Consider the following 230686-nt stretch of genomic DNA (forward strand, 5'->3'; position numbering starts at 1 on the left):
GGTGATGCTGCCAACTTACTGATTTAGTGTATGATGGTGTTTTTGAGGTGCTCCAGTGGCTTCTGTTTCTATCAGCTGTCCCTCCTGTTCAGCTACTGACGGGGTGGTGCGTAACGGCAAAAGCACTGCCGGACATCAGCGCTATCTCTGCTCTCACTGCCGTAAAACATGGCAACTGCAGTTCACTTACACCGCTTCTCAACCCGGTACGCACCAGAAAATCATTGATATGGCCATGAATGGCGTTGGATGCCGGGCAACCGCCCGCATTATGGGCGTTGGCCTCAACACGATTTTACGTCACTTAAAAAACTCAGGCCGCAGTCGGTAACCTCGCGCATACAGCCGGGCAGTGACGTCATCGTCTGCGCGGAAATGGACGAACAGTGGGGCTATGTCGGGGCTAAATCGCGCCAGCGCTGGCTGTTTTACGCGTATGACAGGCTCCGGAAGACGGTTGTTGCGCACGTATTCGGTGAACGCACTATGGCGACGCTGGGGCGTCTTATGAGCCTGCTGTCACCCTTTGACGTGGTGATATGGATGACGGATGGCTGGCCGCTGTATGAATCCCGCCTGAAGGGAAAGCTGCACGTAATCAGCAAGCGATATACGCAGCGAATTGAGCGGCATAACCTGAATCTGAGGCAGCACCTGGCACGGCTGGGACGGAAGTCGCTGTCGTTCTCAAAATCGGTGGAGCTGCATGACAAAGTCATCGGGCATTATCTGAACATAAAACACTATCAATAAGTTGGAGTCATTACCCAGCTGTCGGGTGGCGCTGACGCATTGTGAAGACCTGTTTCACCCCGGTGAGCGGGTCAGTTTTAGCGGGTCGGGAATAGTTGTTGGCAATGATAAATGGATAGAAACCGCAGGTTGCCTGCTGTGGCGAATACCACGGTGGACATCTGATGCAGCAAGCCTTGCCGCAGTCGGCTGGCAGCATTGGGAAGAGGTTATCCGCCAACAGCTAAAAAGCGACGACACATTATTTCTGTACCGGGGTGACAACCCGTTTTATCAGGAAATCACCCGTCAATTACTCAACCGCCGACAAACATTACTGACGGCGTTGCGTACAGGAGAAAATATTACTACGGCGGTCAGCCATTTAATTGGTTTGGGGATAGGGCTGACGCCCTCATCGGATGATTATTTAGTAGGTTTAAGCACCATTTTATTTATTCCCGGACATCCGCTGAGGAAATATCGAGACGATTTTTTAGCAGCATTACAACGTGCCGGAAATAATACAACGCTACTCAGCAAAATAACGCTAGAGGAAGCATTTAATCAGCGTTATCGGGAAAGCATCGGACGGCTGCTGAACCAATTTATTACTGAGCAACAACCCGTTTCTACGCAATATATTACTGACATTAAAAATATCGGCTCAAGTTCTGGCTGCGACATGCTGTATGGCATGGCGGATGCCTGCGCCCTGAGCCACAGGTCCGGAGGGAATTATGTCGATCAGGATAGTTGTTAAAAAGAACACGTATTTTGATTCTGTCTCACTGATGTCTATCTCTACGCGCGCAAATAAGCTCGATGGCGTTGAGCAGGCATTCGTGGCTATGGCGACAGAAATGAATAAGGGCGTGCTGAAGAATCTCGGCCTGCTGACGCCTGAGCTGGAAGAGGCGAAAAGTGGCGATCTGATGATTGTCATTAAAGGTGCCAGCGAGGCGGCGAACGACCAGACGCTGGTGGCGATTGACGATCTGTTTACGCATAAAGAGCAGGGTGGCCAGCATGAAGCGCACTATGCCACGCTTGCCAGCGCGAAGAAGCATGTTCCTGACAGCAATCTGGCGGTGATCTCGGTCAATGGCCTGTTTGCCGCGCGTGAAGCGCGTCAGGCGCTGCAAAATAACCTCAATGTGATGCTGTTCTCTGACAACGTCTCTCTTGAGGACGAGCTGGCGCTTAAGCAGCTGGCGCATGAAAAAGGGCTGTTAATGATGGGGCCCGATTGCGGAACCGCCATCATTAACGGTGCGGCGCTGTGTTTTGGCAACGCGGTGCGTCGCGGCAACATCGGAATTATTGGTGCCTCCGGTACCGGCAGCCAGGAGCTGAGCGTACGCATTCACGAATTTGGCGGCGGGATTTCCCAGCTAATTGGCACAGGTGGACGCGATCTGAGTGAAAAGATTGGCGGCCTGATGATGCTTGACGCGATTGGCATGCTGGAGGCCGATCCGCAAACTGAGATCATCGCACTTATCTCAAAACCGCCTGCGCCAGCGGTGGCGCACAAGGTGCTGGAACGTGCACGCGCCTGTCATAAGCCCGTGGTGGTGTGTTTCCTCGGACGTGAAGCCGCGCCTGCGGATGAAAAAGGTCTGCAGTTTGCCCGTGGTACTAAAGAAGCGGCGCTGAAAGCGGTGCTGCTGACCGGCGTGAAAAAAGAGAGCCTGGACCTGCATCCACTTAACTGGCCGCTGATTGAAGAGGTTCGCGCCCGTCTGACCCCGCAACAAAAGTACATCCGTGGCTTGTTCTGTGGCGGCACGTTGTGCGATGAGGCGATGTTTGCTGCCATGGAAAAACATGCCGAAGTTTACAGCAACATTCATCCGGATCCGGCGTTCCGCCTGAAAGATCTCAACCGCAGCGTGGCGCATACCTTCCTGGATTTCGGTGATGACGATTTTACCAATGGCAAACCGCACCCGATGATCGATCCCACCAACCGCATTAGTCGTCTGTTGCAGGAAGCGCGCGATCCTGAAGTTGGCGTGATCGTGATGGACTTCGTCCTTGGATTTGGATCACATGAAGATCCGGTTGGCGTGATGCTCGATGCGATCGTTGAAGCCAAAGCGATCGCCGCCGCAGACGGTCGTCCGCTTGAGATCCTCGGCTATGTGCTGGGAACCGATCTTGATACGCCGTCGCTGGAAAAACAGTGTCAGATGCTGACCGACGCCGGGGTTATCTGGGCGAGCAGTAGCACCAACACCGGATTGCTGGCGCGTGAATTTATCTGTAAAGGGGAGGAAGCCTGATGAGCCAGACACTGTTTAACCAGCCGCTGAACGTGATTAACGTTGGCATCGCAATGTTCAGCGATGACCTGAAAAAGCAGAACATACCGGTGACCCAGCTCGACTGGACGCCGCCGGGGCAGGGCAACATGCAGGTCGTGGCCGCGCTGGACGACATTGCCGATTCGCCGCTGGCAGACAAAATCGCGGCCGCTAACCAGCAGGCGCTGGAACGTATTATCCAGTCGCATCCGGTGCTGATTGGCTATGACCAGGCGATCAACGTCGTGCCGGGCATGACCCGTAACACCATCCTGCACGCCGGGCCGCCAATCCGCTGGGAAAAAATGTGCGGCGCAATGAAGGGGGCGGTAACCGGGGTGCTGGTCTTTGAAGGGCTGGCGAAAGATCTGGATGAAGCCGCGGAACTGGCCGCCTCGGGTGAAATCATCTTCTCTCCGTGCCACGAGCATGACTGTGTCGGCTCGATGGCGGGCGTGACATCGGCATCGATGTTTATGCACATCGTCGAGAACAAAACCTATGGCAACCGCGCATATACCAATATGAGCGAGCAGATGGCGAAGATCCTGCGCATGGGCGCGAACGATCAGAGCGTTATCGATCGTTTGCACTGGATGCGCGATGTGCTGGGACCGATGCTGCGCGACGCTATGAAGCTGGCGGGCGAAATCGATCTGCGTCTGATGCTGGCGCAGGCGCTGCACATGGGTGATGAGTGCCATAACCGCAACAACGCCGGGACGGCGCTGCTGATTCAGGCGCTGACGCCGTGGATTATTCAGACCGGTTATCCGGTTGAGCAGCAACGTGAGGTGTTCGAGTTCGTCCTTAGTAGTGATTACTTCTCCGGACCGACCTGGATGGCGATGTGTAAAGCCGCAATGGACGCTGCGCACGGTATTGAATACAGCACCGTGGTGACGACGATGGCGCGCAACGGCGTTGAGTTCGGTCTGCGCATTAGCGGTTTACCGGGCCAGTGGTTTACCGGTCCGGCGCAGCAGGTGATTGGGCCGATGTTTGCGGGCTATAAGCCGGAAGATTCCGGACGTGATATCGGCGATAGCGCGATCACCGAAACCTACGGCATTGGCGGTTTCGCTATGGCGACGGCACCGGCCATCGTAGCGCTGGTGGGCGGTACGGTCGAAGAGGCCGTTGATTTCTCGCGCCAGATGCGTGAAATCACTCTCGGCGAAAACCCCAACGTCACCATTCCGCTGCTTGGTTTTATGGGCGTACCGACCGCTATCGATATTACGCGCGTAGGCAGCACTGGCATTCTGCCGGTGATCAACACCGCTATTGCGCACAAAGACGCGGGGATCGGCATGATCGGCGCCGGAATAGTTCACCCGCCGTTCGCCTGTTTTGAAAAGGCGATCCTCAACTGGCGCGACCGCTACTGCCAATAACAATAACCGGGGCTAACGCGGTTAGCCCCACAGTAGCGAAGCGAAAAACGTTGCTTACCTGCAGGGCTGGGCGATCTCCGCGATCGCAAACGATGCTTAACCTGTTAAGGATATTCCATGAACAGCATAAAACTAGAATGGAAACGTGGTGACTGGGCGGCTTACTTTGGGCTGATGACCAACAACCTGACTAACCTGCTGACAATGATGGGACTACTCATTTTTGTCGTCGGGATCCCTACCGAAATTGTCTATGGTCGCATTGCGCCTGCCTTTGGTCTGGCGGTGCTGGTGGCCAGCGTCTGCTACGCCTGGTTTGGCCTGCAGATGGCAAAGCACACCGGGCGTAACGACGTAACGGCGCTGCCGTCCGGACCAAGTGCACCGTCAATCTTCACCGTGACCTTCCTGGTGCTGATGCCGGTTTATCAGCAAACCAAAGATGCCAACTTCGCTATCCAGATAGCCCTGGTGTGGTGCTTTGTCGAAGCGTTGATCCTGGTGGGTGGCTCCTTCCTGGGCGAGACCATCCGCAAGATGATCCCACGTACGGTACTGCTTTCTTGTCTGTCCGGCCTGGGGCTGTTGCTGCTGGCGATGAACCCGATGCTGCAGGCATTCGAAGCGCCGACCGTCTCTTTCATCGTCCTGTTGCTGATCTTCATTAACTGGTTCGGTAAGAAGCCGATTTTTGCTCGTATTCCTACCGGTTTGCTGCTGCTGATTGCCGGTACGGCCCTGGCGTGGATCTCCGGTTTGCAAAGCCCGGAAGCCATTAAAGCGTCGATGTCTTCCTTTGGCTTCAACCCACCGGAAATTCATGTCGACAGCTTCCTGCAAGGTTTGCCGCACGCGCTGCCGTATCTGGCTTCTGCGGTTCCTCTGGGTCTGGCGAACTACATTTTTGACCTCGAGAACATTGAAAGTGCGCACGCGGCGGGCGATGAGTACAACACCCGTAAGGTCATGATGGCGAACGGCTTTGCTTCCATGCTCGGCTGCATGCTGGGTAACCCGTTCCCGGTGACCGTATATGTTGGGCATGCGGGCTGGAAAGCGATGGGTGCCAGCATCGGCTATACCCTCGCTTCAGGCATCACCATGTTCCTGGTGCCGCTGTTTGGGCTGGGGGCGTTTATGCTCGCCATTATTCCGATGACCGCGATAGTGCCGATTCTGGTGTTTATCGGCGTGGTGACCGCCAACCAGGTGGTGCGAGAAACGCCCAAAGTCGAGGTTCCCGTCATCTTCATCTGTCTTTTCCCGTGGATTGCCAACTGGGCATTGACCATCGTCAACAGCGTGATGGGCGCTGCCGGAACATCCGCGGGGAAACTGGGTAGCGACTTGCTGCACAGCAAAGGTGTCTATTACGACGGACTGGTGCATCTGGGAAGCGGCGCGCCGCTGGCCAGCATGCTGTGGGGCTGCGTCGCTATCTTCGCCATTATGAATAAGCCGCTGCGAGGGGCGATTGCCGCAGCCTTTGGCGCGCTGCTATCGCTGTTTGGCGTGATTCACTCCCCGGCGGTTGGCTTTGCGGAAGGCAGCTCGATGATGTTTGTTGTGGCCTACCTCATGATGAGCGGAATGTTTGTCCTTAAGCATGTTCTGGATAGCCGTGAAGCGGTGACTGCGCCTGAGCAGGAACCGACGAAAACGACCTGAATTGCCTGCAAGCGGAAGATAATACTATGAAAGAACTTGTGGTCGTTGCCATTGGCGGCAACAGCATTATCAAAGATAACGCCAGCCAGTCGATTGAACACCAGGCTGAAGCGGTGAAAGCGGTAGCGGATACGGTGCTGGAGATGCTGGCATCGGACTACAACATTGTGCTGACGCACGGTAACGGGCCACAGGTAGGGCTGGATCTGCGGCGTGCGGAAATCGCGCACGAGCGTGAAGGGCTGCCGCTTACCCCGCTGGCAAACTGCGTTGCCGATACGCAGGGCGGTATCGGTTATCTGATCCAACAGGCGCTGAATAACCGCCTGGCGCGGCGCGGTGAGCAGAAGGCAGTTACGGTAGTAACGCAAGTGGAGGTCGACAAAAACGATCCGGGCTTCGCTAATCCGACCAAGCCCATCGGGGCGTTCTTTAGCGAAGCGCAGCGTGATGAACTGCAGCGGGTCAATCCGGGCTGGCGCTTTGTTGAGGATTCGGGGCGTGGCTACCGTCGGGTAGTCGCCTCTCCACAACCGAAGCGCATTGTCGAGGCGGAGGCGATCAAAACGCTGACCCAGCAAGGCTTTGTGGTGATTGGCGCGGGCGGCGGTGGGATCCCGGTGGTGCGTAGCGATCAAGGGGATTACCAGAGCGTGGACGCGGTGATTGATAAAGATCTCTCCACGGCGCTGTTGGCACAGGAGATCCGCGCCGACATTCTGGTGATCACCACCGGCGTCGAGCAGGTTTGTATCCATTTTGGCAAACCCAACCAGCAGGCGCTGGATACGGTGGATGTCGCAACGATGACCCGGTACATGCACGAGGGACATTTCCCGCCTGGCAGCATGTTACCCAAGATCGTTGCCAGCCTGACGTTTCTGGAGCGTGGCGGTAAACGAGTGATCATCACCACGCCGGAATGCCTGCCCGCCGCACTGCGCGGCGAAACGGGCACCCATATTGTCCATTCCTGAGAGGAGACGTGAATGAAGGAAAGTAACAGCCGCCGTGAATTTTTAAGCCAGAGCGGAAAAATGGTGACCGCTGCCGCGCTGTTTGGCGCGGTCGCTCCGGTCGCGTATGCTGCTAATCCTGTCGGGAACACCTGCGGGTCGAAGAGCACAATGACGATTAACGATAAACACTATTACCTGGATAACGTCCTGCTGGAAGCGGGCTTTGATTACGAAAACTCAGTGGTGGTGCATACCCGTACCGCGCTGCAAACCGTTGAAATCCAGGACGGAAAAATCGTTGCGCTGCGCGAGAATAAGCAGCATCCGGATGCGACGCTGCCGCACTACGATGCGGGTGGAAAGCTGATGCTGCCCGCCATGCGCGACATGCACATCCATCTGGATAAAACCTTTTACGGCGGTCCCTGGCGTTCGCTGAACCGCCCGGCTGGCACCACTATTCAGGATATGATCCGCCTGGAACAAAAGCTGCTGCCTGAACTCCAGCCTTATACGCAGGAGCGCGCAGAAAAGCTGATCGATCTGCTGCAATCAAAAGGCACCTCGATCGCCCGCAGCCACTGCAACATAGAACCGGTTTCCGGGCTGAAAAATCTCGAAAACCTGCAGGCGGTACTGGCGCGTCGTCAGCCGGGTTTTGCCTGTGAAATCGTGGCATTTCCGCAGCATGGCCTGCTGTTATCAAAATCTGAACCGCTGATGCGCGAAGCGATGCAGGCGGGAGCGCATTACGTCGGCGGTCTGGACCCAACCAGCGTGGATGGGGCGATGGAAAAATCCCTCGACACCATGTTCCAGATTGCGCTGGATTACGATAAAGGCGTAGATATCCATCTGCATGAAACCAGTCCGGCAGGCGTGGCGGCGGTGAATTACATGGTGGAAACGGTGGAGAAAACGCCGCAGTTAAAGGGCAAACTGACCATCAGCCACGCGTTTGCACTGGCAACGTTGAACGAACAGCAGGTAGACACGTTGGCGGGCCGCATGGCGACGCAGCAGATTACCATTGCCTCGACGGTGCCGATCGGTACCTTGCACATGCCGCTCAAGCAGCTGCGCGATAAAGGCGTGGAAGTGATTACCGGAACCGACAGCGTAATTGATCACTGGTCGCCGTACGGGCTGGGCGACATGCTGGAAAAGGCAAATCTGTACGCGCAGCTCTATATTCGCCCCAACGAACTCAACCTGTCGCGGGCGTTGTTCCTCGCCACCGGCGATGTGTTGCCGCTTAACGAAAAAGGTGAGCGCGTTTGGCCGAAAGCGCAGGATGAAGCCAGCTTTGTGCTGGTGGATGCCTCCTGTTCGGCGGAAGCGGTCGCGCGAATTTCTCCACGCACCGCGACCTTCCATAAAGGGCAACTGGTGTGGGGCAATGTCGAAAGCTAGCCTGGTTTTACGCGCAGCGGCAATCGCTGCTGCGCTCTCTTAGTGTTAACCGACGATCCCCATATAGCCGTGAATCCCCATATATAAACCGACCATCGCAATGAGCACACTGGAAAAATAGGGGGCTTTGCGTGCCATCGTGTTAAATCCGCTCCAGCGTTTGGCCGCCTGCTGCACGCTGATTGCCGCTCCCACGCCCACCGTTACCAGCGTCAGTGCCAGCCCGAGGCTAAAGCACAGCACCATGGTGGCACCCAGCGTGAAGGCTTTGAGCTGGATGCAAATCAGCAGCACCGTAATGGCGGCTGGACACGGGATAAGCCCGCCGGTCAGACCGAACAATAATATTTGGCCGTTGGTGACCTCTTTGCCCGCAAAGCGGCGCTGAATATCGGTGGCATGCGCCCGTTCGTGGGCATCCTGATACTCTTTCGAGCCTTCGGTGAGTCCTGCCAGTGCGGCATGGTCGTGATTATGCTCGTGTTCGTGTTCGTGTTCGTGATGGTGATGGTGATGATCGTCATCGTGGTCATGATGATGGTCGTCATGATCATGGTGGTGGTGATGCCCGTGATCGTGGTCGTGATGCGTCTGGGCCAGCCAGTTCTGCTCTCCCTGCCAGGTTCGCCAGAACATCCAGAATGCGGTCCCGAGAATAATTATCGCCGAGATAAATTGCAGCCAGGGCTCAACGGCCTGGGCGGTAAACGCTTTGCTGATATACATGCCACCGAGCGCAATCAACCAAACTACGGCGGTATGCGACAGCGTTGCTGCCAGCCCCAGCATCACCGCCTGTTTGATGGTCCCCTTAATGGCAATAATAAAGGCCGCCATCATCGTCTTGGAATGCCCCGGCTCCAGGCCGTGTAACACACCCAGTAGAATCGCGCTGGGAATGAAAAACCAGGCGTTGCCTTGCTGAAGAAGCGTAGAAAACTCACCCATGAGAATGATTCTTAGTTGTTTAGTTTCGTCTGATTCTACTCCCCCCCAGTATCAAATACTACCCCCCAGTAGAATGTCGATGGTATTGTCCCTACAGCCAGACGTTAAAAAGGTAAAGTTATGTCACATACGATCCGCGACAAACAAAAGCTGAAAGCCCGAACCAGCAAGATTCAGGGGCAGGTAGCGGCGTTGAAAACCATGCTGGATGAACCGCATGAATGCGCGGCGGTATTGCAGCAAATAGCGGCAATCCGCGGGGCGGTAAATGGATTAATGCGCGAAGTGATTAAAGGTCATCTGACCGAGCACATTGTGCATCAGGGCGATGAAATTAAGCGCGAAGAAGATTTGGATGTGATCCTGAAAGTACTGGATTCGTACATCAAATAAGTCAGTTTAACGGCTCATCCGCTTACTGGAATGAGCCGTTAAACAACACGTTCTAGCCAAAAAACATCACAGATACGCACAGCAGACCGACAATCAGAGTGATCAGATTACCCACTGAACGGTACGGCTTCAGCGCCGGGATCAGATAGGTAGACAATGTCGGCATGATAAACAGAATCATGGCAATCAGCGGGCCGCTTATCGCGTAAATCATTGAAATGGCATTAGGATTAATGCAGCAAATGATAAACGTGATAGCCGAGACCAGCATGATGGACAGAGCGCGGTTAAAGGCCCGGCTTTTCTTCACACCCACCTGATGCAACGACGTTTTTACTACCTCCGTTGCCCCTTCAATCACGCCAAAGTAGGTGCCGAGGAACGATTTTGACATCGCTACGACGGCAACGATGATCCCGGAAATCGACAGCCATGCCGGCGCGTTTGGCATCATCGACAGCGCGGAAAGAATCGTCACGCCTTCATTTTTCGCGTCTTCGATATAGTTTGTCGGAATCGAAAGCAAACAGCTGAAGACGAAAAACAGTACGCTCAGGCAGATGATGACGTAGGCTACCTTCATGATTTTTTTGCATTTACCCATGGCCTGCTCGCCGTATTTCTCTCGTCTGTCGATGGCGAACGTAGAGATAATTGGCGTATGGCTAAAAGCGAAAACCATCACGGGAATAGATATCCAAACCTGATGAAGCGTGTGCTGATCGAAAGACATCTGGCCGGTGAGTAGCGTTGGCTGCCAGCTTCCGGTCAGGTAGAGCGAAAGGAACAAAAAGTACGCGATGAGCGGGAACACCAAAAAGCCCATGACCCGAATAGTGGCTTGTCGGCCCATCAGAAAAATCAGGTTCAGCACCAGCACCACGCCAAAGCTGACCAGCATGCGGATCCGCAGATCGATAGTGATATGTTTTGCCAGCTGTTCAGTGAGTGAATTGGTTATCGCTACGGCGTAAATCAGCACCACCACAAAGAAGGCAATAAAATAGAGGGTGGTGATCAGGCTGCCAATCTTCTTGCCGTAGTAGTGCGTAACCGCGCCAGTGATCCCTTCACCAGCCGACGTTTTTGAGGACAGGATAAACTGGCATAGCGCCTTGTGCGGCCAGTAGGTTAAAGGCCAGGCGACGAGAGCGGTGATAAACAGTACCACCGCGCCTGCAGAACCCAGCTGTATGGGGAGGAAGAGGGTTCCTGCGCCGACGGCAGTCCCATATAGTGCGAAGCTCCAGAGAGTCTCTTCTTTTGACCAAAATTTCGACATTATTTGAACGTATCAACTATAAAATAAACAAAAAGAAGCGCAATTTACCACAAATGGCAGGGGCTGGGGGAGATGTGAACAAGCGGGCGAGTGAATGGGACAATAGCCGGAACCGAGAAGATTCCGACTATTATTTTAATTATCAGGCAGTAACGCGCTGCTGGCGGCGCTTCATAACGCGCTCGCGTAACGTGTCATAAGCCCAGTTATAGAACATGGTGTACGGCAGGAAGAACAGGAAGAAACCTATTTCCAGCGTGAATGCCTGAACCAGGCTGACGTTTAGCACATACGCCACGATGCTCACCCCGATCACAATAAAACCGCTCTCAAAACCTAAGGCGTGAAATGCTCGCACTTTCGCCGTACGTTTTACCTGGTGTGACGGCCACAAACGGTCAAACAGGGCGTTATAAATGATATTCCAGATCATCGCTGTGGTGGCGAGAAGAATGGTCAGTCCGCCCATTTCCAGCACCGAGCGCTGCATCAACCATGCGGTGGTTGGTGCGAGAACAGCGGTGGCAATGCCTTCAAAGCAGACGGCATGAAAAATACGCTCCACTAACGAGCGGCGTTGGACAGTATCGTGTTGCATAACCTAAAACCTTCTTTGATGCCCGGATAACGGAATGGTGGCAATTTTATCGTTTTATGTGATATCTAAAAGATAGTATCCATCGATAAAGTAGATAGCTCATGCGTTATTCTCCTGAAGCATTAACGGCATTTGTGGAGACCGTTTCCTGCGGTTCATTTTCTGCGGCGGCCCGGCGGCTGCGTAAAAGCCAGTCCACTATCAGTACAGCCATTGCGCATCTGGAAGCCGATCTTGGTTTTGCACTGTTTGACCGCTCATCCCGCCAGCCAACGCTGACCGAAGAAGGTAAGCGGGTGTTGGGCTATGTGCAGGCTATTCTGACGGCCAGCGAACGTCTCGATGAGGCGGCGATCTCGCTGTCGGGTGAAACTGAGGCGCGTCTGACCTTTGTGCTGTCTGACACGCTGCATCCGGATGTGCTGGAAGAGTTGATGGTGCAGTTTGATCGCAAGTTTCCCCATACCGAGTTTGAATGCCTGATTGGCGAAGATGAAGACGTGATCGATCTGCTGCAAAAAGGACGCGCACAGGTGGGGTTGATCGAAGCGCGGGAGGATTACCCGACCGACATGGGCGTTACGCGTCTGCCGATGCAAACCTGGATGGGATTATACGTTGCAGCGTCGCATCCGCTCGCGGCTCAAGAAAAACTGCAGTGGGAGCAACTCCACACCTGGCGCGAGCTGCGTCTGAATACCTATCTGGAAAGCGGCACCAACGTGGCGCGCGGTCCCGTCTGGTCTGCTCCTAACTATCTGTTATTGCTGAGTATGGCTGTTCAGGGATTTGGCTGGTGCGCGCTCCCTTGTGCGTTGGTGGAGGAGTTTGCGGCAGAAAAACCACTGGTTCAATTACAACTGCCCGGCTGGCCAAAGGCTATCTCTATCGATCTGTTGTGGAATAAGAAATCACCGCCTGGTGTGGCAGGAAGCTGGTTGCGTGACCATTTGCAGCAGAGTGGCGTTCAGATGACCAATAAGTGATACGAATTTCCTTTGTGATAAAAATCACCGTTTTTAAACAACCTTGATAACTATTTTTAACAATCATCTACTATTGCGGTGTTATTTTGCGCTGAGGTAGTGATGAAAGAGGTTGTGATCGTCGGGGCATTAAGGACACCGATTGGCTGCTTCCAGGGGACGCTGGCGCGCCACTCTGCCGTTGAGTTAGGCAGCATGGTGGTCAAGGCGTTACTGGAACGCACGGGCGTGGACGTTCACGCTGTGGATGAAGTGATCCTCGGACAGGTGCTTACCGCAGGTGCCGGGCAGAACCCTGCACGTCAGTCTGCCATCAATGGTGGGCTACCCAATACCGTTTCCGCCATCACCATTAACGATGTCTGTGGCTCGGGTCTGAAAGCGCTGCATCTGGCGACCCAGGCTATCCAGTGTGGCGAAGCCGACATTGTGATTGCGGGCGGACAAGAGAATATGAGCCGTGCACCGCATGTCCTTACCGATAGCCGCACTGGCGCACAGCTAGGGAACAGCCAACTGGTCGACAGCCTGGTACATGACGGTCTGTGGGATGCCTTCAACGATTATCACATGGGCGTTACCGCGGAAAACCTGGCGCGAGAATACGGAATCAGCCGAGAATTGCAGGATGCCTACGCGCTGCACTCGCAGCACAAAGCGCGGATGGCAATTGATGCCGGACGTTTTAAAGATGAAATCGTGCCGGTGGTAACGCTGCGTAACGGGCAATCGTTCGTGGTGGACACCGACGAACAACCGCGTACCGATGCCAGCGCCGAGGGGCTGGCGCGTCTGGATCCTACCTTTGACAGACTCGGTTCGGTAACGGCGGGTAACGCGTCATCCATCAACGATGGCGCCGCTGCGGTGATGATGATGAGTGAGGCCAAGGCGCAGGAACTGAACTTACCTGTGTTGGCCCGTATTCGCGCCTTTGCCAGCGTCGGGGTCGATCCCGCGCTCATGGGGATTGCGCCAGTGTATGCAACGCGCCGCTGCCTTGAGCGTGTGGGCTGGCAACTGGCTGATGTTGATCTTATCGAAGCTAATGAAGCCTTCGCCGCGCAGGCATTATCCGTAGGGAAAATGCTGGAGTGGGATGAACGGCGGGTAAATGTGAACGGCGGAGCCATTGCTCTCGGCCATCCGATTGGCGCATCTGGCTGCCGAATTCTGGTTTCACTGGTACATGAAATGGTGAAGCGTCGGGCGCACAAAGGACTGGCAACGCTGTGTATTGGTGGCGGTCAGGGCGTGGCGCTCGCTATCGAACGAGACTAATTTCCCTTCGATTTCTCTGCTTAAACGCCTTTTCTGATGATTTTCTCCTGCATCTATAAAAAAGCCCTCCAACAGGAGGGCAAGGCCAGTTACAGAAACATACACTCTAAACCCTACCAACATATCAAAACGTTGTTTCATTTCATGTGATTGATAGCGCACTTTGTTAGAAAAGGTGTGTGAACGACGTATGAGCCTGGCTGTATTTTCAATATCTTATCCCTGCCACTAATGACCTGTTCTTTTATGTTTTTATCTATCTAATTGTTTTAAATGATTTTCTTGAAACCATTTTTGCGATTTATATGCGCTAGCGTGATCGCACTTACACTTTTGATAATAAGATGCGGAAAAAGTGAAACAACGTTTTAGTTATAATTGAAAACACATTCAGGGAGGGATATCATGAGCGCATAAGATAAAACGGAACAGCGTTTTGCTATTCGTTTAAGCATTCACGGTCAATTTATCACTGGAGGTAAATGTGGACGTAAGACAAAGTATCCATAGTGCGCATGCGAAAACCCTGGACACTCAGGGGCTGCGTAATGAGTTTTTGGTCGAAGAAGTGTTTGTCGCAGATGAATACACCATGGTCTACAGCCACATCGACCGCATCATTGTTGGCGGCATTATGCCAGTGACCAAAACCGTCTCTGTGGGTGGCGAAGTCGGCAAACAGCTGGGCGTAACCTATTTCCTCGAACGTCGTGAGCTGGGTGTGATCAATATCGGCGGCCCGGGCACGATTACCGTTGACGGCCAGTGCTATGAAATTGGTCATCGCGACGCGCTGTACGTCGGAAAAGGGGCAAAAGAAGTGGTATTCGCCAGTATTGATGCGGCGAAACCGGCGAAATTCTACTACAACTGCGCACCGGCACACTCGACTTACCCAACTAAGAAAGTCACGCCTGCAGACGTTGCGCCAGTGACATTGGGCGATAACCTTACCAGCAATCGTCGCACCATCAACAAATACTTTGTGCCGGATGTTCTGGAAACCTGCCAGTTGAGCATGGGTCTGACTGAACTGGCACCGGGTAACCTGTGGAACACCATGCCGTGTCATACCCATGAACGTCGTATGGAAGTCTATTTCTACTTCAATATGGAAGAAGATACCTGCGTCTTCCACATGATGGGTCAGCCTCAGGAAACGCGTCATATTGTGATGCACAACGAACAGGCGGTGATTTCTCCAAGCTGGTCTATTCACTCCGGTGTCGGCACAAAAGCTTATACGTTCATTTGGGGCATGGTCGGCGAAAACCAGGTCTTTGATGATATGGACCATGTTGAAGTAAAAGATCTGCGCTAGTTGCGGGCGACAGCCGTGCCTGCTGCGGCGGGCATTATAAAAAATTAAGGATTTACAATGATTTTGAATGCATTCTCTCTTGAAGGTAAAGTCGCCGTTGTGACCGGTTGTGACACAGGTTTGGGTCAGGGTATGGCGCTGGGCCTGGCTGAAGCGGGCTGCGATATCGTCGGTATCAATATTGTTGAACCGACAGAAACCATCGAACGCGTGACCGCACTGGGCCGCCGTTTTTTAAGCCTGACCGCCGATCTGCGTCAAATCGATGGTATTCCGGCGCTGCTGGAGCGCGCAGTGGCAGAATTCGGCCATATCGATATTCTGGTCAACAACGCGGGTCTTATCCGTCGTGACGATGCGATCGACTTCAGCGAAAAAGACTGGGATGACGTGATGAACCTGAACATTAAGAGCGTGTTCTTTATGTCTCAGGCCGCGGCGAAGCACTTTATCGCTCAGGGTAACGGCGGCAAAATTATCAACATCGCCTCTATGCTTTCCTTCCAGGGCGGGATCCGCGTGCCGTCTTACACCGCGTCTAAAAGCGGCGTAATGGGCGTTACCCGTCTGATGGCGAACGAGTGGGCAAAACATAACATCAACGTCAACGCGATTGCACCGGGTTACATGGCGACGAATAACACTCAACAGCTGCGTGCTGATGAGCAACGTAGCGCAGAAATCCTCGATCGTATTCCGGCGGGTCGTTGGGGTCTGCCGAGCGATCTTATGGGGCCTGTCGTGTTCCTGGCGTCCAGCGCATCTGACTATATCAACGGCTATACCGTTGCAGTAGATGGCGGCTGGCTGGCACGTTAATTCACTTTCCAGAACCGTTAAACCCTGCCCTCTGGCAGGGTTTTTTTATATTCGGATTAATAAAATCCATATTGTGGTTATAAATTATTCCATATTTATTTCCATATATATGAATTATTGATTTTTAATACTCTTTAATATCAATGAATTAAATTTAATTGAGTGATTGTCGGTAAATTTTAAAATTGGAATATCCATCACATAACGATGTGGTGTAGCTATTTCATCCATGTTTTTGCCGTTTCCCGCCTGACGCTTCCTGCAAGGGATCCCTTACTTTCAATGGCATGGTTACTCTGTATCTGGCAGGAAAAAATGGTCTCAATAAATAATGATGCTGCTTTAGCGCCGCGCCCAGTGCGCGATACGCGACGTATGAATATGTTTGTTTCTATCTCTGCGGCTGTCGCAGGGTTGTTATTCGGCCTGGATATTGGCGTGATTGCTGGCGCGTTGCCTTTTATCACCGATCACTTTGTGTTGACCAGCCGCCTGCAGGAGTGGGTGGTAAGCAGCATGATGCTGGGTGCGGCAATTGGTGCGCTGTTTAACGGTTGGTTGTCATTCCGCCTGGGGCGCAAATACAGCCTGATGGCGGGCGCGATCCTTTTCGTCGTCGGATCTCTGGGCTCGGCGTTTGCCTCCAGCGTAGAAATGCTCATTTTTGCCCGCGTGGTGCTGGGCGTAGCGGTGGGGATCGCGTCTTACACCGCACCGCTCTATCTCTCCGAAATGGCCAGCGAAAACGTGCGTGGCAAGATGATCAGTATGTATCAGCTGATGGTGACGCTGGGTATCGTTCTGGCCTTTTTGTCCGATACCGCGTTCAGCTACAGCGGTAACTGGCGCGCTATGCTTGGCGTGCTGGCGCTTCCGGCTGTATTGCTGATTATTCTGGTTGTTTTCTTGCCCAATAGCCCGCGCTGGCTGGCTGAGAAAGGTCGCCACATCGAAGCTGAAGAAGTACTGCGCATGTTGCGCGATACGTCAGAAAAAGCCCGCGATGAGCTGAACGAAATCCGTGAAAGCCTGAAGCTGAAGCAGGGTGGTTGGGCGCTGTTTAAAATTAACCGTAACGTGCGTCGCGCGGTTTTCCTCGGAATGTTACTGCAGGCGATGCAGCAGTTCACCGGGATGAACATCATCATGTATTACGCGCCGCGCATTTTTAAAATGGCGGGTTTTACCACCACAGAGCAGCAGATGATTGCCACGCTGGTGGTTGGCTTAACGTTTATGTTCGCCACCTTTATTGCCGTCTTCACGGTCGACAAAGCAGGACGTAAACCGGCGCTGAAAATTGGTTTCAGCGTAATGGCCATCGGGACGCTGGTGCTTGGTTATTGTCTGATGCAGTTTGATAATGGCACGGCTTCCAGTGGACTATCCTGGCTGTCAGTTGGTATGACGATGATGTGTATTGCAGGCTATGCGATGAGCGCCGCGCCGGTGGTGTGGATCCTGTGTTCGGAAATTCAGCCACTGAAATGCCGTGATTTTGGTATTACCTGCTCCACCACCACCAACTGGGTGTCGAACATGATCATTGGCGCAACGTTCCTGACGCTGCTCGACAGCATTGGTGCCGCCGGTACGTTCTGGCTCTATACTGCGCTGAATGTCGTGTTTATTGGTATTACGTTCTGGCTGATTCCAGAAACCAAAAACGTCACGCTGGAGCATATCGAACGTAAGCTGATGGCTGGCGAGAAGTTAAGAGATATTGGGGTGTAAGTCAGACAAGCATGCCGGATGGCGGTTCAGCCTTATCCGGCCTGCGAGTGGAGTCTCTTATAGGCCGGGAAAGCGTCAACGCGACCCGGTTTTTTTTATTAGCGCCTTACCCGTGCAGAAAATCTTCGCGAATTGGGGTAAAGGTATCCAGCAGCGTTCCCGGTTTTAAGCAGACGCAGCCATGCATAATGTTGGGCTGTTTATACAGGGTATCGCCCGCCCTAACGATATGTTTCTCTTCGCCAATGGTAAATTCAAACTCACCGGACAACACGTAAGTCAACTGCTCGTGCGGATGATTGTGCATCGGGCCGATTGCGCCTTGCTCGAAGTTCACCTCAACCGCCATCATGTTACCGCCGTGAGCAAGAATGCGCCGGGTAACGCCATTGCCCAGATCGTCAAGCGTGGTCTCTTTATGAAAAATAAACATCCGGCCTTCCTGTAATTAATTAAAACAATGTTTCATTAAAGCTATATCAGAAAATTAAAAAAAGAAATGCACGCCAACAGATGTGGAAAGTTGATCACATCTTTGGTTCACTGGAGAGACAACAACGAGTCAGGGGAAATGATGAAAACGATCGGTCTGTTAGGCGGTATGAGCTGGGAATCTACCATTCCTTATTATCGACTCATTAATGAAGGGGTAAAACAGCGTCTGGGTGGACTGCATTCGGCACAGATTCTGTTGCACAGCGTGGATTTTCACGAGATTGAAGCCTGTCAGTCAAGCGGTGACTGGCAGCGAGCCGGTGAGATCCTCGCGCAGGCCGCCACAGGGCTACAGCAAGCCGGGGCGCAAGGAATTGTGCTGTGTACCAACACCATGCACAAAGTTGCTGAGGCGATTGAAAGCGCCTGTGATGTGCCGTTTCTGCATATTGCCGACGCGACGGGGCGGGCGATACAAAAGCAGCAAATGAGCAACGTGGCGCTACTGGGTACGCGTTACACCATGGAGCAGGATTTTTACCGCGGGCGTTTACAGACTGAATTTGGCATTAGCACGCTGATCCCTGAAGCTGATGATCGTCAGAAAATAAACCAGATTATTTTCGACGAGCTGTGTCTCGGTGAATTCAGCGAGGCTTCCCGCGATTATTACCTGGGCGTCATCGACCAACTGGCGAAACAGGGGGCGCAAGGGGTGATCTTTGGCTGTACCGAGATTGGTCTGCTGGTTCCCACCGAGCTAAGCCCACTACCGGTTTTCGACACCGCGGCAATCCATGCGCAAGATGCGGTGGCGTTTATGCTTTCGGCTGCGGATGCAAAATAGCCTCCAGTGGGTCAATAAGCCTCGGTAGATGGGCCTGCAGATGTGCCGTAAAAGCATCAACCAGCGCCGAGGCGGGGCGATGAAGTGGGTGAATCAGGCTGACTGTAAAGGGTACCGAAATACTGAAGCGGCGGATAACGACTCCGCTGCTGGCGTAATCCAGCGCGGTCAGTGGGTTTACCACCGAGATCCCAACGCCCGCCCGCACCATTGCACAAATTGAAGCAGCGCTATGGGTTTCAATCACCATGCGGCGCTTCACCTGGTGCTCATTAAACAGTGTATCCAGTAGCTGACGGTAGCTGTCGGTGCGCGACAGGCTGATGTAGTTTTCTCCCTGAAAATCCTGCGGCGTTAACACCGCTTTCTTAGTCAGCGGATGGCCCTGCGGCAGCACGCACACTTCATCCAGCGCCAGCAATTCGGTGCGTTTCGTTCCGGCAGGCGTATGCAGCGTTTCCGTTAACCCCAGATCGTGGCGCTGCGCCGACAGCCACTCTTCCAGCAGCGGTGACTCCTGCGGCACTATCTGAATATTGACCTGTGGATAGCGTGCGAGGAATGGCTGCAGCAGCGGCGGTAAAAAAGACTGTGAGAATACCGGCAGGCAAACAATCGACAATTCGCCCTGGCGAAACTCACGCAGGCTTTCGGCGGCGCTCACAATTCTATCAAGGCCATACCACGAACGTTGCACCTCTTCAAACAGACGTAACCCTTGCACGGTTGGGTGCAGTCGGCCACGCGTGCGTTCAAACAGCGTTAATCCCAGCACTTTCTCGAATCGGGCCAGTTCCCGGCTGACGGTGGGCTGCGAGGTATGTAGCATGCGCGCGGCTTCTGTCAGATTGCCTGCCGTCATGATGGCGTGAAAAATTTCAATGTGTCGCAGGTTAACGGCGGGCATGGGCAATCCTCGAATGAATCAATCCATATCATTTTTGCATAGACTCACGATAAAACGATATTTTTTATTCTTTTCGGGCTGTGGCGTAATCATAAAAAAGCCAATACCGGAGCACACCATGCCACGCCCACTCAATAGTACTGACACTGACCTGACCGCCGACAACCTGCTGCGCTTGCCTGCCGAATTCGGCTGCCCGGTGTGGGTCTATGATGCGCAGATTATTCGCGCCCAGATTGCTAAGCTGAGTCAGTTTGACGTGGTGCGTTTTGCTCAGAAGGCATGTTCGAATATTCATATTTTGCGTCTGATGCGCGAGCAGGGCGTGAAGGTTGATTCCGTCTCGCTTGGCGAAATTGAACGTGCGCTGGCGGCAGGCTTTGTACCTGGGAAAGATGAGATAGTCTTTACCGCCGATATGATTGATGAAGCGACGCTCGCGCGGGTGCATGAATTGAGCATTCCGGTAAATGCCGGGTCGGTGGATATGCTGGAACAACTGGGCCAGGTCTCGCCGGGCCATCGCGTGTGGCTACGCGTAAACCCTGGCTTTGGACATGGGCACAGCCAGAAAACCAATACCGGCGGTGAAAACAGCAAGCACGGGATCTGGTATAGCGATCTTCCCGCGGCGCTGGAGGTGATTCAGCGCTATAAGCTGAAGCTGGTGGGGATTCATATGCATATCGGCTCCGGCGTAGACTACGGCCATCTGGAGCAGGTGTGCGGCGCAATGGTGCGCCAGGTGGTTGAATTTGGTCAGGATCTGGAGGCGATCTCCGCGGGCGGTGGTTTATCAATCCCGTATCGCGAAGGGGAAGAGGCGATCGATACCGATCACTACTTTGGATTGTGGAACGCTGCGCGTGAACAGATTGCTAAACACCTGGGCCACCCGGTCGCACTTGAGATAGAGCCGGGTCGTTTTCTGGTCGCGGAAGCCGGTGTGTTAGTGGCGCAGGTACGTAGCGTAAAAGAGATGGGGAGCCGCCACTTTGTGCTGATCGATGCGGGCTTCAACGATCTAATGCGCCCGGCCATGTACGGTAGTTATCACCATATCTCAGCGCTGGCAGGAGATGGTCGCTCTCTGGAACACACCCCGCAACGGGAAACCGTGGTAGCCGGGCCGCTGTGCGAATCTGGCGATGTGTTTACCCAGCAGGAGGGCGGAAATGTGGAAACCCGACTGTTGCCTGCGGTGGTGCCGGGCGATTATCTGGTGCTGCATGATACCGGGGCGTACGGCGCGTCAATGTCGTCAAACTACAATAGCCGTCCGCTGCTGCCGGAAGTTTTGTTCGATAACGGCGTGGCGCGGCTGATTCGCCGTCGCCAGACCATTGATGAGCTGTTAGCGCTGGAGCTTATCTGAGGGAATGCCCGATGGTGCTGCGCTTATCGGGCCTACGGGGATGTAGGCCGGATAAGGCGCTTGCGCCGCCATCCGGCATGTTATTTGTAATACGGCCCCGTCGTCACCGAATCACGTAGTACCAGTTTGCCGGTAAACGGTGGGATTGGCTCGACGCTCTCGCCGTTGGCCAGCCGGATAGCCTGGTCGATTGCCGTGGTTATCATTGTATCAATCGGTAGATAAACGGTAGACAGCCCCGGCTCCAGCCATTTGGCGCTGGGCGCATCATCAAAACCAAACAGTGAGACGTCCGTTGGGATCCTCAGCCCGGCCTGATGTAACGCTTTTGATGCGCCTAATGCCATGTCATCGTTACAGGCGAACAGGGCGCTAAATTTCACCCCTTCCTCCAGCAGTTCACGGCAGGCCTCATAGCCTCGCGTCATCGTGGAGTCGCCGTATTTGACCTTATCGGGATCCCAGGGAATACCGTTTTTTTCCAGCGCTTTACGATACCCCATCAGGCGTGATTTACCGGTAGGCGTATGGCCTGGCACAGTGATACAAGCAATATCGCTATGGCCCTGGGAGATCAGATAATTGACCGCCTGATAGGCCGCGTCTTCCTGTTCAAAGAAAATTGCGCGATCGCGGGCCTGGCTGACATCACGGTTGATGACCAGCAAGGGCATAGCAATGCTGTTCATCAACGACATAATCGCCTTTTCACTCATATAGCGGGTATAGAGAATAATGGCGTCGCACTGCCTGTCCGCCAGCATTTGCACGGCTTCCTGCTCACGCTCTGGTGTGTCGTGGCCGTCGGTGACGATCAACTGCTTGCCGTGAGATTCCGTCTGGCGTGAAGCCTGTTGCAGCAGGCGGCCAAAGTAGAATCCATCAAATGTGGAAACTACCAGACCAATGCTGTTGCTGGTGCGGTTTGCCAAAGAGCGCGCTAAAAAATTAGGCCGATAATCAAGTGCCTGCATGGCCTTAAACACTTTCTGGCGCGTGCTCTCTTTTACCTGACCCGTGCCATTCAGTACGCGCGAAACGGTCGCTTTTGAGACGCCTGCGTGTCGTGAAACGTCCAACATCGTAGTCATAACGCTATCCTGGTTAATCGTTTGACGATGAATTCCCCGGCTCTGTCAGCGTCGAAACGGAATGGCGACGCACCAGAGTTGGGTTAAAAACGTGGGTAATTTCAGGCACGGGACGCTTCTCCGCCAGCGCGAGCGCCAGTTCGGCAGCCTGGGTTGCCATCGTCACGATCGGGTAGCGCACCGTGGTCAAACGCGGGCGCACGTAGCGGGAAACCAGCACATCATCAAAACCAATCAGCGAGATTTCTCCCGGCACATCAATGCCGTTATCATTCAATACGCCCATGGCACCAGCCGCCATTGAGTCGTTGTAGCAGGCTACCGCAGTGAAGTTTTTGCCACGGCCAAGTAACTCGGTCATAGCCTGTTCACCGCCGCTTTCATCCGGTTCACCAAACGTTACCAGGCGATCGCTGACAGGAATATTGCTCTCTGCCAGCGCGTCGTAATAGCCTTGCAGACGATCTTCCGCATCTGAAATCGTGTGATTGGAGCACAGATAGCCAATGCGCGTATGGCCTTGTTGAATGAGGTGTCGGGTCGCGAGCCAGGCGCCGAAACGGTCATCAAGGGCAACGCATCGTTGTTCGAATCCCGGCAGAATTCGGTTAATCAATACCATGCCGGGGATTTGCTTCATGAGTGATGCCAGCTCAGCATCCGGGATAATTTTTGCGTGGACAACAAGGGCTGCGCAGCGGTGGCGAATGAGCTGTTCAATCGCCTGTCGTTCCTTCTGTTCGTTATGGTAGCCGTTACCAATCAGTAAAAAATTACCGGTGTTATAGGCCACCTGCTCGACAGCTTTAACCATTGCCCCAAAGAATGGATCGGACACATCTCCCACCACCAGACCGATGGTCTCTGTGGATTGTTGTGCCAGCGCACGCGCATTGGCGTTGGGGTGGTAGCTGAGTGATTCCATTGCACTTGTTACGGCCAGGCGCGATGCTTCGCTGGCTTTAGGGGAATCATTGATCACTCGAGAAACGGTGGCGACTGATACACCAGCTAGTCGGGCTACATCCTTTATGGTCGCCATGATAGTACCTGTTGTGGGTAAACGCTTACATTCCGTCAGTGTTACGGAAAATGGCTGGCTGTTCAAGCAGATTGCCTGTCAGAACGTCGCAAATGTGAGCGCACACGAGCGAAGTAAGACAGAAAATAGAAAATGCTAATTTTTGCTTACACTTTGCGATGTGCTGTTGCGATTGTTCGCTGGTGAGGGAACTGAGCAGATTGCTAGAGTTGAGATCCCAGAGGTATTGATAGGTGAAATCAACTTTCGGGTTGATCACTAGAATTACACCAGCCTGCGCAGATGCGCAGGTTTTTTTTTACCTTCAGCCTATCTGTAACAGTAACCGATAATTTACACAACTCGTTGCATTTGGGTTCATTCCTTTGCGTTTTCGCACTGGCGTATCTGGCTGCTGACGACCACAATCAAGATCCCAGAGGTATTGATTGGTGAGATTATTCGGTACGCACTTCGTACCTGTCTCTTGCACCAACCTGCGCGGATGCGCAGGTTTTTTTTCGGATTGTATTTACCAGTTACCTGTCGCGTCCATTCCCCAACTCGTATACTCTCCCACCATTGATGTTTATATAATTAATGGCACAGGGAGTTGAGATGCTATTTGGCTTTTTTCGTAATCTGTTTCGCGTGCTTTTCCGCGTTCGCGTCACGGGCGATGTCAGCGCGCTACAGGGAGAACGCGTTCTAATCACTCCCAACCATGTCTCATTTATAGACGGCATCCTGTTGGCGCTCTTTTTACCGATTCGTCCCGTCTTCGCTGTTTACACCTCTATCAGCCAGCAATGGTATATGCGCTGGCTAACTCCGCTGATTGATTTCGTACCGTTAGATCCAACCAAACCGATGTCGATTAAACATCTGGTTCGTCTGGTCGAACAGGGCCGTCCGGTGGTTATTTTCCCGGAAGGACGTATTTCGACGTCCGGTTCGTTAATGAAAATTTATGACGGCGCGGGGTTTGTCGCCGCAAAGTCTGGGGCGACGGTCGTTCCTGTGCGCATTGAAGGCGCGGAGCTTTCCCGCTTTAGCCGCCTGAAAGGTTTGGTTAAACAGCGATTCTTCCCGCGCATCCGCTTACACATCCTACCGCCGACACAACTGCCGATGCCGGAAGCACCGCGTGCTCGCGATCGCCGCAAAATCGCCGGAGAGATGCTGCATCAAATTATGATGGAAGCACGCATGGCGGTTCGTCCGCGTGAAACGCTATACGAGTCGCTGCTGGCGGCGAAATACCGTTTTGGCGCAGGCAAAAACTGCATTGAAGATGTTAACTTTACCCCGGACAGCTACCGCAAGCTGCTGACAAAGACGCTCTTTGTGGCCCGTATTCTGGAAAAATACAGTGTCGAAGGTGAAAAAATCGGCCTGATGCTGCCAAACGCGGGGATCAGCGCAGCGGTCATTTTTGGCGCCATTGCGCGCCGACGCATTCCGGCCATGATGAACTACACCGCGGGCTTGAAAGGATTAACCAGCGCCATTACTGCGTCTGAAATTAAAACAATCTTCACATCCCGACAGTTTCTCGATAAAGGCAAACTCTGGCATTTACCGGAACAGCTCACCCAGGTGCGTTGGGTTTATCTGGAAGACTTAAAAGCTGATGTGACCTTTAGCGATAAGCTATGGATTTTCTCACATCTGCTGGCACCTCATCTGGCGCAGGTGAAGCAGCAGCCTGAAGACGCTGCGGTGATCCTCTTTACCTCCGGTTCAGAAGGCCATCCGAAAGGTGTGGTCCACAGTCATAAAAGCATTCTGGCGAACGTTGAGCAGATTAAAACGATTGCCGATTTCACTGCCGATGACCGTTTTATGTCGGCGCTGCCGCTGTTCCACTCCTTTGGCCTGACGGTGGGATTATTCACGCCGCTACTGACTGGCGCAGAAGTGTTTCTTTATCCCAGCCCGCTGCATTACCGCATTGTGCCAGAGCTGGTATACGACCGGAACTGCACCGTGTTGTTTGGTACCTCAACGTTCCTCGGCAACTACGCGCGTTTTGCGCATCCGTACGATTTCCACCGCCTGCGCTATGTGGTGGCGGGAGCGGAAAAACTTCAGGACAGCACAAAGCAGCTGTGGCAGGAGAAATTTGGCCTGCGCGTTCTTGAAGGCTATGGCGTGACGGAATGTGCGCCGGTTGTGTCGATTAACGTACCAATGGCGGCAAAATCGGGAACGGTAGGGCGCATCTTGCCTGGTATGGATGCTCGACTGTTGGCTGTTCCGGGAATTGAGGACGGTGGGCGTTTACAGCTGAAAGGCCCTAATATTATGAGCGGCTATTTGCGCGTTGAAAAACCTGGCGTGCTGGAAGTGCCGACGGCAGAGAATGCGCAAGGTGAGATTGAGCGCGGCTGGTATGACACCGGAGACATCGTGCGCTTTGATGAAAACGGCTTTGTACAGATTCAGGGGCGCGCTAAGCGTTTCGCTAAAATTGCCGGAGAGATGGTTTCGCTGGAAATGGTTGAGCAACTTGCGTTGGCGGTATCTGCAGACAAAATGCACGCCACGGCGATCAAGAGTGATGCCAGCAAAGGTGAGGCGCTGGTGCTGTTCACTACCGATAGCGAACTTACGCGTGAAAAACTACAGCAGTATGCGCGGGCGCACGGCGTACCTGAACTCGCTGTACCGCGTGATATTCGCCACCTGAAGCAACTCCCATTACTCGGCAGCGGTAAGCCGGATTTTGTTACGCTGAAAAGCTGGGTCGATGAGCCGGAAAAACAACATGAGTGAGTCAGTGCACACTAACACTTCAATCTGGTCCAAAGGGATGATGTCCGTTATCGCCGCACAGTTTCTGTCGGCGTTTGGCGATAACGCGTTGCTGTTTGCTACGCTGGCGTTGCTGAAGGAGCAATTTTATCCGGACTGGAGTCAGCCGATCCTGCAAATGGTGTTTGTGGGCGCTTACATCCTTTTTGCCCCCTTTGTGGGACAGGTGGCGGATAGCTTTGCCAAAGGCAGAGTGATGATGTTCGCGAACGCTCTGAAATTGCTGGGCGCGGCGAGTATTTGCTTCGGCATTAATCCGTTTCTTGGGTATACGCTGGTGGGAATCGGCGCGGCGGCGTATTCACCAGCCAAGTATGGCATTCTCGGTGAACTGACTACCGGCGACAAACTGGTGAAGGCTAACGGCCTGATGGAAGCCTCCACCATTGCCGCGATTTTGCTCGGTTCTGTCGCCGGCGGCGTTCTGGCCGACTGGCACGTAATTGCCGCGCTTTCTGCCTGTGCCCTGGCCTATGCTGGCGCGGTGGTGGCTAACCTGTATATCCCGAAACTGGCCGCGGCTCGTCCTGGCCAGTCCTGGCATCTGGGGAAAATGACGCGCAGTTTCTTCTGTGCGGCTTCATCGTTGTGGCGCAACGGTGAAACACGCTTCTCGTTGGTGGGAACCAGCCTTTTTTGGGGCGCGGGCGTTACGCTGCGTTTTCTGCTGGTGCTGTGGGTTCCGGTGGCGCTCGGCATCACCGATAACGCCACGCCGACCTACCTCAATGCCATGGTAGCAATCGGGATTGTGGTTGGTGCGGGTGCGGCAGCGAAGCTGGTAACGCTGGAAACCGTGTCGCGCTGTATGCCTGCGGGGATCCTGATTGGCGTCGTGGTGCTGATTTTCTCTCTTCAACATTCGCTGCTTCCGGCCTACGCATTGCTGATGCTTATCGGCGTGTCGGGTGGCTTCTTTGTGGTGCCGCTGAATGCGTTGCTGCAGGAACGGGGTAAGAAAAGCGTCGGCGCAGGTAATGCGATTGCAGTGCAAAACCTGGGCGAAAACAGCGCGATGCTGCTGATGCTCGGTATTTACTCACTGGCGGTGCTGGTGGGGATCCCGGCTGTTGCGATTGGTATTGGATTTGGTGCGCTGTTTGCGCTGGCGATTGCGGCGCTGTGGATTTGGCAGCGCCGCCATTAGTCTGTTGTATGCTGATGCCGTATCAGGCCTACAGGGAAGTTGTCTGTAGGCCTGATAAGCGTAGCGCCATCAGGCGCTAACTGTTACGGTGCAGGATAGGTATACACCTGATGCACCGCTTCAATCTCTGCCAGTACTTCTTCGCTCAACTCCAGATGCAGACTTTCAACGTTGGTTTTTAGCTGCTCCATCGTCGTGGCGCCCAGCAAAGTGCTGGCGACAAACGGCTGACGACGCACGAATGCCAGCGCCATTTGCGCGGGATCCAGATTATGGCGTTTCGCGATATCCACATAGGCCGCAACGGCTTTCTGCGTCTGCTCGCCGCTGTAGCGCGTGAAACGGCTAAACAACGTATTGCGTGCACCGGCAGGTTTCGCGCCGTTCAGGTATTTCCCGGTTAACGTACCGAAGCCCAGGCAAGAGTAAGCCAGCAGCTCAACGCCTTCATACTGGCTCACTTCAGCCAGTCCAACCTCAAAGCTGCGGTTCAGCAGGCTGTAGGGGTTCTGGATGGTGGCGATGCGTGGCAGATCGTGTTTGTCCGCCAGGTGCAGATAGCGCATCACGCCAAACGCGGTTTCATTAGAAACGCCGATGTAGCGAATTTTCCCGGCGCGCTGAAACTCGGCCAGCGCGTCCAGGGTATCGAGAAGGGAAACGACCGGCGCGGAGTCTGTCCAGCTGTAGCCTAACTTACCAAAACAGTTGGTCGGGCGCTGCGGCCAGTGAACCTGATACAGATCCAGATAATCGGTTTTCAGTCTTTTCAGGCTGTCGTGCAGCGCTTCACGGATATTTTTACGGTCCAGCGCCTGATTCGGTCGAATGCCGCTGTCGTTGTTACGTGATGGTCCGCTGACCTTAGAAGCAACGATCAGCTTTTCGCGGCTGCCGTGTTTGGCGAGCCAGTTACCTACGTAGGTTTCGGTGAGACCCTGGGTTTCAGGACGCGGCGGTACCGGATACATCTCGGCAACGTCGATCAAATTAATGCCCTGTGCTACGGCATAATCGAGCTGTGCATGTGCGTCGGCTTCGCTGTTTTGTTCACCAAACGTCATTGTGCCCAGCCCCAGTGTACTGACTTCCAGCGAGCTGTGGGGTATACGGTGATATTGCATAGCCGTTTCCTTTTTATAATCACGACATAAGGATTATAAAAATGGCTGAGGGAAGAGAAAAAGGGAAGTAAAATTGTTAAGGCCAGCGCGCTGCTGACCTCAACCATCAGCGTTCAATGATTTGAGACACATCATCGCGGTTAATCTGCATCGCATTGCCCTGCTGGTCGTGATAGCTCACCAGACCGGTATCATCGTCAATTTCTGGTTTTCCATCGGTCAGGATCATTCGACCATCTTTTGTCGCCATTACATAATCGCTGCTGCATCCGGAAACGGCAAAAGCCAGTCCTACGGCGGAAATCAAAACTGCCCATTTTTTCATCTGCTTATCCTCACATGGCCTGCGTCTGACAATAGTTTAGTAATAACGCGAAGTTGTGCAGGGTGAAAGCAGTAAAATCTTAAACTGTGAGAAGGGGTAGGTGTGGCTGGCATTCGCTCCCCTTGCGGGGAGCGATGGATTTCATCAGAGCGGATTTTTTTTATTACGCCACAGGTTCAGGGTCTCTACCGCGATAGAGAAGAACATGGCGAAATAGATATATCCTTTCGGAACGTGGACGTCGAAACTTTCCAGAATCAGCGTAAAACCGACCAGAATCAGAAACGAGAGCGCCAGCATTTTTACCGAAGGGTGGCGATCGACAAACTCACCAATCGGGCGAGCAGCAAACATCATGACGCCTACGGCAATCACCACCGCCGCCATCATGATAAACAGATGATCGGACAAGCCTACCGCAGTAATCACGGAATCCAGACTGAAGATAATGTCTAACAACATGATCTGTACAATCGCACCCAGAAAAGAGGATACGCGAGTTTTCAGACCTTCTTCCTCACCTTCAATGGATTCGTGGATCTCTTTACTGGCTTTCCAGATCAGGAACAATCCCCCCAGCAGAAGGATCAGGTCGCGTGCTGATATCGCCTCGCCAAACAGCTCGAATAACGGGTTTGTCAGCCGCGTTACCCAGGCGATAGAAGCCAGCAGTGCCAGACGCATGATCATCGCCGCCGCCAGCCCAATACGTCGGGCATGATTGCGTTGCGCTGTCGGGAGTTTGGCTACAACCAGAGAAAGGAAAATAATATTGTCGATCCCAAGAACGATCTCCAGCAGCGTCAGCGTACCGAGCGCAAGCCAGGCGTTAGGATCGGTTATCCATGCAAATAACATCGAACAAAGTCCTGCCAAAAAAAAGAAGCGGTAATTATAGGCCCGTAACGCGGCGGGTGAAAGGCCGGACGGTGCCTATTGCGCCTGGAACAAGAAATGTCGCTCAAGCAATGCGCGGGTGAAGTTCTTTTTCAGGTAAAAGCCGCGTGGCAGGGTCAGGATGGGTTCGCCGTTGGCGCCAATGGCCTCGGTAAGCGCGCGGGCGTTGGCGGCTTTAGGACGCAGTTGCAGTACTTCCCCATGGCGAGCGGTGATGCGTTCGACATGACCTAACACAATCATGTCCATTAACTCTTCCCAGTCCAGACGCAATTGCCGGTCTTCTTCTTCATTCGGGCTCCACAGCAGGGGAGAGCCGACGCGGCGCTCAGCCAGAGGGATGCTGCGTTCGCCTTCTACCGGGATCCACAGAACACGTTTGAGTTTGTGCCGTACATGGCTGGTTTCCCAGGTGACGCCGGTATTGCCGGTTAACGGCGCCACACACACAAAGGTGGTTTCCAGCGGTCTGCCAAGACTGTCCACAGGGATCGTTTTCAGCTCCACGCCCAGCGCCGCAAAATCCTGCTCTGGTTTACTGCCCGCGCTGGCACCGAGCCAGATTTCCAGCAGGACGCCAATCCAGCCTTTATCGCGCTTAAGATCCTTCGGCGTAATGATTCCCGCCATTGCCGCTAATTCTCCTAACGCGTAGCCCGAAAGCTGCCGTGCCTGGCTCAGCAACTGGGCTTCAGATTCAGGGGGAGAAAGCAACGGACGGAGTTCTGGCATCGGGTTAACCCTTAGGTGAAAAAATGAGCAGTGATTTTATACCGTATGGACAGAGTTTATCTTTTTCCACATGCTTTATTCAATTCTATGATTTATATTGGTTTTTAGATTCACGTTCGCAGAGTTGCGCAACAGCGAAGCGGGTTTTCCAATTCTGGTCACTGACAATGAACAGGATCTTACACCATGTTATCCACAGAAAGATGGGATAACTGTGAAAAACCCCCACTACTGTTTCAATTTACAGCCTTGACGTGCGACGAAAATCGAATTTTCACACAAATTGTGCCTAACTTATTGGCATAATCTGTGGATAAAACCAACGCTGGTCGATCTTTCATCAGCGTGAAGATCGTATGCGTGATGCACATCACATTTCTGTGTGTTTATCTGCGTGGATCGGTTTTAACTTTATGAATGTATAAGAGTATTTTTGATATGTGACGAATGTCTTATTCGGACTGTTCTGGGTTTTCCCATAGTAATTCCGTACTTCTTCACAACTATATCCACAGAAAAGGTGAATAAAATCGCCTTGCTTGCCCTTCTTCTGTTTATAACTCGGCCTTTAACTGTGAGTTATTCAATTGTTATTAGAATATCGCACCCTTAACAGAGTGGTTTACCGCCCCTCAGGAGTGTGAAACAATCGTTTGTATATAAGGTTTATGTTGAGGTAGTCCGGTGATTGATGACGATGGCTACCGCCCGAATGTAGGGATAGTAATTTGTAACCGCCAGGGGCAGGTCATGTGGGCCCGGCGATTTGGTCAGCACTCCTGGCAATTCCCACAAGGTGGGATCAATGCAGGAGAGACAGCAGAGCAGGCGATGTACCGGGAACTCTTTGAAGAAGTGGGTCTCAGTCGTAAAGATGTACGGATCCTTGCTTCTACTCGTAACTGGTTGCGTTACAAGTTACCGAAACGTTTGGTGCGTTGGGACACGAAGCCGGTTTGTATCGGCCAGAAACAAAAATGGTTTCTTCTGCAATTGGTCAGTAGCGATGCTGAAATCAATATGCAAACCAGCAGTACACCTGAGTTCGACGGCTGGCGCTGGGTGAGTTACTGGTATCCGGTTCGACAGGTGGTGTCATTTAAACGCGATGTCTATCGCAGGGTGATGAAAGAATTCGCAAGTGTTGTCATGGCGCTTCAGGAGAGCACTCCTAAACCGCAAAGCGCACCTGCGTACAGACGTAAAAGAGGTTAAGCTACGCAAATTATGCTCACCCGCCTGCGCGAAATAGTCGAAAAGGTGGCCAGTGCTCCGCGTCTGAACGAAGCGCTGAATATACTGGTTACCGACATCTGTCTTGCGATGGATACCGAGGTCTGCTCGGTCTATCTGGCCGATCACGATCGACGTTGTTATTACCTCATGGCGACCCGGGGACTAAAAAAACCACGTGGTCGCACTGTCGCACTCGCGTTTGATGAAGGTATCGTTGGCCTGGTTGGCAGGCTGGCGGAACCTATCAACCTCGCCGATGCGCAAAAACATCCCAGCTTTAAATACATTCCTTCGGTAAAAGAAGAGCGTTTTCGTGCATTCTTAGGCGTACCGATCATTCAGCGTCGCCAGCTTTTAGGTGTGCTGGTGGTGCAGCAGCGTGAGCTGCGTCAGTACGATGAAAGTGAAGAGTCTTTCCTCGTCACGCTCGCCACGCAAATGGCGGCCATACTTTCGCAGTCGCAGCTAAACGCGCTGTTCGGTCAGTACCGTCAAACACGTATCCGTGCGCTGCCTGCCGCTCCCGGTGTGGCAATAGCCGAAGGTTGGCAGGATGCGACACTGCCGTTGATGGAACAGGTCTACCAGGCTTCAACGCTGGATCCAGTGCTTGAACGCGAGCGACTGACCGGTGCGCTGGAAGAGGCGGCGAACGAATTCCGCCGCTACAGCAAGCGTTTTACCGCTGGGGCGCAGAAAGAAACGGCGGCGATCTTTGATCTTTACTCGCACTTGCTTTCCGATACCCGTCTGCGCCGCGAGCTGTTTGCGGAAGTGGATAACGGTTCGGTGGCCGAGTGGGCGGTTAAAACGGTCATCGAAAAGTTTGCCGAACAGTTCGCCGCGCTGAGCGATAACTACCTCAAAGAGCGGGCCGGAGATTTACGCGCGCTGGGCCAGCGTCTGCTGTTCCACCTTGATGACTCTATCCAGGGGCCGAATGCCTGGCCGGAACGCTTTGTGCTGGTGGCGGATGAACTTTCAGCAACCACGCTGGCGGAGCTTCCTCAGGACCGGTTAGTTGGCGTGGTTGTCCGGGACGGCGCAGCCAACTCTCATGCGGCAATTATGGTGCGTGCGCTGGGTATCCCTACCGTTATGGGGGCCGATATCCAGCCGTCGGTGCTGCATCGCCGTACGCTGGTGGTGGACGGTTATCGCGGTGAACTGCTGGTCGATCCGGAACCGGTATTGATCCAGGAATACCAGCGTCTTATCAGTGAAGAAATTGAGCTGAGCCGCCTGGCGGAAGACGACGTCAACCAGCCAGCACAGCTGAAAAGCGGCGAGCGCGTGAAGGTGATGCTCAATGCGGGTCTCAGCCCGGAACATGAAGAAAAGCTGGGTAGCCGAATCGACGGCATTGGCCTCTATCGCACCGAAATCCCGTTCATGCTGCAAAGCGGATTTCCTTCGGAAGAAGAACAGGTTGCGCAGTATCAGGGGATGCTGCAAATGTTTAACGACAAGCCGGTGACCCTGCGTACGCTGGATGTCGGCGCCGATAAACAGCTGCCCTATATGCCGATCAGTGAAGAGAACCCGTGCCTTGGCTGGCGAGGGATCCGCATAACGCTCGATCAGCCGGAGATCTTTTTGATCCAGGTTCGCGCTATGCTGCGTGCGAATGCGGCAACCGGAAACCTGAGCATTTTGCTGCCGATGGTAACCAGCATCGATGAAGTGGACGAAGCGCGACGTTTGATTGAACGCGCCGGACGCGAAGTGGAGGAGATGATCGGTTACGAGATCCCGAAACCGCGCATTGGCATCATGTTGGAAGTTCCGTCGATGGTGTTCATGCTGCCGCATCTGACAAACCGGATAGACTTTATATCGGTCGGAACCAACGACCTTACCCAGTACATACTGGCCGTCGATCGTAACAACACACGGGTAGCCAGCATTTATGACAGCCTGCATCCGGGGATGTTGCGTGCGCTGGCGATGATTGCGCAGGAAGCCGAAAGAAGCGGTATCGATTTGCGCCTGTGTGGTGAAATGGCGGGCGACCCGATGTGCGTGGCTATTCTGATCGGTCTCGGTTTCCGTCATTTGTCGATGAACGGTCGTTCCGTCGCCCGCGTTAAATATCTGCTGCGTCATATCGATTTTGATGAGGCGCAAACGCTGGCGCAGCGCAGCCTGGAGGCACAGATGGCAACAGAAGTACGCCATCAGGTAGCGGCCTTCATGGAGCGTCGTGGCATGGGGGGCTTGATTCGCGGGGGATTGTAGGTCTGACAAGCGTAGCGCTATCAGGTATTACGGGGGATAGAGATTACCTATACAGATCTTTTACATCTTCCCGGCATCCGCTTCTAACCCCTTGTGCTATCATTCGCACCTTTGGAGCGCCTGCATTATGCAGGCGCGCTTATCAATTGCTGTCTGACTTCAGCGAAATAACAAGAACTTGTGGTGACAGATGACCAGTAGCTATCTGCATTTTCCGGATTTCGATCCGGTCATTTTCTCAATCGGACCCGTCGCGCTTCACTGGTACGGCTTAATGTATTTGGTGGGGTTTATTTTCGCGATGTGGCTGGCGACGCGCCGCGCGAATCGTCCGGGCAGTGGCTGGACCAAAAATGAAGTAGAAAACTTACTGTATGCGGGCTTCCTCGGGGTTTTCCTCGGTGGGCGTATTGGTTACGTACTGTTCTATAACTTCCCGTTATTCCTCGATAATCCCCTGTATCTGTTCCGCGTCTGGGACGGCGGTATGTCCTTCCACGGTGGACTTATCGGTGTGATCCTGGTGATGATTATCTTCGCCAAACGCACTAAGCGTTCGTTCTTCCAGGTTTCTGATTTCATTGCCCCGCTGATTCCGTTTGGCCTGGGTGCTGGGCGTCTGGGCAACTTTATCAACGGTGAGCTGTGGGGACGCGTTGACCCGAACTTCAAGTACGCCATGCTGTTCCCGGGCTCCCGTACCGAAGATATTTTACTGCTGCAAACTAACCCGCAATGGCAGTCTATTTTTGATACCTACGGCTCGCTGCCACGCCACGCCTCACAGCTTTATGAGATGGCGCTGGAAGGCGTTGTGCTGTTTATCATTCTGAACTTGTACATTCGCAAACCACGCCCGATGGGTTCGGTATCCGGTCTGTTCCTGATTGGTTATGGCGCGTTTCGTATTATTGTTGAATTCTTCCGCCAGCCGGATGCGCAGTTTACCGGCACCTGGGTACAGTACATCAGCATGGGGCAGATCCTCTCTATCCCGATGATTGTCGCAGGCATTATTATGATGGTTTGGGCGTACCGCCGCAGCCCACAGCAACACGTTTCCTGAGGAACCATGAAACAGTATTTAGAACTGATGCAAAAAGTGCTGGATGAAGGCACACAGAAAAACGACCGCACCGGAACCGGAACGCTTTCCATTTTTGGTCATCAGATGCGTTTTAATCTGCAGGAAGGGTTCCCGCTGGTTACGACTAAACGCTGCCATTTACGCTCGATCATTCATGAGTTGCTGTGGTTCTTGCAGGGCGATACTAACGTTGCCTACCTGCATGAAAACAACGTCTCAATCTGGGACGAATGGGCGGATGAAAATGGTAATTTAGGCCCGGTTTATGGCAAACAATGGCGCGCGTGGCCTACGCCAGATGGTCGCCATATCGACCAGATCACCACCGTGCTAAACCAGCTGAAAAATGATCCGGACTCTCGTCGCATCATCGTTTCCGCATGGAACGTCGGTGAGCTGGATAAAATGGCGCTGGCACCGTGCCATGCGTTCTTCCAGTTCTACGTGGCGGATGGCAAGCTCTCCTGCCAGCTGTATCAGCGTTCGTGCGATGTGTTCCTCGGCCTGCCGTTTAACATTGCCAGCTACGCTTTGCTGGTACACATGATGGCGCAGCAGTGCGATCTGGAAGTGGGTGATTTTGTCTGGACCGGCGGCGACACGCACCTGTACAGCAACCATATGGATCAAACGCATCTGCAGCTTAGCCGTGAACCTCGCGCGCTGCCGAAACTGGTTATCAAACGTAAGCCTGAATCAATCTTTGACTATCGCTTCGAAGACTTCGAAATTGAAGGCTACGATCCGCACCCGGGTATTAAAGCGCCGGTAGCTATCTAACCTGTTTCAGGCTGTCACAACCGACGCCCATGTGCGTCGGTTTTTTTTGTCTCAAATCGCGTTTTTCGGCGTGGATTCCTGAAATATTGCAACGGCCTGTAACGCGCTAAATATTCCCCATAGCTCGCCGTAGAAACCGAATTTCCCGCTCGTTATTCATTTTCCTCACGCCATACTGGCGACATGAAAAAACAACAAGGTTACACGCTTCTCGAAACTCTGATTGCGATGCTGATTGTCGCGGCGCTTGGTGCATCTGGGCTGTATGGTTGGCAGCGCTGGCAGCAACAGCAGCTGCTGTGGCAGACAGCCTGCCAGGTGCGGGACTACCTGCTGCAACTGCGTGAAGATGCTAACTGGCGTAACCGCGATCACGTGATAAGCGTGATTCGGGATGGCACATCATGGTGTTTTGTCAGCTCTGCGGCTTCGCAAACCACGTGTCGACCCGTTTCGTCTTTGGTTTTTACACCGCCCTGGGATGACGTCGAAATGGCAGAGATAACACCTTCACTGGCTTTTTTTGGACTGCGCAATACGGCATGGGCCGGACATATACGCCTGAAAAATACGGCAGGGGAATGGCGCGTGGTGGTGTCTGGCTGGGGACGAATCAGGCTTTGCGAGCGCGATGAGGCCAGATTATGTCAGTAAACGAACGGGGATTTTCACTGCTGGAGATGCTCATTGCCATGGCGATTAGCAGTATTTTATTGCTTAGCTCAGCGCGATTTTTACCGGCGCTACAGCGAGAGATTCTGCGTAACACCCGCCAGTTAGTACTGGAAGATGAAATATGGCAGCGGGTCTACACCGTGGCGAAGCATCTTCAGCGGGCGGGGTATTGCCGGGGAAACTGTGTCGGAGAGGGACTGGTGATATCGGCTAAGGGAGACTGTGTTATTGCCCGCTGGGATGCCAACAGCAATGGCGTTTGGGAAAGCAGTCCCGTGAAAGAGGCTGATACTATCGGGTTTCGTTCACAGGACAAGGTGTTGGAAACCCTGCGTGGAGCCACCGGCTGCACTGGCAAAGGATGGGAGAAAATGACCGATCCGGCCACGATGAAGATTGAGGCATTCCAGGTTGAAAGGCTGAATTTCAGCGGATATTCCCCGCTTCTTACGCTGCGTTTGCGTGGAGTGAGCAATGACCAACCACAAAAAGTTGTTGAAGCGATCTACAGCGTTACGGGATTCAACCTATGAACCGTGAGAGAGGCGTATCCTCTCTGACAATGGTCCTGTTGCTGCTGGTGCTCGGTAGTCTGCTGCTGCAAGGCGTTAGCAGACAGGAGGCCAGTTTTGCTGCGCGTGTGGTCACACAAAGTCAGGCGCTGCAGCGTCAGGCGGTAGTGCAATCCGCGATGGAATGGGGGCGTACGCAGCCCTGGCGCTTACAACCCGCCGTACAGTGTCGGCGCGTTCCCACGCAGGATGCCGCGGTTTGCCTGCGTCTGCTTACCAATAATTTTGTGCTGCTTATTGCCCACTATGAAGAGATATCGTTATGGCGTCAGGGGGCGGTTATTGATGGCAACATAGAATTCTCGGCGCGTGGCTGGAGCGATTTTTGTCCGCTAAAGGAGCAGACGTTATGCCAGATCCCCTGAACAGACAGCGTGGCTTTAGTCTGCCGGAAGTGATGCTGGCAATGGTACTAATGGTAATGATTGTGACCGCGTTGTCAGGATATCAGCGGGTGCTAATGAACAGCTTTATCATCAGAAACCAGTATCAGCAACTCTGGCGCCACGCCTGGCAGCAAACCCAGCTGTACCCGTTTTCATCGCCTGTGAACTGGCAGGTTAACCGAATGCAGACAACGAGAGCGGGATGTGTCAGCATCAACGTTATAATTTCTTCACCCCTCGGCAGGCAGGGTCAGATGACGCGTCTGCATTGCCCGAATCGTCAGTAGTCAGGAGTCGCTATGTTAAGGGTCTACCACTCCAACCGTCTGGATGTGCTGGAAGCGTTAATGGAATTTATCGTTGAGCGCGAGCGGCTGGACGACCCCTTTGAGCCTGAGATGATCCTGGTTCAAAGTACCGGTATGGCGCAGTGGCTACAAATGACTCTTGCACAGAAGTTTAGTATTGCCGCCAATATCGATTTTCCGCTGCCCGCGAGTTTTATCTGGGATATGTTTGTGCGCGTGCTGCCGGATATCCCGAAAGAGAGTGCGTTCAGCAAACAGAGCATGAGCTGGAAGTTGATGACGCTGTTGCCACAATTGCTGGATAGCGATGACTTCGCATTGCTACGCCACTATCTGACGGACGACACTGATAAACGTAAGCTTTTTCAGCTTTCCTCGCGCGCGGCTGACCTTTTCGACCAGTATTTAGTCTACCGCCCTGACTGGTTGACCCAGTGGGAAGCGGGGCGACAGGTTGAGGGACTTGGCGAGTCTCAGGCCTGGCAGGCACCGTTGTGGAAAGCGCTGGTGGAATACACCGCGGAATTGGGCCAGCCGCGCTGGCATCGTGCCAATTTATACCAACGATTTATTCAGACGTTGGAAAACGCGTCCGAGTGCCCGCAGGTACTGCCTTCTCGCGTCTTTATTTGCGGTATTTCGGCGCTGCCGCCGGTTTATTTGCAGGCATTGCAGGCACTGGGTAAGCACATTGATATTCATCTGCTGTTTACCAACCCTTGTCGCTACTACTGGGGGGATATTAAAGATCCTGCCTGGCTGGCGAAGCTGATGGCACGTCAGCGTCGGCACAGCTTTGAAGAACGGCATCTGCCGCTGTTTCGTGATAATCAGAAAGCCGAAGGATTATTTAACAGCGATGGCGAACAGGATGTGGGTAACCCGATGCTGGCCTCGTGGGGCAAGCTGGGGCGTGATTACATTTATTTGCTTTCGGAGCTGGAAAACAGTCAGGAACTGGATGCGTTTGTCGACATTACACCTGATAACCTTTTGCATAATATTCAATCAGATATTCTGGAACTCGAAAGTCATGCCGTAGCGGGCGTTACGCTGGAAGAATATTCCCGTAGCGACAATAAACGACGGCTTGAGCTGAACGACACCAGCGTGACTTTCCATGTCTGCCATAGCCCACAGCGCGAGGTGGAAATTCTTCATGACCGGCTGTTGGCCATGCTGGAAGCGGACCCAACGCTGACGCCGCGCGATATTATCGTGATGGTGGCGGACATCGACAGCTACAGCCCATTCATTCAGTCGGTCTTTGGTAGCGCGCCAGCCGAGCGTTACTTACCTTATGCAATATCTGACCGTCGGGCACGCCAGTCTCATCCCGTCTTACAGGCCTTTATCAGCCTGCTGTCGCTGCCGGATAGCCGTTTTGTCTCAGAGGATGTCCTGGCGTTACTGGATGTTCCCGTGCTGGCGGCGCGTTTCAACATTGATGAAGAAGGGTTGCGCTATCTTCGCTTATGGGTCAATGAATCCGGGATTCGTTGGGGAATTGACGACGATAACGTGCGTGAACTGGAACTTCCACCTACAGGTCAGCATACCTGGCAATTTGGTTTAACGCGTATGCTGCTCGGCTACGCGATGGAAAGCTCGCAGGGCGAGTGGCAATCGGTATTGCCTTACGATGAGTCCAGCGGCCTGATTGCCGAGCTGGTAGGGCATCTGGCCTCGCTGCTGATGCAGCTTAATCTCTGGCGTAGGGGGCTAGCGCAGGAACGACCGCTGGAAGAGTGGCTACCCGTTTGTCGGGAAATGCTTAATGATTTCTTCCTACCGGACGCGGACACCGAAGCGGCGATGACGCTGATTGAACAGCAGTGGCAGGCCATTATTACCGAAGGTTTAGGGGCTGAGTACGGCGATGCTATACCGCTCTCTCTGTTGCGTGATGAGCTAGCCCAGCGCCTTGACCAGGAACGCATCAGCCAGCGCTTCCTGGCGGGGCCCGTTAACATTTGTACGCTGATGCCGATGCGCTCCATTCCGTTCAAAGTGGTGTGCCTGCTGGGTATGAACGATGGGGTTTATCCGCGTCAACTTGCGCCGCTGGGCTTTGATTTAATGAGCCAAAAACCGATGCGAGGTGACCGCAGTCGTCGCGATGATGACCGCTATTTGTTCCTCGAAGCATTAATCTCAGCACAGCAGACGCTCTACATCAGCTACATTGGCCGCTCTATTCAGGATAACAGCGAGCGCTTCCCGTCGGTGCTGGTGCAAGAACTGATGGACTACATTGGACAAAGCCATTATCTGCCGGGCGATGAATCGTTGACCTGCGATCAAAGCGAGGCAAGGGTAAAAGCGCACATTACCCGTTTGCATACCCGTATGCCCTTTGATGCACAAAACTATTTGCCGGGCGAACAGCAAAGCTATGCCCGGGAATGGCTGCCTGCGGCGAGCCTGTCAGGAAAAGCGCACACGGATTTTGTGCAGCCTCTTCCCTTTGAAATGCCAGAAACGCTAACGCTGGAAACGCTGCAGCGGTTTTGGGCACATCCAGTACGCGCCTTTTTCCAGATGCGTTTAAGGGTCAACTTCCGCTCTGAAGAGAGTGAGATCCCCGATACGGAACCTTTCATTCTTGAAGGGTTGACCCGCTACCAGCTTAATCAGCAATTGCTTAATACGCTGGTTGAAGAGAACGATGCTGAACGACTGTTCCGCCGTTTTCGTGCGGCGGGCGCGCTACCCTATGGGCCGTTTGGCGAAATTCTGTGGGATACGCAGCGTCAGGAAATGCAGTCGCTGGCTGAACGCATTATCGCCTGTCGTCAGCCCTGTCAGAGCATGGAAATCGATCTTAACTGTCACGGCGTGCAAATCACCGGCTGGCTGCCGCAGGTGCAAGAGGATGGTTTGTTGCGCTGGCGCCCATCTTTGATAAGCATTGCGCAGGGTGTGCAACTTTGGCTGGAACATCTTGTCTATTGTGCCAGTGGCGGTAGGGGAGAGAGCCGATTGTTCCTGCGTAAAGACGGAGAATGGCGTTTTCCGCCGCTGGATGCAGAACAGGCGTTGCTGTATCTGTCGCAACTCATTGAGGGGTATCGGGAAGGCATGTCGTCACCATTGCTGGTATTGCCCGAAAGCGGCGGTGCATGGATAAAAACCTGTTATGACGCCGCAAATGATGCCATGTTAGATGACGATGCAACGTTGCAAAAAGCGCGCAGTAAGTTTCTGCAAGCCTATGAAGGCAACATGATGGTACGTGGCGAAGGTGATGATATCTGGTATCAGCGTCTTTGGCGTCAACTGGATGCTGATACGCTGGAGGCTATTGTTTTACAGTCTCAGCGCTACCTGTTACCGATTTTTCGCTTTAATCAGTCATGATGATTGTATAAAAATTGCGCAATTTGATGGCTTCCACTATGATGCGCATTCTGTCACGGACTGATTCTTACAAAGAGAAGATGCTGGCTCGTTCAGCACATAGTCTTGCCCTGTTCAGGTCATGTATTTATACGTGGTTTGTAGTGAACAGGTGAATTCGTTAATGATGAGGTTTGTGAATGCCCCGCAGCACCTGGTTCAGCGCATTACTGTTGTTCGTCGCCCTTTGGGTTCCCGTAAGTCAGGCAGATACCGGTTGGCAGCCTTTAGCTGAAACCATCCGTAAAAGCGATAAAGACACCCGTCAGTATCAGGCCGTGCGCCTTGATAACGGCATGGTTGTGCTGCTGGTATCCGATCCTCAGGCCGTGAAATCCCTTTCTGCACTGGTAGTCCCCGTGGGCTCGCTGGAAGATCCGGACGATCATCAGGGGCTGGCGCACTATCTCGAACACATGTGTCTGATGGGCTCGAAAAAATACCCACAGCCGGACAGCCTGGCTGAATTCCTGAAAATGCACGGCGGTAGCCACAATGCCAGTACTGCGCCTTATCGTACGGCCTTCTATCTTGAAGTCGAAAACGACGCGCTGGTGGGGGCGGTGAATCGCCTGGCGGATGCTATTGCCGATCCATTGCTGGATAAAAAATATGCCGACCGCGAGCGTAACGCGGTTAACTCCGAGCTGACGCTGGCGCGTACCCGAGACGGGATGCGTATGGCGCAGGTGAGCGCTGAGACGATCAACCCGGCGCACCCTGGCTCGCGTTTCTCTGGCGGGAATCTCGAGACATTAAGCGATAAACCGGGCAACCCGGTGGTGCAGGCATTACAAAAATTTCATGAAAAGTACTACTCTGCTAACCTGATGAAGGCGGTGATTTATAGCAATAAACCGCTGCCTGAGCTGGCGCGGATAGCGGCTGACACCTTTGGGCGCGTACCGAACACAAATATCGAAAAGCCTGAAATTACCGTACCGGTCGTCACTGACGCGCAAAAGGGCATCATCATCCACTATGTTCCGGCAATGCCGCGTAAAGTATTGCGCGTCGAGTTTCGTATCGATAACAACAGCGCGCAGTTCCGCAGTAAAACCGATGAACTGGTGACCTACCTGATTGGCAATCGTAGCCAGGGCACGTTGTCTGACTGGCTGCAAAAGCAGGGCCTGGTTGAGGGTATTCGCGCGGACTCCGATCCGGTGGTCAACGGGAACAGCGGCGTATTAGCCATTTCCGCGACGTTAACCGACAAGGGGCTGGCGAACCGCGATGAAGTTGTCGCGGCAATCTTTAGCTACCTCAATTTGTTACGCGAGAAAGGTGTCGATAAACGCTATTTTGACGAGCTGGCGCACGTGCTGGATCTCGATTTCCGTTATCCCTCCATCACCCGTGATATGGACTACGTGGAATGGCTGGCTGATACCATGATCCGCGTTCCCGTCGAGCATACGCTGGATGCGGTGAATATTGCTGACCAGTACGATGCGAAAGCCGTTGAGCAACGTCTGGCAATGATGACGCCGCAGAATGCGCGTATCTGGTATATCAGCGCGAAAGAGCCGCATAATAAAACCGCTTATTTTGTCGATGCGCCTTACCAGGTGGATAAAATCAGCGACAAAACCTTTGACGACTGGCAGCAAAAAGCGCAGGGCATTGCGCTGTCGTTACCGGAGTTGAACCCCTACATTCCGGATGATTTCACGCTGATTAAGACGGATAAAAAATACGCTCATCCTGAGCTGATCGTTGATGAGCCGGATTTACGTGTGGTGTATGCCCCGAGCCAGTATTTTGCCAGCGAGCCAAAGGCTGACGTCAGCGTGATCCTGCGTAACCCGAAAGCCATGGACAGCGCCCGCAACCAGGTCTTATTCGCACTTAACGATTACCTGGCAGGGATTGCGCTCGATCAGTTAAGTAACCAGGCATCGGTAGGTGGAATTGGTTTCTCTACCAACGCTAACAATGGGTTGATGCTTAACGCCAACGGCTACACCCAACGTTTGCCGCAGCTTTTTCAGGCGCTGCTGAGCGGCTATTTCAGCTACACCTCAACGGACGAACAGCTGGAACAGGCGAAATCCTGGTATGCCCAGATGATGGATTCCGCAGAAAAGGGTAAAGCTTACGATCAGGCTATTATGCCGGTGCAGATGCTTTCTCAGGTGCCGTACTTCTCCCGCGACGAGCGCCGTAAACTGCTGCCTTCCATCACCCTGAAAGAGGTGATGACCTACCGCGACGCCTTAAAAACCGGTGCGCGACCTGAATTCCTGGTCATTGGCAATATGAGCGAAGCTCAGACGACGAGCATGGCGCGGGATATCCAAAAACAGCTAGGTGCGAACGGGTCACAGTGGTGTCGCAACAAAGATGTGGTTGTGGACAAGAAGCAGTCCGTCATCTTTGAAAAAGCAGGCAGCAGCACGGATTCAGCGCTGGCCGCGGTATTTGTGCCAACCGGATACGATGAATACGCCAGTTCAGCCTACAGCGCTATGTTAGGTCAGATTGTTCAGCCGTGGTTCTACAATCAGCTGCGTACTGAAGAACAGTTAGGCTACGCCGTATTTGCTTTCCCGATGAGCGTTGGCCGTCAGTGGGGAATGGGGTTCCTGCTGCAAAGCAGTGATAAGCAGCCGTCTTACCTCTGGGAGCGTTATAAAGCATTCTTCCCGACGGCGGAAGCGAAGCTGCGGGCGATGAAACCTGAAGAGTTTGCGCAAATTCAGCAGGCGATTATTGCGCAAATGCTGCAGGCGCCGCAAACGCTGGGGGCGGAAGCCTCACAGTTAAGCAAAGATTTTGATCGCGGCAATATGCGCTTCGATTCACGTGATAAAATAGTGGCTCAGATTAAACTGCTGACGCCGCAAAAACTTGCCGACTTCTTCCATCAGGCGGTGGTTGAGCCGCAAGGCATGGCGATATTGTCACAGGTTTCCGGCAGTCAGAATGGGAAAGCAGAATATGTGCACCCGGAAGGCTGGAAAGTGTGGCAGACCGTCAGCGCGTTGCAGCAAACCTTACCCCTGATGAGTGATAAGAATGAATGATGCCGCTGAGTCCCTTGATCCACTGCGCTTGCCCCTGACGGGCGAGCGTCTGATTGAAGCCTCTGCGGGCACCGGTAAAACCTTTACCATCGCCGCCCTGTATTTACGTTTACTGCTTGGACTGGGCGGCTCTGCCGCCTTTCCTCGTCCTCTGACCGTCGAAGAACTGCTGGTGGTCACCTTCACCGAGGCGGCTACCGAAGAGTTGCGCGGTCGAATTCGTAGCAATATTCATGAACTGCGAATTGCCTGCCTGCGTGAAACCACCGACAACCCGCTATATGCCCGTTTGTTAGATGAAATTGCCGATAAAAAACAGGCCGCGCAGTGGCTGCTATTGGCTGAAAGACAGATGGATGAAGCGGCGGTGTTTACCATCCACGGCTTTTGTCAGCGTATGCTCAGTCTCAACGCCTTTGAGTCAGGCATGCTGTTCGAACAGCAGCTGATAGAAGATGAATCGCTGCTGCGCTATCAGGCTTGCGCGGACTTCTGGCGTCGGCACTGCTACCCGCTGCCCCGCGACATTGCGCAGGTGGTTTTTGAAACGTGGAAAGGCCCGCAAGCGCTGCTGAGAGATATCGATCGCTATCTGCAGGGGGAAGCGCCGGTTATCAAGGCGCCACCGTCTGATGACGAAACGCTGGCCTCCCGGCATGAACAAATTCTCTCACGCATTAACCAGATCAAGCAGCAATGGCGTGATTGTGTTGATGAGCTGGATGGCCTGATGGAAGCCTCCGGAATTGACCGGCGTAAATTTAATCGCGGTAATCAGGGTAAGTGGATCGAAAAGATCAGCGCGTGGGCGCAGGAAGAAACACAAAGTTACCAGCTTCCTGACGCGCTGGAGAAATTCTCACAGCGTTTTCTGGAAGAGCGCACCAAAGCGGGTGGGATAACCCCTCAGCACCCGCTGTTTGTCGCTATTGATGAACTGCTTAGCGAACCGTTAACTCTCCGCGATCTGGTGATCACTCGTGCGCTGGCGGAGATCCGCTCGGCAGTTGCCGAGGAAAAACGTCGCCGCGGCGAGCTGGGTTTTGACGATATGCTCAGCCGTCTGGATGCGGCGTTGCGCAGTGAAAGCGGCGATGCGCTGGCGACGGCTATTCGTACTCGTTTTCCGGTCGCCATGATCGATGAATTCCAGGATACCGATCCACAGCAGTACCGTATTTTTCGTCGGATCTGGCAGCATCAGCCGGATACCGCACTGCTGCTAATTGGTGATCCGAAACAGGCAATTTACGCGTTTCGCGGCGCGGATATCTTCACCTATATGAAGGCGCGCAGCGAAGTCAGCGCACACTATACGCTCGATACCAACTGGCGTTCGGCCCCCGGCATGGTCAATAGCGTGAATACGCTTTTCAGCCAGATGGACGACGCCTTTATGTTCCGCGAAATCCCTTTCAGCCCGGTAAAATCCGCAGAAAAAAACCAGGGGTTACGGTTTGTTTTACGCGGCGAAACGCAGCCCGCTATGAGTATGTGGCTGATGGAAGGAGAAAGTTGCGGCGTAGGCGATTATCAGAGCTACATGGCGCAGGTGTGCGCCACGCAAATTCGCGACTGGCTTAAGGCCGGGCATTCTGGCGCAGCGCAACTGGTAAGTGGCAAAGCATCCAGCCCGGTACGCGCGTCGGACATTAGCGTATTGGTTCGTAGCCGCCAGGAGGCGGCGCTGGTCCGTGATGCACTGACGCAACTGGCCATTCCCTCTGTCTACCTCTCCAACCGTGACAGCGTATTTGAAACGCTGGAAGCACAGGAGTTGCTGTGGGTGCTGCAGGCGGTGATGACGCCGGAGCGTGAGAACACGCTGCGTAGCGCGCTGGCAACGTCAATGATGGGGCTGAATGCGCAGGATCTTGAAGCGTTAAATAACGACGAAAATGCCTGGGATGCGGTGGTCGAAGAGTTCGATGGCTATCGTCAGATCTGGCATAAACGCGGCGTGATGCCGATGCTGCGTGCGCTGATGACAGCTCGCCAGATTGCGGAGAACCTGCTGGCGACGGCGGGAGGCGAACGTCGACTGACCGACATTTTACATATCAGCGAACTGTTGCAGGAAGCGGGCTCGCAGCTGGAAAGCGAGCATGCGCTGGTGCGCTGGTTGTCCCAGCATATTCTTGAACCCGACAGCAACGCGTCAAGCCAGCAGCTCAGGCTGGAAAGCGACAAGCATCTGGTCAAAATCGTCACCATCCATAAATCGAAAGGGCTGGAATATCCGCTGGTCTGGCTGCCGTTTATCACCAATTTCCGCGTCCAGGATCAAGCTTTCTATCACGATCGAAGCTCTTTTGAAGCGGTGCTGGATCTCAGCGATGCCGAGGAGAGCGTTGAGCTAGCCGAAGCAGAGCGTCTGGCGGAAGACCTGCGTTTGCTGTATGTCGCGCTAACCCGTTCGGTATGGCACTGCAGCCTTGGTGTTGCGCCGTTGGTACGACGTCGGGGCGATAAAAAAGGGGATACCGATGTGCATCAGAGCGCCCTTGGTCGCCTGTTGCAAAAAGGCGAGCCGATGGATGCCGTGGGTCTGCGTAGCGCGATTGAAGCGCTTTGCAGCAACGATATTGCTTGCCAGACTCCCGCGCAGCCTGACGGTGAACCCTGGCAGGTTGCGCAGGCTGTTAGCAGCGAACTGAGTGCAAAAATACTGCAGCGTAAGCCCGGTGATAGCTGGCGCGTGACCAGTTATTCCGGTCTGCAACAGCGTGGACAGGGTATCGCGCAGGATCTGATCCCACGACTGGATATCGATGCCGCAGGCGTCGGTGAGGTTATTGAAGAATCAGGACTTACACCGCATCAGTTCCCGCGCGGCGCTTCGCCAGGTACGTTCTTGCATAGCCTGTTTGAAGATCTCGATTTTACGCAACCGGTGGATCCGCATTGGGTCGAGGAGCAACTGGCGTTGGGCGGTTATGACGCACACTGGACGCCGGTTTTGACCGAATGGCTGGACGCCATTTTGCAGGCGCCTCTCAACGAGACGGGCGTGAGTTTGAGCCAGCTATCCGCGCGTGAAAAACAGGTGGAGATGGAGTTTTATCTGCCGATTTCGCAGCCGTTAATGGCCAACCAGCTTGATGCGTTAATTCGCCAATACGATCCGCTCTCGGCGGGGTGCCCTGCGTTGGACTTTATGCAGGTTCGCGGCATGCTGAAAGGCTTTATTGACCTGGTATTCCGCCACCAGGGGCGTTATTACCTGCTCGATTACAAATCGAACTGGCTGGGCGAAGACAGCTCTGCCTATACGCAGCAGGCGATGGCCTCTGCCATGCAGGCGCATCGCTACGACCTTCAATACCAACTTTATACCCTCGCGCTGCATCGCTACTTACGCCATCGCATTGCTGATTACGATTATGAACGCCATTTTGGCGGCGTTATCTATCTCTTCCTGCGCGGCGTTGACAGTGAAAATCTGCAGCAGGGAATTTACGCGACCCGACCTGACGGAGAGTTGATTGCATTGATGGACGAGATGTTTGCCGGTGCGGTGCAGGAGACGATGTTATGACAATCCAGAAACGATTTCTGGAGGCTGTTGAGCAAAAACAGCTCCGGCCTCTGGATGCTCAGTTCGCGCTGGCGGTTGCCGGAAGTGACAACCCAGCTGTTGCGCTGGCTGCGGCGTTGCTCAGCCGTGAAGCGGGAGAAGGGCACGTCTGCTTACCGCTTTCACGGTTATCTCTGAGCGAGGACGCGCATCCTCTGTTAAGCGCCTGGCTCGCTGAAACGGGCGAGCCTGAAGACTGGGCGGAATGTCTGTTGGCTTCCAGTGCGGTAAGTCGTGGCGAGCAACCTACGCCGCTGGTGCTGTACGGCGATCGCCTGTATCTGAACCGAATGTGGCATAACGAACGTACGGTAGCTCGCTTTTTCAGTGAAGTGAACCACGCCATTGAAGTGGATGAACAACGGTTGACCCACACGCTGGCGGCGCTGTTTCCGCCATCGGAGGGGGTTAACTGGCAAAAAGTAGCCGCTGCTGTTGCGCTCACCCGCCGGATATCAGTGATCTCCGGCGGACCGGGGACGGGAAAAACGACAACGGTCGCAAGGCTGCTGGCGGCGTTGATTCAAATGGCAGACGGTGAGCGCTGTCGTATTCGACTGGCGGCGCCAACGGGAAAAGCGGCTGCGCGCCTGACCTCCTCACTAGGAGCGGCGCTACGAGAACTACCGCTAACCGATGAACAAAAGAAACGCATCCCCGATGACGCCAGTACGCTGCATCGATTATTAGGCGCTCAGCCTGGCAGTCAGCGCCTGCGTCATCATGCCGGAAACCCGCTGCATTTGGATGTGCTGGTGGTGGATGAAGCCTCGATGATCGATTTGCCGATGATGTCGCGCCTTATCGATGCGCTGCCGCCGCACGGACGGGTGATTTTTCTGGGCGATCGCGACCAGCTCGCTTCCGTCGAAGCGGGGGCGGTGCTGGGGGATATCTGTGCTTTCGTCGGTGACGGGTTTACCCCGGAACGCGCCCGCCAGCTCAGTCGCCTGACCGGAAGCGCTATTCCGGCAGGTACGGGAACTCAGGCTGCTGCTCTGCGCGACAGTCTGTGCCTGCTGCAAAAGAGCTACCGTTTCGGCAGCGATTCCGGAATCGGTCAGTTGGCTGCTGCGATTAATTGCGGCGATAAATCTGCGATAAAAACGATTTTCCAGCAGGGATTTAGCGACATCGAAAAACGCACGCTACACAGCAGCGAGGATTACGCCGCGATGCTGGATGAGGCGCTGGCGGGTTATGGGCATTACCTGGATTTGCTGCGCGAGGGCGCAGAGCCAGGAGCTGTCATTCAGGCCTTCAATGAGTATCAACTGCTATGCGCCCTGCGGGAAGGTCCGTTTGGCGTTAGTGGTTTGAATGAACGCATTGAGCAGGTGATGGCGCAAAAACGTAAAATTCATCGTTCGACGCATAGCCGCTGGTATGAGGGAAGGCCGGTGATGATCGCGCGCAATGACAGTTCGCTGGGATTATTTAACGGTGATATCGGCATTGCCCTCGACCGTGGACAGGGCCTGAGGGTGTGGTTTGCGTTGCCGGATGGTTCTATCAAATCGGTGCAGCCCAGCCGCTTGCCTGAACATGAAACCACCTGGGCGATGACGGTGCACAAATCGCAGGGATCTGAGTTTGACCACGCGGCGTTGATTTTACCCAGCCAGCATTCACCCGTGGTTACCCGCGAGCTGGTCTATACCGCCGTTACCCGCGCGCGTCGCCGCCTGTCGCTGTATGCCGATGAGCGGATATTGAGCCGCGCCATTGCCACCCGCACTGAACGTCGCAGCGGACTGTCAGCATTATTTAATGACGGCATGATGTAGATGTAGGCCGGATAAGCGTCAGCGCCATCCGGCCTAAAAAAATGTGCCAGCGATGTAGGCCGGATAAGGCTGTTATGCCGCATCCGGCAACCATTCCTATGCCAAATCCGCCATCAGCACTTTTGACCGCCGCTGATAGTTGTACATCTCTTTCTTGCTTTCCGGCAGCAGGTCGATATCCACCGGCGTGAAGCCGCGCTCCTGGAACCAGTGGATGCTGCGTGTGGTTAACACAAACAGCTTGCTCAACCCCATTTGCCGGGCCTGCGCGGCGATTCGTTCCAGCAACACTTCCCCGCGTGATGAGCTACGGTAGTCCGGATGCACTGCCACGCACGCCATTTCGCCAATTCTCTCTTCCGGGAAAGGGTACAGAGCGGCACAGGCGATGGTCAGGTTATCACGCTGAATAATCGTGAATTTGTCGATCTCCATTTCCAACTGCTCGCGCGAGCGGCGAACCAGAATACCTTGCTGCTCCAGCGGGCGGATAAGCTCCAGAATCCCGCCGATATCGTTAATGGTAGCGCGACGGATCTGCTCGGCGCTTTCCATCACGATCTGCGTACCGATCCCGTCGCGGGAGAACAGTTCCTGCAGCAATGCACCATCTTCCTGATAGCTGATCAGATGGCAGCGGCGTACGCCACTGCGACAGGCTTTCACTGCTCCGCGCAGGAAGCGCACCGTGCCGGAGCTGTAATCGCCTTTCTCTTCCTGCAACTCAACACGAGCCTGAGCTTCGTTAGGAAACAGCTCGGAAATAATATCTCCGTCATCGTTGGTGACACCCTGAGAGGAGCAAAAGCCGATCATTTTCTCGGCCTTCAGTTTGATAGCCAACTGCGTGGCGACCTCTTCTGACGTCAGGTTAAAGCTCTCACCGGTGACGGAAACGGCAACCGGGCCCATCAGCACAATTGCGCCGCTGTCTAACTGGCGGTGAATGGCATCTTCATCAATACGACGAATACGCCCGCTATGGCAGTAATCTACGCCGTCATCAACGCCCAGCGGCTGAGAGATAATAAAATTACCGCTGACCACATTGATGTGAGCACCCTGCAATGGCGTATTATTCAGGCTCATCGACAGGCGGGCGGTAATATCAAGCTGAAGTAAACCCGCAGCCTGTTTGACCAGCTCCAGCGTTTTAGCGTCGGTAACGCGCGTATTTTTGTGGTACACCGGCTCATGATGATGCGCCGCAAGATTGGCATCAATCTGCGGTCGTGCGCCATAGACCACGACCAGGCGGATGCCGAGGCTATGAAGAAGACCAATGTCATTGACGATACTGGAAAAATTTTCATGCTCGATGGCTTCGCCGCCCAGCATAATGACAAACGTTTTTCCCCGATGGGTATTGATATAGGGAACAGAATGGCGGAATCCCTGTACCAGTTCGGTTCTACGCTCCTTCACCACGGCACACCTTCATTGCATGATTATTCGTAATTTGTGTATTTTTATTCTGTTTTTGCGCTGTGCGCAAGCGTAATTTTTACCCATGCCGAAGATTTTTCTCAGTAATGCCGTGAATATAAAAAGAATGTTTACCCTTTTATAGATGACAGATTATGCGTCATTCGCTAAAGTTTCCGGTCAATTCGGACGTTTTACGTATTACCTCTAAAAAAGATTTCTTTGCTCGGGAGAAGCATGTCGGGATCCAATTCAGCAATCAGTCGCCGCCGTTTATTGAAAGGTGCGGGTGCTATGTGGCTTTTGAGCGTCAGCCAGGTGGGTCTGGCGGCCGTGAGTCAGGTCGTTGCCGTCCGTATCTGGCCTGCGTCCAGCTACACTCGCGTCACGGTAGAATCTAACCGTCTGCTGAAATACAAACAGTTTGCCCTGAGTAATCCTGAGCGTGTGGTTGTGGATATTGAAGACGTTAATTTGAACTCGGTGCTCAAGGGCATTGGGACGCAGATTCGTCCTGACGATCCGTATATTAAGTCTGCGCGCGTTGGCCAGTTTGATCCAAAGACCGTGCGGATGGTGTTCGAGCTGAAACAGAATGTGAAGCCGCAACTTTTCGCGCTGGCTCCGGTGGCAGGCTTTAAAGAACGTCTGGTGATGGATCTCTATCCCGCGAATGCCCAGGACGTTCAGGACCCGCTGCTGGCATTGCTGGAAGATTACAACAAGGGCGATCTGGATAAACAGGTGCCACCTGCACAAAGTGGCCCACAGCCGGGTAAAGCGGGGCGCGATCGTCCCATTGTCATTATGCTGGATCCGGGCCACGGCGGAGAAGACTCCGGTGCGGTGGGGAAATACAAGACGCGTGAAAAGGATGTGGTGCTGCAGATTGCCCGCCGCCTGCGAGCCCTCATAGAGAAAGAGGGCAACATGAAGGTCTTTATGACACGAAATGAAGATATCTTCATTCCGCTTAAAGTCCGCGTGGCGAAAGCGCAGAAGCAGCGTGCTGACCTGTTTGTCTCTATTCACGCCGATGCCTTTACCAGTCGACAACCCAGCGGTTCGTCGGTGTTTGCGCTCTCGACCAAAGGCGCGACAAGTACCGCCGCGAAATATCTGGCGCAGACCCAGAACGCCTCGGATCTCATTGGTGGCGTCAGTAAGAGCGGTGACCGCTACGTCGACCACACCATGTTCGATATGGTGCAGTCGCTGACCATCGCCGACAGCCTGAAGTTTGGTAAAGCGGTATTGAACAAGCTTGGCAAAATCAACAATCTGCACAAGAATCAGGTTGAACAGGCCGGGTTTGCGGTACTAAAAGCGCCAGATATCCCGTCTATTCTGGTCGAAACGGCATTTATCAGTAACGTTGAGGAAGAGCGTAAACTCAAAACGGCGACCTTCCAGCAGGAAGTTGCAGAGTCGATTCTGGCAGGGATTAAAGCCTACTTTGCCGATGGGGCGACGCTGGCGAGAAGGGGATAACAAAAAAGCGCTGAAAAGCGCTTTTTTTATGGGCAACAGAAACAAAAAAACACCCGTTAAGGTGTTTAATGTGTTGGTTGCGGGGGCCGGATTTGAACCGACGACCTTCGGGTTATGAGCCCGACGAGCTACCAGGCTGCTCCACCCCGCGTCACCGTACTGCTTATATTTTATCAAATTTGATTGGTTGCGGGGGCCGGATTTGAACCGACGACCTTCGGGTTATGAGCCCGACGAGCTACCAGGCTGCTCCACCCCGCGTCACCGTACTGCTTATACTTCATCAAATTTTAATTGGTTGCGGGGGCCAGATTTGAACTGACGACCTTCGGGTTATGAGCCCGACGAGCTACCAGGCTGCTCCACCCCGCGTCCGTGGATGCGCACTATACTCTGCTCGCATTTTCATGCAACCCTTTTTTCACCTTGATCACGTTTTTAGGGTGAAAATGAACAAAAACAACGCATTCTGGATTATTTTTTGCTCAAAATTTGCGTTCGGGTATGTATACGCATTTCATTAGGTTCGGGGGTTTGTTATCTTCGTCTCGCATTCAGGCAACATAAGACGAGAACAATGAAAGGACGTTGGGCAAAATATCTTCTGGCGGGAGCTGTAGTCGCGATGCTCGCCGCGTGTTCCTCAAAACCCACCGATCGTGGGCAGCAGTATAAAGACGGGAAATTTACCCAGCCTTTCTCACTGGTGAACCAGCCTGATGCGGTTGGCGCGCCAATCAATGCCGGTGATTTCGCCGAGCAGGTTAATCAAATTCGCAGCGCTTCGCCACGTTTGTACGGCAACCAGAGCGACGTCTACAACGCTATCCAGCAATGGTTACGTGCGGGCGGTGATACGCGCAGTATGCGCCAGTTTGGTATTGATGCCTGGCAAATGGAAGGGGCGGACAACTACGGTAACGTCCAGTTTACCGGTTACTACACACCGGTTATCCAGGCGCGCCATACGCGCCAGGGCGAGTTTCAGTATCCTATCTATCGCATGCCGCCAAAACGTGGGCGCTTACCATCTCGTGCCGAGATCTACGCGGGCGCGCTAAGCGACAATTATATTCTGGCATACAGCAACTCCCTGATGGATAACTTCATTATGGATGTTCAGGGCAGTGGTTACATCGATTTTGGCGATGGCAGCCCGCTCAACTTCTTTAGCTATGCCGGGAAAAATGGCCACGCCTATCGCAGTATCGGTAAAGTGCTTATCGACCGTGGCGAAGTGAAAAAAGAAGATATGTCGATGCAGGCTATTCGCCACTGGGGTGAGACGCACAGCGAAGCCGAAGTGCGTGAGCTGCTGGAGCAGAACCCATCGTTTGTCTTCTTTAAACCGCAATCTTTTGCTCCGGTGAAAGGGGCCAGCGCGGTGCCGCTGATTGGCCGCGCGTCCGTAGCTTCTGACCGTAGTATCATTCCTGCGGGCACAACGTTACTGGCGGAAGTCCCGTTACTGGACAATAACGGCAAGTTTACCGGCCAGTACGAACTGCGCCTGATGGTGGCGTTAGATGTGGGTGGGGCTATTAAAGGGCAACACTTCGACATCTATCAGGGTATTGGCGCTGACGCCGGACACCGTGCCGGGTGGTATAATCACTACGGTCGCGTATGGGTACTAAAAACAGCGCCGGGTGCGGGTAACGTGTTCAGCGGTTAATTGCCGGATGGTGCTTCGCTTATCAAGCCTACATTATTGAGTAGGCCTGATAAGGCGTAGCCGACATCAGGTAGTCAGACTGCTCGGTATTAATGAATTTGAGGTTCTATGTCTGTGGTTATTAGCGATGCCTGGCGCCAACGTTTTGGCGGTACGGCACGTCTGTATGGCGAAAATGCGTTGCAGCTGTTTGCCCAATCGCACGTTTGCGTGGTTGGGATTGGCGGAGTAGGGTCATGGGCGGCGGAAGCGCTGGCGCGAACCGGTATTGGCGCTATCACACTCATTGATATGGATGATGTGTGCGTCACCAATACAAACCGCCAGATCCATGCGCTGCGTGATAACGTCGGTCTGGCAAAAGCTGAAGTGATGGCGGAGCGTATCCGACAAATTAACCCGGAGTGCCGGGTGAACGTGGTCGATGATTTTGTTACGCCAGATAACGTTGCTGAATATATGAATGCAGGATTTTCGTACGTCATCGATGCGATTGATAGCGTGCGCCCAAAAGCGGCACTGATCGCGTACTGTCGGCGTAACAAAATTCCGCTGGTGACCACCGGTGGTGCGGGCGGACAGATCGATCCTACGCAGATTCAGGTCGTTGATTTGGCAAAAACCATCCAGGATCCGCTGGCGGCCAAGCTGCGTGAGCGGCTGAAAAGCGATTTTGGCGTGGTGAAAAACAGCAAAGGCAAGCTGGGCGTGGACTGCGTGTTCTCGACCGAAGCGCTGGTTTACCCGCAGGCGGATGGCTCGGTATGTGCGATGAAAGCGACGGCGGAAGGGCCGAAGCGTATGGATTGCGCGTCCGGGTTTGGCGCGGCTACCATGGTGACAGCCACCTTTGGCTTTGTTGCTGTCTCCCATGCGCTGAAGAAGATGATGGCGAAGGCCGCGCGTCAGGTCTGATTGTGTCGGATGGCGCTATGCTTATCCGACCTACGGTTAGTGCAGTGTTGTAGGCCGGATAAGACGTATCTGCGTCGTCATCCGGCTTTCTGGGCCGCCTCGAGAATCGCCTCGTTTAGAGCATGCAGCCCCTGGCTACGCGAGGCGCTGAGCTGCGCGCGTAAACCTAGTTCATCAAATAACGCCATCGGCGAACGCGCCAGTAACTCGGCTGCGGTTTTACCTTCGACCGCCGTGAGTAATACCGCCAACAGCCCGCGTACTATTCGACCTTCGCTGTCGCCGAAGAAATGCAGAGTGCCATTCTCATGAAGAGTATGCCCCAGCCAGACGCGGTTTTCGCAGCCCGAAATTTCTTTGGCCTGCGCCTTTAGCGTATCCGGAAGCGCCGGCAACTGCTTACCCAGCAGAATCAGCTGGCGATATTTATCTTCCCACTGAGTAAGCGGGATAAAGGTATTGCGTAACGTCTCTTCGGTTACGGTTGTGCCAAACGGGTGTCCGGCGAACAGAGGGCTTGTCATTAATCCACCAATATTTCCAGCGCGCGGTCGACGGCTGCGACCAACGCATCCACATCGCTTTGGGTATTATAAGGGGCAAATGAGGCGCGTAGTGTTCCGGATACGCCAAGTTCCGCCAGCAGCGGCTGTGCACAGTGTTGCCCCGCGCGCAGCGCAATGCCATATTCGGCCAGCAGAGTGACCATATCGCTGTGATGAACACCCGCGAAATCAAAGGCTAACAGACTGGAGTCCTGGCAGCGGAAGGAACGAAAGCCAGGGCGTTTCGCCAGGGCATCTTCTGCCAGCGTCGCCAGACCCCGGCTCCAGTTTTCGGCCTGTGCAACGTCGACGTCCGCCAGCCATTCGAGCGCCGCGCTTAGCCCGATAACGCCAGCAACGTTAGGCGTACCGGCTTCCAGCTTCCATGGTGCGGGCTGGGTGGTGAAACCGTCAAAACTGACTTCGCTAATCATCTTACCGCCCCCAAGCCAGGGAGACATGGCTTCCAGCAGTTCCGGCTTACCGTACAGCACGCCAATACCGGTGGGGCCATATAGCTTGTGGCCTGAAAACGCATAGAAATCAATATCCAACTGCTGTACATCGGCAGGGTAATGCACAATCCCCTGGGCACCATCAACCATCACCACCATGCCAGCCGCATGGGCGAGCGTAATGGCGCGGGCCAGATCCGGGCAGCCACCGGTGACGTTCGACATTTGCCCGAGCGCCAGAATGCGGCTGCGCGGGGTAATGAGCTGCGTGAGGCGCTCAACGTCTGGCAATAAATGGGGGTTGAGTGGGAGTTTGACGACCTTAGCCCCCGTTTGCTCCGCGACCATCAGCCAGGGAACGAGGTTGGCGTGATGTTCCGCTGCGCTGACGATAATCTCATCACCCGGTTGTAGGCGTGGACGCGCATAGCTTTGGGCAACCATGTTGATCGCTTCCGTTGTGCCGCGGGTCCAGACGATGGTTTTGTCATCCGACGCATTAATCAGGTGTGCGACTTTTTCCCGCGCGGCTTCATAGCGTGCGGTCAGGCGCTGGGCTTCAGCAAACTGGCTGCGATGGACGTTCCCGGCACTCAGGCTATAAAACTGATGGGTTGCCTCAATGACCGCCTGCGGCTTCAGTGCCGTAGCAGCGCTGTCGAGATAAACGCCTGCATCGTTGAGTGCGGGAAATTGTGCGCGAAACTGCGCGGGGTTAAAAGCGTTCATGGTATTCCTCAGTTCAGTAAACCGATCGTGGCGCAAAAAGGGCATTGATACAAGGGTTGTGCTAACCATCGGAATACTCTGGATATCCTGGCAAAGCCCGTTCAGTGTCTTATGCTAAATAGCGTTAGGCGAACAATTTTGCCTGTTACGGAGTATGTTTTTAATAGCATAAATCGCTTTAAGGAGAAGAAGATGAAAAAGACTGCAGCCATAATTTCTGCCTGTATGCTGACTTTTGCCCTGAGCGCCTGTTCTGGTTCGAATTACGTGATGCACACCAATGATGGCCGATCAATCGTAGCTGATGGTAAACCACAGACCGATAATGAGACGGGGATGATTTCGTATAAAGACGCTAACGGCAACAAACAGCAGATTAACCGCACTGACGTGAAAGAGATGGTAGAACTGGAGCAATAATAGCAGGTCGGCCATCGACGAAACGTGGACAAAAAAAAGCACCGCAATTTGGCGGTGCTACATTAATCACTATGGACAGACAGGGTAAATGTACAGGAAGTGAAAAAGGGTAGCTTTGCTACCATGGTCTGAATCGCAGACCAATTGCAAACACAACAACACAACATCACAACCGTAAGCCAAAAGCCCACCAGAACACGCATTCCGATAAAACTTTTCGTTCCGGCTTCAGGAAGTGCCGCCACTATAGGTATTTGCTGGTAGAACCTCAACGGACAATTTATAATGGCTCAGATAAAAAAAACTAATAGGTTACAGCCTGTTAGCTAATTGTTAAATTCATTTAACATCAAAGCCTAAAAGTCATGTCAAAACGATTACCACCCTTAAATGCGTTACGTGTTTTTGATGCTGCCGCGCGTCATTTAAGCTTTACTCGCGCAGCAGAAGAGCTTTTTGTGACGCAGGCCGCAGTAAGTCACCAAATCAAGTCACTTGAGGATTTTTTGGGGCTAAAACTGTTTCGTCGACGCAATCGATCTTTGCTGTTAACGGAAGAAGGTCAAAGCTACTTTCTCGACATTAAAGAGATTTTTTCGCAATTAACCGACGCGACGCGTAAACTTCAGGCACGCAGTGCAAAAGGTGCGCTTACCGTGAGTTTATTGCCCAGTTTTGCGATCCAATGGCTGGTGCCCAGACTCTCTAGCTTTAACTCAGCTTATCCGGGAATCGATGTCAGGATCCAGGCGGTGGACCGTCAGGAAGACAAACTGGCTGATGATGTTGATGTGGCGATTTTCTACGGACGTGGCAACTGGCCGGGTCTGCGCGTGGAAAAATTGTACGCAGAATATTTATTGCCGGTCTGCTCTCCGCTGTTGCTTACCGGTGATAAACCGCTAAAGACACCGGACGACCTGGCAAAACACACTTTATTGCATGATGCGTCGCGACGAGACTGGCAAGCCTATACGCGCCAGCTTGGCCTGAATCATATCAACGTACAGCAAGGACCTATCTTCAGCCATAGCGCCATGGTGCTACAGGCTGCAATCCATGGACAGGGGATCGCGCTGGCTAACAATGTCATGGCGCAGTCCGAAATTGAAGCCGGACGTCTGGTCTGTCCGTTTAACGATGTTCTGGTCAGCAAAAACGCATTTTATCTGGTTTGTCATGACAGTCAGGCAGAACTGGGTAAAATAGCCGCCTTCCGTCAGTGGATTCTGGCGAAAGCGGCCACGGAACAAGAAAAATTCCGCTTTCGTTATGAACAATAATTTACGTAGGGTATTCAAATGACCAGCCGTTTTATGCTGATTTTTGCCGCCGTAAGTGGCTTTATTTTTGTGGCGTTGGGCGCCTTTGGGGCACATGTTCTGAGCAAAACCCTCGGTGTTGTTGAAATGGGGTGGATTCAGACCGGCCTTGAGTATCAGGCGTTTCATACGCTGGCTATCTTTGGCCTGGCCGTCGCTATGCAACGGCGCATTAGTATTTGGTTTTACTGGAGTAGCGTGTTTCTGGCATTAGGTACAGTGCTGTTTAGCGGCAGCCTGTATTGTCTCGCGCTCTCTCATTTACGCCTGTGGGCGTTTGTTACCCCTGTTGGCGGCTTCAGCTTCCTCGTAGGCTGGGCGCTGATGTTAGTGGGCGCTATTCGATTGAAACGTAAGGGCGTTAGCCATGAATAAGGTTGTATTGCTGTGTCGCCCAGGTTTTGAAAAAGAGTGCGCCGCAGAAATTACGGATAAAGCAGGACGCCGGGAAATCTTCGGTTTTGCCCGCGTGAAAGACAATGCGGGTTACGTCATCTTCGAATGCTATCAGCAGGACGATGCTGAAAAGTTAGTGAAAGAGCTGCCGTTTAGTTCGCTGATTTTTGCTCGTCAAATGTTTGTGGTGGGCGAGTTGCTGCAATACTTACCGCCGGAAGATCGTATTACACCGATCGTTGGCATGTTGCAGGGCGTGGTGGAAAAGGGTGGCGATCTGCGAGTAGAAGTTGCCGACACCAATGAAAGCAAAGAGCTGGTTAAATTTTGCCGTAAATTTACCGTACCGTTGCGTGCAGCGCTGCGCGAAGCGGGCGTACTGGCAAAGTATGAAACGCCAAAGCGTCCGGTGGTTCACGTCTTCTTTATCGCCCCTGGCTGTTGTTATACCGGCTATTCCTGGCCTGACAATAACTCACCGTTTTACATGGGGATTCCGCGTCTGAAGTTTCCAGCCGATGCGCCGAGCCGTTCAACGCTTAAGCTGGAAGAAGCGCTGCACGTGTTTATCCCTGCCGATGAATGGGATGAGCGTCTGGCGAACGGGATGTATGCGGTGGATTTAGGCGCCTGCCCGGGCGGATGGACCTATCAGCTGGTTAAACGCAACATGTGGGTTTACTCCGTGGATAACGGCCCGATGGCGCAAAGCCTGATGGATACCGGACAGGTCACCTGGCTGCGCGAAGACGGATTTAAGTACCGTCCGAATCGCAACAATATTTCGTGGATGGTCTGTGACATGGTGGAGAAGCCGGCGAAGGTTGCCGCCCTGATGGCACAATGGCTGGTCAACGGCTGGTGTCGTGAGACGATCTTCAACCTCAAGCTGCCGATGAAAAAACGCTACGAAGAGGTATCGCAGAACCTGGCTTACATTCAGGCCCAGCTTGATGAACATGGTGTAAATGCCCAGATTCAGGCGCGTCAGTTGTATCATGACCGTGAAGAAGTAACCGTTCACGTACGTCGTCTGTGGGCTGCCGTCGGCGGTCGTCGCGACGAGCGATAAGGCTACAACCCAGGTCGGATGGCGGCGTAATCGCCCTATTCGGCCTGGATTGCTTCAATCAGCTGTGTATCTGAAACAATATGCGTCACATCATCCAGATGCCCAATTCTGGCCTCTCCCGAACGATTAAATTTACTTTTATCGATCAGTAATAAAGACTGCGATGCACGCTTAAGCAGAATGGATTTGAAGTCTGCGTTGGTTGCATTTGAGTCCCAGAGCGCACCGTCGCTGTCGATCCCTTCGCAGGAAAAAATAAACAGGTCAATCTCGAGTGGTTTTAGCTGCGAGATAAGCGAGGGATTAACGTAGCAACCGTATTTGCGCTCAAGACGACCGCCGGAGCTGATAAGCTGAATGTGTTCACGTTTAGCCAATTCCTGGCAGATGGGCTGGCTGTTGGTAAAAACGTGAATGTTGATGTCCGGTAACTGTCGCGCCAGATACCAGCAGGTAGAGCTGGCGTCTAAGGCAATTACCATACCTTCTTCGATCCATGCCAACGCTTCACGGGCGATATCCGCTTTGTGTGCATAGTGGCTTTTGAGTCGAATATGAAATGGGTCACCGCTGTCCTGATTTTCCCGGTGAATAACTTTGGCCCGACCGTGGTTGCGTAACACTTTTCCCTGGGTCTGTAACTCGCTGAGATCGCGGCGGATGGTCTCTTTGCTGACGTTAAGCTGCAAAGCCAGGGCTTCGGTTGTCAGGCTTTTGTGGTTAGTAAGCAGATCTACGATTGCCTGCTGGCGCGCCGCTTTCATGTTCTGATCCTCATCTAATGATGAATGCCCGTACCTGACGGGCATTCTGACCAGAGATTACGGCGTTACCCCTTTTTTTAAAAGAATATTCCCGTACTTTGCCCGCTCTCCTGTGATAACGATCGCAAACGCCTTTTGTGCTCGTTCGTAAAAGGCATAGCGGTCAATACGCGTGATGTCCGGGCAGGGGGTCTGTAATGAAAGTGCCTGACGATAGCGAGCCTCAACGTCAGGATCGAGAGTGTCACCTTCAACCGCAGCCATCATCACCAGCGGTGGGGCGTAGCTGTCCAGTTCAAATAGCGGAATAAGCGCCCGCAGCAGATCGCTGACCAGCAGACCGTCAGCGCGGATGACCTGCGGCCCCATGCTGTTGGCCGGGAAGTGGGCATCGGAAAAGATAATCTCATCGCCGTGTCCCATTTCGGCCAGCACTTTCAGTAAGTCGGGGGAAATTAAGGGAGATATCGTTTTAAGCATGTTACTCGACTCCTGTGAGTTCGGATTCGGTTTGCGGATAGAAGTAACGGTACTGATAGCGCACCTGTTCGCGCGCCTGCTCCGGGGAGGTAAATTCCCCGATGCCTGACCAGGCAAACATTGCGGCGCCTGCCACGGTGGTTTCGGCATCATCCAGCACTTTGACTGGGATCCCGAGTACGTTCGCTTTGATTTGGTTCCACAAGATGTTGCGGCTGCCCCCGCCAACTAATAGCAGTTCAGTGGCCTGGAAATGGCCGATTTTTTCCAGCGTTTGCAGATTCCGCTGCAGCTGTTCTGTCAGTCCTTCCAGCGCGGCGCGATAAAAGTGCCCACGGGTAGTATTGAGGGTAACCCCTTGCCAGCCCGCATTCTGACAGGCCAGCAGGTCGCAGTGCATCTTCACCCCTTCGGCACCAGCGGGAATATCCCGAGCTTCATCAATCAACGTTTGCCAGGGCGTGTCCGCGGTCCATAACAGCTTTCGAACCCATTCAAGCACGCCGGAGGCCAGCCACTGCATTCCTGGATTGTTAAGCCCAGCCTGACTATCCAGCTCACAGGTGGAGCCCGCATAATGGCTGAGCAGGGAGGTATTTACCTGAGCACTGCGCACCATTAGAATTTCCCATGTGCCGGAAGAGAGTACCGGTTCATCCTGTTGGGCTCCTGCGCCAAATAGCGCAAACTGTGTGTCGTGTCCGGCAGAAATGACTGGAATACCCTCTGGAAGTCCGAGCTGGCTGGCGGCCTCGCGTTGCAGTACCCCAATTTGTTCGCCTGCTTCAACCAGGCGCGGAAACAGGCGACGCGGTATGCCTGTTGCCTGCAAAATGTCCTGGCTGAAATCACGTTGCTGGATATCCAGCATCTGGCTGGTTCCCGCCATGGTGATGTCAGTTGTGAACTCGCCGGTTAAACGTTGGTTGATAAGCGACGAGATAAACAGCCAGGCGTGCGCCTGTTCCAGTAATTGCGGGTGGTTCTCTTTCAGCCACACCAGTTTGTACAGCGTATTGAAGCTAAACGCCCCAACGCCGGAGATTTCCTGCAGTTGCTGCATTGACATGTAGCGATGGATATTCTCCATTACCGCTGCGGTACGTGGGCATTTCCAGCTGATCACCGGGTACAGTTGTTTGCCGTTCTTATCCACCAGCGCGCCATCCACGCCGAAGGTGGTGACGGCGATCCCGCGAATTTGGCAGGCGGCCAGTTGTGAGGAAAGCCGCTGACAGCAGTCGGCAAAGCGCTGCAGAATGGCCTCCAGCGACCATTGGTGCCAGGCACTGTTTTCTGCGGCGATGTCACTGGCGTTCGGGGTCGCTGCGCGGGCGACAATCTTTCCCTGTCGGTCAACGGCAATGGCCCGTACGTTGGTCGCGCCACAGTCGAGAACCAGAATAACCTCTTGTTTCATAATTGCTCCTGGGAGATTACCTATTGCCGGATGGCGGCTTCGCCTTATCCGGCCTACAAAACCGTGTGCTTCGTAGGCCGCGCCGCCATCAGGCAATCGCTCGATGTTTAACGCTTATACAGCGGACCGTAGTTCTGACAAGCGCGGTAATCCTGACCTTCCGTATCCATACCGTGGGCGGCCCAGGAGGAAGGACGATAAATTTTCTCGTCTTCCACGTTGTGCATGCACACCGGGATACGCAGCATGGCAGCCAGAGTGATAAAGTCCGCACCTACGTGACCAATCGTCAGCACCCCGTGGTTAGCACCCCAGTTAGCCATGACGGAATAGACGTCGCTGAACGGGCCCTTGCCGGTTAAGCGCGGAGCAAACCAGGTGGTTGGCCATGTGGAGTTGGTACGCGCATCAAGCTGGTCGTGCATATCTTTCGGCAGCTCCACGCTCCAGCCTTCCGCGATTTGCAGCACCGGCCCCAACCCTTTGATGATGTTGATACGGCTCATGGTGAACGGCACACCGCCTTCAGTCAGGAAGCGAGATGAGTAACCGCCCCCGCGGAAGTATTCGTGAATAGCCGGGCACCATTCGGTTGCCGCCAGGCATTCATCCGCCTCTTTCTGCGAGATTTCCCAGTGTGGTTTCATGGTCGGTTTACCTTCGCTGTCGCGCTGTTTGCAGGAACCGTCCAGTGCCGCAGAACCGGAGTTAATCAAGTGAATAATGCCGTGCTCAGCAAGACCGGTCAGTGGTTTACCCGTGACGCGTTCAACCGCCTCTGGCGACCAGTAGGTGCGCACATCGGCAAAGACCTGGGCCGTGCCGGTGAGTTGATGGCCGAACAGCATCGCCACGCCGTTCAGGCTGTCGTTTTCTGTCGCGACAACGAACGGTTCACGAACGCCATTCCAGTCAAAGGAGCTGTTGAGCAACGCTTCGGCGGTATCGCCATTTGGGTATTGATCGGTCCAGTGACGCTGGCCCTGGAAGCCTGCGGCGATCGCGTTATAGCCCAGGGATTCTTCGACCAGACCTTTGTCTGCCAGCTTTTTGTTACCCTGCATCATGTCGCGAATGCACATAGCCATCAGCAGGCTTTCTTTCAGCACTGCGCGGCTTTGTTCTGCGTTACGCTTATATTGCTGCGCGTTCTGATCTTCGCCGTAGCGGAAGTTTTTGTCCGCCCACGCCAGCGCCATTTCCAGCTCGGTTTCATCATAGATTTTCTGGTCAATGCGACGACGCAGTTCGGTCATATCAACCGCCTGCACCTTCATACCCAGCCAGGATTCAAAGAAGTTATGGTCGACGATAGAACCGGCGATACCCATTGATACACCACCGACAGACAGGTAGCTTTTCCCTTTCATACTGGCGACCGCTAAGCCGGCACGGGCAAAGCGCAGCAGTTTTTCTTCAACATCGGCAGGGATAGATGTGTCGTCTGCATCCTGTACGTCATGACCATAAATGGAGAAGGCAGGAAGGCCTTTTTGGCTGTGAGCTGCCAGTGCGGCGGCAAGGTAAACCGCCCCTGGACGTTCCGTGCCGTTGAAGCCCCAGATCGCTTTCGGGCGCATCGGATCCATGTCGATGGTTTCACTGCCGTAGCACCAACATGGGGTAACGGTAATCGTCACGCCAACATTCTGGCTGCTGAATTTTTCTTCACAGGCTGCGGATTCCGCCATGCCGGCGATACAGGTATCGGCAATCACACATTCAATTTGTGCGCCGCAGGCATGACGAAGTTTTTCAGTGATAAGCGCTGCGGTAGCTTTAGCCATATTCATGGTTTGCTCTTCGAGCGACTCACGTACACCCATACGACGTCCGTCAATAACCGGGCGAATACCAATTTTTGGTAAGCTGATTTTTTTCATCACAGATTCCTCACGTTATTCGGATAAATATTCAGTTGGCTGCCGTTTGTGAACGGAAGCGGGCAAAAATAAAGATGATGGCGAAGCAAAGCGCCGGGACCAGTTCAGCGGTCGGGATATTGCCAGCGGCATCGCTGACAAAGCCCATCACCGGGGTCACAATGCCGCCGCCAATGATGGTCATGACGATAAAAGACGAGCCATATTTGGTGTCTTGTCCCAGATTTTTGATCCCCAGAGAAAAAATGGTTGGGTACTGAATCGACATAAATGCGCTGCACAACGTCAGGGCCAGCAGGCCGATCTGGCCACCGGTGAAGGCGGAAATCAGGCACAGGATCATGGCAAGCAGGGCATATGCGGCCAGCACTTTATGCGGCGCAAAGCGACTGATAAGCCAGGTGCCGGAGAAACGACCGATAAAGAAGCACACCATGGTGCCGGTCAGGTAGTTGGCGGCGAAACCTGGCGTCATGCCTGGGATCTCTTCGATTGCGTAGCGAATCAGGTAGCTCCAGCAGGCAGTTTGTGCACCGACGTAGCAGAACTGCGCCAGTACCGCCCAACGCCAGTGGCGAATGCGCACCAGGCGGGAAAGGGACGCGGAGAATGAACTCTGAGCGTTGTCACTGTGATCGTCACTTTGCAGGGTCGGAAACTTGGTAAACATGATCAGCAGGGCGACCAGCAAAACGACCGCGACGATGATCATATAAGGGGTTTGAACCGATAACACCAGGCTGTGCTTGTAGGCGCTTAGCTGTTCTGGCGCCATCTTATCGAGTACGTCTTGAGATTGATGTGGCACATTAGACAAAATAAGACTTTGCCCAAAAACAACCGCAATAATGGCACCAAATGAGTTAAAAGTTTGCGCGAGATTTAATCGGAAGTGACCGCCGCTTTCCGGGCCCAGTACGGTTACAAAGGGGTTGGCAGCCGTTTCCAGACAACCTAAGCCCGCCGCAATAATAAATAGGCCAATCAGGAATAAGGTGTAATTCATTACCTCAGCCGCTGGCCAGAATAATGCTGCACCGATGGCATATAAGAATAATCCGGTAATAATGCCTGCTTTATAACTTAGTTTTTTCATCAGGATCCCGGCTGGGATTGGAATGACGAAATAACCAAAATAAAAAGCAGATTGAATCAGATCAGCCTGAAAGTTTGTTAATGTAAATGCTTGCTGAAATTGTGGTAATAAAATGTCATTAAGATTATTGGCAACCGCCCAAAGAAAAAACAGTGAACAGAGTAACGCGAAGGGAATGACATAATTTTTTGTCTGCCCCCGCTCTACCGCATGAAAACTTTGTGTTTGTATTGATGTGTTTCCCATAGCATCCTCATCAGTTCATAAGCATGTTCAACAGCTTAAGAGTACGATTGGTGATTTTTACCAACCTGCTAATCCAGGTGAGTTCCGGTAACCTGCCAGATAAAATTGGCCTTCATGAATGAACTCATGAATTCATTTTCAAATAAAAACCGGCCATTAATATGATGGTGGTCACATTTATGCTCAGGGTGTGGGTTTATGTGATTATCATCACTTTAATTTCTTTAAAATAATGACCGTTTGAGGAAAATAAATTAAAAAGCCACAGGGATAATGCCCGAATTAATTAGTTAAGTGGAAAACGGGTAATGGTAACAATTTATTCGCAAATGACCGTTTTACAATGGTTTTATTAAGAACGGACATTTTGCAATTGTAATATTATGCTTGCATGTTTTTATTCATCGTTATTAGTTGATGAACATCACAAAATCCAGTGCTAAAAATTCCCTTCTCTTTATTCAGCATGATGATAGTTAGCAAATACCCGCTTAAATCAACAGAGCGTCGAGGTATTAGCAATGTTCTGTTGTCGCATTTTGACTCACTGAGAGAGGTAAGTAATGGAACGAAATACGCTGGCACGGCAGATTATCAATACCTGCCTGGAAATGACCCGTCTGGGGCTGAATCAGGGGACTGCGGGTAATGTAAGTGTGCGTTACCAGGACGGGATGTTAATTACCCCGACGGGTATTCCCTATGACAAACTCACCGAATCCCACATAGTGTACATCAATGCTGAGGGACAGCACGAAGAAGGGAAATTACCTTCCAGCGAGTGGCGGTTCCATATGGCCGCTTATCAGACGCGTCCCGATGCTCAGGCGGTGGTCCATAATCATGCCGTGCATTGTACTGCTGTTTCTATTCTCAACCGGCCAATCCCGGCAATCCATTACATGATTGCGGCGGCTGGCGGTAACTCAATTCCCTGTGCGCCATATGCGACGTTTGGCACGCGTGAGCTTTCCGAGCACGTTGCGGTAGCGCTGAAAAACCGAAAAGCAACGCTGTTGCAGCATCATGGGCTGATCGCCTGCGAAGAAAATCTGGAAAAAGCCCTGTGGTTAGCGCATGAAGTGGAAGTGCTGGCGCAGCTTTATCTCAGCACGCTGGCGATTACCGATCCGGTTCCGGTACTGGATGATGAGGCTATCGCTATTGTGCTGGAAAAATTCAAAACATACGGATTGCGTATTGAGGAATAGGAGATAAAACGATGGCGAACAGAATGATTCTGAACGAAACGGCATGGTTTGGCCGGGGCGCTGTTGGTGCATTAACCGATGAAGTTATTCGTCGTGGTTATCGCAAAGCGTTGATTGTGACTGATAAAAATCTGGTGCAGTGCGGCGTTGTTGAGAAGGTGACTTCCCGAATGGATGCTGCAGGTCTGGCATGGGAAATCTATTCAGGCGTTATTCCTAATCCAACCATTGCGGTAGTGCAGGAAGGATTGAGTGTCTTTCAGCAAAGCGGCGCAGACTATCTGGTCGCCATTGGTGGAGGCTCCCCGCAGGATACCTGTAAAGCGATTGGCATTATTAACAATAACCCAGAGTTTGCGGATGTACGCAGCCTTGAAGGGTTATCGCCGACACGCTTCCCGAGCGTGCCAGTTATGGCTATCCCAACCACTGCGGGAACGGCGGCGGAAGTGACCATTAACTACGTGATCACTGACGAAGAGAATCGGCGTAAGTTTGTTTGTGTCGATCCACATGACATCCCGCAGGTGGCGTTCATTGATGCTGACATGATGGACGGCATGCCTGCTGCATTAAAAGCGGCTACTGGCGTAGATGCACTGACTCATGCCATTGAAGGCTACATCACGCGGGCTGCGTGGGCGCTTACCGATGCGCTGCACATTAAAGCCATCGAAATTATTGCCGGGTCATTACGCGGTTCCGTTGCGGGCGACAGCCAGGCGGGGGAAGCGATGGCTCTGGGCCAGTACGTTGCCGGGATGGGTTTCTCCAACGTAGGTCTGGGATTAGTGCATGGTATGGCACACCCGTTAGGCGCGTTCTACAACACGCCGCACGGCGTCGCGAATGCCATTTTGCTGCCGCACGTGATGCACTATAACGCCGAATTCACCGGGGAAAAATTCCGCGATATTGCCCGGGTAATGGGGGTTAAGGTTGAAGGACTGACGCTGGCAGATGCACGCAAAGCGGCGGTGGATGCCGTCTTCGCCCTTAATCGCGATGTAGGTATCCCACTGCATCTACGCGATGTTGGCGTCCGTAAAGAGGATATTCCTGCGCTGGCGCAAGCCGCATTTGACGATGTTTGTACCGGGGGAAATCCGCGTGAAGCGAGCCTTGGGGATATCGTTGAGCTGTACCATACTGCCTGGTAATCACCTGGCGCTTATCCGGCCTACAGGGTTGTACGATAAGTAGGCCGGATAAGCGCAGCGCCATCCGGAAATAAGACTACCGCGCCAGCCGTAGCTGCTGTAGGTTTCCGTCGATATGTAAGTCCGTTTGCAGCCGCGCGATATCGCGGCACAAAAACGCCATCTCCCGATGTTCTTCGAGTTTCTTGCGCCATTTCTCCGGTACGTCATCCAGATGTTCATACAGCGCCTCCAGCGTTGGAAACTGTGCCAGCAGTTGTGTGGCGCTTTTAGGACCAATACCGGCAACCCCCGGTATTTTAGAACTGCTGATCCCGGCCAGTCCCCAATAATCTGGCAGTTGTTGCGGCAGTACGCCGAACTCTTTCTCGATAAACGGCGCATCCAGCCAGCGTTTCTGGAAATAATCGCGAATCCGCAGCGTTGGGGAGAGTAGCTGACAGTAGCCTTTATCGGTTGAGACGATAGTCGCCTGGTGTCCCGCCTGGCTAACTTTCACCGCCAGAGTGGCGGCTAAATCATCGGCTTCATTCCCGCTGGATACCCAGCAGCAGACGCCGCGCTGTTCAAAAGCGGCGCGTAAGGCGGACATTTCCTGGTGTAAATCGTCAGGCATCGGCGGGCGACCGGCTTTGTAGTCAGGTAACCGTTGATGACGCCAGCCGCTGTTACGCGCTTCGTCATCAAATACCGCCACGGCGTGCGTGGGTTGACTGTGCACAATCAGCTGATCGAGCGCATGCTGGCATGTCTCCACGCAGGGGGAGCCCTGTACGGCGTGAATACGGCGGATGAGATTCAGTGCATCAACAATGAGCAGGTGGACGGCCACGGTGTTCTCCCTAACAAATTAGTCTGTAGGGTAACATTCACGACGAGTGGAGACGAGCATTGCGAAAGAGCGCTATCCGAAAGCCTGATAAGCGAAGCGCCAGCAGGCAATAAAAGCCGGATACGGCGAGCGCCTTATCCGGCCTACAGATACGAAAATGTGCTGAGAATTAATCGCAGGTGACAATCTTCATCGCCAGACCACCACGAGAGGTTTCGCGGTATTTGGCATTCATGTCTTTACCGGTTTCGTACATGGTCTCGATAACTTTATCGAGGCACACGCGTGGTTCACTGGTACGGCGCAGCGCCATACGTGCAGCGTTCACCGCTTTAACCGAAGCAATGGCATTACGCTCAATGCACGGTACCTGAACCTGGCCGGCAACCGGGTCGCAGGTCAGACCCAGGTTGTGTTCCATACCGATTTCTGCCGCGATGCATACCTGCATTGGGCTACCGCCCAGCAGTTCAGCCAGACCAGCCGCTGCCATGGAGCAGGCGACGCCAACTTCACCCTGACAGCCGACTTCGGCACCAGAGATAGAGGCGTTCATCTTGTACAGTGAACCAATGGCGCTCGCGACCAGCATGTAGCGTGCCAGCGAGTTAGCGTTCACTTCACGGATAAACTTGTCGTAATACGCCAGTACGGCAGGAACAATCCCGCATGCACCGTTGGTTGGTGCAGTCACCACGCGTCCACCGGCTGCGTTTTCTTCGTTCACGGCCAGCGCGAACATGTTGATCCAGTCAACAACCGCCATCGGGTCGGTGGTGGTTTTGTCGCTGCTGACCAGCATGCGACGCAGCGCAGCAGCACGACGCGGAACGCGCAGTTTGCCCGGCAATACACCTTCGGTGGTGATGCCGCGTTCAATCCCGCTACGCATCACTTCCCAGACGTTAGCAAAGTGCTGTTCCAGCTCTTCTTTGCTGTGCAGCGCCAGTTCGTTTTGCATCATCAGACCGGAAAGCGACAGGCCGGTTTCCTGGCAATGACGTTGCAAATCAGCTGCGGATTTATACGGATATGGCACGTTTACCGGAGAGTTGTTCGGTAAACCAAAATGTTCTTCATCAACGATGAACCCACCGCCAATGGAATAGTAAGTCTGGCTGTAAATGGCCTTTTCGCCCGCCAGTGCGGTAATGCGCATCCCGTTTTCGTGCAGGGACAGATTGTCCGCATGGAAATTCATGCACTTATCGACCGGGAACTCGACCTCATGTTGACCGTCTGCCAGCAGCAAACGCCCATGAGTATTCACATCCTGGATAAAGGACGGAATGGCATCAATGTCTACGGTATCCGGCAGATTACCCGCCAGGCCCATAATAATCGCGATGTCGGTATGGTGACCTTTCCCCGTCAGAGATAAAGAGCCATAGACATCAACCACTACGCGGGTTACGTCAGTGAGAATTCCGCGTGCAATCAGGTCATCCGTGAATTGTTTGCCTGCTTTCATCGGGCCAACAGTGTGGGAGCTGGAAGGGCCAATGCCGATTTTGAAAATATCGAATACGCTAATCATGAGGCGTCCATTGTGTATCGAGGTGCGCCGCCCCGAGGAGCGGCGCAGGGGAATTAACTGAACAGAGAGTAGAAAATAGCGGAGATAGCGATCAGGCCCATAATCACAACGAAGACGTTGCTGATATGGCCGCTGTACTTACGCATTGCCGGTACTTTCTGAATGGCATACATCGGCATCAGGAACAGAATCATCGCGATGATTGGGCCACCCAGGGTCTCAATCATGCCGAGGATGCTTGGGTTCAGCGTCGCCACAATCCAGGTGGTTACCAGCATGAACAGCGCAGTGATTTTGTTCAGTTTGTTGATTTCGATGGATTTGCCTTTGCCGCGCAGAGACTTAATCACCATACCATTGAAGCCTTCACGTGCGCCCAGGTAGTGGCCCAGGAAGGATTTGGTGATAGCGATAATCGCGATGATCGGTGCCATCCAGGCAATAATCGGCGCGTTAAAGTGGTTCGCCAGGTAAGACAGAATCGAGATGTTCTGCTCTTTCGCTGCTGCCAGGTCTGCCGGAGTCAGGCTGAATACGCAGCTGAAGACGAAGAACATAACGGTCAGTACCATCATGATGTGAGCGAATGCCAGAATCTTGGAGCATTTTTTCTCTGCTTCATCACCGTACTCTTCACGCTTCGCCACGGCGAAGGAGGAGATGATCGGGGAGTGGTTGAAGGAGAACACCATTACCGGAATTGCCAGCCACAGGGTCAACAGCAGGCCGTTGCCGGTGGTTGCCGCAGAGTCAAAAGACATGGTTTCCAGAATCGCACCGCTCCACTGAGGGATCAGGTACAGCGCCAGCAGCATCAGCGCCGCAACGAACGGGAATACCAGGATGCTCATCGCCTTAACGATCATCTGCTCACCGAAGCGCACGATGGTCATCATGCCGACAATCAGGATCAGTGACAGGATTGCGCGCGGCGGCGGCGTAATCGCCAGCTGGTGGGTCAGGAAGCTTTCAACCGTGTTGGTGATGGCTACGCTGTAAACCAACAGAATCGGGTAGATAGCGAAGAAGTAGAGCAGGGTAATCAGTTTACCTGCACCAACACCAAAGTGTTCTTCTACAACTTCGGTGATGTCTTCACCCGGATTTTTACCGGACAGCACAAAGCGAGTCAGGCCACGGTGTGCAAAGAAGGTCATTGGGAAGGCAAGGATCGCCATGATGATCAGCGGGATCATACCGCCTACGCCTGCGTTAATCGGCAGGAACAATACACCCGCCCCAATCGCCGTGCCGTAAAGGCCCAGCATCCACATGGTGTCTGTTTTGCGCCATGCGCTGCGGGTCTGGCCCGTAACGATAGTGCTGGTTTGAGTGTTTTCCATCTATTTCTCCTGGAGGAAGCTTAAAAAGTCGGGTTTGGGGTCAATCCAATGAGAAAGTACCCGACTGTAAATCGAAATTCGTTGAGCGATTTTTATATAATTTTTCGCCGTAATAATTTTCGGGCGGAAAGATACATTTTAGTAATGAATGTATCAGTGATCGGGATCCCAAATGCAATAATCCACCTTTTATGTGGATAAATTTGGGCCATTAATCTGTTAAAAAATAGTCAAAGCGAATTTACGGGCGCGAAGGCTAACATTAACGACATATCTCATGAAAGCGAAGGCGCGAAGATAGGCGTGTTCAGCTGTAAAAACTGTTGTTTTTAGATGATTTCGGCGACTAATAATAATTTTCTAAGATAAATCACGGTTGGTTTTTCAAGGTAATCGTTTGCGGTGCTCGCTGTTTTTTATGAATCATCACTGGCATTTATATGATTGTCGGAGCTATGTGACTGGTATCACTAAAAAAAGCCGGGAGGCAAGTGCGCCAAACCCGGCTTTGATATGGACAAAACTGTCACCGCTATAGCGCTGCTAGCGGGTGTTGAAGGTTAGGCGCAGATCTCGTAACAAGGGATATACGCAGTGCCCGGTAACTTCATACGATGTTGTGCAACAAAGCCCTGCAGGAGATCGTCCATGCGGCGCATCATTTCGCGGTCACCGTGGATTTTGTACGGGCCAAACTCTTCAATAGCGCGGATCCCGACTTCCTTCACGTTACCTGCCACAATACCGGAGAATGCACGCCGTAAATCGGCGGCCAATACTTCAACGGGTTGATCCGGGTACAGCTTCAGGTTGGCCATGTTTTCATGGGACGGCTCGAACGGCATCTGCAGATCGGGCGCGATACGAATCGACCAGTTAAAGCTGTAAGCATCTCCTGTGTCGCGACGGTTTTCTTTCACCAGCGGCATCGCTTTTTTCATCAGACGCGCCACTTCTGCCGCATCGTCAATGATGATGCGATAGTGGCGACGCGCATCTTCCCCCAGCGTGTGCACGATAAATTCGTCCAGCACGCGGAAGTAATCCGCACTCTCTTTTGGTCCGGTCAGGATCAGCGGTAGAACCTGATCTTTGTTGGCAGGATTCATCAGGATCCCCAGCAGATACAGCAGCTCTTCTGCTGTCCCTACGCCACCCGGGAAGATGATAATACCGTGGGCGATACGCACGAACGCTTCCAGACGTTTTTCAATGTCCGGCATGATGATCAGTTCGTTTACCAGCGGGTTAGGCGGTTCAGCGGCGATGATTGACGGTTCGGTCATGCCAATAAAGCGGCTGTCTTTGTATCGCTGCTGGGCGTGGCCGACCGCAGCGCCTTTCATTGGCGCTTCCATCGCCCCCGGACCGCAGCCGGTACAGATGTTTAGTTCGCGCAGGCCCAGTTGGGTGCCGACGCGACGGGCGTACAGGTATTCATTCTCGTTGATTGAGTGACCGCCCCAGCAGACGACCATGTTCGGCGCTTCACCAACGTGCAGCGCCCGTGCATTACGCAGGATCGAGAATACGAGGTTGGTAATATGCACCGAGCTTTCGAGATCCAGATGCTGAAAACGACCAGCGTTATGGATCTGACCATTGACGAACAGAATGTCACGCAGCACGGCAAACAGGTTTGCCTGTAGCGCACGAATAATGCGTCCGTCAACAAACGCATCTTCAGGTGGGTTGATCAGTTCCAGCTTCACGCCCCGTTCGCGGCGCAGTACGTTAATATCGAAACTTTCAAAGCGTGACAGCAGTTCTTTGCTGTTGTCGGTCAAACTGCCGGAGTTCAGAACGGCAAGCGAACAGTTACGAAACAGTTGATACAGGTCGCTGCTGGCCGTGCGTTTAAGCATATCGACTTCCAGCTGCGACAACATGTCCATTGAGCCAAGCGGGCTAATATGTGTAATCAAGTAAACTCCTTATGGGACGCAACACGTCATTCCCTATTGATTACAATAGCCCTGGCTTATGACCTTTCACAACCTTGCGCGCGGAATCCGACACGCAAAATTGAGAAAAAAGATTACTGACGTACCAGACGACCGGTTGCCGGAGTGAAATCGGTGTTGGTGCGCCATGGGTTAATGTCCAGGCCGCCACGTCGCGTGTAGCGTGCGTAGACGCTCAGTTTCTCTGGCTGGCAGAAGCGCAGAATGTCATTGAAAATACGTTCCACGCACTGCTCATGAAATTCATTATGGTGGCGGAAGGAGACCAGATAACGCAGCAGCTTCTCTCTGTCGATTTTCCGTCCACGATACTGAATTTGTATGGAGCCCCAGTCGGGTTGATGGGTAATCAGACAGTTGGATTTCAGCAGGTGGCTGACCAGCGTCTCTTCCACTGCTTTTTCACCGCTCACGGCATTTTCCAGATACGCAGTGCTGAACTGGTAGTTGTCGATGACGATATCCTGATTGTCGATACAGGTCCCATTAAAGTGGGCTATCGGCTGCCCTTCCAGTTCGTCAAGGCGGTACAGCGCCACGCTGACATCACCTTGAGCGCAGGCGTGAAGATCGTTTTCCAGTGTCTGGCGTACCGCGTCCCAGGAATCAAAACGCGTCTGGTTAAAACTGTTCAGGTAAAGCTTAAAGCTTTTCGACTCAATCAGATTTACGCTGGTGTAATCCAGTTCCACGTGACCGACCGCGACTTGCGGTAAGCCGTTGGCATTCAGCCACGACAGTTCATATAGCGTCCAGATATCCGCACCGTGAAAAGGCAAGTTATCGGCCTTTAAATCCAGCGGGTCGCGATTCAGGCTGCGCGGAACGCCCTGCAACAGACTTGCATCGTAATTGTCTCGGTAATCCGTTGATTTACCAAGAGTCAGGCCGTTAAGCGCCTGATGATTTTCATAAGAGGACATGTTTCACCGTCATAAACCAGATACACTATGCGACAAGTGTATCCTGGCTTTTGTGAAGAGAGAAATCAGTGGACGAATTGACAGCGCAGGCGTTGATAGCCTTTACGACGCGTTATTGCGACGCATGGCATGAAAAAAACAACAGTTGGCCGCTCAGCGAAGAGCTGTATGGCGTACCTTCTCCGTGTATCATTTCTTCCACAGACGATGCCGTATTTTGGCGGCCTCAACCTTTTGTCGGCGAAAATAACCTCAATGCGGTTGAACGGGCCTTTGATATTGTGGTACAACCTGCCGTTCACGCTTTTTACACCACCCAGTTTGCTGGTGATATGCACGCGCAGTTTGCGGATGAAAAGCTCACGCTGCTGCAAACCTGGAGTGAAGATGACTTCAGGCGCGTTCAGGAAAACCTGATTGGTCATCTGGTTACGCAAAAGCGCCTCAAGCTATCACCTACGCTTTTTATTGCCACACAAGATAATGAGCTTGACGTCATTTCGGTGTGCAATCTGTCCGGTGAAGTGTGCAAAGAAACGCTGGGCACCCGTAAACGAACGGTGCTGGCGGCCTCACTTGCGGAATTCCTCATTCAACTTAAGCCAGTTCTGTAATCCAGTTTGCCCTGAATCTTGTGAGAGATCTCTTACAAGCCCTGTAGGACATTGCCAGGTGATAAGTAAAGACTTAATGAATTGATAAAATAATAATTTATTATTATTCAACTGGTTAGTGTTTTATTGTCAACTTTCATACGAAAATAATCGTAAGAGTAAGCCTGTAAGCATCTTGTAAGACAAAGCGAAACAGGCGATTCTATATCTGTCGACAAGGAGTCGCACAACGAAGAGAACATCAGGATGATGGCTCTTCGCCAGGACACACCAGGACGGTGTTGCAAGGACAGGCTTCAGGACGAAGCAAAGAGGAAGACGCTGGATGCGTTAAAGGACACCTCCAGGATGGAGAATGAGAGCCGGTCAGGATGTTCGGCGGGTCTGGATGGCCAGGATACTTCAGGATGAAGTTTTCACATCGGGGTGATGTGAGCAGGATGCAAAAGTTCAGGATGAACACGGTCGTAAGACCACAGGAAAAGTTGTCACGGATGAGCAGGGAGCACTAAAAGTAGCTGGAATGCTGCGAAACGAACCGGGAGCACTGTTTTTACAGTGCTCCCTTTTTTTATTTCCCTTCACTAGTGCTATTCTTCGCGCCAGATTTTTTCATCATTGAGGTTAATTTCATGACGACTCATGACCGTGTGCGCCAGCAGTTGCACGCACTTGAAGCGCTACTGCGTGAACATCATCACTGGCGGATGGATGAGCCAGCAGAGCATCTGTTTACCAGTACGCAGCCTTTTTGTATGGATACCATGGAGCCCGTCGAGTGGCTGCAGTGGGTGTTGATTCCCCGCATGCATACGTTGATTGATAACGCGCAGCCGCTTCCGCAGGCATTTGCCGTCGCTCCGTATTACGAAATGGCGCTGGCAGCCGATCACCCGCAACGCGACATTCTCCTGGCGGCGTTGCAGGAGCTGGATGCGCTGTTTACAAGTGATAACGCCTGATGCTGGAAATTCTTTATCAGGACGAATGGCTGGTCGCCGTCAATAAACCTTCGGGCTGGTTGGTTCACCGCAGTTGGCTCGACCGGGATGAGAAAGTGGTGGTGATGCAAACGGTGCGCGACCAAATTGGTCAGCACGTATTTACCGCCCATCGACTCGACAGGCCAACCTCCGGCGTGCTGCTGATGGGGCTGTCCAGCGAAGCCGGGCGTTTACTGTCCCAGCAGTTTGAACATCATCAAATTCAGAAACGCTATCATGCGATTGTGCGTGGCTGGCTGATGGATGATGCCGTGCTGGATTACCCGCTGGTCGAAGAGCTGGATAAGATTGCCGATAAGTTTGCCCGCGATGATAAAGGCCCGCAGCCTGCTGTCACCCATTATCGTGGCCTGGCAACGGTAGAAATGCCGGTAGCGACCGGGCGTTATCCGACTACCCGTTACGGGCTGGTGGAGCTGGACCCTAAAACCGGTCGCAAGCACCAGCTCAGACGCCATCTGGCGCACTTGCGCCATCCGATTATCGGCGACAGCAAGCATGGTGATTTGCGGCAAAACCGCAGCGCCGCAGAGCATTTCGGTTGCCAGAGATTGATGCTGCATGCCAGCCAGCTTGCGCTGACCCATCCTTTCACCGGCGAACCGCTGGTTATTCGCGCCGGGCTGGATGACGTCTGGATGCAGGCGTTATCACAGTTTGGCTGGCGTGGACTTCTCCCTGAGAATGAAAGGGTTGAGTTCAGCGGGCTGTCAGGTCAGGATGAGCAGATAGATTCTTAAGTCCCAGGAGATTACGGTTATGGCGGAAATTGGAATTTTTGTCGGCACGATGTACGGAAACGCGCTGCTGGTTGCCGAAGAGGCCGAAGCTATTTTGACGGCGCAGGGTCATAAAGCTACGGTGTTCGAAGATCCGGAGCTTAGCGACTGGCAGGCATATCAGGATAAATATGTGCTGGTAGTGACCTCAACGACCGGGCAGGGCGATCTGCCGGATAGCATCGTGCCGCTGTTTCAAGGGATCAAAGATAATCTCGGTTTCCAGCCAAATCTGCATTACGGCGTTATTGCGCTGGGCGACAGTAGCTACGTTAATTTCTGCAATGGCGGCAAACAGTTCGATGCCTTGTTGCAGGAACAAAGCGCCCACCGTGTAGGAGAAATGCTGCTGATTGATGCCAGCGAGCATCCTGAACCGGAAAGCGAATCCAATCCCTGGGTAGAAAACTGGGGAACCTTGCTTAAATAACTCCCTCGCTCGTACGGGCTGCAACCCCCATTTGAACCGCAAGCCGGGCCAGGCGAAGCCGCCACCCGGCAATAAAACCCCAATTACGTGAACTAACTTCCACTACTTTGGGCTTATGCCCCAAACAACTTCTCACTGCCTCCCTAATGTTGTGTTCATGCACGGTGAGGGCAAGTGGCACTCCTTCATATACTTTTCCCGTCAGTTCCCGGAATGGCAGCGAGTCAGAATAAAACGGCCCTGAGCTGTACCAACACTGCCACACACTAACCTCTCATTCTGATCACCCTACAGGTGCTGTACAGAATGAACTGGCGAAAGCCAGGATTCAGGAGTGCAACAATGAGTTCATTAAGTCAGGCGGCGAGCAGCGCGGAAAAACGCACTAACGCTCGCTACTGGATAGTGGTGATGCTGTTTATCGTCACATCCTTCAACTACGGCGATCGCGCCACCTTATCCATTGCCGGTTCGGAGATGGCCAAAGACATTGGTCTGGATGCGGTAGGGATGGGGTATGTATTCTCCGCTTTCTCATGGGCCTATGTTATCGGCCAGATCCCCGGCGGCTGGTTGCTCGACCGCTTTGGTTCAAAACGCGTTTATTTCTGGTCCATCTTTATTTGGTCCATGTTTACCCTGCTGCAGGGTTTTGTCGATATCTTCAGTGGTTTCGGCATTATCGTTGCGCTGTTTACCCTGCGTTTCCTCGTCGGTTTAGCTGAAGCGCCCTCCTTCCCCGGCAACAGTCGTATTGTGGCGGCGTGGTTCCCGGCACAGGAAAGGGGCACGGCGGTCGCTATCTTTAACTCTGCGCAATACTTTGCCACCGTTATCTTCGCGCCAATCATGGGTTGGCTGACCCATGAAGTGGGCTGGTCGCATGTGTTCTTTTTTATGGGCGGCCTCGGGATCATTATCAGCTTCGTCTGGCTGAAGGTGATTCATGAACCTAACCAGCACCCGGGCGTAAACCAAAAAGAGCTGGAGTACATTGCCGAAGGTGGGGCGCTGATCAACATGGATCAGGCGGCAGCCAAAACTAAAGTGCCGTTTAGCGTGAAGTGGGGGCAAATCAAACAGCTGCTGGGTTCACGGATGATGATCGGGATTTACATCGGCCAATACTGCATTAACGCGCTGACCTACTTCTTTATCACCTGGTTCCCGGTTTATCTGGTGCAGGCTCGCGGTATGTCGATTTTGAAAGCTGGCTTTGTTGCTTCGGTTCCGGCCATTTGCGGATTCGCCGGCGGCGTGCTCGGCGGCATTATTTCCGACTGGTTGATGCGCCGTACCGGTTCGCTGAATATCGCCCGTAAAACGCCAATCGTACTCGGTATGCTGCTGTCGATGGTGATGGTGTTCTGTAACTACGTCAATGTGGAGTGGATGATCATCGGCTTTATGGCGCTGGCCTTCTTCGGCAAAGGTATCGGTGCGCTGGGCTGGGCGGTGATGGCTGATACCGCACCTAAAGAAATCAGCGGTCTGAGCGGCGGTTTGTTCAACATGTTTGGCAACATCTCCGGCATCGTCACGCCAATTGCTATCGGCTACATCGTCGGGACTACTGGCTCGTTTAACGGCGCGTTGATTTACGTCGGGGTACATGCGCTGATTGCGGTGGTGAGCTATCTGGTGCTGGTGGGCGATATTAAACGTATCGAACTGAAACCTGTCGCAGGACAATGATGATGACAACACAATCAAGTCCCGTTATTACCGATATGAAGGTCATCCCGGTGGCCGGTCATGACAGCATGCTGCTCAATATTGGTGGGGCGCATAACGCATACTTTACTCGTAATATCGTGGTGCTCACCGATAATGTCGGAAACACCGGTGTCGGTGAAGCGCCAGGTGGCGAAGTGATTTATCAGACGCTGGTGGATGCGATTCCGCAGGTGTTGGGCCAGGAAGTCGCGCGCCTGAATAAGGTGGTGCAGCAGGTGCATAAAGGCAACCAGGCCGCTGATTTTGACACCTTTGGCAAAGGCGCCTGGACCTTTGAACTACGGGTCAATGCGGTAGCGGCGCTGGAAGCCGCATTGCTCGACCTGCTGGGTAAGGCGCTGAACGTGCCGGTTTGTGAACTGTTAGGGCCGGGCAAGCAGCGCGATGCGGTCACCGTACTCGGCTATCTGTTCTACGTGGGCGATCGCACAAAGACCGATTTACCGTATCTGGAAAGCACGCCGGGAAACCATGAATGGTATCACCTGCGTCATCAGCAGGCGATGAACAGTGAGGCGGTGGTACGTCTGGCTCAGGCTTCGCAGGATCGCTACGGCTTTAAAGATTTCAAACTCAAGGGCGGTGTACTGCCTGGCGAACAGGAAATCGACACCGCTCGCGCGCTGAAAAAATGCTTCCCGGATGCGCGTATTACGGTTGATCCCAACGGTGCCTGGCTGCTGGATGAAGCCATCTCCCTGTGTAAAGGGCTTAACGATGTTCTGACCTACGCCGAAGATCCATGTGGCGCTGAACAGGGTTTTTCTGGCCGCGAAGTGATGGCCGAGTTCCGCCGTGCAACCGGTCTGCCGGTAGCAACGAACATGATAGCCACCAACTGGCGTGAAATGGGCCATGCGGTGATGCTGAATTCAGTAGATATTCCGCTGGCCGATCCGCACTTCTGGACCCTTTCTGGCGCGGTACGCGTGGCACAGTTATGCGATGACTGGGGCCTGACCTGGGGCTGCCATTCTAACAATCATTTTGATATTTCCCTGGCAATGTTTACCCACGTCGGCGCTGCTGCACCGGGTAATCCAACGGCTATCGATACCCACTGGATCTGGCAGGAGGGCGATTGCCGCCTGACCAAAAATCCGCTGGAGATTAAAAACGGAAAAATTGCGGTACCCGATGCGCCCGGTCTGGGCGTGGAACTGGATTGGGATCAGGTACAGAAAGCGCATGAAGCCTATAAGGCGCTGCCCGGCGGCGCACGTAATGACGCAGGCCCAATGCAGTATCTGATCCCCGGATGGACTTTTGACCGTAAACGTCCCGTTTTCGGCCGCCACTAATTTTGAATAAGGACTTAATTATGAGCGCACAATTTTCTACCCCATTGGTTACCTCTATGCAGGTTATTCCGGTTGCGGGTCATGACAGCATGCTGATGAACCTGAGCGGCGCACATGCTCCGTTCTTCACGCGCAATATTGTGATTATTAAAGATAACTCCGGTCATACCGGCGTGGGTGAAATTCCCGGCGGCGAAAAAATCCGCAAAACGCTGGAAGATGCGATCCCGTTGGTGGTAGGTAAAACGTTAGGTGAATACAAAAACGTGCTGAATGCGGTACGCAATACTTTTGCCGATCGTGATGCGGGCGGTCGCGGTTTGCAGACCTTCGATTTACGTACCACTATTCATGTGGTTACTGGGATCGAAGCGGCCATGTTGGATCTGTTAGGTCAGCATTTGGGCGTAAACGTCGCCTCTTTGCTGGGGGATGGCCAGCAGCGTAGCGAAGTTGAAATGTTGGGTTACCTGTTCTTTGTGGGTAACCGTAAGGCAACGCCGCTGCCGTACCAGAGTCAGCCGGATGAGAAATGCGACTGGTATCGTCTGCGTCATGAAGAAGCGATGACCCCGGATGCGGTAGTGCGCCTGGCGGAAGCCGCATATGAGAAGTATGGTTTTAATGATTTTAAACTGAAAGGCGGCGTGCTGGCCGGGGAAGAGGAAGCAGAATCTATCGTTGCGCTGGCGAAGCGCTTCCCGCAGGCCCGCGTCACGCTGGATCCGAACGGCGCGTGGTCGCTAAATGAAGCGATTAAGATCGGCAAATATCTGAAGGGTTCTCTGGCCTATGCGGAAGATCCGTGCGGTGCCGAGCAGGGCTTCTCAGGTCGTGAAGTGATGGCGGAATTCCGTCGCGCCACCGGTCTGCCGACCGCCACCAACATGATCGCCACCGACTGGCGTCAGATGGGGCATACGCTGTCGTTGCAGTCTGTTGATATCCCACTGGCGGACCCGCACTTCTGGACCATGCAGGGTTCTGTCCGTGTGGCGCAGATGTGCCATGAGTTCGGGCTGACCTGGGGATCGCACTCTAACAACCACTTTGATATTTCGCTGGCGATGTTTACGCATGTTGCGGCGGCGGCTCCGGGTAAAATAACCGCTATCGATACCCACTGGATCTGGCAGGAAGGCAATCAGCGCTTGACCAAAGAGCCGTTTGAAATCAAAGGCGGCATGGTGCAGGTTCCGGCAAAACCGGGTCTGGGCGTGGAGCTGGATATGGATCAGGTCATGAAAGCGCATGAACTGTACCAGCAACATGGACTGGGTGCGCGTGATGATGCGATGGGTATGCAGTATCTTATCCCGAACTGGACGTTTGATAATAAGCGTCCGTGCATGGTTCGCTAAGTGATCCAGGACCGCTCCTATAGAGTGAGCGGTTTTGCTCCTGGTGTATGCTTAACATAGTCAACATGCGTAAGGATGCTTTATGAAAATAGTAATCGCACCAGATTCCTATAAGGAAAGTTTGAGTGCGCTTGAGGTGGCAACGGCTATAGAGCAGGGGTTTCGTGAGATCTGGCCCGATGCGGATTACGTGAAGATTCCGGTTGCAGATGGCGGTGAAGGAACGGTCGAAGCGATGGTTGCCGCAACGCAAGGTCACCTTGTGCATGTTGATGTTACCGGCCCTTTGGGCAACACAATTCAGGCATTTTATGGTTTATCTGGTGATGAGCGCTCGGCGTTTATCGAAATGGCGGCCGCCAGCGGACTGGAACAGGTTCCTGTGGGGTTACGCGATCCGCTGAAAACGACATCCTGGGGAACCGGGGAGTTAATCCGTCATGCGCTGGACGCTGGCGTTGAACATATCATCATTGGGATTGGCGGTAGCGCCACCAATGATGGCGGTGCCGGGATGGTGCAAGCGCTGGGAGCAAAACTGCTGGATGCGCAAAATAACGAAATTGCGCAAGGCGGAATCGGTCTGGAATCTCTGTCCCGGATTGATATTTCTCAGTTAGACAGCCGTCTTGCCGGGTGCCGTATTGAAGTTGCTTGCGATGTGACCAACCCGTTGACTGGAAAAAAGGGCGCATCTGCGGTTTTTGGTCCGCAAAAAGGGGCGACGCCGGAGATGATTACCCGCCTGGATCGGGCGCTCACGCACTATGCGCAACTCATTGCCCGCGATCTGGACGTCAACGTGCTGGATCTGGCCGGCGGTGGCGCTGCTGGTGGTATGGGGGCGGCACTCTATGCGTTTTGCGGCGCACAGCTACGCTGCGGTATTGAGATAGTAACGGATGCGTTACACCTCGACGCCTGCGTTGAGGATGCGGATTTGGTGGTGACGGGTGAAGGGCGAATCGACAGCCAGACTATTCACGGTAAGGTTCCGGTTGGCGTGGCGAAAGTCGCAAAGCGTTACAACAAACCGGTTATTGGCATTGCCGGTAGCCTGACGGCGGATGTCGGTGTGGTCCATGAGCATGGGCTGGATGCGGTTTTCAGCGTCATCTACTCCATTTGTACCCTGGATGAGGCGCTGAAGAACGCGAGCGACAACGTACGAATGACGGCGCGAAACGTAGCCGCAACGCTTAAAGCAGGGCAGCAATTACGCTGAGTTGTTAGCCGCATTCGGCGATGTGCCCGATGCGCGACGCTTATCGGGCCTACGGTAAACAGCGAAACCTGTAGGCCGGAGAAGGCGTTTACTGACCGATGCACGACGCTTATCGGCTCTACGGTAAACAGTGAAACCTGTAGGCCGGATAAGGCGTTTACGCCGCATCCGGCGAATATTACCCTAACAACTTCTTCGCTTCGCGTGCAACGTTGTCCATCTCATCCAGAAGCTCTAAAAACTCAGGTTCCAGCTCTTCTTCTTTGGTTCCACTGCGTAGCTGTTGTTCAATGAGCTGACACAGGTTTTTCATGCGGGGGACACCACTATAACCGCAACTGCCGTGCAGCTTGTGAATCATATCCACTAGCCCTTCGGGGTTCTCTCCGACCAGTTGCTCTTCGATTTTGTTACGCACCTCAGGCAGAAAATCGATCAGCATTTGCAGCATATCCCGCGCCAAATCGTTCTTACCCGCGGCTTGCCTTAATGCCAGTTGCCAGTCGAGCGTCGTGTTCGGATTGACGACTGGCTCAAGAGGTTCTGCGGTGAGTGCCCGAAGCGATGAGCCTGCACCCGGTTTGTAACGTAACAGCAGATTATGCAGCTTATCTTCCTCGATAGGCTTCGCCAGGTAATCGTTCATCCCGGCGCTGAGCAGCTTCTCTTTCTGCCCGGCCATGGCGTGTGCGGTGACCGCAATGACAGGTGTCTGCTGTTGATGAGGAAGCTGGTGGATAAGTTCACAAGCGCGAATGCCGTCCATATCAGGCATCTGAATATCCATCAGGATCAGATCAAATTGCATTTGTCTGGCGCGATCCACCGCCTGATGCCCGCTGTCGCAGAGCACGACGTGCTGGACCTTATCTTCCAGCAATGCGCCAATCAGCTTGAGGTTCGCCGGGTTGTCGTCTACCGCCATGACGGTCATCGCGATTTTGCTCTCGTCTAACAGAAGCGGATCCGCGCTGTGGTTCAGCTGACAATACTCTGTCAGCGCAGGCAGTAAGCGGGTTGAGGTGAGAGGTTTCAACAGACACGCCGCCGCGCCGCCCTGTTTTAACTTCTCGGCGTTAATCTGCGCATGGCAAGGGAGGGCCAGTAACAAAAAGTCGGTCATCGCCGCTGCGCTTGCCAGCCGCTCATGCTGCATGGTGAGCGGTTCGCGTAAAGTGACCGGAATGCCGAGCAGCAGAATATCGTAGTGATCCTTCGGCAGCCCGGAGAATGAAGGGCTGTAAATCACCTCCAGCGGTGTTTCACTCAATATATCTAACGTGCATTGTGCGGCGGTGGCGTTAGGTTCGACGTAGGCCAGTCGTTTACCGGCCAGGCAGAGCGTGGTTGAGCGGTCAACGAGAACATTAGGGTTAAGATCGAGGCTGATATGGAACCAAAACGTGGAGCCCCGGTTCGGCTGGCTGTGGAAGGATATATCCCCACCCATTTCGTTGACCAGTTTTTGCGTAATGACCAGGCCTAGCCCGGTTCCGCCATGACGCCGGGAAATACTGGCATCCGCCTGGCGGAAGGCCTGGAACAGACGGGATTGATCGCGCTCAGGAATACCGATCCCGGTATCGCGGATTTGTACTTCAATTTGCACTTTCGTGTTACTAAGGGCTCGCTTCTCGACCAGGATGTCGATGTTGCCGCCTTCGGTAAATTTGATGGCATTGCCGACCAGATTGGTGATCACCTGCTGTAAACGCAACGGGTCACCGATGACGTTGTCCGGTACGTCATTCTTAATATTCAGCGTCAGCTCAAGCCCTTTATCATGGGATGAATGTGCTAACAGTGTGACGACATCATCCAGCGTGCTGCGCAGCGGGAACGGAATGCTTTCCAGAATCAGCTTGCCCGCCTCAAGTTTGGAGAAGTCGAGTACATCATTGATGATGGCCAGCAGATTGTTAGCTGAGCGTTCAATGGTATTCAGGTGATCGCGCTGTGTGGTGTTGAGTTCGGTTTTTAGCGTCAGACGGGTGAAGCCAATCACGCCATTCAGCGGTGTTCGCAGCTCGTGGGACATGTTTGCCAGAAACTCAGACTTAATACGTGCCGCTTCCTGGGCGCGTTTCTTCGCCAGATCCAGCTCGACGTTCTGAATTTCCATCTGCTCTAGCGTTTCGCGCAGGTCAGAGGTGGCCTGATCGATGTTGTGCTGCATCTCTTCATGGTAAGCCGCGAGAGACATCGCCATCGAGTTGATGCCATTTTTAAGCATATCCAGCTCGCCCAGCATGAAACCTTCCACGCGGCTGTCGAGCTGTCCTCTACGTATTCGGTCAACGGTATTCACCATATTGCGAATCGGGCCGGTCACGTCGCGCATAAGACGCCAGCCGAAAATTAACGCAATACCAATACAAAACAGCATCATTACGCTGGAGATAAAGATCTCTTTGTACTGCTGCAATCGTACGGACTTAAGGTCCAGCTCAAGCGCCACATACCCCAGCATATTTTTGGTGTTTTTGGCGTCGCTTACGGCGGATTCATCCGGTGAATAGCTTTCCGATATAATAGGGGTTCGCAGGATCATGATATCCCCGTGCCGGGTGACGCTCAGCTTACGGGGAAACGGTGAACCGGTCGCCAACTGCATTTCAGACGGATCGAGATGAAAATTAGAGGTGACGAAAAGTCGGTTATTTTCGTCATAAACAGAAATTGCCCGCACGATATCGGAATGGCGACGATGCAGCACGCTGATAAGCTGGCCGATGGATTCCCTGTTTTGCAGGTTCATGCCATATTCGCTGGAGACCGCGAGTGGTTCAATGATGCTGGCACCAGCATCTTCCAGTTGACGCTGCAAGTCGTTATAGCGATGCACAACAAAAAAGATACTGAGCAACAAACCTATCAGGACGGTCGGGGCCAGGATCAGAATCATCATGCGTGCGCGCAGGCTGTAGTTGGTCATGGAGTTCCGTTATGGGACAATTAGGGTCACACTGTTAAATAGAGAAATATCTCGTCGATGGCGCAATTCTACTCTGCAAAACGACGCGTGACGACGCGTCAGATCATAACCGTTACCGTCAATGACCTCGATCCTTTTGGTCAGGGCGTCGCTCGCCATAACGGAAAGGCGTTGTTTATACCGGAATTGCTACCCCAGGAAAGCGCCGAGGTGGTGATTACCGAAGATAAAAAACAGTTTGCCCGCGCGCAAGTAAAACGACGTTTAAACGACAGCCCACAGCGTGAAGTGCCACGTTGCCCGCATTTTGGCGTGTGCGGCGGTTGCCAGCAGCAGCATGCCAGCATCTCATTGCAGCAGCGTAGCAAAAGCGCGGCGTTGTCGCGTTTAATGAAATGTGAGGTGTCGGATGTTATAGCTGATGCCCCGTGGGGCTATCGTCGTCGCGCACGTTTGAGCCTGAACTATCGGCCAAAAGAACAAAAATTGCAGATGGGGTTTCGCAAATCCGGTTCCAGCGACATTATCGATGTCAAACAATGCCCTATTTTGGTGCCCCAGCTTGAGGCGTTATTGCCCCATCTCAGAGCGTGTCTGGAAAGTCTGCAAGGGTTACGCCATCTAGGCCATGTTGAGCTGGTACAGGCGGGAAGCGGAACCCTGATGATTTTGCGCCACACGGCGCCATTGAGTGCTGCGGATAAAGAAAAACTGGAATGCTTTTCGCATTCTCAGGGGCTGTCTTTGTTTCTGGCCCCGCAAAGCGAGATACTGGAATCAATATCAGAAGAATCGCCCTGGTATGACTCAAATGGACTACGGTTAACCTTCAGCCCGCGCGATTTTATTCAGGTCAATGAAGGGGTAAACCAACAAATGGTCGCCCGTGCGCTGGAATGGCTCGATGTACAACCTGAAGATCGTGTACTCGATTTGTTCTGTGGCATGGGCAATTTTACCCTACCGCTGGCAACTCGGGCAGCAAGCGTGGTTGGTGTGGAAGGTGTTCCTGCGTTGGTGGAAAAAGGCCGAGAAAACGCGCTGAATAACGGATTACACAATGTGACATTCTTTCATGAAAACCTTGAGGAAGATGTTACCCGACAGCCGTGGGCGAAAAACGGATTCGACAAAGTATTGCTCGATCCTGCGCGTGCGGGGGCTGCAGGTGTGATGCAACATATTATAAAATTAGAACCTATACGCGTTGTTTATGTATCCTGTAACCCAGCAACGCTGGCTCGTGACAGCGATGCTTTGCTCAACGCTGGATACGCCATACGGCGACTGGCGATGCTCGATATGTTTCCGCACACTGGACACCTGGAATCAATGGTCCTGTTTGAGCGTTTGTAATGAATTTTGTACCCATTGGATTTCGGGTTGTAATGCAGCATGAAAGACAATGGGTAGGGCTTGTCGACTTCGACAGGCCTGGCCCCTTAAGGAGAGGACAATGGTTGCGGTAAGAAGTGCACATATAAATAAAGCTGGTGAGTTTGATCCAAAGAAATGGATCGCGAGTCTGGGGATCTCCAGCCAGCAGTCGTGTGAACGCTTAGCCGAAACCTGGGCGTACTGCCTCCAGCAGACACAGGGGCATCCGGATGCGGATCTGCTGCTGTGGCGTGGCGTGGAGATGGTAGAAATTCTCTCTATGTTGAGCATGGATATCGACACGTTGCGTGCAGCAATGCTGTTCCCTCTGGCTGATGCCAACGTGGTCAGTGAAGACATCCTGCGCGAGAGCGTGGGCAAATCTATTGTTCATCTTATCCACGGTGTGCGTGATATGGCGGCGATACGCCAGCTTAAAGCCACGCATACCGATTCAGTTTCTTCCGAGCAGGTCGATAACGTCCGCCGCATGCTGCTGGCAATGGTAGATGACTTCCGCTGTGTGGTCATCAAGCTGGCAGAGCGGATTGCCCATCTGCGTGAAGTGAAAGACGCGCCGGAAGATGAACGCGTTCTGGCGGCAAAAGAGTGCACCAATATTTATGCGCCGCTGGCCAACCGTTTGGGAATCGGGCAATTAAAATGGGAGCTGGAAGATTATTGCTTTCGTTATCTGCACCCGGCTGAATACAAACGCATAGCCAAGCTGTTGCATGAACGACGTATCGACAGGGAACATTACATTGATGAGTTCGTCGGTCATTTGCGCTCAGAGATGAAAACGGAAGGCGTCAAAGCTGAAGTGTACGGACGTCCGAAGCATATCTACAGTATCTGGCGCAAAATGCAGAAAAAGCAGTTAGCCTTCGATGAACTGTTCGATGTACGCGCAGTGCGTATCGTGGCAGAGCGTTTACAGGACTGCTATGCCGCACTCGGGATAGTACATACTCACTATCGCCATCTGCCGGATGAGTTCGATGATTACGTTGCTAATCCGAAACCCAATGGCTACCAGTCAATCCATACGGTTGTGCTGGGGCCGGGCGGGAAAACCATCGAAATTCAGATCCGTACCAAACAGATGCACGAAGATGCCGAACTGGGCGTCGCGGCGCACTGGAAGTACAAAGAGGGTACCGCTTCAGGCGCGGCGCGTTCTGGTCATGAAGATCGCATTGCGTGGCTGCGTAAGCTGATTGCCTGGCAGGAAGAGATGGCGGATTCCGGTGAAATGCTGGATGAAGTCCGTAGCCAGGTCTTTGATGACCGCGTGTACGTCTTTACGCCAAAAGGCGACGTTGTAGACTTACCTGCGGGCTCCACGCCGCTCGATTTTGCTTACCACATTCATAGCGATGTGGGGCATCGATGCATTGGCGCGAAAATTGGTGGGCGCATTGTACCGTTTACCTACCAGCTGCAGATGGGCGATCAAATTGAAATTATCACCCAGAAACAGCCAAACCCAAGCCGCGACTGGTTGAACCCTAACCTTGGCTACGTAACCACCAGTCGTGGGCGTTCGAAGATCCACGCCTGGTTCCGTAAACAGGACCGCGATAAGAACATCCTTGCAGGTCGCCAGATCCTCGACGATGAGCTGGCGCATTTAGGCATCAGCCTGAAAGAGGCGGAAAAACACCTGCTACCGCGCTACAGCTTCAATGAGCTGGACGAGTTGCTGGCGGCGATTGGTGGGGGAGATATCCGCCTCAACCAAATGGTGAACTTCCTGCAGGCGCAGTTTAATAAGCCAAGCGCTGCCGAACAGGATGCCGCCGCACTGAAACAGCTTCAGCAGAAAACGCAGGCACCGCAGAGTCGTCGTAAAGACGACGGTCGTGTGGTGGTGGAAGGGGTAGGTAACCTGATGCACCACATCGCCCGCTGCTGCCAGCCGATTCCAGGCGATGAGATTGTCGGGTTTATTACCCAGGGACGCGGTATTTCCGTGCACCGGGCGGATTGTGAACAGCTGGCTGAGCTGCGCTCCCATGCGCCGGAACGTATTGTTGATGCGGTCTGGGGCGAAAGCTACTCGGCAGGGTATTCGCTGGTGGTTCGCGTCCAGGCCAACGATCGCAGCGGCTTGTTACGTGATATCACCACGATCCTCGCCAACGAGAAGGTGAACGTGCTGGGAGTTGCCAGCCGAAGTGATACCAAACAACAGCTGGCCACCATCGATATGACCATCGAAATTTATAACCTGCAGGTGCTCGGGCGCGTGCTCGGCAAGCTGAACCAGGTACCGGATGTGATCGACGCACGTCGCTTGCACGGTAATTAATGATTTTGTAGGCCGGATAACCTTGTAGGCCTGATAAGACGCGTTAGCGTTGCCATCAGGCATTGCTATGTTGCCGGATGTCGGTTGTCGCGTTATCCGGTCTACTATATTGAAATTTCAGGACATTCCAATGAATCAAATCGACCGACTGCTCGGTATTATGCAGCGCCTGCGCGACCCGGAAAACGGCTGTCCGTGGGACAAAGAGCAGACATTCTCCACTATTGCTCCTTACACTCTCGAAGAAACCTATGAAGTGCTGGACGCGATTGCGCGTGAAGACTTTGACGACCTGCGCGGAGAGCTGGGCGACCTGCTGTTCCAGGTGGTGTTTTACGCCCAGATGGCGCAGGAAGAAGGACGCTTCAACTTTGATGATATTTGTGCTGCGATAAGCGATAAGCTTGAACGCCGTCATCCACATGTTTTTGCTGATGTTTCTGCCAGTAACAGTACTGAGGTTTTGACCCGCTGGGAAAAAATCAAAAGTGAAGAACGCGCCCAGAAGGCACAGCATTCCGCACTCGACGATATTCCCCGCAGTTTACCGGCATTAATGCGCGCCCAAAAAATCCAGAAACGCTGCTCAAATGTTGGCTTCGACTGGAAAACATTAGGACCGGTTGTCGACAAGGTTTACGAAGAGATCGACGAAGTCATGTTTGAGGCTAAGCAGGCTGTTGTCGACCAGGCTAAACTGGAGGAGGAAATGGGCGATCTGCTGTTTGCTACGGTCAATATGGCCCGGCATTTAGGCACTAAAGCAGAGACCGCATTGCAGAAAGCGAACGAGAAGTTTGAGCGGCGTTTTCGTGAAGTTGAGCGAATTGTGGCTTCGCGCGGTCTGGAAATGACTGGTGTTGATCTGGAAACTATGGAAGAAGTCTGGCAACAGGTAAAACGGCAGGAAATTGATCTCTAAGGGATTTCGTCGGTCAAGGGCGATTTGTGTGATTTTTTAAATAACAAGCGCTTGATTTACGTCAAAAACATTTACCCCAAAGGGGCTATTTTCTCACTCCCGATGTTAATGTGAGCCTGGTGAAGAGGAGGAATAATGAAAGTTTGTGGCGCTCGTCATGTTCGGGTATACTACTTTCCCGTCTTGGTAATTCCATCGTTTCACCCTAACTTCTCAGGTCCAGCATGACAACGAACTATATTTTTGTGACCGGCGGGGTCGTATCCTCTCTGGGAAAAGGCATTGCCGCAGCCTCCCTGGCAGCCATTCTTGAAGCCCGTGGCCTCAATGTAACCATGATGAAACTGGATCCGTACATCAACGTCGATCCAGGTACTATGAGCCCAATCCAACACGGGGAAGTGTTCGTTACCGAAGACGGCGCTGAAACCGACCTGGACCTGGGTCACTATGAGCGTTTCATTCGTACCAAAATGAGCCGCCGCAACAACTTCACTACGGGTCGTATCTACTCCGACGTTCTGCGTAAAGAACGCCGTGGCGACTACCTGGGCGCAACAGTTCAGGTTATCCCGCACATCACGAATGCCATTAAAGAGCGCGTTCTGGAAGGCGGTGAAGGTCATGATGTTGTTCTGGTCGAAATCGGCGGAACCGTTGGGGATATCGAATCTCTGCCGTTCCTTGAAGCGATTCGCCAGATGGCCGTAGAAATTGGCCGTGAGCACACGCTGTTTATGCATCTGACGCTGGTTCCGTACATGGCGGCGGCAGGTGAAGTCAAAACTAAACCGACTCAGCACTCTGTAAAAGAGCTGCTTTCTATCGGTATTCAGCCAGATATCCTGATTTGCCGCTCCGATCGCGCAGTTCCGGCTAATGAACGTGCAAAAATTGCATTGTTCTGTAACGTTCCGGAAAAAGCGGTGATTTCTCTGAAAGATGTCGATTCCATCTATAAAATCCCGGGCCTGTTGAAATCTCAGGGCCTTGACGATTATATTTGTAAACGATTCAGCTTGAACTGTCCGGAAGCTAATCTGTCAGAATGGGAACAGGTTATCTACGAAGAAGCGAATCCGGCAGGCGAAGTGACTATCGGTATGGTCGGCAAGTACATTGAACTGCCGGATGCCTATAAGTCAGTTATCGAAGCGCTGAAGCACGGTGGTCTGAAGAATCGTGTCACCGTCAACATCAAGCTGATCGATTCGCAAGATGTCGAAACGCGTGGCGTTGAGATCCTGAAAGGTCTTGATGCAATCCTGATCCCTGGCGGCTTCGGCTACCGCGGTGTTGAAGGTAAAATCGCGACGGCGCGTTTTGCGCGTGAGAACAATATTCCTTATCTGGGCATTTGCCTGGGTATGCAGGTTGCGTTGATTGAGTTTGCACGTAACGTAGTGGGTATGGACAACGCCAACTCCACGGAATTTGTGCCAGACTGTAAGTACCCGGTGGTGGCCCTGATTACCGAATGGCGCGATGAAGACGGCAACGTCGAAGTCCGTACAGAGAAGAGCGATCTGGGCGGCACAATGCGCCTTGGCGCGCAGCAGTGTCAGTTGAGCGACGATAGCCTGGTTCGTCAACTGTACGGCGCGCCGACAATTGTTGAACGCCATCGCCACCGTTATGAAGTCAACAATATGCTGTTGAAACAGATTGAAGCTGCGGGTCTGCGTATTGCAGGCCGTTCCGGTGATGATCAGTTGGTCGAGATCATTGAGGTACCGAATCATCCGTGGTTCGTGGCCTGTCAGTTCCACCCGGAATTTACTTCCACGCCACGTGATGGGCACCCGCTGTTTGCCGGCTTTGTGAAAGCCGCCAGTGAACATCAGAAGCGTCAGGCGAAGTAAGAAGTAAATAAGTTAGAACGGCAATGCACCCATTAGGGTGCATTGTTTGTCTGGAGTTTTAGTTTAACTTGTACTGAGGAAAATCTAATGTCCAAAATCGTTAAAATCATCGGTCGTGAAATCATCGACTCCCGTGGTAACCCGACTGTTGAAGCCGAAGTACACCTGGAAGGTGGTTTCGTTGGTATGGCAGCAGCTCCGTCAGGTGCTTCTACTGGTTCCCGCGAAGCACTGGAACTGCGCGATGGCGACAAATCCCGTTTCATGGGTAAAGGCGTACTGAAAGCTGTTGCAGCTGTTAACGGCCCAATTGCTCAGGCTCTGCTGGGTAAAGATGCTAAAGATCAGGCTGGCATCGACAAGATCATGATCGATCTGGACGGTACTGAAAACAAATCCAACTTCGGTGCAAACGCCATCCTGGCTGTGTCCCTGGCGAACGCCAAAGCAGCAGCAGCTGCAAAAGGCCTGCCGCTGTATGCACACATCGCTGAACTGAACGGTACTCCGGGTAAATACTCCATGCCGGTTCCGATGATGAACATCATCAACGGTGGTGAGCACGCTGACAACAACGTCGACATCCAGGAATTCATGATTCAGCCGGTTGGCGCTAAGACTCTGAAAGAAGCCGTTCGTATGGGTTCTGAAGTGTTCCACAACCTGGCTAAAGTTCTGAAAGCTAAAGGTATGAACACTGCAGTTGGTGACGAAGGTGGCTACGCGCCGAACCTGGGTTCCAACGCTGAAGCTCTGGCTGTAATCGCTGAAGCGGTTAAAGCAGCTGGCTACGAGCTGGGCAAAGACATCACCCTGGCGATGGACTGTGCAGCTTCTGAATTCTACAAAGACGGTAAATACGTTCTGGCTGGCGAAGGCAACAAAGCATTCACCTCCGAAGAATTCACTCACTTCCTGGAAGAACTGACCAAACAGTACCCGATCGTGTCCATCGAAGATGGTCTGGACGAGTCTGACTGGGACGGTTTCGCATACCAGACTAAAGTACTGGGCGACAAAATCCAGCTGGTTGGTGACGATCTGTTCGTAACTAACACCAAGATCCTGAAAGAAGGCATCGAAAAAGGCATCGTTAACTCCATCCTGATCAAATTCAACCAGATCGGTTCTCTGACCGAAACTCTGGCTGCGATCAAAATGGCGAAAGACGCTGGCTACACCGCTGTCATCTCTCACCGTTCTGGCGAAACTGAAGACGCTACCATCGCTGACCTGGCTGTTGGTACCGCTGCAGGCCAGATCAAAACTGGTTCTATGAGCCGTTCTGACCGCGTTGCTAAGTACAACCAGCTGATTCGTATCGAAGAAGCTCTGGGTGAACAAGCACCGTACAACGGTCGTAAAGAGATCAAAGGTCAGGCGTAATCCTGTTCTTTAACTCTTAACGTAAAAACCCGCTGCGGCGGGTTTTTTTATGCCCTTAAAGCAGTAGAGGAAGGGTTGCGCTGGCGGTTTGCTGGCTCACATCACTGTACTTTTCATCCAGAGCAATCAGCGACGTAGTCAGTAGCTCTACCAACAGCATCACTCCCACCTTGGCGTTTAGCGCGCCAGCACTCAACGGACCTTCTGGTTTGGCTGCGACCAGTTGAATATCGCTCAGCGAAGCCAACGGGCTGCGCGGCGTATTACTTAACGCCAGTACGCGCACGCCTTGCTTACGCGCCAGTTTAACGACATGCAGTAGATCGCGCGTCGAACCTGAACTGGAAATCGCTACCACCAGCGTGTCTTTGTTAAGCGTTGTGGCGTTCATGGCTGCACGATGCATGTCACTGAACAATTGTGCAGGTTTGCCGAGGCGCAGGAGTTTGTAATGTAAATACTCCCCCAGAATAGCGCTGGCCGCTACGCCATAAATCTGTACCGACTGGGCCTGATGCAGTGCCAAAGCGGCGGATTCCAGTAATGTCCTGTCGAGTAATTTTGCTGTGTCCTGCAACGCTTGTACGGATTCATTGACCACATTGTCAATTTCATCCCCGCTGTGCTCTACCGGCTGTCCTTGCTGGAGATCGAGTGCCAGCGCCATTTTGAATTCGTTATAACCCTTACACCCAAGTGCGCGGCACAGACGTGTGACGCTCGCCTCGCTGGTGTCGCTTTCACGCGCCAGTTCGGTAATCGTCAGGTAGACAACTTTTGCCGGATCGCTGAGCACAAACTCTCCCAGCTTCTGCTGTGTTCGGCTATATCCGTCAACGCCCTGGCGCAATCTCAGCAGCAGGTTTTCATTTTCTGACATGCAAAATCCTTAATGCGTTTCTCTGTTGATAGTGTGGCGGAAAGCAGGGGAGAGATGCCAGTCATTTTAAAAAAGTATGATCGGCTTCCTGGATTTTGATGATAATTTTCATTACATATATTAAATATGATAAAAATTTTCATCATTAATCGGAGAGATGAAAAAATGATGCAAATGTTTAGCGGCGCTTCATCGGGCGCATGGTTCGAAAAGGCACAGCGGTTCGGCAAATCGTTCATGCTGCCGATTGCGGTACTGCCTGCTGCGGGGCTGTTGTTAGGGATTGGCGGCGCGCTGTCGAATCCAAACACATTGACTGCTTATCCATTTTTGGACGTTGACTGGTTACAGGCAATTTTCACGATCATGACCAGCGCAGGTTCTATTGTGTTTGCCAACCTGTCGGTGCTTTTTGCGGTAGGTGTCGCAGTAGGACTGGCGAAAACGGATAAAGGCACCGCCGGGCTTGCGGCATTGCTGGCATTTCTGGTGATGAACGCCACCATCAACGCTTTATTGACGCTCAACGGAACGCTGGCGCACGAGAATCCCGGTGCCGTAGGCCAGGGGATGACGCTGGGTATTCAGACACTGGAAACGGGTGTGTTCGGTGGGGTGGTGATTGGGCTTGTCACCTGCGCGCTGCATAGCCGTTTCAATAAAGTCTCATTACCTCAGTTCCTTGGTTTCTTCAGCGGTTCGCGCTTTGTACCGATTATTAGCTCCCTTGCCGCGATTGTCGTGGGTGCGGTCATGACGGTGGTTTGGCCGCATTTCCAGAAACTCATTTTTGGACTGGGTGGTCTGGTGGATGCGACAGGCTATCTGGGGACGCTGTTGTATGGCTTCATCCTGCGTATGCTTGGCCCACTGGGTTTACACCATATCTTTTATTTGCCGTTCTGGACGACAGCGCTTGGCGGAAGTGAAATCGTCAACGGCCAGTTAGTTGACGGTACTCAGCGTATTTTCTTCGCGCAACTTGCCGATCCGAATACGCAGCAGTTCTATGCGGGCACCTCGCGCTTTATGTCCGGGCGCTTCATCACCATGATGTTTGGCCTGCTTGGCGCATGTCTGGCGATGTACCACACCGCCAGGCCTGAGAACAGAAAACTTGTCGCTGGTCTGCTGTTATCAGCAGCCCTGACCTCTTTCCTGACAGGTATAACTGAGCCTATCGAGTTCTCCTTCCTGTTTGTCGCACCCGTGTTATACGTCATTCACGCCTTCTTCGATGGTCTGGCGTTTATGATGGCGCATATTTTACATATCACCATCGGGCAAACCTTTTCGGGTGGGCTTATCGATTTCCTCCTTTTCGGCGTGCTACAGGGGGAAGCTAAAACCAACTGGATGTACGTCCCCATGGTGGGGATCCCGTGGTTCTTCCTTTACTACTTCACCTTCCGCTATTTGATTAACCGCTTTAACTGGTTGACACCAGGTCGTGAAAACGCAGCGCCGACTGAATCCGGCCTGCCGCAGAGTGAGCGAGCCGCGGCAGTGATCGCCGGGCTGGGAGGCAAAGAGAATCTGGAAGAGGTGGATTGTTGCGCCACACGCCTGCGCGTGACGGTGAAAGAGAGCAGCAAGGTCGATGAAGCGGCGCTGAAAGCGACCGGAGCCCGTGGCGTAATTATTCGCGGCAACGGGGTTCAGGTGATTTATGGCCCGCATGTCACCATCATTAAAAACGAAGTCGAAGAGATCTTATCGTAATGAAAACTGTACTGGATTCCCTGAAAGGTAAATTAATTGTCTCCTGTCAGGCGCTGGAAAATGAGCCCCTGCATAGCCCATTTATTATGTCACGTATGGCGCTGGCGGCAGCGCAGGGTGGTGCGGTAGGTATTCGTGCGAACAGCGTGGTGGACATTCGCGCGATCAAAGAGAGCGTCTCCCTGCCGGTGATTGGGATTATCAAGCGTGATTATCCGGGTAGCGATGTGTTTATCACGGCCACTTTACAGGAAGTCGATGAACTGATGACCGTTGAGCCGGAAATTATTGCTCTGGATGCGACAGCGCGCCCGCGCCCCGGTGGGCAATCGCTGGAAGAACTGGTCACGCAAATCCGCGCTCGCTATCCGTCCGTACTGCTGATGGCGGATATTGCCACCGTAGACGAAGCGGCGACCGCCGAGCGCCTGGGTTTTGACTGTGTGGGCACCACGCTCTACGGTTATACCGCTGACACTGCCGGGCATGTGCTGGCGGAAAACGACTGCGGTTTTTTACGTGATGTGTTGGCTGCGGTCAGCGTCCCGGTTGTGGCGGAAGGGAACGTTGATACCCCTGAACGTGCTGCACGATGCCTGGCATTAGGCGCTCATACCGTGGTGGTTGGTGGAGCTATCACGCGCCCGCAGCAGATAACGGCACGCTTTGTCGCGGCGATCGCCTCGTAAAGCATCGATGGGGCATGATACTTTGGCGGGGATCTGCGATAATTATCGTTTATCCCCATATTGAGAGCGCTATGCAGTACCCGATTAACGAGATGTTCCAGACCCTGCAAGGTGAGGGTTACTTTACCGGCGTCCCCGCCATTTTTATTCGTTTACAGGGATGCCCGGTTGGCTGTGCCTGGTGCGATACCAAACACACCTGGGATAAGCTTGAGGATCGGGAAGTCTCCCTGTACAGCATCCTGGCCAAGACCAAAGAAAGCGATAAATGGGGCGCTGCGAGCAGCGAAGATCTGCTGGCGGTCATTTCGCGTCAGGGCTATACCGCCCGTCACGTGGTGATCACTGGTGGTGAGCCCTGCATTCATGACCTGATGCCGCTGACTGACCTGCTGGAAAAGAACGGCTTTAGCTGCCAGATTGAGACCAGCGGCACGCACGAAGTACGCTGTACGCCGAATACCTGGGTGACCGTATCGCCGAAGGTGAATATGCGCGGTGGCTATGATGTGCTGTCACAGGCACTGGAGCGCGCGAATGAAATCAAGCATCCGGTTGGCCGTGTCCGCGATATTGAAGCGCTGGATGAACTGCTGGCGACGTTGAGTGACGATAAACCGCGAATCATCGCCTTACAGCCAATCAGCCAGAAAGAGGATGCGACGCGTTTGTGCATTGATACCTGTATTGCGCGAAACTGGCGTCTGTCGATGCAAACCCATAAGTATCTGAATATTGCCTGATAACTGTGCCGGGGGCGTTTCGCTTACCCGGCCATAGTTTATTGCTCAATGCAGGCCGGAGAAGATGCGTTGCCATCCGGCAAGCCTACAATCACTCGCCGCGATAAACGCAGCCCGCTGTGCAGGTCTCTTTCACCATTACAGCACTCAGCAGAGGGACCACAGGTTTAACCTGATCCCAAATCCATTTGGCCAGCACTTCGCTGGTTGGATTTTCTAAGCCAGGAATATCGTTCAAATAGTAGTGATCGAGTCTGTCGTAAGTCGGCTTAAACGCGGCTTTTAACTCAGCAAAATCCATGATCCAACCGGTATGCGGATCGACTTCACCGGTAATTTCAAGACGCACCATAAATGAGTGACCATGCAGGCGGCCACACTTATGCCCTTCCGGTACATGCGGCAGGTGGTGAGCGGCTTCGAAGGTGAAATCTTTAAACAAGGTGGTGGACATTATTTACTCTCAAGAATGCGAAAAACCGCGGTAGGGTACCGTAAAGAGGAAATTTTATCATTATTTAAAAGGGTGCTGAGTATCAGAACGATTCATTCATGACGTTAATATTTGGTAATTTTTTATATATCAAATGCTTATATAATCTGTTTTGCAGTTAATAACTATAACTAAAACAGGTTAGTCCATTTGGTTATTTGTTATTTCCATCCCTTCTTTAGTTGTTACTATCCCCGCCGTTAACCTTATCTTCAGTTTGGGTTTTATTGCTGAAATCCGCTTTGCTTACTGGAACATGACAACGCATGACGACACAGGCCCCACCTTCTGCTTTGCTACCGCTAAACCCGGAGCAACTGGCACGCCTTCAGGCGGCCACGACCGATTTCACTCCCGCACAGCTTGCGTGGGTTTCTGGCTATTTTTGGGGCGTGCTGAATCAGCAGCCTGGCAGCAACGCGGTGGCGCCTGCGCCTGTCGCTGAAATGCCAGGCATTACGCTTATCTCCGCCTCACAAACCGGTAATGCGCGCCGTGTGGCGGAAGCCCTGCGCGATGATCTGATCGCCGCGAAGCTCAACGTCACTCTCATCAACGCTGGCGACTATAAATTCAAACAAATCGCCAATGAAAAACTGCTGATCGTGGTGGCGTCAACGCAAGGGGAAGGTGAGCCGGCGGAAGACGCCGTGGCGTTGCATAAATTCCTGTTCTCGAAAAAAGCGCCAAAGCTTGATAACACTGCTTTTGCCGTGTTTGGTCTTGGCGACACCTCTTATGAGTTTTTCTGCCAGGCAGGAAAAGACTTCGATACCAAATTGGCTGAGCTGGGCGGTGAACGTCTGCTCGATCGTGTAGATGCCGACGTCGAATACCAGGCCGCCGCTGCGCAGTGGCGTGCTCGCCTCGTTGATGTCCTGAAAGCGCGTGCGCCTGCGGCACCGTCTGTGCAAGTTGCCGCGAGCGGTGCAGTAAATGAAGTACACACCAGCCCATACACCAAAGAAGCGCCGCTGACGGCGTCGCTTGCGGTGAATCAGAAAATTACCGGCCGCGACTCTGAAAAAGACGTGCGCCATATTGAGATTGATTTAGGCGATTCCGGCCTGCTTTATCAACCGGGCGATGCGCTGGGCGTCTGGTATCAGAATGACCCGGCTCTGGTTAAAGAACTGGTTGAACTGCTGTGGCTGAAAGGTGATGAGCCGGTCACGGTTGAAGGCAAAACCCTGTCGCTTGCTGAAGCGTTGCAGTGGCATTTCGAGCTGACGGTTAACACCGGCAATATCGTAGAAAACTATGCCACCTTAACCCGCAGCGAAACTTTGCTGCCGTTAGTGGGTGACAAAGCACAGTTGCAGCATTACGCCGCAACCACGCCCATCGTCGATATGGTGCGCTTCTCTCCGGCGCAACTGGATGCTCAGGCGTTAGTTGATCTTCTGCGTCCGCTGACGCCGCGTTTGTACTCCATTGCTTCTTCCCAGGCGGAAGTGGAAAGCGAAGTGCACGTTACCGTGGGTGTGGTGCGTTATGAGATAGAAGGTCGCGCCCGTGCTGGTGGTGCTTCCAGTTTCCTTGCCGACCGCGTGGAAGAAGAAGGTGAAGTTCGCGTGTTCATTGAACACAACGACAACTTCCGTCTGCCGGCGAACCCGCAGACGCCGGTAATTATGATTGGACCGGGTACGGGGATTGCGCCGTTCCGTGCATTCATGCAGCAACGTGCGGCTGACGGAGCCGAAGGCAAAAACTGGCTGTTTTTTGGTAACCCACACTTTACCGAAGATTTCCTGTATCAGGTGGAATGGCAGCGTTACGTCAAAGAGGGCGTACTGAGCCGTATCGATCTCGCCTGGTCCCGCGATCAAAAAGAAAAAGTCTACGTACAAGATAAACTGCGCCAACAGGGCGCGGAACTGTGGCGCTGGATTAACGACGGTGCGCACATTTATGTCTGCGGCGACGCCAATCGCATGGCGAAAGACGTTGAGCAGGCGTTGTTGGAAGTGATTGCCGAATTCGGTGGTATGGATATCGAAGCGGCGGATGAATTTTTAAGTGAGCTGCGCATTGAGCGCCGTTATCAGCGAGATGTCTACTAATGAGCGAAAAATATCCAGGACCATTGGTGGTCGAAGGCAAACTGTCCGACGCTGAGCGTATGAAGCTGGAAAGCAACTATCTGCGCGGTACCATTGCCGAAGATTTAAACGACGGCCTGACCGGCGGGTTTAAAGGCGACAACTTCCTGCTGATCCGTTTTCACGGTATGTACCAGCAGGACGACCGTGATATCCGCGCCGAACGTGCCGAGCAAAAGCTGGAGCCGCGTCATGCGATGCTGCTGCGCTGTCGTCTGCCGGGGGGGGTGATCACCACCAAGCAGTGGCAGGCGATCGATAAGTTCGCCCATGACAACACCATTTACGGCAGCATTCGTCTGACCAACCGTCAGACCTTCCAGTTTCACGGCATTCTGAAGAAGAACGTTAAGCCGGTACACCAGATGCTGCATTCCGTCGGGCTTGACGCTTTGGCGACCGCCAACGACATGAACCGTAACGTGCTGTGCACCTCCAACCCGTATGAATCTGAGCTGCACGCGGAAGCCTACGAGTGGGCGAAAAAGATCTCCGAACATCTGCTGCCGCGAACCCGCGCCTATGCAGAGATCTGGCTGGATCAGGAAAAAGTCGCGACCACCGACGAAGAGCCGATCCTCGGTCAAACCTATCTGCCGCGTAAGTTTAAAACCACGGTCGTGATCCCACCGCAGAACGACATCGATCTGCACGCCAACGACATGAACTTCGTGGCGATTGCGGAAAACGGCAAGCTGGTGGGCTTTAATCTGCTGGTGGGCGGTGGTTTGTCGATTGAGCACGGCAATAAGAAAACCTATGCCCGTACGGCAAGCGAGTTTGGTTATCTGCCGCTTGAGCATACGCTGGCCGTGGCTGAGGCGGTGGTGACCACGCAGCGTGACTGGGGTAACCGTACCGATCGTAAAAACGCGAAAACCAAATACACGCTGGAACGCGTAGGCGTTGAGACCTTTAAAGCTGAAGTTGAGCGCCGCGCGGGGATCAAATTTGAGCCGATCCGCCCGTACGAGTTTACCGGTCGCGGCGATCGTATCGGCTGGGTGAAAGGGATCGACAATAAATGGCACCTGACGTTGTTTATTGAAAACGGCCGTATCCTCGATTATCCGGGCCGACCGCTGAAAACCGGTCTGCTTGAGATCGCGAAGATCCACAAAGGTGAGTTCCGCATTACCGCGAACCAGAATCTGATCATTGCCGGTGTTCCTGAGAGTGAAAAGGCGAAGATCGAAAAGATTGCGCAGAAGAGTGGCTTAATGAACGCGGTTACTCCGCAGCGTGAAAACTCGATGGCCTGCGTCTCGTTCCCGACCTGTCCGCTGGCGATGGCGGAAGCCGAACGTTTCCTGCCGTCATTCACTGACAAAGTGGAATCGATTCTGGAAAAACACGGCATTCCTGAAGAGCACATCGTGATGCGCGTGACCGGCTGCCCGAACGGCTGTGGCCGTGCGATGCTGGCCGAGCTGGGGCTGGTGGGGAAAGCGCCGGGCCGCTACAACGTGCATCTGGGCGGTAACCGTATGGGAACGCGCATTCCGCGTATGTATCGCGAGAATATTACGGAAACGGAAATTCTGGCATCCGTCGACGAACTGGTTGGGCGCTGGGCGAAAGAGCGCGAAGCGGGTGAAGGCTTCGGCGACTTTACGGTGCGTGCGGGCATCATTCGCCCGGTGCTCGATCCGGCGCGTGATTTCTGGGAATAACCTGAATTGCCGGATGGCGGCATAAATGCCTTATCCGGCCTACAGCCTGCGTAGGCCTGATAAGCGAAGCGCCATCAGGCAAGGCATACAGTGAGGAACTTATGTCCCAACTCGATCTAAACAAGCTAAACGAACTGCCAAAAGTGGATCGCGTATTAGCGCTGGCCGAAACCAACGCCCAGCTGGAAAAATTGAGCGCCGAGGATCGCGTAGCGTGGGCGCTGGAAAACCTGCCTGGTGAATATGTACTGTCATCAAGTTTTGGTATCCAGGCGGCAGTGAGCCTGCATCTGGTAAATCAGATTCGCCCGGATATCCCGGTGATCCTCACCGATACTGGCTACCTGTTCCCGGAAACCTATCAGTTTATTGATGAGTTAACGGACAAGCTTAAGCTTAATCTGCAAGTCTACCGGGCGAAGGAAAGTGCGGCCTGGCAGGAAGCGCGCTACGGCAAACTGTGGGAGCAGGGCGTTGAAGGTATTGAAAAATACAATGACATCAACAAAGTCGAGCCGATGAACCGGGCGCTGCAGGAACTGAACGCGCAAACCTGGTTTGCCGGTCTGCGTCGAGAGCAATCGGGCAGTCGTGCGCATTTGCCGGTGCTGGCTATCCAGCGCGGTGTGTTTAAAGTTCTGCCGATCATCGACTGGGATAACCGTACGGTTTACCAGTATCTGCAAAAACACGGTTTGAAATACCATCCGTTGTGGGATCAGGGCTATCTGTCGGTAGGCGATACCCACACCACCCGCAAATGGGAGCCGGGTATGGCGGAAGAAGAGACGCGTTTCTTCGGATTGAAGCGTGAGTGCGGACTGCACGAAGGATAACAGGAAAGGGGGCCGGTAAGATTTACATCCTACCGGATCCCTTCTTCAGGATTTACCCGCTTTTGCCAGTTCTTTTACCAGTGGCAGCATAATGCGTACCACGTCGCGGCTACGGTGCTCTATCCGGCCCGGTAACGCTTTATCGATATGCTGCTGGTTATCCAGTCGCACATCGTGCCAGCTGTTGCCTGCCGGGAATGAGGCGCTTTTGGCGCGCTGCTGATAGCCATCTTTCTTGCCCAGGTTCCAGTTGGTCGCTTCAACGGAGAGAACGGCAATCCCCGCGTTGTCGAAGACCTCTGCATCGTTACAACATCCAGTGCCTTTCGGATAGTCTTTGTTCAGACCTGGATTGGTGCTGGCAACGATACCGCGGCTGTGCGCGATAGCTAGTGCCCGGTCGCGCGTCAGTTTTCGTACCGCTTCCGGGGTTTTCTTACCGCTATTGAAATAGAGCTTATCGCCGACGATCAGATTATCGAGGTTGATAACCAGCAGCGTGTTTTTCTTCTCGGCGGCGCTCATTCGCTTCAGGATGTTCTCCGCGCCCAGTTTGCCTTCTTCCTCGCCGCTGGTGGCGATAAATCGAATACCGTATTGTGTCGGCACGTTTTTGAGTTTTTCTGCCAGTTCCAGCATTACGCCAACACCTGCGGCGTTGTCATCGATACCTTGCAGAGTTAATCCACCCAGATTGGCATCGGAATCGGCGTCGCTTTGTGCGGCGTAGGTGTCGAGGTGCGCCATAATAATAATCTGCTGCGGCGCTTTACCTTCATGTGCTGCAATAACGGTGCTTCCCGTTACGTTATGCCAGTTTTTACGGTTATCTTTGGCGGTATAAACATAACGGCTATTAAACGTCCGAATATCGCTGCTATAGCCCATCTGTTGAAATTGTTGACGTATATAATCAGCAGATAACATTTCAGCCGGAGATCCCGTCACGCGGCCAGGGAAAAACGTTGCGATATATCGAGCCTGGGTATTTGCGATATTTCCGGGCTTCGAAGATGTTGCCTGTGCGGGAAGGATGAAGCACGCGCCGAGCGCCATGGCTGCAAGAAGGTGGCGCGATGCGAGAAACATGATGAGTCCTTAAATACCAAGCAGAAATTTTTAGCCGCTAGTATGAAACCGTGATCGAGGTAAAACAATTTCATTTGCTCCTAAATGCCCGAATTCCGGTAGCTTAAGCACTTTTTGATATTTGCTTTTCCGGATCGTTATTCCTTTGAGGAACTACTCATTCCAATTCGTAATTTCATTCGCCCTCTTGCCCTCCCTATAGTCAGGTTATCTGAGCATCGTTAGCAAAATAACGGCATTACATAGGAACGGTTATGGATCAAAAACGACTTACCCACCTGCGGCAACTGGAAGCGGAGAGCATCCATATCATTCGTGAGGTGGCCGCCGAGTTTTCTAATCCGGTGATGATGTATTCCATCGGCAAAGATTCCAGCGTAATGCTGCATCTGGCGCGTAAAGCGTTTTATCCGGGCACGCTGCCGTTCCCATTGCTGCACGTTGATACCGGCTGGAAATTCAGCGAAATGTACGAGTTTCGTGACCGCACGGCGAAAGCCTACGGCTGTGAACTGCTGGTGCATAAAAACCCGGAAGGGGTGGCGATGGGCATCAACCCGTTCGTTCACGGCAGCGCCAAGCATACCGACATTATGAAAACCGAAGGGCTGAAGCAGGCGCTGAATAAATACGGTTTCGATGCCGCGTTTGGTGGTGCTCGTCGTGACGAAGAGAAATCACGTGCCAAAGAGCGCATTTACTCTTTCCGCGATCGTTTTCATCGCTGGGACCCGAAAAACCAGCGCCCGGAGCTGTGGCATAACTACAACGGGCAGATTAACAAAGGCGAAAGCATTCGCGTCTTCCCGCTCTCTAACTGGACTGAACAGGATATCTGGCAATACATCTGGCTGGAAAATATCGACATCGTGCCGCTATATCTGGCGGCGGAGCGTCCGGTGCTGGAACGCGACGGCATGCTGATGATGATTGATGACGACAGAATCGATCTGCAGCCCGGGGAAGTGATTAAAAAACGCATGGTGCGTTTCCGTACGCTCGGCTGCTGGCCGCTGACAGGCGCGGTGGAGTCGAATGCGCAGACGCTGCCGGAAATTATCGAAGAGATGCTGGTCTCAACCACCAGTGAACGTCAGGGCCGCGTGATTGACCGCGACCAGGCGGGCTCCATGGAGCTGAAGAAACGTCAGGGGTATTTCTAAGGAGCCGCCATGAACACGACACTTGCACAACAAATTGCTAATGAAGGCGGCGTTGAAGCCTGGATGGTTGCCCAGCAACACAAAAGTCTGCTGCGTTTTTTAACCTGCGGTAGCGTGGATGACGGGAAAAGTACCCTGATTGGCCGTCTGCTGCACGATACGCGTCAGATTTATGAAGACCAGCTTTCATCGCTGCACAATGACAGTAAACGTCACGGCACTCAGGGCGAAAAGCTCGATCTGGCGTTATTGGTTGACGGCTTGCAGGCCGAGCGCGAGCAGGGCATCACCATCGACGTGGCGTACCGTTATTTCTCTACCGAGAAGCGTAAATTTATTATTGCGGACACTCCCGGACATGAGCAGTACACCCGTAATATGGCGACCGGTGCGTCGACCTGCGATCTGGCGATCCTATTGATCGATGCGCGTAAAGGCGTGCTGGATCAGACTCGTCGTCATAGCTTTATCTCCACGCTGCTTGGGATCAAACACCTGGTGGTGGCGATCAACAAAATGGATCTGGTGGACTTTAGCGAAGAGACATTTAACCGCATTCGCGAAGACTATCTTACTTTTGCTGAACAACTGCCGGGCAACCTGGATATCCGGTTTGTGCCGCTCTCTGCGCTGGAAGGCGATAACGTTGCTTCGCAAAGCGCCAGTATGCCGTGGTACAGCGGTCCGACGCTGCTGGAAGTGCTGGAAACCGTTGAGATCCAGCGCATTGTTGATACTCAGCCGATGCGCTTCCCGGTGCAGTATGTGAACCGACCGAATCTGGATTTCCGTGGTTATGCCGGAACGCTGGCCTCCGGTAGCGTCAAGGTCGGACAGCGCGTCAAAGTGCTGCCGTCCGGCGTGGAGTCGAGCGTGGCGCGGATCGTAACCTTTGATGGCGATTTACAGGAAGCGCATGCGGGTGAAGCGATCACCCTGGTGCTGAAAGATGAGATCGATATCAGCCGGGGCGACCTGCTGCTTGATGCCAGTGAAACGCTGCCGACAGTACAAAGCGCAGCTGTTGATGTGGTGTGGATGGCGGAACAACCGTTGTCGCCCGGGCAGAGTTACGACATAAAAGTCGCAGGCAAGAAGACCCGCGCACGCGTAGATAGCGTGCAGTATCAGGTCGATATAAACAACCTGACCCAACGTGACGTTGAAGCGCTGCCACTGAATGGTATCGGTCTGGTTAATCTGACTTTTGATGAGCCGCTGGTGCTGGATACCTATCAGCAGAATCCGGTTACGGGCGGGCTGATTATCATTGATCGCCTGACTAACGTTACCGTTGGTGCGGGGCTGGTGCGTGAACCAATTGTCCAGGAGCTTGCCACAGCTTCTCAGTTCAGCGCGTTTGAGCTGGAGCTTAATGCACTGGTGCGTCGCCACTTCCCACACTGGGGTGCGCGCGATCTGCTGGGAGGAAAATAATGGCGCTGCATGACGAAAACGTCGTCTGGCATGCCCATCCTGTTACACCGCAACAGCGGGAACAACGCCACGGTCATCGTGGTGTTGTGCTGTGGTTTACCGGGCTGTCAGGTTCTGGTAAATCCACGGTAGCAGGAGCGCTGGAAGAGGCGCTGCATAAGCTAGGGGTGAGCACCTATCTGCTGGATGGCGATAACGTGCGTCACGGTCTGTGCAGCGATCTTGGGTTTAGCGATGCCGATCGCAAGGAGAATATTCGTCGGGTTGGTGAAGTGGCTAATCTAATGGTAGACGCCGGCCTGGTGGTGTTGACTGCGTTTATCTCTCCACATCGCGCCGAGCGAAAAATGGTTCGCGAGCGCGTGGGCGAAGGGCGTTTTATTGAGGTTTTTGTCGATACGCCATTAGCAACGTGTGAAGCACGCGATCCAAAAGGGCTGTATAAAAAAGCGCGAGCGGGGGAATTGCGTAATTTCACCGGAATTGACTCGGTTTACGAAGCGCCTGAATCGCCAGAGATTCATCTTGATGGTGAACAATTGGTAACAAATTTGGTTCCTCAATTATTAGACCTGCTGAGGCAGGAAGATATTATCAGATCCTGAGACACCCGAGCTTGCATGCCCGGTCAGTCACAGTCACAGGATTAGATATGCGTAACAGCCATAACATTACTATTACAGAGTCAGATACCTTCGCTGCCGACGACGAAACTACCTGGTCACTCCCAGGAGCCGTGGTCGGTTTTATCGCGTGGTTGCTGGCGCTGGGATTCCCGTGTCTGATGTATGGCCCTAACACACTGTTTTTCTTCCTCTATACCTGGCCCTTTTTCCTCGCGTTGTTGCCCGTGGCGATTGTCGCGGGTATTGCCCTGCATTCGCTATTGAAGGGGAGATTGCTGCTGAGTATTGCCTGTACCCTGCTGGTGGTTGGCGCAATGTTTGGCGCACTGTTTCTGTGGCTACTGGGTTAGGCATACGTCCTTTCACGCGATCGCCGCTGTTGTTCACTGTCTGGCCATAATTCAAACCGTAACCAACAATGAGATTATGTTCTCCTTACACGGGGTATACGTAACAACGAGCAAATGTGGTACATTTGCCCGCGTTGTCGCGGCATTCCCGTCCGTTGATGTAAAGTTGTCAGCGGAGTTTATGGGATGTTGATGCCGTTTTTCAGGGGGCAGGATGGGTAAACTTACGTTGCTGTTGCTGGCTTTATTAGTCTGGCTACAGTATTCGCTGTGGTTCGGTAAGAACGGCATACATGACTATAGTCGCGTCAACGATGATGTTGCGGCGCAGCAAGCTACAAACGCGAAACTGAAAGCGCGTAACGATCAGCTTTTTGCCGAAATTGACGATCTCAATGGCGGGCAAGAGGCTATCGAAGAGCGCGCGCGTAACGAACTCAGTATGACTAAGCCAGGCGAAACCTTTTATCGTCTGGTGCCTGACGCGTCTAAACGCGCTCAGACTGCAGGGCAAAACAATCGATAAACCGTCCAGGGATTTAACATGGCAGCCACTTTAATGGACGTTTGCGCCGTGGTGCCGGCTGCCGGGTTTGGCCGCCGAATGCAAACAGAGTGTCCTAAGCAGTACCTCTCTATTGGCAATAAAACCATTCTCGAACACTCGGTTGATGCGCTGCTGGCTCATCCCCGGGTGACGCGAGTCGTCATCGCTATTAGCCCAGGCGACAGCCGCTTTGCCCAACTTCCACTCGCAGCGCACCCGCAAATTACCGTGGTGGATGGTGGCAACGAGCGTGCCGATTCTGTCCTGGCCGGTTTGCAAGCCGCAGGTGAGGCCAGTTGGGTACTGGTGCATGATGCCGCGCGTCCGTGCCTGCATCAGGAAGATTTATCTCGTTTGCTGGCAATAAGTGAAACCAGCCGCATCGGCGGGATCCTTGCTGCGCCGGTGCGCGACACGATGAAACGCGCGGAGCCGGGCCGAACAGACATCGCACATACAGTCGATCGCACCGATTTATGGCATGCGTTGACGCCGCAGTTTTTCCCTCGCGAGCTGTTGCATGACTGTCTGACCCGTGCGCTAAACGAAGGCGCAACCATTACGGACGAAGCCTCGGCGCTGGAATATTGCGGTTTTCATCCGCTGCTGGTCGAAGGACGCGCTGACAACATCAAAGTCACCCGCCCGGAAGACCTGGCGCTGGCGGAATTTTATCTGACCCGAACTATCTAGATACATCATTCTTCAGGCTGCCTGGAGGATGTTGTGTATATCAGGAGAAGGCATAATGCGAATTGGACACGGTTTCGACGTACACGCTTTTGGCGGAGTTGGCCCAATTATCATTGGTGGTGTGCGCATCCCGTATGAAAAAGGATTGCTGGCGCATTCTGATGGCGACGTGGCGTTACACGCGTTAACCGATGCTCTGCTGGGCGCGGCTGCGCTGGGGGATATCGGTAAACTCTTCCCGGACACCGACCCGGCCTTTAAAGGTGCAGATAGTCGTGAATTATTGCGTGAAGCCTGGCGGCGTATTCAGGCCAAAGGCTATACGCTTGGTAATGTGGATGTGACGATTATTGCTCAGGCGCCGAAGATGCTGCCGCACATTCCGCAAATGCGCGTGTTTATTGCCGAAGATCTCGGCTGCCATATGGATGATGTTAACGTGAAAGCGACCACCACGGAAAAACTCGGTTTTACCGGGCGTGGGGAAGGGATTGCCTGTGAAGCGGTGGCGTTACTCATTAAGGCAACGAAATGACTGCGTTTGAAGATCTGACGTATCTCCATGGCAAACCACAAGGCCATGGCGTTCTGAAAGCGAATCCGGAAGACTTTGTCGTCGTCGAAGATTTAGGCTTCGAACCGGATGGCGAAGGCGAGCACATTTTGGTGCGTATCCTGAAAAACGGCTGTAATACCCGTTTTGTGGCTGACGCGCTGGCGAAGTTCCTGAAAATTCACGCCCGTGAAGTGAGCTTTGCTGGCCAGAAAGACAAGCATGCAGTCACGGAACAGTGGCTGTGCGCGCGCGTGCCGGGCAATGCAATGCCTGATTTAAGCAAATTTGAACTCGAAGGCTGTAAAGTGCTGGAGTACGCGCGCCACAAGCGTAAGCTGCGTTTAGGGGCGTTGAAAGGTAACGAATTTACGCTGGTGCTGCGTGAAGTGAGCCAGCGAGAGGACGTTGAAGCGCGTTTGCAGGCGATTAGCGAGCGCGGCGTACCGAACTATTTTGGCGCTCAGCGTTTTGGTATTGGCGGCAGCAACCTGCAAGGGGCGCTGCGTTGGGCGCAAAGCGATGCGCCGGTGCGCGATCGCAATAAGCGCAGTTTTTGGTTGTCGGCGGCCCGTAGCGCGTTGTTTAATCAGATAGTCAGTGAACGCTTGAAAAAAACAGACTTTAATCAAGTTGTTGACGGCGATGCGCTACAATTGTCGGGACGCGGAAGTTGGTTTGTCGCCACGCAGGAAGAACAAACCGAATTACAGCGTCGCGTCGATGATAAAGAATTGATGATTACAGCGGCATTACCGGGCAGCGGTGAGTGGGGAACTCAGCGCGACGCGCTGGCGTTTGAAGAAGCCGCTATTGCTGATGAAACCGCGCTGCAGTCGCTGTTATTGCGCGAGAAAGTCGACGCATCGCGTCGTGCTATGTTGCTGTATCCACAACAATTAAGCTGGAACTGGTGGGATGACGTAACCGTTGAGTTACGTTTCTGGCTACCGGCAGGTAGCTTCGCCACCAGTGTTGTAAGGGAACTTATTAACACAATGGGTGATTATGCGTATATTGCTGAGTAACGATGATGGGGTCCACGCACCCGGTATACAAACGCTGGCGAAAGCGCTGCGTGAGTTTGCTGACGTACAGGTGGTTGCCCCGGATCGTAACCGCAGTGGCGCGTCTAACTCGCTGACGCTGGAATCCTCACTTCGCACGTTCACCTATGATAACGGTGATATCGCCGTACAAATGGGTACACCTACCGATTGCGTCTATCTGGGCGTGAACGCATTAATGCGTCCGCGTCCGGACATTGTCGTGTCTGGTATTAACGCAGGTCCTAATCTGGGCGATGATGTTATCTATTCCGGTACCGTTGCGGCGGCGATGGAAGGTCGTCACCTGGGCTTTCCTGCGTTGGCGGTCTCACTTGATGGGCATAAACACTACGATACTGCTGCCGCAGTAACCTGCCGTATCTTACGGGCGCTGAGTCGTGAACCGCTGCGCACCGGGCGAATTTTGAATATCAACGTGCCGGATTTACCGCTGGATCAGATTAAAGGTATCCGCGTCACCCGCTGCGGTAGCCGCCATCCTGCGGATCAGGTGATCCCACAGCAGGACCCGCGCGGTAATACGCTGTACTGGATCGGGCCGCCGGGCGAAAAGTGCGACGCCGGACCGGATACAGATTTTGCCGCCGTCGATGAAGGCTATGTTTCCATTACGCCGCTGCATGTCGATTTAACCGCCTACGGCGCGCATGAAGTTGTTTCTGACTGGTTAGACAGCGTGGGAGCCGACACGCAATGGTAAGCAGACGCGTACACACTCTTCTTGAACAATTACGTGCGCAGGGCATCAGAGATGAGCTTGTTCTCGATGCACTTGCCGCCGTGCCGCGTGAAAAATTCATTGATGAGGCGTTTGAACATAAGGCCTGGGACAATATTGCTCTGCCGATTGGTCAGGGGCAGACGATTTCGCAGCCCTATATGGTTGCGCGGATGACTGAGCTGCTTGAGTTAACGCCGCAGTCCCGGGTGCTGGAAATTGGTACCGGCTCTGGTTACCAAACGGCGATTCTGGCACACCTGGTGCACCATGTATGCTCTGTTGAGCGCATTAAAGGTTTGCAGTGGCAGGCGCGTCGTCGACTTAAACAGCTTGATTTACATAATGTTTCTACCCGTCATGGTGATGGATGGCAGGGCTGGCAAGCGCGAGCCCCGTTTGACGCTATCATTGTTACGGCAGCGCCGCCTGAGATCCCAACCGCATTGATGATGCAGTTGGATGAAGGCGGTATTCTCGTCTTACCCGTGGGCGACGAGCACCAGTTTCTGAAACGGGTGCGTCGTCGGGGAGGCGAATTTATTATCGATACCGTGGAGGCCGTACGTTTCGTTCCCTTAGTAAAAGGGGAGCTTGCGTAGATACAGGCTCTGAATACCTGGAGTTTTCCTGGATATTCTGGAATTAGTAAGCGTATCGTGGTCACGTTTCCAGTGCCCAGTCCGATGCCTTGCACGGTGATTACGTCACTGGTTTTAACCAAATTTTCCTGGGGGATAAATGAGCGCGGGAAGCCACAAATTTACCGTTCGCCGCATTGCGGCATTGTCACTGGTTTCATTATGGCTGGCAGGTTGTTCAAATACCTCGAATCCACCAGCGCCGGTCAACTCGGTTGGTGGCAGTGCATCAACGAACACCAATTCCGGCATGCTGATTACGCCTCCACCAAAAATGGGCTCGACGTCGACAGTACAGCAAACGCCACAGATCCAGCCGGTGCAGCGTCCGACCACACAGTCAACACAGATCCAGCCTGTCGCGGAACAGCCTGTGCAGATGGAAAACGGTCGTATTGTGTACAACCGTAAGTATGGGAACATTCCGAAAGGTAGCTATACGGGCGGCAGTACCTATACTGTTAAGAAAGGCGATACCCTTTTCTATATTGCCTGGATTACCGGGAACGATTTCCGTGATCTCGCACAACGCAATAACGTTCCGGCCCCGTATGGCCTGAATGTCGGTCAAACTCTGCAAGTGGGCAACGCGTCGGGTACACCGATTACTGGTGGTAATGCTATTACCCAGGCGGATGCAGCACAGCAAGGAGTTGTGACCAACCCTGCACAAAATTCCACCGTTGCTGTTGCTTCGAAACCAACAATTACGTATTCTGAGGATTCAGGTGAACAAAGTGCTAACAAAATGTTGCCGAACAACAAGCCTGCTGGGACCGTTGTCACAGCGCCTGTAACGGCTCCAGCAGTTAGCGCAACCGAATCAACTGCAAGCTCAACGTCAACCAGCTCGCCAATCTCTACCTGGCGCTGGCCGACTGACGGCAAAGTGATCGAAAACTTTGCGGCTACCGAAGGTGGCAATAAAGGGATCGACATCGCAGGCAGCAAAGGACAGGCTATTGTCGCGACTGCAGATGGACGCGTCGTCTATGCCGGTAATGCGCTGCGTGGTTACGGTAATCTTATTATCATCAAACACAACGATGATTACCTGAGTGCCTACGCCCATAACGATACAATGCTGGTCCGGGAACAACAAGAAATCAAGGCGGGGCAGAAAATAGCTACCATGGGTAGCACCGGAACCAGTTCAACACGCTTGCATTTTGAAATTCGTTACAAGGGGAAATCCGTAAACCCGCTGCGCTATTTACCGCAGCGATAATTCGGCGGAACCAGGCTTTCACGTGCTAGTTCCGTTAGGGATCACGGGTAGGAGCCACCTTTATGAGTCAGAATACGCTGAAAGTTCATGATTTAAATGAAGATGCGGAATTTGATGAGAACGGAGTAGAGGCTTTTGATGAAAAAGCCTTGAGTGAAGAGGAACCCAGTGATAACGACCTGGCTGAAGAAGAGCTGTTATCGCAGGGGGCCACACAGCGTGTGTTGGACGCGACTCAGCTTTACCTTGGTGAGATTGGTTATTCACCACTGTTAACAGCCGAAGAAGAAGTTTATTTTGCGCGTCGCGCACTGCGTGGGGATGTCGCATCCCGCCGTCGCATGATTGAAAGTAACCTGCGTCTGGTGGTGAAAATTGCTCGTCGTTATGGCAATCGTGGTCTGGCATTGCTGGACCTGATTGAAGAGGGCAATCTGGGACTGATCCGTGCAGTCGAGAAGTTTGACCCGGAACGCGGGTTCCGCTTCTCAACATACGCAACCTGGTGGATCCGCCAGACGATCGAACGGGCGATTATGAACCAAACCCGTACGATCCGACTGCCAATTCACATTGTAAAAGAGCTGAACGTCTATCTGCGTACCGCGCGTGAGTTGTCGCATAAACTGGACCACGAACCGAGCGCAGAAGAGATTGCTGAACAACTGGATAAACCGGTTGATGACGTCAGCCGTATGCTCCGACTCAACGAGCGTATTACCTCGGTAGACACCCCGCTGGGTGGCGATTCCGAAAAAGCGTTGCTGGATATTCTGGCCGATGAAAAGGAAAACGGCCCGGAAGACACCACGCAAGACGATGATATGAAACAGAGCATCGTCAAATGGCTGTTCGAACTGAACGCCAAACAGCGTGAAGTGCTGGCACGTCGTTTTGGTCTGCTGGGGTACGAAGCTGCGACACTGGAAGATGTGGGCCGTGAAATTGGTCTCACCCGTGAACGTGTTCGCCAGATTCAGGTTGAAGGTCTGCGTCGTCTGCGTGAAATTCTGCAGACTCAGGGACTGAATATCGAAGCGCTTTTCCGCGAGTAAGCACAAGTTCTATCAAGAAAGGCCAGTCTCATTGAGACTGGCCTTTTTCTATGTTTGTTGCCTGATGGCACTGCGTTTATCAGGTCTACGGGGAGCAGGACTTTGTAGGCCGGATAAGACATTTATGTCGCCATCCGGCAGATTAGTTCATCATCTTACGCACCAGACGTGTGAACTGCTCACGTTCTTCATCAGATAATCGCCCCAGAAACTCATCATCCACGCTATCGCCTAACGGAGTTGCGCTGGCCAGTAATTCTTCTCCTTGTGCGGTCAAATAAACAAACCGCCGACGCTTATCTGCCGGGTCATGTTCACGCCTGACCAGCTCCCGTTTTTCCATTCGGCTTAGCATTTCCGCAAGCGTTGCCTTGGTACAGACTGCGGCTTCGGTCAGGTCAACCTGCTCAATGCCGGGACGTTCAGCAATGGCACGCATTACCGCATACTGTGGTTTGGTCAGGTCCGGTAATTCATGTTGCCAGCGGGACGTATGCTGCTGGAAGAGCTGACGTAAAAGGTGAAATGCTTTATTTCGTAACGGCATGAGCGCTCCGGAATTCCTGTCAGTCTCTATCATAGCGGGTTACGCATCTTTTTTTAACAATTGCGGCTTTAGCGATCTGTGCGCGATGGCCTTGCCCGAAATGTTATGTGAGAGTATTTTAATCAAAACGTTCGTACACGAACAAAAATTGAGAAACTAAATGAGATTAATTGTCGGAATGACCGGGGCAACCGGCGCACCGCTTGGCGTGTCGCTATTGCAGGCGTTGCGGGAAATGCCCGAAGTGGAAACCCATCTGGTGCTGTCAAAGTGGGCCAAAACCACTATTGAACTGGAAACGCCGCACAGCGTCCGTGATGTGTCTGCGTTGGCCGATTATTGCCACAACCCGGCGGATCAGGCGGCGACCATCTCCTCTGGATCGTTTCGCACTGACGGCATGATCATTATCCCCTGCAGTATGAAAACCCTGGCCGGTATTCGTGCAGGCTACGCGGAAGGGCTGGTGGGTCGCGCTGCTGATGTGGTGCTGAAAGAAGGGCGCAAGCTGGTTCTGGTTCCGCGTGAAATGCCGCTGAGCACTATTCATCTGGAAAACATGCTCGCACTTTCCCGCATGGGCGTGGCGATGGTCCCGCCAATGCCTGCGTATTACAACCACCCGCAAACGGTCGATGACATCACTCAGCATATCGTTGCGCGTGTGCTCGATCAGTTTGATCTGGAGCATCCAAACGCCCGTCGCTGGCAGGGTTTACGGCAGGCACAGAATTTTGCACAGGAGAATGAATAATGGCATTTGATGATTTGCGCAGCTTTTTGCAGGCGCTGGACGACCAGGGACAATTGCTGAAAATCAGTGAAGAAGTCAACGCTGAGCCGGATCTGGCTGCGGCAGCCAACGCAACCGGGCGCATTGGCGACGGTGCGCCAGCGCTGTGGTTTGACAATATTCGTGGTTTTACCGACGCCCGTGTGGCGATGAACACTATTGGCTCGTGGCAGAATCACGCTATCTCTTTAGGGCTGCCGCCAAATACCCCGGTGAAAAAACAGATTGATGAGTTTATCCGCCGTTGGGATAAATTTCCGGTTACGCCGGAGCGTCGCGCCAACCCGGCATGGGCTGAAAACTGTGTTGATGGTGATGAGATCAACCTGTTTGATATTCTGCCGCTGTTTCGCCTGAACGATGGCGACGGCGGTTTCTATCTCGATAAAGCCTGCGTGGTGTCGCGCGATCCGCTGGATCCGGACAACTTCGGCAAACAGAACGTCGGCATTTATCGTATGGAAGTGAAGGGCAAACGCAAGCTTGGCCTGCAGCCGGTACCGATGCATGATATCGCGCTGCACCTGCATAAAGCCGAAGAGCGCGGTGAAGATCTGCCGATTGCCATCACGCTGGGTAACGATCCGATCATTACTCTCATGGGGGCCACGCCGCTGAAGTACGATCAGTCGGAATACGAAATGGCGGGAGCGCTACGTGAAAGTCCGTATCCGATCGCTACCGCGCCGCTCACCGGCTTTGACGTGCCATGGGGTTCAGAAGTGATCCTCGAAGGGGTAATTGAAAGCCGTAAGCGTGAAATCGAAGGGCCGTTTGGCGAGTTTACCGGGCACTATTCCGGTGGACGTAATATGACGGTCGTGCGTATCGATAAAGTCTCTTATCGCACCAAACCGATTTTTGAATCGTTATATTTGGGGATGCCGTGGACGGAGATTGACTACCTGATGGGTCCGGCAACCTGCGTACCGCTTTATCAACAGCTGAAAGCCGAATTTCCGGAAGTGCAGGCGGTGAATGCCATGTATACCCACGGTTTGCTGGCGATTATCTCCACCAAAAAACGCTACGGCGGCTTTGCCCGCGCGGTGGGGCTGCGCGCAATGACGACGCCGCATGGCCTGGGTTACGTGAAAATGGTGATTATGGTTGATGAGGATGTTGATCCGTTCAACCTGCCGCAGGTGATGTGGGCGCTGTCTTCGAAGGTCAATCCGGCGGGCGATCTGGTGCAATTGCCGAATATGTCGGTGCTGGAGCTTGATCCGGGTTCCAGTCCGGCGGGGATTACCGACAAGTTAATTATTGATGCGACTACGCCGGTTGCGCCGGATAACCGTGGGCACTACAGCCAGCCGGTATGCGATTTACCAGAAACGAAAGCCTGGGCAGAAAAACTGACCGCCATGCTGGCCAACCGTAAATAAGGAGTAGCAGATGATTTGTCCACGTTGTGCCGATGAACATATTGAAGTGATGGCAAACTCGCCGGTAAAAGATGTCTGGACGGTATATCAGTGCCAGCATTGTCTATACACCTGGCGTGATACTGAGCCTCTACGCCGTACCTGCCGCGAGCACTACCCGCAAGCGTTTCGCATGACGCAGAAGGATATTGATGACGCACCGATGGTGCCGAGTATTCCACCGCTGCTGGCAGAAGATAAGCGCTAATCAACACGCCGGGTGCGGCTTCGCCTTACCCGGCCTACATATAGCGATATTTTGCAGGCCCGATAAGCGTATCACTATCGGGCATTACGGCGTTACACCAGACTCTTCAACCGGTAGATCCACTCCAGCGCCTGACGAGGCGTTAGCGAATCCGGGTCGAGGTTTTCCAGGGCTTCAACGGCGGGCGACGTTTCTTCCGGAGCTGACAGGAGCGACATCTGTGTGCCGTCGACCTGAGTTGCAGCAACATTCGGCGCGATGCTTTCCAGTTCGCGCAGTTTTTGCCGCGCGCGTTTAATAACCTCTTTTGGTACACCTGCCAGGGCAGCTACCGCCAGACCATAGCTCTTGCTTGCCGCACCATCCTGTACGCTGTGCATGAAGGCGATGGTATCGCCGTGCTCTAACGCATCCAGATGCACATTTGCTACGCCTTCCATTTTCTCCGGTAACTGAGTCAGTTCGAAATAGTGGGTGGCAAACAAGGTTAATGCTTTGATTTTATTGGCCAGGTTTTCCGCGCACGCCCACGCCAGCGACAGGCCGTCGTAGGTGGAGGTGCCGCGTCCAATCTCATCCATCAGCACCAGGCTGTTCTCGGTGGCATTATGCAGAATGTTGGCGGTTTCAGTCATTTCTACCATGAAGGTAGAACGACCGGAGGCCAGATCATCCGCCGCACCGACGCGAGTAAAGATCCGATCGATCGGGCCTATTTCCACTTTCTGCGCCGGAACGTAGCTGCCGATGTAGGCCAGCAGCGCAATTAACGCAGTCTGGCGCATATAGGTACTTTTACCCCCCATATTCGGGCCGGTGATGATCAGCATCCGTCGCTGAGGCGAGAGGTTAAGCGGGTTGGCGATAAACGGCTCGGTCAGCACCTGTTCAACCACCGGATGACGTCCCTCGGTAATACGAATACCAGGCTTGTCGGTGAAGGTCGGGCAGGTGTAATTCAGGATATAAGCGCGTTCCGCAAGGTTGACCAGTACGTCCAGTTCTGCCAGCGCGCTGGCGCTTTGTTGCAAATCAGCCAGGTGCGGCAGCAGCATGTCGAACAGCTCATCGTACAGCTGTTTTTCCAGCGCCAGCGCTTTGCCTTTTGATGTCAGAACTTTGTCTTCGTACTCTTTCAGCTCCGGAATAATGTAGCGTTCGGCGTTTTTCAGCGTCTGGCGACGCACATAGTTAATCGGCGCCAGATGACTTTGCCCGCGACTGATCTGAATGTAGTAGCCGTGAACGGCGTTAAATCCAACCTTCAGCGTATCCAGACCGGTGCGCTCGCGCTCACGAATTTCCAGTCTGTCCAGATAGTCAGTTGCGCCATCAGCCAACGCTCGCCACTCGTCCAGTTCTTCGTTATAGCCCGGTGCGATGACGCCACCGTCGCGAACCAGCACCGGTGGAGCTTCCACCACGGCGCGTTCCAGCAGTTCACGCAGGTCAGCAAACTCACCCATTTTCTCGCGCAGCATCTGTACGGGGGCACTGTCTACGCTTTCCAGTTGCGCGCGCAGTTCCGGTAATTGCTGGAAGGCATGACGCATACGGGCCAGATCGCGCGGGCGCGCAGTACGCAGGGCCAGGCGCGCCAGGATACGTTCAAGATCGCCGACCTGACGCAGCACGGGTTGCAATTCACTGGTGGAATCCTGTAGCGCGCCGATGGTCTGTTGGCGCTCAGTGAGGACTTTGGTGTCGCGGACCGGCATATGCAGCCAGCGCTTGAGCATACGACTGCCCATCGGCGTCACGGTGCAGTCGAGTACCGAAGCCAGCGTGTTTTCAAAGCCGCCTGCCAGGTTCTGGGTAATTTCCAGATTGCGGCGCGTGGCGGCATCCATAATGATGCTGTCCTGCTGACGTTCCATGGTGATGGAACGAATATGCGGCAGCGAGGTACGCTGGGTATCTTTTACGTATTGCAGCAGGCAGCCAGCCGCGCATAATCCACGCGGGGCGTTTTCCACGCCAAAACCAATCAGATCCCGCGTGCCAAACTGCAGGTTTAGCTGCTGGCGAGCAGTATCGATTTCAAATTCCCATAGTGGACGACGACGTAATCCGCGACGTCCCTCAATCAGTGAGGTTTCAGCGAAATCTTCGGCATACAGCAGTTCAGCGGGATTGGTGCGCTGCAATTCTGCAGCCATCGTCTCGCGGTCGGCAGGTTCGCTGACGCGAAAACGCCCGGAGCTGATATCCAGCGTGGCGTAGCCGTAACCTTTACTGTCCTGCCAGATAGCGGCCAGCAGGTTGTCCTGGCGTTCCTGCAACAGCGCTTCATCACTGATGGTACCTGGCGTGACGATACGCACTACTTTGCGCTCAACCGGACCTTTGCTGGTCGCCGGATCGCCAATCTGCTCACAAATAGCAACGGACTCACCCTGGTTGACCAGCTTAGCGAGGTAGTTTTCTACCGCATGGTGAGGAATGCCCGCCATCGGGATAGGCTCGCCCGCAGACGCGCCGCGTTTGGTCAGGGAGATATCAAGCAACTGAGACGCACGTTTCGCATCGTCATAAAACAGTTCGTAAAAGTCGCCCATGCGGTAAAACAACAGTATCTCCGGATGCTGGGCTTTCAGCTTGAGATACTGCTGCATCATTGGGGTGTGGTTCGTGAAGTCCGTATCAAGTGACTCTTTCATATCGCTTTTGCTCTTTTTTTAATCTTTTTGGGGGCCTGGGCAGTCTCACGTGAGCCCCTGGAAACTCACATAAACCCACAAATTTGTCATTCGAAAGCCGCCTGATGGGCAGTAACGAAGAGCGTTGGCTCGACCTGAATGGTCTATCTTATCACCGACAACGACTGAGATTCATCCGTAGGTTTTGCCGCCAGAACGCTTATTGATTATTCATTTTCTGGCAAAGCATAATTCTGGCAGTACAGATAGGGGATCCCCTCTTTGGTAATCAGGTATGTCGCGCTGTTCAGCGCAAAAAAATCGACGTTGGATACGCTGGTGTTGGTCAGGAAAAAGTCGGGGAGGAGTTCCTGAATAAGGCTGGCGGGAGCCGTTTCGCGATTGGAAATTTGGATTTTCTGTGAAATCCAAACCGGGCTTGAGCCGTAGCTGGATTGTGTAAAAAGTACCATGCGTTGCACGGTTTGCTCATTATTTTCGGCATCTTTGATAATACCATCAATATTCACAATACCTTTACTGCCCCCGGTTTTAATATCAATAATCCCTCGGAACGAGCTTGTATTGCGTACAATTTCGATGGCAGAGCGGCAAGTGAGATCATGTAACTCGCCATTGTTCTTACTGTACCGATAGACGACAGTAAGAATAAGCGCAGCAAAACAAAGCAGCAGGATAATACCTGTCTGGATGCGGGACGTTCGGGGATATAAGTTCATTAGCTATCATACCGTGGATAATATACCGACTGACAGGCATTTTCTTGCCTGGCTTTTATCGGTGAGCGACACACCAGCACGGACAGTTTCTTAGACTCAGGATAGGTCGTGATATAGATAAATTTATGGCTCTGACACAGTCCTGGGTTTTTGTCGATAAACGCGGTATGCCGGGAGAAATTACTGGCATCGTTATTGAAATAATACTGACAGTCAGTGGGTGCTTTATCCGCAGTGATATAGCCGGAGAAATAATCATCGCTGGCTTGCCACGGATATAATATAAGCACACAAATTATCAGGGTAAGTGCCAACATTACTGTTTCTGCAGCCGTTATCAAAGGTTGACGCGGTGTGTCAGCCAAAAATTCCTCAATGGTGGCATCTGGCGCTAAGGATTCTTCCGCAGAAGCAGAGTTCTCCTCCGGTGTTTCAATGACCTGAATATCAAACTCTTCTTGAATGATCAGCCCTTTGCGGGGGATCGTTGTGATCAGCGGTTGTTCAAGCTCCAGCTGCTGCAAGCTTTTACGCAACGAGAGAATGCTTTGATAAAAGGCGTTGAAACTCACCTGGCGGTGATTTTTACCCCAACCGAATTCCAGTAATTCGTTTTGAGAAACCACTTGCCCGCGATGTTGAATAAGTAATAAAAGACATAACGACGCTGAGTGTTTGAGTTTTATCCGCTGATTGGGGTGATCTACCCGCGCCAGACATTGTGTGGCTGGCGTAAATATTATTCTATTTTCAATCAGATAACTGACATTGCCAGTCTCAGACATATTGTCTCTACTCTTGATGATGCGTCTGGTGGTTGTTTAGTCATGATACCACTGAGCCTATAAAGACCACCAGCATGGACCTGATTCCACAGCGAGAACCGCGAAGTGTTGCAATTTGGTATCATGATATAACAAGAATGATAACTTTTTAATGAAAATAAAACCCATTAAAATCAATTAATTGTATCTTTTTGGCTACTCTGCAAAGAACAGAAAGATGAAAAAATGTCGACAAAGATGATTGCCATTAATTCTTTATGGACAGCGCCATATACTGCCTGGCACCACCACGCGAAAACAGCATGAACCTTAACGCGTCAATGGCACCAGGGAATGCCGGTGGTAGATGTAGATGGGAATAAATGTCAGCTTGTTTGCGAGCTGACATTTATTTTTAGTGCTGAGTAAATTTAACCATCTTTTTGACTAAGCCATAATTTGCGGTAGAGAGTCCCATGTTCCAGAAAGAAATTGAAAATGCTGTAGTGCTCGTTGGCGATGAAATGAAGAAGTCGGATAATGCCTGGCTATCGTTACGTAAAAAACGTCAGCGTATTGATTTGAAGACCGATGGACATATCTTATTTCTGGAGAAAGGGACTGTCTCTGTTTATCGTGTGGAAAACGATTTAGTGACCGTGAGTATTTCTGCACCTGCTATTCTCGGCCTGCCACAAATGCGTACGGAAGTGGCTGGTCACTATTTACGTTGTGATACTGATTGTGAAATGTGGGCGATGAGCGTCCAAAACGCCGATCTCCTGTTTACCGCTAAAAACTTATGGAAGCAGGCGTTTGATATCTTAACGCATCATCTTCAACGTTATTTCCAGCGTGAGGCGTTGCAGTCGCACCGCACTATACGTGAGCAGATTATTGAACACGTGAAATATATCTGGGCAATGGAGCCAGGGGTTCGTGAGAAAACGTCCGTGTATACTTTTATTTTGACCCGTAACCATATCTCGCGTAGCGCCATCCATAAGGTGTTACAGGAGCTGGTTAATGACGGGAAAATCATCCTGAATCGTGGAAAGCTCTCTTTTTGCACGCCGTTATAAACTCATGCGCTCCCCGGCAAAAATGTAAGGGAGCGCAACCTATCAACGTTCTCTGAGTGCTTCCGCGCGTGCGCGAATAATCGGTTTTAACAGGTAGCTCAGAATCGTTTTCTTGCCGGTGAGAATATCGACGCTCGCCACCATGCCGGGAATGATCAGCATCGGATGCTCTTTTGTTCCCAGATAATTTTTATCCGTCTGCAAACGCACAATATAAAAGCTGCGGCCCTGCTTATCGGTAACGGTGTCCGGGCTTATCTGCACTACTTCGCCTTGCAGACCGCCATAGATGGTGTAATCGTAAGCGGTAAATTTCACCATCGCATGTTGACCCGGATGGAGGAAGGCGATATCGCGCGGCTGGATTTTGGCTTCGATTAACAGTTTGTCATCCAGCGGAACGATTTCCACTAGATCGCTGCCCGGTTGAATGACGCCGCCGATAGTATTCACCATCACCTGCTGGACGATACCCCGCACCGGTGAGGTGACCATAGTACGGTTCACCCGATCCTCCAGTGCTTTAACGCTTGCCTGGGTTTTACTCAGATTGGTGCGAGCTTCATTGAGTTGGGCCAGCGCATCGCTCTGGAAACGGCCACGGCTTTCACCGATTTTATTCTCAATCTCTTTAATTTCTGACGTGGCCTTGGGCAGCGACAGGCTAATAGAATTGAGCTGCCCGGCGGTTTCCACTTCGGTACGACGCAGGCGCAGCAGTTCGACTTTTGAAATGGCACCTGAAGCGAGCAGCGGCTCGGACATTTTGATTTCCTGACGGATTAACCCGAGGCTGTGCTTAAACTGATCCTCCTTTGACTCAAAGTCGCGCAGCTCCTGTTTTTTTTGCACCAGCTGTTCTTCAAGCCCGGAAATTTCGTTGTGAAATTGTTCCCGGCGGCTGTTGTACAGCTCGGTTTCTCCCCGGGCGACATCCGGCGCCTGGCTGGCTATCTCGGGTGAAATCACAAAGTCCCGGTTTTCAACTTCCGCCGTCAGGCGTTCTACCTTGGCGCGCAGACCGAGTTTGTCGGCTTCAGTTTCGCCAACGTTGGAGGCGAAGCGCGTGTCATCGAGGTGCAGTAATGGGGTTCCGGCGTTAACGATTTGCCCTTCATGCACATATAGCTCGGTAACAATCCCCCCTTCCAGGTTCTGGATTTTTTGCAGTTTTGATGAAGGGATCGCTTTGCCTTCACCGCGTGTGACCTCATCAATTTTTGCAAAGCCTGCCCAGATGAAGGACAGCACTACCAGCGCAAGGATCACCCACAGCGTTAGTCGAATCACCCTTGGGGCGTCATCAATAATGGCCTGGCTGACCTCATTAATACTGTCGGTTTGATTTTCATCCCGACCGCGAAAATAGTGCTGCATGTGGCGGCGGGCACGAGTCAGGAAATCAGCGAGACGCATTAATTTGCCCCTTTTTCAACGCATCCATCACTACCGCTTTCGGACCGTCTGCGATGATGCGACCTTTATCAACAATAATCAGACGGTCAACCAGCGACAGCATGGAAGCGCGGTGTGTGACCAGTAATAACGTTTTTCCCGCGATACAGGGGGCCAGCGCGTGTTTGATCTTCTCTTCGCTGGTGTTATCCATCGAACTGGTGGGTTCATCCAGTAGCAGGAGAGGGGGATCAAGCAACAGCGCGCGTGCGAGGGCTACAGCTTGTCGCTGCCCGCCGGAAAGCTGGGAGCCGCGTTCGCCGACCTGCAGGTTATAGCCGTCGGGATGCAGGCGTGCGAATTCGTTGACGCCCGCCAGTTCTGCCGCTCGCAGCATGGTTTCGTCATCGACATAGCGAGCCCCGCACAGCAGGTTATCGCGCAGTGTGCCATTGAATAGCTGGATGTCCTGCGGCACGTAGCCGATGCTGTGGCGCAGATCGTTCACATCCAACTGACGAGAGTCGATACCGTCGATCAGTAGGTTCCCGGCGCTCGGCTGGTATAAATTGACGATAAGTTTACTCAGTGAACTTTTACCGGAACCGCTGCGCCCGATAATGCCGATGCGTTCACCGGGTTGAACTGTCAGATTAATTTTGTGCAGCGACAGGTTTTGTTGCTCCGGATAGCTGAAATCCACATCGCGAAATTCAATGCTGCCCTGTAACTGTTCACGCTTGAGTGGATTTTCATCCGCACGGCGCTCCTGCGCCAGCGACATCATTTTCTCAGTATTTTTGATGGTCAGCTTCGCCTGCTGATAGCGGGCGATAAGGCCGGTGAGCTGGCCCAGCGGCATGAGTGCCCGACCGTTGAGCATGTAGCAGGCGATCAAGCCACCCATACTCAGTTTGCCGTCGATAATCATGTACACCCCGACGATGATCATCACCACGCCTGAAATTTGCTGGAACCAACCGGTGAGGTTGCTGGCCAGGCTGGATAAGGTTTTCACCCGCAGTTCAAGACGGCTCAGGCTACCCAGCGTTTGTTCCCACTGGAACTGGCGTTCGCTCTGGGCATTATTCACTTTGATGGCATCCAGACTGCTCAGGGTTTCAATCAGTAGCGCCTGGCGTTCGCTGGCGAGGCTCATGGTTTTTGCCACAGCAGCGTTGACCGGTTTTTGTAGTGCCCAACTGCACAACAGGGCAATCGGTAATGTCAGTACCGGGATCCAGGCCAGCGCGCCGCCGATAATGCCAATAACAATCAGCAGTAACAGGGTGAAGGGCAAATCGATAATTGTCGTCAGAGTGAGTGATGAGAGGAAATCACGCAGCGACTGAAACTCGTGAATGTTTTGTGCAAAGCTGCCCACGCGTGCCGGGCGCTCTTTCATCTCCATACCGACAATGCGCTCAAACAGGGTTGAAGAGATGATGAGATCGCTTTTCTTACCTGCAATATCAAGGCAGATACCGCGCAGCATTTTTAAAATCAGATCAAAGACAAAAGCCAGGCAGATGCCGACTGCCAACACCCATAGTGTGACCGTTGCCTGGTTTGGCACGACGCGGTCATACACATTCATGGTAAAGAGCGGTGTGCCGAGCGCAATCAGGTTGATTAACAGACTGGCCAATACCGCATCCATATACAGAAAACGTGACAGCTTCAGCGTGTCTTTAAACCAGGATTTGGTACGCGGCAAAAAAGCCTCTGCCTGCAAATCGAATTCGTGGCGCGGATGCGCAAAAATGACTTTGCCCGCATAGTTTTGCTCAAGCGTGGCGGCATCAACGCAAATTTCCCCACCTTCGCTTTCGCTGGGCATAAAGCGGGCGCTGCCGTCATCGTTCCATGCCAACAACACCCCGGTTCCCCCTGCGTTCAATAACAAGACAGCAGGCAGAGACATTGCCGGAATTTTATCGAGCGTGCGCGTGACGACTCGCGCCTTTAAACCGGCCCTTGCCGCCGCGCGTGGAAATATATTTAGCGTGAGCCGATCGTTTTCTAATGGCAGGCCACTGCTTAATGTTGAACGACTCGCCGGTTTACCGTGCAGAGAACACAGAATCAGTAAGCTATCTAATAACGGGTCGTCATTATGGCTACGTGGGTCGTGATGTTGAGAATTAGGACGAGCGTAATTCTCAGGGACGTCATTTAATAATTCGGCTTGTGCACTCATTTTCGCAACCATTCTGACCGAGCACGGTTAAATAATAGCAAGCTAATTATAAGCGTGCAGGTCAGGGATTTATTGGGGATTAATAATTATTAATGAAGTTCCGGTAAGCTATTTTCTTCTGCTGAATCTACCGGTTGCCCCGATGGCGGAGGTGTAATTTTTAGAATATTCATTAATTCACCGGTGCGTTCGCTAATACGATAGCCGCTGGTCATGGCCAGATAACGTAATTCAACAAGACGGCGTTTAGAGGAGAACACTTCATTTTCACTATCGAGTAAATCCAGCAGCGTACGCTCGCCAAGACTAAATTGATCCTGATAAGCCGTGCGCACTTTGACGCTGCGGTCGGCGTATTCTTCCGCCGAAGGAAGCTGAGCGCGTGCGTTTTGCAGTGCGGTCCAGGCCAGGCGCAGCTCCTGATTCAGCTGGCGCAGCGTGTTATTATGTACATCCTGAGCCTGCTTGTGCAGATAAGCACGGGAGTTCATGTTGGCTTTGTCGCTGCCGCCCTGGTACAGGTTGTAATGCAGTTTGACCATCGCTTCCCACTCTTCGGTGTGTGCGCGGGTGGTATCGGTGTTGTTGCTAATTCCGCGTGAAAGCTCAACGTCCACACGTGGATAGAAGGTTGATTTCGACGCTTCATACTGCTGGTGCGCAGCTTCGATATCCGCATTGGCAGACTTCAGTAATGGATTATTTTTTTCCATCCGACTTTTGGCATCTTCCAGCGAGGTTGGCAGCTGAGAGTCAATGCTCTCTGGCTGGCTTAAACCCTGCGGATCCATGCCCGTCACGCTGACAAAGGTAGTTTTCGCGTCTTCAAGGTTAGTCTGCTCGGTCAACAGGTTGTTACGCGCCTGTGCCAGACGCGCTTCGGCCTGCATAAAGTCCCCGGAGCGCCCAACGCCCTGATCGGTACGCAGTTTTATCTGGTCGTAAATGCGTTCGTGGTTCGCCAGATCGTCTTCAGCAAGGCGCACAAACTCTTCGCGTTGCAGCACGTCGAAATAGGCCTGAATCACCGCATAAGCGGTGCTTTCGCTGGTGTTCATCACGCTGTAAGCGCGTGAGTCTACGGTCGCTTTTTGTCGTGCCACTTCGCTGTTGGTCGCAAAGCCGTTAAACACATTTTGCTCAAGGCTGATAGTCGCCTCGTTAGGGGACTGAGTCAGGCCGTTATTGCGACCAGTCGCGCGGGTAGTTGCATCATCAACATTTTTGCGCCCGGCCTCTGCGTTTAAATTTAGTGATGGTAAATAACCACCTTGTGCGGCCCGCAGATCTTGCTCTGAGGAAAAACGGCTATTAATTGCAGCATTAACTTCAGGATGATTGGCTAATGCATCTTTAACTGTATTTTGTAAGTCTTCTGCATTTACTGCATTTATTGAAAAACATGAAAGCAGAAAAACTAAAAGCTTCTTCATGACATGAATGCCCTATATCTCACGGTTATGACATCCAGTTGTCATCGCTATCATCCATTTTTACAAACACGTTATATTAATTAACAAATGTGAATTATCTTAATTGATGGCTGTAATCAGCTATTCAGCGACATGTTTTGTCACATCGTGTTTTATTTTTGGTTATTTTTTATTATATTCATTTGCCAGTCAAGTCTCATGTAATTGCATTCTATAAAATGTGTTTTTTTCTACATTGAGATATTAATGTCTACATTAACTGAATGTGATATTTGTTCGTTAATATATTAACGAGTTTATAAAAATAATGATGGTAATTAAGTGAGGTTACGGTGAGCAAATTACTCGGTGTGATCAAAGCAATTATTGGACAGGTTTACGTGGTTGATGCCAATGGTGCACAACGACTGGTTCATGAAGGCGACAGGGTATATAGCGGTGAAGAAATTGTGACCGGTGCCAGCGGCGCGGTAAGTATCTCTTTACCAGACGGAAAAACGCTGGATATAGGCCGTAATAGCCATTGGGGCGACCACGGGCTACAGGCCAGCCATAATCCGGAAAGTAGCGCTCAGGATATTGCCGCCGCACAAAAGGCCATTGCCGATGGCGCTGACCCGACGCAGGTGCTGGAAGCCACGGCTGCAGGTAATGAAGCGCCGGTAACCTTAGAAGGCGGCGGCGGTGGTCACACTCTGGTTCAGCTTGAATTGACCGGGCAGGTGGTTGATCCGACAGCAGGTTTTAACACCAAAGGTCTGGGAAGTCCGAACTGGGATATCAACTTGCCAGTTGGGGGGATTGATGCCGGTTCCGCGAGTGTTTTCCCGCCAGAGGTGCAAATTACCGAGTTTGCCGGCAACGACGGTTTCATTAACAAAAATGAATTCCACCAGGCCCATTTAAGCGGCACCAGTAATCAAAATCACATCACACTCACCTTCACTGATAGCCAAAAAAACACATTTACCGTTACTGTTCCGGTGAGCAACGGGCACTGGAATATTGATGCCGATCTGGGGGGACTGGTTCCGGGAAATGTAACAGTGGTGGCAATCGCGACCGATGTGACGGGACGAACGGCTGAAAGTTTTGACCATGCGCTGATTGATATTACCGGGCCAAATATCAGTATTAGCGTTGAAAACGTCACGCCGGATAACCTCATTAACTACGAAGAGTCACGTCAGCCGCAAACCCTGATCCACGGGGCGGTCGGCGGCGATGCTAAACCCGGCGATATCGTCACTTTATTGGTTGATGGTAACGAATATACCGGCGTTGTTACCGACCCAGGTAATGGGACTCTGACTTATACCATCCCGGTACTGACCCAGGGGTTACTGAATGAACCGAACATTCACGCTACATTAACCTCTACTGACGACGCAGGAAACACCACCATTGTTTCCACGGATCATCATGTCGATAACGATCTGTATGCGCAAAATGCCGTGACCATTGAAACGGTGGCGAATGATGATGTTGTAAACGCTAATGAGTTTCGTATGCCGACCATTATTTCTGGCGTTGCCAGCGGTGATGCGAAAGCGGGTGATCCGGTCACGTTGACCATTCAGGGCAAAGCGTTTCACGGCACGGTTTTCGACGATCATGGTCAGCTCCGCTATGAAATCGTTGTGCCTTCCGCAACCCTCAAAGAGGGGGCCAACGATGTGCAGGTGACGCTGGTCAGCCATGACGCGGTAGGCAATGAAGCTACTGCAATTACGCACCGCACCGTGGTACTGGATACCCAGGCGCATAACGCGCTGACTATCGACAATGTGACCGACGATAACACCCTGAACTTTACTGAGCTGTCGGCGGCGAAGCAGACAATTACCGGGAACGTTCGCGGGGAAGATGCGAAAGCGGGCGACCCGGTGCTGGTGGAGATCAACGGCCATCAGTATCACGGCCAGGTGATTGATACCGGGAAAAATACCCTCGGCTACCGCATCGAGGTGGATTCATCAGCATTCTCTGACAACGTCGGTCATGTGTTGAAAGACGTGATGGTCCACGTCAGCGTCATTTCCCACGATGCGGCAGGTAACCTGGCAATTGCCACCAGCAACCACGACGTGCATATCGACAACTTCGCGGAAAACGCGGTGCATATTGATACCGTCGCGGGTGATGACCTTATTAATATCAAGGAATTTTTAGCCAACGGCGGGATCACGCTAATTACTGGTACCGTGACCGGCGTGGATGCGAAAGTGGGTGATGTGGTTACCCTGGAGCTGAAGGGGGGCGCGGTGATTCACAGTTCGGTTATCGCGCTGGCGGGCGGTGGGCTGGGCTATAGCATTCCGGTAAACAGCCATAAGCTGGTAACTCATCCGGAATTTACTGTCTCTGTCACCTCTACGGACCCAGTGGGGAACAGCGTCACGCATTCTGAAACCAAAACCATCAGCGCCGACCTGTATACGCAGTCGCATATCACCATTGATGGCGTGACCGCTGATAACTTCATCAACATCAAGGAATCGACGGACAATAACGGCAAGACCACCATCAGTGGTACGGTAAGCGGCGATGCGAAAGAGTACGATACCGTTGAGCTGGTGATTAATGGTCAACACTATTCGGGTGAAGTGGAAAAGCTGGCAAACGGCAATCTGGTTTACCATATCCCTGTAGAGACTAAGGATCTGTTAGCCAACCCGCTTATCCATGCGAGCATTCATACCACGGACGATCATGGCAACGAAATGACGGCGGTGACGAAACATGTCGTTGGGCTGGATCTTAACGCCAGCGCCTCTATCGGTATTGATACCGTCGCCGGTGATGACACTATCAGTAAAACCGAGTCCGAACTGCATAAGACAACCATCACAGGGTCGGTCGGCGGCGATGCGCAGAAAGATGATACCGTCACCTTAACCTTCAACGGTAAAACCTATACCAGCAAGGTTATTGAACTCGCTAACCACTCGCTGGGCTACCGCATTGAGGTCGACACCGACACACTGATGGATGGCAGCGACCAGAAGATCCATGTCTCCATCTCAACCGTTGACGAACACGGCAATACAGCAGTGGCAACGTCCGAGCATATGGTGCATATCGATCTGCACGCTGAGGCGAGCATTACGATTGATGATGTTACTGCTGATAACACCCTGAACCATGCTGAACTGAATATGACTAAGCAAATCATCAGCGGTAGCGTCGGCGGCGATGTGAAAGTTCACGATGTTGTCAGCCTTGAAATTAATGGCTACAAGTTTACGGGTGAAGTTATCACGCTGAATAACGGTAAGCTGGGCTACCAAATCCCGGTCGACTCGTCGGCATTCAGTGACAACCAGGGCCACCAGGATAAGTATGTCAACATCAAGGCGACGGTTATCTCCCACGATGCGGCAGGTAACCTGGCTATTGCCACCAGCAACCACAACGTACATATCGATAACTACGCCGAAAACCAAGTGCATATTGGTACTGTCGCTGGCGACAACGTTATCAATATCAAGGAGTTTTCCGCCAACGGCGGCATGACGCCAATCACTGGCACCGTGACTGGCGCGGATGCGAAAGTAGGTGATACGGTGATCCTGAAGCTGGATGGCGTTGTGGTGATGCAAGGTGCCGTTATCACGCTGGCGGGCGGCGGGCTGGGCTTTAGCTTCCCGGTCAATACTCATATGCTGATGACCCACCCGCAAATAACCGTGTCTGTCACCTCCACCGATGTGGCGGGGAACAGCGTCACGCATTCAGAGACGAAAACCATCAGTAGCGATATGTACACGCAGTCGCATATCACCATTGATGGCGTGACGGCTGATAACGTCATCAACATCAAGGAATCGACGGACAATAACGGTAAGACCACTATCAGTGGCTCGGTGAGCGGCGATGCGAAAGAGCACGATACCGTTGAGCTGGTGATTGATGGTCATCCGTACTCTGGTGAGGTGGTGAAGCTGGCGAACGGTGGCTTGGGCTACCAGATCCCGGTTGATACCCAGAACCTGGTCAACGATCCGGTGATTCACGCGAGCATTCATACCACGGACGATCATGGAAACGAAACCACGGCAACCGCGGAACGCAGCGTTGGGTTGGATCTTAACGCCAGTGCCTCTATCGGCATTGATACCGTCGCCGGTGATGACATTATCAGTAAAGCCGAGTCCGAACTGCATAAGACAACCATCACAGGGCCGGTCGGCGGCGATGCGCAGAAAGATGATATCGTCACCTTGACCTTCAATGGCAAACCCTATCAGGGCAAGGTATTCGAACTGCCTGACCACTCGCTGGGCTACAGCATTGAAGTCAGCACCGATAACTTGAAAGATGGCAGTGACCAGAAGGTCCATGTCTCCATCTCAACCGTTGACGAACACGGTAACCCATCAACGGTAACGCACGACCATATGGTGCATATTGATCTGCATGCTGAGGCGAGCATTACGATTGATAAGGTGACTGACGACAACATACTCAACCATTTAGAGTTAGATAAGACCTGGCAGTTGGTTAGTGGCGTTGTCGGTAAAGATGCCCAGGTTAACGATGATGTGAGCGTTGAGATTAACGGTCACACGTATACCGGTAAGGTTCTCGTTCTGGGTAACGGTCAGTTGGGGTATCAAATCCCGGTCCTTTCTTCAGATTTTAGCAACAACCAGGGCAACCAGGACAAAGATGTCACCTTCAAGGCTAGCGTAACGTCGCATGACGCGGTGGGTAACGAAGTTGTCGTGTCTACGACGCATAAAGTGCATATTGATCATCACGCCCTGGCTGGGATTACCATCGATACCGTGGCGGGCGACAATATGATTAACGGCGCCGAGTCTACAAAACATACCACCGAAGTGATGGGTACCGTTTCTGGTGATGTGCATATTGGCGATAAAGTGACCGTTACCGTCAATGGTCACCACTATGACACAACGGTACAGAAACTCCCTGAGCACAATAATGCGCTGGGCTATAAGCTGGATGTGCTGACGGGCGATCTGGTGAAAGATCCGCATATTGTTGCGCGGGTGGTTGGCGAAGATGGCGTCCATAACCTGCAGAAAGCCGAAGCCACGCATGATATGGCGGTGGATTTGCATGCGAAAGCGTTGCTGACTATCGATCCTGTCACCGGCGATAATATGGTCAACGGCGATGAATCCCGCCAGCCATTTACCTTTGTGACTGGCAGAGTCGGCGGTGATGTACACGTCAATGATACCGTTTACCTTACCGTGAATGGTCATACCCTGACCGGGAAAGTCACCGATCAGGGTGGTTATCTCGGGTATAGCATAAAAGTCAGTACCCCCGACCTGCTGGCTGACCCGCATTTAACGGCCACCGTCAGCACCACAGATGTGGCAGGCAACCCGGCAACGGCCAATGCGCAGACTACGGTAGTGATTGATACCCGCGTGGATGCGACGATTACGATCGATTCCGTTACGCCAGACAACACGCTGAATGATGTCGAACAGCATCAGACCACCACCGCTGTCACCGGCACTGTGACCGGCGAGGTTCATCCGGGCGATCCGCTGGTTATGACGATCAACGGCCATTCGTATCCTGGTTTTGTTGAAGTGATTAGCGGCAATCGGTTGGGTTACAAGATGGTCGTATCGACGTCCGACCTGGTGGCTAACCCGCATATTGAAGTGTCAATGGATATCACCGACGCGGCGCAGAACCATGCCCATATTGTGGCGCATCATGACGTTAATCTGGACAATCAGGCTCTTGCCGCGATCACCATCGATCGCGTGACGGGTGATGACGTTCTGAACGGCACTGAACTGCAGGCGCCTAAAACAACCATCAGTGGTACGGTGGGGGGCGATGCGCAGGTGGGGAATACGGTTCATTTGACCATCGGCGGTCATCAGGTCGATACCACTGTGGTTGACCTGCCGAATCTGGGTACATTGGGTTATCACATTGATGTGGATACCCAATGGCTGCAAAACGATCCGCATATCACGGCAACCATTACCACCACCGATCCTTACGGCAATACCGCGAAGGCGGATGCGACAAGCTCGGTGACAATTGACGATCGCGCCGAGGCTATCGTCCATATCGACCCGCTGGTGACGGACGATAACGACGCGGTTATCAACTACAAAGAGGCGCAAAACCCGCTGACCACCGTGACCGGTAGCGTGGGCGGTGATGTGAAGGTGGGCGACCTGGTTGAACTGACCATTAACCATCAGACCTACTATGCGCAGGTTCATGATGACCACGGTAAGCATGTATTTAGCACCGAGGTTTCAACGCTCGATCTGTTGATGGATTCGAATATCCATGCCGAGGTGACGGCAAAAGATGCGGCAGGCAACGTTGCTCACGGGCATGATGATATGCCGGTTGATATTGATACCCATGCAGATGCCGGGATTACTATTGACTCTGCGATGAACTGGCGAGGTTGGGACCTGCCAGCAGGAAACCACCCCGAATTTGTGACGGTAACCGGACATGTTGCTCCTGACGCGAAGCTTAATGATTTGGTTACAGTTGATGTGGGAAACAACACGCATCTGGAAACGCATGTTGTTACCCTCCCGGATGGGAAACTGGGCTACACTCTGGATATTCTGACTTCGTACTGGAATAACGACGGCAATATCACTGTCTCCATCACCACCCATGATGATCATGGCAACACCGCGACGGCGGTAGAGCATAAATTTATAGATCTTCCGTGGGTAAATAATACCTATACTCCAGCCAATACGCCTTTTGGTATGCACACCCCACCGACAACGCCGGGGACAGGACTCACACAACTACATCAGCCGACGGTGCATCTTACCGTTGATAAGGTAACGGGCGATGACGTTCTCAACGGCGCTGAAGCGCAAAAACCGACCACGCCGATTCGCGGCCGGGTGACCGGCGATGCCCACGTTGGCGATGACGTGACCGTCACTCTCAATAACCATCACTACACCGGTAAAGTGAGTGAGATTCCGGGGCTGCCGGGGGAAATGACCTGGCTGGTTGATGTTCCTTCGTCCGAACTTAAGGCACATCCGACGTTTGACGTATCCATTACCGTCAGTAACTCGGCGGGCAGCGACACTTCGAGCGTGCCGAAAACTATTCAGGTCGATACCGATAATCCGGTCCACATCACCATGGACAAGGTTGCCGGCGATGACGTGATCAACGGCAAAGAAGCGCAAAGCGGTAAAACAACGATCAGCGGTACGGTCAGCGGTGAAGGCATTCATGACGGCAGCGTAGTCTCGCTGCTGGTGAATGGTAATACCTTAACCGCCGAGGTGCATGCCGATCACGGCCAATTGGTTTGGTCGAAGGAAGTCAGCATCAACGATCTGCGTAATAAATCGGACATTACCGCCTCGGTAAGCGCCACCGATGCGGTCGGGAATACCGGCATCGGCTCGACGTCTAAGCACGTTGACGTCGATCTCAAAGCCGATGCGGGTGTTACGGTCGATAATATTACCGCCGATAACGTTCTGAACGCACAGGAAACAGGACGGCCTACGATTGCGGTGAGCGGTTCCGTGTCGGGTGACGTCAACCCGGGGGAAAACGTGACGCTGAAGGTTAACGGTCAAACTTATACCGCGAAGATTGATGCGACTAAGCACTACACCGTTGATGTCAATACATCAGACCTGGTGGCCGACCATTCCATCGAGGCTACGGTGACCGGCCACGATAATCACGGCAACGTCCAGGATGCCAATATCACCAAAGCGTTTTCTGTTGATACCACTGCGACGGCAACGGTAACGGTTAACACCGTGGGCGGCGATGATGTGATCAATGCGGATGAGATCAAAGCCGGTACGGTCGAAGTCAGCGGCACCGTCGGTGGTGACGTACACAAAAACGATAAGGTTTATATCACCGTTAATGGCAATCCGGTTGAGGCGACGGTCATTGAATTGCCGCATATGAACGGGCAGTTGGGGTATAAAGCGTTCGTCAGCACCGCGGATTTGCAGGCCGATCCTACCATTCACGTCAGCGTGACGGGTCATGATGCGGCAGGTAATAGCCAGCCTGCGACGTATGACAAAACCGTGGTCATTGACGATCACGTGGATGCGACGATTGTGCTGGATACCGTGTCCAATGATGACGTGCTGAATAACGTTGAAGCCGGGAAGCCGACCACCACCATCACCGGTTCTGTGACCGGCGACGTTGAGGTTGACGATTTGGTCACCGTCACCGTCAATGGTAAGGATCTCACGGCGAAAGTCACCGACAGCGGTGGCCATAAGGTGTTCCGTGTTGAAGCCAGTACGGTTGATCTGGTTCACGACCAGCATATTACCGCCCACGTTGTCGCCCATGATGATGCCGGTAACCGCCAGCAAATTGCTACTGATAAGACGATCGCCATCGATCGCGTGGCTTCTGGCACCGTTAGCGTTGACAGCGTCACCGCGGATAACGTTCTCAACCACCAGGAGTTATCGGGACAGAAGGTCACCATCAGCGGCCATGTCGGCGGCGATGCGCAGTTTGACGATCCGGTGACTTTAACCATCGGCAGCACTTCGGTTAATGGCAAAGTCATTACGCTGAGCAACGGTGATTTGGGTTATCAGATTGACGTGGATTCCGCCGTTCTGCGCGCCAACACATCAATTGATGTGAAGGTTACCGGGCATGACGCGCCGGGAAACCCGTTCACCGCAACATCGACGCATACCTATTCTGTTGATGAGCAGGCCAACGGTGCAATTACCATTAATGACCACATCGCAGGTGACAACGTCGTTAACCTGAATGAATCGAAGTCAGATACGGTGATTAAATTTACGGTTTCCGGCGATACGCACCCGACCGATGTCGTTGAAGTGAGTATCAACGGCAACAATATGAAGGCTACGTTGGTGCCTGGCTCCTCGACGGTTTATCAGGTTGCGGTTCCAGGAACGTACCTGAATGAGGGCGACAATAAGGTTGAGGTGAAAACGACGTTACACGATGTTGCAGGCAACACGTTAGAGGTGCACGATCAGAAAAACGTGGTGCTGGATACGCATGCTGACGGCACGATTACCATCACTGATGGTATCGCGGGCGACAACGTTGTGAACCAGAAAGAATCGCTAACGGATACCTTGATTCGCGGGACGGTCACGGGCGATGCGCAGGCGGGTGGAACGGTCACGGTCAGCGTTAATGGCCATGACACCATTGCTACGATAGTTGCCGATCCTGCGACCCATACGCTGGGTTACCAGGCGGCAATATCGAATGCGTATCTGAACGAAGGCAACAACGACGTTCAGGTGAAGACGACGTTACGTGATGCGGCGGGCAATACGCTGGACGTGAGCGATCACAAAAACCTGATCCTTGATACTCACGCCGATGCCAGCATCGTGGTCGATAAAATCACCGGCGATAACCATATTTCGCAGACGGAAGCACAGACATCTGTCACGCACATCACCGGTAGCGTCACGGGCGATATGCAGGATGGCGATCATGTCAAAGCGATGGTTAACGGTCATGAGTTCGACACGACTTTGCATCTTGACCATAACGAGCTGCGTTTTGATATCCCTGCAGACTCTTCAGCATTCCACGGCGGGCATAACAAGGTTGAAGTGAGCGTTGAAGCGCATGATAGCCACGGTAACGTGATGTCATACGGACAACAGGTTAACGTCACGATGGAAGATCTGGTGACGCACAGGGGGCACTCGGCAGGCAAAGGGCCACTGGCGGCCTTGCCGAAGGCGCTGCACAACCTGTTCGATGACAACGCATTATCTCTGTCTTACGCACCAGCAGCGACCGGACACGGCCAGGCGACAGCGGTGCTCAGCGCTGACGATAAAGCGAAGGGCGTACTTGAAAAAGTCGATCTTAGCGATCTGGCGCGTGAACTGCATGAAGGTGTGGATATTGCGAAGTACATTCAAAGCGGCGGCGATCATCACCTGATCGCCAGCCCGGCGAAGGTGGCGCATGGGATTGATACCGCGCTGTCTACTCCGGCAAGCAGCGATCTGCATTCTCCGAGCTACTCGTTGGATCACCTGATAGCCAAACCCGATCAAAATCACACTCACTAACGATTGCCTGTTGCCCTGTATAAACAGGGCAGCAGCGTCATGCAAAATGAAAAGGCACTGATATGAATTCTGATTCATCTGCTGCAAACGTGCAGACAGAAGGCGTGGCAAAAAGTCCTGAAAATGACAACCAGCAGGCTTTAGCGATGCTGCAAAAAAGCGACCTGGAGATGGTTCGCGTGCTCGACGATTTGATTTACCTGTTGATCCGTAAAGGCGTGATTGCCATTACCGATCTTCCGCCGATGGCGCAGGTTAAATTAATGAATCGCGCGAACGCGCGCCAGGAACTTGGCGGGTTAGAACAACTGCTTGGCAACGATGATCGTATATTTTAGCTGATGCAGGCAATTTGTAGGCCGGATAAGCGCAGCGCTATCCGGCTATACAAAGGCGTATCAAGACGCCAGTTTTATCACAATGGCGCGGGCTCACCTAATAATTGCCCCATTGCTCCATCAATCCCTAATTCTTGCAGCACCATAAGCTCACCTTCCGTTTCAACACGTTCGGCAATGAGCGGCAAATCAATACTGCGCGTGGCACTGCACAATACTTCAATAAACAAACGCTTATCATTTTCCTCATCAATTTTGCGGATATAGCTGCTATCGATTTTCAGATAGGCAAGACCCCATTGCGACAGATGACCGATCATATCGAAACGGCTACCGAAGTGTTGCAGTCCCAGCGCGCAGCGATGCTGACCTACGGCTTTAACAAATGCCGCCATCTGATGGGGGCCTGGTAACTGATTTTCATCCAGTTCCAGAATCAGCTTGCTGGCTAATTTCGGTGAGTACCGTAACGGATTGAGCAGGTCTGCAATGGCGGTCGCGCTGGCGACAGAACTGCCGGAGATACTCAACGCTAGTTTTCCAGGCGCGGTTTTCAACTGGTTCAATGTGAGCTTCAACATGACTTTATCGAGTCGATGACTCCAGCCAAAGCGGTGGATCCAGGGCAAGAACCGCCCCGCGGTAATAGCGTTACCCTGCTCATCAATAATGCGCGACAGCACCTTGTAATGCAGGATTTTATCCGGCTGGCGGCAATCGACCACCGGCTGATAAACCAGCTGGAACTGTTGATTTGCCAGCGCATGCTCCAGACGAACAAACCACAAATGCTGATCTTCTGTAGCTGCAGGTATTTCAGTGGTTGGAACGACCTGATGGTTGGTGTGTGTTTCCGCTTCAACCAGCAGGCGATCGGCCTGGATCAGCAATGACTGAGCATTTTCTCCGGCGCTGAATGGCACCATGCTGGTATAGGCAACCGGCTGTTGGTCTGACATTCCGGTGGCGTAAAAGGCCGTGAGTTTTTGGCACAGCGAATTGCATAAATCCAACATCTCACCATGTGTGACGCCAGGGCAGAGTAGGGCGAACTCACCGCCACGAATGCGGGCGAGCGTGCTGTCGAGAGGGGCATACTTTTCTCTGTGCGCGTTCAGCAGGTTGGCGATGTTGAGCAACAGCTTATCAGTATGCGGTCCGCCAAAGCGCTGATTCAGGCCACCTAAATCCTGAACGCGAACCAGCATCAGATATCCTGGTGCCGTATCGGTATCACTCAGTCGCGCCTGGAGCTGCATATCGAATGCCCGGCGGTTGGCAACCCCGGTCTGGCTGTCGAGATAAGCTTCATTGTGCAAGCGTTCGCTGTAGATAGCTTGTTCTTCAAATAACGATTTAAGCTTAGCTGCCATTAAATTCATGGCGCCTACAACGCGGCGTAATTCCGGCGTTTTGGGTAACTCGTGGAGTGTCAGAAACTCGCGACGGGTAATAGCTTCGGATTGTTTTGCCATGTAATTGAGCGGGCGCAGCAGTTTGCGTAGCAGCAAACTGCCGGCGATTAAGCAGGCGAGGCTACAGGACAGCATCCACAGCAGATTACCTAAGGTATTGTCCCACAGACGCTGCACGGCAAAGATAGGATCGCTGGTCACTTCCACGCGAGCAGCCTGCTGCCAACCGCGCATAATCGTTGCTTCACCAGTTTGCGGGGTGACATCCACCAGATCGACGAACCAAGCGGGGACGTTGGGAATTGTCGCTACCGCGCTACGCTCAAGCATTATTTTGCCGTTTGCCAGATCGACGATGCGGATTTTTTTGTAGTAACCGCTATCGAAAATGGAGCTGACCATCAGCTCGATCATTGCCGGGTCGTTGACGTTGGGCGTTAGCGAAACGCCTAGCGCCGTTGCGGCATCCTGGGCATGTGAAAGGAGCTGGTTATTGGACTGATTGCGAGAACTCTCCAGCGTCACAATAAAATTGCCGCTGAACACAACCATCATAAAGAGAGAGATTGCCAGAAGTAACTGTTTAAAAAGAGACACGGGCGATTCCTATTTATCCATCGGGAAGCCTTCTTCCCGCATTTTTGTGAAAACTTGCTGCCAGCGAGAAAGCCTCTTGCTGTCCCCAACGCGTTTATTGTTTTGATTGCCGGGAAGCCAAAGGCCGGTGTTGTTAAAGGAGTAGACAGGTAATAAATCCATGCGCTGCGTCGCAGGAGAAATAGTGCTGGTCAGACTGTCGAGAACCAAAGGAATCGCCTCAGGGGTGGCGTACCAGGTCAGCACCATGTGCGCGCGGTTTAAACGCAGGGCTTTAACATAGGTGATGCGAAGTTTGTCTTCGGATACGCCCAACTGGCGGAGGGTGAAATATTTGGCGATCGCGTAGTCTTCACAATCTGCCTCACCTTTGCGCAGCGACTCGATAGGGGTTGCCCAGTAATCGACGTTATGCCAGACATCAATGTCTTCGGTATAGCGGATCTTCTCATTAAAAAATTGATTTACAGCGCGTAATTGCGTTTGCTCGTCAGCATTACGTAACTGGAGCAGAAGCTGTTGCCAGGCGCGGATTCGTTGCTGCGCTTCTGGTGTAGCCGGGCCATAAAGCGCATCGGACTTTTGTTGAATATTGGCAAAATCCCAGGCCGCGCGTAGCGAATGGACTGACAGCAATAGCAGCAGCGCCCCGGGGATTTTCCACAGGCGCAGCAGGCGATGGCGTAAGCAGCGGCGGATAATGTTCAATGGCTATGCTGACAACTGCCCGGAGACGGGTTTTTCAGCTTTTCGCAGGACCAGGGGGACAACCACTTTTTACGTAATTGCACGTTGGCCGGCGAAGCAAAAAAATCTTTCAGCGTACTGTTAACAAACGTCACAAACTGCGGATCGTTTTTCCTCATCATAATGGCATAGTGCATCTCATTGCCGATGCTCTCAGAAGAGACGCTGAACAGTTCAGGTTGCTCGCTATGATTAATTAGCGGCCAGGCCAGAATATCATCAACAAAGAAAGCAGCAGATTCATTATGCGCCATCTTCTCAAATGCGCCCTTTATGGTGGTGCTGGTAATCGTTGAAATATTAAGGTGTTGCTCTCTGTTTGCTTTATTAAATTCCAGCAAATCTTTTGAGCTTCCGGTCAGACTCACCGTGCGACCTTTAAGATCGGCAATTGACTGTATATTATTTTTACGTAATGAGATGATGCGCATCTTTGCGGTGTAATAGTTTTCAGAAAACGACACGCTGGAGGTCCGCTCCGGCGCATTGGTATTTACGCCACAGTCCATATCTATTTTACGCGAGTTTAATGCGGAGAAACGTTCGGAAAAATTCACGGGAATATAATGAATGGTTAAATTGTTGAGCTTCAGATACTGGCGCAACTTATCGGCAATCATGTTGCATACCGCGATGGTATAACCCGTGACTTTGCCATTGTGGTCAGTAAAAGAAAATGGCGGCAGCTGGCGATAACCCACGTTGAGCACGCTGCTGCTCTGAATATGATCGAGCGTCGCAGCGTTCTGTTGCGCCATCAGTGCGGGGGAGATGACGAGGCCTGCCAGTAAAAACAGCCATTGCGCCGTACGCTTCACCCTTGTCATCTCACGATTAATTATATTTTTCATAATCAAAACTGATCTTCTTTTTAGCAGACGTTAATGCTTTCAGGTTATCTGACATGGGAATGTTTAAATTAATGGCTTTCGGCGGAATCGGTGACTGAAACCATTTTTTGTACAGCGCAGTAAATTCGTTGCTGATCATCAGGGAAGAGAGCGTGTCATCAACAAATTCTTTAAATTCTTTATCGTGTAACGGTAGTAACAAGCCCGCCGGTAGCGGGGTGCTGAGCGCAATATCGGAAAGTTCATAGTCATCAGGATTAGGCGTTTGCGCGATCATCCCTTTGAGTAAAACCGTACTGGAGATCAGTGCAGAATACTCACCATTCTTCAGTTCATTGAAGGCGGTAATGTTGTTGGTATCGAGTTGAATATTAATATCCAGGTCATTGGCGGCATTCACTTTTTGCAGTTGCTCAACGTAAATCGTGCCGCTTTTTACCAGTACGCTATGTCCGGAAAGCTCTGCCAGATTGTCGTTGCTTTCATTTTTACGCATGACGAAGCGGGTGCTTGAAAAATAAAACGGCAGCGAGAACTCGCTAATGCTGTGGCGACTTTTTGAATAAAAGGCCGGGATACACATGATGTCTGCCATGTGATTTTTAATCAGGACAAACTGCGATGCCGAGTTAGCTTTTATCCACTCGACCTTCAGCTTTTTAAGCTGAAGTTTTGTCTTGAGCGCGCTGACGATACTGTTGCAAATATCAATGGAATAGCCGGCAGGTACGTTGCCATTCTGCCAGGAGAAAGGAAACGCATCATCCTGATAACCAAGGGTAATGCTTTTCTTGCTGGCGATCTGCTCCAGCGTGTGTATCGGCAGGGGAGAGCCTGCTAAGCATGGCGTTGCTAACGCTATTAACAGGGCAAAAACCGTCAACATGCGCTTTACCGGGTGAAAGAAGTCAGACATTGCACAGTCCTTCTTCAATGACCTCTTTGGCAAATGCGGAAAGCACTTCACGCTCGCGCAGCGGATAGCTAAAGAAATATCCCTGCACATTCTGGCACTCAATGTCGCGCAGAATGTCACGCTGCTGCGCGGTTTCTACTCCTTCAGCGGTGACCGACATATTGTACTTATGGGCAAACTGAATCAGCATCACAATCAAATACTGACTGGCATTATCTTGCTGAAGCTTGTCGACCAGCGTGCGCGCAATCTTGATGCGGGTAAAAGGATAGATCAGCAGATAATCCAGTGCCGCGTAGCCGGTGCCTAAATCATCCATCGCGATTTCAATGCCCAGAGAGCGGATCTCTTGCAGCACGGGTAAGGCAATCGACTTATCCAGCTTTTCGGATTCGGTAATTTCTATTTCAAGGCGCTGGGCTGAAAGTTGACTAATGCGTAACGCATCTTTGATAACGTCAACCAGCCCCGGACTGTGCAGCTGGTAGGCCGAGATATTGACGGCTACCCTGATACGTTCCGGCCATTTGGCAGCGGCTTCACAGGACTGACGAATAATCCATTCGCCCAAACGGACAATCAGACCGGAGTTCTCGGCGATGTTGATAAAATAATCAGGATAAATCAGACCCTTGGTGGGATGATTCCAGCGTATCAGCGATTCGTAGCCATACACGCTTTCATCTTCCAGATTGATGATTGGCTGGTAATGAAGCTCGAATTCCTTGTTATCAATACCATCGATGATTTCCTGATTAATAAACAGGCTGTGGGTATGCTTCATCACCATGCCGTCTTCGAAGAAATGGAAGCAACCGCGGCCATGATGTTTTGAGGCGTACATGGCAAGGTCGGCATTGATCATCAACGTCGAGGTATTATTGCCCTGATACGGCGCGGTGGTGATACCGATACTGCAGCTGATGGAAAAAGTATGCGTGCTCCAGGTAAATGGGGTGCTCAGCGCACGAATAATCCGCTTCGCCAGCCGATTCGCTTCTTTGATGGCGTTATCGCTGACATGTTGCAGAATGGCGAATTCATCACCGCCCAGACGCGCTGTGATATCGTTAGGTCCCAGCAAGAGCTGCAGGCGCTGGGCAACGCTGATTAACAGCTCATCGCCCGCTTTATGACCAAAGGTGTCGTTTACTGGTTTGAAGTTGTCGAGGTCAATCAACAGCAGGTTAAATGGTTTTTCGTCCTGATGGATTTCACTGACGCGTTTATCTAACGCCTGGCCAAACGAAACGCGGTTGGGCAATCCGGTCAGTGAATCATGATGGGCCATATGTTCCATCTTTTGCGACATTTCATGCATTCGTTGCAGATAGCCGCGTTCTTTCATGGCGACGCGCAATTTTTCAATCGCCCCGGCCAGATGTCCAATCTCATCGTCCTGATCAAGATAGGGCGTTATACAGTCCGTCTCTTCATGGGCGATGCGGGTAAGGGAGTTAATCAGCAGCGGAACCGGACGGAATAAACGGCGCATAAACATCGTGACCAGTGCCAGCGTTACCAGCAAAATCAGGACAAAAATAATACTGCTTTTTTTCAGCATCGCATCGTAGGTGGCGTAGAGATCGCTTTTTTTTCCAATGCTGCTAATCAGGCTACCGAGGATCTCACCTGAAGGCGTCAGAATAGGAACGGCGCTGATAAAGCACTCTTCGCCATTAATTTGGGCGAAGCCAACATAGTAGTTACCTAGCACATCGCGCGGCAGACGACCGGGGAAAGAGATGATCCCATCACCCTCTTCTGACTTGTTGTTGATGCCAACAAACCCTTTCTCCGGCGTATACAGAAACAACCAGGTGGGGCTATGGGTCTGTACTGATGCCAGTGCCAGAACGTCAACCGGGTTATAACCGGTTTGCATAATAGAGTCGGTGTCACCAATCTGTCTGTCGGAGACAATGCGGGATATCTGCCCTGCATCGCTGGTTTCGACCGAAACGGTGGTATACACGTTGCGGATGATGTAGGTCATAATCTGTGCATTCGCCTCAGCCCGTTGCACCCACTGCTGATAAGAAAAGTTATCTATCAGGCTCCAGTTGGTAAACGCGCCAGCACTAAACGCAATAACGATACCCGCCAGCAAGAATTGCGTTATTTTGCCAGTGATTGAATGTTGCCACCCTTTTATTGCTTTAAGGGAAAACAGAGACTTTGCCACGGATTATGTTAATTCCTGAAAAGATTATTCGGTGCTAAAATTAATTTCTGTTATTACTTGATGGAATATTATTGTTGCTAATAAGTAGATGAAAGATGTGAAACGTAATGACGTAACAAATAACTAACATTGAACCATGGCGAGTAATGACAAAAATAACGGTATGCGAATATAGATAACGCTGCTCTTTTCGTCAATAGGAAAAAGTGTACATAAAAATACATTTTCTGAATGTCCCTTTCAGGATATTAATGTTGACATTCATGGTGCTTGAGAAGATTTTTTATACGTACTGGTTGGAGGTGTTGGTAAACTGACAAAGGTTTTTTTGTTTTTTGCGAAACATCAATGAATTAGCGGTTTTTCGGACAGGCGTTTTAGTGATTTCATCCCCACAGGATGTCCATTTTTGTCTATAAATGGGTATTTATTTCCTGATTTGATATGAATAATATGCTCTCTTCATTATAGAACCTTATTTTATTTTCTCAGTGCGCGGTCAATGTTGACAATTTTGCTATGGTTCATCGGCTGACCCAAAAGGATTTGTTTGTGACATTCGAGTCTGGATTAAAGTCCTATTGGTATAGTGCATAGCGGATAAATTGATTTGGACGCAATAATAAATTCAAACACGATAAAAAACATTCGGGAATGGTGCCTGCCACTTGTCTTACCTGGCCTTTTTTACCCGCTGGCACAATATCTTAACGGTTACAGCGTTCTCAATAATACTATTTTAACAGTTTACGATCTCAAGCTAGCCGTATTTTCTGCCGCATTGGTCTTGTTTGGTTTTCGGGTGTTGCCGGGATTTCTTCTGTTCCTGACGGTCATGTTTGTGGTCGGTCCGCAAAATGAACGGGTAGATGCGTTGTGCCTGATCATCGCGTCGACCTTAAGTTATGCAGCGTACCGCAAATTCACCGGCAGACGCAGCTGCGTTAGCTTTGGTCGCATCAAAATTAGCTTTAATCGCCTGGTTTGGCTTTGTGGCTACAACGTCCTGCTGTATCTGGTGTTCAGCAAACTCTTTGCAATGTTTGTCGCCCACGGACAACGCCCCGATGTGGATAACATTCCGGCGTTGAGTCTGGGCATGCTGGTACGTATTCAGGGGATCATCAACGGTTGCCTGACGGGGATCCCTTTATTTTACAAGATTTACCGCATCATTCGTCGACCGTCTTTCCTGTTGACCTTTCTGCGGGCCATTGCCGAACAGTGTAAAGGCAATATCGGCGTCTACGGCGTTGTATCCTGGTGCATCTTGCTGTTTTTTCTGATGTTTTTCTTAACATCACCGGATAATTTGGATGTTTTTTTCTCTATCTATAGCCTGATCCTGTTATTCCCGTTGATGTTATGGGGAGCAATCAAGATTGGCCACTTGTTCACAATGCTGGTGTGGACGATCGTATTAATCATCTTAGGCAAACATAACGACAGCTATATCGCCAGCGATGTTAACTTCATGCTGCATCAGGCGCTGGTTTCGACGTTGATCTTTGTCTTTTCACTCACCATTGTGATCATGGGGGTACTGGCAAAATTTACCCGCCAGCGCTTTAACCAGGCGCTGCTGCTGGGGCTGACTGACCCGATGACAGGCATGGCAAATTTACGGGCGCTGAAGACGGAGCTATTTACCACTGAACGCGCGACCGTATGTCTGATACAGATCCCTGAGCTGGAGCTTTTTTCGCGTCGCTATGGTTTTCATTTCCGCGCCCGCTACCAGAAGATCCTTGCTGAGCATTTGCGCAGACATCTGGTGAAAAGCGAGAAAGTCTATTACCACGCGGGTTATGATCTGCTCATCCGGCTGGAAAATGGCACCTGGGAGCGGCTATGCGATCTGTATCAGGCCGCCAACAGTTTTCGTCTCTTTTACAACAACCATCGATTGGGTTTTCGCAGTGGTTTGGGCTATTGCCTGATTAACGATCTGAGTGATGACATTTATCAGCTGGTGGGGAAACTGGGCATGGTGGCGGGTTTATCACTCACCAACGGCAGGCCGGAAAACCTTGAGGCGCAGCATAGCCGGATCCTTGGCAACCACATTGTTGATAAAACAGAAATTCGCACTGCGCTGCAAAATGCGCTGGATAACAATGCGTTTGTCCTGATGGCACAGCCAATAGTTAGTACCCACGGTGAAGCGCCGTATCATGAAATATTGATCCGTATGCTTAATGAACGGGGTGAATTTATTCCACCGAACAGTTTCCTGCCGGTTGCTCATGATGCGGGGCTGGCACCGGATATCGATCTCTGGGTTATCGAAAATACCCTCAAATTTATGCGTAACCACCCGCAGCATTGTTTTTCTATTAACCTGGCACCGGTGACGGTATGTCGTTCAAATATTGTCATGAAGATCACCCAACTCCTGCACGACTACGCGGTGGAGCCACAGCGGATTATTTTTGAAATAACGGAAGCAGATACGTTATCAGACAAAGAACAAACCGTGGAAACGCTACGTTTAATACGTCAGCTGGGATGTCGGGTGGCAATTGATGACTTTGGCACCGGGTTTGCGAGTCATGCGCGCTTGATGAACATCGAAGCAGATATCCTGAAAATAGATGGCTCGTTTATTCGACGGATCACCGAAAGTGAAATTAGTTACTACATCGTTGAGTCATTTTGCCGCGTTGCTGAAATGAAAAAAATGCAGGTGGTCGCTGAATTTGTCGAGAACGCCACTATTCAGGCCTGTCTGGAAAAAATGAATGTGGGCTGGTTACAGGGATATCACATTGGCAAACCTACGCCGCTGTTCACGCTCGAATCACAGGGCGCTAGCTCCTGATGACCAAAAAAAGAGTAATTTCTTCTCAGGTAGAGAATAAAAATCATGAGTGACATTATTAAAGTAAAAAATCGAACGGCGAATACCACTAGTGAGGGACCGCGCGCTCGACTATTGTCCTGGCTGCACAACATCCATCCCGGTGTGGCGATGAAGCTCGGTATGATTTTGGTTGTTTGTATCGCAACGTTGCTGATTGGCGCCTCTTTTATATTATCGTCTTATCTTTCCAGAGAATTGCAGGTCAATGCGCTGGAGATGATTAAAACCAACACGCGGATATTCCACAACAGTATTTCTAACGAGTTTCAGCGTGTGACTCGCGATGCGGAACATTACAGCAATGTTTATATTAATAATTATCAAAACGTTGCCAATAAACCGCTGCGTTATATGGACTCTACTGAATTAAAAGCGGTGCTGAGCAACCCGAATACCAACTCACATTTCACCGAGTTAACCAGCGTATTTGCCAGTACGTTTATTCTGCAAGGCGAGCAATTTGTACGTGTCAGCAGTACGTTACTGGCGAGTTCAGGCAATACGGCAACGGCAACAGCACTAGGGCATGATAATCCGGCGTTGCCGCTGCTTTTGAAAAATAAACCCTTTTCCGGTGTGGTCACACTGTTCGGTAAACAGTTTATTAGTCACTACGAACCGATTGCTGACAAATATGGTCAGGTGGTGGGGGCCGTCGCGGTGGGTTTCGACGTCAAACAGAGTTTGCAACCGATCATTCAGCGTTTGTTGAATGTGCATATTGGTAAAGATGGCTACGCCTACGTGCTGGATGCCGGATTTGAACCCGGTCGTATGTTGGTCCATCCCTCGTTGAGCAACCAGCAGGCAATTAATATTACCGATGCCAATGGTTTTAAGCTGTTTGCCGACATGCTCGAACACAAGAATGGCATCACTTACTACAACTGGGTGAGCGGTTATGGCGCATTGCCGAAGACCAAAGTTGCCGTTTATGAATACGTTGAAGGGATTAACTGGATAATCGCCACCACCAACTATGTTGATGATGTCGCCAAGAGCAGCAATCTGGTGCGTAACGGTCTGCTGCTGTTCACCGCGCTGCTGCTGCCCATCATTTTACTGCTGATTGCTGTGGCCAGTCGTTTCCTGATCTCGCGGCGATTAAACCGTGTCCTGGGGATTGCACAAACCATTGCCGAAGGTGACTTAACGGTAGATGTTCAGGTCGATCACCACGATGAGATAGGCGAACTGCTGAGCGCGGTGGAGATGATGCGTCAGCGTCTGCACTCGTTGGTAGGCGGTATGGTTTCTCATGCAAATTCGGTACATCAGGCATCTTTGCATATTACCGAAGCGGTCGATGGGCAGGCATCAACCAGCGTGGAAACCTCATCTTCAGTAGCTGAAATTACCTCCACCATGGAAGAGCTGTCTGCCTCATCGACACAGATAGCCGAACACTCACGGGCGGTTGTGGATATTGCCAACCAGACGCTCGAGGACTGCAATAAAGGCTCCGAGTCGATGTCGCAATTGCTGATGCGTATGACGGATATTGATACCGACAATCAGCAAAACATGCGTGAAATCATGATGCTCGGTAATAAGTCGACGGAAATCAGTCGCGTGATGGTGATCATTAACAGCGTCGCGGATCAGACGAAACTTATCGCCTTTAACGCAGCGCTCGAAGCTGCCAGCGCCGGGGAAGCCGGTAAGCGTTTCTCGGTTGTGGCGGCTGAAATCCGTCGTCTGGCGGATTCGGTGACGGAATCGACGGTTGAAATTGAAAATAAGATCAGCGAGATCCAAAACGCGATTAATCGTCTGGTTCTGAACGCGGAAAAAGGTGGCGAGAGCATTAAAGCGGGCGCAATTGCCTGTAAAGTCAGCGCCGAACACCTGAACGATATTGTTGTGACTGCCGAGCAAACCTCGACGGCAGCGCTGCAAATATCGCTATCAACACAGCAACAGAAAACGGCGAGTAATCAGGTGGTGATGGCGCTGCGTGAGATCGTTGTTGCCAGTAACTATACCTCGCAATCTATCAAAGACATTCTGGTTGTCAGTCAGGATATGACACAACTGTCAAAAGCGCTGAAAGAGGCTTCGTCCTCATTCACACTGACGGAAACAGATGCATGAATAGCAGCAACATTCGGGTGCTGATCCTCGACCTGGGCAGCGCATCGCGTAATGAGCTGGTCAGGCAACTGGAGGATCACCCGCACATTAAGGTGGTGGGGCAAGTAGCCCATCGCAGGCAGGCGATCCGACTGTTGCAACAGCTGATGCCTGACCTGCTGATTCTGACGCTGGATATTTCGAGCGTCGATAACGTCGAGATCGTGGAAACGATCATGGCAACCAGCGCAATCCCGATCCTTGTCATGAGATTTTGTCCAGAGAATCAATGGGATGATGACTACATTTCCCGTGGTGCGTTGGCGGTGTTGCACCATAGCAGTGATTCACCACTCTCAACGGATGCTTTGCATCGTAAAGTAGAATTATTGGTCGGTGTGAAAGTTATTCGACATATCAAGGGATTACGCTATCCAGGCGAACCGGTAATCCCCACTGCACGACCGATGATAGACGTTGTAAAAACGCCACAGGACTGGCCCTTTGTGCTGGCGATTGCCTGTTCGACGGGCGGGCCGCAGGCGCTCAGTAAGCTGTTGCAGGATCTACCCGGTACGTTCCCGTGCCCGGTACTTATTGCCCAACATATTGCCGATGGCTTCGCGAAAAATATGGTGCATTGGCTGGATAGCGTGACCGATCTGAAGGTGCGACTGGCGCAGGAGGACGATCGGGTGGAAGCGGGGTATGTGTATATATTGCCGCCGGAGCAGCACCTGATCGTCAAAAGCAACCAGCGTTTAGCGGCGATCCCAAGACAGGAAAGCGACGTTTACCATCCCAGTTGCAACCTGTTGCTGGAGTCGGTGGCTGAGGTGTTTCGCGAAAAAGCCGTCGGACTGATTATGACCGGCATGGGCAGCGATGGCTGCCGCGGCATTGAGCTTATTGTCCGCCGTGGCGGAACAACGCTGGCGCAGGACGAAGAAAGTTCGGTGGTATTCGGTATGAATAAGAACGCGATCGACAAGCAACTAATACACCGCACGATCCCTCTGGATGGTCTTGCTGCGGTACTGCTTTCGATGGCTTGCCACGGGCATGTTGAGAGTAAATTGCCATGATCCCTAATCTTCCTGACTATGCGCGCCTGATCAAAGAGCGGGTCGGTTTGCATTTCGATAACGCCATGGAAGCATTGCTGAAAACGGCGCTGGGTCGGCGAATGGCCGAGCGAAAAATCAATGATTACTATGAATACTATGAACAACTGCGTAGCTCGCAGAATGAGTTGGATAGTTTCATCACGCTGATTACGATTAACGAAACCTATTTTTTCCGTGAAAGCGATACGCTGGATTTAATCTGCGATAAATGGATCCCGCGTCTGTTGCAACAGCGCAGCGGCCCGGTGCGTATTCTGAGTGCCGGATGCTCTTCCGGAGAGGAAGCCTACTCGTTGGCGATCAAGCTGCATGAGAAATACCTCGGCGGGATGGCCCAGCGCATCGAAATTTACGGCTGTGATATTGACCCGGCAATCCTGGCAAAAGCCCGCAACGCCTGCTATTCAAGCTACTCGTTTCGTGGCGTCGACCCGAGTATTCAGCAACGCTACTTCACCCGCTCGGGAAACCTCTACCGGCTGCATGATGAGATCCGTGAGAAGGTCTCCTTCCATCGCACCAACATTATAAAAGAACAGTTACTGCCGGAAGTGGACATCATTTTGCTGCGCAATGTATCCATCTATTTTGATACGCCAACGCGTCGCGAGCTGCACAGTAATTTGCTGAAGATGTTGCAACCGCAGGGAGCCTTATTTTTTGGCAATGCGGAAACGCTGGCTAACAATTTCGACATTCTGAAGCTGGAGCAGGAAGAGGGGATTTTCTATTTTTGCCACCATCGTGAAGCGCCAAAGGCTGCGCCTGTACCCAGAGTTGCGGTGCGCATTCCGCAGCCGAGAACGGTGGTTGAACAGGTTCCTCTGGTGCCCACGGCGCAGCAGAGTAATGACTGGCTGAAGAAAGCACGCGCCAGCCTCGATGAAAAATGTTTTTCTGAAGCTGAAAAGTGTATCGCCTGTGTATTACGTGACGATCCCCGTAATCAGGATGCGCTGCTGATCCAGGGGGTTATTGCCCTCGAGCAGCGTGAATTTTCTCAAACAGCCGGAAACGCGCAGCAAATCCTTGCACAGGATGAGTGGTCGGCAGAGGCCAAAATGCTGCTCGGCCTGGCGATGATGTGGCAACACCAGACCCAGCAGGCCATCGCCTGGTTCAAGCAGGTGGTTTATCAGGAACCCGGCTACTGGCCTGCACACTATTATCTGGCTGAAATGTACCGGCAAAGCGAGTTATACCAGCCTGCTCAACGGACTTATCGTGTGGTGATGCAGTTACTGAACGACGAGATAAACAATCCGTCATCGGTTTGTCGTCTGCGTTTGCCAATGGTATTTCCTGGCAATACGTTTCGTTTCCTGTGTGAACATCAACTGGCGCAATTCGCCCATCAAAGTGGCTAATAAGAGCGATTATGGCTATCGATCTGAAAAAATTCGTTCTGCGCTTTATTGATGAAGGGAGAGGTCATTTGCAGACGATCAGCGAAGGGGCGTTTCTCCTCTCCGCTGATGAACATACCGACGCCTGGATAGGTGAGATGTTTCGCGCTGCGCATACCCTGAAAGGGGGCGCGCGGATGCTGAAGCTGCAAAGCATTGCCGATGTCACGCATCATCTTGAAGATGTATTGAGTGAACTACGTGATAACAAACTGACGCCGGACAGGGCGCTGGGCAATCTGATCCATGAGTCTGTGGAGTACCTTTCTGGTCAGCTTACCCAGCTTTTTGTCAGCGAAGGGGATAATCAGTTGCCACCGGCGGATGCCGGGCTGTGCGAACGCCTTGCCCGCGCCAGTCGGGGAGAAGAGATCACGCTGACTGTCGAAACTGCCGGGGCAACAGAAAAACCGGTAGTCCCAGCGCCTGCAACACCTTCCAGCATGGATGCCGGTATTAAGCAGGCGGATTTCGTTCGGGTAAAGCTGAATAAGCTCGATGGCCTGATCGACATTCTGGGGGAGGTGCTCGCCGGACATGATCGCCTGGAACAGCAAATACAAAACCTGAGCCAACTGGTACCACGGTTACCGGGATTAAGCGCTGAACAGCTTCGCCAGCAGATCCACGACTTTAGCGCCCAGTTAAAAGAAAGCGTTCAGCTCCAGCATTTGCAGATGTTTGAACTATACGATGTGGCGGCGCGGATCCGTATGCTGCCACTTTCAACGTTGTTTGAACCCATTTCACTGCAGGTCAGCGAACTGGCTTCCACACTGAACAAGCAGGTGGTGTGCCGCTTTGTTGGCGGAGAAGTGGAAATCGACCGCCAGCTCATTGATCGGCTTTCGGAGTCGCTGACGCATCTACTGCGTAATGCCGTTGATCACGGGATTGGTGAGATCGACGAACGTCTGGCGCTCGGTAAATCCACTCGCGGCACGATTACCATCACTACTCAGCAGGACGGCAGCGGGATACTACTGCGTATCGAAGATGATGGCCGTGGTCTGAACTATGAGGCCATCAGCGCGAAGGCGGTCAGTAAAGGTCTTGTTCCCGCTTCAATGGTCGGGCAGCTCTCCGAGCAGGAATGCAATGAGCTGATTTTTCATCCCGGCTTTTCGACCAGCAAGATCGTCTCCGAGCTTTCTGGTCGCGGCGTTGGTCTTGATGTGGTGCGCAAAACGGTGGTGACAGACCTGCAAGGCGATTTGCAGGTTTATAGCCGTCCGGGAGTCGGAACCAGCTTTAACCTGCGGTTGCCTGTTTCGTTAACCATGATGCGGATTCTGCAATTTGAAGAGCAGGGACACCTGTTTGGACTGGCTGCGCAGTATGTGGTTGAGGTAGTGGAATGCACTGCTCAGGGGATCAGCGATATCGCCGGACGTCCTGCCATTATCTTGCATAACGAGTTTATCCCGGTGGTTTGCGTAGGCAGCTTGCTGGGCATTCATGAACGCCAGAGCAGCTTTTCAACGCCTGGACAGCGATTAATCGTGGTGCAGAACCAGTACAGCAAAATGGCGCTGCAAGTGGATAAGCTCCTCGATGAACGCAAGATGATGATCAAACCGTTACCGAAGCATATGCAACAGCAGTCGCTGGTCTCCGGGATGGTACAAACACCGGATAACCAACTGGTCAGCATCCTGCACGTTCCTGCGCTGATGGCGATGGCGCAACAATCACGGCAAACCAGTACACCAGCGCCCGCCACGAGCGTAACGCAGGATGCATGGCATGTGCTGGTGGTCGATGACTCATTGAATACCCGTGAGATAGAAAAGAACGTGCTGGAAGCGCACGGCTATCAGGTGACACTGGCAGAAGACGGGCTGTCGGGGCTGCAAAAAGCGAAACTGACCCAGTTTGATGCCGTACTGACGGATGTCGAAATGCCGTTTATGGATGGTTTCACCTTCACCAAATCGTTGCGTGGGGAGAAAAACTACCAGCATACGCCAATCATCATCGTGACGTCCCGCGCGAAGGAAGAGGACCGGCGACGGGGGATTCAGGTGGGCGCGGATGCCTACATCGCCAAGGGCGATTTCGAGCAGGACAGTTTGATAAAAACATTAAAAATGCTTTTGTGCTGATGGCGCAAAATCGAGAGAGAAAATGCGAATTTTATTAGTTGATGATGATCTTTTTGCGGCTGAACTGGCATCCATATTTTTGCAAATGGACGGCTACGATGTGGTGATTGTGGAAAGCGCGATTTCCGCCCTGGCATGCCTGGACTCGGATAACAGCATCGACCTGGTGATTAGCGATCTGCATATGCCAGAGATCAGTGGGTTGGATTTGCTGGCGCTGTTACGCGCTCAGGATTGGGCTAAGCCTTTTATTTTACTGAGTGCCAATGAAGTAACGGGCAGCGACGCTCTGTACGACCGTTGGGTGAAAAAAGATGAAAACCTCGCGGAAAATCTGGGGGCTGCTGTCAATGCGCTACTGCAACCATCTGCGATTAACTGAATAAGCCTACGTGTTTGATGAAACAAGAAAATAAGCATATAGCGATGGCGGCAGCGCAGGAAAAAATAGCGCGTTTGCGGCAGGGGTTTCTACGCCGAATTCCCGACATGCTGGCACAAGCGGAAAGATTACTCGTTCAACTGGTCGCAGAGCCTAGCGAAGCCTGTCGCAAACAGCTACATATCCTGCTGCACAGTATTCACGGTTCGGCAGGGTCCTTTGGCTTTAGCCCGCTGGCGAATGCCTCAGCAGAAGGTGAGCGTTTACTAACAGAGCCGGAAACAGAGCAAAGCACATTGCATTACGATGAGCTGCGGCGAATCATCAGGTGGTTGTACACCCTGACCCAGGAGCAGCTCAATCTTGAACATCGTATCAGCGATACGGAGTTCACATTACCGATCACCGCGCAGCGCCCGGAAGAGGGATATGTTCGGCGGGCCAGTAAGCCTATCTACCTGTGTGATGATGATATTGACCAGGTCGAGCTTCTCGCGACCCAACTGCGCTGTTTTGGTTTTACCTGCCATGTGTTCGCGAACACGCAGGATTTCACTCAGGCCGTATTGTCGCAACCGCCCGCCGTGGTGATTATGGATGTTAGCTTTCCGGACAACGCCTACGGTGGACCGCTGGCAATGTCGGATTTGAAACAAAAAGTGGGCAAACCTTTCCCTGTGCTGTTTCTCTCGTGTCATAGCGATTTCAATGCCCGCGTCAACGCCATCAAATCTGGCTGTGATGGCTACTACGTAAAACCTGCCTCTATCACCGATTTAGTCCAGGAACTTCATCGCCTGACTCAACCGTCGCTGAAAAAGCCTTACCAGGTATTGTTGATCGATGACGAACCCGCGGTGGCGGAATACAACGCGGAGATGCTGCGCTTGGCGGGTATGGAAGTGCATGTGCTGGAAAAACCTCACTATCTACTGCATGTACTGAATGCGCAGCCGATCGATCTGGTGTTGATGGATTATCACATGCCAGAGTTCAGCGGTGAGGAACTGACAAAACTGATTCGCCAAATACCGCAGCATATTGGCCTGCCTATCGCCTATCTCTCCAGCGAGACCAACAAGCATGCGCAGTTGGGAGCAATGAGCATCGGCGCGGAGGATTTTATCCTCAAACAGAGCGACCCTGAGGAGCTGATCCGCGCCGTATCGATTCGCGCGGAAAGAATGCGCGTCCTGCGTGCCCGCATGTCGCAGGACAGCCTGAGCGGGTTATATAACCACTCAACGACCACCCATTTTCTCAAAAGCGCGATTGCCGAGTCGAACTACAGCGGCAACCCGTTTTGTATGGTGATGGTGGACCTGGATCGCTTTAAAAGTATTAACGATACCTACGGCCATGCGGTCGGCGATCAGGTCATTGTCGGTATTTCGCAGTTGTTTTCCCATCGCTTACGCAGCACCGATATCGTTGGCCGTTATGGTGGTGAAGAGTTTGTCATCATTATGCCCAACACCAGCAGTGACAAGGCCGCGCGCGTGGTCGAACGATTGCGCAAGGATTACGAGCAGGTCACATTTTCCGTTAACGATGCCAGTTTTCACAGCACCTTCAGCGCGGGCATTGCCCAGTGGCAGTTTGGCGATCGGATTGAAACGCTACGCGAACGTGCCGATCAGGCGCTGTATGCCGCGAAGCAAAATGGCCGTAACACTTTCTGCATTGCCGAGTAAAAGGAGTCAATATGAGCCAACAGCTGGAGCAGATTCTTGCGCTGAACCATGGTGAAAAGCCGGAGTGTGAAAACGTTGATGAACCCCAGCGTACGCTGGTGTTATTTCAACTGGCGGGTAAAAATTTTGCCTTCTATGGGGCGCAAATTAAAGAGATCCTTGCTGAGCGCCCGATCTCCTGGGTTCCCTGTTGTGCGCCAATGCTTGAAGGGGTCATCAACTATCGTGGACGGGTGGAATCGGTGATGAGACTGGACAGCCTGATCGATAAACCTACCGTTAATTCGGCAGGTAAGCGCACTATTCTGATTGGATGCGCCGAGAAAATGCAAAGTGGGATCCTGATAGATAAATTGATTGATGTGTTGGAAGTCGCCGAAAGCCAAATTCATTTGCCAGGAGATTCGTTGCCCCCGGCGTTACAAAGCATCGCTGTGGGGGTGGTTAACGTGATGGAAACCTGGTACACGCTGCTCGATCTGAATCTGGTCTTTGAGCGTTATCAGGAGACCAGCGGTTATGACGGCTCCCACTAATTTGGCGGCGGTACGTATTACTTTGGGAGCGCTAACGTTGTATATACCGGCAAACCAGGTTGGTGTGTGCTCGTTAGTGACTCAGGTTGTGCCTGAAATCCCCCGATTTAGCCAGTGGCTGGGGATTGCGGATGAGCCGCAGGAGGGATGGCATTTGCATTTGCGCGTCCCTGACAGTGGCGTTGAAACCGGCTGGTACCTATGGGGACAACTTGAGAATGTGATGCTCTCCGGCGACATTATTTTTGCCGTACCTCCGCTTCTGGCGCGTAACTGTCATCTACCTGCGCTTCGTGCCCTGGTGGGCCGCGAGGCGTTTAGCCCGCTATTAAGCTGGCGCTGACACGCTGCGGGAGCTTTAACGGTCCCGCAGCATGAGAAGGCTGGAGTGCTATATCCCGTTACTGGATATAAGCATCAACAGCCCGACTGACCAGCTTAGTCATAAAGTTGTCAATCTTATCAATGGTCTGCTTGTCCTGAAGATCGTAGGTTTTTGCTACGTCATCCAGGTTTTCATAACCGACCCAAACTCGCCCGATCTTATCCTGCCATACGGAGACACGTAACGGCAGATCCAGCGCGACACCCTGTTTATCCTGCATCAGTTTTGTGCCGACTTTAGGGTTACCAAATACCAGGACTTTCGTTGGCCTCAGGTTCATTCCCGCGCCCTCGGCATTTTTCTCGTGATCAATTTCAGTGAATACCGGAACGCCTTCGCTTTTCAGAATGGCTTTCAGTCGGGAGACCGTTTCATCGACAGAGAATTTACTTTCCTGGTTTTTGATCTTCTCTGAATTTAACCCAGAACCCAGCCCGATTTTATAGGCTTCAGCGATATCACGAGCCACCTGAGTCATGTCTACGCCTTCTTTGTTGGTCAGCATTGTCACGCAAACCAGTTCATCACCGGCGGTAAAACGGCTCAGATAGGCACTAAATCCACCTGTGGTTCCTTTGATTTCCAGAAAACCAGGATGGCGGGTAAATTCCCAGCCGGCCATGGCAGGCACGACTTTGCCATTTTTCAGTTTTGCCGGGCTATAGATAATGTCGCGCAGCTTTTTGTCTTTAACCAGCGTGCTGCCGGCAAGACCGATATCCCACTTACTGATGTCTTCCGCTGACGACCACAGACCACCATAGGCGTACAGATTATCAGTGGCGATCGCACTGACAGGCGCCAGTTTGTCACCCGCTGCGACGTAACCTGTTGCAGGCTCAACAGGGTTGATCCAGTCAATTTCTGACTTAAATTTCGAATGCTGATTATGTTGCTTATCAGGCGTCGGGCGATCAAGGAATGCTTTCGTTGGCATGTTTTTTGCGAACATGGTGCTTTGCAGACCTAACGGCGCAATTTGGTATTTGTTGACGAAGTCCACGTAACTCATTCCGCTGACTTTCTCGATAGCCATACCTAGCAGGATAAAGTCAGTTGCGCTGGAGTTGATATCCGTGCCGTTTTTAAATTCGAGCGGTTTATCTTTAACAAGATCAACCAGCTGCGCAGGTGTATATTTTTGCTCTTGTTTATAGCCGAAAGATCTGAAATCAGGGATCCCGGATGAGTGCTGCATTAATTCCAGAATCGTAATGTTATGCCAGCTTTCCGGTAGGCCAGGCAAATAAACACTCACAGGAGTATTCAGATCCAATTTGCCTTGCTCTACAAGTTGCATTACTGCGACTGCAGTAAAAGCTTGCGTTATAGGGCCAATTCCCCACATGGTTTTGGTGGAAGCAAGCTCATCATTGGCTGCTGTTGCCAGACCGTATCCCGCAGAGCGCGGAATATAAGGCGCCTGAACAATCGCCATGGATAAACCCGGCAGATTATTTTTCGCCATTACCTCAGCAATGATCTGATCGATATATTTGCCGTTGACCTTTAATTGTGGATCACCACGGTTAACTAAGTAAGTTGTCTCATTTGTATTGGCAGCGGCCAATACCTGAGTAGCTGAAACTGACATGGAAAGTAAAATACATGCCGAAATAACCTTTAACTTAAGATTCATGGAAAAGCTCCGCGCTTAATGAAATTTATTTTGATGGCTAATGGATAAGCGATGTTGTACATACAATTACCCTCGGTAACCGTACTCATAGCTATTACTTAGCTGCTGCCTTTACCTTTTCAACCGTGGTGTCGGTGTCCCATAAATCATTGGCAATGATGCGGTAGTTGGTTAGAGCGGCGAGATAACCGTCACCTTCCGGAATGCGCGGACCCGCTGTCGCATCTTTAACGACGACAACTTCAAAACCTTGCTCAATCAATTCACGCATATGGGATTCAATACACAGATTGGCAGCCATACCGGCGAGAATGACCTGTGAGACACCGCGTTTTCTTAATTGCAGTACCAGGTCGTTGGTTTCTGGTCCGAAAATCTTATGCGGTGAGGCAATGACCGTTTCGCCATCATAAATATATGGCTTAAACTGCGGTAAAAAGTCTGCGCCGGAATTTTCAAAATTTTCCATTGTCAGTGGACCTTTACGATTGAACATTCCAGTGCCGTGCATAAATGTTTCTCCCGGTGCGGTAGATTGCCATTTATGGTCGTGCGGAAAGTAATAATGCGGAGAGACAAAAACAGGCATTTGTGCTTCTTTTGCCATTTTGAACAACGTCTCGAGATTTTCTACGGTATTATTTTCAATAATGCTGTCTTTGAAAACCTCCCAGCCAATACCCTGAGGGCTTAAAAAATCGATCTGTGGATCGACTACCACCAACGCAGCTTCCTTATTATTAAGTGTTATACCTTTGCGTGGTAAGCCATAGGCCTCTGGTTCAGAATAGATTTCTGACATGCTCATCTTGCTCATAAAATTTACCTGTATTTTTATCTAATGTGATAGTGACTATCTGATTATTAAATAGCGCTGGTAAATATGGCATGGTTTCAGAACGGGGCATTTGTTCAGGACGCTGGGAATATTGTCATTACGTATTCTAAAAACGATAGCGGGCATATCGCTGCCCACTCCATCAGAGGTCGTATTGCTGGCGTCGCCGTTCTAAACGACGATCGCGCAGGGTGGAATAAATAAAGGTCATCACAAACAGCAGGGAAAATAGTACGACGATGGTGGGGGCTGGTGCGCTGTCGATGAAAAAAGACAGGTAGACGCCCATAAACGAGGTAACGACCGACATAATCACCGCCAGCCACAAGGCGTGGGAAAATTTCCGCGTCATTAAAATCGCAATGGCGCCAGGCGCAATCAGTAAGGAGATCGACAAAATAATCCCTACTGATTTTAGCGTGGCGACAATCGTCAGGGCGATCATGCACAGCAGGCCGTAATGTAGCAGCGCAGTGTTAAGCCCACTGGCCTTTGCCTGATGCGGGTCGAACGCATGCAGCAGCAGATCTTTCCACTTAAGCCCAATAATAAGCGCTATCCCAAGCGTAATAACCGCGGTTTGTATGATGTCGCTGAACGATACGCCCAGCATGTCGCCGAACAGAATATGATCGAGATGGACCTCTGACTGGATAGAGACGTACAGCACCAGTCCTGCACCAAACATGCCGGAAAAGACGATTCCCATCAGGGTATCGCGTTTGATGCGGCTGTTATCGTCGAGATAACCCGTCGCCACCGCACAGAGCAGCCCGGCGATAAATGCGCCAATTGCCAGTGGGATGCCCGCAATCCACGCCAGTACAATTCCCGGGAAAACCGCGTGGCTCATTGCATCGCCCATCAGAGCCCAGCCTTTGAGTACTAAAAATACAGACAGCAGCGCGCAGGGCACGGCGACAATGGTGGAGATGACCAGCGCATTGACCATAAAACCAAACTGAAAGGGTTCCAGCAGCGTTGTTAAGATCATACTGACTCCTTGTTCACCAGACGGGCGCGGCGGCGATTCGCCAGCAGACCGTGTTTTGGCGCGAAGACAAATGCCAGCAGGAACAGCAGCGTTTGCAGAACGACAATAATTCCGCCGGTTGCACCGTCCAGCCAGTAGCTCAGCAAGGCGCCGAAAAAGCTGGTCAGGCTGCCAATAGCTACGGCGATAGTGAGCAGGCGTGGAAAACGATCGGTCAGCAGCCAGGCCGTTGCACCTGGCGTAACCACCAGGCAAATCACCAGAAATGCGCCGACGGTTTGCAGCGCGGCGACTGTGGAAACGGAGAGCAGCGTAAAAAATAACAGCTTCAACCGGCCCGGATTCAGACCGATAGAGCGCGCGTGGTTTTCATCAAAAAAAACCACCATCAGATCTTTCCACTTCAAAAACAGGATGGTTAGCGAAATAACCCCGATGATGGCCAGTTGTAGAATATCTTCTGGCGCAATCGCCAGCACGTTGCCGAGAATAATGGTCTGAATGTTCACCGACATCGGATTGAGCGACACCATAAACAGCCCGATACCGAAAAAAGACGAAAAAATCAGTCCGATAATCGCATCTTCCTTCAGGCGCGAACGTTGATTAAGAAACAGCATACTGCCCGCCGCCAGTCCGCCGGAAAGGAATGCGCCAAGCGCGAAGGGAAGCCCTAACATATAAGCGCCTGCCACGCCCGGAACGATAGAATGCGACAGCGCATCGCCAATCAGCGACCAGCCTTTGAGCATCAGATAGCAGGAGAGAAACGCACACAGGCCGCCGACCATCGCCGAGACCCACATGGCGTTGAGCATGTACTGGTAGCCAAACGGCTCCGTTAGCCAGTTCATGGTTATTCCCCCTCGTTTGCCGTGCGTCGCGAAATAAACGGGCGTTCATCATCGGTAATCACGTGCTGTTCACCGCCGCTCAGCGCAACGTGACGCAGTACGCCGCTGAATGCCAGTTCAAGATTCTCGGGGGTAAAGGTGGTTTCGGTGGGGCCACTTGCCAGCACCGTGCCCTTAATCATCACCGTGTAATCACAAAACTCAGTGACGGATCCCAAATTATGGGTAGAGACCAGCATGGTTCGACCCTCATCACGCAGTTCACGCAGCAGGTCGATGATCCGGGCCTCGGTTTTTACATCCACACCGGTAAAGGGTTCATCCAGTAAAATAACCTGTCCGTCCTGTGCGATGGCCCTTGCCAGAAAAACACGCTTTTTCTGCCCACCGGACAGTTCACCTATCTGACGATGGCGATAATCCAGCATATCAACCCGCGCCAGCGCCGCATCTACGCAGGCGTGGTCAATTTGTTTTGGTCGACGCAGCCAGCCCATATGGCCAAAGCGTCCCATCATCACCACATCTTCCACCAGTACCGGAAACGACCAGTCCACCTCTTCTGACTGGGGGACATAGGCGATCAGATTCTGTTTGAGCGCCTTATTTACCGGCTGTTGCAGAATTGAGATTTCCCCCTGCGCCAGGCGGACAAAACCCATCAGCGCTTTAAAAAGCGTTGATTTTCCTGAACCGTTTACGCCGACCAGAGCGGCAATTGAGCCGCCCGGAACCTGAAAAGTGGCGTCCCGCAATGCGGTATGACCATTGCGATACGTCACCGTAACCTGATTTACGGTAATCGCAGAGTGACTCATGGTTGGCTCTCCAGACCCTTGTTGATGCCGTTAACAATGGTTTGCGTGGTGACGCGCAGTAAATCCAGATAGGTCGGTACCGGACCGTCGGCTGCACTGAGCGAATCGACATACAGCACGCCGCCGTAATGTGCGCCAGACTCACGGGCAACCTGACGCGCAGGTTTGTCGGACACGGTGCTTTCGCTAAATACCGTTGGGATATGATGTGCTCTGATGGCATCGATAACCTTGCGTACCTGCTTGGGCGTACCTTGCTGATCGGCATTGATCGGCCACAGATACAGCTCCTTGAGATTGTTATCACGAGCTAAATAAGAGAATGCGCCTTCGCTGGTGACCAGCCAGCGTTTATCAGCAGGGAGCTTTGCCAGCTCTGTATGCAGTGGCGCCAGAGTCTGCTGGATTTTCGCTTTATAATTCTGTGCATTATTCTGGTAAGTTGCGGCATTGTCCGGATCGTATTTGATCAGCGCATCACGAATGTTATCCACGTAGATAAGCGCGTTTTCCGCTGACATCCAGGCGTGCGGGTTTGGTTTACCGTTGTACGGCCCTTCGCTGATGCCCATTGGTTGCACGCCGTTTGAGACCATCACTTCCGGTACGCCGGACAAATTTTGGTAGAAGCGGGCAAACCATAGTTCGAGGTTAAGGCCGTTGGAGAGAATAAGCTGTGCGCCTTGCGCCCGTTTAATATCGCCAGGGGTTGGTTGATATTCGTGAATTTCAGCCCCCGGTTTGGTGATAGAACTAACGTCCGCCGCGTCACCTGCCACATTGCTTGCCATATCGGCAATCACTGTAAAGGTGGTTACCACTTTGAATTTTTCTTTCGCCCAGGCGGGTGACAGCGTCAGCGCTGTTAACACGCTGGCAAGGAGAAATGACTTCAGATGGGGCAGATGCGGCATAGTATCCCTCGCAACAAAGTGGTTAATTTATCATCGAATATAGCCTTTGCTATGTTATATAGCACATGGCATAAACAAATGAAAATAATTCTTATTTGCGTAGGTTGCTAAGGAATAGACGGGGGATAATGTATTTTACGCCGGCACGATTGCCGGCGTGTTGGGGATGAATAACCCGGTGATTATGACTTTTGGAACTCAGTAACGGTTTCCCATGCTACCTGTTGTAACGCTTTGGCGGTGGCAGGGGTCATGTCCGTATCAACAGGAAGCGCGCCGCCGACCGGAGACTGGTTATACAGGGTAGCGAAGAATACACAGGCAGCGAGATACGTACCAGAAATAGAAGGGTGGACACCATCATGATAATACAGGTTGATTTCCGGATGGGTCTTGCGCGCTTTCTCGAAAGCCAGACCTACCGGAGCCACATATCCCCCCGTTTTTTGCGCAATCGAGATATAAGCGTCCGCCAGTTTTTGGCTGTCTTCGGGTTTAGCTTTCTTCGGCCAGGTCATGAAATAGACAACTTTTGCACCTGCTTTATGCGCCATTTCAGCCATTTGGGTGGCAGAGTCAATGAAGTTTTGTCGGGTACTTTCTTTCTTTGAAATTGTTTCTGTGGAGTTCCCCTGTAATACCACTACATCCCATTTCTGTAGTGTGTTCTGGTAGCGCATATTCTCAATCTGCCAGCCTAAATGACCGCTGGAAATCGTGATCCCCCGATATTTATAGCCTTTGGCATGATCAGGCAGTAAAGACTGCGTCAAATCCCGTAATCGGGTATTGATATTATTGTTATAGAACGTGAACGAGTTACCATAAAGCGCGACGATTTTATTCTCGCCATCCATTTTTGCATGTGCGGAAGGCGCTAACAACGTATCCGCGTGAGCGCAGATACTGCTCAGTGCCAGGGCCGTTGCTGTGGCAAGCAAAGTTATCTTTTTCATCGGTTATCTCTTAGAAATCATAACGAAGTCCAACGATGAGCGCATCATCATTGGTTTTTTTGTTCTTACTGGCGAATTCTTTATCGTAAGTAAATGATAACCACGTATCCTCAGCTAATGTTAATTGCGCTTCAGCACGCCAGTCTTCTTTTTCAGCGATATCTTTACCATCTTCATTTAGAAAACTATATCCGGTGAGAACCTTGACGGTGCCAAATTTGTAGGAAATAAGTGAATCCATCCCTTTATAATTATTATCACTTTTGTTATCGCGAGAAATAGAAGTACGCAATGCGGTTACCGCGACTTCATAGGCTTTATAGCTGAGTTGTAATCCTCCCATAATTTGATCGTTTTGATTACGCCCATCGGTGGTCACTACGCCATCCTGTCGTTTGTAACGACTGGCCGCGAGTGCTGGTGTAATTCTAAAATCACCAAATTTGAAAGACTTACGATAGCTGGCCATCGCGCCGTAATCCAGGGCTTCGTTATCGCTGTTGCCATTACCGGAAACCCATGCCAGCTGAATTTCATTGCCAGCAAATTTGGCGTTCCACTGAACGGTGCCATCCTGTCGGTTGAACTGGTATGAATCATCAATGGTTGTAATGCCATAGCTGTAGATATTAGGGGTGAAATTTTTGTACTTATCGGTCATTTTCATTACCTGATACAACGGGTTTTTGGTTCTCCCGGTGATCAGTTCACCCCATGTTTTATTTGACAGACCGACATAGGAATAGCGGGCCTCCATATCGCTTTCACCGGTATTGTTATCATTTTTTTCGGTACGCACCTGCCATTCCAGGCGACCCACGATTTTGGTATCTGGCAAAAGATCCAGATCTCGGGTGAGGTAAATACCTACACGACCACCCAGATCGCTTCGGCTTTCACTGCCAGCAAATGAATTCTGGCCACTCGCAATTTTACCCTCAACGCGGCCATAGATATCCAGCGTATTTCCATCCTTATTATAGACGTTTAAGGCGAACGCCGAGGAACTCATACCCATTAGTAATATTAGTGAATAGTTTTTTAGCTTCATGTCATCCCTCAAACCAGCATTAGTTTCCTGACCATAAAATAAAGTTCACAGCGGGGTGATTGTTTGTGAAAAAGGAATGACAGCGGTATGGGAATTATTTTTTCTCGTAGTGAAATGTGATTATTCACGCATAAATATCACTAATTTTATTATTGTATTAATGGTTCTTATATTTAATGCGCGTTTTTGTTGAAATATTACACCTGTTTGGAATGTAATTCGCAAATTACTGTGAAGTACATCGCATTTCTACTTGATGGAAAAAATGAAAATGGGAATATTGTATTCTCATAGCCGTTTTTGGGGTGGGAATACTATTTTCCCCTATAATCTGGAAAACAGATCCTGCAAAATTGATTAATCACATTTCGATTATGACGCATTCATTGGCCGGAGAGGCGCTGTATGTTCGGTAAGCAAACAACGGTATTTGATTCTGATCTTTATTCTTCATTGTTCACCCAGGGGCGGATGCGGGAAATATGGTCTGACGACAATCTGCTGCGGTGTTGGTTGCGGTTTGAGGCAACAGTCGCTCGCGTGCAAGGCGAGCTGGGCATTATCCCTGAGCAAGCCGCCGTCGAAATTGAAAAAACGTGCAGGGAAATACAGATAGATTGGCCGGCCCTTGCACAGGAAACACAGACGGTTGGTATGGCGATAAAACCGCTGATCGATCAGATTTCTGCTTGCGGTACACCGTTAGTAAGTCAGTTTCTGCACTGGGGATGTACAACCCAGGACCTGCTGGACTCTGGCATGGCGATGAGACTGCAACAAACGTTGCAGCTGCTGCGCGAGCAATTGCTCGATGTTGGCGAAGCGATGAAAGCGATGGCAATACGTCATACCAGAACGGTGATGGTTGCGCGCACCAATTCGGTGGATGCCTCTGCGACAACATGGGGGCTGCATGTTTGCAGTTATCTGGCAGAGATTAACCGCCATCTGATAAGACTTCAGCAGCTGTACCCGCGTGCGGTCACCGGGCTTTTTGGCGGCGCGGTAGGTAATCTGGCCTCCGTAGGCGAGCAGGGAATGGAAACGCGTGAATGGCTGATGCGAGCGCTGGGTCTGAACGTACCCTGCGGTATTAATAATGCCAGCCAGGATGCGGTTGTTGAAGTTGTGCAGTTTTTTGCCCTTGTTCACGGCACGCTATGTCGTCTGGCCAACGATGTCGAAACAATGGGACGCACGCCGATTGCTGAAGTGCTTGAGGGCGAAGGTGGTGGAGGGTCGAGCACGATGCCGCACAAAGTTAATCCGCGTGCCAGTAACATGATGCAAACACTGGCAAGGATGGGATGGATGTATGCGTCTGGCGCCCCGGCAATGCTGGATCAACAGGATGTGCGAGCCGCCTCAATGAGGGTTTTAAACTGGACAATCCTCCCGGAGGCCTCAAATGCTTTATCGACCAGCCTGACACGCGCAAAGAATCTGCTTTCGCATCTCATCATTAATGAAGAGAAGATGCGTGCTAATTTCGATTGCTCAAAGCACTTTATTATGTCGGAATCACTGACGATGAAACTTGCCGCCAAAATTGGCAGAGAGTCCGCCTATAACGTAGTGAAAAACCTGCTAAAGCATGCAACTGGAGAGCACAGCTTCATGGAGATCGTGCAGGCTAGCCCGGAAATCCGCGCATCATTGTCTGTAGAGGAAATTACCGCTGCCTGCGAGCCGCTGTCATATATCGGGGCTAACGACGCGCTAATCGCTGAAACTATAGCTGAGTTCGATCGCGTGAAAACCGCAGAGATAGCTTGATTCGTCATGTTGCCAGGAGTGAGAATACTTCTGGCGGCTGGCGGAGCTAAGTGTTGTGTGCTGATGCAGAAAACGTTTCGAAAAAGACAAATAATTCCTCCAGTTGGGCAAAATTCCCCTCGTTATCTCCTTTCTCGTAAGCCAAATGCAATATGAGTTCGATAAAAAAGAAGCCGAGTATACGGCTTTGAAAAATGGACTGTACGTCGCTGGGAAGAACAAACTGCAGATCGCAGAACTTGCCGTAAGGGTTCGCTTCTGAATTGGTAACCAGTACCACGACGGCATTCTTTTTTCTGAACCACTTTGCAATATTGAGGGCAACCCGATTAAATCGATAGTAGGAGAACACAATCAGGACATCCTCTTCCTCAATATTGATGAGACATTTGGGGAGTTCGCTGATGTCCGTCGGTAACAGGGTGATGTCACTGCGAAAGTACTTTAGCAGTGTACAAAAATGCGTTGCCATTGCATGAGATGATGACGGGCCGACGACATAAATATGACGTTGATTGTTCAGTACCAGATCGATAAACGCATTAAGGCTTTCAATATCGATATTATTTTTAAATTGATTAAATAATTCTGATACTTTATGGGTGAAATCAGTAACGATACTTTCAGTGGTAATGCTGGGATTGTTACGTAGTTTGATGTTTTTCTCAAAAGGTGCGGATATTTTATTTTTTGACAGCGTAATGTCTAATGCTTTGCGAAAAGCGGCGTAACCCGTAAACCCAATCTTATTTAAAAATCGGCCAATGGTTGCTTTGCTTACCATCACATTTTGCGAGAGGTCAACAATGCCATGATAGGGAAGTTCATTGAAGTGTTTATTAATGTACTCATTGAGTCGGCACTCAGATTCAGTTAGATCACCCATATTAAGAGTAAGTAAGTTATACTCATCCAGACTTAACGTGTTTTTTTTGTACATGGATAACACCCGATGACTATTGTATATCAACGTTGTTATATGGTAATACACTTTCGACGTCAATCATAGAATGAATATGTTGGAAACCCGCACCCAGCCTTTTCTGAGGTCTGCGACTACATTCAGATGTAGTTGCGATCTTACTCACAAAAAGAGGTGGGAAAACACCTTTCCCGTATTTTACAACCACACAACCCATTACAATTAAATCTCAATATTTGAGTATGTAATACGATAGATTTACGTACATATTATAGCTGCTTATATATGGGGGTGATTTTTTACTATCCTATATAAGCTATGATGATATGACAGGTAACCCTACCCGATTTGTATGGCATAGGAATTGTTATTATGACTGCGTTTATTATAGCAATAGTGATAACAGTTATTGCTGCATGGTTAATTGTGAAAAATTATCAGCCGCAAACTGTTTTATTACTCGCAGGACTGGCATTATTGACCATTACCGTACTGTTTTATCCTGAAAACAGCATTCTCTACGATAAAGCAAAATCCACGGGGTCAACCTGGTTGGATATCTTTAGCTTTGCAAAAGAATCGCTCACCACACAAATTGCAGGTATTGGTCTTATCATCATGGCTGCGGGTGGATTTGCCAGCTATATGGATCACATTAAAGCGTCGAATGCGATGGTCAATATGTGCATTCGACCGCTGCAGGTGATTAAAGCGCCTTACCTGATCCTTGCGCTGGGGTATATCTGCGCACAGCTTCTGCATGTGGCAATTTCAAGTGCGGCGGGGCTGGCGATGTTGCTGTTGGTGACATTCTTCCCGGTTCTGGTTCGTCTGGGGGTCAGTAAAGCCTCTGCGGCCGCGATGATTGGTCTGTGCGCGTTTATGGATCTAGGGCCCGCGGTAGGTACTGCGAATCTGGCGGCTAAACATGCTGGCATGGAAAGCGCGATCTACTTTGCGCATTACCAGATGCCGGTGGCGGTGGTGGTGATGCTGGCCGTTGCGGTGGTGATTTACTTTACCGCGAAGTATTTCGACAAAAAAGATGGCTTCGTACCGGGAGCGCAAAGCGTGGCGCAAGCGGAAGAAGAAGGCCGAAAGGTACCCGCTATTTACGCGCTGTTACCCGTCCTGCCTGTCGTACTGGTGCTGGTCTTTAGCCCTTTGGTTATCAAGTCCATCAAAATAGACGTGGTCACGGCGATGATCCTTGGCGCTGTCGTCGCATTTTTCTTTGAACTGGTGGCTACCCGAGATTTCAAAAGCTGTTGCAAAGGAATACAGGTCTTTTTCAAAGGGATGGGCAGCATGTTTACCAGCATCGTTTCCTTGCTGGTGTGTGCGGATATCTATGCCCAGGGGCTGCAGAAAATTGGCGCGGTGGACTACCTGTTACAGTCAGTGCAAAACGCAGGACTGGGCTTTACCAGTATGACGCTGGTGATGACCGCGCTGGTGGGCGTCACCGCCGTCCTGACAGGCTCTGGTGTTGCCGCCTTTTTCTCCTTCTCCGGCCTGGCCCCCTCCATTGCGGCAAAATTTGGTGAGAGCGCCGTTAATATGATCCTGCCTATGCAGTTAATGGCGGGAATGGGGCGCTCAATGTCTCCGGTGGCTGGAATCATTATTGCGGTGAGTAAAGCAGGAGAATGTTCGCCGTTTATGATCGTCAGAAGAACGCTGCTTCCAGCGCTGGCCGGTATCGCGGCGATGCTGGTTGCCAACTATGTCCTGATTTGAATCCCGGGAGCCTGCTAATGCAGGCTCTTATTTTTTATCTGGTTGTAATTTATGGATGGCAACGTGACAAACGATGTTTTATACGTCCCGTTTACGGGGAAGTTACTGCTTGAATCTCCGTTATTAAACAAGGGAAGCAGCTTCACGCAGCAAGAAAGGCATGACTTTAACCTGAGTGGGCTACTGCCTTGTGCCATTGAGAATATTGATGAACAAGCCGAACGGGCGTATCAACAATATCTTGAGGCTGAATCCCACAACGCTCGACATATTTACCTGCGTAATATCCAGGATACTAACGAAACGTTATTTTATTACCTGTTGAAAAAGCATCTTCCAGAGATGCTACCCATCGTTTATACCCCGGTAGTCGGGGCCGCCTGTGAAAAATTCTCGTGGATATATCGTCGTGCACGCGGTGTCTTTATCTCCTGGCCCGATCGCGATCGTATTGACGATATTTTGCATGATATTCCACGGCACGATATCAAGGTCATCGTCGTCACCGATGGTGAGCGCATTCTGGGGCTAGGTGACCAGGGCGTTGGCGGTATGGGGATTCCTATCGGGAAACTGTCGCTCTATACCGTCTGTGGCGGGGTAAATCCGGCGAATACGCTACCTATTCTACTGGATGTCGGTACGAACAATACGCGACTGCTTGACGATCCGCGCTATATCGGCTGGCGACATCCGCGCATAACTGGTGAAGACTACTTCGCATTTATTGGAATGTTTATCGCAGCCGTAAAACGGCGCTGGCCTAACGTTCTGCTGCAGTTTGAAGATTTTGCCCAGCATACTGCGGTGCCGCTGCTGGACCGTTATCGCGATGAGATGTGCTGTTTTAACGATGACATTCAGGGCACGGCGTCGGTGGCTCTGGCGACTCTGGTTGCGGCCTGCCGAGGCAGCGGTCGTGACTTCCGTCAGCAATCAATCGTAATTGTGGGGGCGGGTGCTGCAGGATGTGGGATCGCCCGGCATATTATTGCCTGCCGCATCAGTGAAGGAATGAGCGAGGCCGAAGCCAGACGGACCATTTTTATGGTGGATCGCGACGGTCTGGTGATGACCACCAATAATGCCTTAGCTGATTTCCAGCAACCGCTGGCGCAGTCTCCCGAGGCTGTATCTGACTGGCAGTATGAGGGGCTGGCACCGTCGCTACTGGAGGTTATCCACAATGCCAAACCCACGGTGATGCTGGGTGTGTCGGGTCAGGCTGGATTGTTCTCGCAGGAGGTCATTAGCACGATGTACCAATACTGCGGCCGCCCGATCGTTATGCCGTTGTCGAATCCCACTTCGAGAATGGAAGCGCGACCAGAAGATATCATTCGCTGGACCGAGGGAAAGGCCATTATCGCGACCGGTAGTCCCTGCGGTGTGATTGAATTTAATGGACGCTCCATTCCGGTGGCGCAGTGTAATAACGTGTATGTTTTCCCGGCCATCGGTCTGGGGGCTATCGCCAGCGGTGCGACACGCGTAACAGAGGCTATGCTGATGGCGGCAAGCCGTGCGCTGGCCGATGCTTCCCCGTTGGTGCGTAACGGGGAAGGTGCTCTGTTGCCGGAGATTGGGACAATCTGCGAGGTGACCCGCAGCATTGCCTTTGAGGTCGGTAAGGCGGCACAGCAGTCGGGCGTGGCAGAGAAGATGAGCGACGACGCGCTGTTGCAAAGCATCAAAGATAACTTTTGGTTACCACACTACCGTCCTTATAAACGTAGGGCAATTTAGCCGCTGTGACGAGTAAGCGGTACTCGGGTCTTGGTTGCCTTCATGATTAAGGTGTATTATTTATGCAACTTAACTATGGAGGCATCATGTCCGGCAAACGCATTGCACGTGAAAAAATGACGATCCAGAGAATGATTTCGCTCTACGAGAGCCAGTGCCCGCAGGCTTCAGACGAACCGGGGCATTATGATGCGTTGTTTGCCTATGCGCAAAAGCGCCTCGACAAGTGCGTATTTGGTGAGGAAAAACCAGCCTGCAAACAGTGTCCGGTACACTGTTATCAGCCTGCTAAACGCGAAGAGATGAAGCAAATTATGCGTTGGGCTGGACCTAGAATGCTCTGGCGTCACCCGATCCTGACCGTGCGTCATTTGATTGATGACAAACGTCCGGTGCCGGAATTACCTGAGAAATATCAGCGCAAGAAGTAATCTGGTAATTTTGTGCCGGATGGCGGCGATGCCTTATCCGGCCTACAAGAGCAAGTGCATTGTCGCGTAGGCCCGATAAGCGTAGCGCCATCGGGCATTAACTATCCGGTACCGAATGGCGATTACGCTTTGGTGGCAATCAGAATAGCTGAGGCTTTGATCAGCGCAACAACGCGGCTTCCCTGGCTCAGTTTCATCTCTTGCTGACTTTCGTTGGTGACGACAGCAACAATTTCAAAGCCTGCGTCGGTTTTGATATGTACCGTGGCGTTGACTGCGCCTTCGGTGACCTGGGAAACACTGCCAGCAAACTGGTTGCGGGCAGAGAACTTCAGACCGCAGTCTTCAGTTGCCAGCGTCACCCATGGCGCTTTAATCAGGGCAATAGCTTCTTTCCCTTTCGCCAGACCCAGCGCCTGCTGGCTGCTATGGGTTACAATCGCGACCAGTTTCGCGCCGCCATCCAGCGTCAGTTCAACTTCATCATTCACTGCGCCTGTAGCGACTGCGCTCACCGTACCGGTTAATTGATTACGTGCTGATACCGCCATACTGCCTCCTTTCGTTGAGATATCACCCAGTATAGCCGCACTGGCTAAACCAGTGCATCCTTATCAATACCCAATCGCTTCATGCGTGAGAGTAACGTGGTACGTTTCAGCCCCAGCCTTTGTGCCGCGCCTTTGGGACCGGCAACCACACCGTTGGTTTCTTTCAGTACGCGCATAATCAACTGGTATTCATCTTCACCGTCCTGTGCAACTTCGGTTGCCACCGGAGGCGTAGACGGCGTCAAAGGGGCAATATCCGGAAGGGACAGTTGCAGTACGTTGCCCCGGGTAAGCAGAACCGCACGTTCCACTACGTTTTCCAGCTCACGCACGTTACCCGGCCATTCCATACAGCTCAGCGTGCGCAGAGCCTCGGCGGGAATACTGTCGATATTGCGTCCCATCCGACGAGCAATTTTAAAGGTGAAGGCTTTTACCAGCAGCGGAATATCTTCCGGGCGCTCACGCAGCGGCGGCAGATGGATCGGGAAGACGTTCAGTCGGTAATACAGATCGTTACGAAATTCGCGATCGGCAACCATCTTCTTCAGATCGCGGTTGGTCGCGGCGATCAAGCGCACGTCGGTCTGGATCAGCTTATTACTGCCCAGGCGTTCAAATTCCTGCTCTTGCAGAACCCGCAGTAGCTTAGGTTGAAGCTCCAGCGGCATATCGCCAACTTCATCGAGGAACAGCGAACTTTTATCTGCCAGCTCGAAACGACCAATCCGCTGCGTGCTGGCACCGGTAAACGCACCACGCTCGTGACCAAACAGATCGCTTTCCAGTAATCCGGCAGGCATTGCCGCGCAGTTCATCTTCACCATCCGACGGGCGTTACGTCCGCTCAGGTTGTGAATGGCTCGTGCGATCAGCTCTTTACCCGTTCCGGTCTCACCCAGAATCAAGACGGTGCTGTCGCTTTGCGCCACCATTTCGACCTGCTTGAGTACGCTGTACATCGCTTCGCTGCGACCAATGATTTCGCCGAACTCACTCTCTACGTTGTTGAGTTGTTCAGTCAACGCCAGGTTTTCATCGACCAGACGTTCCTTCAGGCGGTGGATCTCCTGATAGGCGAGGGCGTTATCCACGGCAATTGCCACACGCTCGGCAATCTGGCGCAATAGCTTGAGGTTGGCGGTAGTGAAAACTTTCTCTTCGCACTGTGCCAGTTTGAGTACGCCGAGCATAGTATTGCCGGACATCAGCGGTAGCAGACACAGGGTTTGTAGCTGGTTGCCCCAGGTTTCGAACAGCATCCGTTCGTAAGGGGCAAGGATGTCACGTTCGCTCAGGTTAATCAGCAGCATCTCTTTGCTTTTGAAGACCCGTTCAGAGAGCGTTCCCGCTTCGTCCACTTCACTCTGTTCGTGTGCCGGATGATGTTCATCCAGATAGTGAGTGGAATAGATACTGAGTTTATTTTTGCGATCGCTGCGTAACACGATGCTGATGGCATCGATGTCGAAGTAGTGGTGGATCTCTTTGGCGACTTCGCTGACCAGCTCATCAATATCCAGTCGGGAGAGCACGGCATTGGTGATGGCGACCAGGATGCGAAAGTTGTCACGCTCACGACACAGCAGATCGTAATCGACGTTGTTGCTGACTCTGCTTTGAATTTGTTCAGCAACGACGCCGACTATCTGAGTGAAGGTCTGTAGACGGTTATATTCTTTTTCACTCCACGGACGGTCTTCGTTACGGATGAATTCGCAACCGCCAAAGATGCGCCCATCTGCCGCCAGCGGCAGCAGGCAGTAGTGGCCAAATTCAGAATACAGTCCACCTGAAGCCAATTGTGGCCATGTTTCCGTAAACTCATGATAGTTGCAGTGCAACGCATCAGGGCGAGACAAAATACGGCGTACCGGACCATGTGCCAGCACCGTTTCGTCTTCATAATCGATGGGTTTACCATTTTCACGCGTTGCAAAATAACGCGCACGTTGCGTTTGTGCCTGCCATAAGACAATAGCCGCGCAGTCGGCCAGTGCTGAACGCTTGACCAGCTGCGAAAGCGCCTCGCTAAGAGACGGGAGATCGGGCTGCTGTAATAATGTACGAGTAATATCGAACAGGCCTTGCTGTCCGAGGTCACTCATCGGTGTATACGACATATTGCTTTTCCAGGGAAAGCACCGCAGAACGGTGCGAAAACGGTAAATGAATTATAGGTATAAGTCGTAAATTATTGCCGGATGGCCTGCCACTGAACTGGCCAGGATATACAATCCGTTGGCCCGATCAGCAAAGCGGTATCAGGCATAATGCAGCATTAACGCCGGATGTTGACGCTAATGCGTCTTATCCGGCCTACAGCATGCTGCCAACCGGCTGCTAGCATATACGAGGTAATGGTTCGGCGTGTGGTAAATCGAGGGTTCGTTTCACGCCGTAGAGTCCGGCAAGACGAACACCTTTGCGTTCGACCACTTCACCAATCATTGCAGCATCGCACCCTAACGGATGCGCGCGCAGCGCGGCAAGTACGGTTTCAGCGGCCTGGCGTTCAACGGCAATCACCAGTTTGCCTTCGTTAGCAAAGTTGAGCGCATCCAGACCCAGCAGCTCGCAAACGCCACGCACCGCAGGCTTCACGGGCAGGGCAGCTTCAGACAGCTCAATACCAAATCCGCATGCAGCGGCAAATTCATGCGTGACCGCATTCACGCCGCCACGGGTGGCGTCACGTAGCGCCTTCACGCCAGGAATATCACGCAGCGTCTGGATAAGCGGCGTTAATACCGCGCAATCGCTGACCAGTTCGCCATCCAGACCTAGCTGTTCACGTAGGTTAAGGATAGTTGCGCCGTGATCGCCAAGAGAGCCACTTACCAGCAGCACATCACCCACGCTGAGAGTCTGTGCACCCCAGTGAATGTTGGCGGGAATTGCCCCCATTCCGGCAGTGTTAATGAACAGCTTGTCTGCTGCACCACGCTGCACGACTTTGGTATCGCCAGTCACGATGGAGATACCTGCTTCGCGCGCGGTTGCTGCCATGCTGTTAACAACGGTTTTCAGTGTCTCCATCGGCAGGCCCTCTTCGAGGATAAAACCGCAGGAGAGGTAGCGTGGAATAGCTCCGCTGACCGCCACGTCGTTAGCCGTACCGCAGATGGCCAGCTTGCCGATATTGCCGCCGGGGAAGAACAATGGATCGATAACGTAGCTGTCAGTTGAAAACGCCAGACGGTCGCCTTCTGCCACCAGTTGTGCCAGTTCCAGACGCGCTTGATCTTCTTGTTCCGCCAGCCACGGATTCGCGAAAGCCTCCATAAACAGACTGTTGATCAACTGCTGCATAGCCTGACCGCCGCTACCGTGGGCGAGTTGTACGCTGTTCATGCTTCACACTCCTGCTGACGATACTGATACCAGGCGGCACATGCGCCTTCTGAGGAGACCATCAGGGCGCCAAACGCGGTCTCCGGGTTACACGTTTTGCCAAATAACGGGCACTGATGTGGTTTACATCTGCCCGTCAGCACTTCCCCACAACGCGCGCGCGGATCGTCATACACCTGCTGCGGCGCTGGCTGGAAATGTGCTTCGGCATCAAAGCGCTGATAGTCCGGCGTCAGGTGAACGCCAGAGGATTCGATAACGCCCAGACCGCGCCATTCGCTGTCACCATTGACGCAGAACACCTCGGCAATGGCCTGTTGCGCTAACGCGTTACCGGCATCCGGTACCACGCGGCGGTACTGGTTTTCTACTTGGCTTTGGGCTGCAATTTTCTGCTCAATTAACATCACTACGCCTTGCAGGAGATCAAGCGGTTCGAAACCGGCGACCACCAGCGGGCGATGGAAATCTGAAGCAATGAAGTTGTAGGCGTCGGTGCCAATCACCATGCTGACGTGGCCCGGTGCTAAAAAGGCGTCGATACCGTTGTCCGGCTGTTCCAGCAGGCTACGCAGCGTAGGGATAAGCGTGATGTGCTGGCAGAAAAAATAAAAGTTCTGCACGTCACGCTGCTTTGCCTGTTGCAGGGTGATAGCGGTCGTTGGCATTGTGGTTTCAAAACCCAGGCCAAAGAACACCACTTTACGCGTTGGGTTTTCCTGCGCCAGCTTCAGTGCATCCATCGGTGAATAGACAATACGGATATCCGCACCGCGCGCCTTGGCTTGCAGCAGAGAGCCTTGCTTACCCGGGACGCGCATAGCGTCGCCAAAGGTGCAGAAAATCACTTCTGGATGTCTGGCAATTTCTACACAGCTGTCGATTCTGCCCATCGGCAGAACGCAAACCGGGCAACCCGGACCATGAATAAACTCCACGTTTTCCGGTAACAACTGGTCGAGCCCGAATTTGAAGATAGCGTGGGTATGACCACCACAAACTTCCATGATTCGCAGCGGGCGTTCAGCCGTGTAGGAGAGGTGGGCGGCACGTTCACACAGGTGCTCTATCAACTGCATCACCTGTTCTGGTGCGCGGTATTCGTCAACAAAACGCATTTATTTTTCCTCGCCGTACAGCAACGCGCCGACATCCGGCTCAACGTCAAACATGTTTTGCAGCGCGTCGAGCGTATCGCGCGCTTCAGCTTCATTAATGATGCTCATGGCAAAACCGACGTGGACCAGCACCCACTGGCCGAGGCGCGGTTGGCCATGTTCATCACAGCTACCGACCAGCGTCAGGTCAACGTCGCGCTGAATACCGCAAACGTCGACTTTGGCCTGGTTGCCATCAATGGTGCGGATTTGACCCGGAACACCTATGCACATCGCTGCGTCTCCAGCCAGGAGAGCCATTGATCCATCCCTTCACCACTGGTGGCGGAAATTAGGATAATCTCAATCCCCGGGTTCACTTCCCGGGCGCTGGCGATGCATTTTTCAACGTCAAAATTGAGGTACGGCAGTAGATCCACTTTGTTGAGCAGCATCAGCGATGCGGCGGCAAACATATGCGGGTATTTCAGCGGTTTGTCTTCACCTTCGGTTACTGAAAGCACGGCCACTTTATGGCGCTCGCCGAGGTCGAAGCTGGCCGGGCAGACCAGGTTGCCGACGTTTTCAATGAACAGAATACCGTTATCGTCAAGCGGCAAACGCGGCGCGGCGTCAGCAATCATTTGTGCGTCAAGGTGGCAACCTTTACCGGTGTTGACCTGAATGGCGGGTGTGCCAGTGGCGCGAATACGGGCGGCATCGTTCACCGTCTGCTGGTCACCTTCAATAACGGCGCACGGCACGCTATCTTTCAGCTTCATCAGCGTTTCGGTCAGCAGGGTGGTTTTACCAGAGCCCGGGCTTGAAACAAGGTTCAGTACCAGATGCTGACGGGCCGCAAAGCGGGCACGGTTGCGCTCGGCGAGGCGGTTGTTTTTGTCCAGTACGTCAATTTCCACTTCCAGCATACGGCGTTGGCTCATACCTGGTGCGTGGGTTCCTGCCTCACCGTGACCGTAGTGCAAATCGCCTTCTTCGGTCTGGCTCGGTGTGAAATTTGAGGTCTTCACACCGGTAATATTCAGCGCCGGACGAGCCGCTGGGGCAAATGGCGCGCTGCGAAACGCCGAGTGGGGATTATGCTCATCACCCTCTATATACAGGTTGCCTTCAGCGCAACCACATGTCGTACACATCGCTCACTCCTGATCTTTTTACTTGCGATACATCTGTTGCCGGATGGCTGCGTTGCCTTATCCGGCCTACAAACGAGCTCTTTCTGTAGGCTGGATAAGACGCTTAGGCGTCGCCATCCGGCGCTGGAGTTTCATCTATTTCAATACGTCGAATCTGTAAGCCGTCATCGGCCACAATTCTCAGCATATCGCTGTTGCATTGCGGACATCGGCGCACGCGTTGCGTCAGTAACGTGACGTATTGCTGACAAGATTCGCACCAACATTCGGCTTCTTGTTCTTCGAGGTGGAGTTTACAACCTTCTGCAAGGGTCCCGCGGCATACCAGATCAAAACAAAAGGAGAGAGCGCTGGTTTCTACGCAAGAAAATGCGCCAATTTTGAGCCAGACCCCAGTTACTCGCTGAGCACCGTGTTGCGTGGCCTGTTGTTCAATCAATTCCAGTGCCCGTTGGCAGAGGGTTATTTCGTGCATACCGCCTCCTGTGAAGTTGCCGTATTAAAAGCAATAAGCATGCCAGGTTGATTTTTTTCATTTGTGACAATGACGACGATGACGAAATGACATGTCGTCACCCGCCTTTGATTTTTTATCTATATGAAAATTAAGTGATTTAATTTTGGCATGAAATGTGCTTAAGGCTGTTCATCTCTGCTAAACGGGTAACCTGACATGACTATTTGGGAAATAAGCGAAAAAGCCGATTACATCGCTGAACGGCATCGTCGCCTACAGGACCAGTGGCGTATTTACTGCAACTCGCTGGTTCAGGGGATCACCCTGTCAAAAGCGCGTTTGCATCATGCGATGAGCTGCGCGCCGGACAAGGATCTCTGCTTCGTCCTTTTTGAACACTTCACTATCTACGTCACGCTGGCGGACGGCTTTAACAGCCATACCATCGAATACTACGTCGAAACGAAAGACGGTGATGATAAACAGCTGATTGCACAGGCAGAATTGACTATCGACGGTAAGGTCGATGAGCGTATTAGCAACCGCGATCGCGAGCAGGTGCTGGATCACTATCTCGAAAAAATCGCCACCGTCTACGACAGCCTGTACACCGCGGTTGAGAACAATATGCCGGTGAATTTAAGCCAGCTGGTTGAGGGACATAGCCCGGCTTAAGCCTCGGGTGCTGCCCACTTTGTCATGATGCGGTTTACAGACTGCGTCACGACGTTTTAGGGAATGGGCATGTCGAAAAATGTCGAAATGACATTTGATAGACATGTTTTCGTCAAAAATGACTATCACCTGAGGAATGCCTGGTGAATCGTTTTGTAATTGCTGACTCCACTCTTTGTATTGGCTGCCACACCTGTGAAGCCGCCTGCTCAGAGACACATCGCCAGCATGGCCTGCAGTCAATGCCGCGCCTGAAAGTGATGTTAAATGAAAAAGAATCCGCGCCGCAGCTTTGCCACCAGTGTGAAGATGCACCTTGCGCCACCGTGTGTCCGGTTAATGCCATTAACCGTGTTGACGGTGCCGTACAGCTGAATGAAAGCCTGTGCGTAAGCTGCAAACTGTGCGGGATCGCTTGTCCGTTTGGCGCGATAGAGTTTTCCGGTAGCCGTCCGCTACACATTCCGGCTAATGCCAATACGCCAAAAGCCCCCCCGGCTCCGCCAGCACCTGCTCGCGTGAGTTCGCTGTTGGACTGGGTTCCCGGCATTCGTGCCATCGCGGTGAAATGCGATCTGTGTAGTTTTGACGAGCAAGGTCCGGCCTGCGTGCGCATGTGTCCGACCAAAGCCCTGCATCTGGTGAGCAACATGGATATCGCCCGCGCCAGCAAACGTAAGCGTGAGCTGACTTTCAATACCGATTTCGGCGATCTCACCTTGTTTCAGCAGGCTCAGAGTGGGGATGCAAAATGAGCGCAATTTCACTGATTAACAGCGGCGTAGCCTGGTTTACAGCGGCTGCGGTTCTGGCATTTCTGTTTTCATTTCATAAATCGCTGAGCGGCTGGATTGCTGGAGTTGGCGGTGCGGTCGGCAGCCTGTGTACGGCAGCCGCGGGTTTTACCGTTCTGACTAATGCGCTGGCGGTGAGCGGCGTGATGCCGTTTATTGGTCACAGTCTGCAAATTACTCCGCTGAATGCTATCTGGCTGATTACGCTGGGCCTGTGCGGCCTGTTTGTCAGCCTGTACAACATTGACTGGCATCGTCATCCGCAGGTGAAAGCTAACGGCCTGCTGGTGAATCTGCTGATGGCCGCGGCGGTATGTGCGGTGGTTGCCAGCAACCTCGGTACGCTGGTGGTGATGGCGGAAATCATGGCGCTGTGTGCCGTGTTCCTTACCGGATGCAGTAAAGAAGGCAAACTGTGGTTTGCACTGGGGCGTATTGGTACGCTACTGCTGGCGGTCGCCTGCTACCTGGTGTGGCAACGTTACGGCACTCTGGAGCTGCGTCTTCTTGACCTGCGCACCCAGGAGCTGCCGCTCGGGTCTGACATCTGGCTGCTGGGCGTGGCTGGTTTTGGCCTGCTGGCCGGCATTATTCCGCTGCACGGTTGGGTGCCACAGGCACACGCCAATGCCAGCGCACCGGCTGCGGCGCTGTTCTCTACCGTCGTCATGAAGGTTGGTCTGCTGGGTATTCTCTCCCTGTCGTTGCTGGGCGGTAACGCGCCGCTGTGGTGGGGGATTACGCTGCTGGTGCTGGGCATGATCACCGCGTTTGTTGGCGGTCTGTATGCGCTGATGGAGCACAACATCCAGCGTCTGCTGGCGTACCACACGCTGGAAAACATCGGCATTATTCTGCTGGGTCTGGGTGCTGGCGTGACCGGAATTTCCCTGAATCAACCGGCGCTGATTGCGCTGGGTTTGACCGGCGGTCTGTATCATCTGGTTAACCACAGCCTGTTCAAAAGCGTTCTGTTCCTGGGTGCTGGTAGTATCTGGTTCCGTACCGGTCATCGTGATATCGAAAAACTGGGCGGTATCGGTAAACGTATGCCGGTTATCTCGCTGGCGATGCTGGTTGGTCTGATGGCGATGGCCGCGCTGCCGCCGCTGAACGGTTTTGCCGGTGAGTGGGTTATCTACCAATCCTTCTTTAAGCTCGGCAATAGCGGCGCATTTGTCGGTAGCCTGTTAGGACCGTTGCTGGCGGTAGGGCTGGCAATTACCGGCGCGCTGGCGGTGATGTGTATGGCGAAAGTCTATGGCGTTACGTTCCTTGGCGCTCCGCGCACGAAGGAAGCTGAAAATGCCTGCTGCGCGCCAATCCTGATGGGGGTGAGCGTCGTCGCGCTGGCTATCTGCTGCGTGATTGGCGGCGTTGCGGCACCGTGGCTGCTGCCGATGATCTCCTCTGCCGTTCCGCTGCCGTTGGAAACCGCGAACACCACCGTTTCTCAGCCAATGATCACGCTGCTGCTGATCGCGTGTCCGCTGCTGCCGTTCATCATCATGGCCATTTTCAAAGGCAACCGTCTGCCGTCGCGTTCACGCGGTGCGGCGTGGGTGTGTGGTTACGATCACGAGCAGTCAATGGTGATTACCGCGCACGGTTTTGCCATGCCGGTGAAAGAAGCCTTTGCCCCGGTACTCAAACTGCGTAAATGGCTGAACCCGGTATCACTGGTTCCGGGCTGGCAGAATGCGGCTGCACCGGTGCTGTTCCGTCGCCTGGCGCTGATTGAGCTGGCGGTGCTGGTGGTGATTGTGGTTTCACGAGGAGCCTGAGAATGAGTGTTTTATATCCGTTAATTCAGGCGCTGGTGCTGTTTGCCGTTGCGCCGCTGCTGTCCGGTGTTACCCGCGTGGCGCGTGCGCGTTTGCACAATCGCCGCGGTCCGGGCGTTTTGCAGGAATACCGCGACATTATCAAACTGCTGGGCCGTCAGAGCATTGCGCCTGCGGATTCCAGCTGGGTTTTCCGCCTGACGCCGTTTGTGATGGTGGGCGTGATGCTGACTATCGCCACTGCGTTGCCGGTAGTGACCGTTGGCTCGCCGCTGCCACAACTGGGCGATCTGATCACCTTAATTTACCTGTTCGCCATCGCCCGTTTCTTCTTCTCTATCGCGGGACTGGATACCGGTAGCCCGTTTACCGCCATTGGCGCCAGCCGTGAAGCGATGCTCGGCGTGCTGGTTGAACCTATTTTGCTGCTGGGACTGTGGGTAGCGGCACAGGTTGCGGGTTCAACCCATATCAGCAATATCGCCGATACCATTTACCACTGGCCTGCTGCGCGCAGCATCCCGCTGATTCTGGCACTGTGCGCCTGTGCTTTCGCCACCTTTATCGAAATGGGCAAACTGCCGTTCGATCTGGCGGAAGCAGAGCAGGAGTTGCAGGAAGGTCCATTGACTGAATACAGCGGCAGCGGTTTTGCCGTGCTGAAATGGGGCATTAGCCTCAAACAGCTGGTCGTTCTGCAAATGTTCGTTGGCGTGTTCCTGCCGTGGGGACAGATGGAAACCTTCACCGCCGGTGGGCTGCTGCTGGCGCTGGTGATTGCCGTCGTCAAGCTGGTCCTCGGCGTGCTGGTCATCGCCCTGTTCGAAAACAGCATGGCGCGTCTGCGTTTTTGCGCCACTTCACGCGTGACCTGGGCCGGTTTTGGGTTTGCGTTTTTAGCGTTCGTCTCCTTGCTGGTGGCGTGATTTAAGAGAGTTTGAGCATGTCTGAAGAAAAATTAGGTCAACAATATCTCGCTGCGCTGCACCAGGCCTTTCCGGGCGTGGTGCTGGATGAAGCCTGGCAGACCAAAGATCAGCTGACGATCACCGTCAAGGTGAACTACCTGCCGGAAGTGGTTGAGTTCCTGTACTACAAACAGGGCGGCTGGTTATCCGTGCTGTTTGGTAACGACGAACGTCAGCTGTGCGGTCATTACGCCGTTTATTACGTGATGTCGATGGAGCAAGGCACCAAGTGCTGGATAACCGTCCGCGTTGAAGTCGATGCCAATAAACTGGAGTTCCCGTCCGTCACGCCGCGCGTTCCAGCAGCGGTCTGGGGCGAGCGTGAAGTGCGCGACATGTACGGTTTGATCCCGGTTGGTTTACCGGATGAGCGCCGTCTGGTGTTACCGGATGACTGGCCGGATGAACTCTATCCGCTGCGTAAAGACAGTATGGATTATCGTCAGCGCCCGGCGCCGACTACCGATGCTGAAACCTACGAGTTCATCAACGAACTGGGCGACAAGAAAAACAACGTGGTGCCGATTGGTCCGTTGCACGTCACCTCCGATGAACCCGGTCACTTCCGCCTGTTCGTTGACGGCGAGAACATTATCGACGCCGATTACCGTCTGTTCTATGTCCACCGCGGCATGGAGAAACTGGCGGAAACCCGTATGGGTTATAACGAAGTGACGTTCCTGTCGGATCGCGTGTGCGGCATCTGCGGCTTTGCGCATAGCACCGCTTATACCACCTCCGTTGAGAATGCGATGGGCATCGTGGTGCCGGAACGTGCGCAGATGATACGCGCCATTCTGCTGGAAGTTGAGCGTCTGCACTCGCACCTGCTCAACCTCGGCCTGGCCTGTCACTTCACCGGTTTTGACTCCGGCTTTATGCAGTTCTTCCGCGTGCGTGAAACGTCGATGAAGATGGCGGAGATCCTCACTGGGGCACGTAAAACCTACGGTTTGAACCTGATCGGCGGTATTCGTCGTGACCTGCTGAAAGAAGATATGATCCAGACCCGTCAACTGGCGCAGCAGATGCGTCGTGACGTGCAGGAACTGGTCGATATGCTGCTCAGCACGCCGAACATGGAACAGCGTACGGTTGGTATTGGTCGTCTGGATCCGGAAATTGCCCGTGACTTCAGTAACGTCGGCCCGATGGTTCGCGCCAGCGGCCACGCACGTGACACCCGCGCCGATCACCCGTTTGTCGGTTATGGTCTGCTGCCGATGGAAGTGCACAGCGAGCAGGGCTGCGACGTTATTTCTCGCCTGAAAGTCCGTATCAATGAAGTCTACACCGCGCTGAATATGATCGACTTTGGTCTGGATAACCTGCCGGGCGGCCCGCTGATGGTGGAAGGCTTTACCTATATTCCTCACCGTTTCGCACTGGGCTTTGCTGAAGCGCCGCGTGGAGATGACATCCACTGGAGCATGACCGGCGACAACCAGAAACTGTATCGCTGGCGCTGCCGTGCGGCGACTTACGCCAACTGGCCGACGCTGCGCTACATGCTGCGTGGCAATACCGTTTCCGATGCCCCGCTGATTATCGGTAGCCTCGATCCTTGCTACTCCTGTACTGACCGTATGACTGTGGTTGATGTGCGTAAGAAGAAGAGCAAAGTCGTGCCGTACAAAGAACTTGAGCGCTACAGCATCGAGCGTAAAAACTCGCCGCTGAAATAAGGAATCGCCATGTTTACCTTTATCAAAAAAGTCATCAAAACCGGGGCGCCGACGTCGTCGTATCCGCTGGAGCCGATTGCGGTCGATAAAAACTTCCGTGGCAAACCGGAACATAATCCGCAGCAGTGCATCGGCTGTGCGGCCTGTGTGAATGCGTGCCCGTCGAACGCGCTGACGGTAGAAACCGATCTGGTCACCAATGAGCTGGCGTGGCAGTTCAACCTTGGGCGCTGCATTTTCTGCGCCCGCTGCGAAGAAGTCTGCCCGACAGCGGCAATCAAGCTGTCGCAGGAGTATGAGCTGGCGGTGTGGAAGAAAGATGATTTCCTGCAGCAGTCTCGTTTTGGGCTGTGCAATTGCCGCGTATGTAACCGTCCGTTTGCGGTGCAAAAAGAGATTGATTACGCCATTGCGCTGCTTAAGCACAACGGTGATACCCGCGCGGAAAACCACCGTGAAAGCTTTGAGACCTGCCCGGACTGTAAGCGCCAGAAATGCCTGGTGCCGTCTGACCGTATTGAACTGACTCGCCATATGAAAGAGGCCAGCTGATGAGCAATTTATTAGGCCCACGTGACGCCAACGGTATTCCGGTACCGATGACGGTGGATGAATCCATTGCCAGCATGAAAGCATCGCTGCTGAAAAGCATTAAGCGTTCAGCGTATGTTTACCGCGTGGACTGCGGCGGCTGCAACGGTTGCGAAATCGAAATCTTTGCCACGCTTTCTCCGCTGTTTGATGCCGAACGTTTTGGCATCAAAGTCGTACCGTCACCGCGCCATGCGGATATTCTGCTGTTTACCGGCGCGGTAACTCGTGCCATGCGCTCTCCGGCGCTGCGTGCCTGGCAGTCTGCGCCAGATCCGAAAATTTGTATCTCTTACGGTGCCTGCGGTAACAGCGGCGGTATCTTCCACGACTTATACTGCGTATGGGGCGGCACGGACAAAATCGTACCGGTGGACGTGTATATTCCTGGCTGTCCGCCGACGCCTGCGGCAACGCTGTACGGTTTTGCCATGGCGCTGGGTCTGCTGGAGCAAAAAATTCACGCGCGTGCGCCGGGTGAACTGGACGAACAGCCGGCGGAAATTCTGCATCCGGACATGGTTCAGCCGCTGCGCGTGAAAGTGGATCGCGAGGCTCGCCGTCTGGCGGGATACCGCTATGGTCGCCAGATTGCTGATGACTATATGACGCAGTTAGGGCAGGGCGAGCATCAGGTGGCGCGCTGGCTGGAAGCGGAAAACGATCCGCGTCTGACCGAGATCGTCACGCATCTTAATCATGTTGTCGAAGAGGCGCGTATCCGATGAGTGAAACGGTGGTGTTCAGTCAACTGAGCCGTAAGTTTATTGATGAGAACGATGCGACGCCCGCTGAGGCGCAGCAGGTTGTCTATTACAGCCTGGCGATTGGTCACCACCTTGGGATCATCGATTGCCTGGAAGCGGCGTTAACTTGTCCATGGGACGAATATCTGGCATGGATTGCTACCCTTGCTGAGGGAAGCGAAGCCCGCCGGAAAATGGAAGGCGTGCCGAAATACGGCGAGATCGTTATCGATTTCAACCATGTGCAAATGCTGGCGCGCGCGTTCGATGATGCGCGTGCCGTGCAGACCCCGCAGCAGCAGGAGTGGAGCAAGCTGATGCTTAGCATGCTGCACGACATACACCAGGAAAGCGCCATCTATCTGATGGTGAGGAGACACCGTGACTGACGTTTTATTATGTGTGGGTAACAGCATGATGGGCGATGACGGCGCGGGCCCGCTGCTGGCTGAAATGTGTGCTGCAAATCCTCAAGGCAACTGGGTTGTCATCGACGGCGGTAGCGCGCCGGAGAACGATATTGTCGCCATCCGCGAGCTGCGCCCGCAACGTTTGTTGATTGTTGATGCCACCGATATGGGGCTGAACCCAGGCGAAATCCGCATTATTGATCCCGATGATATTGCCGAGATGTTCATGATGACAACCCACAACATGCCGCTGAACTACCTGGTCGATCAGCTGAAAGACGATATTGGTGAGGTGATTTTCCTCGGCATTCAACCGGACATCGTCGGTTTTTACTACCCGATGACACAGCCGATCAAAGATGCGGTTGATACCGTCTATCAGCGATTAGCCGGTTGGGAAGGACACGGTGGATTCTCCGAGCTGGAAGCGCCAGAAGAGTAAGCTGTATCAGTGCCGGATGTGAACGACATCCGGCCTGTTTCCCCTGCGTTCCTCGTCATTCAATTGCCTGCTCAATAATTAATTTCCCCTGCATCACTGATACATTCACTGCCGTACCGGTCGGAAATCCAGCTTGTTCCAGCCAGTCGCCGTTCAGCGTGAGCGAGGCGTGGCGACTGATTCGTCGCGTGTAACCCGTTTTTGGATCTTCATGGCGTTTTCTGACATAGCTGACTTTCAAGCGACGTACCGGTTTGGTGATTACCTCTGCTGATTTGCCCTTTTTATCAAACATGCACGCTTCCTTGTGGTGAACGGCCAGGATTAAAAACTACTGAATAAAATGCCAGTAAAAAAGGATGAGGGCAAACCTGAAACTGGAAGGACGATTCCACATCTGGAATGTAATAAATGAAATGAAAAAATGTACTTCTGCCGGAAGGCTGTAACCCCCTCCGGCAGAGCTTTCATGCCAGATCTGCGCCGTTGCTGGCGATGACTTTTTTGTACCACCAGAATGATTTCTTACGGGTGCGCGCCAGCGTGCCGTTGCCCGCGTCATCGCGGTCAACATACACAAAACCGTAGCGTTTGCTCATCTCACCGGTTGAGGCAGAAACCAGATCGATACAGCCCCATGTGGTGTAACCCATCAGCGGCACGCCATCTTCAATCGCGTCTGCCATGGCGCGAATATGTTCGCGTAAATAGCTGATGCGATAGTCGTCATTGATCTCACCGTTAGCATCGATTTCATCTTTCGCTCCCAGCCCGTTTTCCACCAGAAACAGCGGTTTCTGGTAGCGGTCATACATCATATTCATGGTGATGCGCAGGCCGAGCGGATCGATTCCCCAGCCCCATTCGCTGGCCGCAATATACGGATTCCGCAGCGACTTCACCACGTTGGCGGCGCTGGTATTGCCCGTGTTCATTTCAGCGGAGGCGCAGCGCGATGCGTAATAGCTAAATGAGACGAAATCGACGGTGTTTTTCAGGATGTCGTCGTCTTCCGGGGCTTTTTCGATTACCACGCCTTTTTCGCGAAACACGCGGGCAGAGTAAGCCGGGTAGGCCCCGCGCGCCTGCACATCAATAAAGAACAGGTTTTCACGGTCTTTTTCCAGCGCGGTCCACACATCTTCCGGCTTACATGAATAAGGATAAAAATTACCGCCAGCCAGCATACAACCGACCTGGTTTTGCGGATTAATTTCATGGGCTATTTTAGTCGCTAGGGCGCTGGCTATCAGTTCGTGGTGAGCGGCCTGATATTTCACCTGATCCTGATTTTCTCCTTCTTCAAATACCAGCCCGGCGCCTGAAAAGGGGCTGTGCAGCATAATGTTGATTTCGTTGAACGTCAGCCAGTACTTCACCAGACCGTCAAAGGCCTCGAAGCAGGTACGGGCGTAGCGGGTAAAGAACTCCACCATTTTGCGGTTACGCCAGGAGCCGTACTCGGTGACCAGATGCATAGGCACATCGAAGTGACACAGCGTGACTAATGGCTCAATACCGTATTTTTTACACTCGGCAAACACGGCTCGATAAAACGCTATGCCCTCTTCATTCGGCGTCAGCTCATCGCCGTTAGGGTAGAGGCGACTCCAGGCAATGGAAGTACGAAAAACCGTAAACCCCATTTCCGCCATCAGCGCAATATCTTCTTTATAGCGATGATAAAAGTCGATCGCCTGATGGCTGGGATAAAATTCGTCATCCCGCAGTGCAAAGCGCTTTTCCTGACCCAGCTTGACGGGCATGCGGTGTGTGCCGTGGGGGATCATATCGACGGTAGTCAGCCCTTTGCCGCCTTCCCGGTATGCCCCTTCAGACTGGTTGGCGGCCAGTGCGCCGCCCCATAAAAATCCTTGCGGAAAAACAGACATAATTAACCTCAGTTCATACCAGTCAAATGCTGGCTCCATTGATATTGCCCGGCTGTGCGGCCTGGTTTTTTCTGGCCTGCGCGGCTGCATCTTCGACAGGAATATCTTCAAAGCCGAGAATCAGTGTTAATACAAAGGAAAGCACTACCGCCAGCGCCATCACGCCAAATACCCAAACGATGGTCATCGGATTGGCCGGATCGAAAAACTGGACGCTGGTGAACAGGCCTGGAGCCGCCATGGAGTGGCTTGCAAGCCCGGCCATTCCGGCAACGGCACCGCAGATAAAACCGCTGATAAGGCTCGCAATCAGCGGACGTTTCAGGCGGATTGCCACGCCATACAGCGCGGGTTCGGAAATGCCCGCCATGATGGCTGAGGCGGCTGCCGCTAACGCAGTCTGGCGCAGCTCCGGGTTTTTGGTTTTCCATGCCACTGCCAACGATGAACCACCTAACGACAAATTGGCGCCGATTTCCGACGGCATCACCATGCCTTCTTTTCCGGTTTCTGCAATGGTCTGAATAATGGTTGGCGTAAAGACGCGGTGCATACCGGTCATTACCAGCAGCGGCCACAGCGCGCCCATAATGGCCACCGACAGCCAGCCGAGATAGCCGTGAATGGTATAGACCAGCGCTGAAATCGCGCTACCGATCCAGATACCGATCGGGCCAATGATGACGATGGCTAGCGGGGCGGCGATCAGCACGATCAGCATCGGTTTGAGGAAGTTTTTGGTCACCGCCGGAGTTATACGATCGACCCAACGTTCGATGTATGACAAGCACCAGGTCATGACCAGCGCCGGGATCACCGTGTAGGTGTATTTCACCGCCGTCACCGGGATCAGGGCAAACTCAACGTGCTCACCCTGCGCGGCCTTCGCCATCAGGTCGATAAAGCTGGGATGCACCAGTACGCCCGCGATGGCGATAGCCAGCGACATGTTGGTTTTGAATTTGATAGCGGCCGACGCGGCGACCATCAGCGGCAGGAAGAAGAATGCGCCGTCACCGATAACGGTCAGAATGGTGAGCGTGGACGATCCTTTCACCAGCACGCCAGTCATTTCCAGAACCATCGCCAGCAGCTTGAGCATTGATCCGCCGATAATCGCCGGGATCAACGGCGACATAGTGCCGATCAGCGCATCAAGGATCCCCGCGCCAATCCGCTTCAGCGTCAGTTGGGGTTTGATTTGCGGCTCAGCAGGCTGCATGTTGGCAGGCAACAGGCTGACCACTTCACGATACGCCTGCGAAACGGTGTTGCCGATAATCACCTGACACTGGTTCTCGTTACGCACCACGCCGAGCACGCCAGTGAGGGTTTTCAGCGTAGCACTGTCGACCAGCGAGTCATCTTTGAGAACGAAACGCAAACGGGTCATACAGTGGGTCACTGCTGTGATGTTGTTGACGCCTCCCAGAGCCGTCACAACGGAGCGCGCCAGCGCTGCATAATTCTTGGACATCGGATTTAATCCTGTTTTATCAGTAGAGTACGTTATGTTTTATCCGTTTACGTGGGTCGCTTTTCTGAGTTGATGAAACGCAGATAGGAAACCGGTTCCACAAAATCATGTTTAAATTGAATTAAATGATCAAGATTTAATCTTGATCATTTTTTGTAATTGTGACTCCGATCACCAGATGTCAGCGTCTGCGATTTAGCAGCAAGGACAGCGGCAAAACGGTGAAGTACACTGCGTCACATTGAGAGAAAAGGGATGAGTAATATGACCACGATGCTGGAGGTGGCGAAGCGTGCCGGGGTGTCGAAAGCGACGGTTTCCCGGGTGCTTTCCGGGAACGGCTATGTCAGCCAGGAAACCAAAGACCGCGTGTTTCAGGCCATTGAAGAGAGTGGTTACCGCCCAAATTTGCTGGCGCGCAGTCTGGCGGCGAAAACCACGCAGACGCTGGGTCTGGTGGTAACGAATACCCTTTATCACGGCGTCTATTTCAGCGAGCTGCTGTTTCATACCGCGCGGATGGCGGAAGATAAAGGACGCCAGCTGTTACTGGCTGACGGTAAGCACAGCGCTGAGGAAGAGCGCCAGGCGATCCAGTACCTGCTCGACCTGCGCTGTGACGCGATTATGATTTATCCGCGTTTTCTCAGCGTGGATGAGATAGACGATATCATCGATGCCCACAGCCAGCCGATTATGGTGCTTAATCGACGCCTGCGGAAAAACAGTAGCCACAGCGTATGGTGCGATCAAAAGCAGACCAGCTTCAACGCCGTTACTCAGCTCATTGCCGCCGGGCATAAAGAGATTGGTTTTATTACCGGCTCGATGGATTCTCCAACCGGCGTGGAGCGACTTTCAGGCTATAAAGACGCGCTGGCACACCATGGTATCGCACTAAATAATGATCTGATTGTTAAAGGCAAATGGACACCAGCCTGCGGCGCAGCGGGGGTGAAAACTTTGCTTTCGCGCAAGGTCAATTTTACCGCACTGGTGGCCAGCAATGATGATATGGCGATCGGCGCGATGAAGCAGTTGCACGAGTATGGCGTGCGCGTTCCTGCACAGGTGTCGGTGATTGGCTTTGATGATATCGCCCTCGCACCATACACTATTCCGGCGCTTTCCAGCGTTAAAATCCCGGTAACAGAAATGATTCAGGAAACGATTGGGCGTCTGATCTTTATGTTGGGTGACGGGGCGTTTACGCCGCCAAAAACGTTCACCGGTGAACTCATTGCGCGCGACTCAGTTGCGCCGCCCGTTTCGCGCTGACGGCTGTCATTTGTCATCGTCACTAGTGACGATGACACACCCTTCTTGCGTACTTCAAAACAAAATTCCTTTAATAACAGCAAATTAAATTCTGGCACGATTTGTGTATGCTTCGGCAGATATTCTGTCATTGCTGGAGAAATTGATGAACCGTTTCATCATTGCAGACGCCAATAAATGCATTGGTTGCCGTACCTGTGAAGTGGCCTGCGTGGTATCCCATCAGGATAACCAGGACTGCGCATCGCTGACCCCTGAAACTTTTTTACCCCGTATTCACGTCATCAAAGGCGTTAATGTCTCCACGGCGACGCTGTGCCGCCAGTGTGAAGACGCGCCGTGCGCTAACGTCTGCCCGAACGGTGCGATCAGCCGTGATAAAGGCTTTGTCCACGTAATGCAGGAACGCTGCATTGGGTGTAAAACCTGCGTTGTGGCTTGCCCTTATGGTGCAATGGAAGTGGTTGTGCGTCCGGTTGTGCGTAACAGCGGCGCGGGTCTGAACGTCCGTGCAGAAAAAGCGGAAGCCAATAAGTGCGACCTGTGCCACCATCGTGATGCCGGTCCTGCCTGTATGGAAGTGTGCCCGACTCACGCGCTGATTTATGTGGATCGCAATAAGCTTGAGCAACTGAGCGCGGAAAAACGTCGTCGCGCGGCGCTGGATTCCACCGCATCTTTGCTGTTCTGATATCTGAAAATCCGCGTAAAATACGGTAGTACTTATGCCGGATGGCGGCTTCGCCTTATCCGGCCTACTGTTCGCATCCACGTAGGCCTGATAAGCGTAGCGCCATCAGGCAAACCGGGATAGATGACTGCGGGAACGACTTAATGACAATAAACAACCACTCCGGCGTACAGCTGCGTATTCGCGGTAAGGTACAGGGCGTCGGATTTCGCCCCTACGTCTGGCAACTGGCGCAGCGGTTACAACTGCATGGCGATGTGTGTAACGACGGTGACGGTGTGGTTGTGCGCTTACAGGAAGATCCAGCGGAATTTATTGCGCAGTTGCATCAACACTGCCCCCCGCTGGCGCGCATTGACAGCGTTGAGAGCGAACCATTCGCCTGGACGCAGCAGCCTGCCGATTTCTCGATTCGTCAAAGTGCTGGCGGCACGATGAATACGCAAATTGTTCCGGACGCCGCGACCTGTCCCGAATGCCTTGTTGAAATGAACACCCCCGGCGAACGTCGTTACCGATACCCCTTTATCAACTGCACCCACTGTGGTCCGCGTTTTACGATTATCCGCGCCATGCCCTACGATCGTCCGTTTACCGTAATGGCCTCATTCCCTCTCTGCGCGCAATGTGACAAAGAGTATCGCGATCCGTACGACCGTCGCTTCCACGCCCAGCCAGTGGCTTGTCCGGCATGCGGCCCTCATCTGGAGTGGTTCTGTGCGGGTGAGCGGGCGGAGAAAGAAGAGGCGCTGCAGGCGGCGGTATCGCGGCTGAAAGCTGGCGGTATTGTGGCGGTTAAAGGCATTGGTGGGTTTCATCTGGTGTGCGATGCGCGAAATGATAACGCCGTAGCGCTACTCAGACTGCGCAAACATCGTCCGGCGAAACCTCTGGCAGTGATGCTGCCTGGCGATGACGGACTACCTGAACCCGCTCGTTGTTTGCTGACTACCCCTGCTGCGCCGATCGTGCTGGTGCAGAAACGCTATGTCGCTGCATTGAGCGAGAGCATTGCGCCGGGGTTAACGGAGGTTGGCGTCATGCTGCCAGCGAATCCGTTACAGCATTTACTCTTACAAGAGATGAATTGTCCGCTGGTGATGACCTCTGGCAACCTCAGCGGCAGGCCTCCGGCCATTACCAACGCCCAGGCGCTGGAAGATTTACACGACATTGCCGACGGTTTCCTGCTGCATAATCGCGAAATTGTGCAGCGGATGGATGACTCCGTGGTGCGCGACAGTGGGGAAATGCTGCGTCGTTCCCGAGGATATGTGCCAGATGCGGTCGCACTACCGCCAGGATTTCGCGACGTGCCGCCAATGCTGTGCTTAGGGGCGGATCTGAAAAATACTTTCTGTCTGGTGCGCGGCGAGCAGGCGGTTATCAGCCAGCATTTGGGCGATCTCAGCGATGACGGCATTCAGCAACAGTGGCGTGATGCGCTACGCCTGATCCAGAACATTTATGACTTTACGCCGCAGCGTATCGTACATGACGCGCATCCTGGCTATGTTTCCAGCCAGTGGGCCAGTGAAATGGAGCTGCCAACTGAAACGGTGCTGCATCACCATGCGCATGCTGCTGCATGTCTTGCCGAGCACAGTTGGCCGCTAGACGGTGGCGACGTGATTGCTCTGACGCTAGACGGTATCGGCATGGGGGAAAACGGCGCGTTGTGGGGGGGAGAGTGTTTGCGGGTCAACTATCGTGAATGCGAACACCTTGGCGGCTTACCGGCGGTAGCGCTGGCAGGTGGCGATCTGGCGGCAAAACAGCCGTGGCGTAACCTGCTCGCGCAGTGCCTGCGTTTTGTTCCTGACTGGCCGCGTTATCCGGAAACATCAGCGCTGCAACATCAAAACTGGAACGTGCTGGCGCGCGCTATTGAACGGGGAATTAACGCTCCGTTGGCTTCATCGTGCGGACGACTGTTTGATGCCGTTGCCGCTGCGTTGCAATGTGCACCGGAATCATTGAGTTATGAAGGTGAAGCGGCCTGTGCGCTTGAGGCGATGGCATCGCAATGTGATGGCGTTGATCACCCTGTCACGCTGCCGCTTGATGACACTCAGCTGGACTTAGCGGTTTTTTGGCAGCAATGGCTGAACTGGCAGGCCAAACCAGCAGAAAGGGCATGGGCGTTTCACGACGCGCTGGCGTGTGGGTTTGCCACTCTGATGCGAAAGCAGGCTGAAGTGCGCGGGATTAAGACGCTAGTATTCAGTGGTGGCGTGATGCATAACCGCTTATTGTCGGCCCGTCTGGCGTTTTATCTGCGTGATTTTACCTTACTGTTCCCGCAGCGTTTACCGGCGGGCGACGGCGGGTTGTCATTGGGGCAGGGCGTGATTGCCGCGGCGCGAGCGTTGGCGCAAAAATAAAAAAAGCCCCGGGACTGGCGGGGCAAGAAAAACATGTCGGGGCATACCGACAAGTGGCAACGCACATCCATGTGCGTGAGGTTAATAAATCAGTAGCAGCGTTGCCGGGCAAAGTCGTAGGCCGGAGGCGCCATTCGGCATCCCAGACTTACACAGGCAACGTTTTCAGCAGCGCAAAGGCCTCTTTCATGCGGTCTTCACTGACGACAAACGCACACAGCTGGCCTTCGTCGTTCATCCCTCTGGCGACCATTCCCTGCGCTTCGGCGGCGATGTGCCAGTTCAGATCGCGGCGCTGGGTTTCCCCGGCCAAATGCAGAGGCAGTTCTGGCGTTTTGACTTTTACCAGCATGGCTGGCAGTTTCAATGGCGCATTGCCGCCGAGCAGGTTTTTCGCCAGATACATGGCACTCAGCTGAATCGGCTGCAGGAACGGGAGCACCTGACCGTTAATCTCCGCACAGTCGCCGAGAGCATAAATGTCCGGGTGGCTGGTTTGCAGATAGCTATCGACGCAGACACCACGATTGATGTTCAATCCGGCGCGACGCGCCAGCGCGGTCTCCGGGCGTAAGCCGGTTGCAGCGATCACCGCATCGACTTCTACGCTGCGGCTACGATCGAGCGTGGCACGAATACCTGACGCCGTTTTCTCCAGCCCCTGAAGCTGTGATTTCAGCAGCAGGTGTACGCCCATATCGGTCAGACGATGCTGTAAGCGACTGCTGACTTCCGGCGGCATCAGCGAAGCCAGAATGCTGGCGGCGTTGTCGATAAGCGTTACCGCTTTACCGGCACGACAAAAATCCATCGCTAATTCACTGCCAATCAAGCCGCCGCCGACAATCAGCACCCGCTGGGCGTCACGCAGCTGCGTTTCACAAGCGCGATACTCTTGTTGGCTGTTCAACGTGAGCATTAACTCACGTCCGGTAACCGGCGGTACAAAGGCTGAAGCGCCCGTCGCCAGCACCAGCTTGTCGTACTGCCACTGCTGATCCTGGCTTTTCACTACGTGGGCATCAGCATCGATGTCGGTTACCCAGGTGTGCGGGAACAGGCGCAAATTAAACTGTTCGGCAAACTCCCCCGCCGACTGGCGGGTGAGGTCGTCTGCACGTTGTGACTGACTGATAACATGGCTGAGATCGGGCTTGTTGTACTCATCCATGCTGTCCGCAGCAATCAAGGTCAGCGGGACATTTGCATCCTGCTTACGGATATTTTTGACTAACTGGCGGGAGGCGAAGCCCGAACCAATAATGACAATTCCGCGGCTCATTTTGCCTCCGTTGCCAGTACGTCGAAGACGTCTTTACCTAATGAACATTCTGGACACAGGAAGTTATCCGGCACGTCGCTCCACGGTGTACCCGGCGCGACATCCTGCAGCGGTTCACCTTTTGCTGGGTCGTAAATCCACTGGCACACGCTGCACTGCATGCTAGGGCCAAGATCGGCGGCAGCCGCAGCGGCGCAAGCGCACTCTTCTTCTTTGGAAGCAGCTTTCACGGTTGCTTCCGGCAGTGGAGCAAGCGCCCACTGACGCGCGATTTCACGGCCGTGCTGGCGGCACAGTTCCAGTGCATCCAGGTCCGGACGCCATTTTGCCTTCAGGCTCAGCGACATTTCGAAACCAGCATCCTGCAAACGCGTGGACAAACGGTCTACTGCACCGCCGCTCCAGCCGTGTGAACCAAAGGCGCTGGCGCGTTTGTTACGAAAACGCAGGCCGGTCATCTCTTCCACCAAACCAGCGATTTTTGGCATCATCACGTTGTTCATCGTCGAAGTACCGACCAGCACGCCTTTAGAGCGGAAGACGTTAGTCAGAACTTCGTTCTTATCGCTACGGGCGACGTTAAAGATTTTTACTGCCACGTTCGGGTCAACTTCGTTGATGCCCTGGGCAATGGCGTCGGCCATCATGCGGGTGTTGTTGGACATGGTGTCGTAGAAAATGGTGATGCGGTCTTCCTGATAATCCGCCGCCCATTTCAGATACATTTCCACGATTTGCGTCGGGTTGTCGCGCCATACCACGCCGTGGGAAGTAGCAATCATATCGACAGGCAGGTTGAAGCCGAGGATCTCAGTAATTTTCGGTGTAACCAGACGGCTGAACGGCGTCAGAATGTTGGCGTAGTAACGCTGGCACTGTTCGAACAGTTCGGTTTGGTCAACTTCGTCGTTAAACAGACGTTCGTCGCAGTAGTGCTGACCGAAGGCGTCGTTACTGAACAGTACCGCGTCGCCGGTCATGTAGGTCATCATGCTGTCAGGCCAGTGCAGCATTGGCGTTTCAACGAAGATCAGCTGTTTGCCGTTACCAATGTCCAGTGAATCACCGGTTTTCACCACGTTGAAATTCCACTCCGGGTGATGGTGATGCCCGTTGATAGAGTCAATGGCGTTGGCTGTGCAGTAAATCGGCGTATCCGGGATGCAGGACATCAGCTCGGTCAGCGCCCCGGCATGGTCTTCTTCCGCGTGGTTAATGATGATGTAGTCGATATCCGCGAGGTCAATTTCACTGCGCAGGTTCTGCACGAATTCACGGCTAAACTTGTGGTCTACTGTATCGATCAGGACATTTTTTTCTTCACGGATGAGATAACTGTTGTAGCTGCTGCCGCGCAGCGTTTTGTATTCAGTCCCGTGGAAATCACGAACTTCCCAGTCACGTTGGCCAACCCAATGAATGTTATTTTTAACCAGAATAGACATAGCAACCTCAGTAATTAATTCAGCGTTTTTCTAAAAAAGATGTTTTGCTTATTGCAGGTTGCGTGCCAACTTTTTATTTTGTTGATTTTAAAGGTTTTATTGTTTTCTGCTTATTAAGTGGTAGTCAAAATGACTATTCATTTTATTGTCAATATGACAATATGAATTGTCAAAATGACAATGAGGTAGTCATGAGCTTTTCCGTAGACGTGCTGGCGGGCATCGCCATTGAATTACAAAGCGGTATTGGGCATCAGGACCGTTTTCAACGCCTGATAACCACCTTGCGTCAGGTACTGGAGTGCGACGCGTCGGCATTGTTGCGCTATGAGTCGCGACAGTTTATTCCGCTGGCGATCGATGGGCTGGCGCAGGATGTTCTCGGCAGGCGCTTTACTCTGGAAGGGCATCCGCGTCTGGAGGCGATTGCCCGCGCCGGGGACGTGGTTCGTTTCCCTGCCGACAGCGATTTGCCAGACCCGTATGATGGTCTGATTCCGGGGCAGGAGAGTCTGAAGGTGCATGCCTGTATTGGGCTGCCGTTGTTCGCCGGTCAAAATTTGATTGGTGCGTTAACCCTGGATGGCATGGAGCCCGATCAGTTCGATGTTTTCAGCGATGAAGAGCTTAGGCTGATTGCCGCGCTGGCGGCGGGCGCGCTGAGCAATGCGCTGCTGATTGAACAACTGGAAAGCCAGAATATGCTGCCAGGCTCATCAACGGCTTTTGAGCAGGTGACGGAAACGCAGATGATTGGCCTGTCGCCCAATATGATGCAGTTGAAAAAAGAGATTGAGATTGTGGCGGGGTCCGATCTCAACGTACTGATTAGCGGCGAAACGGGGACCGGGAAGGAGCTGGTGGCTAAAGCTATCCATGAAGGTTCGCCGCGCGCGGTGAATCCACTGGTGTATCTGAACTGTGCGGCGTTGCCGGAAACCGTAGCCGAAAGTGAGCTGTTTGGTCACGTAAAAGGCGCGTTTACCGGGGCTATCAGCAATCGTAGCGGTAAGTTTGAAATGGCCGACAATGGGACGCTATTTCTCGACGAGATAGGCGAACTCTCGCTGGCGCTACAGGCTAAGTTGCTGCGTGTATTGCAGTACGGCGATATTCAGCGCGTGGGTGACGATCGCAGCCTGCGCGTGGATGTGCGGGTGCTGGCGGCGACGAACCGTGATTTACGCGAAGAGGTGCTGGCCGGGAATTTCCGCGCGGATTTGTTCCACCGTCTGAGCGTCTTCCCCCTTTCTGTACCGCCTCTTCGTGAGCGCGGCGAAGATGTGGTGCTGCTGGCCGGCTATTTTTGCGAGCAATGCCGACTGCGGCTGGGTCTTTCCCGCGTGGTACTAAGCCCTGGCGCGCGTAGCCATCTGCTGAATTACGGCTGGCCCGGAAACGTGCGCGAGCTGGAGCATGCCATTCACCGGGCGGTTGTTCTGGCCAGGGCTACCAGGGCAGGGGATGAAGTGGTGCTGGAGGCGCAGCATTTTGCCCTGCAGGATGAAGGTCCGGCGCCGCTGGCGGCGGAAGTTGTTGCGGAGATCCCGCAACATCACAACCTGCGTGAAGCAACAGAGTCGTTCCAGCGGGAGATGATCCGCCGGGCACTGGCGCAAAATAATCACAGTTGGGCGGCAAGTGCGCGGGCGCTGGAAACAGACGTCGCCAACCTGCACCGGCTGGCGAAACGTCTGGGTCTGAAGGATTAGATAATGCCGGCCTGATAGAAATCCTGCAGGTTGATAGCACCGGTGAGTTTACCGTTTTCATCGACCACCGGTGCGGCAGTGATTTTGCGCTTCATCAGGAGCTCTTTGGCGTCAATCGCGCGGCTCTGTGCCTGCAGTGTAATGCCATTCTGAGTCATTGCTTCGCTCACCTGGGTGGTGAGCGCTCCGCCGCCAACCAGCCAGCGGCGCAGGTCGCCGTCGGTAAAGACCCCTTTCACCAGTGACTGGTCGTCGCAGACCGCGACCAGGCCTAGACCCGTGCGGCTGAGTTCCAGCATCGCGTCCATCACGCTGGTAGTGAGTTTCACCTGAGGTATGGCATCGTCACGGCGCATCAGATGGTGCACTTTATTTAACAGACGAGCGCCCAGCGCACCTGCCGGATGCGAGCGGGCAAAATCTTCCTCGTTAAAGCCGCGCGCCTGCATTACGGCGATCGCCAGCGCGTCGCCCATCATCAACGTATTCACGGTGCTGGACGTCGGTGCCAGGCGCATCGGACAGGCTTCGCGCTCAACGGAAATATCCAGCACGGCTTTGGCGGCCAGACCCAACGGTGAGGTCGGTTTTCCGGTCATTGCCAGCAGTGCGACGGATTTGTCTTCCAGGCGCGGAATGATGAGATCCAGCTCTTTCGCACCGCCGGAGTAGGAGATAAACAGCATGACATCGCGGCTTTCAATCATCCCTAAGTCTCCGTGCAGCGCTTCCGCCGGATGCACAAAAAAGGCGGGCGTGCCGGTACTGGCGAGGGTCGCCGCGATTTTTTTGCCAATATGACCTGATTTACCAATCCCGGAGACGATCACTTTGCCTTCGCAGTGGATGATAGTATTGGCGGCACGGACAAAATCGTCGCCCAGTCGCTCTGGCAGTCGGCTGGCTTCCTGTAGCTCCAGCATTAACGTCTGACGGCCCGCGTTCAGTAGTGCATCACTCATTAGTTTCTCCGGTTATGATCACTTCAATCCCTTTTGCTTCCAGCGCCTGACGAAACGCAGGGTCGATACCCGCATCGGTAATCAGCTTGTCGACGCTTTCCAGACTGCATACAACATTAGGGCTTTTGCGCCCAAATTTTGACGAGTCAGCCATCAGAATCACTTCGCGAGCGGCATTGCACATCGCTTTACTGACGCTAAACACCTCATTAAAGGTGGTTACACCGGCATTAAGGTCGATACCGTCGGTGCCCATGAAGAGTTTATCAAAGCTGAACTGCTCAAAGGCGTTTTCTGCCAGCTGACCGTGAAATGACGCAGATTTTTTGCGAAAGGTCCCGCCGGGCATCAGGATAGTTTGCTCGTTGTCCAGCTCCGAAAGGGCGTTAACAATGTGCAGACTGTTGGTCATGACGGTGATGTTGCTAAAGCGCGTGAGCATCGGCACCATCTGCAGTACGGTGCTACCCGCATCCAGAATAATAGAGTCGCCATCGTGTATAAAACGGACGGCGGCTTCGGCAATCTGCTCTTTTTTATGCGTATTGATTAGCGTTTTGTGATCGATTGGCGGGTCGGATTCGTCTTTATTTAATACCACACCGCCATAGGTACGAATGACGGTTCCGGCATTTTCCAGAATGACCAGGTCTTTGCGAATGGTCGTGCCGGTCGTGTCAAAGTAGTGGGCCAGTTCTTCAACCGAGCATTTTCCCTGCTTTTGCAGATGCTCCAGTATGGCAGCCTGACGCTGACGAGGTTTCATAGGCGTGATTACCCTGACTTAATAGGTTGCAAAATGATAATTTCGCAAGCTATTAGCATTCACAACGAAATTACCCATGTTTCAGTTTAAGCGCCAATGATAGTGCATTCTGCGCTAATGGATCATGGGGAAAGATCACATCAGGCTGTAAATCATCAAGATGTTTGCCCATTATTGTGGCAATTTTGCCGGGTCTGGCGAATACCGTAAGACCTTTCATAAATAACGTATCGGTAACCCGTTGCTGCTCATCCAGCGCAATGGCTACCACCACGCGCGGTTTAAAACGCCCACCGGAGCGACCAACACCAACCCGACCTTGCTGGCAGAGTTGATCAAACGCCCGGTTAAAGCGGGATATTTGCCAGCCACCAAGCGCCAGTTGCAGGCACCAGGCGATAGCGGCGACGGTAATCAGTGCGGAAACCATTATGTACTCCTTTGATTTTGCCGGATAAGCGCAGCCGCCATCCGGCAATTCAACATTAAAACATCACCTGACCGCCGGTCACGTTGATGGACTGCCCGGTGCAGTAAGAGGCTTTCGGGCTGGCGTAAAACAGCAGCATGTTTAGCACGTCCTGATAATCGCAGCCGCGCTTAAGCGGAACCTTATCAATGTAGTACTGCTCCACTTCGTCTGGCTTAAGACCCAACTTGGTCGCATATTGCGGTAATAACGACTGGAACATCGGTGATTTCAGCAGGTTACCGAGCATCAGAGAATGTACGGTGATCCCGTACTCTGCCAGATCCAGCGCCAGCGACTGAGTTAAGCCCACGCCGCCAAATTTTGCCGCGCTGTAGCCTGAATTGTGTTTGCTGCCCACTTTCCCTGATTTTGAGTTGATCTGGATAATGCGTCCCTGCACGCCATCGCGGATCATCAGGCGTGAGAATTCACGAGCACAGAGGAAGTAGCCGACCAGATTGACCTGTAGTGAGCGGTCGAAATCCCCAAGCTGAAAGTCGCTGATAAACGCGGCTTTAGCGATACCCGCGCTGTAAACCAGCAGATCGACACGACCGAATATTTCATCCACTCCGCGCGACAGCGCCAGCACACTCTGTTCGCTGGTGGCATCTGCGCCAAAACCGTACGCGGTGCCTTCGCCAAACTCGGCGTTAATTTCTTGCGCGACGTTGGCAGCTTTATCGCTTTGAATATCCACCACCGCGACGCGGTATCCTTCTGTCGCAAGCCCACGGCAAAGGAATGCCCCCAGGGTCTGGCCTCCACCAATGACAACGGCAACCTGATTCATTTTTATCTCCTTCAATCTTAAGCAACAAACTTCAAAATACAGCCCGGGGCGATACCGTCCGGGACGGGGCCCGCAACGTGTACAGTGCCGGGGAATTCCGCTTCGCTCTGCCCGTCAAAGCGCAGGGTTATATGCCCGAGTTCACGTAAGTTTTGTTCCGCAACGCTGCCAACGGCGGTGACCGGGTAGTGGTGCTGGCCCAGTTCAAACTTGATCCCGGCTTGCAAAGAGCCGTTCAGCTCCCCGTGGCAATGGATGAAACAAAACTCTTCGATATCCGCTGGCGCGCCTTCACGAAAGGTAATCAGCATCTGGTCGCACAGTGCATCCGGGGCGCTCTGGCCGATACGGGTGATGGTGGTTTGATAAATCACGGTCATTTTTGAGTGCCTCTTATTGGTAAATAAAGCCGGAAACAAACCAGGCGATGAGAACGGTAGGTGCGCCGGTCAGAAAACGGCTTACCAGTACGGATGGCACACCGACGCGGACAGTGTCCTGACGCGCTTCGGCCAGCGACAACCCAACCGGAATAAAGTCACATGCAGCCTGGGCGTTAATGGCGAACAGGGCAGGTAGCGCCAGATGCGGAGGAATGTTCCCCAGACCAATCTGTACACCGATCAGCACGCCGATAACCTGGGCGATAACTGCACCGGGGCCGAGGAAAGGCGACAGCAGGGGGAAAGAACAGATCAGCGCCAGAGTGACCAGTCCCAGCGGATGGCTGGCCAGCGGTGCGAGTCCATGGGCAATCCAGTCTCCCAGACCCGAAGCCATAATGATGCCGATCAGTGCCGAGACGAACGCCATAAATGGCAGAATAGTTTTCAGGACGGTATCGATGGTGTCGCGTCCTGACTGGAACAGAACCGCAACGGCTGAACCCATGCCCATTCCCACTTTTGCCAACAGGCCGTCGCTTTGTTCGGTAATCTTTTTACTGGTATCGTAATCGCGACCGATAGTGCTGCTGGCTGGTTGCGGCGTAGCGGATGCCTCACCGACAATCGTGATGTTTTCTTCTTTCACGCCAGAGACATAGATATCTTCGACAATGTACTGAGCCAGCGGGCCGGATTTACCCGTAGCGTGAATATTCACCGTCGGTATCCTGCGTTTGGGGTAGATCCCACAGCGCAGCGTGCCGCCGCAGTCGATGATCGCCACGCCAATTTCGCTCTCCGGCGGCTCGCCTTCTTTGAAGCCATCAACGGCCTGCCAACCGGTCAGGTTTGCTATCCTGTCGACTATTGCGGGGCGAGTTCCTGCGGTGATATAGACAATTTTCTTGCCTGGAACGGCATCCAGTTCAAGGGGGCCACCCCAGCCGCCAGTGCCTTTTTCAATACGAATACGTGTCATGATGTTGCTCCCGCCAGATGCACCTTCTGCTCAAGTTGAATGCCCATTTTTTTCTCGAAGATAGTGGTGGTGAAATCGGTCACCCAGCCACGGAAGAAGTTAGTCACCAAACCGACCAGTAAATAGCTCACCGCCAGTGGGCCAAGCGGAAGCCCCAGCGTGGTCAGGCCGCTGGCGATCCCCAGATAGACAAACAGTTCGCCGGGGTTGATGTGCGGGAATAAGCCGTTCATGGAATGGCAACTGTAAGAGGCGGCGGCGTAGTAGCTGGGCTTGTATTTTTCTGGCATAAAGCGACCCAGACTCAGCGTCATCGGGTTACAAAATACAAATGTGCCGATGCACGGCAGCAGCAAATAGCGGGACAGCGGGTTTCCGGCGCAGCGCTGAGCAAAACGTTCAATACGCTGCTGGCCGATAAAGTTAATCAGCGCATTCATGATGACCAGCAGGCTAATCAGCAGGGGAAGAATACCGGTCACCATGCCGGTAAACACTTCTCCGCCTTTCTGGAACAGCCCGATAAACCACTCAGCACCGAGTGTGATGGTGTCGATCATTATTCTCTCCTGTAGGGTTTTTAGTTATCTTGCCAAACTGTAACTAATTTTAATCAGATCGAAAGATTTAAAAGTGTTATTTTGATCTCAAAATGAAAGATAAATATTTTAATTTGAAAGATTGTGCGTAAGGGATCGCAAATGTGCCGGCCGGGGGGCAAGAGGGGGGAAATTCTGTGAAGGAGAGTGACTACTACTTCCTTGTATGGAGGAGGATGCTTTACCATACTTCTCCCAGGCTGAATTTGTTTAATGGATGTCTCATGTTCAAGCGTCGTTATGTAGCGTTACTCCCCCTTTTCGTACTGCTCGCTGCCTGTAGCAGCAAACCTAAACCTTCAGAGACTCAAACGACTACGGGGGCGCCATCCGGCGGCTTCCTGCTTGAGCCACAGCACAACGTCATGCAAACGGGCGGTGATTTTGCCAATAATCCGAACGCGCAGCAGTTCATCGAGAAAATGGTGAACAAGCACGGCTTTGACCGCCAGCAGTTGCAGGAGATCCTGTCGCAGGCCAAGCGTCTGGACTCGGTATTGCGTTTGATGGACCGCCAGGCACCGACGACTCAACCGCCAGCCGGTCCTAACGGCGCATGGCTGCGCTACCGCAAACAGTTCATCACGCCTGACAACGTGCAAAATGGCGTAGCCTTCTGGAATCAATATGAAGATGCGCTGAACCGTGCGTGGCAGGTATATGGTGTTCCGCCGGAAATTATCGTTGGCATTATCGGCGTTGAAACGCGTTGGGGCCGCGTGATGGGCAAAACCCGTATTCTGGATGCGCTGGCGACGCTGTCGTTTAACTATCCTCGTCGTGCGGAATACTTCTCTGGTGAACTGGAAACCTTCCTGCTGATGGCGCGAGATGAAAGCGACGATCCGCTCGATTTGAAAGGTTCTTTTGCCGGCGCGATGGGTTACGGCCAGTTTATGCCGTCTTCCTATAAACAATATGCCGTTGATTTTAATGGTGATGGCCACATTAACCTGTGGGATCCGGTTGATGCCATCGGTAGCGTGGCGAACTATTTCAAGGGCCACGGCTGGGTGAAAGGCGATACGGTCGCGGTTCCGGCAAATGGTCAGGCACCAGGGCTGGCGAACGGCTTTAAAACCCAGTACAGCATTTCTCAGCTTGCTGCCGCGGGTCTGACGCCACAGCAGTCGTTGGGTAATCATCAGCAGGCCAGCCTGCTGCGCCTGGATATTGGTACCGGCTATCAGTACTGGTATGGATTGCCGAACTTCTACACCATCACCCGCTACAACCACAGTACCCACTACGCGATGGCCGTGTGGCAACTGGGTCAGGCGGTCGCGCTGGCACGCGTGCAGTAACCGCTCCACCGGCCTACAGGACGATATCGCTTGTAGGCCGGATAAGATGCCCTGACATCGTCATCCGGCAGGTCTTATTTCTGCAACGGAGCAATTTTTGGAATCCCCCTCGTAAAACGTTCTCTCCATCCCCACATTGGTTATGAAAGTGCTATCTTGTCCGGCATATTTTTTAACTGACAGAGGCTGAAATGACTGACAGTGAACTGATGCAGTTAAGCGAGCAGGTTGGCCTGGCGCTGAAAGCGCGTGGGGCGACCGTTACGACGGCGGAATCCTGCACCGGCGGCTGGGTGGCTAAAGCGATTACGGATATTGCCGGAAGCTCCGCCTGGTTTGAACGCGGGTTTGTGACCTACAGCAACGAAGCTAAAGCACAGATGATTGGCGTGCGCGAAGAGACGCTGGCCCAGCATGGGGCGGTGAGCGAGCCTGTAGTGGTGGAGATGGCGATTGGCGCGCTAAAAGCTGCCCGCGCGCATTTCGCTGTTTCGATAAGCGGTATTGCGGGACCGGATGGTGGCAGTGAAGAAAAGCCCGTGGGTACCGTATGGTTCGCCTTTGCCAGCGCGAACGGCGAGGGGATTACGCGTCGGGAATGCTTCAGCGGCGATCGCGACGCGGTACGTCGGCAGGCGACCGTCTACGCGTTACAAACCCTGTGGCAACAATTTCTACAAAATACTTGATACTGTATGAGCATACAGTATAATTGCCTCAACAGAACATTATCTATCACGTTTCGCGGTTTAACCCGAAAGCGGCATGACAGGAGTAATTAATGGCTATCGACGAAAACAAACAGAAAGCGTTGGCGGCAGCGCTGGGTCAGATCGAAAAGCAATTCGGTAAAGGCTCCATCATGCGCCTGGGTGAAGACCGTTCCATGGATGTGGAAACTATCTCCACCGGTTCGCTTTCTCTGGATATTGCTTTGGGCGCGGGCGGTTTGCCAATGGGCCGTATCGTCGAAATCTACGGGCCTGAATCCTCCGGTAAAACAACGCTGACCCTGCAGGTTATTGCCGCTGCGCAGCGTGAAGGTAAAACCTGTGCATTTATCGATGCGGAACACGCGCTGGATCCGGTCTATGCCCGTAAGCTTGGCGTTGATATCGACAACCTGCTGTGTTCTCAGCCGGATACCGGTGAACAAGCGCTGGAAATCTGTGATGCGCTGGCGCGCTCCGGTGCGGTTGACGTTATCGTTGTCGACTCCGTTGCCGCATTGACGCCGAAGGCAGAAATCGAAGGCGAGATTGGCGACTCTCACATGGGCCTTGCGGCGCGTATGATGAGCCAGGCGATGCGTAAGCTGGCCGGTAACCTGAAGCAGTCCAACACGCTGCTGATTTTCATCAACCAGATCCGTATGAAGATTGGCGTTATGTTCGGTAACCCGGAAACCACCACCGGTGGTAACGCCCTGAAATTCTATGCGTCTGTTCGTCTGGATATCCGTCGTATTGGCGCGGTGAAAGAAGGCGACAACGTGGTCGGCAGCGAAACTCGCGTTAAGGTTGTGAAAAACAAAATTGCAGCGCCGTTCAAACAGGCTGAATTCCAGATCCTTTACGGTGAAGGCATCAACTTCTACGGCGAACTGGTTGACCTGGGCGTGAAAGAGAAGCTGATTGAAAAAGCCGGTGCATGGTACAGCTATAACGGTGAGAAAATCGGTCAGGGTAAAGCGAATGCGACCAACTGGCTGAAAGAGAACCCGGCAACTGCGAAAGAAATTGAGAAGAAATTACGTGAGTTACTGCTCAATAACCAGGATTCAACGCCTGATTTCTCCGTTGATGACAGCGGCGAAGACGTAAAAGAAACGAACGAAGATTTCTGATAATCTGTTTTGAATCGCATGTTGTGAATCACATATAGTAAAGGGCTGCATATCATGCAGCCCTTTTTCATTTCTGAAGGCTTACTATGACAGAAGCAACTTCCCGCCGTTCTGCTTATTCCCGACTGCTTGACCGCGCCGTACGTATTCTGGCGATGCGCGACCACAGCGAGCAGGAACTGCGGCGCAAGCTGGCCGCTCCGGTGATGGGGAAAAATGGACCAGAAGAAATTGATGCCACGCCGGAGGATTACGACAAGGTCATCGCCTGGTGTATTGAAAGCCGTTATCTGGATGATGATCGTTTCGTGCGGCAGTTTATCGCCAGCCGTAGCCGCAAAGGTTATGGACCAGCCCGAGTGCGCCAGGAATTAAACCAAAAAGGGATCGCACGTGAAGCTATCGAGCGGGCCATGCGTGAGTGCGAAGTTGACTGGGCAGTGCTTGCACGCGAGCAGGCCATTCGGAAGTACGGTGAACCTTTACCTGTCGATTTTTCAGATAAGATAAAGGTCCAGCGTTTTTTGCTCTATCGCGGCTATCTGATGGAAGATATTCAGGCAATATGGCGAAATTTTGACGATTGACCGCATACGGGATTTTACTTCCCAGTAAAGAAAACTTATCTTATTCCCACTTTTCGATTGCCAGAGGCGCAGTTTGCGTGCCGATGCTGGTAATGACATTTCGTTAGCTTGATTTCTTCAGGATAATTATGAGCAAGAGCACCGCTGAGATCCGTCAGGCGTTTCTCGATTTTTTCCATAGTAAAGGACACCAGGTAGTTGCCAGCAGCTCCCTGGTACCGAACAATGACCCTACTTTGTTGTTTACCAACGCCGGGATGAACCAGTTCAAGGATGTTTTCCTTGGCCTCGACAAGCGTAATTATTCCCGCGCAACCACCTCGCAGCGTTGTGTACGTGCGGGCGGTAAGCACAATGACCTGGAAAACGTCGGTTACACTGCACGTCACCACACTTTCTTCGAAATGCTGGGCAACTTCAGCTTCGGCGATTACTTCAAACACGACGCTATTCAATATGCATGGGAACTACTGACCGGTGAAAACTGGTTTGCCCTGCCAAAAGAGCGTCTGTGGGTAACCGTCTATGAAACTGACGATGAAGCCTATGAAATCTGGGAAAAAGAAGTCGGTATTCCGCGCGAACGTATCATCCGTATCGGTGATAACAAAGGTGCGGCTTATGCTTCAGACAACTTCTGGCAGATGGGTGATACCGGTCCTTGCGGTCCATGCACAGAAATTTTCTACGACCACGGCGACCATATCTGGGGTGGACCTCCGGGAAGCGCAGAAGAAGATGGGGATCGCTACATTGAGATCTGGAACATCGTCTTCATGCAGTTCAACCGTCAGGCTGACGGCACCATGGAACCGCTGCCGAAACCGTCCGTGGATACCGGTATGGGTCTGGAGCGTATTGCGGCCGTGCTGCAACACGTTAACTCCAACTATGAAATCGACCTGTTCCGCTCATTGATCGAATCCGTGGCGAAAGTCACTGGCGCAACCGATCTGAGCAACAAGTCTCTGCGCGTTATTGCCGACCATATCCGTTCCTGTGCATTCCTGATTGCCGATGGCGTTGTCCCGTCGAATGAAAACCGTGGCTATGTGCTGCGCCGTATCATTCGTCGCGCGGTACGCCATGGCAACATGCTGGGCGCGAAGGATACCTTCTTCTACAAGCTGGTTGGTCCGTTGGTGGACGTCATGGGCTCTGCAGGTGAAGAACTGAAGCGTCAGCAGGCTATGGTTGAACAGGTTCTGAAAACCGAAGAAGAGCAGTTTGCGCGTACTCTGGAGCGTGGTCTGGCGCTGCTGGACGAAGAACTGGCAAAACTGTCTGGCGATACGCTGGATGGTGAAACCGCATTCCGTCTGTATGACACCTACGGTTTCCCGGTTGACCTGACGGCAGACGTTTGCCGCGAGCGTAACATCAAGGTTGACGAAGCGGGCTTTGAAGCTGCAATGGAAGAACAGCGCCGTCGTGCGCGTGAAGCCAGCGGTTTTGGCGCAGACTACAATGCAATGATTCGCGTTGATGGCGCCTCTGAATTTAAAGGCTACGAGCACCTGGAACTGAACGGCAAAGTGACTGCGCTGTTTGTTGATGGTAAAGCAGTAGACGCAATTAATGCCGGTCAGGATGCCGTTGTCGTACTGGATCAGACTCCGTTCTATGCGGAATCAGGTGGTCAGGTTGGCGACAAGGGTGAACTGAAAGGTGCTGGCTTCGCGTTTGCCGTTAGCGACACGCAGAAATATGGTCAGGCCATTGGCCACATTGGCAAGCTGTCTGCGGGTTCTCTGAAAATCGGTGATGCGGTACAGGCTGATGTGGATGAAGCCCGTCGTGCGCGTATTCGTTTGAACCACTCCGCAACGCACCTGATGCACGCGGCGCTGCGCCAGGTTCTGGGCACGCATGTGGCGCAGAAAGGCTCGTTGGTTAACGATAAACTGCTGCGCTTCGACTTCTCTCATACCGAAGCTATGAAGCCTGCTGAAATCCGTGCCGTTGAAGATCTGGTGAACGCGCAAATCCGTCGCAACTTGCCGATTGAAACGAACATCATGGATCTCGAAGCGGCAAAAGCCAAAGGCGCAATGGCACTGTTTGGCGAGAAATATGACGACCATGTGCGCGTTCTGAGCATGGGTGATTTCTCTACCGAACTGTGTGGCGGTACTCACGCCAGCCGTACAGGTGATATCGGTCTGTTCCGCATTGTGTCCGAGTCAGGTACTGCGGCAGGCGTTCGTCGTATTGAAGCCGTAACCGGTGAAGGTGCTATCCAAACCGTGCATGCTGAGAGCGATCGCTTAAGCGATATTGCGCAGCTGCTGAAAGGCGATAGCCAGAATATTGGTGACAAAGTTCGTTCCGTGCTGGAGCGTACACGTCAACTGGAAAAAGAATTGCAGCAATTGAAGGAACAGGCTGCGGCGCAGGAGAGTGCAAATCTTTCCAGCAAAGCGGTTGATATCAACGGCGTGAAGCTGCTGGTCAGCGAACTCGCGGACGTTGAGCCGAAAATGTTGCGTACCATGGTTGATGATCTGAAAAATCAACTGGGGTCTACCGTTATCGTTCTGGCAACGGTAGTGGAAGGTAAGGTTTCTCTGATTGCGGGTGTGTCTAAGGACGTGACAGATCGCGTGAAAGCAGGGGAACTGGTTGGAATGGTCGCTCAGCAGGTCGGCGGCAAGGGTGGCGGTCGTCCGGACATGGCGCAAGCCGGTGGTACGGATGCAGCGGCTCTGCCTGCAGCGTTATCCAGTGTGAAAGGCTGGGTCAGCGCAAAACTGTAATAATTATAAGCGTAAGTCGACGCTGCGGACTTCAATCCGCAGCGTTTGTATCAACGCTATCGACAACGATAAAGTCAGGTTGAAGTTGTGTATATCGGCTAAACTTAGGTTTAACAGAATGTGATGCCGTGACTGCTTACACTTAGGTGTTTGTCATCGCTTACTTTTTGGCGTTATATGATGGATAATGCCGGGATACAGAGAGACCCGACTCTTTTAATCTTTCAAGGAGCAAAGAATGCTGATTCTGACTCGTCGAGTTGGTGAGACCCTCATGATAGGCGATGAGGTCACCGTGACAGTTTTAGGGGTGAAGGGCAACCAGGTGCGCATTGGCGTAAACGCCCCGAAAGAAGTTTCTGTCCATCGTGAAGAGATCTACCAGCGTATCCAGGCTGAAAAATCCCAGCAGTCCAGTTACTAAGGTTTTCGCGTCTCACCTCTCTGGTGAGGCGCAACCTGATTGAGTGACCCTTTTTCTTCTCTTTTCTTCTTCGTCTTCCCCATTTTTTCGATTCCACTGCGCGTAATGCCTTTTCCTGCGAAGTTTCCGTTTGCTCACTCCTTCAGGAAATTGCCAATTTATCTGTTGATAAAACACTCTTTTTGCCGTTTTTGCAGACTAATTGCGCGTGAAATGTGCAAACGATAAAAGCTCTGGAAAAATTGTTTGACTTATAAGTCCCAGAAAGTAATATGTGCGCCACGCAGCGACGATGAGCAGAAACAAGTTCTTCGAAGCACTCGCAAGAGGCGTGTTGGTGAGGTGGCCGAGAGGCTGAAGGCGCTCCCCTGCTAAGGGAGTATGCGGTCAAAAGCTGCATCCGGGGTTCGAATCCCCGCCTCACCGCCATTTGCATCCGTAGCTCAGCTGGATAGAGTACTCGGCTACGAACCGAGCGGTCGGAGGTTCGAATCCTCCCGGATGCACCATATTAATTGATAGCGCTTTAGCAGCGACATCAAATCTGCAGTAAAGTAAGTTTCCCTGATGCATCCGTAGCTCAGCTGGATAGAGTACTCGGCTACGAACCGAGCGGTCGGAGGTTCGAATCCTCCCGGATGCACCATCTCTTACTTGATATCGCTTATCACGGTATCAGTATCGGCAGTAAAGCAAGTTTCCCGATGCATCCGTAGCTCAGCTGGATAGAGTACTCGGCTACGAACCGAGCGGTCGGAGGTTCGAATCCTCCCGGATGCACCATCTCTTACTTGATATCGCTTATCACGGTATCAGTATCGGCAGTAAAGCAAGTTTCCCGATGCATCCGTAGCTCAGCTGGATAGAGTACTCGGCTACGAACCGAGCGGTCGGAGGTTCGAATCCTCCCGGATGCACCATCTTCTCCTAAATAACAGCGAAACTGTTGTTTCATGGTCTGCGAGATAATCGCGAGCACCAGGGAGGATAACGTTGCTTCAGCAACGGCCCGCAGGGCGAACACGAGTGAGTAATCCTCCCGGATGCACCATCTTCTCCCTCCCTCTAAATCATTTCCACATACTCTCTGAACACCCCTCAATTCGCTGTCAGCGACAAAATCAATCAATTACGATAAAATAACGTCTGGTCACTCGGCTTGTGAGAAGACGATGTACGAACGTTATGCGGGTTTGATTTTTGATATGGATGGTACCATCCTGGATACCGAGCCTACGCATCGTAAGGCGTGGCATGAGGTATTGGGGCATTATGGACTACGGTTTGATGAACATGCCATGGTCGCCCTCAATGGCTCCCCAACGTGGCGTATTGCGCAGTCGGTAATTGAATTGAACCATGCCGATCTTGATCCTCATGCACTGGCACGTGAAAAAACCGACAAGGTGAGAAGCATGCTGCTGGATAGCGTCCAGCCTTTGCCGTTGGTTGATGTCGTGAAAGCCTGGCATGGTCGTCGTCCTATGTCGGTAGGTACGGGTAGTGAAAGCGCAATTGCAGAAGCGCTGCTCGCTCACCTTGGTCTGCGTCGCTATTTTGATGCTGTAGTCGCAGCCGATCACGTACAGCACCATAAACCGGCTCCTGATACGTTTTTGCTTTGTGCCGAACGTATGGGGGTTGTTCCGGCTCGTTGCGTCGTGTTTGAAGATGCCGATTTTGGAATACAGGCGGCGCATGCCGCGGGAATGGATGCCGTGGATGTCCGGTTATTGTGAGTGATGGACTGTCGCTCCTGTCACTGTTTGCCAGCAGTTTTCTCAGTGCCACGCTATTACCCGGTAATTCGGAAGTTGTTCTGGTTGCTTTGTTGGTCTCCGGGGTCAGTCATCCCTGGGTCTTAGTCTTAACAGCAACAATGGGTAATAGCCTTGGAGGGTTAACTAACGTTATCCTTGGGCGTTTCTTTCCATTGCGTAAAACATCGCGCTGGCAAGAAAAAGCCACTGGCTGGCTGCGGCGCTATGGCGCTGTCACACTATTATTAAGCTGGATGCCGGTTGTGGGGGATTTGCTGTGCCTGTTAGCCGGGTGGATGCGCATCTCGTGGGGCCCAGTTCTCTTTTTCTTATGCCTTGGCAAGGCGCTGCGCTATGTTGTTGTCGCAGCGGTTACGACACAAGGCATTATGTGGTGGCACTAATTGTGTTGTGGGATAGCCTTCAGGGTAACCAATACCATTATGCTAATTAAAACGATTTTGACAGGCGGGAGGTCAATTTGATCCCGGACGTATCACAGGCGCTGGCCTGGCTGGAAAACCATCCTCAGGCATTAAAGGGGATTCAACGTGGTCTGGAGCGCGAAACGCTGCGTGTTAATGCAGATGGGTCATTAGCAACGACAGGCCATCCTGAGGTGTTAGGCTCAGCGCTAACGCATAAGTGGATAACCACTGACTTTGCCGAAGCATTGCTGGAGTTTATTACTCCACCCGGTGACGACATTGAGAAAATGCTCACGTTCATGCGCGACTTACATCGTTATACCGCCAGAAACCTTGGCGACGAGCGTATGTGGCCGTTGAGCATGCCTTGCTATATTGCCGAAGGTCAGGATATCGAACTGGCGCAGTATGGTACGTCGAATACCGGTCGCCTGAAGACGCTGTACCGTGAAGGCCTCAAAAACCGCTATGGCGCGTTGATGCAGACAATCTCGGGCGTACACTACAACTTCTCGCTGCCTATGGCTTTCTGGCAGGCGAAATGCGGTGTAACCGAAGGTGAGGATGCTAAAGAGAAGATCTCCGCGGGCTACTTCCGTCTGATCCGCAACTACTACCGTTTTGGTTGGGTGATCCCGTATTTGTTTGGTGCCTCTCCGGCCATTTGTTCCTCATTCCTGCAAGGAAAACCAACAACTCTGCCGTTTGAAAAAACCGACAGTGGGATGTATTACCTGCCGTACGCAACGTCGCTGCGTCTGAGTGATTTGGGCTATACCAATAAGTCGCAAAGCAATCTCGGAATTACGTTTAACGATTTGCATGAGTATGTGGCAGGATTAAAGCGCGCGATTAAGACGCCTTCCGAGGAGTACGCGGCGATCGGTCTGGAGAAAGACGGTAAGCGTCTGCAAATCAACAGCAACGTTCTGCAGATTGAAAATGAGCTGTATGCGCCTATTCGCCCGAAACGCGTCACTCGTCGTGGAGAAACGCCATCAGATGCGCTTCTGCGTGGCGGTATCGAGTACATCGAAGTACGCTCTCTGGATATCAACCCGTTCTCGCCTATCGGCGTGGACGAGCAGCAGGTGCGCTTCCTCGATCTGTTTATGGTCTGGTGTGCGCTGGCTGATGCCCCGGAAATGAGTAGCGATGAATTGCTGTGTACGCGTAAAAACTGGAATCGCGTGATTCTCGAAGGGCGTAAGCCTGGGCTGACGTTAGGTATTGGCTGTGAAACAGCCCAGTTCCCGCTGCCTAAGGTTGGGAAAGATTTGTTCCGCGATCTGAAACGCGTGGCACAAACGCTGGACAGCATCGATGGAGGAGAGGAGTATCAGAAGGTCTGTGATGAACTGGTTGCCTGTTTTGACAATCCTGAACTGACTTTCTCTGCCCGGATCCTACGGTCTATGATTGATGAAGGCATTGGCGGCACGGGCAAAGCGCTGGGTGAGGCTTACCGAAATCTGCTGCGTGAAGAGCCGTTAGAAATAGAGCAGGAAGCTGAATTTATTGCTGAAACCGAGGCTTCAAAGCGTCGTCAGCAGGAGATCGAAGCGGCTGATACTGAGCCGTTTAGCGTGTGGCTGGAAAAGCACGCTTGATACAAAAGAAAAAGGCCACTCGGGAGTGGCCAAAATTTCATCTCTGAAAACAGGGATGATGATAACAAATGCGCGTCTTTCATATTCTCAGACTCGCCCCGGAACAAAGAGTTCAGATTATTTTTAAAAAATTTATCGGAGGTGGCTAAATGCCGTTGTTAGATAGTTTTACTGTCGATCACACCCGGATGGAAGCTCCCGCGGTCCGGGTTGCAAAAACGATGAACACCCCGCATGGCGACGCAATCACCGTGTTTGATCTGCGTTTCTGCATTCCGAACAAAGAAGTGATGCCTGAGAAAGGTATCCATACGCTGGAACACCTGTTTGCAGGTTTTATGCGTAACCACCTTAACGGTAACGGCGTTGAGATTATCGATATCTCTCCGATGGGATGCCGTACCGGCTTCTACATGAGCCTGATTGGTACGCCGGACGAACAGCGTGTAGCCGACGCGTGGAAAGCGGCAATGGCGGACGTGCTGAAAGTACAGGATCAGAACCAGATCCCGGAGCTGAACGTTTACCAGTGCGGTACGTATCAGATGCACTCTCTTAGCGAAGCACAGGATATCGCGCGTCATATTTTGGAGCGTGATGTACGCGTGAACAGCAATGAAGAGCTGGCGCTACCGAAAGAGAAACTGCAGGAACTGCATATTTAGTCTTATTGATTAGCTGTTCTAGTATTTATATTAACCCCGGTTTATGTTCGGGGTTTTTTATTGCTTAATATAATGTGTGCTTATTATATTTGCGGCGAGAATACATTTTAATTTAAGTGATGCCTGACCTGTCGAATAATAAAGTGTGATCTGGTAAACAGAAAGAGGCGGGTAATTAACGATGCCAGAGTGTATTGATCACATAAACTAAAAAACATAAATAATTAATAGAAAAACATAATGGAATGCGCCAGATATCCGGGTAATAACAAGACTCTTTTAGTAGCCGGTAGATAGGGTTTTTATCAAATCTTATCTGGTATACATTAAACTTTAGGGATGAAAATGAAGGCTAAATATTTGGCGCTGATGATCGGTGCTTGCTTTTCTCATAACCTTTGGGCAGCAAATAATATCACTATTGAGCAGCGTCTGGCTGAACTGGAGCAACGTGTTGTTAATGCCGAAAAACGGGCATCCGATGCTGAGGCGCAAATTCGCTCGCTGAAGCAGCAGCAGGTCGCTGCTGCGCCGACGGTGAATGTCCAGTCTGCCGAGCCGATTGCAGCAGGTGAAACTCCGCCTAAGCTGACATTATCTGGCTTCAGCGATATTAAGTTCTATGGCGATGTCGAATTTAATATGGATGCGGCAAGCCGTTCCGGTAGCCTGACATCGACGAGAACGTCAGCGAATAAAGATTGGGCACCAGGAACCAATGAACGCTGGGATATTAACGGACGCCTGTTGCTGGGCTTTGACGGCTACCAGCGGAGGGGCAACGGTAATTTTGCAGGGTTCTCGGTACAGCCTCTGGCGGACTTGACCGGAAAAATGAACCTCGATGATGCCGTTTTCTTCTTTGGTCGTGAGAATGACTGGAAAATTAAGGTTGGTCGTTTTGAAGCCTACGATATGTTCCCGCTGAATCAGGATACGTTTGTTGAATATTCGGGGAATACAGCGAACGATCTCTACAGTGACGGTTACGGCTATATCTATATGATGAAAGAAGGACGGGGACGTAGCGACAGCGGGGGTAACTTCCTGCTGAGCAAAACCATCGACAACTGGTATTTCGAAGTTAACACATTGCTGGAAAATGGCAGTACGTTATATACCGAGAAGCAGTACCACGGAATGGATTTAACCAACGATAAAAACGTGGCTTACGTCCGTCCGGTTATCGCCTGGCAAAACGGGCGTTTTTCAACGGCGATAGCGATGGAAAGTAACGTCGTTAACAACGCCTACGGCTATTACCAAAATGGGACGTGGATCGATCAGTCAGATCGTACGGGCTATGGTTTTACCATGACCTGGAATGGTCAAAAAACGGACCCGGAAGATGGCGCAGTGATTAACCTGAATACCGCCTATATGGATGCGACCGATGAGACAGATTTTACCGCTGGGGTGAATGCGTTGTGGCATCGATTTGAACTGGGTTATATCTATGCGCATAACAAAATCGAAGCCTTCAATGCTACCAATATCGATGCCGTTTGTGAGGATGATTGCTGGATCACCGATCCCGGCAATTATGACATTCACACTATTCATGCCTCATATTTATTCCCCAATGTGATGGATATGAAAAACTTTAACATCTACCTCGGCGCCTATGCTTCATGGGTAGAGGCCAATCCGAATAATGGTGATAACAGCGAAGATGCGCGTTACGGCGGGCGTCTGAGATTCAAATATTACTTCTGATTGTAGGTCTAATAAAAAAGGGATCCGCAGATCCCTTTTATCAGATAGTTAGTGTGCGCCACCACCACCGCCGCCCGCACCGAAGGGCGGTTTGGCGAACCACACCAGGCCAAGCAGGACCAGGAATATCCCCGCCGACATCCAGAAGATTTCGTTAGCGGAAATAATCAGCCCCTGATTGGTGATCTGCTGAGCTATCCAACCTGACGCCTGCTGGTGCGTCATCCCTAAATCCTGCAGCTTATCGTACATAGCCTGTGCATTTGGGTTATAGGGGTTAACAGATTCCGTTAGCTGAGCATGGTGCAGCGACTCGCGGTTCGTCCACATCGTCGTCGTAATCGATGTGCCGATGGAACCTGCCAGCGTTCGCGTAAAGTTCGACAAGCTGGATGCCGCCGCCAGACGCTCAGGCGGTAAACCGGACAGCGTAATGGTGGTTAGCGGCATAAAGAAGCAGGCTACCGCGAACCCCTGAATAAACTGCGGCCAGGCCGATGCGCCAAAGTCCATACCCGGCTCGAACGTCCACGCACGCCAGTAGAAACAGACGGCGTACATAATAAAACTGAACGTCACCAGCCGACGCATATCCAGCTTGTGCGCGAAGCGGCCGATAATCGGCGACAGAATCACCGGAATCACCCCAACCGGCGCTGATGCCAGACCAGCCCAGGTTGCCGTATATCCGTATACCTCCTGCAACAGCTGCGGCAGCAGGACGATTGCGCCGAAGTAGAGCATATAGGCCAGACTGATACACAGACAGCCGATGGTAAAGTTGCGCGACTTAAACAGCGAAAGATCGACAATGGGGTGCTCGTCGGTAAGCTCCCAGACGATCAGGAAGCTGATAGCAACCACGGCGACCACCGTCAGGATGATAATCTCCTGCGAGGCGAACCAGTCCAGCTCTTTGCCGCGGTCGAGCATAATCTGCAAACTGCCGATACCGATGACCAGCAGTGCCAGACCAATGGCGTCAATGCGCCGTTGCTCGGTTTTGGTTTCCCGACCGCGCAGGGTTTGCAGGGTCATCAAAACCACCACAGCCCCGATTGGCACGTTGATGAAAAATATCCAGCCCCAGTGATAGTTGTCGCTGATATAGCCCCCAAGAATAGGACCACATATCGGGGCAACAATCACCGTCATCGACCATAACGCGAGGGCGATGGAACGCTTGGCAGGTGGATAGTTATTCAGCAACAGGCTCTGTGACAGCGGAATTAATGGACCGGCAACAATACCCTGGATTACGCGGAAGAAAATCAGCATGTTCAGGCTGGTGGACATCCCGCATGCCCATGACGCAATGACGAAGGCGATAGTTGACCACATAAAGAGTCTTACTTCGCCAAAGCGTTTTGCCAGCCAGCCGGTGATCGGAATAGAGATAGCGTTCGCCACCCCGAATGAGGTGATCACCCAGGTTCCCTGGCTCAGTGAAGAGCCGAGGTTCCCGGCGATAGTGGGGATCGCCACGTTAGCAATGGTGGAGTCCAGCACCTGCATGAATGTCGCCAGGGACAGCGCGATCGTCATAATGACGAGCTGCGCGCCTTCCAGCGGTTTTTGCTGTTGCATCACACGCACCTTTGAATTAGCCCGCGTTGGCCCGCACGATCTCTTCGATCATCTTATTGACCGGAGCAAGGTTGATTTCACGTGCATTACTTTCTGATACCGGCGTGGTACGAACCTGGCTTGCCAGAATTTGTCCGTCACGATTTGAGGTATCTACCGTAACCAGCGTAGACAAACCAATACGTAATGGATGCTGTGCCAGTTGCTGCGCATCCAGTTCGATACGTACCGGCAGACGCTGGACGACTTTGATCCAGTTGCCGGTTGCGTTCTGCGCTGGCAGCAGGGAGAAAGCGCTGCCCGTACCCATATCGAGACCGACAACTTTACCGGTATATTTTACGTCATCGCCGTAAATATCGCTGATAACGGTCGCCGGTTGGCCGATACGCATGTGCGCGAGCTGTGTTTCTTTGAAGTTGGCATCTACCCACAGGTTAGTGGCCGGAACAACCGCCATCAGCGGCGTGGTTGGGCTAATTTGCGCACCAGGCTGTACGGCGCGACGGGATACATAACCGGTCATTGGGCTGACAATTCTGGTACGTTCCAGCGCCAGCCAGGCATTGCGCACTTCGGTGGCAGCCTGTTGCACAGCGGGTTGATCTTCCAGCTTGCTACCCAGAATCATCGCCTGGTTAGCATTATATTGTTGGATCGCGACATCAAGCTGGGCCTGAGCGCTGGCGACGGCATCACGAGCATGTTGCAGCTCTTCGCGGCCAATCAGGTTGGCGTTGCCCAGCGGAACTCGGCGATTAAAGTCGCTTTGTGCCTGCGCCAGTGCGGTTTTCTGCACTTCAATGCTTGCCTGTAACTGCTTGCTGTTGATCATCAACTGGTGCGTCTGACGCACGCTGGAAGCCAGCGCAGTTTTGGCTTTTTCAAATGCCTGCTTTGCGTCTGTCTGGTCGAGGGTGACCAGCACATCGCCTTGTTTTACAAAGTCAGTGTTATCAGCCCAGACTTTCGTCACGCTGCCTGATACCTGAGCCATGATTTGAACCTGGTTCCCTGCCACGTACGCATCGTCTGTCTCTTCGACATGACGAAGTACTAAAAACCAATAAATCCCATATGCCACGGCAATGATAATAAAGAGCAAGGTCAGAAGGAGCAGCATACTTTTACGTTTGCCATTCTTCTTGACCGGTTGCTGCGGGGTTTGAGTCTCCGCATTTGCGCTCATGTTGTTCTCCACGATCTTATTTTTTTCACATCGGCTGAGCCGACCTGTTTATCAGACAGGCCAGCAGTATGCGTGCTGGCCTGTCGGTTTTTTCATTTATAAATCTGGATTTCTGAGCGAGTCGGCGCGTTAGCGCAGCGCTTCTAACACCGCGCCATCCTGCTCCATCTGATCAAGACGGGTCAGAAGTTTACGGGTAATTTGCTCAAGCTGATCTTTTTCGGTGGTGCTAAGAGACGACCAGAGCTGATGCAGGCAGTTATGCTGAGGCGGTAACACCTCTTGCAAAAAAGCATGGCCTTTCTCGGTCAATTGCAGATGCAGACAGCGGCGATCGTTATCGCTTTCACGACGTTCGATCCAGCCACGTTTTTCTAACTCATCCGCAATGCGGGTAGCGTTAGTGCGTGACGAGCCAAGCGCGCAACTCAGTTCAGAAGGCTGAATACTGTGGTTTTCCTGAGACTCCAGCGTAATCAACGCCATAAACAACGTCTCGTTAATCCCTTGAGCTTTCAGCATCTTATTGCGGTTTTCCAGCAGCTTGCCCTGCATGTGCATGCATAGGCGAGTCAGAAGCACTTCCTGATAAGGGAACTCTTCGTAGCGGCTGGCGCGAAATTTTAGCATTTGTTCAATGGGCGTAAACGAACTATCCATTTGGGTATAACCTCATTAATTTCAGCCGATATAGTAACGACAGTGACAAATAAAGTAAATGTATTATTTCTTTAAAATGATTGTTTTTATCTATAAGCCAACAAGCATTTTCCAGGCTAATCCATAGCCCAGAGCACTCAGTAACGTTGGAATGATGATGCTGCGGGTCTTATAGAAGCTTGCGCCCAGTATGACAAACCCCACCAGCGTAGGCACGAACCGACGAGCGTCGTGCATAACTTCTGGCGCGGTAGACACCACCAGCAGGGCGCAAATAGATGCAATGCCAATAGTGTCGAGTAATATGCCCGTCGCGCCGCGCTTCGTCGGGCGAACATTGCCGACCCCAAGACGGAGTGGCAAATAGCGAAAACAGTAATTAACGCAGCCGACCAACAGGCCAAGTAGCAGAACCTCATAGCTCATCAGGACCTCCCTGCCAAAATGACTGGATGAGCGCCGTCAGGCATCCGCAGACAATACCTGCAAGGATAGCGGCAGGTATGGAAAACAGCATGACGCCAGCCAGCGCCCCGGCCAGGGAGGCAGTCACGCAGAGCGCTTGTTTACGTTGGAATGACGCGAGCAGGAAGCTCATAAACAGCGCCGGGAGCATGAATCCCAGTGCCGCTTCAACCGCCGGGTAATCCTTGAGTAAACCACTGCCGGAAAACGCGCCGATCACCGTACCAAACACCCAGGAGGCCCAGGAGCACAGTGCGATGCCGATCATCCAGTTTTCACTCCAGCGCCGATTATCCCGGACCAGTTTTGCCGTTGCGGCGGCAAAGACTTCATCGGTAAGGCCAAAAGCCCACAGTGCACTTTTGGGTTTACTCAGTCGCTGGGCTATTCGGCTGCGCAGGGAAGGGCCGTACAAAACATGGCGGACATCCATGGCCATGACGGTAAGGGCGGCGACCCACAGCGAACTGCCCGCAGCGAGCATGGTGGTAATGACAAACTGGCTGGCTCCCGCATAGATAATGCAGGAGAAAAAGACGCTTTCAACCGGCGTAAAGCCAAGGCGAGTGGCATTGAGACCAAATGCAAAAGCGACCGGAATATAGCTGATGACTATTGGCAGGCTGTCTTTGAATCCTTCTGTTAACGTTGCCGAACTGGATTCAGACTGGGGTACAGGGCTTTCCATAGGGTTATAGGTTTCATTACCGAAATTAATATAACTTGGCTCAATGAGTTATAACCTTAGCAGACTGATGGGCTCCTTAACACCCTGTGGAGCCCAATCAGCGGTAAACATGCACTATACGCTTAATTTACGGCTTCCTGACGGTGAAAACCTCGCCACCAGACCACCAGGTTGAGTACGGCAACAGTCGTACCCGCCAGACAAACGCCAGCCCACCCGGCATGCTGCCAGGCGGAGGCTGAAATTAGCGAACCTGCCGCTCCGCCAATAAAATAGCTGGTCATGTATCCGGCGGTCAGGCGATTACGCGCATCCGGATGAATGCGATAGATAACCGTCTGGTTGGTGATGTGTACTCCCTGAACGGTGAGGTCCAACACCAGAATACCGATAATCAGCATGGGTACTGAAGCGTGCCCAAACCAAATAGCAAGCCAGGAGAGCAGCAGTAATAGCAGCCCCATAGTTGTGGTCAGGTGGGATTTACCTTTATCGGCAAAACCGCCCGCCGGACGTGCGCCTAACGCCCCTGCGGCACCCGCCAGACCAAACAGACCAATCATGCCTTCTGAATAGTTAAACGGCGGTGCGGCGAGCAAAAACGCCATTGATGTCCATAGGATACTGAAATTGGCAAAGGTCAGACAGCCCAGCATCGCGCGGGTACGCAGCAATTTATCGTGAATAAACAGGCTGAATACGGAGCCTAACAGCTGCGGATAGTTAAGATGAGTATCGGATTTCATCTTCGGCAGGCCGCGCCACAGCGCAATCGCCATCAGCGCCATTAATACCGATGCCACCCAAAACACGGTGCGCCAGCCGCCCAAATTGGCCAGTAATCCCGCTACGGTGCGTGCCAGCAGAATGCCCAACAGCAGGCCGCTCATAATCGTGCCGACAACTTTACCGCGCTTGTCTGGCGTGGCAAGTGTCGCCGCCAGCGGAACTAAAATCTGTGCGACTACCGAGAACAGTCCGGTCAGAGCGGTGCCGAGGATCAGCATACCCAGTGACTGACTGCTGGCGGTAATCAGCATGCCACCAGCCGCGAGCAACGTCATGGAGACGATCAGCATCCGACGTTCGAACATATCGCCAAGCGGGACTAAAAACAGCAGACCAGCGGCATAGCCGAGTTGGGCCGCGGTGACGATAAACCCTGCGGTACTGGCAGATAGCGAAAAGTTGCGCGCGATGGTGTCGAGCAGCGGCTGCGCATAATAGTTACTGGCGACGGCGAGGCCGGTGGCAATAGACATTAACAGGATCAGCGAAGGGCTAAGTCCCTGAGTAGTTTTCGTCATTGTTTTCAACTGAGTAATGGGTTGCAGAAAACAATCATAACGGAAGTGATTAAATGTTGCTGATTTGTTGAGTGATGGATTGTGCGATTGGGGGAGGGAGGATAGGCCGGATTAGGTGCATCGCGCCACCATCCGGCATTTATGCGGTTACAGGCCTGATGGCGCTACACTCATCAGGCCTGTGAGTGGATTATTTCTGCGCGGCCAGCGCTTCGTTCACCCAGCCGTCAAACTGCTGCTGGTGGGCTTTGATCCAGCCGTCAACGTGACCCTGCACGTCGGCTTCAGACGCTTTCCCGTCGTGCATCATTGCGTTCTGTGCGTTGATATCCGCCAGCGGCAGCTTCATGATGGCAAACAGTTTCGCCGCAGCCGGGTTTTTCTCCGCCCAGGCTTTATTGGCGACAATATGCATAGTGTTCACCGGGAAGCCGTAGTTGGCACCGTTTGGCAGTTTGGTATCAATATCTTTCTGCTCGCCTGGCAGGGAAGAGAACGGTACCTGCAGCCAGACCACATCTTTACCCGGCTTCATTACGTCGCTGACCCAGTACGGTGTCCAGGTGTAGTAAAGAATGGGTTTACCTTCTTTGAAGCGGGTAATGGTGTCGGCCATCATCGCCGCATAGTTACCGTGGCTGACCTCGACGGTTTTTTCCAGATCGAAAGCTTTGTTCTGGTGGTTGATTACTGCTTCACAGCCCCAGCCCGGTGAACAGCCCATCATATCGGCTTTTCCGTCACCGTTGGTGTCAAAGATTTTGGCGATCTTCGGATCTTTTAACTGGGCGATATTGGTGATTTTATACTGCTCAGCGGTTTTCTTGTCGATCAGATAACCCTGTGCGGCACCCGTAACGAATACCCCCTCGCGATAAAACTTTTTGTCTCCGCCCGCAGCGGCGTACATATCATCATGCAGCGGCTGCCAGTTCACGGCGGTAAAAGTTGCATCGCCAGAGGCAATGGAGGTATAGCCGACGTTGTAGTCAACTTCGCTGGTTTTGTTAACGGTGTAACCCAGTTTCTCCAGCGCACGGGCGACTAACTGCGTCTGGAAGGATTCTTCAGAGATAGTGCTCTGGATTGGCTGTACGGTGATGCCTTTGCCCGGCAGGTCGGCAGCGAAAGTGCTGGTGGAGACAAGGGTGGCAAACGCTGTGGCAATAATTATTTTCTGTCGCATCGTTGTTCCTTAATTATTGGAGGGACGTATAGGCCCGGTAAGCATGCGCCACCGGGCAACGGGTGAATTACTTCGTGAATGGGCGAGTGATAAGCCCAATGGGACCGGTGGTGTACCAGCGACGGTTGCCACGACTACGCGAGTCGCGACCGACGGCCTGCGTCAGGCGATCCAGGATGATGGCGAGGATCACAATCCCAACCCCGCCGACGGTGGCAAGCCCCATATCCAGACGACCGATTCCGCGCAGAACCATCTGGCCCAGTCCGCCGACGGCAATCATCGACGCGATGACGACCATTGAGAGCGCCAGCATCAGCGTCTGGTTAACCCCAGCCATAATGGTGGGCATTGCCAGCGGGAGCTGCACTTTAAACAGCATCTGACGCGGGCTGGCGCCAAACGAGCGCGAGGCTTCAATCAGATCGGCTGGCACCTGGTTAATCCCCAGAATAGTCAGACGCACGATTGGCGGCAGGGCGAAGATAATCGTCACCACTACGCCCGGGACGTTACCAATACCGAAAAGCATGACAATCGGCACCAGATAGACAAACGCGGGTGTGGTTTGCATGGCGTCCAGCAGCGGGCGAACAATTTTTGCTGCCCGTGGACTGCGCACCAACCAGATTCCCATCGGCAGACCGATAACCACGCAGAACAGCAACGCGGTCAACACCAGCGCCAGGGTTATCATGGCCTGCGACCACGCGCCGATGGCACCGATGGCAATTAAGGAAATCAGCGTAGCAACGCCCATCCCCACGCCGGAAATCTGCCAGGCAATCAGCGCGAACAGGATAATCGCTACCGGGGCTGGCATACCTAACAGCAGCTGTTGAAAGCCGTTGAGAATGTAATCCACCGGGACACGAATGCCCTGGAAGACCGGACGGAAATGGGTAACGACCCAGTCGATCCCCTCTGTGACCCAACTGTCCAGCGGGATCAGCGTCTTATGGAACGGATCCATAATATTGAAATGCTCTGGTGCCGGCGCGGGTGCACTGGTCAGCCAGTCCGCGCCACCGCCGTCAGTGGGCGCGCCTGATGGCGTACTCCAGGCATCGGCGGTTTGTGCGGCACTGTCGGCCGCTGGTGTGGTGTCCCACGGATTAGTTTGATCAGCCATTGTTTACCCCCTCACGATCTAAAGCCTGTAACAGCATGCGTTTTGAAATGACGCCCACATACTGCTGTTCCTCATCTACAACCGGCACCGCGCACGGGGCCTGACCGACATGAGAAAGCAACTCGCTGAGAGGGGTTTGTGCATCTACGGCTAACGGCTCATCGATCAATGCCGCTTCAATACCTTGCGCCTGACTTAACGCTGTTTTTAATGAGTCGATAGAGACAACGCCAACGAATTTATTGCCACGTTCAATCACGTAACCATATTCGCGATCTTTGTCCTGCAATAATTGTAGCGCTGAACGTGGACCCACCCCGGGCGTTTTACGAATTAAACCCTCGGGGCTACGGCGTGAAATATCTTTCGCACTGAAGACCTGGCTAATATCAACGCCGCGGAAGAAGGTGCGTACATAATCATTGGCCGGATTATTCAGGATTTCATCCGGCGTGCCGACCTGGACCACTTCACCGTTTTGCATAATGGCAATTCTGTCGCCAATACGCATAGCTTCGTCGAGGTCATGCGATATAAATACCACGGTACGTTGATGCTTCGCCTGTAGTTTTACCAGCTCATCCTGCATCTCAGTACGAATTAATGGGTCGAGGGCTGAGAAGGCCTCATCCATTAATAAGATGTCAGGGTTAATGGCTAATGCGCGGGCGAGGCCTACACGCTGGCGCATCCCTCCGGAAAGTTCATCCGGGTAGCCGTGAGCATAATTCTCCAGACCAACCTGACGCAGCGCATCTAACGCTTTTTCACGACGTTCATCCGCACCTACGCCGGCTAATTCCATGCCGAATGCCGTATTGTCGAGAACCGTCATGTGCGGCATCAGGGCAAAGGACTGGAACACCATCGCAATCTTTTTTCTGCGCACCTCGCGAAGCTCAGCATCGGATATCCGGGCGATGTCTACGCCGTCAATCAATACCTGTCCGCGGGTGGGTTCAATCAGGCGATTGAGAAGGCGTACCATTGTGGATTTACCCGAGCCGGATAATCCCATGATGACAAATATCTCGCCTTCTTCAATGGCCAGACTGGCGTTCTTAACGCCAAGCGATAGCCCCGTTTTATCCAGAATCTGCTCTTTTGAAAGTCCTTTTTCAATATATTTGAAGGCTCTCTGGGGATGCTCTCCAAATATCTTATAGAGATTTTTAACTTCTAATTTAATTGCCATGCAATAGAATGATTCCTGTTATTTGTTTATATCGATATATTACCTGATGGAAATAGTGACCTTTTTCTACCCTAACATACTGAGAATCTGAGACAACCCTGAATTTGGTTGTGGCATGAATATTGCCAAAGGCCAGATGGCGGGACTTCCCGTGATATAAGGGCTGAGCGCGAATGTGAGCGGGTTAATATTTTTTGTAAATGCCAATGAAAAATCGCCTGAATTGCTGGAATGCAGGCGAATAATGCGGCTGATATTGAGTGTAGATCACACAATTATATTTGCACGACAAAAGTGTGATCCTGTTAAAATATTTCCGCGAAAAATGTACGGTATTTCCCGCAGAATTGATTGCTAGAAATTCCAGTCGTCGTCTTCGGTTTCGACCGCTTTTCCCATCACATAGGATGAGCCAGAACCCGAGAAGAAATCGTGGTTTTCGTCAGCGTTGGGCGACAGCGCGGCAAGGATTGCCGGGTTAACCTCCGCCATTTCAGGTGGAAATAGCGCCTCATACCCCAAATTCATCAATGCCTTATTGGCGTTGTAGCAAAGGAAGGCTTTGACGTCATCCACCCAGCCTGTTTCTGCATACAATTCTTCCGTATAGCGCGCTTCGTTATCATACAATTCCATCAGCAGATCGAAGGCAAAGTTCTTTAACTCCTCGCGTGCGGACTCGGAAATATGCTCCAGACCTTTTTGATATTTATAACCAATGTAATACCCATGAACGGCCTCATCACGAATAATCAGGCGAATAAGATCGGCTGTATTGGTCAATTTTCCGCGGCTGGAAAAATACATCGGTAACCAGAAGCCGGAATAGAACAGGAAGGATTCCAGAAACACGCTGGCAATTTTCTTCTTCAACGGTTCGTCGCTGGCGTAATGTGCCAAAACGATCTGCGCCTTGCGCTGGAGTGGGGTATTTTCTTCACTCCAGGCGTAAGCTGCATCCACATCTTTGGTCTGGCAAAGGGTGGAGAAAATAGAGCTGTATGAACGGGCGTGCACCGCCTCCATAAAGCTGATATTCGACAGCACCGCCTCTTCATGCGGTGTTAACGAATCAGCCATTAACGCTGGTGCTCCGGCAACATTCTGAATGGTGTCGAGCAGCGTCAGCCCGGTAAAAACGCGGATTGTTAGCTGCTGTTCGGCGGCGTTCAACGTTTGCCAGGCCGGAATGTCATTGGAGAGCGGGACCTTTTCTGGGAGCCAGAAGTTACTGGTCAGACGGTTCCATACCTCAAGATCTTTATCATCCTCAATCTTGTTCCAGTTGATGGCGCTCACGCGGGATAATGTCATTTTCTCCTCCTTACAGCGCGCATGACACGCAGCCTTCTATTTCGGTGCCTTCCAGCGCCAACTGGCGTAGTCGGATGTAGTACAGGGATTTGATGCCCTTACGCCAGGCGTAAATCTGCGCTTTGTTGATATCGCGCGTGGTGGCGGTATCGGGGAAAAAGAGCGTCAGTGAAAGCCCCTGATCGACATGGCGTGTTGCTTCTGCGTAGGTATCAATGATTTTTTGTGGACCGATCTCATAGGCATCCTGATACAAGGCCAGATTCTCATTGGTCATAAACGGGGCAGGGTAGTAAACGCGCCCGGTTTTGCCCTCTTTGCGAATCTCCACTTTCGACACGATCGGGTGAATGCTTGACGTGGCATGATTGATGTAGGAGATAGAACCGGTGGGGGGAACCGCCTGTAAATTCTGGTTATAAATGCCGTAGCGCATCACATCTTCACGCAGCTGTGACCACATCTCGCGCGTCGGCAGCGTAATGCCGCTGGCGGCAAACAGCGTGCGAACCTTGTCGGTTTTTGGCTGCCAGTCGCCCTGCAGATACTGGTTAAAATATTCGCCGCTGGCGTAGCGCGACTGTTTGAATCCGGCAAAGGTTTGACCGCGCTCGCGGGCGATCTTCATTGACGTATTCAGCGCATGCCAGGTGATGGTGTAGAAATAGAGATTGGTGAAATCCAGCCCTTCCGGCGAACCGTAGGCGATCCCCTCCCGCGCCAGATACCCGTGCAGATTCATCTGCCCAAGACCAATTGCGTGCGACGCGCTGTTTCCGGTCTCAATCGAGGGCACGCTGCGGATATGGCTCATGTCCGAAACGGCGGTTAAGCCACGAACCGCCGTTTCCACGGTACGACCAAAGTCGGGTGAATCCATGGTATGGGCAATGTTTAACGAGCCGAGATTGCAGGAAATATCGTGCCCGGTCTGTGCGTAATTGAGATTTTCATCGTAGGTAGAGGCACTGTTAACCTGCAAAATCTCCGAGCACAGGTTGCTCATATTGATCCGACCGGCAATCGGATTGGCGCGATTCACCGTATCTTCAAACATGATGTAAGGATAGCCAGACTCAAACTGGATCTCGGCCAGCCGCTGGAAGAAATCGCGGGCGTTAATGAATTTTTTGCGCACACGTTCGTCGGCAACCAGTTCGTCATACCGCTCACTCACGGCGATATCACCGAACGGTTTGCCGTAAATCCGTTCCACGTCATACGGTGAGAACAGCGCCATTCGGGCATTTTCTTTCGCCAGTTGAAAGGTAACATCCGGGATCACCACGCCAAGCGAGAGCGTTTTGATGCGGATTTTCTCGTCGGCGTTTTCGCGCTTGGTATCAAGAAAACGTAAAATATCCGGATGGTGTGCGTGCAGATACACCGCCCCCGCACCCTGACGTGCCCCGAGTTGATTCGCATAAGAAAACGCATCTTCCAGCATTTTCATTACTGGGATCACCCCAGATGACTGGTTCTCAATGCGCTTTATGGGCGCTCCTGCCTCGCGCAGGTTGGAGAGTAAAAATGCCACGCCGCCGCCGCGTTTGGAGAGCTGAAGTGCGGAGTTGACCGCCCGACCAATAGACTCCATGTTGTCTTCAATACGCAACAGGAAGCAGGAGACCAGCTCACCGCGTTGCTGTTTGCCGCAGTTTAAAAAGGTTGGTGTGGCGGGCTGAAAGCGCCCGGAAAGCATTTCATCGGTCAGCTGCATCGCGAGCGTTTCATCGCCCTGCGCCAGCGTGAGCGCCACCATCGTGACCCGATCCTCAAAGTCTTCGAGATAGCGCTTACCGTCGAACGTTTTCAGCGTATAGCTGGTGTAGAACTTCCATGCGCCGAGGAACGTCTGGAAACGGAATCCGCTGGCGTGGGCGTGGTTGAATAGCTTCAGCACGAACGCGCGATCGTAGCGGGCTAACACGCTGGCATCGTAATAGCCTTCATCCACCAACGTTTCCAGACGCTCCTGCTGGCTGGCAAACGCCATCGAGTTTGGGCGGACGTGGGAGGCAAAGAAAGCCTCCACCGCCTGATGGTCTTTGTCGAACTGAATGCGCCCGGCTTTATCGTACAGATTCAGCATGGCGTTCAGGGCGTGATAATCCAGCGTTGGCTGCATTACACGTTCTGCGGTTGTCGTTGCCAAAATTCGCTCACTCCTTTTCGAACGTTGTCGATATCGCTTTGGGTGCCCATCAGCTCAAAGCGATAGAGCCACGGCACGCCGCATTTTTGTGAGATGACATCACCCGCGCGACCGTAGGCGTCACCGAAATTACGATTGCCGGAGGCGATCACTCCACGGATTAACGCCCGGTTGTGCGTATCGTTTAAAAAGCGGATCACCTGTCTTGGGACCGCGCCAGCAGTGCCGCCGCCACCGTAGGACGGCACGATTAATATGTAAGGTTCGTCTACCCGGATCCGCTCGCGTTCGTTAAGCGGAATGCGGATGGCTGGCAGCCCCAGACGCTGCATAAAGCGGTGCGTATTTTCGGAGCTGCTGGAGAAGTAGACGAGCTGACTCATGCGCTGGCCACACGGTGTTCCGGATGCAGACGGTTGATCATGTCCGGGCGAAACCCTGACCAACTGGTTTCACCCGCGACCACGACCGGTAGCTGGCGAAACCCTTGATCGCGCAGGCTATCAGCCAAATCGGGTTGTAAATCGACGTTTACCATCTCAAAGTCAAACCCACGGCTTTCCATTGCCCGTTTGGTGGCGTGGCACTGAACACAGTTATTGCGAGTGTAAATAATAATGCGCATGATTCGTATTTCCATTTAAAAATAAAAGATCGGCGCGATAGAGGGCGTCGGGTTGTGTGTGTCCTGATAGGAGAGATACTAGATGTAGTTTTAAAAAGATTCAACCATACAAGATATGGGAATTTTAGATTGATGATGAGCTGGGTGATGAGCGTGGCGGGGGA

Annotated in this window: 192 protein-coding genes, 8 tRNA genes and 1 pseudogene; 117 read left to right on the forward strand and 84 right to left on the reverse strand. The window is 52.6% G+C overall.

Annotation, left to right across the window (positions count from 1 at the left end):
* The first annotated feature begins 55 nt into the window (after positions 1–55).
* The 7 genes and pseudogenes from OGY72_RS11985 to OGY72_RS12015 all read left to right on the forward strand — a co-directional run bounded on the left by OGY72_RS11985 (position 56) and on the right by OGY72_RS12015 (position 8478).
* Positions 56–753 (forward strand): IS1-like element IS1A family transposase gene (locus OGY72_RS11985; RefSeq protein WP_103215986.1). Its coding sequence is split into 2 segments (ribosomal slippage): positions 56–305 and positions 305–753, totalling 699 coding nucleotides; the frame shifts between segments, so codons are not numbered across the junction.
* Positions 754–769: 16 nt separating this feature from the next.
* Positions 770–1495, forward strand: a pseudogene (locus OGY72_RS11990) (oxamate carbamoyltransferase subunit AllH family protein); the annotation flags it as partial.
* Positions 1473–3020 (forward strand): acyl-CoA synthetase FdrA, encoded by a 1548-nt coding sequence (gene fdrA, locus OGY72_RS11995; protein WP_063940924.1) that lies wholly within the window; start codon positions 1473–1475, stop codon positions 3018–3020. The pseudogene OGY72_RS11990 and the gene fdrA, both read left to right, overlap by 23 nt.
* The gene (locus OGY72_RS12000; protein WP_286547795.1) at positions 3020–4438 is read left to right on the forward strand and encodes a YlbE family protein; all 1419 of its coding nucleotides are present in this window, start codon (positions 3020–3022) and stop codon (positions 4436–4438) included. Before fdrA ends, OGY72_RS12000 begins: the two co-directional genes overlap by 1 nt.
* Positions 4439–4555: 117 nt before the next feature.
* On the forward strand, positions 4556–6106 hold the full coding sequence (locus OGY72_RS12005; RefSeq protein WP_003825560.1) for a hypothetical protein: 1551 nt from the start codon (positions 4556–4558) through the stop codon (positions 6104–6106).
* Positions 6107–6132: 26 nt separating this feature from the next.
* Positions 6133–7083, forward strand: coding sequence for a carbamate kinase family protein (locus OGY72_RS12010; protein WP_148361507.1), 951 nt, complete (start codon positions 6133–6135; stop codon positions 7081–7083).
* Positions 7084–7095: 12 nt separating this feature from the next.
* On the forward strand, positions 7096–8478 hold the full coding sequence (locus OGY72_RS12015) for an amidohydrolase family protein (protein ID WP_063940928.1): 1383 nt from the start codon (positions 7096–7098) through the stop codon (positions 8476–8478).
* Between the two features lie 45 nt (positions 8479–8523).
* On the opposite strand, the gene OGY72_RS12020 is transcribed toward OGY72_RS12015, so the two are convergent.
* On the reverse strand, positions 8524–9426 hold the full coding sequence (locus OGY72_RS12020; protein WP_286547796.1) for a nickel/cobalt efflux protein RcnA: 903 nt from the start codon (positions 9424–9426) through the stop codon (positions 8524–8526).
* Between the two features lie 120 nt (positions 9427–9546).
* Here OGY72_RS12020 and rcnR point away from each other — a divergent pair, with 120 nt between their 5' ends.
* The gene (gene rcnR / locus OGY72_RS12025) at positions 9547–9819 is read left to right on the forward strand and encodes a Ni(II)/Co(II)-binding transcriptional repressor RcnR (RefSeq protein WP_003033900.1); all 273 of its coding nucleotides are present in this window, start codon (positions 9547–9549) and stop codon (positions 9817–9819) included.
* Positions 9820–9871: 52 nt separating this feature from the next.
* Here the strand turns inward: rcnR and OGY72_RS12030 are convergent, their stop codons facing one another.
* The gene (locus OGY72_RS12030; RefSeq protein WP_003825569.1) at positions 9872–11101 is read right to left on the reverse strand and encodes an amino acid permease; all 1230 of its coding nucleotides are present in this window, start codon (positions 11099–11101) and stop codon (positions 9872–9874) included.
* A 142-nt stretch (positions 11102–11243) separates the two neighbouring features.
* Positions 11244–11699, reverse strand: coding sequence for a multidrug/biocide efflux PACE transporter (locus OGY72_RS12035; RefSeq protein ID WP_149281274.1), 456 nt, complete (start codon positions 11697–11699; stop codon positions 11244–11246).
* 101 nt (positions 11700–11800) lie between these two features.
* Between OGY72_RS12035 and OGY72_RS12040 the strand changes: the two genes are divergently transcribed.
* The 5 genes from OGY72_RS12040 (at position 11801) to araE (ending at position 17840) form a co-directional block, all read left to right on the forward strand.
* Positions 11801–12685, forward strand: coding sequence for a LysR family transcriptional regulator (locus tag OGY72_RS12040; protein WP_003825574.1), 885 nt, complete (start codon positions 11801–11803; stop codon positions 12683–12685).
* 102 nt (positions 12686–12787) lie between these two features.
* Positions 12788–13966, forward strand: a complete 1179-nt coding sequence (locus tag OGY72_RS12045; RefSeq protein ID WP_003825576.1) for an acetyl-CoA C-acetyltransferase — start codon at positions 12788–12790, stop codon at positions 13964–13966.
* Positions 13967–14450: 484 nt separating this feature from the next.
* Positions 14451–15287 carry a 5-dehydro-4-deoxy-D-glucuronate isomerase gene (gene kduI / locus OGY72_RS12050; protein WP_286547797.1) on the forward strand — a complete coding sequence of 279 codons (837 nt, stop codon included), beginning with the start codon at positions 14451–14453 and terminating at the stop codon, positions 15285–15287.
* Between the two features lie 57 nt (positions 15288–15344).
* Positions 15345–16106, forward strand: a complete 762-nt coding sequence (gene kduD / locus OGY72_RS12055; protein WP_003033923.1) for a 2-dehydro-3-deoxy-D-gluconate 5-dehydrogenase KduD — start codon at positions 15345–15347, stop codon at positions 16104–16106.
* A gap of 315 nt (positions 16107–16421) precedes the next feature.
* On the forward strand, positions 16422–17840 hold the full coding sequence (araE, locus tag OGY72_RS12060) for an arabinose-proton symporter AraE (RefSeq protein ID WP_003033926.1): 1419 nt from the start codon (positions 16422–16424) through the stop codon (positions 17838–17840).
* 106 nt (positions 17841–17946) lie between these two features.
* Here araE and OGY72_RS12065 read toward each other — a convergent pair whose 3' ends face one another.
* Positions 17947–18273: a cupin domain-containing protein gene (locus OGY72_RS12065; protein ID WP_003825583.1), complete on the reverse strand. Its 327-nt coding sequence runs from the start codon at positions 18271–18273 to the stop codon at positions 17947–17949.
* 141 nt (positions 18274–18414) lie between these two features.
* Between OGY72_RS12065 and OGY72_RS12070 the strand changes: the two genes are divergently transcribed.
* Positions 18415–19122 carry an aspartate/glutamate racemase gene (locus OGY72_RS12070; RefSeq protein WP_191236323.1) on the forward strand — a complete coding sequence of 236 codons (708 nt, stop codon included), beginning with the start codon at positions 18415–18417 and terminating at the stop codon, positions 19120–19122.
* Here the strand turns inward: OGY72_RS12070 and OGY72_RS12075 are convergent.
* Positions 19094–20029 (reverse strand): LysR family transcriptional regulator, encoded by a 936-nt coding sequence (locus OGY72_RS12075; RefSeq protein WP_008785717.1) that lies wholly within the window; start codon positions 20027–20029, stop codon positions 19094–19096. The two genes, OGY72_RS12070 and OGY72_RS12075, sit on opposite strands and share 29 nt — an antisense overlap.
* Before the next feature lie 118 nt (positions 20030–20147).
* Between OGY72_RS12075 and lysA the strand changes: the two genes are divergently transcribed.
* Positions 20148–21404, forward strand: coding sequence for a diaminopimelate decarboxylase (lysA, locus tag OGY72_RS12080; RefSeq protein ID WP_126956633.1), 1257 nt, complete (start codon positions 20148–20150; stop codon positions 21402–21404).
* Positions 21405–21484: 80 nt separating this feature from the next.
* Here lysA and OGY72_RS12085 read toward each other — a convergent pair whose 3' ends face one another.
* Complete coding sequence (locus OGY72_RS12085; RefSeq protein ID WP_181510309.1) at positions 21485–22495, reverse strand: LacI family DNA-binding transcriptional regulator; 1011 nt, start codon at positions 22493–22495, stop codon at positions 21485–21487.
* 13 nt (positions 22496–22508) lie between these two features.
* A complete protein-coding gene (gene galR / locus OGY72_RS12090; protein ID WP_003033945.1) occupies positions 22509–23537 on the reverse strand; it encodes an HTH-type transcriptional regulator GalR in 1029 nt (342 codons plus the stop codon).
* Positions 23538–24134: 597 nt separating this feature from the next.
* Between galR and aas the strand changes: the two genes are divergently transcribed.
* Both aas and lplT read left to right on the forward strand, forming a co-directional pair.
* Positions 24135–26294, forward strand: coding sequence for a bifunctional acyl-ACP--phospholipid O-acyltransferase/long-chain-fatty-acid--ACP ligase (gene aas / locus OGY72_RS12095; RefSeq protein ID WP_286547798.1), 2160 nt, complete (start codon positions 24135–24137; stop codon positions 26292–26294).
* Complete coding sequence (gene lplT / locus OGY72_RS12100; RefSeq protein WP_008785713.1) at positions 26287–27480, forward strand: lysophospholipid transporter LplT; 1194 nt, start codon at positions 26287–26289, stop codon at positions 27478–27480. The genes aas and lplT overlap by 8 nt, the downstream gene beginning before the upstream one ends.
* 83 nt (positions 27481–27563) lie before the next feature.
* Here lplT and OGY72_RS12105 read toward each other — a convergent pair whose 3' ends face one another.
* The 4 genes from OGY72_RS12105 to mutH all read right to left on the reverse strand — a co-directional run bounded on the left by OGY72_RS12105 (position 27564) and on the right by mutH (position 30558).
* Positions 27564–28604, reverse strand: a complete 1041-nt coding sequence (locus OGY72_RS12105; protein WP_003825597.1) for an NADP(H)-dependent aldo-keto reductase — start codon at positions 28602–28604, stop codon at positions 27564–27566.
* 106 nt (positions 28605–28710) lie between these two features.
* A complete protein-coding gene (gene ygdR, locus OGY72_RS12110; RefSeq protein ID WP_000758660.1) occupies positions 28711–28929 on the reverse strand; it encodes a lipoprotein YgdR in 219 nt (72 codons plus the stop codon).
* Between the two features lie 144 nt (positions 28930–29073).
* A complete protein-coding gene (locus tag OGY72_RS12115; protein ID WP_003033961.1) occupies positions 29074–29787 on the reverse strand; it encodes a TerC family protein in 714 nt (237 codons plus the stop codon).
* Between the two features lie 75 nt (positions 29788–29862).
* Entirely contained in the window at positions 29863–30558 is a 696-nt protein-coding gene (gene mutH, locus OGY72_RS12120) for a DNA mismatch repair endonuclease MutH (protein WP_003825600.1), read from the reverse strand.
* Positions 30559–31242: 684 nt separating this feature from the next.
* Between mutH and rppH the strand changes: the two genes are divergently transcribed.
* From rppH to recD, 12 genes are all read left to right on the forward strand, one after another.
* On the forward strand, positions 31243–31773 hold the full coding sequence (gene rppH / locus OGY72_RS12125) for an RNA pyrophosphohydrolase (RefSeq protein WP_003825602.1): 531 nt from the start codon (positions 31243–31245) through the stop codon (positions 31771–31773).
* Positions 31774–31785: 12 nt separating this feature from the next.
* Entirely contained in the window at positions 31786–34032 is a 2247-nt protein-coding gene (ptsP, locus tag OGY72_RS12130; RefSeq protein ID WP_286547799.1) for a phosphoenolpyruvate--protein phosphotransferase, read from the forward strand.
* 190 nt (positions 34033–34222) lie between these two features.
* Positions 34223–35098, forward strand: coding sequence for a prolipoprotein diacylglyceryl transferase (gene lgt / locus OGY72_RS12135; RefSeq protein ID WP_003825606.1), 876 nt, complete (start codon positions 34223–34225; stop codon positions 35096–35098).
* A gap of 6 nt (positions 35099–35104) precedes the next feature.
* The gene (gene thyA / locus OGY72_RS12140; RefSeq protein WP_003033990.1) at positions 35105–35899 is read left to right on the forward strand and encodes a thymidylate synthase; all 795 of its coding nucleotides are present in this window, start codon (positions 35105–35107) and stop codon (positions 35897–35899) included.
* A gap of 183 nt (positions 35900–36082) precedes the next feature.
* On the forward strand, positions 36083–36553 hold the full coding sequence (locus OGY72_RS12145; protein ID WP_198579455.1) for a prepilin peptidase-dependent protein: 471 nt from the start codon (positions 36083–36085) through the stop codon (positions 36551–36553).
* Positions 36544–37107, forward strand: coding sequence for a prepilin peptidase-dependent protein (locus tag OGY72_RS12150; RefSeq protein ID WP_198579456.1), 564 nt, complete (start codon positions 36544–36546; stop codon positions 37105–37107). Before OGY72_RS12145 ends, OGY72_RS12150 begins: the two co-directional genes overlap by 10 nt.
* On the forward strand, positions 37104–37511 hold the full coding sequence (locus OGY72_RS12155; protein ID WP_003825615.1) for a DUF2509 family protein: 408 nt from the start codon (positions 37104–37106) through the stop codon (positions 37509–37511). The genes OGY72_RS12150 and OGY72_RS12155 overlap by 4 nt, the downstream gene beginning before the upstream one ends.
* Positions 37496–37819, forward strand: coding sequence for a prepilin-type N-terminal cleavage/methylation domain-containing protein (locus OGY72_RS12160; RefSeq protein WP_003825617.1), 324 nt, complete (start codon positions 37496–37498; stop codon positions 37817–37819). The genes OGY72_RS12155 and OGY72_RS12160 overlap by 16 nt, the downstream gene beginning before the upstream one ends.
* 12 nt (positions 37820–37831) lie before the next feature.
* The gene (gene recC / locus OGY72_RS12165; protein WP_286547800.1) at positions 37832–41200 is read left to right on the forward strand and encodes an exodeoxyribonuclease V subunit gamma; all 3369 of its coding nucleotides are present in this window, start codon (positions 37832–37834) and stop codon (positions 41198–41200) included.
* 179 nt (positions 41201–41379) lie between these two features.
* Positions 41380–44268 (forward strand): pitrilysin, encoded by a 2889-nt coding sequence (ptrA, locus tag OGY72_RS12170; protein WP_286547801.1) that lies wholly within the window; start codon positions 41380–41382, stop codon positions 44266–44268.
* Positions 44261–47806, forward strand: coding sequence for an exodeoxyribonuclease V subunit beta (gene recB / locus OGY72_RS12175; RefSeq protein WP_286547802.1), 3546 nt, complete (start codon positions 44261–44263; stop codon positions 47804–47806). The genes ptrA and recB overlap by 8 nt, the downstream gene beginning before the upstream one ends.
* Positions 47803–49632, forward strand: coding sequence for an exodeoxyribonuclease V subunit alpha (gene recD, locus OGY72_RS12180; RefSeq protein ID WP_063940938.1), 1830 nt, complete (start codon positions 47803–47805; stop codon positions 49630–49632). Before recB ends, recD begins: the two co-directional genes overlap by 4 nt.
* Positions 49633–49728: 96 nt before the next feature.
* On the opposite strand, the gene argA is transcribed toward recD, so the two are convergent.
* The gene (argA, locus tag OGY72_RS12185) at positions 49729–51060 is read right to left on the reverse strand and encodes an amino-acid N-acetyltransferase (protein ID WP_003034012.1); all 1332 of its coding nucleotides are present in this window, start codon (positions 51058–51060) and stop codon (positions 49729–49731) included.
* A 234-nt stretch (positions 51061–51294) separates the two neighbouring features.
* Here argA and amiC point away from each other — a divergent pair, with 234 nt between their 5' ends.
* The gene (gene amiC, locus OGY72_RS12190) at positions 51295–52548 is read left to right on the forward strand and encodes an N-acetylmuramoyl-L-alanine amidase AmiC (protein ID WP_003034016.1); all 1254 of its coding nucleotides are present in this window, start codon (positions 51295–51297) and stop codon (positions 52546–52548) included.
* Between the two features lie 74 nt (positions 52549–52622).
* Here amiC and OGY72_RS12195 read toward each other — a convergent pair.
* From OGY72_RS12195 to OGY72_RS12205, 3 genes are all read right to left on the reverse strand, one after another.
* Positions 52623–52699, reverse strand: a tRNA-Met gene (locus OGY72_RS12195).
* Positions 52700–52732: 33 nt separating this feature from the next.
* Positions 52733–52809: transfer RNA gene (locus OGY72_RS12200), tRNA-Met, on the reverse strand.
* Positions 52810–52843: 34 nt separating this feature from the next.
* Positions 52844–52920: transfer RNA gene (locus tag OGY72_RS12205), tRNA-Met, on the reverse strand.
* Positions 52921–53125: 205 nt separating this feature from the next.
* On the opposite strand from OGY72_RS12205, the gene mltA reads away from it, so the two are divergent.
* Together mltA and tcdA are read left to right on the forward strand one after the other, a co-directional pair.
* On the forward strand, positions 53126–54223 hold the full coding sequence (gene mltA / locus OGY72_RS12210; RefSeq protein WP_008785702.1) for a murein transglycosylase A: 1098 nt from the start codon (positions 53126–53128) through the stop codon (positions 54221–54223).
* Between the two features lie 108 nt (positions 54224–54331).
* Positions 54332–55138 carry a tRNA cyclic N6-threonylcarbamoyladenosine(37) synthase TcdA gene (gene tcdA / locus OGY72_RS12215; RefSeq protein WP_286547803.1) on the forward strand — a complete coding sequence of 269 codons (807 nt, stop codon included), beginning with the start codon at positions 54332–54334 and terminating at the stop codon, positions 55136–55138.
* Between the two features lie 77 nt (positions 55139–55215).
* Here the strand turns inward: tcdA and csdE are convergent, their stop codons facing one another.
* Together csdE and csdA are read right to left on the reverse strand one after the other, a co-directional pair.
* On the reverse strand, positions 55216–55662 hold the full coding sequence (gene csdE / locus OGY72_RS12220; RefSeq protein WP_267440727.1) for a cysteine desulfurase sulfur acceptor subunit CsdE: 447 nt from the start codon (positions 55660–55662) through the stop codon (positions 55216–55218).
* Positions 55662–56867, reverse strand: a complete 1206-nt coding sequence (csdA, locus tag OGY72_RS12225; RefSeq protein ID WP_126956653.1) for a cysteine desulfurase CsdA — start codon at positions 56865–56867, stop codon at positions 55662–55664. Before csdA ends, csdE begins: the two co-directional genes overlap by 1 nt.
* A gap of 192 nt (positions 56868–57059) precedes the next feature.
* Between csdA and OGY72_RS12230 the strand changes: the two genes are divergently transcribed.
* From OGY72_RS12230 to rlmM, 4 genes are all read left to right on the forward strand, one after another.
* Positions 57060–57287 (forward strand): YgdI/YgdR family lipoprotein, encoded by a 228-nt coding sequence (locus tag OGY72_RS12230; protein WP_003825635.1) that lies wholly within the window; start codon positions 57060–57062, stop codon positions 57285–57287.
* A gap of 365 nt (positions 57288–57652) precedes the next feature.
* The gene (gene gcvA / locus OGY72_RS12235; RefSeq protein ID WP_003034035.1) at positions 57653–58570 is read left to right on the forward strand and encodes a glycine cleavage system transcriptional regulator GcvA; all 918 of its coding nucleotides are present in this window, start codon (positions 57653–57655) and stop codon (positions 58568–58570) included.
* 18 nt (positions 58571–58588) lie between these two features.
* The gene (locus tag OGY72_RS12240; RefSeq protein ID WP_003034037.1) at positions 58589–58984 is read left to right on the forward strand and encodes a DUF423 domain-containing protein; all 396 of its coding nucleotides are present in this window, start codon (positions 58589–58591) and stop codon (positions 58982–58984) included.
* The gene (gene rlmM / locus OGY72_RS12245) at positions 58977–60077 is read left to right on the forward strand and encodes a 23S rRNA (cytidine(2498)-2'-O)-methyltransferase RlmM (RefSeq protein ID WP_003034040.1); all 1101 of its coding nucleotides are present in this window, start codon (positions 58977–58979) and stop codon (positions 60075–60077) included. The genes OGY72_RS12240 and rlmM overlap by 8 nt, the downstream gene beginning before the upstream one ends.
* 35 nt (positions 60078–60112) lie before the next feature.
* On the opposite strand, the gene fucR is transcribed toward rlmM, so the two are convergent.
* The 5 genes from fucR to fucP all read right to left on the reverse strand — a co-directional run bounded on the left by fucR (position 60113) and on the right by fucP (position 65966).
* On the reverse strand, positions 60113–60841 hold the full coding sequence (fucR, locus tag OGY72_RS12250) for an L-fucose operon activator (RefSeq protein WP_003825642.1): 729 nt from the start codon (positions 60839–60841) through the stop codon (positions 60113–60115).
* A 57-nt stretch (positions 60842–60898) separates the two neighbouring features.
* The gene (gene fucU, locus OGY72_RS12255; protein ID WP_048215640.1) at positions 60899–61321 is read right to left on the reverse strand and encodes an L-fucose mutarotase; all 423 of its coding nucleotides are present in this window, start codon (positions 61319–61321) and stop codon (positions 60899–60901) included.
* A gap of 1 nt (position 61322) precedes the next feature.
* Positions 61323–62741 (reverse strand): L-fuculokinase, encoded by a 1419-nt coding sequence (gene fucK / locus OGY72_RS12260; RefSeq protein WP_148361519.1) that lies wholly within the window; start codon positions 62739–62741, stop codon positions 61323–61325.
* 107 nt (positions 62742–62848) lie between these two features.
* A complete protein-coding gene (fucI, locus tag OGY72_RS12265) occupies positions 62849–64624 on the reverse strand; it encodes an L-fucose isomerase (RefSeq protein WP_003825648.1) in 1776 nt (591 codons plus the stop codon).
* Between the two features lie 31 nt (positions 64625–64655).
* The gene (fucP, locus tag OGY72_RS12270) at positions 64656–65966 is read right to left on the reverse strand and encodes an L-fucose:H+ symporter permease (protein WP_286547804.1); all 1311 of its coding nucleotides are present in this window, start codon (positions 65964–65966) and stop codon (positions 64656–64658) included.
* 563 nt (positions 65967–66529) lie between these two features.
* Between fucP and fucA the strand changes: the two genes are divergently transcribed.
* Positions 66530–67177 carry an L-fuculose-phosphate aldolase gene (fucA, locus tag OGY72_RS12275; RefSeq protein ID WP_003825656.1) on the forward strand — a complete coding sequence of 216 codons (648 nt, stop codon included), beginning with the start codon at positions 66530–66532 and terminating at the stop codon, positions 67175–67177.
* Positions 67178–67188: 11 nt separating this feature from the next.
* Entirely contained in the window at positions 67189–68337 is a 1149-nt protein-coding gene (gene fucO / locus OGY72_RS12280; protein WP_149281289.1) for a lactaldehyde reductase, read from the forward strand.
* Between the two features lie 76 nt (positions 68338–68413).
* Here the strand turns inward: fucO and xni are convergent, their stop codons facing one another.
* From xni to queF, 5 genes are all read right to left on the reverse strand, one after another.
* Positions 68414–69169, reverse strand: coding sequence for a flap endonuclease Xni (xni, locus tag OGY72_RS12285; protein ID WP_063940943.1), 756 nt, complete (start codon positions 69167–69169; stop codon positions 68414–68416).
* A gap of 169 nt (positions 69170–69338) precedes the next feature.
* On the reverse strand, positions 69339–70706 hold the full coding sequence (locus OGY72_RS12290; RefSeq protein ID WP_003034070.1) for an L-serine ammonia-lyase: 1368 nt from the start codon (positions 70704–70706) through the stop codon (positions 69339–69341).
* A gap of 53 nt (positions 70707–70759) precedes the next feature.
* Positions 70760–72049: an HAAAP family serine/threonine permease gene (locus OGY72_RS12295; RefSeq protein ID WP_003034073.1), complete on the reverse strand. Its 1290-nt coding sequence runs from the start codon at positions 72047–72049 to the stop codon at positions 70760–70762.
* A 560-nt stretch (positions 72050–72609) separates the two neighbouring features.
* Positions 72610–73974, reverse strand: coding sequence for a nucleotide 5'-monophosphate nucleosidase PpnN (gene ppnN, locus OGY72_RS12300; RefSeq protein WP_003034076.1), 1365 nt, complete (start codon positions 73972–73974; stop codon positions 72610–72612).
* Positions 73975–74087: 113 nt separating this feature from the next.
* Positions 74088–74936, reverse strand: coding sequence for an NADPH-dependent 7-cyano-7-deazaguanine reductase QueF (queF, locus tag OGY72_RS12305; protein ID WP_286547805.1), 849 nt, complete (start codon positions 74934–74936; stop codon positions 74088–74090).
* 68 nt (positions 74937–75004) lie between these two features.
* Between queF and syd the strand changes: the two genes are divergently transcribed.
* The 8 genes from syd (at position 75005) to OGY72_RS12345 (ending at position 83387) form a co-directional block, all read left to right on the forward strand.
* On the forward strand, positions 75005–75550 hold the full coding sequence (gene syd, locus OGY72_RS12310; protein WP_149384703.1) for a SecY-interacting protein: 546 nt from the start codon (positions 75005–75007) through the stop codon (positions 75548–75550).
* Positions 75551–76182: 632 nt separating this feature from the next.
* Positions 76183–76512, forward strand: a complete 330-nt coding sequence (locus OGY72_RS12315) for a YqcC family protein (protein ID WP_003825670.1) — start codon at positions 76183–76185, stop codon at positions 76510–76512.
* Positions 76512–77294: a tRNA pseudouridine(65) synthase TruC gene (truC, locus tag OGY72_RS12320; RefSeq protein ID WP_003825671.1), complete on the forward strand. Its 783-nt coding sequence runs from the start codon at positions 76512–76514 to the stop codon at positions 77292–77294. Before OGY72_RS12315 ends, truC begins: the two co-directional genes overlap by 1 nt.
* 19 nt (positions 77295–77313) lie before the next feature.
* Complete coding sequence (locus OGY72_RS12325; protein ID WP_008785690.1) at positions 77314–77763, forward strand: flavodoxin; 450 nt, start codon at positions 77314–77316, stop codon at positions 77761–77763.
* A gap of 342 nt (positions 77764–78105) precedes the next feature.
* Positions 78106–79458 carry a galactarate/glucarate/glycerate transporter GudP gene (gene gudP / locus OGY72_RS12330; RefSeq protein WP_003825678.1) on the forward strand — a complete coding sequence of 451 codons (1353 nt, stop codon included), beginning with the start codon at positions 78106–78108 and terminating at the stop codon, positions 79456–79458.
* 2 nt (positions 79459–79460) lie between these two features.
* Complete coding sequence (locus tag OGY72_RS12335; protein WP_286547806.1) at positions 79461–80801, forward strand: enolase C-terminal domain-like protein; 1341 nt, start codon at positions 79461–79463, stop codon at positions 80799–80801.
* A 20-nt stretch (positions 80802–80821) separates the two neighbouring features.
* A complete protein-coding gene (gudD, locus tag OGY72_RS12340) occupies positions 80822–82162 on the forward strand; it encodes a glucarate dehydratase (protein WP_003034111.1) in 1341 nt (446 codons plus the stop codon).
* 82 nt (positions 82163–82244) lie between these two features.
* The gene (locus OGY72_RS12345; protein WP_286547807.1) at positions 82245–83387 is read left to right on the forward strand and encodes a glycerate kinase; all 1143 of its coding nucleotides are present in this window, start codon (positions 82245–82247) and stop codon (positions 83385–83387) included.
* A 178-nt stretch (positions 83388–83565) separates the two neighbouring features.
* Here the strand turns inward: OGY72_RS12345 and barA are convergent, their stop codons facing one another.
* A complete protein-coding gene (barA, locus tag OGY72_RS12350; RefSeq protein ID WP_286547808.1) occupies positions 83566–86322 on the reverse strand; it encodes a two-component sensor histidine kinase BarA in 2757 nt (918 codons plus the stop codon).
* 57 nt (positions 86323–86379) lie between these two features.
* Between barA and rlmD the strand changes: the two genes are divergently transcribed.
* From rlmD to eno, 5 genes are all read left to right on the forward strand, one after another.
* Positions 86380–87678, forward strand: a complete 1299-nt coding sequence (gene rlmD, locus OGY72_RS12355) for a 23S rRNA (uracil(1939)-C(5))-methyltransferase RlmD (RefSeq protein ID WP_008785684.1) — start codon at positions 86380–86382, stop codon at positions 87676–87678.
* Between the two features lie 100 nt (positions 87679–87778).
* Entirely contained in the window at positions 87779–90013 is a 2235-nt protein-coding gene (relA, locus tag OGY72_RS12360; protein ID WP_003825690.1) for a GTP diphosphokinase, read from the forward strand.
* Positions 90014–90143: 130 nt separating this feature from the next.
* Positions 90144–90935, forward strand: coding sequence for a nucleoside triphosphate pyrophosphohydrolase (gene mazG / locus OGY72_RS12365; RefSeq protein WP_003825693.1), 792 nt, complete (start codon positions 90144–90146; stop codon positions 90933–90935).
* Between the two features lie 224 nt (positions 90936–91159).
* Positions 91160–92797, forward strand: a complete 1638-nt coding sequence (gene pyrG / locus OGY72_RS12370; protein ID WP_003034127.1) for a glutamine hydrolyzing CTP synthase — start codon at positions 91160–91162, stop codon at positions 92795–92797.
* Between the two features lie 87 nt (positions 92798–92884).
* Complete coding sequence (gene eno / locus OGY72_RS12375; RefSeq protein WP_003034129.1) at positions 92885–94183, forward strand: phosphopyruvate hydratase; 1299 nt, start codon at positions 92885–92887, stop codon at positions 94181–94183.
* A 55-nt stretch (positions 94184–94238) separates the two neighbouring features.
* Here eno and OGY72_RS12380 read toward each other — a convergent pair whose 3' ends face one another.
* Entirely contained in the window at positions 94239–95063 is an 825-nt protein-coding gene (locus OGY72_RS12380; protein ID WP_063940947.1) for a MurR/RpiR family transcriptional regulator, read from the reverse strand.
* A gap of 165 nt (positions 95064–95228) precedes the next feature.
* Between OGY72_RS12380 and OGY72_RS12385 the strand changes: the two genes are divergently transcribed.
* From OGY72_RS12385 to queE, 3 genes are all read left to right on the forward strand, one after another.
* Positions 95229–96785 carry a maltose/glucose-specific PTS transporter subunit IIC gene (locus tag OGY72_RS12385; RefSeq protein WP_286547809.1) on the forward strand — a complete coding sequence of 519 codons (1557 nt, stop codon included), beginning with the start codon at positions 95229–95231 and terminating at the stop codon, positions 96783–96785.
* Positions 96785–97474 carry an N-acetylmannosamine-6-phosphate 2-epimerase gene (locus OGY72_RS12390; protein WP_126317481.1) on the forward strand — a complete coding sequence of 230 codons (690 nt, stop codon included), beginning with the start codon at positions 96785–96787 and terminating at the stop codon, positions 97472–97474. The genes OGY72_RS12385 and OGY72_RS12390 overlap by 1 nt, the downstream gene beginning before the upstream one ends.
* A 71-nt stretch (positions 97475–97545) precedes the next feature.
* Positions 97546–98217, forward strand: a complete 672-nt coding sequence (gene queE, locus OGY72_RS12395) for a 7-carboxy-7-deazaguanine synthase QueE (RefSeq protein ID WP_003034139.1) — start codon at positions 97546–97548, stop codon at positions 98215–98217.
* 91 nt (positions 98218–98308) lie between these two features.
* On the opposite strand, the gene queD is transcribed toward queE, so the two are convergent.
* Positions 98309–98671: a 6-carboxytetrahydropterin synthase QueD gene (queD, locus tag OGY72_RS12400; protein ID WP_003825707.1), complete on the reverse strand. Its 363-nt coding sequence runs from the start codon at positions 98669–98671 to the stop codon at positions 98309–98311.
* A gap of 305 nt (positions 98672–98976) precedes the next feature.
* On the opposite strand from queD, the gene cysJ reads away from it, so the two are divergent.
* From cysJ to cysH, 3 genes are all read left to right on the forward strand, one after another.
* Positions 98977–100776 carry an NADPH-dependent assimilatory sulfite reductase flavoprotein subunit gene (gene cysJ, locus OGY72_RS12405; RefSeq protein WP_286547810.1) on the forward strand — a complete coding sequence of 600 codons (1800 nt, stop codon included), beginning with the start codon at positions 98977–98979 and terminating at the stop codon, positions 100774–100776.
* A complete protein-coding gene (cysI, locus tag OGY72_RS12410; RefSeq protein ID WP_286547811.1) occupies positions 100776–102488 on the forward strand; it encodes an assimilatory sulfite reductase (NADPH) hemoprotein subunit in 1713 nt (570 codons plus the stop codon). The genes cysJ and cysI overlap by 1 nt, the downstream gene beginning before the upstream one ends.
* A gap of 101 nt (positions 102489–102589) precedes the next feature.
* Entirely contained in the window at positions 102590–103324 is a 735-nt protein-coding gene (gene cysH, locus OGY72_RS12415) for a phosphoadenosine phosphosulfate reductase (RefSeq protein ID WP_003825712.1), read from the forward strand.
* Positions 103325–103369: 45 nt separating this feature from the next.
* On the opposite strand, the gene OGY72_RS12420 is transcribed toward cysH, so the two are convergent.
* Positions 103370–104413, reverse strand: a complete 1044-nt coding sequence (locus OGY72_RS12420) for an aminopeptidase (protein ID WP_286547812.1) — start codon at positions 104411–104413, stop codon at positions 103370–103372.
* A 254-nt stretch (positions 104414–104667) separates the two neighbouring features.
* On the opposite strand from OGY72_RS12420, the gene cysD reads away from it, so the two are divergent.
* The 12 genes from cysD (at position 104668) to rpoS (ending at position 114494) form a co-directional block, all read left to right on the forward strand.
* Positions 104668–105576 carry a sulfate adenylyltransferase subunit CysD gene (gene cysD, locus OGY72_RS12425; RefSeq protein ID WP_003034152.1) on the forward strand — a complete coding sequence of 303 codons (909 nt, stop codon included), beginning with the start codon at positions 104668–104670 and terminating at the stop codon, positions 105574–105576.
* 9 nt (positions 105577–105585) lie between these two features.
* Complete coding sequence (cysN, locus tag OGY72_RS12430) at positions 105586–107013, forward strand: sulfate adenylyltransferase subunit CysN (protein ID WP_149384696.1); 1428 nt, start codon at positions 105586–105588, stop codon at positions 107011–107013.
* Positions 107013–107618: an adenylyl-sulfate kinase gene (gene cysC / locus OGY72_RS12435; protein ID WP_003034157.1), complete on the forward strand. Its 606-nt coding sequence runs from the start codon at positions 107013–107015 to the stop codon at positions 107616–107618. Before cysN ends, cysC begins: the two co-directional genes overlap by 1 nt.
* Positions 107619–107665: 47 nt before the next feature.
* Positions 107666–107989, forward strand: coding sequence for a DUF3561 family protein (locus OGY72_RS12440; RefSeq protein WP_003825718.1), 324 nt, complete (start codon positions 107666–107668; stop codon positions 107987–107989).
* Between the two features lie 214 nt (positions 107990–108203).
* Positions 108204–108515 carry a cell division protein FtsB gene (gene ftsB, locus OGY72_RS12445; protein WP_003034163.1) on the forward strand — a complete coding sequence of 104 codons (312 nt, stop codon included), beginning with the start codon at positions 108204–108206 and terminating at the stop codon, positions 108513–108515.
* 18 nt (positions 108516–108533) lie between these two features.
* On the forward strand, positions 108534–109229 hold the full coding sequence (ispD, locus tag OGY72_RS12450; protein ID WP_003825722.1) for a 2-C-methyl-D-erythritol 4-phosphate cytidylyltransferase: 696 nt from the start codon (positions 108534–108536) through the stop codon (positions 109227–109229).
* Positions 109230–109284: 55 nt separating this feature from the next.
* The gene (ispF, locus tag OGY72_RS12455) at positions 109285–109764 is read left to right on the forward strand and encodes a 2-C-methyl-D-erythritol 2,4-cyclodiphosphate synthase (RefSeq protein ID WP_003034167.1); all 480 of its coding nucleotides are present in this window, start codon (positions 109285–109287) and stop codon (positions 109762–109764) included.
* On the forward strand, positions 109761–110810 hold the full coding sequence (gene truD / locus OGY72_RS12460; protein WP_003825726.1) for a tRNA pseudouridine(13) synthase TruD: 1050 nt from the start codon (positions 109761–109763) through the stop codon (positions 110808–110810). Before ispF ends, truD begins: the two co-directional genes overlap by 4 nt.
* Positions 110791–111552: a 5'/3'-nucleotidase SurE gene (gene surE / locus OGY72_RS12465; protein WP_003825728.1), complete on the forward strand. Its 762-nt coding sequence runs from the start codon at positions 110791–110793 to the stop codon at positions 111550–111552. Before truD ends, surE begins: the two co-directional genes overlap by 20 nt.
* Positions 111546–112172 (forward strand): protein-L-isoaspartate(D-aspartate) O-methyltransferase, encoded by a 627-nt coding sequence (locus OGY72_RS12470; protein WP_003034172.1) that lies wholly within the window; start codon positions 111546–111548, stop codon positions 112170–112172. Before surE ends, OGY72_RS12470 begins: the two co-directional genes overlap by 7 nt.
* 184 nt (positions 112173–112356) lie before the next feature.
* Complete coding sequence (gene nlpD / locus OGY72_RS12475) at positions 112357–113439, forward strand: murein hydrolase activator NlpD (protein ID WP_223240872.1); 1083 nt, start codon at positions 112357–112359, stop codon at positions 113437–113439.
* A 62-nt stretch (positions 113440–113501) separates the two neighbouring features.
* Positions 113502–114494, forward strand: coding sequence for an RNA polymerase sigma factor RpoS (gene rpoS / locus OGY72_RS12480; RefSeq protein ID WP_000081498.1), 993 nt, complete (start codon positions 113502–113504; stop codon positions 114492–114494).
* Between the two features lie 142 nt (positions 114495–114636).
* On the opposite strand, the gene OGY72_RS12485 is transcribed toward rpoS, so the two are convergent.
* Positions 114637–115041: a MarR family winged helix-turn-helix transcriptional regulator gene (locus OGY72_RS12485; protein WP_003825812.1), complete on the reverse strand. Its 405-nt coding sequence runs from the start codon at positions 115039–115041 to the stop codon at positions 114637–114639.
* A 160-nt stretch (positions 115042–115201) separates the two neighbouring features.
* Between OGY72_RS12485 and OGY72_RS12490 the strand changes: the two genes are divergently transcribed.
* From OGY72_RS12490 to OGY72_RS12500, 3 genes are read left to right on the forward strand one after another with little or no spacing between them, the layout of a single operon-like run.
* Positions 115202–115795, forward strand: a complete 594-nt coding sequence (locus tag OGY72_RS12490; RefSeq protein WP_286547813.1) for a non-oxidative hydroxyarylic acid decarboxylases subunit B — start codon at positions 115202–115204, stop codon at positions 115793–115795.
* Positions 115795–117222 (forward strand): non-oxidative hydroxyarylic acid decarboxylases subunit C, encoded by a 1428-nt coding sequence (locus OGY72_RS12495; RefSeq protein ID WP_003825816.1) that lies wholly within the window; start codon positions 115795–115797, stop codon positions 117220–117222. Before OGY72_RS12490 ends, OGY72_RS12495 begins: the two co-directional genes overlap by 1 nt.
* A gap of 10 nt (positions 117223–117232) precedes the next feature.
* Positions 117233–117469, forward strand: coding sequence for a non-oxidative hydroxyarylic acid decarboxylases subunit D (locus OGY72_RS12500; protein ID WP_126956672.1), 237 nt, complete (start codon positions 117233–117235; stop codon positions 117467–117469).
* Positions 117470–117561: 92 nt separating this feature from the next.
* Here the strand turns inward: OGY72_RS12500 and mutS are convergent, their stop codons facing one another.
* From mutS to OGY72_RS12515, 3 genes are all read right to left on the reverse strand, one after another.
* A complete protein-coding gene (gene mutS, locus OGY72_RS12505; protein ID WP_286547814.1) occupies positions 117562–120129 on the reverse strand; it encodes a DNA mismatch repair protein MutS in 2568 nt (855 codons plus the stop codon).
* Between the two features lie 206 nt (positions 120130–120335).
* Complete coding sequence (locus OGY72_RS12510; protein ID WP_003825820.1) at positions 120336–120848, reverse strand: YqeJ family protein; 513 nt, start codon at positions 120846–120848, stop codon at positions 120336–120338.
* Positions 120848–121633: a winged helix-turn-helix domain-containing protein gene (locus tag OGY72_RS12515; protein WP_003825821.1), complete on the reverse strand. Its 786-nt coding sequence runs from the start codon at positions 121631–121633 to the stop codon at positions 120848–120850. The genes OGY72_RS12510 and OGY72_RS12515 overlap by 1 nt, the downstream gene beginning before the upstream one ends.
* 455 nt (positions 121634–122088) lie before the next feature.
* Here OGY72_RS12515 and OGY72_RS12520 point away from each other — a divergent pair, with 455 nt between their 5' ends.
* On the forward strand, positions 122089–122694 hold the full coding sequence (locus tag OGY72_RS12520) for a helix-turn-helix domain-containing protein (protein ID WP_071687043.1): 606 nt from the start codon (positions 122089–122091) through the stop codon (positions 122692–122694).
* A gap of 42 nt (positions 122695–122736) precedes the next feature.
* Here the strand turns inward: OGY72_RS12520 and OGY72_RS12525 are convergent, their stop codons facing one another.
* From OGY72_RS12525 to OGY72_RS12535, 3 genes are all read right to left on the reverse strand, one after another.
* Complete coding sequence (locus OGY72_RS12525; protein WP_286547815.1) at positions 122737–124110, reverse strand: HlyD family type I secretion periplasmic adaptor subunit; 1374 nt, start codon at positions 124108–124110, stop codon at positions 122737–122739.
* Positions 124097–126289 (reverse strand): type I secretion system permease/ATPase, encoded by a 2193-nt coding sequence (locus OGY72_RS12530; protein WP_286547816.1) that lies wholly within the window; start codon positions 126287–126289, stop codon positions 124097–124099. The genes OGY72_RS12525 and OGY72_RS12530 overlap by 14 nt, the downstream gene beginning before the upstream one ends.
* A gap of 89 nt (positions 126290–126378) precedes the next feature.
* On the reverse strand, positions 126379–127722 hold the full coding sequence (locus tag OGY72_RS12535) for a TolC family outer membrane protein (RefSeq protein ID WP_286547817.1): 1344 nt from the start codon (positions 127720–127722) through the stop codon (positions 126379–126381).
* Positions 127723–128054: 332 nt separating this feature from the next.
* On the opposite strand from OGY72_RS12535, the gene OGY72_RS12540 reads away from it, so the two are divergent.
* Both OGY72_RS12540 and OGY72_RS12545 read left to right on the forward strand, forming a co-directional pair.
* Entirely contained in the window at positions 128055–137795 is a 9741-nt protein-coding gene (locus OGY72_RS12540) for a retention module-containing protein (RefSeq protein WP_286547818.1), read from the forward strand.
* Between the two features lie 62 nt (positions 137796–137857).
* The gene (locus OGY72_RS12545; RefSeq protein ID WP_008785658.1) at positions 137858–138133 is read left to right on the forward strand and encodes a hypothetical protein; all 276 of its coding nucleotides are present in this window, start codon (positions 137858–137860) and stop codon (positions 138131–138133) included.
* A 77-nt stretch (positions 138134–138210) separates the two neighbouring features.
* On the opposite strand, the gene lapD is transcribed toward OGY72_RS12545, so the two are convergent.
* Genes lapD through OGY72_RS12570 form a run of 5 tightly spaced genes read right to left on the reverse strand, consistent with a single transcriptional unit; the run spans position 138211 to position 144844 of the window.
* A complete protein-coding gene (gene lapD / locus OGY72_RS12550) occupies positions 138211–140145 on the reverse strand; it encodes a cyclic di-GMP receptor LapD (RefSeq protein ID WP_149281309.1) in 1935 nt (644 codons plus the stop codon).
* A gap of 9 nt (positions 140146–140154) precedes the next feature.
* Complete coding sequence (gene lapG / locus OGY72_RS12555; protein ID WP_032934107.1) at positions 140155–140847, reverse strand: cysteine protease LapG; 693 nt, start codon at positions 140845–140847, stop codon at positions 140155–140157.
* 2 nt (positions 140848–140849) lie between these two features.
* Entirely contained in the window at positions 140850–141743 is an 894-nt protein-coding gene (locus OGY72_RS12560) for a transporter substrate-binding domain-containing protein (RefSeq protein WP_286547819.1), read from the reverse strand.
* On the reverse strand, positions 141727–142659 hold the full coding sequence (locus OGY72_RS12565) for a transporter substrate-binding domain-containing protein (protein ID WP_149281310.1): 933 nt from the start codon (positions 142657–142659) through the stop codon (positions 141727–141729). The genes OGY72_RS12560 and OGY72_RS12565 overlap by 17 nt, the downstream gene beginning before the upstream one ends.
* Entirely contained in the window at positions 142652–144844 is a 2193-nt protein-coding gene (locus OGY72_RS12570) for a putative bifunctional diguanylate cyclase/phosphodiesterase (RefSeq protein WP_149281311.1), read from the reverse strand. Before OGY72_RS12570 ends, OGY72_RS12565 begins: the two co-directional genes overlap by 8 nt.
* A 610-nt stretch (positions 144845–145454) precedes the next feature.
* On the opposite strand from OGY72_RS12570, the gene OGY72_RS12575 reads away from it, so the two are divergent.
* The 9 genes from OGY72_RS12575 to OGY72_RS12615 are packed head-to-tail and all read left to right on the forward strand — an operon-like array spanning position 145455 to position 157373.
* Positions 145455–147665, forward strand: coding sequence for a sensor domain-containing phosphodiesterase (locus tag OGY72_RS12575; RefSeq protein WP_003825844.1), 2211 nt, complete (start codon positions 145455–145457; stop codon positions 147663–147665).
* 45 nt (positions 147666–147710) lie between these two features.
* Entirely contained in the window at positions 147711–149801 is a 2091-nt protein-coding gene (locus OGY72_RS12580) for a methyl-accepting chemotaxis protein (RefSeq protein ID WP_063940964.1), read from the forward strand.
* Entirely contained in the window at positions 149798–150865 is a 1068-nt protein-coding gene (locus OGY72_RS12585) for a chemotaxis protein CheB (protein WP_003825849.1), read from the forward strand. The genes OGY72_RS12580 and OGY72_RS12585 overlap by 4 nt, the downstream gene beginning before the upstream one ends.
* A complete protein-coding gene (locus OGY72_RS12590; RefSeq protein ID WP_286547820.1) occupies positions 150862–152274 on the forward strand; it encodes a CheR family methyltransferase in 1413 nt (470 codons plus the stop codon). The genes OGY72_RS12585 and OGY72_RS12590 overlap by 4 nt, the downstream gene beginning before the upstream one ends.
* Before the next feature lie 11 nt (positions 152275–152285).
* Positions 152286–154418 (forward strand): hybrid sensor histidine kinase/response regulator, encoded by a 2133-nt coding sequence (locus OGY72_RS12595; RefSeq protein WP_286547821.1) that lies wholly within the window; start codon positions 152286–152288, stop codon positions 154416–154418.
* A 22-nt stretch (positions 154419–154440) separates the two neighbouring features.
* Positions 154441–154800, forward strand: a complete 360-nt coding sequence (locus tag OGY72_RS12600; protein WP_003825854.1) for a response regulator — start codon at positions 154441–154443, stop codon at positions 154798–154800.
* Positions 154801–154817: 17 nt separating this feature from the next.
* Positions 154818–156494: a diguanylate cyclase gene (locus tag OGY72_RS12605; RefSeq protein ID WP_286547822.1), complete on the forward strand. Its 1677-nt coding sequence runs from the start codon at positions 154818–154820 to the stop codon at positions 156492–156494.
* An 11-nt stretch (positions 156495–156505) separates the two neighbouring features.
* Positions 156506–157030, forward strand: coding sequence for a chemotaxis protein CheW (locus OGY72_RS12610; protein ID WP_032944769.1), 525 nt, complete (start codon positions 156506–156508; stop codon positions 157028–157030).
* Positions 157014–157373, forward strand: a complete 360-nt coding sequence (locus tag OGY72_RS12615; protein ID WP_003825861.1) for a hypothetical protein — start codon at positions 157014–157016, stop codon at positions 157371–157373. The genes OGY72_RS12610 and OGY72_RS12615 overlap by 17 nt, the downstream gene beginning before the upstream one ends.
* Positions 157374–157431: 58 nt before the next feature.
* On the opposite strand, the gene OGY72_RS12620 is transcribed toward OGY72_RS12615, so the two are convergent.
* From OGY72_RS12620 to OGY72_RS12655, 8 genes are all read right to left on the reverse strand, one after another.
* Positions 157432–159054, reverse strand: coding sequence for a serine hydrolase (locus OGY72_RS12620; RefSeq protein ID WP_286547823.1), 1623 nt, complete (start codon positions 159052–159054; stop codon positions 157432–157434).
* Positions 159055–159148: 94 nt separating this feature from the next.
* Positions 159149–159871, reverse strand: coding sequence for a cysteine hydrolase family protein (locus OGY72_RS12625; protein ID WP_003825864.1), 723 nt, complete (start codon positions 159869–159871; stop codon positions 159149–159151).
* 163 nt (positions 159872–160034) lie between these two features.
* Complete coding sequence (sitD, locus tag OGY72_RS12630; RefSeq protein WP_286547824.1) at positions 160035–160886, reverse strand: iron/manganese ABC transporter permease subunit SitD; 852 nt, start codon at positions 160884–160886, stop codon at positions 160035–160037.
* Positions 160883–161740 (reverse strand): iron/manganese ABC transporter permease subunit SitC, encoded by an 858-nt coding sequence (sitC, locus tag OGY72_RS12635; RefSeq protein ID WP_286547825.1) that lies wholly within the window; start codon positions 161738–161740, stop codon positions 160883–160885. Before sitC ends, sitD begins: the two co-directional genes overlap by 4 nt.
* 2 nt (positions 161741–161742) lie before the next feature.
* A complete protein-coding gene (sitB, locus tag OGY72_RS12640) occupies positions 161743–162558 on the reverse strand; it encodes an iron/manganese ABC transporter ATP-binding protein SitB (RefSeq protein ID WP_003825870.1) in 816 nt (271 codons plus the stop codon).
* Entirely contained in the window at positions 162555–163472 is a 918-nt protein-coding gene (locus OGY72_RS12645) for a metal ABC transporter substrate-binding protein (protein ID WP_125112827.1), read from the reverse strand. The genes sitB and OGY72_RS12645 overlap by 4 nt, the downstream gene beginning before the upstream one ends.
* A 182-nt stretch (positions 163473–163654) precedes the next feature.
* A complete protein-coding gene (locus tag OGY72_RS12650; RefSeq protein ID WP_126317493.1) occupies positions 163655–164428 on the reverse strand; it encodes an SGNH/GDSL hydrolase family protein in 774 nt (257 codons plus the stop codon).
* A 10-nt stretch (positions 164429–164438) separates the two neighbouring features.
* A complete protein-coding gene (locus OGY72_RS12655) occupies positions 164439–165479 on the reverse strand; it encodes a porin (protein WP_148361552.1) in 1041 nt (346 codons plus the stop codon).
* Between the two features lie 405 nt (positions 165480–165884).
* Here OGY72_RS12655 and OGY72_RS12660 point away from each other — a divergent pair, with 405 nt between their 5' ends.
* Positions 165885–167255, forward strand: a complete 1371-nt coding sequence (locus OGY72_RS12660; protein WP_286547826.1) for a class-II fumarase/aspartase family protein — start codon at positions 165885–165887, stop codon at positions 167253–167255.
* Between the two features lie 46 nt (positions 167256–167301).
* Here OGY72_RS12660 and OGY72_RS12665 read toward each other — a convergent pair whose 3' ends face one another.
* Positions 167302–168195: a MurR/RpiR family transcriptional regulator gene (locus OGY72_RS12665; protein ID WP_286547827.1), complete on the reverse strand. Its 894-nt coding sequence runs from the start codon at positions 168193–168195 to the stop codon at positions 167302–167304.
* A 354-nt stretch (positions 168196–168549) separates the two neighbouring features.
* On the opposite strand from OGY72_RS12665, the gene dcuC reads away from it, so the two are divergent.
* The 3 genes from dcuC (at position 168550) to OGY72_RS12680 (ending at position 172094) form a co-directional block, all read left to right on the forward strand.
* Positions 168550–169917, forward strand: coding sequence for a C4-dicarboxylate transporter DcuC (gene dcuC, locus OGY72_RS12670; protein WP_003825883.1), 1368 nt, complete (start codon positions 168550–168552; stop codon positions 169915–169917).
* A 51-nt stretch (positions 169918–169968) separates the two neighbouring features.
* Positions 169969–171663, forward strand: a complete 1695-nt coding sequence (locus tag OGY72_RS12675) for an NAD-dependent malic enzyme (protein WP_148361554.1) — start codon at positions 169969–169971, stop codon at positions 171661–171663.
* A gap of 86 nt (positions 171664–171749) precedes the next feature.
* Positions 171750–172094 carry a nitrous oxide-stimulated promoter family protein gene (locus OGY72_RS12680; RefSeq protein ID WP_003825888.1) on the forward strand — a complete coding sequence of 115 codons (345 nt, stop codon included), beginning with the start codon at positions 171750–171752 and terminating at the stop codon, positions 172092–172094.
* A 122-nt stretch (positions 172095–172216) separates the two neighbouring features.
* Here OGY72_RS12680 and OGY72_RS12685 read toward each other — a convergent pair whose 3' ends face one another.
* The 7 genes from OGY72_RS12685 to hypA form a co-directional block, all read right to left on the reverse strand.
* Entirely contained in the window at positions 172217–172645 is a 429-nt protein-coding gene (locus OGY72_RS12685; RefSeq protein ID WP_148361555.1) for a TOBE domain-containing protein, read from the reverse strand.
* 44 nt (positions 172646–172689) lie between these two features.
* Positions 172690–174768: a formate hydrogenlyase transcriptional activator FlhA gene (gene flhA, locus OGY72_RS12690; protein ID WP_032944751.1), complete on the reverse strand. Its 2079-nt coding sequence runs from the start codon at positions 174766–174768 to the stop codon at positions 172690–172692.
* Between the two features lie 220 nt (positions 174769–174988).
* Complete coding sequence (hypE, locus tag OGY72_RS12695; protein ID WP_286547828.1) at positions 174989–175999, reverse strand: hydrogenase maturation carbamoyl dehydratase HypE; 1011 nt, start codon at positions 175997–175999, stop codon at positions 174989–174991.
* Positions 175996–177117, reverse strand: coding sequence for a hydrogenase formation protein HypD (gene hypD, locus OGY72_RS12700; protein WP_286547829.1), 1122 nt, complete (start codon positions 177115–177117; stop codon positions 175996–175998). Before hypD ends, hypE begins: the two co-directional genes overlap by 4 nt.
* Entirely contained in the window at positions 177118–177390 is a 273-nt protein-coding gene (hypC, locus tag OGY72_RS12705; protein WP_003037411.1) for a hydrogenase 3 maturation protein HypC, read from the reverse strand.
* Entirely contained in the window at positions 177381–178253 is an 873-nt protein-coding gene (gene hypB, locus OGY72_RS12710) for a hydrogenase nickel incorporation protein HypB (protein ID WP_003037409.1), read from the reverse strand. Before hypB ends, hypC begins: the two co-directional genes overlap by 10 nt.
* 103 nt (positions 178254–178356) lie before the next feature.
* Positions 178357–178728: a hydrogenase maturation nickel metallochaperone HypA gene (gene hypA / locus OGY72_RS12715; RefSeq protein WP_003825904.1), complete on the reverse strand. Its 372-nt coding sequence runs from the start codon at positions 178726–178728 to the stop codon at positions 178357–178359.
* 198 nt (positions 178729–178926) lie between these two features.
* Between hypA and hycA the strand changes: the two genes are divergently transcribed.
* From hycA to hycI, 9 genes are all read left to right on the forward strand, one after another.
* Entirely contained in the window at positions 178927–179385 is a 459-nt protein-coding gene (gene hycA / locus OGY72_RS12720) for a formate hydrogenlyase regulator HycA (RefSeq protein WP_003825906.1), read from the forward strand.
* Positions 179386–179528: 143 nt separating this feature from the next.
* Positions 179529–180140 carry a formate hydrogenlyase subunit HycB gene (hycB, locus tag OGY72_RS12725; RefSeq protein WP_137376250.1) on the forward strand — a complete coding sequence of 204 codons (612 nt, stop codon included), beginning with the start codon at positions 179529–179531 and terminating at the stop codon, positions 180138–180140.
* Positions 180137–181963 (forward strand): formate hydrogenlyase subunit 3, encoded by a 1827-nt coding sequence (gene hycC, locus OGY72_RS12730; protein ID WP_003825912.1) that lies wholly within the window; start codon positions 180137–180139, stop codon positions 181961–181963. Before hycB ends, hycC begins: the two co-directional genes overlap by 4 nt.
* A gap of 2 nt (positions 181964–181965) precedes the next feature.
* Complete coding sequence (locus OGY72_RS12735; protein WP_003825914.1) at positions 181966–182889, forward strand: respiratory chain complex I subunit 1 family protein; 924 nt, start codon at positions 181966–181968, stop codon at positions 182887–182889.
* 17 nt (positions 182890–182906) lie between these two features.
* A complete protein-coding gene (gene hycE, locus OGY72_RS12740) occupies positions 182907–184616 on the forward strand; it encodes a formate hydrogenlyase subunit HycE (RefSeq protein WP_003037393.1) in 1710 nt (569 codons plus the stop codon).
* A 9-nt stretch (positions 184617–184625) separates the two neighbouring features.
* Positions 184626–185168, forward strand: coding sequence for a formate hydrogenlyase complex iron-sulfur subunit (locus OGY72_RS12745; protein ID WP_003825918.1), 543 nt, complete (start codon positions 184626–184628; stop codon positions 185166–185168).
* A complete protein-coding gene (gene hycG / locus OGY72_RS12750) occupies positions 185168–185935 on the forward strand; it encodes a formate hydrogenlyase subunit HycG (RefSeq protein WP_003037388.1) in 768 nt (255 codons plus the stop codon). The genes OGY72_RS12745 and hycG overlap by 1 nt, the downstream gene beginning before the upstream one ends.
* The gene (locus tag OGY72_RS12755) at positions 185932–186342 is read left to right on the forward strand and encodes a formate hydrogenlyase maturation HycH family protein (RefSeq protein ID WP_003037385.1); all 411 of its coding nucleotides are present in this window, start codon (positions 185932–185934) and stop codon (positions 186340–186342) included. The genes hycG and OGY72_RS12755 overlap by 4 nt, the downstream gene beginning before the upstream one ends.
* Positions 186335–186805 (forward strand): hydrogenase maturation peptidase HycI, encoded by a 471-nt coding sequence (gene hycI / locus OGY72_RS12760; RefSeq protein WP_149384677.1) that lies wholly within the window; start codon positions 186335–186337, stop codon positions 186803–186805. Before OGY72_RS12755 ends, hycI begins: the two co-directional genes overlap by 8 nt.
* A gap of 55 nt (positions 186806–186860) precedes the next feature.
* On the opposite strand, the gene OGY72_RS12765 is transcribed toward hycI, so the two are convergent.
* The 3 genes from OGY72_RS12765 to ascF all read right to left on the reverse strand — a co-directional run bounded on the left by OGY72_RS12765 (position 186861) and on the right by ascF (position 190174).
* The gene (locus tag OGY72_RS12765) at positions 186861–187100 is read right to left on the reverse strand and encodes a SymE family type I addiction module toxin (RefSeq protein ID WP_003037379.1); all 240 of its coding nucleotides are present in this window, start codon (positions 187098–187100) and stop codon (positions 186861–186863) included.
* 172 nt (positions 187101–187272) lie between these two features.
* Positions 187273–188697 carry a 6-phospho-beta-glucosidase gene (locus OGY72_RS12770; protein ID WP_149281322.1) on the reverse strand — a complete coding sequence of 475 codons (1425 nt, stop codon included), beginning with the start codon at positions 188695–188697 and terminating at the stop codon, positions 187273–187275.
* A 22-nt stretch (positions 188698–188719) separates the two neighbouring features.
* The gene (gene ascF / locus OGY72_RS12775; RefSeq protein WP_257662031.1) at positions 188720–190174 is read right to left on the reverse strand and encodes a PTS cellobiose/arbutin/salicin transporter subunit IIBC; all 1455 of its coding nucleotides are present in this window, start codon (positions 190172–190174) and stop codon (positions 188720–188722) included.
* A gap of 264 nt (positions 190175–190438) precedes the next feature.
* On the opposite strand from ascF, the gene OGY72_RS12780 reads away from it, so the two are divergent.
* The 3 genes from OGY72_RS12780 to hypF all read left to right on the forward strand — a co-directional run bounded on the left by OGY72_RS12780 (position 190439) and on the right by hypF (position 194527).
* Positions 190439–191452 (forward strand): LacI family DNA-binding transcriptional regulator, encoded by a 1014-nt coding sequence (locus OGY72_RS12780; RefSeq protein ID WP_286547858.1) that lies wholly within the window; start codon positions 190439–190441, stop codon positions 191450–191452.
* A 145-nt stretch (positions 191453–191597) separates the two neighbouring features.
* On the forward strand, positions 191598–192143 hold the full coding sequence (hydN, locus tag OGY72_RS12785) for an electron transport protein HydN (RefSeq protein ID WP_126317501.1): 546 nt from the start codon (positions 191598–191600) through the stop codon (positions 192141–192143).
* Positions 192144–192286: 143 nt separating this feature from the next.
* Complete coding sequence (gene hypF, locus OGY72_RS12790) at positions 192287–194527, forward strand: carbamoyltransferase HypF (protein WP_286547830.1); 2241 nt, start codon at positions 192287–192289, stop codon at positions 194525–194527.
* A 148-nt stretch (positions 194528–194675) separates the two neighbouring features.
* Here hypF and norW read toward each other — a convergent pair whose 3' ends face one another.
* Complete coding sequence (norW, locus tag OGY72_RS12795; protein ID WP_286547831.1) at positions 194676–195809, reverse strand: NADH:flavorubredoxin reductase NorW; 1134 nt, start codon at positions 195807–195809, stop codon at positions 194676–194678.
* Positions 195806–197254 carry an anaerobic nitric oxide reductase flavorubredoxin gene (gene norV, locus OGY72_RS12800; RefSeq protein ID WP_003825935.1) on the reverse strand — a complete coding sequence of 483 codons (1449 nt, stop codon included), beginning with the start codon at positions 197252–197254 and terminating at the stop codon, positions 195806–195808. Before norV ends, norW begins: the two co-directional genes overlap by 4 nt.
* A 191-nt stretch (positions 197255–197445) precedes the next feature.
* On the opposite strand from norV, the gene norR reads away from it, so the two are divergent.
* A complete protein-coding gene (gene norR / locus OGY72_RS12805; protein WP_126317503.1) occupies positions 197446–198966 on the forward strand; it encodes a nitric oxide reductase transcriptional regulator NorR in 1521 nt (506 codons plus the stop codon).
* Here the strand turns inward: norR and gutQ are convergent.
* The 7 genes from gutQ to srlA all read right to left on the reverse strand — a co-directional run bounded on the left by gutQ (position 198963) and on the right by srlA (position 203884).
* A complete protein-coding gene (gene gutQ / locus OGY72_RS12810) occupies positions 198963–199928 on the reverse strand; it encodes an arabinose-5-phosphate isomerase GutQ (RefSeq protein ID WP_126317504.1) in 966 nt (321 codons plus the stop codon). The two genes, norR and gutQ, sit on opposite strands and share 4 nt — an antisense overlap.
* The gene (srlR, locus tag OGY72_RS12815) at positions 199921–200694 is read right to left on the reverse strand and encodes a glucitol operon DNA-binding transcriptional repressor SrlR (protein ID WP_003037350.1); all 774 of its coding nucleotides are present in this window, start codon (positions 200692–200694) and stop codon (positions 199921–199923) included. The genes gutQ and srlR overlap by 8 nt, the downstream gene beginning before the upstream one ends.
* 70 nt (positions 200695–200764) lie before the next feature.
* Positions 200765–201124 carry a transcriptional regulator GutM gene (gutM, locus tag OGY72_RS12820; RefSeq protein WP_003825941.1) on the reverse strand — a complete coding sequence of 120 codons (360 nt, stop codon included), beginning with the start codon at positions 201122–201124 and terminating at the stop codon, positions 200765–200767.
* Positions 201125–201179: 55 nt separating this feature from the next.
* On the reverse strand, positions 201180–201959 hold the full coding sequence (srlD, locus tag OGY72_RS12825; RefSeq protein ID WP_003037345.1) for a sorbitol-6-phosphate dehydrogenase: 780 nt from the start codon (positions 201957–201959) through the stop codon (positions 201180–201182).
* A gap of 17 nt (positions 201960–201976) precedes the next feature.
* Complete coding sequence (gene srlB, locus OGY72_RS12830; RefSeq protein ID WP_279275552.1) at positions 201977–202339, reverse strand: PTS glucitol/sorbitol transporter subunit IIA; 363 nt, start codon at positions 202337–202339, stop codon at positions 201977–201979.
* A 13-nt stretch (positions 202340–202352) separates the two neighbouring features.
* Positions 202353–203324, reverse strand: a complete 972-nt coding sequence (srlE, locus tag OGY72_RS12835) for a PTS glucitol/sorbitol transporter subunit IIB (protein WP_123268085.1) — start codon at positions 203322–203324, stop codon at positions 202353–202355.
* Entirely contained in the window at positions 203321–203884 is a 564-nt protein-coding gene (srlA, locus tag OGY72_RS12840) for a PTS glucitol/sorbitol transporter subunit IIC (protein WP_003037339.1), read from the reverse strand. The genes srlE and srlA overlap by 4 nt, the downstream gene beginning before the upstream one ends.
* Positions 203885–204147: 263 nt before the next feature.
* On the opposite strand from srlA, the gene mltB reads away from it, so the two are divergent.
* From mltB to OGY72_RS12920, 16 genes are all read left to right on the forward strand, one after another.
* Positions 204148–205227 carry a lytic murein transglycosylase B gene (mltB, locus tag OGY72_RS12845; RefSeq protein WP_003037336.1) on the forward strand — a complete coding sequence of 360 codons (1080 nt, stop codon included), beginning with the start codon at positions 204148–204150 and terminating at the stop codon, positions 205225–205227.
* A 191-nt stretch (positions 205228–205418) separates the two neighbouring features.
* Entirely contained in the window at positions 205419–205916 is a 498-nt protein-coding gene (gene pncC / locus OGY72_RS12850) for a nicotinamide-nucleotide amidase (protein WP_148361563.1), read from the forward strand.
* 92 nt (positions 205917–206008) lie between these two features.
* On the forward strand, positions 206009–207073 hold the full coding sequence (gene recA, locus OGY72_RS12855) for a recombinase RecA (protein WP_003037330.1): 1065 nt from the start codon (positions 206009–206011) through the stop codon (positions 207071–207073).
* Positions 207074–207159: 86 nt separating this feature from the next.
* A complete protein-coding gene (recX, locus tag OGY72_RS12860) occupies positions 207160–207660 on the forward strand; it encodes a recombination regulator RecX (protein WP_003825957.1) in 501 nt (166 codons plus the stop codon).
* A 128-nt stretch (positions 207661–207788) separates the two neighbouring features.
* Positions 207789–210416 carry an alanine--tRNA ligase gene (alaS, locus tag OGY72_RS12865; RefSeq protein ID WP_286547832.1) on the forward strand — a complete coding sequence of 876 codons (2628 nt, stop codon included), beginning with the start codon at positions 207789–207791 and terminating at the stop codon, positions 210414–210416.
* A 238-nt stretch (positions 210417–210654) separates the two neighbouring features.
* Positions 210655–210840, forward strand: a complete 186-nt coding sequence (csrA, locus tag OGY72_RS12870) for a carbon storage regulator CsrA (protein WP_000906486.1) — start codon at positions 210655–210657, stop codon at positions 210838–210840.
* Positions 210841–211176: 336 nt separating this feature from the next.
* Positions 211177–211269: transfer RNA gene (locus OGY72_RS12875), tRNA-Ser, on the forward strand.
* Positions 211270–211272: 3 nt separating this feature from the next.
* Positions 211273–211349: transfer RNA gene (locus OGY72_RS12880), tRNA-Arg, on the forward strand.
* A 60-nt stretch (positions 211350–211409) separates the two neighbouring features.
* A tRNA-Arg gene (locus OGY72_RS12885) sits at positions 211410–211486 on the forward strand.
* A gap of 60 nt (positions 211487–211546) precedes the next feature.
* Positions 211547–211623: transfer RNA gene (locus tag OGY72_RS12890), tRNA-Arg, on the forward strand.
* A 60-nt stretch (positions 211624–211683) separates the two neighbouring features.
* Positions 211684–211760, forward strand: a tRNA-Arg gene (locus tag OGY72_RS12895).
* A gap of 252 nt (positions 211761–212012) precedes the next feature.
* On the forward strand, positions 212013–212579 hold the full coding sequence (gene yqaB / locus OGY72_RS12900) for a fructose-1-phosphate/6-phosphogluconate phosphatase (RefSeq protein WP_003825960.1): 567 nt from the start codon (positions 212013–212015) through the stop codon (positions 212577–212579).
* Complete coding sequence (locus OGY72_RS12905) at positions 212576–213004, forward strand: YqaA family protein (RefSeq protein ID WP_003825961.1); 429 nt, start codon at positions 212576–212578, stop codon at positions 213002–213004. Before yqaB ends, OGY72_RS12905 begins: the two co-directional genes overlap by 4 nt.
* A 77-nt stretch (positions 213005–213081) precedes the next feature.
* Positions 213082–214638, forward strand: a complete 1557-nt coding sequence (gshA, locus tag OGY72_RS12910) for a glutamate--cysteine ligase (protein ID WP_286547833.1) — start codon at positions 213082–213084, stop codon at positions 214636–214638.
* 149 nt (positions 214639–214787) lie between these two features.
* Complete coding sequence (gene luxS / locus OGY72_RS12915) at positions 214788–215303, forward strand: S-ribosylhomocysteine lyase (RefSeq protein WP_003037312.1); 516 nt, start codon at positions 214788–214790, stop codon at positions 215301–215303.
* Positions 215304–215648: 345 nt separating this feature from the next.
* A complete protein-coding gene (locus OGY72_RS12920; RefSeq protein ID WP_286547834.1) occupies positions 215649–217019 on the forward strand; it encodes a carbohydrate porin in 1371 nt (456 codons plus the stop codon).
* Between the two features lie 48 nt (positions 217020–217067).
* Here the strand turns inward: OGY72_RS12920 and emrB are convergent, their stop codons facing one another.
* The 13 genes from emrB to nrdH form a co-directional block, all read right to left on the reverse strand.
* The gene (emrB, locus tag OGY72_RS12925) at positions 217068–218606 is read right to left on the reverse strand and encodes a multidrug efflux MFS transporter permease subunit EmrB (RefSeq protein ID WP_003825966.1); all 1539 of its coding nucleotides are present in this window, start codon (positions 218604–218606) and stop codon (positions 217068–217070) included.
* Between the two features lie 16 nt (positions 218607–218622).
* Positions 218623–219795, reverse strand: coding sequence for a multidrug efflux MFS transporter periplasmic adaptor subunit EmrA (emrA, locus tag OGY72_RS12930; RefSeq protein WP_003825968.1), 1173 nt, complete (start codon positions 219793–219795; stop codon positions 218623–218625).
* A gap of 129 nt (positions 219796–219924) precedes the next feature.
* Positions 219925–220455, reverse strand: a complete 531-nt coding sequence (gene emrR / locus OGY72_RS12935) for a multidrug efflux transporter EmrAB transcriptional repressor EmrR (protein WP_003037300.1) — start codon at positions 220453–220455, stop codon at positions 219925–219927.
* A gap of 90 nt (positions 220456–220545) precedes the next feature.
* On the reverse strand, positions 220546–220881 hold the full coding sequence (ygaH, locus tag OGY72_RS12940; protein ID WP_003825969.1) for an L-valine transporter subunit YgaH: 336 nt from the start codon (positions 220879–220881) through the stop codon (positions 220546–220548).
* Complete coding sequence (locus OGY72_RS12945) at positions 220871–221608, reverse strand: AzlC family ABC transporter permease (protein ID WP_200921251.1); 738 nt, start codon at positions 221606–221608, stop codon at positions 220871–220873. The genes ygaH and OGY72_RS12945 overlap by 11 nt, the downstream gene beginning before the upstream one ends.
* Before the next feature lie 122 nt (positions 221609–221730).
* On the reverse strand, positions 221731–222915 hold the full coding sequence (locus OGY72_RS12950; protein ID WP_286547835.1) for an MFS transporter: 1185 nt from the start codon (positions 222913–222915) through the stop codon (positions 221731–221733).
* A 190-nt stretch (positions 222916–223105) separates the two neighbouring features.
* Positions 223106–224101 carry a glycine betaine/L-proline ABC transporter substrate-binding protein ProX gene (proX, locus tag OGY72_RS12955; RefSeq protein WP_043017315.1) on the reverse strand — a complete coding sequence of 332 codons (996 nt, stop codon included), beginning with the start codon at positions 224099–224101 and terminating at the stop codon, positions 223106–223108.
* 67 nt (positions 224102–224168) lie between these two features.
* On the reverse strand, positions 224169–225233 hold the full coding sequence (gene proW / locus OGY72_RS12960; protein ID WP_286547836.1) for a glycine betaine/L-proline ABC transporter permease ProW: 1065 nt from the start codon (positions 225231–225233) through the stop codon (positions 224169–224171).
* Positions 225226–226428, reverse strand: a complete 1203-nt coding sequence (proV, locus tag OGY72_RS12965; protein ID WP_003037282.1) for a glycine betaine/L-proline ABC transporter ATP-binding protein ProV — start codon at positions 226426–226428, stop codon at positions 225226–225228. Before proV ends, proW begins: the two co-directional genes overlap by 8 nt.
* A gap of 354 nt (positions 226429–226782) precedes the next feature.
* Positions 226783–227742 carry a class 1b ribonucleoside-diphosphate reductase subunit beta gene (gene nrdF / locus OGY72_RS12970; protein WP_063940983.1) on the reverse strand — a complete coding sequence of 320 codons (960 nt, stop codon included), beginning with the start codon at positions 227740–227742 and terminating at the stop codon, positions 226783–226785.
* A 10-nt stretch (positions 227743–227752) separates the two neighbouring features.
* Positions 227753–229897 (reverse strand): class 1b ribonucleoside-diphosphate reductase subunit alpha, encoded by a 2145-nt coding sequence (nrdE, locus tag OGY72_RS12975; protein WP_193134568.1) that lies wholly within the window; start codon positions 229895–229897, stop codon positions 227753–227755.
* A complete protein-coding gene (gene nrdI / locus OGY72_RS12980) occupies positions 229870–230280 on the reverse strand; it encodes a class Ib ribonucleoside-diphosphate reductase assembly flavoprotein NrdI (protein ID WP_003825987.1) in 411 nt (136 codons plus the stop codon). Before nrdI ends, nrdE begins: the two co-directional genes overlap by 28 nt.
* Complete coding sequence (gene nrdH / locus OGY72_RS12985) at positions 230277–230522, reverse strand: glutaredoxin-like protein NrdH (RefSeq protein ID WP_048236625.1); 246 nt, start codon at positions 230520–230522, stop codon at positions 230277–230279. The genes nrdI and nrdH overlap by 4 nt, the downstream gene beginning before the upstream one ends.
* Positions 230523–230686: the final 164 nt, after the last annotated feature.

The sequence above is a fragment of the Citrobacter sp. Cpo221 genome (genome assembly GCF_030332345.1).
GTDB lineage: Bacteria > Pseudomonadota > Gammaproteobacteria > Enterobacterales > Enterobacteriaceae > Citrobacter > Citrobacter portucalensis.

Coding starts and splice junctions, on each gene's coding strand:
- fdrA (WP_063940924.1), top strand. CDS start 1,473: ATGTCGATCAGGATAGTTGTTAAAAAGAACACGTATTTTGATTCTGTC.
- OGY72_RS12000 (WP_286547795.1), top strand. CDS start 3,020: ATGAGCCAGACACTGTTTAACCAGCCGCTGAACGTGATTAACGTTGGC.
- OGY72_RS12005 (WP_003825560.1), top strand. CDS start 4,556: ATGAACAGCATAAAACTAGAATGGAAACGTGGTGACTGGGCGGCTTAC.
- OGY72_RS12010 (WP_148361507.1), top strand. CDS start 6,133: ATGAAAGAACTTGTGGTCGTTGCCATTGGCGGCAACAGCATTATCAAA.
- OGY72_RS12015 (WP_063940928.1), top strand. CDS start 7,096: ATGAAGGAAAGTAACAGCCGCCGTGAATTTTTAAGCCAGAGCGGAAAA.
- OGY72_RS12020 (WP_286547796.1), bottom strand. CDS start 9,426: ATGGGTGAGTTTTCTACGCTTCTTCAGCAAGGCAACGCCTGGTTTTTC.
- rcnR (WP_003033900.1), top strand. CDS start 9,547: ATGTCACATACGATCCGCGACAAACAAAAGCTGAAAGCCCGAACCAGC.
- OGY72_RS12030 (WP_003825569.1), bottom strand. CDS start 11,101: ATGTCGAAATTTTGGTCAAAAGAAGAGACTCTCTGGAGCTTCGCACTA.
- OGY72_RS12035 (WP_149281274.1), bottom strand. CDS start 11,699: ATGCAACACGATACTGTCCAACGCCGCTCGTTAGTGGAGCGTATTTTT.
- OGY72_RS12040 (WP_003825574.1), top strand. CDS start 11,801: ATGCGTTATTCTCCTGAAGCATTAACGGCATTTGTGGAGACCGTTTCC.
- OGY72_RS12045 (WP_003825576.1), top strand. CDS start 12,788: ATGAAAGAGGTTGTGATCGTCGGGGCATTAAGGACACCGATTGGCTGC.
- kduD (WP_003033923.1), top strand. CDS start 15,345: ATGATTTTGAATGCATTCTCTCTTGAAGGTAAAGTCGCCGTTGTGACC.
- araE (WP_003033926.1), top strand. CDS start 16,422: ATGGTCTCAATAAATAATGATGCTGCTTTAGCGCCGCGCCCAGTGCGC.
- OGY72_RS12065 (WP_003825583.1), bottom strand. CDS start 18,273: ATGTTTATTTTTCATAAAGAGACCACGCTTGACGATCTGGGCAATGGC.
- OGY72_RS12070 (WP_191236323.1), top strand. CDS start 18,415: ATGAAAACGATCGGTCTGTTAGGCGGTATGAGCTGGGAATCTACCATT.
- OGY72_RS12075 (WP_008785717.1), bottom strand. CDS start 20,029: ATGCCCGCCGTTAACCTGCGACACATTGAAATTTTTCACGCCATCATG.
- lysA (WP_126956633.1), top strand. CDS start 20,148: ATGCCACGCCCACTCAATAGTACTGACACTGACCTGACCGCCGACAAC.
- OGY72_RS12085 (WP_181510309.1), bottom strand. CDS start 22,495: ATGACTACGATGTTGGACGTTTCACGACACGCAGGCGTCTCAAAAGCG.
- galR (WP_003033945.1), bottom strand. CDS start 23,537: ATGGCGACCATAAAGGATGTAGCCCGACTAGCTGGTGTATCAGTCGCC.
- aas (WP_286547798.1), top strand. CDS start 24,135: ATGCTATTTGGCTTTTTTCGTAATCTGTTTCGCGTGCTTTTCCGCGTT.
- lplT (WP_008785713.1), top strand. CDS start 26,287: ATGAGTGAGTCAGTGCACACTAACACTTCAATCTGGTCCAAAGGGATG.
- OGY72_RS12105 (WP_003825597.1), bottom strand. CDS start 28,604: ATGCAATATCACCGTATACCCCACAGCTCGCTGGAAGTCAGTACACTG.
- ygdR (WP_000758660.1), bottom strand. CDS start 28,929: ATGAAAAAATGGGCAGTTTTGATTTCCGCCGTAGGACTGGCTTTTGCC.
- OGY72_RS12115 (WP_003033961.1), bottom strand. CDS start 29,787: ATGTTATTTGCATGGATAACCGATCCTAACGCCTGGCTTGCGCTCGGT.
- mutH (WP_003825600.1), bottom strand. CDS start 30,558: ATGCCAGAACTCCGTCCGTTGCTTTCTCCCCCTGAATCTGAAGCCCAG.
- ptsP (WP_286547799.1), top strand. CDS start 31,786: ATGCTCACCCGCCTGCGCGAAATAGTCGAAAAGGTGGCCAGTGCTCCG.
- lgt (WP_003825606.1), top strand. CDS start 34,223: ATGACCAGTAGCTATCTGCATTTTCCGGATTTCGATCCGGTCATTTTC.
- thyA (WP_003033990.1), top strand. CDS start 35,105: ATGAAACAGTATTTAGAACTGATGCAAAAAGTGCTGGATGAAGGCACA.
- OGY72_RS12145 (WP_198579455.1), top strand. CDS start 36,083: ATGAAAAAACAACAAGGTTACACGCTTCTCGAAACTCTGATTGCGATG.
- OGY72_RS12150 (WP_198579456.1), top strand. CDS start 36,544: ATGTCAGTAAACGAACGGGGATTTTCACTGCTGGAGATGCTCATTGCC.
- OGY72_RS12155 (WP_003825615.1), top strand. CDS start 37,104: ATGAACCGTGAGAGAGGCGTATCCTCTCTGACAATGGTCCTGTTGCTG.
- OGY72_RS12160 (WP_003825617.1), top strand. CDS start 37,496: ATGCCAGATCCCCTGAACAGACAGCGTGGCTTTAGTCTGCCGGAAGTG.
- recC (WP_286547800.1), top strand. CDS start 37,832: ATGTTAAGGGTCTACCACTCCAACCGTCTGGATGTGCTGGAAGCGTTA.
- ptrA (WP_286547801.1), top strand. CDS start 41,380: ATGCCCCGCAGCACCTGGTTCAGCGCATTACTGTTGTTCGTCGCCCTT.
- recB (WP_286547802.1), top strand. CDS start 44,261: ATGAATGATGCCGCTGAGTCCCTTGATCCACTGCGCTTGCCCCTGACG.
- recD (WP_063940938.1), top strand. CDS start 47,803: ATGACAATCCAGAAACGATTTCTGGAGGCTGTTGAGCAAAAACAGCTC.
- amiC (WP_003034016.1), top strand. CDS start 51,295: ATGTCGGGATCCAATTCAGCAATCAGTCGCCGCCGTTTATTGAAAGGT.
- mltA (WP_008785702.1), top strand. CDS start 53,126: ATGAAAGGACGTTGGGCAAAATATCTTCTGGCGGGAGCTGTAGTCGCG.
- tcdA (WP_286547803.1), top strand. CDS start 54,332: ATGTCTGTGGTTATTAGCGATGCCTGGCGCCAACGTTTTGGCGGTACG.
- csdE (WP_267440727.1), bottom strand. CDS start 55,662: ATGACAAGCCCTCTGTTCGCCGGACACCCGTTTGGCACAACCGTAACC.
- csdA (WP_126956653.1), bottom strand. CDS start 56,867: ATGAACGCTTTTAACCCCGCGCAGTTTCGCGCACAATTTCCCGCACTC.
- OGY72_RS12230 (WP_003825635.1), top strand. CDS start 57,060: ATGAAAAAGACTGCAGCCATAATTTCTGCCTGTATGCTGACTTTTGCC.
- gcvA (WP_003034035.1), top strand. CDS start 57,653: ATGTCAAAACGATTACCACCCTTAAATGCGTTACGTGTTTTTGATGCT.
- OGY72_RS12240 (WP_003034037.1), top strand. CDS start 58,589: ATGACCAGCCGTTTTATGCTGATTTTTGCCGCCGTAAGTGGCTTTATT.
- rlmM (WP_003034040.1), top strand. CDS start 58,977: ATGAATAAGGTTGTATTGCTGTGTCGCCCAGGTTTTGAAAAAGAGTGC.
- fucR (WP_003825642.1), bottom strand. CDS start 60,841: ATGAAAGCGGCGCGCCAGCAGGCAATCGTAGATCTGCTTACTAACCAC.
- fucU (WP_048215640.1), bottom strand. CDS start 61,321: ATGCTTAAAACGATATCTCCCTTAATTTCCCCCGACTTACTGAAAGTG.
- fucK (WP_148361519.1), bottom strand. CDS start 62,741: ATGAAACAAGAGGTTATTCTGGTTCTCGACTGTGGCGCGACCAACGTA.
- fucI (WP_003825648.1), bottom strand. CDS start 64,624: ATGAAAAAAATCAGCTTACCAAAAATTGGTATTCGCCCGGTTATTGAC.
- fucP (WP_286547804.1), bottom strand. CDS start 65,966: ATGGGAAACACATCAATACAAACACAAAGTTTTCATGCGGTAGAGCGG.
- fucA (WP_003825656.1), top strand. CDS start 66,530: ATGGAACGAAATACGCTGGCACGGCAGATTATCAATACCTGCCTGGAA.
- fucO (WP_149281289.1), top strand. CDS start 67,189: ATGGCGAACAGAATGATTCTGAACGAAACGGCATGGTTTGGCCGGGGC.
- OGY72_RS12290 (WP_003034070.1), bottom strand. CDS start 70,706: ATGATTAGCGTATTCGATATTTTCAAAATCGGCATTGGCCCTTCCAGC.
- OGY72_RS12295 (WP_003034073.1), bottom strand. CDS start 72,049: ATGGAAAACACTCAAACCAGCACTATCGTTACGGGCCAGACCCGCAGC.
- queF (WP_286547805.1), bottom strand. CDS start 74,936: ATGTCCTCTTATGAAAATCATCAGGCGCTTAACGGCCTGACTCTTGGT.
- OGY72_RS12315 (WP_003825670.1), top strand. CDS start 76,183: ATGACGACTCATGACCGTGTGCGCCAGCAGTTGCACGCACTTGAAGCG.
- truC (WP_003825671.1), top strand. CDS start 76,512: ATGCTGGAAATTCTTTATCAGGACGAATGGCTGGTCGCCGTCAATAAA.
- OGY72_RS12325 (WP_008785690.1), top strand. CDS start 77,314: ATGGCGGAAATTGGAATTTTTGTCGGCACGATGTACGGAAACGCGCTG.
- gudP (WP_003825678.1), top strand. CDS start 78,106: ATGAGTTCATTAAGTCAGGCGGCGAGCAGCGCGGAAAAACGCACTAAC.
- OGY72_RS12335 (WP_286547806.1), top strand. CDS start 79,461: ATGACAACACAATCAAGTCCCGTTATTACCGATATGAAGGTCATCCCG.
- gudD (WP_003034111.1), top strand. CDS start 80,822: ATGAGCGCACAATTTTCTACCCCATTGGTTACCTCTATGCAGGTTATT.
- OGY72_RS12345 (WP_286547807.1), top strand. CDS start 82,245: ATGAAAATAGTAATCGCACCAGATTCCTATAAGGAAAGTTTGAGTGCG.
- barA (WP_286547808.1), bottom strand. CDS start 86,322: ATGACCAACTACAGCCTGCGCGCACGCATGATGATTCTGATCCTGGCC.
- rlmD (WP_008785684.1), top strand. CDS start 86,380: ATGGCGCAATTCTACTCTGCAAAACGACGCGTGACGACGCGTCAGATC.
- relA (WP_003825690.1), top strand. CDS start 87,779: ATGGTTGCGGTAAGAAGTGCACATATAAATAAAGCTGGTGAGTTTGAT.
- mazG (WP_003825693.1), top strand. CDS start 90,144: ATGAATCAAATCGACCGACTGCTCGGTATTATGCAGCGCCTGCGCGAC.
- pyrG (WP_003034127.1), top strand. CDS start 91,160: ATGACAACGAACTATATTTTTGTGACCGGCGGGGTCGTATCCTCTCTG.
- eno (WP_003034129.1), top strand. CDS start 92,885: ATGTCCAAAATCGTTAAAATCATCGGTCGTGAAATCATCGACTCCCGT.
- OGY72_RS12380 (WP_063940947.1), bottom strand. CDS start 95,063: ATGTCAGAAAATGAAAACCTGCTGCTGAGATTGCGCCAGGGCGTTGAC.
- OGY72_RS12385 (WP_286547809.1), top strand. CDS start 95,229: ATGATGCAAATGTTTAGCGGCGCTTCATCGGGCGCATGGTTCGAAAAG.
- OGY72_RS12390 (WP_126317481.1), top strand. CDS start 96,785: ATGAAAACTGTACTGGATTCCCTGAAAGGTAAATTAATTGTCTCCTGT.
- queE (WP_003034139.1), top strand. CDS start 97,546: ATGCAGTACCCGATTAACGAGATGTTCCAGACCCTGCAAGGTGAGGGT.
- queD (WP_003825707.1), bottom strand. CDS start 98,671: ATGTCCACCACCTTGTTTAAAGATTTCACCTTCGAAGCCGCTCACCAC.
- cysJ (WP_286547810.1), top strand. CDS start 98,977: ATGACGACACAGGCCCCACCTTCTGCTTTGCTACCGCTAAACCCGGAG.
- cysI (WP_286547811.1), top strand. CDS start 100,776: ATGAGCGAAAAATATCCAGGACCATTGGTGGTCGAAGGCAAACTGTCC.
- cysH (WP_003825712.1), top strand. CDS start 102,590: ATGTCCCAACTCGATCTAAACAAGCTAAACGAACTGCCAAAAGTGGAT.
- OGY72_RS12420 (WP_286547812.1), bottom strand. CDS start 104,413: ATGTTTCTCGCATCGCGCCACCTTCTTGCAGCCATGGCGCTCGGCGCG.
- cysD (WP_003034152.1), top strand. CDS start 104,668: ATGGATCAAAAACGACTTACCCACCTGCGGCAACTGGAAGCGGAGAGC.
- cysN (WP_149384696.1), top strand. CDS start 105,586: ATGAACACGACACTTGCACAACAAATTGCTAATGAAGGCGGCGTTGAA.
- cysC (WP_003034157.1), top strand. CDS start 107,013: ATGGCGCTGCATGACGAAAACGTCGTCTGGCATGCCCATCCTGTTACA.
- OGY72_RS12440 (WP_003825718.1), top strand. CDS start 107,666: ATGCGTAACAGCCATAACATTACTATTACAGAGTCAGATACCTTCGCT.
- ftsB (WP_003034163.1), top strand. CDS start 108,204: ATGGGTAAACTTACGTTGCTGTTGCTGGCTTTATTAGTCTGGCTACAG.
- ispD (WP_003825722.1), top strand. CDS start 108,534: ATGGCAGCCACTTTAATGGACGTTTGCGCCGTGGTGCCGGCTGCCGGG.
- ispF (WP_003034167.1), top strand. CDS start 109,285: ATGCGAATTGGACACGGTTTCGACGTACACGCTTTTGGCGGAGTTGGC.
- truD (WP_003825726.1), top strand. CDS start 109,761: ATGACTGCGTTTGAAGATCTGACGTATCTCCATGGCAAACCACAAGGC.
- surE (WP_003825728.1), top strand. CDS start 110,791: ATGCGTATATTGCTGAGTAACGATGATGGGGTCCACGCACCCGGTATA.
- OGY72_RS12470 (WP_003034172.1), top strand. CDS start 111,546: ATGGTAAGCAGACGCGTACACACTCTTCTTGAACAATTACGTGCGCAG.
- rpoS (WP_000081498.1), top strand. CDS start 113,502: ATGAGTCAGAATACGCTGAAAGTTCATGATTTAAATGAAGATGCGGAA.
- OGY72_RS12485 (WP_003825812.1), bottom strand. CDS start 115,041: ATGCCGTTACGAAATAAAGCATTTCACCTTTTACGTCAGCTCTTCCAG.
- OGY72_RS12490 (WP_286547813.1), top strand. CDS start 115,202: ATGAGATTAATTGTCGGAATGACCGGGGCAACCGGCGCACCGCTTGGC.
- OGY72_RS12495 (WP_003825816.1), top strand. CDS start 115,795: ATGGCATTTGATGATTTGCGCAGCTTTTTGCAGGCGCTGGACGACCAG.
- OGY72_RS12500 (WP_126956672.1), top strand. CDS start 117,233: ATGATTTGTCCACGTTGTGCCGATGAACATATTGAAGTGATGGCAAAC.
- mutS (WP_286547814.1), bottom strand. CDS start 120,129: ATGAAAGAGTCACTTGATACGGACTTCACGAACCACACCCCAATGATG.
- OGY72_RS12510 (WP_003825820.1), bottom strand. CDS start 120,848: ATGAACTTATATCCCCGAACGTCCCGCATCCAGACAGGTATTATCCTG.
- OGY72_RS12515 (WP_003825821.1), bottom strand. CDS start 121,633: ATGTCTGAGACTGGCAATGTCAGTTATCTGATTGAAAATAGAATAATA.
- OGY72_RS12520 (WP_071687043.1), top strand. CDS start 122,089: ATGTTCCAGAAAGAAATTGAAAATGCTGTAGTGCTCGTTGGCGATGAA.
- OGY72_RS12525 (WP_286547815.1), bottom strand. CDS start 124,110: ATGCGTCTCGCTGATTTCCTGACTCGTGCCCGCCGCCACATGCAGCAC.
- OGY72_RS12530 (WP_286547816.1), bottom strand. CDS start 126,289: ATGAGTGCACAAGCCGAATTATTAAATGACGTCCCTGAGAATTACGCT.
- OGY72_RS12535 (WP_286547817.1), bottom strand. CDS start 127,722: ATGAAGAAGCTTTTAGTTTTTCTGCTTTCATGTTTTTCAATAAATGCA.
- OGY72_RS12545 (WP_008785658.1), top strand. CDS start 137,858: ATGAATTCTGATTCATCTGCTGCAAACGTGCAGACAGAAGGCGTGGCA.
- OGY72_RS12560 (WP_286547819.1), bottom strand. CDS start 141,743: ATGAAAAATATAATTAATCGTGAGATGACAAGGGTGAAGCGTACGGCG.
- OGY72_RS12565 (WP_149281310.1), bottom strand. CDS start 142,659: ATGTCTGACTTCTTTCACCCGGTAAAGCGCATGTTGACGGTTTTTGCC.
- OGY72_RS12580 (WP_063940964.1), top strand. CDS start 147,711: ATGAGTGACATTATTAAAGTAAAAAATCGAACGGCGAATACCACTAGT.
- OGY72_RS12585 (WP_003825849.1), top strand. CDS start 149,798: ATGAATAGCAGCAACATTCGGGTGCTGATCCTCGACCTGGGCAGCGCA.
- OGY72_RS12590 (WP_286547820.1), top strand. CDS start 150,862: ATGATCCCTAATCTTCCTGACTATGCGCGCCTGATCAAAGAGCGGGTC.
- OGY72_RS12595 (WP_286547821.1), top strand. CDS start 152,286: ATGGCTATCGATCTGAAAAAATTCGTTCTGCGCTTTATTGATGAAGGG.
- OGY72_RS12600 (WP_003825854.1), top strand. CDS start 154,441: ATGCGAATTTTATTAGTTGATGATGATCTTTTTGCGGCTGAACTGGCA.
- OGY72_RS12605 (WP_286547822.1), top strand. CDS start 154,818: ATGAAACAAGAAAATAAGCATATAGCGATGGCGGCAGCGCAGGAAAAA.
- OGY72_RS12610 (WP_032944769.1), top strand. CDS start 156,506: ATGAGCCAACAGCTGGAGCAGATTCTTGCGCTGAACCATGGTGAAAAG.
- OGY72_RS12615 (WP_003825861.1), top strand. CDS start 157,014: ATGACGGCTCCCACTAATTTGGCGGCGGTACGTATTACTTTGGGAGCG.
- OGY72_RS12620 (WP_286547823.1), bottom strand. CDS start 159,054: ATGAATCTTAAGTTAAAGGTTATTTCGGCATGTATTTTACTTTCCATG.
- OGY72_RS12625 (WP_003825864.1), bottom strand. CDS start 159,871: ATGAGCAAGATGAGCATGTCAGAAATCTATTCTGAACCAGAGGCCTAT.
- sitD (WP_286547824.1), bottom strand. CDS start 160,886: ATGATCTTAACAACGCTGCTGGAACCCTTTCAGTTTGGTTTTATGGTC.
- sitC (WP_286547825.1), bottom strand. CDS start 161,740: ATGAACTGGCTAACGGAGCCGTTTGGCTACCAGTACATGCTCAACGCC.
- sitB (WP_003825870.1), bottom strand. CDS start 162,558: ATGAGTCACTCTGCGATTACCGTAAATCAGGTTACGGTGACGTATCGC.
- OGY72_RS12645 (WP_125112827.1), bottom strand. CDS start 163,472: ATGCCGCATCTGCCCCATCTGAAGTCATTTCTCCTTGCCAGCGTGTTA.
- OGY72_RS12650 (WP_126317493.1), bottom strand. CDS start 164,428: ATGAAAAAGATAACTTTGCTTGCCACAGCAACGGCCCTGGCACTGAGC.
- OGY72_RS12655 (WP_148361552.1), bottom strand. CDS start 165,479: ATGAAGCTAAAAAACTATTCACTAATATTACTAATGGGTATGAGTTCC.
- OGY72_RS12660 (WP_286547826.1), top strand. CDS start 165,885: ATGTTCGGTAAGCAAACAACGGTATTTGATTCTGATCTTTATTCTTCA.
- OGY72_RS12665 (WP_286547827.1), bottom strand. CDS start 168,195: ATGTACAAAAAAAACACGTTAAGTCTGGATGAGTATAACTTACTTACT.
- dcuC (WP_003825883.1), top strand. CDS start 168,550: ATGACTGCGTTTATTATAGCAATAGTGATAACAGTTATTGCTGCATGG.
- OGY72_RS12675 (WP_148361554.1), top strand. CDS start 169,969: ATGGATGGCAACGTGACAAACGATGTTTTATACGTCCCGTTTACGGGG.
- OGY72_RS12680 (WP_003825888.1), top strand. CDS start 171,750: ATGTCCGGCAAACGCATTGCACGTGAAAAAATGACGATCCAGAGAATG.
- OGY72_RS12685 (WP_148361555.1), bottom strand. CDS start 172,645: ATGGCGGTATCAGCACGTAATCAATTAACCGGTACGGTGAGCGCAGTC.
- flhA (WP_032944751.1), bottom strand. CDS start 174,768: ATGTCGTATACACCGATGAGTGACCTCGGACAGCAAGGCCTGTTCGAT.
- hypE (WP_286547828.1), bottom strand. CDS start 175,999: ATGAACAGCGTACAACTCGCCCACGGTAGCGGCGGTCAGGCTATGCAG.
- hypD (WP_286547829.1), bottom strand. CDS start 177,117: ATGCGTTTTGTTGACGAATACCGCGCACCAGAACAGGTGATGCAGTTG.
- hypC (WP_003037411.1), bottom strand. CDS start 177,390: ATGTGCATAGGTGTTCCGGGTCAAATCCGCACCATTGATGGCAACCAG.
- hypB (WP_003037409.1), bottom strand. CDS start 178,253: ATGTGTACGACATGTGGTTGCGCTGAAGGCAACCTGTATATAGAGGGT.
- hypA (WP_003825904.1), bottom strand. CDS start 178,728: ATGCACGAAATAACCCTCTGCCAACGGGCACTGGAATTGATTGAACAA.
- hycA (WP_003825906.1), top strand. CDS start 178,927: ATGACTATTTGGGAAATAAGCGAAAAAGCCGATTACATCGCTGAACGG.
- hycC (WP_003825912.1), top strand. CDS start 180,137: ATGAGCGCAATTTCACTGATTAACAGCGGCGTAGCCTGGTTTACAGCG.
- OGY72_RS12735 (WP_003825914.1), top strand. CDS start 181,966: ATGAGTGTTTTATATCCGTTAATTCAGGCGCTGGTGCTGTTTGCCGTT.
- hycE (WP_003037393.1), top strand. CDS start 182,907: ATGTCTGAAGAAAAATTAGGTCAACAATATCTCGCTGCGCTGCACCAG.
- OGY72_RS12745 (WP_003825918.1), top strand. CDS start 184,626: ATGTTTACCTTTATCAAAAAAGTCATCAAAACCGGGGCGCCGACGTCG.
- hycG (WP_003037388.1), top strand. CDS start 185,168: ATGAGCAATTTATTAGGCCCACGTGACGCCAACGGTATTCCGGTACCG.
- OGY72_RS12755 (WP_003037385.1), top strand. CDS start 185,932: ATGAGTGAAACGGTGGTGTTCAGTCAACTGAGCCGTAAGTTTATTGAT.
- OGY72_RS12765 (WP_003037379.1), bottom strand. CDS start 187,100: ATGTTTGATAAAAAGGGCAAATCAGCAGAGGTAATCACCAAACCGGTA.
- OGY72_RS12770 (WP_149281322.1), bottom strand. CDS start 188,697: ATGTCTGTTTTTCCGCAAGGATTTTTATGGGGCGGCGCACTGGCCGCC.
- ascF (WP_257662031.1), bottom strand. CDS start 190,174: ATGTCCAAGAATTATGCAGCGCTGGCGCGCTCCGTTGTGACGGCTCTG.
- OGY72_RS12780 (WP_286547858.1), top strand. CDS start 190,439: ATGACCACGATGCTGGAGGTGGCGAAGCGTGCCGGGGTGTCGAAAGCG.
- hydN (WP_126317501.1), top strand. CDS start 191,598: ATGAACCGTTTCATCATTGCAGACGCCAATAAATGCATTGGTTGCCGT.
- hypF (WP_286547830.1), top strand. CDS start 192,287: ATGACAATAAACAACCACTCCGGCGTACAGCTGCGTATTCGCGGTAAG.
- norW (WP_286547831.1), bottom strand. CDS start 195,809: ATGAGCCGCGGAATTGTCATTATTGGTTCGGGCTTCGCCTCCCGCCAG.
- norV (WP_003825935.1), bottom strand. CDS start 197,254: ATGTCTATTCTGGTTAAAAATAACATTCATTGGGTTGGCCAACGTGAC.
- norR (WP_126317503.1), top strand. CDS start 197,446: ATGAGCTTTTCCGTAGACGTGCTGGCGGGCATCGCCATTGAATTACAA.
- gutQ (WP_126317504.1), bottom strand. CDS start 199,928: ATGAGTGATGCACTACTGAACGCGGGCCGTCAGACGTTAATGCTGGAG.
- srlR (WP_003037350.1), bottom strand. CDS start 200,694: ATGAAACCTCGTCAGCGTCAGGCTGCCATACTGGAGCATCTGCAAAAG.
- gutM (WP_003825941.1), bottom strand. CDS start 201,124: ATGGTTTCCGCACTGATTACCGTCGCCGCTATCGCCTGGTGCCTGCAA.
- srlD (WP_003037345.1), bottom strand. CDS start 201,959: ATGAATCAGGTTGCCGTTGTCATTGGTGGAGGCCAGACCCTGGGGGCA.
- srlB (WP_279275552.1), bottom strand. CDS start 202,339: ATGACCGTGATTTATCAAACCACCATCACCCGTATCGGCCAGAGCGCC.
- srlE (WP_123268085.1), bottom strand. CDS start 203,324: ATGACACGTATTCGTATTGAAAAAGGCACTGGCGGCTGGGGTGGCCCC.
- srlA (WP_003037339.1), bottom strand. CDS start 203,884: ATGATCGACACCATCACACTCGGTGCTGAGTGGTTTATCGGGCTGTTC.
- mltB (WP_003037336.1), top strand. CDS start 204,148: ATGTTCAAGCGTCGTTATGTAGCGTTACTCCCCCTTTTCGTACTGCTC.
- pncC (WP_148361563.1), top strand. CDS start 205,419: ATGACTGACAGTGAACTGATGCAGTTAAGCGAGCAGGTTGGCCTGGCG.
- recA (WP_003037330.1), top strand. CDS start 206,009: ATGGCTATCGACGAAAACAAACAGAAAGCGTTGGCGGCAGCGCTGGGT.
- recX (WP_003825957.1), top strand. CDS start 207,160: ATGACAGAAGCAACTTCCCGCCGTTCTGCTTATTCCCGACTGCTTGAC.
- alaS (WP_286547832.1), top strand. CDS start 207,789: ATGAGCAAGAGCACCGCTGAGATCCGTCAGGCGTTTCTCGATTTTTTC.
- csrA (WP_000906486.1), top strand. CDS start 210,655: ATGCTGATTCTGACTCGTCGAGTTGGTGAGACCCTCATGATAGGCGAT.
- yqaB (WP_003825960.1), top strand. CDS start 212,013: ATGTACGAACGTTATGCGGGTTTGATTTTTGATATGGATGGTACCATC.
- luxS (WP_003037312.1), top strand. CDS start 214,788: ATGCCGTTGTTAGATAGTTTTACTGTCGATCACACCCGGATGGAAGCT.
- OGY72_RS12920 (WP_286547834.1), top strand. CDS start 215,649: ATGAAGGCTAAATATTTGGCGCTGATGATCGGTGCTTGCTTTTCTCAT.
- emrB (WP_003825966.1), bottom strand. CDS start 218,606: ATGCAACAGCAAAAACCGCTGGAAGGCGCGCAGCTCGTCATTATGACG.
- emrA (WP_003825968.1), bottom strand. CDS start 219,795: ATGAGCGCAAATGCGGAGACTCAAACCCCGCAGCAACCGGTCAAGAAG.
- emrR (WP_003037300.1), bottom strand. CDS start 220,455: ATGGATAGTTCGTTTACGCCCATTGAACAAATGCTAAAATTTCGCGCC.
- ygaH (WP_003825969.1), bottom strand. CDS start 220,881: ATGAGCTATGAGGTTCTGCTACTTGGCCTGTTGGTCGGCTGCGTTAAT.
- OGY72_RS12945 (WP_200921251.1), bottom strand. CDS start 221,608: ATGGAAAGCCCTGTACCCCAGTCTGAATCCAGTTCGGCAACGTTAACA.
- OGY72_RS12950 (WP_286547835.1), bottom strand. CDS start 222,915: ATGACGAAAACTACTCAGGGACTTAGCCCTTCGCTGATCCTGTTAATG.
- proX (WP_043017315.1), bottom strand. CDS start 224,101: ATGCGACAGAAAATAATTATTGCCACAGCGTTTGCCACCCTTGTCTCC.
- proW (WP_286547836.1), bottom strand. CDS start 225,233: ATGGCTGATCAAACTAATCCGTGGGACACCACACCAGCGGCCGACAGT.
- proV (WP_003037282.1), bottom strand. CDS start 226,428: ATGGCAATTAAATTAGAAGTTAAAAATCTCTATAAGATATTTGGAGAG.
- nrdF (WP_063940983.1), bottom strand. CDS start 227,742: ATGACATTATCCCGCGTGAGCGCCATCAACTGGAACAAGATTGAGGAT.
- nrdI (WP_003825987.1), bottom strand. CDS start 230,280: ATGAGTCAGCTCGTCTACTTCTCCAGCAGCTCCGAAAATACGCACCGC.
- nrdH (WP_048236625.1), bottom strand. CDS start 230,522: ATGCGCATTATTATTTACACTCGCAATAACTGTGTTCAGTGCCACGCC.